This is a genomic window from Candidatus Peribacteraceae bacterium, from assembly GCA_041661065.1.
GTDB lineage: Bacteria > Patescibacteriota > Gracilibacteria > Peribacterales > Peribacteraceae > CAIKAD01.
The window spans coordinates 339,973-570,658 of record JBAZVD010000001.1; the positions used below are offsets into that span (position 1 = coordinate 339,973).

207 protein-coding genes, 14 tRNA genes and 1 pseudogene (2 of these 222 running past the window's edge) are annotated in these 230,686 nt (G+C 59.2%); 128 read left to right on the forward strand and 94 right to left on the reverse strand.

Going from position 1 to position 230,686, the window contains the following annotated elements; genetic code table 11:
• From thrS to eno, 6 genes are all read left to right on the forward strand, one after another.
• On the forward strand, positions 1-1,591 hold the 3' portion of the coding sequence (thrS, locus tag WC698_01510; GenBank protein MFA6038923.1) for a threonine--tRNA ligase. It extends 230 nt beyond the left edge of the window; 1,591 of the gene's 1,821 nt are visible here — the last part of the coding sequence; its start codon lies beyond the left edge, outside the window; the stop codon is at positions 1,589-1,591.
• 134 nt (positions 1,592-1,725) lie between these two features.
• Positions 1,726-2,649 carry a prolipoprotein diacylglyceryl transferase family protein gene (locus WC698_01515; protein ID MFA6038924.1) on the forward strand — a complete coding sequence of 308 codons (924 nt, stop codon included), beginning with the start codon at positions 1,726-1,728 and terminating at the stop codon, positions 2,647-2,649.
• A 15-nt stretch (positions 2,650-2,664) separates the two neighbouring features.
• Positions 2,665-2,991 carry a PLD nuclease N-terminal domain-containing protein gene (locus tag WC698_01520; protein MFA6038925.1) on the forward strand — a complete coding sequence of 109 codons (327 nt, stop codon included), beginning with the start codon at positions 2,665-2,667 and terminating at the stop codon, positions 2,989-2,991.
• 48 nt (positions 2,992-3,039) lie between these two features.
• The gene (locus WC698_01525) at positions 3,040-3,456 is read left to right on the forward strand and encodes a hypothetical protein (GenBank protein ID MFA6038926.1); all 417 of its coding nucleotides are present in this window, start codon (positions 3,040-3,042) and stop codon (positions 3,454-3,456) included.
• 200 nt (positions 3,457-3,656) lie between these two features.
• A complete protein-coding gene (locus WC698_01530; GenBank protein MFA6038927.1) occupies positions 3,657-4,415 on the forward strand; it encodes a hypothetical protein in 759 nt (252 codons plus the stop codon).
• Positions 4,416-4,422: 7 nt separating this feature from the next.
• Positions 4,423-5,691 carry a phosphopyruvate hydratase gene (eno, locus tag WC698_01535; protein ID MFA6038928.1) on the forward strand — a complete coding sequence of 423 codons (1,269 nt, stop codon included), beginning with the start codon at positions 4,423-4,425 and terminating at the stop codon, positions 5,689-5,691.
• 196 nt (positions 5,692-5,887) lie between these two features.
• Here the strand turns inward: eno and WC698_01540 are convergent, their stop codons facing one another.
• Positions 5,888-6,139, reverse strand: a complete 252-nt coding sequence (locus WC698_01540) for a hypothetical protein (GenBank protein ID MFA6038929.1) — start codon at positions 6,137-6,139, stop codon at positions 5,888-5,890.
• Between the two features lie 117 nt (positions 6,140-6,256).
• On the opposite strand from WC698_01540, the gene WC698_01545 reads away from it, so the two are divergent.
• The 3 genes from WC698_01545 to infB all read left to right on the forward strand — a co-directional run bounded on the left by WC698_01545 (position 6,257) and on the right by infB (position 10,212).
• A tRNA-Pro gene (locus WC698_01545) sits at positions 6,257-6,333 on the forward strand.
• Between the two features lie 169 nt (positions 6,334-6,502).
• Positions 6,503-7,855, forward strand: coding sequence for a DHH family phosphoesterase (locus WC698_01550; protein ID MFA6038930.1), 1,353 nt, complete (start codon positions 6,503-6,505; stop codon positions 7,853-7,855).
• Between the two features lie 38 nt (positions 7,856-7,893).
• Positions 7,894-10,212, forward strand: a complete 2,319-nt coding sequence (gene infB, locus WC698_01555) for a translation initiation factor IF-2 (protein ID MFA6038931.1) — start codon at positions 7,894-7,896, stop codon at positions 10,210-10,212.
• On the opposite strand, the gene WC698_01560 is transcribed toward infB, so the two are convergent.
• Both WC698_01560 and WC698_01565 read right to left on the reverse strand, forming a co-directional pair.
• Positions 10,190-11,434, reverse strand: a complete 1,245-nt coding sequence (locus WC698_01560) for a hypothetical protein (protein MFA6038932.1) — start codon at positions 11,432-11,434, stop codon at positions 10,190-10,192. The genes infB and WC698_01560 overlap by 23 nt on opposite strands.
• Positions 11,435-11,440: 6 nt before the next feature.
• A complete protein-coding gene (locus WC698_01565; GenBank protein MFA6038933.1) occupies positions 11,441-13,291 on the reverse strand; it encodes a hypothetical protein in 1,851 nt (616 codons plus the stop codon).
• A 329-nt stretch (positions 13,292-13,620) separates the two neighbouring features.
• On the opposite strand from WC698_01565, the gene WC698_01570 reads away from it, so the two are divergent.
• The 6 genes and pseudogenes from WC698_01570 to WC698_01595 all read left to right on the forward strand — a co-directional run bounded on the left by WC698_01570 (position 13,621) and on the right by WC698_01595 (position 18,342).
• On the forward strand, positions 13,621-14,208 hold the full coding sequence (locus WC698_01570) for a winged helix-turn-helix domain-containing protein (protein MFA6038934.1): 588 nt from the start codon (positions 13,621-13,623) through the stop codon (positions 14,206-14,208).
• A gap of 162 nt (positions 14,209-14,370) precedes the next feature.
• Positions 14,371-14,712, forward strand: a pseudogene (gene rplS / locus WC698_01575) (50S ribosomal protein L19).
• Between the two features lie 178 nt (positions 14,713-14,890).
• Positions 14,891-15,886, forward strand: coding sequence for a polysaccharide pyruvyl transferase family protein (locus WC698_01580; protein MFA6038935.1), 996 nt, complete (start codon positions 14,891-14,893; stop codon positions 15,884-15,886).
• A gap of 9 nt (positions 15,887-15,895) precedes the next feature.
• A complete protein-coding gene (locus WC698_01585) occupies positions 15,896-16,333 on the forward strand; it encodes a peroxiredoxin (protein ID MFA6038936.1) in 438 nt (145 codons plus the stop codon).
• Between the two features lie 90 nt (positions 16,334-16,423).
• Entirely contained in the window at positions 16,424-17,713 is a 1,290-nt protein-coding gene (locus WC698_01590; GenBank protein ID MFA6038937.1) for a replication-associated recombination protein A, read from the forward strand.
• 65 nt (positions 17,714-17,778) lie between these two features.
• Complete coding sequence (locus WC698_01595) at positions 17,779-18,342, forward strand: hypothetical protein (protein MFA6038938.1); 564 nt, start codon at positions 17,779-17,781, stop codon at positions 18,340-18,342.
• Between the two features lie 50 nt (positions 18,343-18,392).
• Here the strand turns inward: WC698_01595 and tsaE are convergent, their stop codons facing one another.
• A complete protein-coding gene (gene tsaE, locus WC698_01600; protein ID MFA6038939.1) occupies positions 18,393-19,433 on the reverse strand; it encodes a tRNA (adenosine(37)-N6)-threonylcarbamoyltransferase complex ATPase subunit type 1 TsaE in 1,041 nt (346 codons plus the stop codon).
• A gap of 44 nt (positions 19,434-19,477) precedes the next feature.
• On the opposite strand from tsaE, the gene WC698_01605 reads away from it, so the two are divergent.
• Positions 19,478-20,947 carry a M23 family metallopeptidase gene (locus tag WC698_01605; protein MFA6038940.1) on the forward strand — a complete coding sequence of 490 codons (1,470 nt, stop codon included), beginning with the start codon at positions 19,478-19,480 and terminating at the stop codon, positions 20,945-20,947.
• A gap of 48 nt (positions 20,948-20,995) precedes the next feature.
• Here the strand turns inward: WC698_01605 and WC698_01610 are convergent, their stop codons facing one another.
• Together WC698_01610 and WC698_01615 are read right to left on the reverse strand one after the other, a co-directional pair.
• On the reverse strand, positions 20,996-21,328 hold the full coding sequence (locus WC698_01610; GenBank protein MFA6038941.1) for a hypothetical protein: 333 nt from the start codon (positions 21,326-21,328) through the stop codon (positions 20,996-20,998).
• Between the two features lie 54 nt (positions 21,329-21,382).
• Positions 21,383-22,438 carry an MraY family glycosyltransferase gene (locus WC698_01615; protein MFA6038942.1) on the reverse strand — a complete coding sequence of 352 codons (1,056 nt, stop codon included), beginning with the start codon at positions 22,436-22,438 and terminating at the stop codon, positions 21,383-21,385.
• A gap of 292 nt (positions 22,439-22,730) precedes the next feature.
• Between WC698_01615 and WC698_01620 the strand changes: the two genes are divergently transcribed.
• The 4 genes from WC698_01620 to WC698_01635 all read left to right on the forward strand — a co-directional run bounded on the left by WC698_01620 (position 22,731) and on the right by WC698_01635 (position 27,209).
• A complete protein-coding gene (locus tag WC698_01620; protein ID MFA6038943.1) occupies positions 22,731-23,927 on the forward strand; it encodes a phosphoglycerate kinase in 1,197 nt (398 codons plus the stop codon).
• A 115-nt stretch (positions 23,928-24,042) separates the two neighbouring features.
• Positions 24,043-25,626, forward strand: a complete 1,584-nt coding sequence (locus WC698_01625) for a hypothetical protein (protein ID MFA6038944.1) — start codon at positions 24,043-24,045, stop codon at positions 25,624-25,626.
• A complete protein-coding gene (locus WC698_01630) occupies positions 25,623-26,255 on the forward strand; it encodes a YdcF family protein (protein MFA6038945.1) in 633 nt (210 codons plus the stop codon). The genes WC698_01625 and WC698_01630 overlap by 4 nt, the downstream gene beginning before the upstream one ends.
• A gap of 24 nt (positions 26,256-26,279) precedes the next feature.
• Positions 26,280-27,209, forward strand: a complete 930-nt coding sequence (locus WC698_01635; protein ID MFA6038946.1) for a tyrosine-type recombinase/integrase — start codon at positions 26,280-26,282, stop codon at positions 27,207-27,209.
• Positions 27,210-27,251: 42 nt separating this feature from the next.
• On the opposite strand, the gene WC698_01640 is transcribed toward WC698_01635, so the two are convergent.
• Positions 27,252-27,569: a hypothetical protein gene (locus tag WC698_01640; GenBank protein MFA6038947.1), complete on the reverse strand. Its 318-nt coding sequence runs from the start codon at positions 27,567-27,569 to the stop codon at positions 27,252-27,254.
• 301 nt (positions 27,570-27,870) lie between these two features.
• On the opposite strand from WC698_01640, the gene WC698_01645 reads away from it, so the two are divergent.
• Positions 27,871-28,053: a hypothetical protein gene (locus WC698_01645; protein ID MFA6038948.1), complete on the forward strand. Its 183-nt coding sequence runs from the start codon at positions 27,871-27,873 to the stop codon at positions 28,051-28,053.
• On the opposite strand, the gene WC698_01650 is transcribed toward WC698_01645, so the two are convergent.
• From WC698_01650 to tyrS, 3 genes are all read right to left on the reverse strand, one after another.
• On the reverse strand, positions 28,045-28,437 hold the full coding sequence (locus tag WC698_01650; protein MFA6038949.1) for a hypothetical protein: 393 nt from the start codon (positions 28,435-28,437) through the stop codon (positions 28,045-28,047). The genes WC698_01645 and WC698_01650 overlap by 9 nt on opposite strands.
• 97 nt (positions 28,438-28,534) lie before the next feature.
• Entirely contained in the window at positions 28,535-28,885 is a 351-nt protein-coding gene (locus WC698_01655) for a hypothetical protein (protein MFA6038950.1), read from the reverse strand.
• Positions 28,886-28,916: 31 nt separating this feature from the next.
• Positions 28,917-30,092, reverse strand: a complete 1,176-nt coding sequence (tyrS, locus tag WC698_01660) for a tyrosine--tRNA ligase (GenBank protein ID MFA6038951.1) — start codon at positions 30,090-30,092, stop codon at positions 28,917-28,919.
• 255 nt (positions 30,093-30,347) lie between these two features.
• On the opposite strand from tyrS, the gene WC698_01665 reads away from it, so the two are divergent.
• Entirely contained in the window at positions 30,348-31,283 is a 936-nt protein-coding gene (locus tag WC698_01665) for an RluA family pseudouridine synthase (protein MFA6038952.1), read from the forward strand.
• A gap of 101 nt (positions 31,284-31,384) precedes the next feature.
• Here WC698_01665 and WC698_01670 read toward each other — a convergent pair whose 3' ends face one another.
• Together WC698_01670 and WC698_01675 are read right to left on the reverse strand one after the other, a co-directional pair.
• Positions 31,385-33,109, reverse strand: coding sequence for a hypothetical protein (locus WC698_01670; protein MFA6038953.1), 1,725 nt, complete (start codon positions 33,107-33,109; stop codon positions 31,385-31,387).
• Between the two features lie 164 nt (positions 33,110-33,273).
• Positions 33,274-34,440: a GspE/PulE family protein gene (locus WC698_01675; GenBank protein ID MFA6038954.1), complete on the reverse strand. Its 1,167-nt coding sequence runs from the start codon at positions 34,438-34,440 to the stop codon at positions 33,274-33,276.
• 176 nt (positions 34,441-34,616) lie between these two features.
• On the opposite strand from WC698_01675, the gene WC698_01680 reads away from it, so the two are divergent.
• Complete coding sequence (locus WC698_01680; GenBank protein MFA6038955.1) at positions 34,617-37,142, forward strand: penicillin-binding protein 2; 2,526 nt, start codon at positions 34,617-34,619, stop codon at positions 37,140-37,142.
• A gap of 23 nt (positions 37,143-37,165) precedes the next feature.
• Here the strand turns inward: WC698_01680 and WC698_01685 are convergent, their stop codons facing one another.
• The 3 genes from WC698_01685 to glmS all read right to left on the reverse strand — a co-directional run bounded on the left by WC698_01685 (position 37,166) and on the right by glmS (position 40,301).
• Positions 37,166-38,071, reverse strand: a complete 906-nt coding sequence (locus WC698_01685; GenBank protein ID MFA6038956.1) for a sigma-70 family RNA polymerase sigma factor — start codon at positions 38,069-38,071, stop codon at positions 37,166-37,168.
• 71 nt (positions 38,072-38,142) lie between these two features.
• Complete coding sequence (locus tag WC698_01690) at positions 38,143-38,340, reverse strand: hypothetical protein (protein MFA6038957.1); 198 nt, start codon at positions 38,338-38,340, stop codon at positions 38,143-38,145.
• A gap of 161 nt (positions 38,341-38,501) precedes the next feature.
• A complete protein-coding gene (glmS, locus tag WC698_01695) occupies positions 38,502-40,301 on the reverse strand; it encodes a glutamine--fructose-6-phosphate transaminase (isomerizing) (protein MFA6038958.1) in 1,800 nt (599 codons plus the stop codon).
• A gap of 182 nt (positions 40,302-40,483) precedes the next feature.
• Between glmS and WC698_01700 the strand changes: the two genes are divergently transcribed.
• The 7 genes from WC698_01700 (at position 40,484) to WC698_01730 (ending at position 47,492) form a co-directional block, all read left to right on the forward strand.
• Positions 40,484-40,906, forward strand: a complete 423-nt coding sequence (locus WC698_01700) for a hypothetical protein (protein ID MFA6038959.1) — start codon at positions 40,484-40,486, stop codon at positions 40,904-40,906.
• A 19-nt stretch (positions 40,907-40,925) separates the two neighbouring features.
• Positions 40,926-41,552, forward strand: a complete 627-nt coding sequence (locus WC698_01705; GenBank protein ID MFA6038960.1) for a hypothetical protein — start codon at positions 40,926-40,928, stop codon at positions 41,550-41,552.
• Positions 41,553-41,582: 30 nt separating this feature from the next.
• The gene (locus WC698_01710; protein MFA6038961.1) at positions 41,583-44,330 is read left to right on the forward strand and encodes a hypothetical protein; all 2,748 of its coding nucleotides are present in this window, start codon (positions 41,583-41,585) and stop codon (positions 44,328-44,330) included.
• Positions 44,331-44,382: 52 nt separating this feature from the next.
• On the forward strand, positions 44,383-44,640 hold the full coding sequence (gene rpsT, locus WC698_01715) for a 30S ribosomal protein S20 (GenBank protein ID MFA6038962.1): 258 nt from the start codon (positions 44,383-44,385) through the stop codon (positions 44,638-44,640).
• A gap of 3 nt (positions 44,641-44,643) precedes the next feature.
• Complete coding sequence (ruvX, locus tag WC698_01720; GenBank protein ID MFA6038963.1) at positions 44,644-45,039, forward strand: Holliday junction resolvase RuvX; 396 nt, start codon at positions 44,644-44,646, stop codon at positions 45,037-45,039.
• A gap of 282 nt (positions 45,040-45,321) precedes the next feature.
• Positions 45,322-46,449: a sigma factor-like helix-turn-helix DNA-binding protein gene (locus WC698_01725; protein ID MFA6038964.1), complete on the forward strand. Its 1,128-nt coding sequence runs from the start codon at positions 45,322-45,324 to the stop codon at positions 46,447-46,449.
• A 65-nt stretch (positions 46,450-46,514) separates the two neighbouring features.
• Positions 46,515-47,492: a hypothetical protein gene (locus tag WC698_01730; GenBank protein MFA6038965.1), complete on the forward strand. Its 978-nt coding sequence runs from the start codon at positions 46,515-46,517 to the stop codon at positions 47,490-47,492.
• A gap of 5 nt (positions 47,493-47,497) precedes the next feature.
• On the opposite strand, the gene WC698_01735 is transcribed toward WC698_01730, so the two are convergent.
• Positions 47,498-47,782 (reverse strand): hypothetical protein, encoded by a 285-nt coding sequence (locus WC698_01735; protein MFA6038966.1) that lies wholly within the window; start codon positions 47,780-47,782, stop codon positions 47,498-47,500.
• 136 nt (positions 47,783-47,918) lie between these two features.
• Here WC698_01735 and WC698_01740 point away from each other — a divergent pair, with 136 nt between their 5' ends.
• The 7 genes from WC698_01740 to WC698_01770 all read left to right on the forward strand — a co-directional run bounded on the left by WC698_01740 (position 47,919) and on the right by WC698_01770 (position 60,297).
• On the forward strand, positions 47,919-53,117 hold the full coding sequence (locus WC698_01740; protein ID MFA6038967.1) for a LamG-like jellyroll fold domain-containing protein: 5,199 nt from the start codon (positions 47,919-47,921) through the stop codon (positions 53,115-53,117).
• Positions 53,118-53,378: 261 nt separating this feature from the next.
• Positions 53,379-54,425, forward strand: coding sequence for a recombinase RecA (recA, locus tag WC698_01745; protein ID MFA6038968.1), 1,047 nt, complete (start codon positions 53,379-53,381; stop codon positions 54,423-54,425).
• A 302-nt stretch (positions 54,426-54,727) separates the two neighbouring features.
• A complete protein-coding gene (locus WC698_01750; protein MFA6038969.1) occupies positions 54,728-55,252 on the forward strand; it encodes an NUDIX hydrolase in 525 nt (174 codons plus the stop codon).
• Between the two features lie 209 nt (positions 55,253-55,461).
• Complete coding sequence (gene dnaB / locus WC698_01755; protein ID MFA6038970.1) at positions 55,462-56,868, forward strand: replicative DNA helicase; 1,407 nt, start codon at positions 55,462-55,464, stop codon at positions 56,866-56,868.
• A 185-nt stretch (positions 56,869-57,053) separates the two neighbouring features.
• The gene (mraY, locus tag WC698_01760; GenBank protein MFA6038971.1) at positions 57,054-58,112 is read left to right on the forward strand and encodes a phospho-N-acetylmuramoyl-pentapeptide-transferase; all 1,059 of its coding nucleotides are present in this window, start codon (positions 57,054-57,056) and stop codon (positions 58,110-58,112) included.
• Positions 58,113-58,190: 78 nt separating this feature from the next.
• A complete protein-coding gene (gene gap, locus WC698_01765) occupies positions 58,191-59,204 on the forward strand; it encodes a type I glyceraldehyde-3-phosphate dehydrogenase (protein MFA6038972.1) in 1,014 nt (337 codons plus the stop codon).
• A gap of 145 nt (positions 59,205-59,349) precedes the next feature.
• A complete protein-coding gene (locus WC698_01770) occupies positions 59,350-60,297 on the forward strand; it encodes a class 1 fructose-bisphosphatase (protein ID MFA6038973.1) in 948 nt (315 codons plus the stop codon).
• An 89-nt stretch (positions 60,298-60,386) separates the two neighbouring features.
• Here WC698_01770 and WC698_01775 read toward each other — a convergent pair whose 3' ends face one another.
• On the reverse strand, positions 60,387-60,692 hold the full coding sequence (locus WC698_01775) for a hypothetical protein (protein MFA6038974.1): 306 nt from the start codon (positions 60,690-60,692) through the stop codon (positions 60,387-60,389).
• 147 nt (positions 60,693-60,839) lie between these two features.
• On the reverse strand, positions 60,840-61,421 hold the full coding sequence (locus WC698_01780) for a hypothetical protein (protein MFA6038975.1): 582 nt from the start codon (positions 61,419-61,421) through the stop codon (positions 60,840-60,842).
• A 54-nt stretch (positions 61,422-61,475) separates the two neighbouring features.
• Between WC698_01780 and WC698_01785 the strand changes: the two genes are divergently transcribed.
• Positions 61,476-62,534 (forward strand): glycosyltransferase family 1 protein, encoded by a 1,059-nt coding sequence (locus tag WC698_01785; protein ID MFA6038976.1) that lies wholly within the window; start codon positions 61,476-61,478, stop codon positions 62,532-62,534.
• Positions 62,535-62,570: 36 nt separating this feature from the next.
• Positions 62,571-63,461, forward strand: a complete 891-nt coding sequence (locus WC698_01790; GenBank protein MFA6038977.1) for an NAD(+)/NADH kinase — start codon at positions 62,571-62,573, stop codon at positions 63,459-63,461.
• 94 nt (positions 63,462-63,555) lie between these two features.
• On the opposite strand, the gene WC698_01795 is transcribed toward WC698_01790, so the two are convergent.
• Positions 63,556-64,806, reverse strand: coding sequence for an adenylosuccinate synthase (locus tag WC698_01795; GenBank protein ID MFA6038978.1), 1,251 nt, complete (start codon positions 64,804-64,806; stop codon positions 63,556-63,558).
• A gap of 70 nt (positions 64,807-64,876) precedes the next feature.
• Entirely contained in the window at positions 64,877-65,662 is a 786-nt protein-coding gene (gene prmC / locus WC698_01800; GenBank protein MFA6038979.1) for a peptide chain release factor N(5)-glutamine methyltransferase, read from the reverse strand.
• A gap of 118 nt (positions 65,663-65,780) precedes the next feature.
• Between prmC and WC698_01805 the strand changes: the two genes are divergently transcribed.
• The 9 genes from WC698_01805 to rplI all read left to right on the forward strand — a co-directional run bounded on the left by WC698_01805 (position 65,781) and on the right by rplI (position 71,847).
• Positions 65,781-66,845: a glycosyltransferase family 1 protein gene (locus WC698_01805; GenBank protein ID MFA6038980.1), complete on the forward strand. Its 1,065-nt coding sequence runs from the start codon at positions 65,781-65,783 to the stop codon at positions 66,843-66,845.
• 109 nt (positions 66,846-66,954) lie between these two features.
• A complete protein-coding gene (locus WC698_01810) occupies positions 66,955-67,263 on the forward strand; it encodes a DciA family protein (protein ID MFA6038981.1) in 309 nt (102 codons plus the stop codon).
• Positions 67,264-67,321: 58 nt separating this feature from the next.
• Positions 67,322-67,672, forward strand: coding sequence for a 30S ribosomal protein S16 (gene rpsP / locus WC698_01815; protein MFA6038982.1), 351 nt, complete (start codon positions 67,322-67,324; stop codon positions 67,670-67,672).
• Between the two features lie 140 nt (positions 67,673-67,812).
• The gene (locus WC698_01820; protein ID MFA6038983.1) at positions 67,813-68,085 is read left to right on the forward strand and encodes a KH domain-containing protein; all 273 of its coding nucleotides are present in this window, start codon (positions 67,813-67,815) and stop codon (positions 68,083-68,085) included.
• 44 nt (positions 68,086-68,129) lie between these two features.
• Positions 68,130-68,450, forward strand: coding sequence for a hypothetical protein (locus WC698_01825; protein ID MFA6038984.1), 321 nt, complete (start codon positions 68,130-68,132; stop codon positions 68,448-68,450).
• A gap of 81 nt (positions 68,451-68,531) precedes the next feature.
• Positions 68,532-68,607: transfer RNA gene (locus WC698_01830), tRNA-Val, on the forward strand.
• A gap of 66 nt (positions 68,608-68,673) precedes the next feature.
• A complete protein-coding gene (gene secG / locus WC698_01835) occupies positions 68,674-68,907 on the forward strand; it encodes a preprotein translocase subunit SecG (GenBank protein MFA6038985.1) in 234 nt (77 codons plus the stop codon).
• A 52-nt stretch (positions 68,908-68,959) separates the two neighbouring features.
• Positions 68,960-71,194 carry an ABC transporter substrate-binding protein gene (locus WC698_01840; GenBank protein ID MFA6038986.1) on the forward strand — a complete coding sequence of 745 codons (2,235 nt, stop codon included), beginning with the start codon at positions 68,960-68,962 and terminating at the stop codon, positions 71,192-71,194.
• A gap of 191 nt (positions 71,195-71,385) precedes the next feature.
• Positions 71,386-71,847: a 50S ribosomal protein L9 gene (gene rplI, locus WC698_01845; GenBank protein MFA6038987.1), complete on the forward strand. Its 462-nt coding sequence runs from the start codon at positions 71,386-71,388 to the stop codon at positions 71,845-71,847.
• Positions 71,848-72,039: 192 nt separating this feature from the next.
• Here the strand turns inward: rplI and WC698_01850 are convergent, their stop codons facing one another.
• From WC698_01850 to WC698_01860, 3 genes are all read right to left on the reverse strand, one after another.
• A complete protein-coding gene (locus WC698_01850; GenBank protein MFA6038988.1) occupies positions 72,040-72,573 on the reverse strand; it encodes an RNA methyltransferase in 534 nt (177 codons plus the stop codon).
• 202 nt (positions 72,574-72,775) lie between these two features.
• A tRNA-Ile gene (locus WC698_01855) sits at positions 72,776-72,852 on the reverse strand.
• A 213-nt stretch (positions 72,853-73,065) separates the two neighbouring features.
• A complete protein-coding gene (locus WC698_01860; protein ID MFA6038989.1) occupies positions 73,066-74,265 on the reverse strand; it encodes a hypothetical protein in 1,200 nt (399 codons plus the stop codon).
• A gap of 58 nt (positions 74,266-74,323) precedes the next feature.
• Between WC698_01860 and WC698_01865 the strand changes: the two genes are divergently transcribed.
• The 3 genes from WC698_01865 (at position 74,324) to WC698_01875 (ending at position 79,462) form a co-directional block, all read left to right on the forward strand.
• Positions 74,324-75,142, forward strand: coding sequence for a hypothetical protein (locus WC698_01865; GenBank protein ID MFA6038990.1), 819 nt, complete (start codon positions 74,324-74,326; stop codon positions 75,140-75,142).
• Between the two features lie 492 nt (positions 75,143-75,634).
• Positions 75,635-78,187 carry an AAA domain-containing protein gene (locus WC698_01870; GenBank protein ID MFA6038991.1) on the forward strand — a complete coding sequence of 851 codons (2,553 nt, stop codon included), beginning with the start codon at positions 75,635-75,637 and terminating at the stop codon, positions 78,185-78,187.
• A gap of 27 nt (positions 78,188-78,214) precedes the next feature.
• The gene (locus WC698_01875) at positions 78,215-79,462 is read left to right on the forward strand and encodes a malic enzyme-like NAD(P)-binding protein (GenBank protein ID MFA6038992.1); all 1,248 of its coding nucleotides are present in this window, start codon (positions 78,215-78,217) and stop codon (positions 79,460-79,462) included.
• On the opposite strand, the gene WC698_01880 is transcribed toward WC698_01875, so the two are convergent.
• The 3 genes from WC698_01880 to WC698_01890 all read right to left on the reverse strand — a co-directional run bounded on the left by WC698_01880 (position 79,371) and on the right by WC698_01890 (position 83,186).
• Positions 79,371-80,720: a hypothetical protein gene (locus WC698_01880; protein ID MFA6038993.1), complete on the reverse strand. Its 1,350-nt coding sequence runs from the start codon at positions 80,718-80,720 to the stop codon at positions 79,371-79,373. The two genes, WC698_01875 and WC698_01880, sit on opposite strands and share 92 nt — an antisense overlap.
• 180 nt (positions 80,721-80,900) lie before the next feature.
• The gene (locus WC698_01885; GenBank protein ID MFA6038994.1) at positions 80,901-81,662 is read right to left on the reverse strand and encodes a hypothetical protein; all 762 of its coding nucleotides are present in this window, start codon (positions 81,660-81,662) and stop codon (positions 80,901-80,903) included.
• 174 nt (positions 81,663-81,836) lie between these two features.
• Entirely contained in the window at positions 81,837-83,186 is a 1,350-nt protein-coding gene (locus WC698_01890) for a CCA tRNA nucleotidyltransferase (protein MFA6038995.1), read from the reverse strand.
• 119 nt (positions 83,187-83,305) lie between these two features.
• Here WC698_01890 and WC698_01895 point away from each other — a divergent pair, with 119 nt between their 5' ends.
• The 3 genes from WC698_01895 (at position 83,306) to WC698_01905 (ending at position 86,019) form a co-directional block, all read left to right on the forward strand.
• Complete coding sequence (locus WC698_01895; GenBank protein MFA6038996.1) at positions 83,306-84,130, forward strand: TIM barrel protein; 825 nt, start codon at positions 83,306-83,308, stop codon at positions 84,128-84,130.
• A 277-nt stretch (positions 84,131-84,407) separates the two neighbouring features.
• Positions 84,408-85,415, forward strand: coding sequence for a type I glyceraldehyde-3-phosphate dehydrogenase (gene gap / locus WC698_01900; protein ID MFA6038997.1), 1,008 nt, complete (start codon positions 84,408-84,410; stop codon positions 85,413-85,415).
• Positions 85,416-85,509: 94 nt separating this feature from the next.
• Entirely contained in the window at positions 85,510-86,019 is a 510-nt protein-coding gene (locus WC698_01905) for a DUF559 domain-containing protein (protein MFA6038998.1), read from the forward strand.
• 34 nt (positions 86,020-86,053) lie between these two features.
• Here the strand turns inward: WC698_01905 and dnaK are convergent, their stop codons facing one another.
• Positions 86,054-87,952: a molecular chaperone DnaK gene (gene dnaK, locus WC698_01910; protein ID MFA6038999.1), complete on the reverse strand. Its 1,899-nt coding sequence runs from the start codon at positions 87,950-87,952 to the stop codon at positions 86,054-86,056.
• Between the two features lie 58 nt (positions 87,953-88,010).
• Complete coding sequence (locus WC698_01915; GenBank protein MFA6039000.1) at positions 88,011-88,334, reverse strand: hypothetical protein; 324 nt, start codon at positions 88,332-88,334, stop codon at positions 88,011-88,013.
• Positions 88,335-88,387: 53 nt separating this feature from the next.
• On the opposite strand from WC698_01915, the gene obgE reads away from it, so the two are divergent.
• Entirely contained in the window at positions 88,388-89,725 is a 1,338-nt protein-coding gene (obgE, locus tag WC698_01920; protein MFA6039001.1) for a GTPase ObgE, read from the forward strand.
• 148 nt (positions 89,726-89,873) lie between these two features.
• Here obgE and WC698_01925 read toward each other — a convergent pair.
• A tRNA-Ala gene (locus tag WC698_01925) sits at positions 89,874-89,949 on the reverse strand.
• 285 nt (positions 89,950-90,234) lie between these two features.
• On the opposite strand from WC698_01925, the gene WC698_01930 reads away from it, so the two are divergent.
• Positions 90,235-90,309: transfer RNA gene (locus tag WC698_01930), tRNA-Phe, on the forward strand.
• A 4-nt stretch (positions 90,310-90,313) separates the two neighbouring features.
• Here the strand turns inward: WC698_01930 and WC698_01935 are convergent.
• Positions 90,314-92,176: a PrsW family glutamic-type intramembrane protease gene (locus WC698_01935; GenBank protein ID MFA6039002.1), complete on the reverse strand. Its 1,863-nt coding sequence runs from the start codon at positions 92,174-92,176 to the stop codon at positions 90,314-90,316.
• Between the two features lie 221 nt (positions 92,177-92,397).
• Between WC698_01935 and WC698_01940 the strand changes: the two genes are divergently transcribed.
• Positions 92,398-93,096, forward strand: a complete 699-nt coding sequence (locus tag WC698_01940) for a hypothetical protein (protein ID MFA6039003.1) — start codon at positions 92,398-92,400, stop codon at positions 93,094-93,096.
• A 15-nt stretch (positions 93,097-93,111) separates the two neighbouring features.
• Here the strand turns inward: WC698_01940 and WC698_01945 are convergent, their stop codons facing one another.
• The 4 genes from WC698_01945 to mgtE all read right to left on the reverse strand — a co-directional run bounded on the left by WC698_01945 (position 93,112) and on the right by mgtE (position 98,120).
• The gene (locus WC698_01945; GenBank protein MFA6039004.1) at positions 93,112-93,792 is read right to left on the reverse strand and encodes a glycosyltransferase family 2 protein; all 681 of its coding nucleotides are present in this window, start codon (positions 93,790-93,792) and stop codon (positions 93,112-93,114) included.
• Between the two features lie 72 nt (positions 93,793-93,864).
• Entirely contained in the window at positions 93,865-94,176 is a 312-nt protein-coding gene (locus tag WC698_01950; protein MFA6039005.1) for a hypothetical protein, read from the reverse strand.
• Between the two features lie 294 nt (positions 94,177-94,470).
• Positions 94,471-96,666 (reverse strand): bifunctional alpha,alpha-trehalose-phosphate synthase (UDP-forming)/trehalose-phosphatase, encoded by a 2,196-nt coding sequence (locus WC698_01955; protein ID MFA6039006.1) that lies wholly within the window; start codon positions 96,664-96,666, stop codon positions 94,471-94,473.
• Between the two features lie 98 nt (positions 96,667-96,764).
• Positions 96,765-98,120 (reverse strand): magnesium transporter, encoded by a 1,356-nt coding sequence (mgtE, locus tag WC698_01960; GenBank protein ID MFA6039007.1) that lies wholly within the window; start codon positions 98,118-98,120, stop codon positions 96,765-96,767.
• Between the two features lie 142 nt (positions 98,121-98,262).
• On the opposite strand from mgtE, the gene WC698_01965 reads away from it, so the two are divergent.
• A complete protein-coding gene (locus WC698_01965) occupies positions 98,263-98,865 on the forward strand; it encodes a hypothetical protein (GenBank protein MFA6039008.1) in 603 nt (200 codons plus the stop codon).
• 9 nt (positions 98,866-98,874) lie between these two features.
• Here the strand turns inward: WC698_01965 and WC698_01970 are convergent, their stop codons facing one another.
• Complete coding sequence (locus WC698_01970) at positions 98,875-101,640, reverse strand: glycosyl hydrolase family 8 (protein MFA6039009.1); 2,766 nt, start codon at positions 101,638-101,640, stop codon at positions 98,875-98,877.
• Positions 101,603-103,915, reverse strand: a complete 2,313-nt coding sequence (locus WC698_01975; GenBank protein ID MFA6039010.1) for a glycosyltransferase — start codon at positions 103,913-103,915, stop codon at positions 101,603-101,605. The genes WC698_01970 and WC698_01975 overlap by 38 nt, the downstream gene beginning before the upstream one ends.
• Before the next feature lie 369 nt (positions 103,916-104,284).
• Between WC698_01975 and WC698_01980 the strand changes: the two genes are divergently transcribed.
• Positions 104,285-105,757: a glycoside hydrolase family 6 protein gene (locus tag WC698_01980; GenBank protein MFA6039011.1), complete on the forward strand. Its 1,473-nt coding sequence runs from the start codon at positions 104,285-104,287 to the stop codon at positions 105,755-105,757.
• An 8-nt stretch (positions 105,758-105,765) separates the two neighbouring features.
• Here the strand turns inward: WC698_01980 and WC698_01985 are convergent, their stop codons facing one another.
• Positions 105,766-106,446, reverse strand: a complete 681-nt coding sequence (locus WC698_01985) for a type VI secretion system tube protein Hcp (GenBank protein MFA6039012.1) — start codon at positions 106,444-106,446, stop codon at positions 105,766-105,768.
• Between the two features lie 142 nt (positions 106,447-106,588).
• Here WC698_01985 and WC698_01990 point away from each other — a divergent pair, with 142 nt between their 5' ends.
• The 7 genes from WC698_01990 to WC698_02020 all read left to right on the forward strand — a co-directional run bounded on the left by WC698_01990 (position 106,589) and on the right by WC698_02020 (position 112,400).
• On the forward strand, positions 106,589-106,945 hold the full coding sequence (locus WC698_01990) for a response regulator (GenBank protein ID MFA6039013.1): 357 nt from the start codon (positions 106,589-106,591) through the stop codon (positions 106,943-106,945).
• A gap of 11 nt (positions 106,946-106,956) precedes the next feature.
• A complete protein-coding gene (locus WC698_01995) occupies positions 106,957-107,736 on the forward strand; it encodes a histidine kinase dimerization/phospho-acceptor domain-containing protein (protein ID MFA6039014.1) in 780 nt (259 codons plus the stop codon).
• Between the two features lie 34 nt (positions 107,737-107,770).
• Positions 107,771-109,165 carry a VanW family protein gene (locus WC698_02000; GenBank protein ID MFA6039015.1) on the forward strand — a complete coding sequence of 465 codons (1,395 nt, stop codon included), beginning with the start codon at positions 107,771-107,773 and terminating at the stop codon, positions 109,163-109,165.
• A gap of 130 nt (positions 109,166-109,295) precedes the next feature.
• A complete protein-coding gene (locus tag WC698_02005; protein ID MFA6039016.1) occupies positions 109,296-110,027 on the forward strand; it encodes a DsbA family protein in 732 nt (243 codons plus the stop codon).
• Positions 110,028-110,045: 18 nt separating this feature from the next.
• Complete coding sequence (locus tag WC698_02010; GenBank protein ID MFA6039017.1) at positions 110,046-110,981, forward strand: hypothetical protein; 936 nt, start codon at positions 110,046-110,048, stop codon at positions 110,979-110,981.
• An 18-nt stretch (positions 110,982-110,999) separates the two neighbouring features.
• Positions 111,000-111,458: a hypothetical protein gene (locus tag WC698_02015; GenBank protein MFA6039018.1), complete on the forward strand. Its 459-nt coding sequence runs from the start codon at positions 111,000-111,002 to the stop codon at positions 111,456-111,458.
• 18 nt (positions 111,459-111,476) lie between these two features.
• Positions 111,477-112,400: a PfkB family carbohydrate kinase gene (locus tag WC698_02020; protein ID MFA6039019.1), complete on the forward strand. Its 924-nt coding sequence runs from the start codon at positions 111,477-111,479 to the stop codon at positions 112,398-112,400.
• 18 nt (positions 112,401-112,418) lie between these two features.
• Here the strand turns inward: WC698_02020 and WC698_02025 are convergent, their stop codons facing one another.
• From WC698_02025 to recG, 3 genes are all read right to left on the reverse strand, one after another.
• Positions 112,419-113,078 carry a hypothetical protein gene (locus WC698_02025; GenBank protein ID MFA6039020.1) on the reverse strand — a complete coding sequence of 220 codons (660 nt, stop codon included), beginning with the start codon at positions 113,076-113,078 and terminating at the stop codon, positions 112,419-112,421.
• A 125-nt stretch (positions 113,079-113,203) separates the two neighbouring features.
• Complete coding sequence (locus WC698_02030; protein ID MFA6039021.1) at positions 113,204-113,422, reverse strand: hypothetical protein; 219 nt, start codon at positions 113,420-113,422, stop codon at positions 113,204-113,206.
• Between the two features lie 289 nt (positions 113,423-113,711).
• Positions 113,712-115,769 (reverse strand): ATP-dependent DNA helicase RecG, encoded by a 2,058-nt coding sequence (gene recG / locus WC698_02035; protein MFA6039022.1) that lies wholly within the window; start codon positions 115,767-115,769, stop codon positions 113,712-113,714.
• A gap of 63 nt (positions 115,770-115,832) precedes the next feature.
• On the opposite strand from recG, the gene WC698_02040 reads away from it, so the two are divergent.
• Complete coding sequence (locus WC698_02040) at positions 115,833-116,225, forward strand: hypothetical protein (protein ID MFA6039023.1); 393 nt, start codon at positions 115,833-115,835, stop codon at positions 116,223-116,225.
• 161 nt (positions 116,226-116,386) lie between these two features.
• The gene (locus WC698_02045) at positions 116,387-116,776 is read left to right on the forward strand and encodes a hypothetical protein (protein MFA6039024.1); all 390 of its coding nucleotides are present in this window, start codon (positions 116,387-116,389) and stop codon (positions 116,774-116,776) included.
• Between the two features lie 101 nt (positions 116,777-116,877).
• Here WC698_02045 and miaA read toward each other — a convergent pair whose 3' ends face one another.
• Positions 116,878-117,828: a tRNA (adenosine(37)-N6)-dimethylallyltransferase MiaA gene (gene miaA, locus WC698_02050; GenBank protein MFA6039025.1), complete on the reverse strand. Its 951-nt coding sequence runs from the start codon at positions 117,826-117,828 to the stop codon at positions 116,878-116,880.
• Positions 117,829-117,960: 132 nt separating this feature from the next.
• On the opposite strand from miaA, the gene WC698_02055 reads away from it, so the two are divergent.
• The 3 genes from WC698_02055 to WC698_02065 all read left to right on the forward strand — a co-directional run bounded on the left by WC698_02055 (position 117,961) and on the right by WC698_02065 (position 120,694).
• Positions 117,961-118,611: an ATP-dependent Clp protease proteolytic subunit gene (locus tag WC698_02055; protein MFA6039026.1), complete on the forward strand. Its 651-nt coding sequence runs from the start codon at positions 117,961-117,963 to the stop codon at positions 118,609-118,611.
• Between the two features lie 544 nt (positions 118,612-119,155).
• Complete coding sequence (locus WC698_02060) at positions 119,156-119,494, forward strand: hypothetical protein (GenBank protein ID MFA6039027.1); 339 nt, start codon at positions 119,156-119,158, stop codon at positions 119,492-119,494.
• Positions 119,495-119,512: 18 nt separating this feature from the next.
• Entirely contained in the window at positions 119,513-120,694 is a 1,182-nt protein-coding gene (locus tag WC698_02065) for a tRNA guanosine(34) transglycosylase Tgt (GenBank protein MFA6039028.1), read from the forward strand.
• Between the two features lie 79 nt (positions 120,695-120,773).
• Here the strand turns inward: WC698_02065 and rplU are convergent, their stop codons facing one another.
• Positions 120,774-121,088, reverse strand: a complete 315-nt coding sequence (gene rplU, locus WC698_02070) for a 50S ribosomal protein L21 (GenBank protein MFA6039029.1) — start codon at positions 121,086-121,088, stop codon at positions 120,774-120,776.
• A 150-nt stretch (positions 121,089-121,238) separates the two neighbouring features.
• Here rplU and WC698_02075 point away from each other — a divergent pair, with 150 nt between their 5' ends.
• From WC698_02075 to WC698_02100, 6 genes are all read left to right on the forward strand, one after another.
• Positions 121,239-121,670: a hypothetical protein gene (locus tag WC698_02075; protein ID MFA6039030.1), complete on the forward strand. Its 432-nt coding sequence runs from the start codon at positions 121,239-121,241 to the stop codon at positions 121,668-121,670.
• 66 nt (positions 121,671-121,736) lie between these two features.
• Positions 121,737-123,104, forward strand: a complete 1,368-nt coding sequence (locus WC698_02080; GenBank protein MFA6039031.1) for a sulfite exporter TauE/SafE family protein — start codon at positions 121,737-121,739, stop codon at positions 123,102-123,104.
• 46 nt (positions 123,105-123,150) lie between these two features.
• Positions 123,151-123,924 carry a thioredoxin domain-containing protein gene (locus WC698_02085; GenBank protein MFA6039032.1) on the forward strand — a complete coding sequence of 258 codons (774 nt, stop codon included), beginning with the start codon at positions 123,151-123,153 and terminating at the stop codon, positions 123,922-123,924.
• Between the two features lie 15 nt (positions 123,925-123,939).
• Complete coding sequence (locus WC698_02090; GenBank protein ID MFA6039033.1) at positions 123,940-124,164, forward strand: heavy-metal-associated domain-containing protein; 225 nt, start codon at positions 123,940-123,942, stop codon at positions 124,162-124,164.
• A gap of 110 nt (positions 124,165-124,274) precedes the next feature.
• The gene (locus WC698_02095; GenBank protein MFA6039034.1) at positions 124,275-124,547 is read left to right on the forward strand and encodes a metal-sensing transcriptional repressor; all 273 of its coding nucleotides are present in this window, start codon (positions 124,275-124,277) and stop codon (positions 124,545-124,547) included.
• A 140-nt stretch (positions 124,548-124,687) separates the two neighbouring features.
• Positions 124,688-127,036, forward strand: coding sequence for a heavy metal translocating P-type ATPase (locus WC698_02100; GenBank protein MFA6039035.1), 2,349 nt, complete (start codon positions 124,688-124,690; stop codon positions 127,034-127,036).
• Between the two features lie 25 nt (positions 127,037-127,061).
• Here the strand turns inward: WC698_02100 and WC698_02105 are convergent, their stop codons facing one another.
• Positions 127,062-128,003 carry a permease gene (locus WC698_02105; protein MFA6039036.1) on the reverse strand — a complete coding sequence of 314 codons (942 nt, stop codon included), beginning with the start codon at positions 128,001-128,003 and terminating at the stop codon, positions 127,062-127,064.
• 101 nt (positions 128,004-128,104) lie between these two features.
• Between WC698_02105 and WC698_02110 the strand changes: the two genes are divergently transcribed.
• Positions 128,105-128,359: a CsbD family protein gene (locus WC698_02110; GenBank protein MFA6039037.1), complete on the forward strand. Its 255-nt coding sequence runs from the start codon at positions 128,105-128,107 to the stop codon at positions 128,357-128,359.
• 107 nt (positions 128,360-128,466) lie between these two features.
• Here WC698_02110 and WC698_02115 read toward each other — a convergent pair whose 3' ends face one another.
• Complete coding sequence (locus tag WC698_02115; protein ID MFA6039038.1) at positions 128,467-128,805, reverse strand: hypothetical protein; 339 nt, start codon at positions 128,803-128,805, stop codon at positions 128,467-128,469.
• A gap of 76 nt (positions 128,806-128,881) precedes the next feature.
• Here WC698_02115 and WC698_02120 point away from each other — a divergent pair.
• The 3 genes from WC698_02120 (at position 128,882) to WC698_02130 (ending at position 137,618) form a co-directional block, all read left to right on the forward strand.
• Positions 128,882-128,956 (forward strand) — tRNA-Gln (locus tag WC698_02120).
• 401 nt (positions 128,957-129,357) lie between these two features.
• Positions 129,358-134,670: a DUF11 domain-containing protein gene (locus WC698_02125; GenBank protein MFA6039039.1), complete on the forward strand. Its 5,313-nt coding sequence runs from the start codon at positions 129,358-129,360 to the stop codon at positions 134,668-134,670.
• A 191-nt stretch (positions 134,671-134,861) separates the two neighbouring features.
• Entirely contained in the window at positions 134,862-137,618 is a 2,757-nt protein-coding gene (locus WC698_02130; protein MFA6039040.1) for a hypothetical protein, read from the forward strand.
• 50 nt (positions 137,619-137,668) lie between these two features.
• Here WC698_02130 and pth read toward each other — a convergent pair whose 3' ends face one another.
• From pth to WC698_02145, 3 genes are read right to left on the reverse strand one after another with little or no spacing between them, the layout of a single operon-like run.
• Positions 137,669-138,220, reverse strand: coding sequence for an aminoacyl-tRNA hydrolase (gene pth, locus WC698_02135; GenBank protein MFA6039041.1), 552 nt, complete (start codon positions 138,218-138,220; stop codon positions 137,669-137,671).
• A gap of 32 nt (positions 138,221-138,252) precedes the next feature.
• Positions 138,253-138,657 carry a hypothetical protein gene (locus WC698_02140; protein MFA6039042.1) on the reverse strand — a complete coding sequence of 135 codons (405 nt, stop codon included), beginning with the start codon at positions 138,655-138,657 and terminating at the stop codon, positions 138,253-138,255.
• Positions 138,654-139,286, reverse strand: a complete 633-nt coding sequence (locus tag WC698_02145) for a PH domain-containing protein (GenBank protein ID MFA6039043.1) — start codon at positions 139,284-139,286, stop codon at positions 138,654-138,656. The genes WC698_02140 and WC698_02145 overlap by 4 nt, the downstream gene beginning before the upstream one ends.
• A 92-nt stretch (positions 139,287-139,378) precedes the next feature.
• Here WC698_02145 and lepB point away from each other — a divergent pair, with 92 nt between their 5' ends.
• From lepB to nusG, 3 genes are all read left to right on the forward strand, one after another.
• Positions 139,379-140,008 carry a signal peptidase I gene (lepB, locus tag WC698_02150; GenBank protein MFA6039044.1) on the forward strand — a complete coding sequence of 210 codons (630 nt, stop codon included), beginning with the start codon at positions 139,379-139,381 and terminating at the stop codon, positions 140,006-140,008.
• Positions 140,009-140,090: 82 nt separating this feature from the next.
• Positions 140,091-140,279, forward strand: a complete 189-nt coding sequence (secE, locus tag WC698_02155; protein ID MFA6039045.1) for a preprotein translocase subunit SecE — start codon at positions 140,091-140,093, stop codon at positions 140,277-140,279.
• 2 nt (positions 140,280-140,281) lie between these two features.
• Positions 140,282-140,827: a transcription termination/antitermination protein NusG gene (gene nusG / locus WC698_02160; GenBank protein MFA6039046.1), complete on the forward strand. Its 546-nt coding sequence runs from the start codon at positions 140,282-140,284 to the stop codon at positions 140,825-140,827.
• Between the two features lie 607 nt (positions 140,828-141,434).
• On the opposite strand, the gene WC698_02165 is transcribed toward nusG, so the two are convergent.
• On the reverse strand, positions 141,435-142,781 hold the full coding sequence (locus WC698_02165) for a lipid II flippase MurJ (protein MFA6039047.1): 1,347 nt from the start codon (positions 142,779-142,781) through the stop codon (positions 141,435-141,437).
• A 367-nt stretch (positions 142,782-143,148) separates the two neighbouring features.
• Between WC698_02165 and purL the strand changes: the two genes are divergently transcribed.
• Positions 143,149-145,647 (forward strand): phosphoribosylformylglycinamidine synthase subunit PurL, encoded by a 2,499-nt coding sequence (gene purL / locus WC698_02170; GenBank protein MFA6039048.1) that lies wholly within the window; start codon positions 143,149-143,151, stop codon positions 145,645-145,647.
• A gap of 85 nt (positions 145,648-145,732) precedes the next feature.
• The gene (locus WC698_02175; protein ID MFA6039049.1) at positions 145,733-147,010 is read left to right on the forward strand and encodes an S-layer homology domain-containing protein; all 1,278 of its coding nucleotides are present in this window, start codon (positions 145,733-145,735) and stop codon (positions 147,008-147,010) included.
• 20 nt (positions 147,011-147,030) lie between these two features.
• Here WC698_02175 and WC698_02180 read toward each other — a convergent pair whose 3' ends face one another.
• Positions 147,031-148,317: a cyanophycin synthetase gene (locus WC698_02180; GenBank protein ID MFA6039050.1), complete on the reverse strand. Its 1,287-nt coding sequence runs from the start codon at positions 148,315-148,317 to the stop codon at positions 147,031-147,033.
• 42 nt (positions 148,318-148,359) lie between these two features.
• On the opposite strand from WC698_02180, the gene WC698_02185 reads away from it, so the two are divergent.
• Complete coding sequence (locus WC698_02185) at positions 148,360-148,806, forward strand: hypothetical protein (protein MFA6039051.1); 447 nt, start codon at positions 148,360-148,362, stop codon at positions 148,804-148,806.
• A gap of 345 nt (positions 148,807-149,151) precedes the next feature.
• Here WC698_02185 and WC698_02190 read toward each other — a convergent pair.
• Positions 149,152-149,228, reverse strand: a tRNA-Met gene (locus tag WC698_02190).
• 71 nt (positions 149,229-149,299) lie between these two features.
• Here WC698_02190 and rpmA point away from each other — a divergent pair.
• Positions 149,300-149,584, forward strand: a complete 285-nt coding sequence (gene rpmA, locus WC698_02195) for a 50S ribosomal protein L27 (GenBank protein MFA6039052.1) — start codon at positions 149,300-149,302, stop codon at positions 149,582-149,584.
• 66 nt (positions 149,585-149,650) lie between these two features.
• The gene (locus tag WC698_02200) at positions 149,651-150,346 is read left to right on the forward strand and encodes a hypothetical protein (protein MFA6039053.1); all 696 of its coding nucleotides are present in this window, start codon (positions 149,651-149,653) and stop codon (positions 150,344-150,346) included.
• Here WC698_02200 and WC698_02205 read toward each other — a convergent pair whose 3' ends face one another.
• From WC698_02205 to WC698_02215, 3 genes are all read right to left on the reverse strand, one after another.
• The gene (locus tag WC698_02205) at positions 150,347-150,901 is read right to left on the reverse strand and encodes a 2'-5' RNA ligase family protein (protein ID MFA6039054.1); all 555 of its coding nucleotides are present in this window, start codon (positions 150,899-150,901) and stop codon (positions 150,347-150,349) included.
• Positions 150,902-151,137: 236 nt separating this feature from the next.
• Positions 151,138-152,961 carry a translation elongation factor 4 gene (lepA, locus tag WC698_02210; GenBank protein ID MFA6039055.1) on the reverse strand — a complete coding sequence of 608 codons (1,824 nt, stop codon included), beginning with the start codon at positions 152,959-152,961 and terminating at the stop codon, positions 151,138-151,140.
• Between the two features lie 85 nt (positions 152,962-153,046).
• Positions 153,047-153,775: a queuosine precursor transporter gene (locus WC698_02215; protein ID MFA6039056.1), complete on the reverse strand. Its 729-nt coding sequence runs from the start codon at positions 153,773-153,775 to the stop codon at positions 153,047-153,049.
• Positions 153,776-154,111: 336 nt separating this feature from the next.
• Here WC698_02215 and WC698_02220 point away from each other — a divergent pair.
• A tRNA-Pro gene (locus WC698_02220) sits at positions 154,112-154,188 on the forward strand.
• A 127-nt stretch (positions 154,189-154,315) separates the two neighbouring features.
• Here WC698_02220 and WC698_02225 read toward each other — a convergent pair.
• Positions 154,316-154,504, reverse strand: a complete 189-nt coding sequence (locus WC698_02225) for a hypothetical protein (GenBank protein MFA6039057.1) — start codon at positions 154,502-154,504, stop codon at positions 154,316-154,318.
• A 113-nt stretch (positions 154,505-154,617) separates the two neighbouring features.
• On the opposite strand from WC698_02225, the gene priA reads away from it, so the two are divergent.
• Positions 154,618-156,765, forward strand: a complete 2,148-nt coding sequence (priA, locus tag WC698_02230; protein MFA6039058.1) for a primosomal protein N' — start codon at positions 154,618-154,620, stop codon at positions 156,763-156,765.
• Here priA and WC698_02235 read toward each other — a convergent pair.
• The 8 genes from WC698_02235 to WC698_02270 form a co-directional block, all read right to left on the reverse strand.
• Positions 156,722-157,144 carry a hypothetical protein gene (locus WC698_02235; GenBank protein ID MFA6039059.1) on the reverse strand — a complete coding sequence of 141 codons (423 nt, stop codon included), beginning with the start codon at positions 157,142-157,144 and terminating at the stop codon, positions 156,722-156,724. The two genes, priA and WC698_02235, sit on opposite strands and share 44 nt — an antisense overlap.
• Before the next feature lie 20 nt (positions 157,145-157,164).
• Entirely contained in the window at positions 157,165-157,614 is a 450-nt protein-coding gene (locus WC698_02240; GenBank protein ID MFA6039060.1) for an RNA methyltransferase, read from the reverse strand.
• A gap of 2 nt (positions 157,615-157,616) precedes the next feature.
• Positions 157,617-158,876 (reverse strand): phosphoribosylformylglycinamidine synthase subunit PurQ, encoded by a 1,260-nt coding sequence (locus tag WC698_02245; protein MFA6039061.1) that lies wholly within the window; start codon positions 158,874-158,876, stop codon positions 157,617-157,619.
• Positions 158,877-159,023: 147 nt separating this feature from the next.
• The gene (gene frr / locus WC698_02250; protein MFA6039062.1) at positions 159,024-159,566 is read right to left on the reverse strand and encodes a ribosome recycling factor; all 543 of its coding nucleotides are present in this window, start codon (positions 159,564-159,566) and stop codon (positions 159,024-159,026) included.
• A gap of 24 nt (positions 159,567-159,590) precedes the next feature.
• Positions 159,591-160,298: a UMP kinase gene (pyrH, locus tag WC698_02255; protein ID MFA6039063.1), complete on the reverse strand. Its 708-nt coding sequence runs from the start codon at positions 160,296-160,298 to the stop codon at positions 159,591-159,593.
• A gap of 66 nt (positions 160,299-160,364) precedes the next feature.
• Entirely contained in the window at positions 160,365-160,856 is a 492-nt protein-coding gene (locus WC698_02260; protein ID MFA6039064.1) for a hypothetical protein, read from the reverse strand.
• A gap of 89 nt (positions 160,857-160,945) precedes the next feature.
• A tRNA-Arg gene (locus tag WC698_02265) sits at positions 160,946-161,022 on the reverse strand.
• 95 nt (positions 161,023-161,117) lie between these two features.
• Positions 161,118-161,786 (reverse strand): cupredoxin domain-containing protein, encoded by a 669-nt coding sequence (locus WC698_02270; protein MFA6039065.1) that lies wholly within the window; start codon positions 161,784-161,786, stop codon positions 161,118-161,120.
• Positions 161,787-161,934: 148 nt separating this feature from the next.
• Here WC698_02270 and WC698_02275 point away from each other — a divergent pair, with 148 nt between their 5' ends.
• From WC698_02275 to pyk, 3 genes are all read left to right on the forward strand, one after another.
• Entirely contained in the window at positions 161,935-162,513 is a 579-nt protein-coding gene (locus WC698_02275; GenBank protein ID MFA6039066.1) for a Kazal-type serine protease inhibitor family protein, read from the forward strand.
• 115 nt (positions 162,514-162,628) lie between these two features.
• Complete coding sequence (locus WC698_02280) at positions 162,629-163,657, forward strand: S-layer homology domain-containing protein (protein MFA6039067.1); 1,029 nt, start codon at positions 162,629-162,631, stop codon at positions 163,655-163,657.
• Positions 163,658-163,718: 61 nt separating this feature from the next.
• Positions 163,719-165,140 (forward strand): pyruvate kinase, encoded by a 1,422-nt coding sequence (gene pyk / locus WC698_02285; GenBank protein ID MFA6039068.1) that lies wholly within the window; start codon positions 163,719-163,721, stop codon positions 165,138-165,140.
• Positions 165,141-165,147: 7 nt separating this feature from the next.
• On the opposite strand, the gene WC698_02290 is transcribed toward pyk, so the two are convergent.
• Both WC698_02290 and rsmH read right to left on the reverse strand, forming a co-directional pair.
• Positions 165,148-165,468: a hypothetical protein gene (locus WC698_02290; protein ID MFA6039069.1), complete on the reverse strand. Its 321-nt coding sequence runs from the start codon at positions 165,466-165,468 to the stop codon at positions 165,148-165,150.
• Positions 165,469-165,553: 85 nt separating this feature from the next.
• A complete protein-coding gene (gene rsmH, locus WC698_02295) occupies positions 165,554-166,468 on the reverse strand; it encodes a 16S rRNA (cytosine(1402)-N(4))-methyltransferase RsmH (protein ID MFA6039070.1) in 915 nt (304 codons plus the stop codon).
• A gap of 155 nt (positions 166,469-166,623) precedes the next feature.
• Between rsmH and WC698_02300 the strand changes: the two genes are divergently transcribed.
• Positions 166,624-167,142: a L,D-transpeptidase gene (locus WC698_02300; protein MFA6039071.1), complete on the forward strand. Its 519-nt coding sequence runs from the start codon at positions 166,624-166,626 to the stop codon at positions 167,140-167,142.
• Positions 167,143-167,626: 484 nt separating this feature from the next.
• Here the strand turns inward: WC698_02300 and WC698_02305 are convergent.
• Both WC698_02305 and WC698_02310 read right to left on the reverse strand, forming a co-directional pair.
• A tRNA-Ser gene (locus WC698_02305) sits at positions 167,627-167,720 on the reverse strand.
• A gap of 44 nt (positions 167,721-167,764) precedes the next feature.
• Positions 167,765-168,514: a PD-(D/E)XK nuclease family protein gene (locus tag WC698_02310; protein ID MFA6039072.1), complete on the reverse strand. Its 750-nt coding sequence runs from the start codon at positions 168,512-168,514 to the stop codon at positions 167,765-167,767.
• Positions 168,515-168,588: 74 nt separating this feature from the next.
• Here WC698_02310 and mscL point away from each other — a divergent pair, with 74 nt between their 5' ends.
• Positions 168,589-169,095 carry a large conductance mechanosensitive channel protein MscL gene (mscL, locus tag WC698_02315; GenBank protein ID MFA6039073.1) on the forward strand — a complete coding sequence of 169 codons (507 nt, stop codon included), beginning with the start codon at positions 168,589-168,591 and terminating at the stop codon, positions 169,093-169,095.
• A 66-nt stretch (positions 169,096-169,161) separates the two neighbouring features.
• Here the strand turns inward: mscL and WC698_02320 are convergent, their stop codons facing one another.
• The 3 genes from WC698_02320 to WC698_02330 form a co-directional block, all read right to left on the reverse strand.
• The gene (locus WC698_02320; protein ID MFA6039074.1) at positions 169,162-172,158 is read right to left on the reverse strand and encodes a hypothetical protein; all 2,997 of its coding nucleotides are present in this window, start codon (positions 172,156-172,158) and stop codon (positions 169,162-169,164) included.
• 200 nt (positions 172,159-172,358) lie between these two features.
• The gene (locus WC698_02325) at positions 172,359-173,519 is read right to left on the reverse strand and encodes a hypothetical protein (GenBank protein ID MFA6039075.1); all 1,161 of its coding nucleotides are present in this window, start codon (positions 173,517-173,519) and stop codon (positions 172,359-172,361) included.
• A gap of 62 nt (positions 173,520-173,581) precedes the next feature.
• Entirely contained in the window at positions 173,582-174,109 is a 528-nt protein-coding gene (locus WC698_02330; protein ID MFA6039076.1) for an RNA polymerase sigma factor, read from the reverse strand.
• Between the two features lie 165 nt (positions 174,110-174,274).
• Between WC698_02330 and WC698_02335 the strand changes: the two genes are divergently transcribed.
• Positions 174,275-175,150 (forward strand): ROK family protein, encoded by an 876-nt coding sequence (locus WC698_02335; protein MFA6039077.1) that lies wholly within the window; start codon positions 174,275-174,277, stop codon positions 175,148-175,150.
• Positions 175,151-175,174: 24 nt separating this feature from the next.
• On the opposite strand, the gene WC698_02340 is transcribed toward WC698_02335, so the two are convergent.
• The 5 genes from WC698_02340 to WC698_02360 all read right to left on the reverse strand — a co-directional run bounded on the left by WC698_02340 (position 175,175) and on the right by WC698_02360 (position 179,484).
• Complete coding sequence (locus tag WC698_02340; GenBank protein MFA6039078.1) at positions 175,175-175,708, reverse strand: M23 family metallopeptidase; 534 nt, start codon at positions 175,706-175,708, stop codon at positions 175,175-175,177.
• Positions 175,709-175,721: 13 nt separating this feature from the next.
• Positions 175,722-177,131: an NADP-dependent phosphogluconate dehydrogenase gene (gene gndA / locus WC698_02345; protein ID MFA6039079.1), complete on the reverse strand. Its 1,410-nt coding sequence runs from the start codon at positions 177,129-177,131 to the stop codon at positions 175,722-175,724.
• A gap of 51 nt (positions 177,132-177,182) precedes the next feature.
• Entirely contained in the window at positions 177,183-177,824 is a 642-nt protein-coding gene (gene fsa, locus WC698_02350) for a fructose-6-phosphate aldolase (protein MFA6039080.1), read from the reverse strand.
• Positions 177,825-177,867: 43 nt separating this feature from the next.
• Positions 177,868-178,239 carry a hypothetical protein gene (locus WC698_02355; GenBank protein MFA6039081.1) on the reverse strand — a complete coding sequence of 124 codons (372 nt, stop codon included), beginning with the start codon at positions 178,237-178,239 and terminating at the stop codon, positions 177,868-177,870.
• Positions 178,240-178,395: 156 nt separating this feature from the next.
• Complete coding sequence (locus WC698_02360) at positions 178,396-179,484, reverse strand: S-layer homology domain-containing protein (protein MFA6039082.1); 1,089 nt, start codon at positions 179,482-179,484, stop codon at positions 178,396-178,398.
• Between the two features lie 329 nt (positions 179,485-179,813).
• Here WC698_02360 and WC698_02365 point away from each other — a divergent pair, with 329 nt between their 5' ends.
• Positions 179,814-180,557, forward strand: coding sequence for a C39 family peptidase (locus tag WC698_02365; protein ID MFA6039083.1), 744 nt, complete (start codon positions 179,814-179,816; stop codon positions 180,555-180,557).
• On the opposite strand, the gene WC698_02370 is transcribed toward WC698_02365, so the two are convergent.
• Complete coding sequence (locus tag WC698_02370; GenBank protein ID MFA6039084.1) at positions 180,552-180,842, reverse strand: hypothetical protein; 291 nt, start codon at positions 180,840-180,842, stop codon at positions 180,552-180,554. The genes WC698_02365 and WC698_02370 overlap by 6 nt on opposite strands.
• Between WC698_02370 and WC698_02375 the strand changes: the two genes are divergently transcribed.
• Entirely contained in the window at positions 180,841-183,132 is a 2,292-nt protein-coding gene (locus WC698_02375; protein ID MFA6039085.1) for a transketolase C-terminal domain-containing protein, read from the forward strand. The two genes, WC698_02370 and WC698_02375, sit on opposite strands and share 2 nt — an antisense overlap.
• A gap of 105 nt (positions 183,133-183,237) precedes the next feature.
• Here the strand turns inward: WC698_02375 and WC698_02380 are convergent.
• Positions 183,238-183,327: transfer RNA gene (locus tag WC698_02380), tRNA-Ser, on the reverse strand.
• 128 nt (positions 183,328-183,455) lie between these two features.
• Between WC698_02380 and WC698_02385 the strand changes: the two genes are divergently transcribed.
• The 3 genes from WC698_02385 to WC698_02395 are packed head-to-tail and all read left to right on the forward strand — an operon-like array spanning position 183,456 to position 185,859.
• Positions 183,456-183,857 carry a riboflavin kinase gene (locus tag WC698_02385; protein ID MFA6039086.1) on the forward strand — a complete coding sequence of 134 codons (402 nt, stop codon included), beginning with the start codon at positions 183,456-183,458 and terminating at the stop codon, positions 183,855-183,857.
• The gene (locus tag WC698_02390; GenBank protein MFA6039087.1) at positions 183,854-185,203 is read left to right on the forward strand and encodes a UDP-N-acetylmuramoyl-L-alanyl-D-glutamate--2,6-diaminopimelate ligase; all 1,350 of its coding nucleotides are present in this window, start codon (positions 183,854-183,856) and stop codon (positions 185,201-185,203) included. Before WC698_02385 ends, WC698_02390 begins: the two co-directional genes overlap by 4 nt.
• Positions 185,200-185,859 (forward strand): ribonuclease HII, encoded by a 660-nt coding sequence (locus WC698_02395; GenBank protein ID MFA6039088.1) that lies wholly within the window; start codon positions 185,200-185,202, stop codon positions 185,857-185,859. Before WC698_02390 ends, WC698_02395 begins: the two co-directional genes overlap by 4 nt.
• Positions 185,860-185,867: 8 nt before the next feature.
• Here WC698_02395 and lgt read toward each other — a convergent pair whose 3' ends face one another.
• Positions 185,868-186,656 (reverse strand): prolipoprotein diacylglyceryl transferase, encoded by a 789-nt coding sequence (lgt, locus tag WC698_02400; GenBank protein MFA6039089.1) that lies wholly within the window; start codon positions 186,654-186,656, stop codon positions 185,868-185,870.
• A 120-nt stretch (positions 186,657-186,776) separates the two neighbouring features.
• On the opposite strand from lgt, the gene tsaD reads away from it, so the two are divergent.
• Positions 186,777-187,835, forward strand: a complete 1,059-nt coding sequence (gene tsaD / locus WC698_02405; protein MFA6039090.1) for a tRNA (adenosine(37)-N6)-threonylcarbamoyltransferase complex transferase subunit TsaD — start codon at positions 186,777-186,779, stop codon at positions 187,833-187,835.
• A gap of 129 nt (positions 187,836-187,964) precedes the next feature.
• Here tsaD and WC698_02410 read toward each other — a convergent pair whose 3' ends face one another.
• The 5 genes from WC698_02410 to WC698_02430 all read right to left on the reverse strand — a co-directional run bounded on the left by WC698_02410 (position 187,965) and on the right by WC698_02430 (position 193,270).
• Complete coding sequence (locus tag WC698_02410) at positions 187,965-190,040, reverse strand: PKD domain-containing protein (GenBank protein ID MFA6039091.1); 2,076 nt, start codon at positions 190,038-190,040, stop codon at positions 187,965-187,967.
• Positions 190,041-190,061: 21 nt separating this feature from the next.
• The gene (locus WC698_02415) at positions 190,062-190,943 is read right to left on the reverse strand and encodes a hypothetical protein (protein MFA6039092.1); all 882 of its coding nucleotides are present in this window, start codon (positions 190,941-190,943) and stop codon (positions 190,062-190,064) included.
• 79 nt (positions 190,944-191,022) lie between these two features.
• Positions 191,023-191,898, reverse strand: coding sequence for a TPM domain-containing protein (locus tag WC698_02420; protein MFA6039093.1), 876 nt, complete (start codon positions 191,896-191,898; stop codon positions 191,023-191,025).
• A complete protein-coding gene (locus tag WC698_02425; protein MFA6039094.1) occupies positions 191,898-192,524 on the reverse strand; it encodes a LemA family protein in 627 nt (208 codons plus the stop codon). Before WC698_02425 ends, WC698_02420 begins: the two co-directional genes overlap by 1 nt.
• A 101-nt stretch (positions 192,525-192,625) precedes the next feature.
• Positions 192,626-193,270: a GerMN domain-containing protein gene (locus tag WC698_02430; GenBank protein MFA6039095.1), complete on the reverse strand. Its 645-nt coding sequence runs from the start codon at positions 193,268-193,270 to the stop codon at positions 192,626-192,628.
• Positions 193,271-193,414: 144 nt separating this feature from the next.
• Here WC698_02430 and WC698_02435 point away from each other — a divergent pair.
• Both WC698_02435 and WC698_02440 read left to right on the forward strand, forming a co-directional pair.
• Positions 193,415-193,491 (forward strand) — tRNA-Pro (locus WC698_02435).
• A 744-nt stretch (positions 193,492-194,235) separates the two neighbouring features.
• Positions 194,236-194,796, forward strand: a complete 561-nt coding sequence (locus WC698_02440) for a helix-turn-helix domain-containing protein (GenBank protein MFA6039096.1) — start codon at positions 194,236-194,238, stop codon at positions 194,794-194,796.
• 45 nt (positions 194,797-194,841) lie between these two features.
• Here the strand turns inward: WC698_02440 and WC698_02445 are convergent, their stop codons facing one another.
• From WC698_02445 to WC698_02455, 3 genes are all read right to left on the reverse strand, one after another.
• Complete coding sequence (locus tag WC698_02445; protein MFA6039097.1) at positions 194,842-196,803, reverse strand: O-antigen ligase family protein; 1,962 nt, start codon at positions 196,801-196,803, stop codon at positions 194,842-194,844.
• A gap of 32 nt (positions 196,804-196,835) precedes the next feature.
• Positions 196,836-197,966 carry a LamG-like jellyroll fold domain-containing protein gene (locus WC698_02450; GenBank protein MFA6039098.1) on the reverse strand — a complete coding sequence of 377 codons (1,131 nt, stop codon included), beginning with the start codon at positions 197,964-197,966 and terminating at the stop codon, positions 196,836-196,838.
• Between the two features lie 123 nt (positions 197,967-198,089).
• The gene (locus WC698_02455; GenBank protein MFA6039099.1) at positions 198,090-199,190 is read right to left on the reverse strand and encodes a LamG-like jellyroll fold domain-containing protein; all 1,101 of its coding nucleotides are present in this window, start codon (positions 199,188-199,190) and stop codon (positions 198,090-198,092) included.
• Between the two features lie 170 nt (positions 199,191-199,360).
• On the opposite strand from WC698_02455, the gene WC698_02460 reads away from it, so the two are divergent.
• Positions 199,361-200,281 carry a hypothetical protein gene (locus WC698_02460; GenBank protein ID MFA6039100.1) on the forward strand — a complete coding sequence of 307 codons (921 nt, stop codon included), beginning with the start codon at positions 199,361-199,363 and terminating at the stop codon, positions 200,279-200,281.
• Here WC698_02460 and WC698_02465 read toward each other — a convergent pair.
• Positions 200,278-200,778 carry a hypothetical protein gene (locus WC698_02465; protein MFA6039101.1) on the reverse strand — a complete coding sequence of 167 codons (501 nt, stop codon included), beginning with the start codon at positions 200,776-200,778 and terminating at the stop codon, positions 200,278-200,280. The genes WC698_02460 and WC698_02465 overlap by 4 nt on opposite strands.
• A 182-nt stretch (positions 200,779-200,960) precedes the next feature.
• Positions 200,961-201,047, reverse strand: a tRNA-Leu gene (locus tag WC698_02470).
• Between the two features lie 100 nt (positions 201,048-201,147).
• On the opposite strand from WC698_02470, the gene WC698_02475 reads away from it, so the two are divergent.
• On the forward strand, positions 201,148-201,774 hold the full coding sequence (locus WC698_02475; protein MFA6039102.1) for a CAP domain-containing protein: 627 nt from the start codon (positions 201,148-201,150) through the stop codon (positions 201,772-201,774).
• Here WC698_02475 and WC698_02480 read toward each other — a convergent pair.
• Entirely contained in the window at positions 201,766-202,338 is a 573-nt protein-coding gene (locus WC698_02480; protein MFA6039103.1) for a TPM domain-containing protein, read from the reverse strand. The two genes, WC698_02475 and WC698_02480, sit on opposite strands and share 9 nt — an antisense overlap.
• Positions 202,339-202,367: 29 nt before the next feature.
• Between WC698_02480 and WC698_02485 the strand changes: the two genes are divergently transcribed.
• Positions 202,368-202,916 (forward strand): hypothetical protein, encoded by a 549-nt coding sequence (locus WC698_02485; protein ID MFA6039104.1) that lies wholly within the window; start codon positions 202,368-202,370, stop codon positions 202,914-202,916.
• Positions 202,917-202,929: 13 nt separating this feature from the next.
• On the opposite strand, the gene WC698_02490 is transcribed toward WC698_02485, so the two are convergent.
• Positions 202,930-203,472: a hypothetical protein gene (locus tag WC698_02490; protein MFA6039105.1), complete on the reverse strand. Its 543-nt coding sequence runs from the start codon at positions 203,470-203,472 to the stop codon at positions 202,930-202,932.
• 258 nt (positions 203,473-203,730) lie between these two features.
• On the opposite strand from WC698_02490, the gene WC698_02495 reads away from it, so the two are divergent.
• From WC698_02495 to WC698_02505, 3 genes are all read left to right on the forward strand, one after another.
• Positions 203,731-204,075 carry a co-chaperone GroES gene (locus WC698_02495; GenBank protein MFA6039106.1) on the forward strand — a complete coding sequence of 115 codons (345 nt, stop codon included), beginning with the start codon at positions 203,731-203,733 and terminating at the stop codon, positions 204,073-204,075.
• 58 nt (positions 204,076-204,133) lie between these two features.
• Positions 204,134-205,771, forward strand: coding sequence for a chaperonin GroEL (gene groL / locus WC698_02500; GenBank protein ID MFA6039107.1), 1,638 nt, complete (start codon positions 204,134-204,136; stop codon positions 205,769-205,771).
• Positions 205,772-206,769: 998 nt separating this feature from the next.
• Positions 206,770-207,444 (forward strand): class F sortase, encoded by a 675-nt coding sequence (locus WC698_02505; protein ID MFA6039108.1) that lies wholly within the window; start codon positions 206,770-206,772, stop codon positions 207,442-207,444.
• Between the two features lie 3 nt (positions 207,445-207,447).
• On the opposite strand, the gene WC698_02510 is transcribed toward WC698_02505, so the two are convergent.
• Positions 207,448-207,699 carry a DUF378 domain-containing protein gene (locus WC698_02510; GenBank protein ID MFA6039109.1) on the reverse strand — a complete coding sequence of 84 codons (252 nt, stop codon included), beginning with the start codon at positions 207,697-207,699 and terminating at the stop codon, positions 207,448-207,450.
• Positions 207,700-207,856: 157 nt separating this feature from the next.
• On the opposite strand from WC698_02510, the gene WC698_02515 reads away from it, so the two are divergent.
• From WC698_02515 to purD, 5 genes are all read left to right on the forward strand, one after another.
• Positions 207,857-210,436, forward strand: coding sequence for a beta-propeller domain-containing protein (locus tag WC698_02515; GenBank protein ID MFA6039110.1), 2,580 nt, complete (start codon positions 207,857-207,859; stop codon positions 210,434-210,436).
• Between the two features lie 100 nt (positions 210,437-210,536).
• A complete protein-coding gene (tmk, locus tag WC698_02520) occupies positions 210,537-211,127 on the forward strand; it encodes a dTMP kinase (GenBank protein MFA6039111.1) in 591 nt (196 codons plus the stop codon).
• 240 nt (positions 211,128-211,367) lie between these two features.
• Positions 211,368-212,213, forward strand: coding sequence for a bifunctional 5,10-methylenetetrahydrofolate dehydrogenase/5,10-methenyltetrahydrofolate cyclohydrolase (locus tag WC698_02525; protein ID MFA6039112.1), 846 nt, complete (start codon positions 211,368-211,370; stop codon positions 212,211-212,213).
• Positions 212,214-212,462: 249 nt separating this feature from the next.
• On the forward strand, positions 212,463-213,962 hold the full coding sequence (gene purF, locus WC698_02530) for an amidophosphoribosyltransferase (GenBank protein ID MFA6039113.1): 1,500 nt from the start codon (positions 212,463-212,465) through the stop codon (positions 213,960-213,962).
• Positions 213,963-214,076: 114 nt separating this feature from the next.
• Complete coding sequence (purD, locus tag WC698_02535) at positions 214,077-215,432, forward strand: phosphoribosylamine--glycine ligase (protein MFA6039114.1); 1,356 nt, start codon at positions 214,077-214,079, stop codon at positions 215,430-215,432.
• Positions 215,433-215,585: 153 nt separating this feature from the next.
• Here the strand turns inward: purD and WC698_02540 are convergent, their stop codons facing one another.
• Both WC698_02540 and prfA read right to left on the reverse strand, forming a co-directional pair.
• A complete protein-coding gene (locus tag WC698_02540; GenBank protein MFA6039115.1) occupies positions 215,586-216,026 on the reverse strand; it encodes a hypothetical protein in 441 nt (146 codons plus the stop codon).
• A 48-nt stretch (positions 216,027-216,074) separates the two neighbouring features.
• Complete coding sequence (prfA, locus tag WC698_02545; protein ID MFA6039116.1) at positions 216,075-217,136, reverse strand: peptide chain release factor 1; 1,062 nt, start codon at positions 217,134-217,136, stop codon at positions 216,075-216,077.
• Positions 217,137-217,295: 159 nt separating this feature from the next.
• Between prfA and mnmA the strand changes: the two genes are divergently transcribed.
• The 7 genes from mnmA (at position 217,296) to WC698_02580 (ending at position 222,661) form a co-directional block, all read left to right on the forward strand.
• Positions 217,296-218,390, forward strand: coding sequence for a tRNA 2-thiouridine(34) synthase MnmA (gene mnmA / locus WC698_02550; protein MFA6039117.1), 1,095 nt, complete (start codon positions 217,296-217,298; stop codon positions 218,388-218,390).
• A gap of 173 nt (positions 218,391-218,563) precedes the next feature.
• Positions 218,564-219,763, forward strand: coding sequence for a sortase (locus WC698_02555; protein MFA6039118.1), 1,200 nt, complete (start codon positions 218,564-218,566; stop codon positions 219,761-219,763).
• Positions 219,764-219,818: 55 nt separating this feature from the next.
• Positions 219,819-219,906 (forward strand) — tRNA-Leu (locus tag WC698_02560).
• Between the two features lie 225 nt (positions 219,907-220,131).
• Positions 220,132-220,467, forward strand: coding sequence for a hypothetical protein (locus WC698_02565; GenBank protein ID MFA6039119.1), 336 nt, complete (start codon positions 220,132-220,134; stop codon positions 220,465-220,467).
• 77 nt (positions 220,468-220,544) lie between these two features.
• On the forward strand, positions 220,545-220,910 hold the full coding sequence (locus tag WC698_02570; protein MFA6039120.1) for a diacylglycerol kinase family protein: 366 nt from the start codon (positions 220,545-220,547) through the stop codon (positions 220,908-220,910).
• A 90-nt stretch (positions 220,911-221,000) separates the two neighbouring features.
• Positions 221,001-221,594, forward strand: coding sequence for a hypothetical protein (locus WC698_02575; protein MFA6039121.1), 594 nt, complete (start codon positions 221,001-221,003; stop codon positions 221,592-221,594).
• Between the two features lie 62 nt (positions 221,595-221,656).
• Positions 221,657-222,661 (forward strand): DMT family transporter, encoded by a 1,005-nt coding sequence (locus WC698_02580; GenBank protein MFA6039122.1) that lies wholly within the window; start codon positions 221,657-221,659, stop codon positions 222,659-222,661.
• Between the two features lie 8 nt (positions 222,662-222,669).
• Here the strand turns inward: WC698_02580 and WC698_02585 are convergent, their stop codons facing one another.
• Entirely contained in the window at positions 222,670-223,563 is an 894-nt protein-coding gene (locus tag WC698_02585) for an S-layer homology domain-containing protein (protein ID MFA6039123.1), read from the reverse strand.
• A 128-nt stretch (positions 223,564-223,691) separates the two neighbouring features.
• On the opposite strand from WC698_02585, the gene carB reads away from it, so the two are divergent.
• The 3 genes from carB (at position 223,692) to WC698_02600 (ending at position 228,133) form a co-directional block, all read left to right on the forward strand.
• Positions 223,692-227,021 carry a carbamoyl-phosphate synthase (glutamine-hydrolyzing) large subunit gene (gene carB / locus WC698_02590; GenBank protein MFA6039124.1) on the forward strand — a complete coding sequence of 1,110 codons (3,330 nt, stop codon included), beginning with the start codon at positions 223,692-223,694 and terminating at the stop codon, positions 227,019-227,021.
• Positions 227,022-227,084: 63 nt separating this feature from the next.
• Complete coding sequence (greA, locus tag WC698_02595; protein ID MFA6039125.1) at positions 227,085-227,636, forward strand: transcription elongation factor GreA; 552 nt, start codon at positions 227,085-227,087, stop codon at positions 227,634-227,636.
• Positions 227,637-227,737: 101 nt separating this feature from the next.
• Positions 227,738-228,133 carry a hypothetical protein gene (locus WC698_02600; protein MFA6039126.1) on the forward strand — a complete coding sequence of 132 codons (396 nt, stop codon included), beginning with the start codon at positions 227,738-227,740 and terminating at the stop codon, positions 228,131-228,133.
• Here WC698_02600 and holA read toward each other — a convergent pair.
• Positions 228,130-229,101 carry a DNA polymerase III subunit delta gene (holA, locus tag WC698_02605; GenBank protein MFA6039127.1) on the reverse strand — a complete coding sequence of 324 codons (972 nt, stop codon included), beginning with the start codon at positions 229,099-229,101 and terminating at the stop codon, positions 228,130-228,132. The two genes, WC698_02600 and holA, sit on opposite strands and share 4 nt — an antisense overlap.
• A 139-nt stretch (positions 229,102-229,240) precedes the next feature.
• On the opposite strand from holA, the gene WC698_02610 reads away from it, so the two are divergent.
• Both WC698_02610 and WC698_02615 read left to right on the forward strand, forming a co-directional pair.
• Positions 229,241-229,609, forward strand: a complete 369-nt coding sequence (locus WC698_02610; GenBank protein ID MFA6039128.1) for a hypothetical protein — start codon at positions 229,241-229,243, stop codon at positions 229,607-229,609.
• 3 nt (positions 229,610-229,612) lie between these two features.
• Positions 229,613-230,686 carry the 5' portion of a fibronectin type III domain-containing protein gene (locus WC698_02615; GenBank protein ID MFA6039129.1) on the forward strand. Its footprint extends 306 nt past the window's final position, so 1,074 of the gene's 1,380 nt are visible here — the first part of the coding sequence; it begins with the start codon at positions 229,613-229,615; its stop codon lies beyond the right edge, outside the window.

A 230,686-nucleotide genomic window follows, 5' to 3' on the forward strand; every position in this document is an offset into this window, starting at 1 on the left:
GACCTTCCGGTGCGACACGCTCACGCCCGAGGAGGCCAAGAAGTTCTGGAGCTTGCGCGCGCAGCCGTTCAAGGTGGAGTTGATCGAGGATTTGGAGAAGGAAGGCGCAACGGAGGTGACGCATTTCGTGAACCTGAACAAGAAAGGGGAGGAAACGTTCGTGGACCTGTGCCGCGGAGGCCACGTGGCCAACCTCAAGGAAATCCCTCGGGACGCCTTCAAGGTCATGAGCCTTGCGGGCGCATACTGGCGCGGAGACGAGAAGCGCCAGCAGCTCACGCGCATCTACCTGGCGGTGTTCCCGTCCAAAGAGGAGCTGGAGGCTCACCTCAAGATGCTGGAGGAGGCCAAGAGGCGCGACCACCGCAAGCTGGGGAAGGAACTGGACCTCTTCCTCTTCTCGGAGGACGTGGGGCCCGGGTTGCCGCTGTGGACACCCAAGGGCACGGTGATCGCAGACGCGGTGGAACAGCTGGCGCGCGAGACGGAAGAGGCGGGGGGATACCTGCGGGTGCGCACACCTCACATAGCCAAGGGGGCTCTGTACGAGAAGACGGGGCACCTTTCGCACTATAAGGAAACCATGTTTCCGCCCATGAAGCTGGGGGACGACGAGGGGGAGTACTACCTCAAGCCCATGAATTGCCCGCACCACCACCAGATATTCGGTGCCAAGACGCGCAGCTACCGCGAGCTCCCCATGCGCCTTGCCGAGTACGGGCATTGCTACCGCTACGAGGGGTCCGGGGCGCTCTTCGGCCTTATGCGCGTGCGCTCCCTCACCATGAACGACGCGCACATCTACTGCACCGAGGAGCAGTTCGAGGAGGAGTTCAACGCCGTGCTGAAGATGTACCTCCTGTACTTCGAGCTCTTCGACATCAAAAAGTACACCATGCGTCTCTCGCTCCACGATCCCAAGGAGCTGGGGAAGAAGTACGTCAATGCGCCGGAACTCTGGGAGAAGACGGAGGACATGGTCCGCTCCGCCATGAAGAAATCGGGGATCGCCTATGTGGAAGTGCCCAACGAGGCGGCCTTCTACGGCCCCAAGATCGACGTGGAGGTGTGGAGCGCCATCGGCCGCGAGTTCACCCTGGCCACCAACCAAGTGGATTTTGACGTCCCCGGTAAACTGGGACTGAAGTACACCGACAAAGACGGCAAGGAGAAGACGCCCATCTGCATCCACCGCGCTCCCCTGAGCACGCATGAGCGGCTCATCGGCTTCCTCATCGAGCAGTTCGCAGGGCTCTTCCCGCTCTGGCTCGCCCCCGTGCAGGTGGCACTCCTTCCCGTGATGACGCCGCATGAAGAGTATGCGCGCACTCTGGAGGCAACCCTCAAGGCGGCGGGGCTGCGCGTGCTGTACATGGGGCCGGAGGATTCGCTGGGGAAGAGGATCCGGGAAGGGGAGAGCCAGAAGATCCCGTACCTCCTGGTGATGGGGGATAAGGAGATCGAGGGAACCTCCGTCGCCGTGCGGAACGTGGAGACGAAGAAGCAAGTGACCGTCCCCGCGGAGGAATTCCTCTCCAAGACGGTGGAGGATGTGAGGGGGAGGAGGTTGAAGGCGTCTATTGGCTCATGAGAAATTTGAAATGCAAAATGCAAAATGATGAGGTATACAGCCTTCCTCATTTTGCATTTTCAATTTTGCATTTTGCATTGTCCTAGGCCATCAACAGATTTCATCCCGCTTCGTTCCCTGATATCCTCTCCCCGATGTTTCAAGCCTTCGAGTTCGGGCCGTTCATCTTCTGGTCGCGCCTGGGTTTCACGCTCCTCGGGGTGTGGTTGGCAACGGAATTCCTGCTGCGGCTGGCCAACAGCGCCAACTTATCGCTCCAGCACTTCCGCGAGAACAGCGTGCAGTACATCCTGGCGTTCGCCCTTGGCGGCCGCATCGCGGCGATCATCGACGAGTACAAGGTGTACTTCAAGGAACCTTTGCGCGTCTTCGTCTTCTGGGACGGGGGATTCAGTTTCCTGGGAGGCGCCATCGGCATCGCCATCGTGCTGGCCTTTCTCACGCGGGGGCATCGTTCCACGTACCTGCAGTGGCTGGATGCGCTGGTGCCCGCCACAACCTTCGGCTTCGTGTTCTCCTGGCTGGGGGATTTCTTCTCCGGACACGCCTACGGCCATCCCACGGACGCGTTCTGGGGCGTGACGTACGACGCCATGAACGTCCGGTACGCCGTCCCCATCCATCCCGTGCAGCTCTACTACGCGCTCTTCTACTTCCTTCTCACCTTCCTCCTGCTTGTGGTGCGCAAGAAAGCGAAGCGCGTGGGCACCGAGACGCTGGTGGGGATCGTCATCGGCACGCTCGGCACGTTCTTTCTCGAGTACTACCGGGGCGATATCCCCATCCTCGTCTTCGCCACCAAGATCGATTTTATTCTCCTCGCCGGCCTCTTCCTCAGCCTGGGCGCCATGGCGGCGGTGGGGAGCAAGCTGCGGAAGAACGTCCTCTTCCTCTACGAGGGGGCGCTCTCCATCGCCGCGCTGGGCTACATGCTGTTGCGTCCGTTCCTGGACCTGGAAACCTACGAGCTGCGCTTCAGCCAGCTCATGGCAATCCTGGCGCTGCTGGGGGCCATCGTTTACGTCGTGGACCACCGGCGCCGGTATCCCTACCTCTAACCGTTCTCCTCCCTTATGCAGCTCTTCCTCTCCGTCCTTTCGGCTGATCCTACGGCGCGTTTCCTGCAGCTCCTCCTGCTCGGCGCGGGGAGCGTAGCCGTGTACCTCATCTGCTACACCACGCGCGATATCCTCCTGCGCAGCCGTTCCTTCCTTTACCAAGCGCTTTCCATCCTCCTCGTCACCATCCTCCCCGTCGTGGGGTTCTTCCTCTACCTCCTCATCCGTCCGGCACGGACGGTGCGCGAGCGGGAACTGGAGGAGATGGTGCGTTCGCTCCTCCCTTCCCCGAAAGAGGTGGAGCCGCAGCCCGCACCCGCACGCAAGGAGAAGGGAGAGTGACAGGGTCCGTTCCCTCTTGTACCCTTTCCCTCCGGTTCCCTCCCTCCCATGCCGAACCTCCAACCCCTCCTCCTCTACATCTTCTATCCGAACCCCGGCAATGCGACGTACGGAAGCACCTCCATGCTCACCTTCCTCGCCTTGTCGTTGGTGCTCTTGGTGCTGGCGATCACCATCCGCTCGTGGAGGGCGGGGTTGCAGAGTCCCGCCACCAAACGCTTGAGCAGGTCTTGGTCGGCCACATCCTTCTGGTTCGGCATCATCGGCTTGATTCTTGTGGTTTCCCGCGTGGAAAAAATCCAATTCCTGGCCATGCGGTTCCTCTGGGTGCTGTGGGGTTTGTCCCTACTCGTCTACATCGCGTTCCAAATCCGCCAATTCCACGCACGGAACTACCAGGTACTGCCCTCCCAGCGCTTCAGTGACCCGCGGGAGAAGTATTTGCCGGGGAGGAAGAGATCCTAAGAGTGGGAGTGCTGGAAGCATGTCTATAAAACTAGACAATTTGAAGAGGATTCCGACGATTCCAAGGATTCCGAGGAATGTCAGGAATATCCCCAATGTTCCTGTCCAGCCGATCGTCGGTATCGTCGGACTCTTCGGCATCCTCCCCCCCACGGAAGGGATTTGACAGGCATGAACATCACGTCGAGAATGTGCCTCCTATGCCTCTGAAACACCTCACGGAAACCCTCCTGGTGTTCACACTCGGCATCGCAATCGTGGTCACGGGGATCCTGCTGCCGACGCTGCCTCCGCTCCCGCAGGGGATTGTGCCGTGGTTGATCATGCTCTTCCTCACGCTGGCGTACCCCGTCGCGCTCTACCCGTTCCTCAGGCGCAACCGTGCGGACTACGCCTTCCGCTTCCTGCATTTTGCGCCCGCAACCATGGCTATCTTTTGGCTGCTGCTGCAGATGATCTCCCTGCGCGTTCCGTCGGCGGGGAGCGTGCTGCGCGGGTACTTGTTCGCCTGGACGCTGCCCGGTGTCGCCGTTTCCTTCCTTCTCCTGGCACTCTTCATCCTGCACGTCATCCGCAGGCGCGAGACCAGGCTCACACTCCTCGCTTTCCTCTTCCTGCCATTCCTTCTGCTCTCCACCGTGAGTGAGCGGACCATGGACGGGTCGGGGAGGCTTGCGGCCGCGCTGTGGCGGGGCAGTTGGTGGGATGTGACGGGAGCGGCCTCCTCCCCGGGCGGTAGCGGTTCCGAGGGGAGTTCTTCGGTGGGGACGTCGTCTTCCCTCCCGGTGGCAACCTCGAGCAGTGCACGGCCTCCCATTGCAATGGCGTCTTCCTCCTCCAAGCCGCCGCGGCTGCCTTCCGCGGGGTTGGGTCTGGACCTGCTGGCGGTGACCATGTTTGGCCTCTATGCGGGGACGCTGCATAGGAGAGCGGCACGGCGGCGGTCGATCGTGATATGATGCCTCCATGCCCACCATCTCCACTCTTGCCGCGCGCCAAATCCTCGATTCTCGCGGCACCCCCACCGTGGAGGTCGATTGTGTGCTCTCCGACGGCTCCTTCGGCCGCGCAGCGGTGCCCTCCGGCGCTTCCACAGGAACCCACGAAGCGTTGGAACTGCGGGACGGGGATCCCAAGGTCTATGGCGGCAAATCGGTGTTGCGGGCCGTACTGAACGTCAACCAGACCATTGCCGGTGTGTTCAAGGGCGCGGACGCAGCCAATCAGAGGGGGTTGGATGAGAAGCTCCGTGGATTGGACGGCACGCCCAACAAGTCCAAGCTCGGCGCCAACGCCATCCTCGGCGTTTCCATGGCCGTGTGCCGCGCGCGGGCCGCAAGCGAAAAGAAGCCGCTGTGGCAGTCCCTTGCGGACCAGTACGGCGTGGCGCTGGGGAAGGAGGTGAAGCTCCCGGTCCCTATGATGAACGTGATCAACGGGGGCAAACACGCCGATTCCGGGCTCAGCTTCCAGGAATGCATGATCATCCCCACGGGTTTCTCCAAGTTCAGCGACGCTTTGCGTGCGGGCGATGAAGTCTTCATGACGCTCAAGAAACTCCTCGCGGAGGCGGGATTCTCCACGTCCGTGGGGGATGAGGGGGGGTTCGCGCCCCATATGGGGAAGAGCGACGATGCGTTCTCCTTCCTCATGAGGGCCATCGAGACGGCGGGGTACGGCGTATTGGTCAAGCTGGGCATTGATGCGGCGGCCTCCGAATTCCACAAGGACGGCATCTACACCGTGGACGGGCACGGGTTCTCCTCCATTGACCTGGTGACGCATTACGACGGCCTCGTGAACCGCTGGCCCATTGTGAGCATCGAAGACAGCCACAGCGAGGACGATTGGGAGGGGTTCGTGCAGCTCCATGCCAAGCAGCCAAAGCTCCAGCTGGTGGGGGATGACCTGTTCGTGACCAACGTGGAGCGCATTAAGGAAGGGGTGGAGAAGAATGCGGCGAACGCGGTCCTCATCAAGCTGAACCAGATCGGGACCGTGAGCGAGACCGTGGACGCCATCCAGTTCACGCACCGCTCCGGCTGGAAAACGGTGGTGAGCCACCGCAGCGGCGAGACGGAGGATACCTTCATCGCGCACCTCGCCGTGGGGCTCCAGACGGGACAGATTAAGACCGGCTCCCTCTCCCGAACGGACCGCGTGTGCAAGTACAACGAGCTCCTCCGGATAGAGGAAGAGCTGGGGAAGAGGGCGGTGTATGTGTCGCCGTTTTGAGAGTTTCCCTACTATATGGTTTTCCACCTTTTCCCGGCGGAAAAGGTGGAGCCAAAACGCCGGCGCGCCGAACCCCCCTCCACCTGGCCCTGTGCCTCCTCGTCAGCCCCTCCAAGGTTTCGGGGCTGACTCGTCGGCTGCCATTTCGAAACAGGGCCTTCCCCTTCACCCCCCGCGGCGCGCCAACCATCCACTCTCAATTGTTATTCATCCAGGCTTTTTTGATCCAAGGGAGAGATAGCGTGGACAGGACGTAGCCGCCCGTGGGGACGAGCGCCTGGAGGAAGGGGAGCGCGATTCCCAGTTGCCACAAGAAGCACGAGGCGACGATGTACGTGAGAAACCCGATGGTAAGGCGTCTTGTCCAACTCACTTCCCAAGCCTTTTCCAGCTCCACGCGCGCGTTGCGTTGGAGGATGTTTTGTATGATGGCGTCATGGTCATCCATGCGATATAGTCTACACGATCGGGACGTAGCTTCCTCCTTCGTCCGCCTTCGGCGGAGCTACGGAGGACAGGCAGTTGGCTTCATTCAGAAGCACTCATTGGTACCATAGGCACTACTCGGGACGTAGCTCAGTTGGCTAGAGCGCTTGCATGGGGTGCAAGAGGTCGCTGGTTCAAGTCCAGTCGTCCCGACCATTCAGACAACCTGCGCGTCATCAACCGTTGAACATCACCCGCAGATGTTGTTGGTTTTTTCCCATGGGTATGCTTTCATACCTTCCTTTTATGCATACCAGCAGGAACCATGGGCAGGGAGGAAGAGTTGTGTAAGTAATGATAATATGTTATAATAACAAGTTAACGCATGACTGTCTCTCCCCCCGCCATCGCAGCAGCCCTTAAGGCCGTAACGGACCACCAGCGCATACTGGTCGTCCCGCACGCAAATGTGGATCCCGACGGGTTGAGCAGCGCTTTGGCGTGCTACGAAATGTTCCGGAGCCTGGGGAAAGACGTGACGGTCATCTGCCCCGATACCCCCCCGGATTCCTTCAAGTTTATGCCGGGGTTCGAGAAGCTGGAGCGGGAGATTGCGGAGAGCCAGAACTTCGTGATCACCGTGAACATGGAGGAGGGGGTGGAAATCGACAAGCTGCGTTACACGGTGGAGGACCGCCGCGTGAACATCATCGTGGTGCCCAAGCGGGGGAAGGTGAAGAGCTCCGCCGTGGCGTTCGGGGAAGGGGAGAAGAAGTATGATCTCATCGTCGTCGTGGATTCCGCGGATTTGTCGCTCCTGGGTTCCGTGTACACGGACCACATGGACCTCTTCTCGGAGGTGCCCATCCTGAACATCGACCACCACGTGAGCAATGTGCGCTACGGGCAGATCCACCTGTTGGACCCAACCTCCGCGAGCACTACCGAAATCCTGTACCACTGGTTCATGCAGGTGCCGCAGTTCCGCGAGCGGATGACGGCGGACTTGGCCACGCTGCTCCTCACGGGGCTCATCACGGACACGCGCAGCTTCCAGAACCCCAATACCACCCCGCGTTCGCTGGAGGTGGCGGCGGAACTCCTGGAGCGCGGCGCGCGCCAACAGGAGATCATCCGGAGCATCTACAAGACCAAGCCCCTCTCCACGCTCAAGATCTGGGGCCGCGCGCTCAACCGGATCCAAATGGATCCCGTCGCGGGCATCGTGTGGTCCGCCGTGAGCAAGGAAGACCTGCAGGAAATGGGAGCGCAAGCGCCGGAAACGCACGGCATTCTGGACGAACTCATCTCCACCATCCCCGGCGCGGACGTGTACGTGCTCTTCACGGAGACGGAAGAGAACAGCCTCAAGGCGAGCATGCGCTCGTCCCTTGCTGTGGATGCCACGCGCCTCGCCGCGGAAACGTACGGGGGGGGCGGGCACGCGCGCGCAGCGGGGTTCCGTGTGCGGAATTTCGGCAACTTCCAACTGCAAGTCCTGGAGTGCATACAGAAGATCAAGGAAGGTATGCGGAGGCAGAAGGGGGAGAGTGATCAGATGCCGACGAGCGGTCAGCCTTCATCCTCCTTCGCCAAGGCTACGGAGGACAGGGCGGTCAGCGACCAGACGGGGGTTCATCCGGCGCCGGCGGCTGCTTCACCGGAACGGCCCGTTGCTCCGCCTCCCACCGGAAAGGGAAAGGAGAAGGATATTGTGGAAGAGTTGACGCAATCCTGATACACTCTTCCACGTTCGTTCCCCTTTTCTCCGAACCTATGCGCCTCGTGCAGGTGGCAAAAGCATTGGGTATGACCGGGCAGCAGCTCCGCAAGGAACTGATGCAGGTGAACTTTGGCGTCAAGCCGACGGACAGGGAAATCCCCGAAGGCCTCGCCAAGGGCATCGTGCGTTTCCTGGCCACCAAGTACAACCTCTCCGTGAATGCCGAGACCATCGGCCTGCAGCCCGATACGGATGAGGAGGAGGGCGGGGCGGAGCCTGCCGCAGCGGAGGGCGGTGAAGGGGCGGACCAAGCGGCCGGATCCGCAGTGCAGGAAGGGGAGAAAGCGGCTCCGGGGAACGCTGTGGGCTCCATCGGCGTCATGTCCCGCGAAAGCCCGACACATGCGGAGGCGCTCAACGTGCTGCGCAAGCTCTCCCTGGATGACGTCTCCAAGGAGGCCATCAAGCGCGAGCAGAAGCAGATGGAGCACACCAAGGCGGAACGCACGGAGCAGCGCAGGGAAGCCGAGGTCCAACGCCTGGCGCAGAAGCGTCCGGCCGGCGTGGCTGAGGTGCAGGAGCAGATCAAGAAGAAGGAGGGGGTCGTCCTCTTGCCGGACGCCATTTCCGTCAAGGAGCTCTCGGAGAAGCTGGGAGTGCAGGTGCCGCGGCTCATCCAGACGCTCATGAAGAACGGCATCATGGCCACCGTCACGCAGTCCATCGACTACGACACCGCGGCCATCGTGGCGGCGGAAATGGGCATCACGGTGCAACGGGAGCAGAGGGCGGCCAAAGCCGAAGACCTCCTGAGCCGCAACCTGGAGGAACTCCTCAAGGAGGACCCCGAGAACCTGGTGGACCGTCCCCCCGTGGTGGTGGTGATGGGGCACGTGGACCACGGCAAGACGGCGCTCCTGGACGCCATCCGCCAGACGAACGTGGTGGCGCAGGAGGCGGGGGGCATCACGCAGCACATCGGCGCCTACCAGGTGGAGCACGCCATGAGCGGGAGTACCGAGAAGAAGAAGATCACGTTCCTGGACACTCCCGGCCACGAGGCCTTTACGGCCATGCGCGCGCGCGGGGCGCAAGTGACGGATATCGTCATCCTGCTCGTTTCCGCGGAGGAAGGAGTGCGCGCCACCACCATCGAAGCCATCAACCACGCCAAGGACGCGGAAGTCCCCATCATCGCGGTCATCAGCAAGATCGATAAGGAGCGGGCGGACCCCGAGAAGGTGAAGGGGGAACTGGCGGCGCAAGGCCTGCAGCCCGAGGAGTGGGGCGGCACCATCCCCGTGATCCTCACGTCCGCCGTCACCAAGCAGGGCATACCCGACCTCCTGGACCACATCCTCTTCATCGCGGAGGTCCAGGGATTCAAGGCGAACCCCCAGCGTTCCGCCGTGGCGACGGTGATCGAGAGCCGGCTGGATTCCGCGCTGGGCCCCCTGGCCACCGTCATTATCAACACGGGCACGCTCAAGCTCACCGATATCTTCGTCTGCGGGCAGACGATGGGCCGCGTGCGCACCATGATCGAGGCCTCCGGCACACGCTTGGACGCCGTCACCCCTTCCGGGCCCGCGCGCGTCTCCGGTTTTGCGGGCGTCCCCAGGGTGGGGGATATCCTGCAGGTGGTGCCCTCCGAACGGGAGGCGCGCTCACTGCTGGAAGCCGTGCAGGACCAGGCCGGACGGGCGCGCAAGCGCAGCTTTGCGGACCTCGTGAGCCGCTTGAGCGAGGGGAAGGCCGCGCAACTCAAGGTGGTGCTCAAGGCCGATGCCCAGGGCTCACAGGAAGCCATTACCGACGCCCTCTCCAAGCTGACCGGCGAGGGGGGAGTGAACGTGAAGGTGATCCACGGGGGGGTGGGCACGGTGACGGAGAGCGACATCATGATGGCGGCGGCCAGCGACGGGGTGGTGATGGCGTTCCACGCGGACGTGCCGCCGGAAGTGCAGAAGACGGCCGAGCGCGAGGGCGTCAAAGTCCGTGAGTATATGATCCTCTACGAGCTCTTGGACGAGGTGGAGGCGCTCCTCAAAGGCCTCGTGGAGCCGGTGGAAGAGGAGAAGGTCCTGGGCCACTTGGAAGTGCGCGGGGTGTTCTTCCAGAAGAAGAATGAGCAGATTGTGGGAGGAAAGGTGACGGACGGCACGCTCAAGCGCGTCCCGTTCCGCTTGCTGCGCGGCGGGCAGGTGGTGGGAACGGGGCGCATCTCCTCCCTCAAGCACGTGGACAAGGACATCAAGGAAGCCAAGGAAGGCAGCGAGTGCGGCATGCGCGTGGAAAGCGCCGTTCCCGTGCAAGAGGGCGACGTACTGGAGGCGTACAGCCGCGAGTTCAGGAAGAAAGAGGGGGCGTAACGGACGGGATGCCGCCGGAAGCCGCGATGTCGGAAGGAGGCGTTTTGTACAACTCCCGGGGCATGATCCCGTCGCGCAGGTAGCGCAGGACAACCTGTTGGGTTTCGGTGCTGAGAGGGGAATCGATGAGGGGAAGGGCGAAGCGTACGAAACCCCTTTCATCCAGCAGCATGGCGTCCTCCAAGGAAGGCGAGAGTTGTCCCCCCGTTGTGCCGCGGTTGGGGTTGAGGAGCCGCTTTATATCTTCCCTTGCAGCGATCTTCCTCTGTTCCCATTCCTCGGGCGTTTCGGAACCTTTCTTGCTCTTCTCCTTGAGGATACCCACAAGGTGCCGTGCTTCCTTTGCGTTCTCTTTCTTCATGAGTTGGGAAGCCGCTTGCTCCAATTGTCCGGGGAATTTGGAGGCGTAGGCGATGAATGAGGAATTTTCATCCATGAAAGAGTATTCCTTGCGGATGGAATCACCTCTGGAGGCTGTAAACCGTTCCATCCCCATTACCCCTATAACCGTTGGAAAGAGCCAGACCAAGCTGCTGTTGAAGTTGGGAGATTTCCTGTTCGCAAGGTAGGCAACAACGCCCGTCAAGAGCGCCATGGCGCCACCTACCAGCACCATGTGCACCCGTCCCATCTGCGACACGTCCTTATCCAGCTTCTTGCGGTGCTCGTCCTTGGGGAAGGGATCCAAATACTGTTGCATCATCTTCCTGTCCACGCCGATCTGCCCCAGGAGGTTTTCCAGGAAAGACTGTTCATTCCGGAGCGTTTGGAACGCGGGTTCCCCCGGTGCGTAGATGCCTCCCTCCAGCGCCTTGCGGATCTCTTCCAGTTCGTAGTTGATACCCATGCTCAGGCTCATGAGGTCGAAGGGCCTTTTTTCCTTGGGCGCCGCAAGTTTGCGGATTTGCTTGAGGTTGGTTATGCGTTCCTTAAAGAACTTGTCCTCCGATTGCTCCATTTGGCGAAGGAGGTCTTCCGTTGCCGCATCCAGTGCGTTCTGCATTTCCGCTGTGGAGAACGTTTCCTTGAGCACTTTCTCCCTCTGCGCGAACAGCATCTTCACATTCATGCGGGCGCGCCGGTCCGCCGTTTGGTTGCCCGCCTGTTCACGCTCAAGAGCGCGCTTGTTCCGGAGGTCCTCCGGAAGACGGAACGCATCCAACCGCGCATCCGGGGGGGGATCCTGCTGCGGCCGCAGTTGGTCGGGAGAGAGGCTTGCCATGGGACGTTACGGAGTGCCCGCCGGGGGAGGCGGGGGAGGCACCGGGGCGGGTGCGGGGGCGGGGGCAGGAGGAGGAGCCGTGGCCTCACGGATCTTGTTCAAGGCGCTGCGCATCTCCGGCATCACCGTTGCCATCTGTTCCTGCAACTCCTCATCTGTCATCGCTTGCATGCGCGTGTCGTGCGGCGCCAGGTCCCTGACCTTCTTCAGGGCGCCGCTGACGAATTGCTCCAGCTTTTCCCTTTCGGGCACCGTGGGAGCCCCCGCTTTATTGATGATGGTCTGGTATTCGTTGCTCCGGAGGTCCACTTTGATTTGGTTCGTCACCCGCGTCCCTTCGCCGCTCTCCATCAAACGCTGGAGCTCTTCCTTGGGCATCGATCCGGTTTGCCCGGTCAACGTCGCCAAGGCCTGGTCGGTTCTTCCCGTCGCAGCGAGCGTCGTTTGCGCTTGCTTGGCTCGGATGCCCAATTGCATGACGGAAGCCGTGCCGCCGCCGAGCGAACTGGGCACAGGCAGGAACGGCAAGCCGAGCGGGGCCTTCATGGCGAACTTGCCCAGCCCTTCTCCGGCGCCTTGAATGCTCTTCACAATGCCCGATCCCACCTTTTGGCTCTGGAGCGCCGTGAACACTCCTATCCACATGACGCCGAGCGACATGCACAGCCAGATGAGTGTCCACAGGCTGCTCATTTCTGCAAAGAGCGGGAATTTAAGGGCCTCAATCTCCGTCGGTATGGGGAGTTCGCTCCCGGCCTTGATCATGATGAATCCGATGACGAGGGGGACTGCCGTGATGGCGGGGAGGAAGGCGGAGGCCAAAAAGGTGTGCAGGATCTTCTCAATGGGGTCAAACTGCTTGAACTTCCCTTTCAATACGTACCCCAGCACCACAAACGGCATGAAGGCGATGGTGATCCACAGTATGGGTATGCGGATGACGAAAGCCGCAAGCAGCGCCAGCAGTGGGAAGAACAGAGCCACGTGGATGAGGAGCACCACCACCATCTTCACGATGAAGGCGATGACCTGCGAAATCTGTGTTGTTTCGCCCTGGATCACCGAGGGGTCGGTAAGGTTCTTGAGTTGCGAGTAATTGACCACAAGGCCGTTGAGGACGAGCGTGGAAGGGGAGGTGGCTTCGTTGTATTCCACCAGCTCTACGCAAATGAGGTCCTTGATACAGTGCCACGTTTCGCTGTCTGCTATATTCTCGGCATCCTCGAAGAATTTGACGTCCTTGAGGACCCGGCATGGTTCGAAGAATTCGTTGCCCTCCGCCGTCATGCCCGTGGAGACGCAGTCTCCGGTTCCCAAAGCCTCGGGGATGTTGTACACCGTATTCGTGAGGATATTGGCTACATCCAGTATCACGCGCGGTATGAACCATGTGAAGTTCACCACGATCAGCGCAATGACGAAGGTGGGCGCGTGTTTCTTGATATTCTCGTAATTGGCGGTCACGACGGTCATAATGGCGCCACCGATGAGCACAAAGGCCATGGCAACGTTCACAATATCGCGGCAGAACTGCCACACCTTTCTCAGCATTTCCTCGAAGGCATTCATCTCCGGGTTCTGGAGGTTGAGGACGAATGCGGGGTCTATCAAGATTTCCAGAAGCTTCACCTGAAGCCACAGAAGGACGTTTAAGCCCGTGATGAGGAACTGGACCAGGACAGAAATGCCGGTGACGATGCCTTCAAGATTGGCGTTCGGCATGGCTGCAAAGGCATCCGGCACAGCCACAAAGCCGTCCCATGCACCACCGGTCATCAAGAAGGCCAAGAACAGCAGGGATCCCCCTCGGAGGAGGGTCTTCCCCGTGAACGCCTTCGGAGGTTGGCGGGAGGACATGGAATGTGCGTTTGTTCGCTGCGTGTGAAGGTGCCGAAAGGGGGTTCAGCAATTCTCTATAGGATACCATGTTTTGGGAGACCTAACAATGCAGTTGCACATGCCAAAAAGCACCTATCGGCACGTCCTGATAGAACGATGTAAATAGTGTTTGACCATAAAGGGAAATAACAGGCGAGTAGAAATTGTGTTCAAGGGTAGGTCATAATCTGTATATACAATGTTGATATATGGCTTCCGATAGCCGTAATATAAGAACAACAATGATATTCAAAGCCGTGTATACTTTTCTTGCACTGTGGGGGTGTTTATGAGTAATGTTTGTGAACATGTCGTCCACGGTGCTCAAAGCGCTGTTCAGTTCCCAGACGAGGGTCAAGCTCCTCTCCACGTTTTTGCTGCATCCGGAACAGGAATATTTCATCCGCGAACTCACCCGGCTTCTGGGGGAACAGATCAACTCCATCCGTCGCGAGTTGGAGAATTTGCGCCGCATCGGGCTGGTGCGCTCAAGGCACCGCAACCGCAAGAAGTATTACCATGTGGACTCCACCTTCCCGTTCTACGGGGAATTGCGCAGCATCTTCAGCAAGGAAATCCAGCCGGAAAGCCCAGCCATCGCCAGCCTCAAGAACCTGCCCACCGTCCAACTCATCGTACTGGCCGGGATGCTGACGGGAACGGAGAGCAAAGTGGACCTGTTGGTGGTGGGGACGCTCAAGAAGGAGATACTGGAAGCGCTCCTCTCGCAGGAACCCACGCTCAAGAACGTCAAATACTCCATCTTCTCGGAAGCGGATTTCCTCTACCGCTTGAGCCTCAAGGACCGTTTCATACTGGAAATCCTCAACGACCCCCGCCACCTCATCGTCCACAACGCCATGCAGGAGCAGATTGCGGAGGCTCAGGGACGATAACGTTTCTCGTTGTTCGACCACGTATCGTTTATCGCTTAACCGCCACAGCACACCCTGACGGAACTCTCGAACAACGAACAACGAGAAAGGGTCGAGAAACGCTCAAACGATCGTTCAGAGGCCTTTACAACACCCGCGGGTTCCTATAGCCTTTCCCGGCTTATGACAGGAGCAGTTCTTCACGCACAGGCGGCACGATTCCAGAAAAGCAGGCCGGAGCTCAAGCCCGGTTACACCGTCCGTGTGCATGAGCGCATCAAGGAAGGGGAGAAGGAACGCGTGCAGATCTTCGAGGGTTTGGTGATCGGCGTGCATAACGGCCACGTGTCGACGGATGCCACCTTCACCGTGCGCCGCGTGGCGTCCGGCGTGGGTGTGGAGCGCATCTTCTCGCTGCATTCCCCCATGGTGGAGAAGATCGACGTGAAGAAAGTGGCCAAAGTCCGCCGCGCGAAGCTCAACTTCCTCAGGGGACGCGCCGGAAAATCCGCGCGTTTGAGCGAGCGCTTCACCAGCGCCGATGAGTTCGCTGTGGCGGTGGCAAAGGAGGAAGTTCCTCCCGTTGCGGAGCCGGACGCAGGGAAGAGTGAGGCGTGAGGGGAGGAATACAACGAGGATCGCACCATGCCAAGGAACCAAGGGTTTGTTTGACAGGGCGAAAAGCTGCTACGATACGCCTTCGATGAAGGCCCTCCTTGTCGGCAACTACGGCGTAGGCAACTTGGGGGATGAGCTCCTGAAGGAGTACTTCTTGCGCCGGTACCCCGAGGTGGAGTGGATCGTGGTGAGCGGCAACCCCCATGGGGAACGGGAAGTGCCGCGCATTCCGGCGGGCATACGGTCGTTCTTGGCATTGCGGTGGTGGAGGACGGTGCGCGCGATGCGCCGCTGCGACGCGGTGGTGTTTGGGGGCGGCACCCTGTTTACGGATGTGGAATCCGTGCGCGCTTGCGTCATTTGGGGGCTCCATGCGTCCGCTGCGCGCATCCTCCGCAAACCGCTTCTCCTCACGTTCCAGGGCGTTGGGCCGTTCCGTACGCAGAAGGGCAGGCGGTGGACGCAACGGGTGTTGCGGCAAGCGCGCTTCGTCTCCGTGCGCGATGCGCATTCGTTCGACCGCGTGAAGGAACTCGTCCCCGCCGTCCGTGCCATGCAGTCCTTCGACCCCGTCCTGCTCCTCTTCCACGAGGACCAGCAAACGGCGCGGTCGGGGAAAGTCTTCAGCATGATCCCGCGGCACAACACCCCGGCGGCGTACGTGGAGTACGCCAAGCTGCTCCTGCGGCGCGGGAAGTACGAGGGGGTGAACATCCTCTCTCTCCATCCCGACCATCCGGGGGAGAAGGCGGTGTGCCGCGAGCTGCAGGAAGCCATGCCCGTGGCGGAACTGTGGGAAGTGCGCACGTTGGAAGGTCTCGTGCGGCACCTGCGCGAGAGTTCCTACGTCCTCTCCGCCCGCTACCACGGCGCGCTCGCCGCGCTTGCGCTGGGGATACCCTTCGAGACATTCGTGCAGGAGCAACGGGACAAGCTCTCTTCCCTCAAGGAGACGGAGCTGCAGGGTGCGCTCTTGGAACTGGCGGAACGGGGGGAGCGGGAGCTCAAGCAGGCGCTGGAAGGGCTCGTCCCCTCTAAGAAAGAAGCTCATATCGTTGAGGGGCAGGCGCACCCTGCGTAGGATGGGAAAATGATGCTGCGCATAGGGGACACAGCGCCGGACTTCGAGGCTCCGGACCAGGAGAGGCGACTCCACCGCCTTTCCGATGAGCGCGGAAAATGGGTGGTACTCTACTTCTACCCCAAAGACGAGACGGCGGGCTGCACCGCAGAAGCGTGCTCGTTTCGGGACGCCGCAGAAGACTACCGGGGCAGGGCGACGGTGTGGGGGGTGAGCGCCGATACCGTGGAGAGCCACCGGGCGTTTGCGGAGCATCACCGGTTGCCGTTCCCGCTCCTCTCCGATCCCGACCGGCATATCCACGGGCTGTACGGTGCGGGATCCCTCCTCCATAAGCGCGTGACGTTTCTCATCAACCCGGAGGGGGAAATTGCGCAGATCTATGACAACGTGGTGCCCAAGGGACATGCGCAGGAAATCCTGCAGGATGTTGCCGTAGAAGGATGAATGATGGTATTGCGTCTAGAATTTGGAGGCGCATTTGTTCTTGTGCCCTCAATACTCAATACTCCTGTAGAACTGCTATCATTTCCTCCAATGGCGAAGGCAACGTCCCTTCCGGCTTCCTCTGAACCCCTTGCCTACCGCATGCGTCCCCGGACGCTCGCGGAATTCGTGGGACAGCAGGAGATCGTGGGGGAGGGGACGGCGCTCCGTGCGGCCATCGAGAAGGACCGGCTGGGGTCCGTGATTTTGGCGGGGCCGCCGGGGACGGGCAAGACCACGCTGGCGCGAATCATCGCCGAAACCACGGAAGCCAGCTTCGTGCAGCTCAACGCTGTGACGAGCGGTGTAAAGGACCTCAAGGCGGTGTGCGAGGAAGCCCAGCGCCTCAAAGAGACCTTTGGCACGCGCACCGTCCTCTTCATCGACGAAATCCACCGGTTCAACACGTCGCAGCAGGACGCGTTGCTGCCCTACGTGGAGAGCGGCACGGTAACGCTCATCGGCGCCACCACGCAGAACCCTTACTTCGACGTGAACCCCGCGCTCGTGAGCCGTTCACGCGTGAGCCTCCTCAAGCCCCTCGCGCAGGAAGACGTGGTCGCCATCCTCACGCGGGCGGTGGAGGATGAGCGGGGGTTCGGGGGGAAGGTGAAGGTCCCCCTGGAGGCGCTGCGCCATTTGGCGGCCGTGAGCAACGGCGACGCGCGGGTGGCCTTGAACGCGCTGGAGCTCGCCGCCGTTACGGCGGGGGGGAAGGTGACGTTGGAACAGGCGCAGAAGCTCTTCGGGGAACGGCACAAACGGTACGATAAGAAGGGCGAGGACCACTACAATACGGTCTCCGCCTTCATCAAGAGCATGCGGGGCAGCGACCCGGATGCGGCGCTCCTGTGGCTCTTCAAAATGCTGCAGAGCGGCGAAGACCCCCGTTTCCTCTTCCGCAGGATGTCCATCTTCGCGAGCGAGGACGTAGGCAACGCCGACCCGCGCGCGCTGCAGATGACGGTTGCCGCGTGGCAGGCGTTCGAGCTCGTCGGCTTGCCGGAAGGGGAGTACTTCCTCGCCCATGCGTGCGTGTACCTGAGCCAAGCCCCCAAGAGCAATGCGGTCACCAGGGCCATGGGGGCGGCGAAGGCCGCCATCAAGAATGCGCCCTTGCTGGAGGTGCCCAACCACCTGCGCAACGCTCCCCTCAAGGGCATGAAGGAACAAGGGTACGGCAAGGGGTACCAGTATCCGCACGATGCGGAAGGGGGCGTGGTGCGGGAACGGTACTTTCCCGTAGGGATGGAACCCCGTGATTATTACGAGCCGACGGGCAGGGGATTCGAGCGTGAAATCTTGGAGAGGATGGGAGCGGTGAAAAAGCTCATACGTTGAGGAAATGTGAGGGTATAGGATGATAGACAAATGAATGATTATGTTATATAATATATGCAATACCTATGACCCGAATCCGCCTGCGGTTTTCGCTCTCGGCATGGGAGGGGCTCCCTGCATTCCAGGCGGGATTGTTCGTGGTCACGGCGATCGTGGCATCACTGGTGAACTTCGGGGTGATCGCGCTCGTGCTCGTGGCACGGATGACCTATGACGTGGTGCTCGCCACGACCCGCGGCGCGGAGAGGAAGGCGGCACTGTACGGCGTCATCCGCGGGAGCCTGCTGGATATCCTCCTCCTGGTCTACGGCATCAACCTGGCCGTGTATGCGGCTACGCCTCCCGTCACCCTGCTTAAGGATACCGTGGACATCGCGCTCTGGACCGTGCTGGTGGGCACGGGTTTCTTGGTGGCGAAGATGGCCATCCTCTACCGGTCCTACCGCCACGTCGTCATCACCAAGAACGATGCCGCGCAAACCGGTCCCCTGAGCAACGAAGAGACGACGCTGATCTTCCTCATCTTCGCGGGCGTACTGGCGCTCATCGCGTCCCCGCGGCTCATCACGGGAGGGGCGAGGAACCTGCTGGGGATTCTGCGGCGCCAGATCATCCCGTGGAGGTTGTAAGAGTTCAGCGACCAGCTTTCAGTTTTCAGCGATCAGTTTCCCGAAGGAGGTTAATACGGGACGCCGTCGGGGAAGAGCTCCTGCTCCAAACGCTTCGCTTCCTCAAACCATTCTTTGGATGCGGCGCGGTCGTTTTCGCCGTACCTGTTCCGGAAGTCGTCGAAGCGCGCTCGGAGAGACACCACCGCGTCCTCCTGTACGCGCTTATCGGCGTAGAACAGCACCTTCTGTTCCGTGGTGATGCGTGAGGGGGAGGGAAGGCGCAGGCCGTGGGAAGAGACGATTTCTCCCAGTGCGGCAAAGCCCTTTTCACGCAGGAACGTGGCTGCCGCTTCTTCATGGGTCAAGCCGGCGTAGCGCTTGCGCCACTGCGTCCACCGTTCCTCCTGCTCCGGCGTGGGGGTGAAGAGGCGGGTGTGCGGAAGCGCGCGGAAATCCACGAAGCGCAGCAAATCATGGAGTTCCCCCGCAGCCAGGAGGGTGGCGGGGCGCGCGATGGTGTGTCGTCCCCACAGCGCTACGGCCAATGCCTTGGCGAAGAGCCCCACCGTGTGGGAGTGGGCGATGATGCGCGTGGGGAGCAGCACGTCCGTCCGCCACTGCGCGATTTCCTGCAGCGTGGGGAGGGGGATGTCGCGGAAATCAACGGTGATGAGCCGCCCGTCCTTCCCGCGGGAGGAAGGCGGTTCATCGGAGAGGGAGACAGAGACGGCATCCGGGAATACCGCTTCCGTTTCCATTTCCAACCGTTCCGGCCATTCGATGCAACGGATACCCCGATGGTCATCGGTGGCGGCCAGAAGTTCCCGCGCCTGGGAGGCATGGAGGCGATAGAGGTCGATGTGGAGGAGTTCCCCCAATTCACGCGTCGCATAGCGCTGTTCCAGCGCGAACGTGGGGCTCATCACATGCGCGTGTACGCCCAAGCCCTGCGCAAAACCTTGGAAGAACGTGGTCTTTCCGGCGCCCAGTTCCCCCCGCAACAGGAGGGTGAGGGGCATGCGGTACAAGGTATGGGCGAGGGAAGCACCCGCATGAACGGTGCTTTCGGCGTTGGGAAGGGAAAAGGAGCAGGAATCGGGAATTGACATATTATTTATAAAATGTTATCATAATACATGTTCACACACATCCCATGACGCACAGAAAACGCAAACAATTCACAAAACGCAGCCTGCATACCCATAAGCAGCCGCATCCCGCCATGCAGTACCTGTCCCAGCGGGTGACGTTCTGGATTGCGGTGCTCTCGGTGATGGCGTTCGTAACGGGGAACATGATGGGGCAGCATGGGTGGAGGGTCTTCTGGATGTCGGTGCTCGGCGAGCAGAATGATAGTCTCATTGTGTATTCCGGGACAGTGCCTCCCGTAGCGTCCGTACCGGATTACCGCAACTGGCATGCCGCCGCCGGCATCTCTTCCCTGCAGTTTTCGGATATCCCCGCAAGCGCCCTCGTCCCGCTGCTCCAATACAACAGCAATCGGCAGAAGAGCGGCGAGGACCAGTACGTCTACTCCATCGGATACATGGGAGCCTACGACACGGGTGCGGAAGGCGAAGGGAGCCACCCCGGCACGGACATACGCATGCCGGTGGGGACACCGGTGCAGAGCGTGATGAACGGCATCGTGACGCGCGTAGGGGAAGACCGCGGCGGCTTCGGAAAGTTCATCGTCATACGGCATCCCAACGTGCCGGATCCCGACCAACCCGCCAAGATCACGGTCCTCCATTCCGTCTACGCCCACTTGAACGAGATGAGCGTGGTGGAGGGGGAAATCGTTGGCAAAGGGCAACAGATCGGCAAGAGCGGACAGACGGGCCTCGCCTCCGGTCCGCACCTGCACTTCCAGATCGACCGGGACACGTTCCGGGACGGTACCAAGGTGCCCTATCACCCCTACTGGCCTTTCACCTCCGCGGAAGCGCGCGCGGCGAACTACTCCTTCTCCCAAGCCATCGACAACGGCCTGTTCCAGGACCGCGGCTACAGCGCGACGGTGAACCCGATGCTCTACGTCCAGGCGCAGTACGCGCCGGTGCTGGTGGCGCAGAGCAAGGCTTCCGATCCGCAGCTGACGCCGGAAGAGCGCCGTGAACAGCGCATCGCCGGGCGGCTTGCGCGTCGGCAGACGGAGGAAAAGGAGGTGGCGGTGAAGGCATCACTGGTCGCGACCGCAGGCACGGAGGAACGAGCCGCGTCATCGTCTTCCGCGCAGGCATCGTCCGTCACCTCGGTTGCACCGCAAGCAGCGGCGTCATCCTCCGCGGCTCCTTCCGTGCTTTCCGCACCGTATTCCGCGGAAGTGGCGGGGGTGGATATCCAACATCCCCGCACGTTCACCGGCAGGAAGTGGGAAACCATTACGGTGATCTTGCGCGATGCGCAGGGCGATGTGGCCGCATCCGGAAGGCTGGACCATGACCTGTATTTGCGCACGGCCTTCGGGCGCGCGGAATTCCGCCCTCCCATCCTCACGCCGCTCGATTTCCGCAACGGGAAAGCGACGGTGCAAGTGTTGCCGCTCGGCCATCAGACGCTGGTGATAGAGATCAAGCCGGAAGGCGTCCTGGGCGGGCCGATGCGGTACGTGGGGGAGTGAGGAGATTGACGAAGAATCCGAGGAAACCGAGGATTCCGACGAAGGGATCTATGATTCTTTAACATCAGCCATCTGCATCACGTGTATCGCCGGCTCCTCGTACGGATGGGCTTTCTTTACGGCCGCAACCACAGCCTTCAAGTCGTATTCCGATGCGGCATCCACCATCACCTCGATCCTTTCCTCTTCCACCTCTTCCATCTTTCCCACGGTCCCGATGGCGGGTTTCGCGCCCTTCAAAGGCCGGAACCGTCCCGTGCCGCGCGAGGAGAAGGAACAGCCGTCGTAGTTGCCCAGCCGTCCTGCACCCGCGGCCGTGAGGGCATCGCGCACCGCCTGCGCATGGGGAACGGGGACGTATACGATCAGGTGATAGCGCATAGGGTAATGGGCGGGAACATCGTAGGGACGCCCTGCTGGGGCGTCCTGCATCTATCAAGAAAGCGATGTGGGGTGTACAGAAGGGCGCGAATAGAAAGAGAGTAGTAACATCAACAAGAACAGCAATCCCGCCGAGACGAATTTTTCCACGGTATCCATGAACAAAGCCGCGAGGCCGAACACGGTCCCGATACCGGCCGTGAGCGCCACAATGACGGTGCGCGGCCACCCTTTGTGCAGGAGCCGGTGGTGGAGGTGTTCGTTGGTCGCATTGCCCCGGAGCGGGCTCTTTCTCTTCATGATGCGCCGGAGGATGACAATGCCGAGGTCCAGGAGAGGGACGCCGAGCACCAGGAACGCCGTGGCCACCTTTCCGCCCGAATAGATCGTGAGGAGCCCCAGCATCAATCCGAAGAACATGGCGCCCGTGTCGCCGATGAGCGTCAATCCCGGCAGTTCGAAAGCCAGCGATCCCGCCGCGATGCCGGCGAGCACGAAGGAGACGAGGGCCAGTTCCGGCTGGTTGACGCGCGCGCTGAGGGAGAGGAAGCCTATGGTGAGGAAGCCGATGACCGAGAGCGCGGAAACCTGCCCCGGGATGCCGTCGAACCAATTGAGGGCGTTGACGGTGAGGAGGAGCCACAGCACGGTTACGGCGATGCTGAGGAGGGGCAGGGCGCCGTGCAGGTCGATCACCGCGCCACCCATGAAGCCGTTCAGCGGGTTCGTCACGGAGCAGATGCGGCCGCCCAGGCAGTTGCCGGGGAGGACGATGAACAAGGCGGAGGCCGCCTGGATGAACAGGCGCAGGGGCGCGGGGAGGGGCTTGCGGTCATCGATGAGCGTGAAGACGGCGAGGAGGATGACGGCTCCGGCGAGCCATGCGGTGCGCACGTTCCAGCCGAAGGGGCTTGCGGACGTGAGGACCAGGAGAAACAGCAGCACGGAGACGATACCGACGGGGTAGGGGAGCCGTCCGCGGACGTAGCCGTACCGTTCGGGAAAATCGAGGAGCCCGATGCGGGGAAACACCGTGAGCGTGGCGGCGTGCGCCGCGAGGGACACCGCAAGCGCCAGCAGGGGAGTCCAGAAGAGGGGAGTGGTGAACACAGGAGGATCATAAGTGATAAGCGGCCAGCTGTCAGCGCTCAGTAATGGTGTGGAAGGAGGGCAATTGCATTGTCGGCAGGGGAGGGGTTGGGAGGGGAGTGATCACCATTGACAAAGAAGGCGAACGAATCAGAACGCACTGCCTTGGTGTAGGTTGACATCATGAGAAGTGTTCGCCCCATGTTCACAGCTTCTCTCTCGTCGGTAGAAGTCAGGCTCCTCTTCACCACTGCACCACACAGAGAGGATCCGATTTTTTGAGAATGTGAAAGGGGATTGCTATACTCGACCCATGCCAACCTACGCCACACTCGCGGACGCGAAGCTGAAAGGGAAGAAGGTGCTGCTCCGCGCGGGTTTCGACGTTACCATGGAGAAGGGAAAGGTGCTGGATACGTCGCGCGTCGAGGCGGTGCTCCCCACCATGAACTACATCCTCGAGCACGGTGCCGCCCTCATCATCATGAGCCACCAGGGACGCCCCAAGGGGAAGCCCGTCCCGGAATTCAGCCAGAAGCCCCTCGTTCCCGTGCTGGAGAAACTCCTCGGCAAGAAGGTGGCCTTCGCGGCGTCATGCCGTGGAAAGGATGCGGTCGCCGCGGCCAAGGCGCTCAAGCCGGGGGAGGTTCTCTTCCTGGAGAACTTGCGCTATGAGGCGGGGGAAGAGAAGAACGATCCGGCGCTGGCCAAGGAGCTTGCGTCCATGGGGGACCTCTACGTCAACGATGCCTTCACCAACTGCCACCGCAACCATGCATCCATGACAGGCATCCCCAAGCTCCTGTCCTCCTTCATGGGGCTGCAGTTGCAGAAGGAGGTGGAGAACCTCTCCAAGGTCACCGAGGATCCGCGGCACCCCCTGGTGCTCATCATCAGCGGGGCGAAGATGGAGACCAAGGTGCCCGTCGTGGAGCAGTTCCTCAACAAGGGAGATGACATCCTCCTCGGAGGGTGCATCGCCAACACCTTCATTGCCGCGCGCGGTTTCGATGTGGGAACCTCGAAGTACGATGAGACCGCCATGGAGAAAGCGCAGGAACTGATGCTGGAGGCGGAGAAGACGGAGAAGGCGGATATCCACGTGCCGCGGGATGCCGTGGTGGCCACGTCGATGGCGGATACGGCGCAGAAGCTGGATTTGCCCGTGGAGGACATCGAGGGGGACATGAGCATCCTGGACATCGGCAAAGTGACGGTGGAGCGGTATAAGAAGAAGATCGAGAAGGCGGGGACCATCGTGTGGAACGGGCCCGTGGGGTACTACGAGGTGAACCGTTTCTCCCATGCAACGAAGCGCATTGCGGAGGCCGTGGCGGCCGCCACAAAGAAGGGTGCGGTGTCCATCGTCGGCGGCGGCGATACCATCGATTTCCACGAGCGCTACAAGTATCCGCTCGACGCCTACACCTTCGTGAGCACGGGCGGGGGGGCCATGCTGGAGTTCATCGGAGGGAAGAAATTGCCAGCACTCGAAGCCCTCAAGAGGTAGTCGGTAGTAGGTGGTAGGTAGTAGGTTGTAGAACAGGAATAATTTCAAAGGGAAAATAGTCTTCAACTGCCTACCACCTACAACCTACAACCTCGTCTCTGCTACCATCCCCATCATGTCCCACCAAGGGATACAAGTCCTCTTTCGGCGGGAAGAAGAATCATGGGGACGCTTCGCGCGCCGCATCCGTGAAACGGAGGGGTCCCTCGTGGTGGTGCTCGGCGCGGCGGACACGTCCCTGTTCCTGCAGGAGGAGCAGCGCGCGCTGTTCCTGGAGGAGTGCGCCAAGTTGAAGCAGAGGGTCCGCATCGCCACGCGACAACCGTTGGTCCTCGCCGCCGCACGGAACCTGGGGATACGGGTCTTCGACAGAACGAAAGCGCTGAAGCGCGCTCTCGCCCACCATCCGCAGTGTGAGGAAGCGGTGCGTGTGTTCTCGCCCAGCCTGTGGCGCCAGCAGTGGCGCACGCGGCTGCAGAGCGCCGGCCTCCTCTCGCTCCCGCGGGTCCGCATCCTCCTCCTCATCTCCCTCAGCGCCGTGCTTTTCCTCTTCGTCATGTTCCGGCTTCTCCCCTCGGCGGAGGTGCGGGTATGGCCGCGCGGGGACATGACCACCCAGACGATGAACATCCTCCTGGTGCAGTCCGGGGCCACCGCGCTGCCTTCCCACATCCGCACGCTTCCCCTCTACCCCATCATCGTCACGGTGCACCAGCCCCTCGTCTTCGACCAGATCAGCAAGCAGTTTACGGGGACCAATGCGGAAGTCCCCATGACCCTGGTGAACAAGACGCCCGACCCCTTCCCGCTCCTCAAGGGCACGCGGCTGCGCAACCAGGCGGGCATGATTTTCAAGACCCAGAAGTCCGTCACCGTCCCCTCCAACGGCACCATGACCGTCCTCTCCACTGCGGATACGCTGGATGCCTACGGGGAGATCGTGGGGGAACGGGGCAACGTCCCCGCCAACCTCAAGTGGGAATTGCCCGGCTTGGACGAGGAAGAGCGCAAGCACATCTATGCGGAAAACCGGATAGCGGCCAAGGGGGGCGCCACCTCCTACCGCACCGTCTTGCAGCGGGATGATATCGACACCGCCCGCAAGCGCCTGGAGCGGGAATTGCTCGCCCAGGCAAAGAAGCTGGCGGATGAGCGCATCACCGCAACCAATCTTATGGAGGGCAAGAACTTGCGCCTCTTCACGCATGAGCAGCTCGTCCAATCTTCCTTCACGGGCGTGGTGCTGCCCCTTCACCTCATCAATACGCCCGTCGCGTCCATCACCGTGGAAGGCACCCTCGTCCACAGCGCCCTGGCCTACGATGCCGCCGCCATCCTGGATGTCATCCGGAAGGAACTGGTCATGCGCATCCCTGCGGATAAGAGGCTCCTGGAAGATACCGTCACGCTGAAGCAGCTGGAGATCAGGGTGTTCGATTACGCCGATGATTTGCAGTGGATCAAGGCGACGGCGGAGATCGCCGCCACGGAGCAGTTCATCCTGGACCCCCTCTCTCCCTCCGGGGCGCAATTCGCCAGGGACGTGCGCGAGAAGATCCAGGGCCTGGGGGAAGAGGAAGCCGTCCGCATCCTCAAGAACCTGCCGGAAGTGGAGAAAGTGGCCATCGAGCTTTGGCCGCCCTGGGGCAGGCTGTTACCATCCATCCCCTCCAGCATTTCCATAGTTCCCCAGAAATGACGCAATCGGTGAAACGGTTCTGCAGGCGGCTGCTCCGCTCGCTCCTTGCGGTCGCGCTCTTCGCCGTCCTGGTTTTCCTCCTCACGGCGTTGTATGTGTTTGCCGGGTTTGACGGGGAAGGGGATTTGCCAGCCGATTGCGGCGTGGTGTTCGGCGCAGCGGTCCATTCAGTATTTGACAATGATGAAGAAAAGTATGTAAATGTTGCCGGACCCGGAATTTCCAGGAGAGTGCTCACAGCCGTTCAACTCTATAGGGAGAAGAAATTGAAGCGCCTCATCATGAGTGGGGGACGTGGAGAGGGGATGCGCGCAAGCGAAGCGGAAGTGATGCGCGACGTAGCGGTGGCCGAGGGTGTGGACCCCAAAGACATCACGATCGAGACGCAATCGACCTCCACGGAGGAGAACTTACTCCTCGTGAGGCCCCTCACGGGCTCTTGCAGTTCTACGGTCGCCATAAGCGATAGGTACCATTTGGCCCGTATCGGATATATCGCGGGGAAACAGGGGTGGGAGTTATCCACATTCCCTGCACAACGGCATGCGGATAGCTTATTTGAGGTCTATAGCGTAATCCGTGAGGTTGGAGCCCTCTTTATGTTTACCCTAGAATCTCTATTAACATAAAATGCATTATGTTAATATAATCGTATGCCCCACTCCCACTCCCCCCTAGACCAGGCAGTCGAAAGGTACCTCCTCTTTCTCCGTGCGGAGGAGAACAAATCCCCGCTCACTTTGAGCAACTATCGACAGTCATTGGATCTCTTTTTGACACTATCCCCTCTTGGTGATGTGGGCGACATAAGTAAAGAATCCGTCAGGATGTACAAGGGGAAGCTGCAAGAGTTCCTGACCAAGCAGGGGAATCCGCTCGCCATCCGCACCAAGAACCACCACCTCACGGTCCTGCGCGCCTTCCTCCGTTACCTGGTGCAGGAGGAAGAGATGGACGTGTATCCCCCCGACCGCGTGCGGCGCTTCAAAGAAGAGATGCGGAAGGTCAAAGTGCTCTTCAAGGAAGACCTGGATCGGCTGCTGCTGGCGCCGGATACATCCACCAAGGAGGGGAAGCGCGACAAGGCCATACTGGAGCTCTTCTTTTCCACGGGCTTGCGTCTCGCGGAACTCCGTTCCCTCAATCGCAAGGATTTGAACTTCCACACGCGGGAGATCAGCGTGCGGGGCAAGCGCAGCAAGCTCCGCGTGGTCTTCCTCTCGGATAACGCCGTGGAGGCGCTCAAGGCCTATCTTGATTGCCGGATGGACCACCTCGAACCGCTCTTCATTCGCAACCACAACTTGGCAGCCAACGAGATGCCCCCGGGCGAATCCTTCCGCCTCTCCCGCATTTCCATCTACAACCTGGTGAAGAAGTACGCCAGCGCGGCGGGGATCATGAGCAACCCCTCGCCCCACACCCTTCGCCACTCGTTCGCGACGGACCTCCTGAGGAACGGGGCGGACCTGCGTTCCGTCCAAGAGCTCTTGGGCCACAAGGACCTCTCCACGACGCAGATCTATACGCACGTCACGAACCCCCAGCTGAAAGAGGTCCATAAGAAGTTCCACGGAAAGTGAGGGGACGCGGACCGGCGGCCGTGCGGAGGGCGATGTGCCCCTCTATTTCGGTTCCTCCTTCGTCTCTTCACGCAAGAACCTTTCAAAATCCGCAGTACTCATTCCCAGGAAGGGATCGGGAATATCGGCGACGTCCGGGGAGGCGGCGGCACGATGCTTCTTCGCGAGCTCGAGGAGCGGCCGGTCTTCTTCCGTGACGGTGACGGGAAGTCCAAGCTCTTGCGAACCGTTGAGGACGTCCCCCGCACTTTCCCTCGTACCGTCCAGAAGTTGTTGCAGTTCGTCCGGATCCAACTCTATCCCTTCAAAGATGAATTCATTTCCATCGTTCTCCTCCGGTCTTCCAGGGGTGTTGTTCATGGGATGAGGGGGAAAGGACCCTATGATAGACGCCGGGTGGCACGAGGAAAGTAAATGAGGGAAGAGGTCGCTTTATCCTCCAATGGAAGCCAAATAATCAAGTTTGCGTCTTCTCGGAGAAGGAGGAAGCGGATCCCCCACTCCGGACGGCGGCTGAAGGCAAGTCCCCCCTCTGCAGCCGGGAGACGATGGCCGGCAGTGTCGTCCTTCTTATGAATGAAGACTTGACAAATATGGAACATATGACAATAATTCTCCCTTTGTGGCGTCTCACAGGCAGACCCCAAAAGGTACGCATCCCATGAACTCCGAACACTCCTTCCCGCAGGCACTCCTCGTTGCAGCCATTCCCGTGCTGCTCGTGATGTCGCTGGCCATGCTCCTCGCCTCCGTGAAGGCGGAAGGGAAGACAGGACTCCCCTCCTCCGTTACCGGCACAGGTTCTCTCCACGTTGATGCGGGGGAGGTGGTGAGATTACTGTGAAGGAAGTGCCGCCGCAGCCTGCGTTTGCTCTTCAAGCATTTCCTGTATTGTTTGTTGCTGAGAAAGATGAAGAATTCCACATTCATCTCCAAGCTTCATTTGTATACGGTCGGTATGATGACGTAGCAATCGTATGAGACGGGTATGCTCCACAGACAAAGTATTACATGCAACGGCGGCTGCGCCGCTTTCTTCAAGTGATGAGTTTGAATAGTTCGTAAGGGACTCCGCCGCTTTTTGTCCAACGATGTTCACAACACTCTCGATCCTTTGCAGAATATGAGCCGCCTCGGCATGCTTGCTGACTTCAACGGTCTCAGTATATTCGTCGAGGAGACGTCGAACGTGATTCATTGCCGCAACGCCTTTTCTTGTACATTCCATGAAGACGATAGTAGCGAGTCATCCGCTTCTTGACAATACTGATATGTTGCCAGAATTCATGCTTGAAGCTGGTGAAATGTTTCGGCTGCTCTGAAAATCACAAATCCTGCGTTGGGCTTTGCTCCGGAGGGGGCTCTTCTTTGCTCTCTATTAAGGTTACCTCGAAATCATCGGTAACAGTCCACAATTCCTTTTCTTGAATCGCCTTACGAAGGGCATCGCGTTGATGTTCGGTCACATGTGAAATCACCAGCGTCCCCAGGTTGGGGAGCACGTGGACATTATGGCTTTCGATACCGAGATGCACGAATAATTCCATTAATTGGAGACGAACGCCATCCATATTATGACGGCAAGATTCTGCATACTGTTGGCGTTCCTCCGGGGAGAGGCGTTTGATCCTTGGCGTCGTGCGCGGCGGTGGGGGAACGGAAATGATGACCTCCATGTTTCCACTGTAGCGTTACATCTCTGCTTGTCTACGAGGACAGTGTGACCTTGAGGAATTTCCTCTTCCCCACCCTCAAAATTCCCGGTTCCGCTTTTGCGTCTATGGTGGTGACGGTCTCTTCGTTCATCTTCACGGCGCCCTGTTGCACCAAGCGGCGCGCCTCCGCTTTGGAGGGCGCAAGCTTCTCCGTGGCGATGATGTCCACGAGGAGCGTACCGTCTGCCACCGTCACTTCCCGTATCTCCTCCGGCAGGCCGCCCTTGCTGAAGACCTTGTGGAATTCCTGTTCGGCCGCCGTCGCGGCATCCGCCCCGTGGTAGAGGGCTACCACCTCGCGCGCGAGGCGCATCTTGAGTTCCTTGGGGTTCGTGCCTCCCTTGAGCGCCTTCTCCGCGGCCTTCACCTCCTCCATCGGCATTTCCGTCACGCACTCCATGTAGGTGAGGATCAGGTCATCCTTGATGGAGAGGAGCTTGCCGTACATGTCGCTTGCCGCGTCCTCCAGCCAGATGCAGTTATCGTACGTCTTGCTCATCTTCCGCCCGCCGTCCGTGCCCTCGATCAATTTGGTGGTGAGCACGAACTTCTCGCGCTTGCCGAAGGCCTGCTGCAGTGTTCTGCCGCAGAGCATGTTGAACAGCTGGTCGTTGCCGCCCACTTCAAAATCAACATCCAACATCACGGAGTCGTATCCCTGCATGAGCGGATAGAGGAATTCGTGCGCCCCGATGGGGCTGTCCTCCTCCAGTCTGCGTTTGAACATGTCACGCTGGAGCATCTGCTGAATCGTGAATTGCGACATGATCTTCAGGAGGGCTTCGAAGTTGAGTTTGGAGAGCCACTCTCCATTCTCGCGGATTTCCACTTTGGAGAAGTCGAGGATTTTGGATGCTTGCTCTTTATACGTCTCGAAGTTCTTCATCACCTGTTCCTTGGTCAAAACTGGACGGCCGGTTTCGCGTCCCGAAGGATCGCCGATCATCGCCGTAAAGCTGCCGATCAGGAAGATCACATGATGGCCGGCGTCCTGGAAGGCTTTGAGCTTGCGCAGCGGCACCGAGTGACCCAAGTGGAGCTTTGCGCCCGTGGGATCAATCCCCAAGTAGAGGCGCAGCGGCTTGCCGGAGGCGATCTTCTTCTCCGCCAGGTCCCGGGGGACAACGGTTTCCACGGCGCGGGTGAGGAGTTCGGAGGAACGATCCATGGCAAGAGAATAGCAGCGGCGGGGCCGCCGGAACAGGCCACGCAGAAAACGGGGACTCCCCGCTCCGCGTCGCGGAAGCGACAAGTGATGGAGCTGAGAATCCCCTCTTCCGCCCGGATGGCGGCACATCCTTCCTTCACGGGGTATAGGTTTGGACGGAAGGAAGGATCCCGTTCCGAGTGGAACGGTACTTGCAGGGTACGAAATCCCGGATGGGTGGCAAGGTGAAGTCCAAGATTCCGCTACACTGTATCCATGTCCGAATGGACGGTTCCCCTTCCCGAACGGCTGGACGTGTTCCTCGCTTCCGAGGGACGCATGCTCAGCCGCGCCAAGGCGCAGAAGGCGATTGAGGAAGGGCTCGTACGCGTGAATGACGCGCGTGCCTCTAAAGCATCGATGCGGTTGCAGGAGGGGGACAGGGTAACCGTTCGTATTGTGGAACGGGAGGAGGAGAATCCCTTTGCGCCTGCAGATCTCGGCCTTGCCGTGCTCTACGAGGACGATGCGTGCCTGGTGCTCAACAAACCCGCGGGCGTGGCGGTGCACCCGGGCGCGGGCATGGCGCCGGGCGAGCAGACGCTGCTCAACGGTGTCGCGTTCCTCTTCTCCGCACAGTCACGTTCCTTCTCCGCCGATGCCGTGCTCGTCCACCGCTTGGACAAGGACACCACCGGTTGCTTGCTCATTGCCAAAGACCCCGCCTCCCACGCCACTCTCCAGAAGCAGTTTGAGACGCGGACGGTGCGCAAACAGTACCTGGCGCTCGTCGCGGGCGTGCCCGAGCGGTCGGCCGCGATGATCGATGCACCCATCGGGCGCAGCACCGCGAACCGGACGCAGATGGCGGTGAGGGGTTCCTCCACCAGCCGCGAGGCGCAGACCACGTACCATGTACTGGAGAGCAAAGGACAGGCCGCTCTGCTCCTCTGCGATCTGCACACGGGACGCACGCACCAGGTGCGCGTCCACCTCTCCTCCATCGGCCATCCCGTGCTGGGGGACGGGACGTACCGGAATGACTTGAGTGAGCGCCTCGGGGACGAGTTCGACGTCCCATCGCTCTGCCTCCATGCGTGGAAGCTGGCGTTCACCTCTCCCGCGGACGGGAAGGAACATCACGTGGAAGCGCCTTTGCCACGGGAGTTCGAAGGAGTGTTGGAGAGGATGGGAGTGGGATGGAGGCCGTGAGGAGGTTTCCGAGGTTGCCGAGGATTCCGAGGAGTGTCAGGAAGAAGCTCTGTACTTCCAGATACAGCAATTCCTCGGACTCTTCGGAATCGTCGGACTCTTCATTTCCTGTACTCCACCTTCACTTCCATCTTATCCAAGATCTTTCCTTCACCATCCCTCGCAATCACCGTGAACGAGTTGACGCCTTCCTTGAGCGTCTTCAAGTCCGGACTTGCGATGTAGTTCCAGAACGTCTTCCCCGCCGTGTAGAGCTTGAGCTGGTAATCGTTCACCCATACCGTCGCCGTTTGGGGCGAGGTAGCCCCTTCCAATAGGAAGCCCGTGCCGGTGGCCGTGAACCCGGCCTGCGCGGCGTCACCCGTCACGCGGAGCGTCCCGGGCGCCGTGGGGTCGTTCGTCGGCAGCGTGCGCGGATCCACCGCAACGGGCGCCGAAGCGGAGGAGGCGCTCCCCTGCCCCACCACGCCCTCCGCCCCCTCGCCATGGATGACGGTGATGCGCACCGGCGCGCTGCGCCGGCCTTGGGCGTCCTCGGCGATCACGTCGTACGTGTTGGTGCCGGGTTTCATGTTGCCCAACGCCGTACCCGCCAAATAGCTCCAGGTGCCCTTGGACGGCGTGAAGAGCTTCAGCTTGTAGTCGTTCACGTAGATGACGGCGGCTTCCGCGGGGGAAGTGCCGCGGAGGATGAGTTCGGCGGCCTGGGTGCGGTACGTCTCGCCCGATCGGGCGGGGCTCGTGATGGCGGGGGAAGGGATGGCGCCCACGGGCGTGCCTCCCGCCCCTCTCTTCACCATGCGGCGCATTTCCACGAGGGGTTGCCCTTCGGCGTCCATCGCCTGGATGCGGACGAGGAACTCCTGCTCCCCCTCGGGGAGGGAGACATCCTGCGTGAACGTACGGGCTTCACGGTCGAGTACGGCGGGGTACCCGTTCACCTTCACGGTCTCCACGCGGGTCCCGAACGTCCCGGAAACACGCACCATGGCCCCCACGAGGGTTTGGCCGTCCGATGGCGTGGCGACGGAGAGGATATCCGATCCGGAGCCGCCTCCCGTCTCCACCATGGAGAGCGAAAAAGCCTCCCCCTGCGAACGGCTCTCCGTGAGGAGGGCCAGCTGTACCGTGGAGGTATCCAGGGGGGTGCGGTAGTCGTACAGGTCCTTCTTCACGGAGGACGCGGGAAGGTCGCCGGGGAGGGTGAGCTTCTGCCCCTCGCCGATGGCTACGGACGGGTGCTTGGGGAGGGACACTTCCACACCCTCACCTTCCGCGGCGAAGACGAGGATAGAAGAGGGGGAAACAATGGCTTCTGTCCCCGGGGGGAACGTGAATGTGAGGGTGGGGGTGCGCAGAGAGCGCAGCGTGCCGCCCGATGCGGAGGTATCGGGCACGTGGACCCACAGGGAGCCGCGCTCCAACGTGAGGACGATCCGGGTGCCGTCCTTTTCGCGGGTGCTCTCCTCCACGACGAGCGAGGAGTTCTGGTCGAGGCGCGCCAGCGTGCCTTCGAAGAAGCGGAGCGTGGCATGGCCGCTGCTCCCCGTGCCGATCCCCTCCCCCGCGAACAGTTTCATGGAATTCTCCGCGCGCTTGGGTTCCTCGCCGTCCAACGTCACCGTCACGGTGCCGCGGTCCTCAACGGCGACCGTGGCGGGCAGCCTCTCGATGGGTCCCCCGAAACCGAAGAGGCGCAGGATATTCCCTCCGAAGAAGTACGCCACCGCCAGCACGAAAATGACCGTGGCGATGAGGCGCCGCGGGATGCGCGGCCGGGGGGCTACGGGATACGCGCTCCGCCGTCGTCGGTAGTGGGTGAGCATGGGGGTGGGTTCCCTATGCTACGGAATCGGAGCGGGTGGGTGCAAGAGGTTATGAGGAGGATGCCGACGAGTCCGAGGAGTCCGAGGTTTGCCAGAAAGAAGCTCTGATTATTCCTATGCATCAGTTCTTCGGTATCGTCGGACTCATCGGAATCCTTGGTACGTCACATACACACTCTTTCCACTTCCACAGTACTAGTGATTCTCGCTTTGATGAGCTCTTCCCCCCACTCCCGCATGGTGCGGAAGCCGCCGGTCTTGGCGATATCCAGCATGGAAGCGGCGCTCTCGAAGGAGAGAATCGCTTGCTGGAGGGGCGGCGTGACGGTGAGGAGTTCCGCTATGCAGGTCTGCCCGTCGTAGGTGCCGTTGTTTATCGGGTCGCAGGAAGCGCCTTCCGCGCGGCAGTCCTTCCGCATGGTGCGCACGAGGCGCTGCGCCAGAACGGCGCGGAGGGAGGGGGCCAGCGTATACGGGGATACGCCCATGGAGAGCAGGCGGTGGAGGCTTTCCACGGCGGAATTCGTGTGGAGCGTGGAGAGCACCAGGTGTCCGGTGAGGGCGGCGTTCACGGCGGTTTGCGCCGTCTCCAAATCGCGGATCTCGCCCACCAGGATCACGTCCGGGTCGTGGCGGAGAATGGAGCGCAGGCCCGCTGCGAAGGAATACTCGTGTTCGGGGTCGATTTCGCTCTGGGTGATGCCGGCCAGTTCGTACTCCACCGGGTCTTCCAGCGTGATGATGTTGCGCTCCTTGCCGATGAGGGTGGAGAGGAGGGCGTAGAGCGTGGTGGTCTTCCCGGAGCCCGTGGGGCCGGTCACGAGCACAAGGCCGTTGGGGAGCTCGACGAGTTTCTGGAGCTCCTCTTTCATATTGCCCGGGAACCCCAGCTGTTCCAGGGGGATGATACCGCGGCGGGGGTCCAGGAAGCGGAGCGTGATCGCCTCGCCGAAGCGGGAAGGGATGGTCGCCACGCGGATATTGATGGTTCGGCTGAGCTCACCACTTACGTCGGTTCGGCCTTGCCTGTCCCGAGCAGTGTCGAGGGACGCGCCGCCATCGGCGGATTGGAAGGTGTACTGGCCGTCCTGCGGGACATTGGTGATGTTCAGCTTGAGCTTGGCCATGAACTTCACGCGGCGCAGGAGTTCCTCATAGTGCGCCTTGGTGATCTTCGCGAGGGGCAGGAGAACGCCGTGCAACCGCCATTCCAGGCGGACATCCGCCTTCTCCGGCGCCATGTGGATATCGGACACTCCGTTCGCGACGCAATCCTCGTGGAGCGTCTTTAGGAGCGTTTCCCCGTCGAGGGAAGCGTAGTTCGGAGACATCAAGATATTATACCATAGATCAGAGTTTGATGGTAGGTAGTCTCGTCCGTGAGAGAGGATGCCAAAGATGCCAAAGATGCCGACGATTCCGAGGATTCATGGCTTCCTTGGTCGGCATCGTCGGACTCCTCGGACTCCTCGGTATCTTTCTGTCCTGCTATCCTCCACCACCGCCGATGTCCGCACGCCTTTCCCTACGATCCACCGAGACCCAGAAGAAGCGTTCCCTCCTGCGGCGCATGCTCATCGTGCACGGCGTATTCGTGGTGGCGCTCCTCCTCATCGTTTCGCGGCTCCTGGAGCTGCAGGTGTTGCGCGGCGGGGAGTACCGGGAGATCGCGCAGGCGCAGCACTACGGGGGGGTCAAGCTGCCCGCGAAGCGCGGGGAGATCTACGCCTTCAACAGCAAGACCGGCGAGCAGAACATCCTCGCCACCAACACCACGCTCGATCTCCTGTACGTGGATCCCCTCATCACCACCAATCCCACCCGGGTGGCGGAGACGCTCAGCGACCTGCTGCTCACCGAGGAATTCCACGCCGCGTGCACCAATGGCAAGGATACGTGCCCCCGCGAGCTCATCCCCTTCTACGCACCCGCCTTCGACGCGCTCACGCAGTACACGCTCCTGCACACGGGGGCGCTCCTCGAACCCCTCCCCACGGGGGAACTGCCGCGGACCCTCCTCAAGCTCCCAGACATCGTGGAGGCGCGGCGGCTCTATGCGCGCGACATTGAGCAGCGCATTTCCGGCAAACGCATCACATTCGTCCCCCTCAAGTACGGCGCCACCAAGGTGCAGTTGGCGGCGGTGGCTTCCCTTCAGATCCCGGGGCTCGTGGTCTCCACGGATGACAAGCTCATTTGGGCGAATCCCGAGGAGATCCAGCAGATGCGCATCCCCTCCATCTCCCGCGCCCTCTCCGTGGCGTTGGAAACGGACAGCAAGCGCATTGCGGACCTCCTGCGTTCCCGGCCGCTGCGGTACGTGGCTGTGATGCGGCGGCTGCCCCCGTCCCTTTCCCTGCTCGTTAAAGAGGCGCAGATCGCCAACTACAAGAAGGCCGTGGAAGAGGCGCGCGAGGGGCAAGGGCAGCGTGTGGGGGAAGTGGATTACAACCTGCGCAGCGTGGCGCTTCTCCCCGAACACTGGCGCTACTACCCCGATGCCACGGTGGGGTCGCACGTCGTCGGCTTCCTCAACGCGACCCAGGAGCCGCAGTACGGCGTGGAGCGCACGTTCAATGCGCAATTGCGGGGGCAGGAGGGGCTCATCAGCACCGTGAGCGACCCCCACGGCGGGCAGATCCTTACGCCGGAGCAGACCATCATCACCCCGCGGGACGGCGACACCCTCGTGCTCACCATCGACCGCGCGGTGCAGCGGGAAGTGGAGCAGCGCCTCCAGGCGGCGGTGGACCAGTACCGGGCGGACAGCGGGCAGGCCATCGTGATGGACCCCTTCACGGGCCGCATCATCGCCATGGCCAACGCGCCCCTCTTCGACGGCAACGACTACGCGTCCGTGTACGAGAAAGAGCCCATGACCCTCTCCACCGAGCACCTGCAGACGGTGGTGGTGGAGGTGTACCATCCGGAAACGAACGAACGCGTGGTGAAGGCGTACATGAAGGACGTCTTCACGGAGGAAGGGCGCACCCTCCTCACGGAGAAGACGCGCAAGGCGATGGAGAACTTGGAGAAGCTCTACGACCTCCGGGACCTCACCCGCTACTACTTCTACGTGGGGCAGAACCTGCGCATGGAGATCTTCCCCACGGAACGTCCCGACATCTGGCTCAAGTTCAAGAACACCATCGGCGTGGGGGCGTACCTCAACCGCACCATCCAGGAGATCTACGAGCCGGGGAGCGTGCTCAAGCCCATCACCATGGCCATCGCCCTCGACCAGGGGGAGGTGCAGCCCGGCGACATCTACGACGACACGGGGCCCGTGGAGGTGGACGAGTACAAGATCGACAACAACGACAAGAAACACTACGGCCGCGTCACCATGACCGCGTGCCTGGAGTACTCCATCAACACCTGCATGACGAGCATCGGCTTCAAGCTGGGGCAGAAGCTCTTCTACCGCACGCTGGAACGCTTCGGGTTCGGCAAGATCACGAGCATAGAGCTGGAGGATGAGTTGCCGGGTGAGCTGCGCAGCTGGCGCGAGTGGAGCCGTTCCCTCTTAGCCACCACGGCGTTCGGGCAGGGGCTCTCCAGCACCCCTCTCCAAGTGATCACCGCTTGGGCGGCGCTCGCCAACGGCGGCAAGCTCATGCGCCCTTCCATCATCGACAGCGTCATCCACGCGGACGGAAGCGTGGAGAAGACCGAACCGCGTTTCGTGGACCAAGTCATCCAGCCCAAGACCTCGGAGACCATCACCGCCATGCTCGTCTCCTCCGCCACCAAGGGGTTCGCGAAGACGGGGAAGGTGAAGGGCTACCGCATTGCGGGAAAGACGGGGACAAGCCAGATCGCCGGCCCGGGCGGCAAATACGAGACCGGCACGGGTTCCACATTCGCCACGTATGCCGGGTATGCGCCCATAGGCCACCCGCGCTTCGTGGTGCTGGTGAAGATCGACCGCCCGAAGAACGTCACGCACGGCGCCACGGCGGCCGCGCCGGTGTTCCGCGAAATCGCGGAGTTCCTCTTCAAATACTACGGGATAGAGCCGGATGAGAAATAGGTCTCACGGCGAAGTGTCACGGTTCAGGAGGGCATCTCCAGCGTATTGAAGAAATCCGGTTCATCTTCAAGCAGTTCCCTCACAGTCTCCTTCATGCGCCGCAAGGAAGATTTCCGCAGCGCATGCACTTCGCTCACGGTCTTGTCGTGTTTGGAGGCCAGTACCGGTTCCGTCTTCGCTTCGCCATCGTCGAACCCGAAGCTATCCCGTGTCATCAAGTACTCATCCCTGTCCAGCGTCACTTGCATGAGGCATTCCACGAAGCGTGCCTGACGCTCGCGGATGTCCTTTTCAATCACAATGTCATCCGGCCTCCGCACCGCTTGCTCATGATACTTCGTCTGCGCGAAAGCGTCGGCGCCGTTCACCCGTTCCAGGCGCGCGCCCATCACGCTCATCTGCACCGCGGAAAAGTTCTTGGTATGCCCCAGGGCACGCGCCACGTCCTCCTCCGTGGGAGGCATGAGTTGAGACTCCTGCAGCTGAAGCCGCATGGCATCCCATGTCTGCGGCAGGTCCTTGCTGTACGCGGGAATCGCAATGATCTTTGTCTGCCGGGGAATGGCATCGAGGATCCCTTGGCGGGCGCAGATGTAGGCAAAGGAGGAGAAGCGCGTGTTTTTGCGGGGATTGTAGTTCTCCAAAGCTTTGTACAGACTCAGCGACCCCACTTGTATCAGGTCCTCAATGGGAACGCCGTTTTCTGCAAATTTCTGTGCGAGATCCGCGACAAGGCGCAAGTTGGACCGTACAAGATGATGGCCGGCGGCAACGTCCCCTTCCATGTACCGGCGGAACCACTCCTGCTCCTCCTCATCGGTGGGGATGGGGATATCCCTGATTTCGTGGTAGTACTGCTCCAGGGGGGTGCGCAGTCGCGTACTCCCGCTCCGTGGGAGGAACCGTTCGGATTTGCCGTGAGTGATCATAAAAAATGGTCTCGTTGAATAGCAGAACCGACCCTCTCGATCAAGGGTCTAAGACCCTCCTTTTCCCCGTCTCACAGCTTGCTCGTCACTTCGTTGAGCGCCCACGTGGCGGCCTTCACGTATTCGATGGGGTTCATCTCGTGCACCGTCTGCACCACGTCGAGTGTGCCGTCCGGCTTCTTCCATCCGATGATGATGAAGGCGTTACCCAATTGCCGGGCGAATTCCTGGCTGTGCGCTTGCACCTGTTCACGGCTGAGGTCGGGCATGGGGGGGTGGGAGAATGAAGAATGTAGAATGAAGAATGTAGAAGTATTTTACTCTTATGGAGAATATGAGTGTATGGGGAAGGATTCCGAGGATTCCGACGAACCCAGCTTCTTCAATGCATGCAGCTGTATCCGGACATTCCTCGGACTCTTCAGATTCGTCACTTGACGGTAACCGACTTCGCCAAATTCCGGGGCATATCCGGATTTTTCCCGCGTTTCACGGCCAGGTAGTAGGCCAGCACCTGCACCGGGATGATGTTCACCAGCGCTTGGGCGGCGCCGGCATCGGGAACCTTGACCCACTCGTCGAACGCCTCGTGCTTGGTGGGCGAAATGCCGATGATGGAGGCGCCGCGCGCCTTGAGCTCGATGGTGTTGTTCAGGATGTCGTCCTTCACCTCGTCGTTGCCCACGAGCGCGATGCAGGGCGTGCCCTCCTCTATGAGCGCGATGGGGCCGTGCTTCAGTTCCCCTCCCGCGAACCCTTCCGCGTGCACGTAGCTCACCTCCTGGATCTTGATGGCGCTCTCCATGGCCATGGGGTAGTTCCAGCCCTTGCCGATGATGAAGATGTCGCGCGTGCCCTTAATGCGCTCGGCGAGGGTGCGCAGGCGCTCCACGTAGCGGGGGTTCAACATGTCGTTGATCTCCGCGGCGGTCTCCAACAGCAACGTTTTTCCTTCCTGCAGTTTGCCCGCGAGCGCGTGGGCGATGAGGAGGAACACCGCCAGCTGGCCGGTGAGCGCCTTGGTGGAGGCGACGGCGCGCTCGGGACCGGCGTTGATGCGCAGGGAGTAATCCGCTTCGCGGGCGATGGTGGAGCCTTCGTTGTTCACGATGGCCAGGACCTTGGACCCCGCCTGTTTGGCGATGTGCATGGCTTCCAGCACGTCCGCCGTCTCGCCGCTCTGGCTGACGGCGATGAGGAGGCTCTCCGGCTTGAGGAAGTGGTGGTACAGCTTGAACTCGCTCGCGGCGGCATAGTTGACATGGTGCTTGGCGATGACCGAGAAGAAGTACTCCGCCGCCATGCACGCCTTGCCCGCGGTTCCGCAGCCCACGAGGAAGGTCCCCTGCGCCTCCTTGATGGCCTTGGCGAGCGTCTTGATCTGCTCCTCGTCCTGGTTCACGGCCCGCGCCACGCTCTCCTTCTGCTCCATGATCTCCTTGAGCATGTAGTGCTCGTAACTCCCCTTGTGCGCCTGCTCCGTGGACCAATGGATCTCGATCTCGCGCTTGGGGCGCTCGCGGCCGGTGCGGATGTCCGAGAAGAGGATGGTCTTGCCGTCCGTCACCACCATCTCCCCGTCATCCAGGTACTGCACCACGCGCGTGTGGTCCAGGAACGCAGGGATGTCCGAGGCGATGAAGTAGCCGTTGTTCTGCCCCGCCAGGTCCTTCTGCACCCCGATGATGAGGGGGGAACCGGAGCGCGCGGCCACCAGCGTCTGCGATTCCGCGTGGAGCGCCAGGATGCCGTACCTTCCCTTTAGTCGGCCGCACGCCGCACGCACCGCCGCCGCAAAATCCTTCTGGCTCTTGAGCTCTTCTTCGATGAGGTGCGGGAGCACTTCCGTATCGGTCTGGGAGAGGAAGCGGTGCCCCTTGGCCTTGAGTTCGTTGCGCAGCGCGTCGTAGTTCTCCACGATGCCGTTGTGGACCACCGCGATGGTCTTGTCGCAGGAGAGGTGCGGGTGCGCGTTCGTCTTGGTCACGCCGCCGTGCGTCGCCCAGCGCGTATGGGCCAGCGCCATGGAGCACTCGTCGGCGAAATCCTCGCTCTTCACCTCGCTCACCTTCCCGATATCTTTTCGCACCTTGATGCCTTTCTTGCTCTTGCACGCCACGCCCCAGGAATCGTACCCCCGGTATTCCAGGCATTTGAGGCCTTCAACGACAAGTCGGCCGGCGTCGGTCCGGCTGCCGATGTATCCGAAGATGCCGCACACGGACGCCATTGTAGTGGGAATAGGATGGGGGTCAATGGAGGGGGTGCTCGGAAATGGCTGAGGACCGATGATCAAGGTGCCTCCAATGCTTTGGTGCTTGGGATTTGGTGCTAAATCTTAAATGTGCTATAATAACCTATTAAGCCCGTCAGATCGCGATTACAATCCCTTCGTTCCCCCCTTCACTCCCCATGGCCGCTCCCCTCTGGCTCACCACGGATGAACGCAAGGCCTTCGATGCCCTCCCCGAAGCGGTGCGCAACGGTTGGGAGCTGAAGGAGGAAACGCTGTCGTTCACGGATACGCCCGAGCGCCGGTCGGCGCGGTTGGGTTTGGTCCGCCTGCACGACACCAAGCTGCTCGCATTGCGGGAGAAGGTGCAGAAAGCCGCCACCCCGGAAGAGGTCGCGGCGCTGCTGGCGGAAATGGACCTGCACGACGTCACCGAGGGCGACCTTGCCGAGCTCTTCTTCGCCCTGGGTCCGGATGCGCTCACGCTGCTCATCGCTCCCCTCCTCCGGGACGCCAAGACGGACGGCGACCTGGACGATCTTGCCTCCCTCCTCATGATCCGCCATTCGCTCCTCGAATCCCTCCGGCTCCGCCCGGAGTGAACCTTCCCCATCCTTGAACATGGGATCTTCCGCACGCACCAAGAGAGACCCGGCAAACGACAACCGCCCCGAGAAGGCCGGAATCGAAACGCCGGAAGTCCGCCCCTTCCAGGCACAGCCGGAGGTGCTTTCCCAGTACTTGGAGAACGTGAAAGCCGACGAAGTGGAGGCGATGATGAAGAGCGTGGAGGGGAGGGAGAAGCTGGTGGATATGCTCGGCACCCACGCGGAGGATCTGCAGGAGGCGCACGGCATTGATCTTAAGGAACTGCGGGAGCAGATAGACCTTGCCGGGGAGACGTTGGAACAGAAGGAGCGGTTCCTGCAGGACGTGCAATCGCCGGAAAAGAAGGGCTTGTTCCGCCGCGCGTGGGAGAAGGTGAAGGGGTTCCCGCGCAAGCACCCCGTGGTCACCGCGCTCCTTGCCGTTGCCGCCATTGCGGGAGCCACGGCGGCCGGCTTCTACCTCACGGGGAACTGGGAACTTCTCCTCTCCAAGATCGCCGGGCTGGGTAAGGCGCTCAAAGCCATGGGCGCCTCCGGTGAACTCATTCCGCCCACGCCCAACACTCCCCCGCTCCCCGGCGGCGGCGTGTTCGAAATTCCCGGCGGGTCGCCCACTCCCGGATTGGATATCCCCACCTGAGGCCGGTCATCATTATTCACACACACATCCATGACCTTCCAAGAAAACCCACGCATGTCGGCGGTTCCGGAGCAAGAGAAGAAGGGCATCACGCCGTTCTCCGATGAGCTTGAGCGGGTGCGGGGCATCGTGGGACCGGAGCCGGAAGGCCTGCCGGCGCCGTACGGCGAGGCGGATCTCGACGCAGCGCTCAACGACATCGTCTCCGATGACGCGTTCGCGTCATTTTCGGAACAGTTCCGCCAGAGCGAGCTGCGGTACCGCCGCGGCGCCCTGGAGCGGCAGGCGCTCCTCAACCATCCCTCCACGGCTGCGAACGTGGACCGCGCGGAGCTCATCACCGTCAATCAGGCGGTGACCTATCACGAGTACCTGCCCATGGTCGCGCGTGAAGTGACGGAAGTGATGGGGCGCTACGAGGCCCTTCGGGCGACCGTGGACGACGTACCTGCGGACATCATCCGGGGCGAGACGATGGCGGCGCCGTACTTGGACGCGCTCGACGCGGCACTGCGGGAGCGCGTGGCATACGCCAATGTGCTCCTCGCGGAAGGGAGGCTTGCGGAGAAGGCGGGGAATCCCCAAGACCTCAAGCGGCGCCTGGAGGAGTACCGGAACTCTCCGCATTTGAACGAAGAGAGCAAGCGCGCGCTGGCGGGATCCGCGGAGGGGAAGTGGCGGAGAGGGAATGCGCTCAACCAGCGCATCATCAACATTCTGGCCGGAGCGGAACCCATCGAAGGCGTGGAGGAGCAGTTCCTGCCGCAGGAGCTCTATCTCCGCCTCCTCATGCATCGGTATGAGCAGCTCTTGAAGCTCCAGGAGCAAGCGGCGCGCGATCCGCAGCTCACGGCGGCGCGCGGGCGCTGGGAAGCACTTGTGCGCAAGAATACAGCGGCGCGCGAAGGGAAGGGCGAGCCGCTCACGGAAGAGGAGGCGCGCGAGTACGCAACGCTCCGGCAGCGCATGCAGGACCAGGACCTCTACACGGATTCCCTGGAGTCGAGCCGCAAGGAGATCATCCGGATGTCCGTGGAGTTCGCCGATGCGCTGGGGCACCATCAGATGAGGAAGCTGGAGCTGACGGACATCCAGCACCAATTCGGCGACCGGTTCGCCTTCGAAGGGGTGCGTCCTCCCCCCGCGGAAAGCACGCCTGCCAACGTCGCGAAGGCGATGGCGGAACACATGGAGACGCGCAGGCAATTCCACGGCGAGCGCCTGCAGGGGTTCGTGAGGGTCCTGGAAGAGGACGTGCTCACCGTGGGCGCCGTGGAGATCACCGAGGACGTGTGGAACAAGGAAGGGAGAGAAGTCCTCCGCAGGTTTTCCAATGCCATGGCGAGCCTCTACACCCTGCCCATTCCGGAGACGTTGGGCTTGCGCGCCCGGGTGCGCGACTCCCTCACGGGACCCTTGCAGGAAGCCCTGGGCTGGCCGGCGGGCAAGGAGAAGTGGGAAGAATTGACGTCGGAGGAGCAGCGGGTCGTGCGGGAGAAGGCGAAGAGCGTTGCCGATGCCGTTCTCAATTTCAATACGGTCAAACTCCGGGCGTTCGGCGAGTCGGTGAGCGTGGTGCGGTCCCTCCCCCTCTCCGCGGAGTACGCGGGCACGCAACCGCAACTGCCGCTCCCGCCCGAGCGGATCACCATGGCGAACCGCGACGCGCTCATCGCGCAGTACGGAGGCGCGACGGCGCACTTGATGGCGCTGCGCCAGATGCAGGAGGATTGGGGGTCGGCGGAACCTCCCGCGGGGCTCATGGGGGAGTACAAGGATTTCCTCACGGAGGTCAACACCACCATCGATGTTCACCTGGACGTGGGGGAAGCGCTGTTCCGGCAGCAGGAGGCGTGGGAGAACATGATGTGGGCGTACCTCGCCGCAGCGATCGCCCTGCTGGGGGCGGGCGTGGTGCTCGGCGCGCTGGGCGTCAAGGTGCTTCGTATGGCGGTGCGCGGCACCGCGAGAACGCTGTGGAGGGGCGGCAGGCTCACGCTGCGGGGGGCCTCTTCCGTCACGCGCGCCACGGGCCGGCAGCTGCGGAACCTGAGCCAAGCGGTCCGCAACAAACCGGGGCCGGCCGCAGGCCATGCGATGTTCCTCGCCGTGGAGATCCTCACCGCGGCGGAGATCATCCGCCGGTACAACATCCAGCTTCACATGGAGAGGCTGCCGGAGCAGGAGGCGGTGGATGCCGCGCTGGAGTTGATGACGCAGCATCCCTCCGTGAATCGGGAAGCCGAGAGGTACGCGCAGGAAGTGCAGAGCTTGGTGCAACGCCATGAGCTCATGGATATGTGGCGGGTGGTTGATCGGACGATGGAAGCTCTTCCCCGGGACCCCGCCCATGCGGCGCTCAAAGAGGAAGGGGAGAAGTTGCGGGACGACATGAAGGTGGAGAACAGTTATCTCTACGATTTCTTCCCCATCACGGAGTACATCCGCCGCAGCACGGTGGATCCCCAAGGCGTGTTGCGTGTGTTCTACCACAACCTCAACGAAGCGAGGCAGAAGGGCATGCAAGCGCGGCGTGACCCCCGAGGGAACCTCAAGGACCTCCTGGGCGGCCGCGTTGCGGCGGAATCACAACCCCCCCAAGGGGAGCAAGTTCCCGATGAGGCCGCCAAGGCGGCGCTTCTCCAATTCAACGGAGACATGGAGATATTGGAGCGCAACACCAAGGAACAGGGGGCTTTTCTCCCCTACAAGAGGCGGTTTGAGGAACTCCAGGGGCAGTATGAAGGGTGGCTGAGGAAGGTGGCCGCGCAGGAATGACATTCCGCTTCACCTTGACTCTTTTCCCATCTTCTTTTACTTTTCCTCAGCTATGCCTCTCATCAAGTCCGCCATCAAGCGTGCCCGCCAGAACGTTGTCCGCCGCACGCGCCTGCTCCCCTACCGCACCCATCTGAAGACCATGGTCCGCAAGTTCATGGATCTCGTGAAGGAAGGAAAGAAGGATGAGGCCGCGAAGCTCCTCCCTCTCGTCTTCAAGACCATCGACATCAGCGCCAAGAAGAACCTGCTCCACAGGAATACGGCGGATCGGAAGAAGTCGAGGATGAGTAGGATGCTTGCCGCCTGACCGGTGCGCTTCCTCGCCCTCGACATCGGCTCCCGCCGCACCGGTGTCGCCTTCCTTGATGACGCCATCGGCATTCCCCTGCCCCTCGACACGGTAACTTCCTCTACTCCCGAGGAGTTTGTGGTGCAGGTGATGGGTCTCATCGCGCAGCGGAACATCGATCACGTGTACGTGGGCCTCCCGCGCCTCCCTTCCGGTGAAGAAGGATCGCAGGCGGCGTTTGTACGTGATTATGCCGCTCTCCTCTCCCGCAAGGGGGTTTCTCTGACATTCATTGATGAAAGGCATACCACCCCACGTAAGGCAAGAACTCAAAAAGAACGTCAAATACCTGAGAGGAAGACTGATTCGGATTCCGCAGCAGCATGCGAAATACTAAAGATTGCCGTTAAGTGTTGACAATGGATTATTTCATATTATTATCATCATACTTTGTTCATTGGACCCTCCTCTTCCCCTTCTCAATCCATGGCTCACCGCGAGTGGTGAACATGGCAGAAGAGAGCCGCACGCGGAGCCACCGGTGGATAGGACGTATGTACAGACGATGAGACGTCACGCGATCTTCACAAAAATCTCTGATGTCACATGCGATCAAAAACGTCCACACCAACGTGCGATAGATCTTTTGCAACTGTCAATTTTCTGGTAGAACGAGGGTTGTTCTTCCCCCCGACTTGCATGACCCAAACGGTCACCCCATCGGCATCATCGCAGCAGCAAGCGCAAGCGCAGCAAATCAGCATCAACTTGCAAGAATTGCTGAATAATCTCTTCATGGTGCTCACGGAGAAGGAAGTGACGGTGATCAAGAAGCGTTTCGCACTCTTCGGGCAACCGAAGCAAACGCTGGAGAAGATCGGCAAGCAGTTTAAGGTCACGCGCGAGCGCATCCGTCAAATTGAGAGCATCGCGTTGAGCAAGTTGAAGAGGACGGTGCGCACCACGCGCCTCGATGAGGTGAACGACATCGCCAAGGCCACCCTCCGTGCCCACGGCGGCGTGATGACGGAAGACGAGCTGGTTTCCCAGGTCCTCAAGAGGATCGCCAACGCCACGACGGCCGACGGCGCGGTGCTCCGCCTCTCCTTCTCCATTGACCAAGAAATGAGCTCCACCGGCCGCAGCAACACCTTCGTGCCCTTCTGGAGGCTCTCCTCCCTCCCCTTCGAGGACATTTCTCTCATCGTGGAGAACATCGTGAAGATCCTCAAGAAGCGCAAGGCCTGCATGAAGGAGGACGAAGTGATCAGCGCCATCCAATCCATCCACCTCTTCCCCGACCGCGTGCCCAGCGCCGAGCTGATCAAGAGCTGCCTGCAGATCGACGAGAGGCTGCGCGACATCGAGGAGGGATGGGGGCTCACGGAGTGGAGGTTCGTCCGCCCGCGCTCCATCCGCGACAAGGTGGAGATTATCCTCAAGAAGACCGGCGAGCCGCTCCACTTCATGGAGATCGCCAACCGCATCCGCGAGGCCAAGTTCGACCACAAGAACGTCACGGTGCAGGCCGTGCACAACGAGCTCATCCGCTACCCGCAGTTTGTGCTGGTGGGCCGCGGCCTCTACGCGCTGCGCGAGTGGGGGTACGAGCCGGGGACGGTGGCGGACGTCATCGAGCGCATCCTCAAGGAGAAGGGTCCCCTCTCCAAGAAGGAGATCATCGCCGAGGTGGCCAAGCAGCGCACCGTGAAGGTGGGCACCATCTCCCTCAACTTGCAGAAGATGCCGTACTTCAAGCGCGTGGGCCGCGCGGTGTACGCCTTCGATTCGGGCAAGAAGAGCGGCAGCGTGACGGTGGCCGCCTGACCCCATCCATGCATCGAAAGAGGAATGCCCCCGCAAGGGGCATTTCTTTGGTGTATACTCACCGTATGAAATCCTCCGCCCGCCTCTGCGTTCTGCTTTCCGCTTCCCTCTTCCTCCTCCCCCTCGCGGGATGCTGGAACGAGCCGCCCCCTCCCCTTCCCTTGGGCGAGCAGACGGTATCGGGGTTCCTCAAGAAATCCCCCATCTCCATCACGCGCCGCGGCACGCACGTGCTCATTCAGAACGACGAGCCGCACGCGTACCTGGAGAGCTCCACGGTGGACCTGGGCGAGTTCGAGGGGCGCGTGGTGGATGTCATCGGCACGTATGAGAAGAACGTGGACGTCCGCGACCTCCCCGTGATCGTGGTCACGGAGGTGCGGGGCGGCCAATCGCAGAACCGCGTGTACGCCATCCCCGCGCTGGGGATCTCCCTGGAAGTCCCGCGGGAGTGGAAAGGGACCATCGCGGGAGCGGAAGCGCAGTTTGCGGCACCGGCTTCCCCGGATGCGGCAGAAGGCTCGGGCTCCACCCGTCCCCTCCTCTCCGTCTTCCGGGAAGGCGAGGATAAGCTCATCAGTTCGGCACCCACCGGCGAGAACCTCATCGACACGCCCGTATCCGTGGGAGGCCGCTCCGGCGTGCGCTGGTTGAATGCGCAAACGGGCGTGGAGCGGGTGCAGGTGGACTTGCGGCTCTACGCCAGCGACCCCAAGGCGAACGTCCTCACGTTCCTCTTCACGCCCAGCGAGGAGGCGCTCAACCTGCCGGATGCGTGGGATGCCATGAAGGATGATGTCCTGCACTCCGTCACGTTCACAGGCGGCAGCTCTTCCTCCTCCCTCTCCTCGGACGCATCGCGGAGTTCCCTCCCCTCTTCCCTCTCGAGCGACGGCACGTCCTCGCAAGCGGAGGGTTCGTCCTCCTTCGGCTCCGCTCAGGGCATTCCGTGCGGCGGCGAAGCGGGCATCCTTTGCCCGGCGGGCTTCTACTGCGAAATCACCGACGTGGAAGCGAATGTGGGGAGGTGTAAGACTTTGTGACACTTTCAAGCCGCCGCCGTTCTCTTGAGACGCGAGATCGCGCTGTCGTGCTTGGCTTGCAGCTTGATCGTAGCCTCCAGGTCCTCCTGCAACGCCCGGCGGTGCAGGCGGGCATCCTCAAAGCCCTCACGCACTTCCATTTTGAAGTCCTGCAGATCCATTTTCACGTTTTCGATCTTTTGCTCCATACTGCCCATCTTCTGCTCCAGGCTGCCCATCTTCTGCTCCAAGCCGCTTCGCATAGCCTGCATGTGCTCCAGGAGCATCGCGTTGGTGATAGCATCGGCCATGGAAGAGAAATGGTAGGGAAACTAGGATGCCGAAGCAAGACGTGGATACGACGAGAGGTTTTACCCTTGCGCACCTCCGCATATTCAAGCCGCGTGCTACGGGATTATCCCTTCCCTTTGCTATAGTTACACTCAAATGAGAGACCGCGGAAACCGCAGGGATTTGCTCAGGAGCATCACGCGTTGTGCGCTTCTTCTGTTCCTCTCTTCCACTCTCATCCCTTCCGCTCTTGCCGCAACAAGGACCTGGGATGGCGGCGGCTCCACGTCCAACTGGAGCGAAGCCGCGAACTGGAGCGACAACACGGCTCCCACCGCGGCTGATACCGCCGTCTTCGACGGTACTGATGCAACGGATGCCACGGTGGATGCGGATATCAACCTTGCCGGCCTCACCGTCACCTCCGGCTACGGCGGCACCCTTAACCTGGGTTCCTCCTACATCACCGGCACCGTGGGCGACGGTGCGGTGCAGTTTACGGCGGCGGACAAGAGTAATTTCTATATAGCAAATGCCAGCGTAACGGGATTGAGCCCGGGCGTTTCGGATAGTGTTGTTGCATTCTGGTACAAGCCGGCCAGTGTTGCCACGATTCAAAGACTCTTTCGCTTTGGCGGTGGCAGTGCATCAACCGCAGGATATGAAGTTGCACTCAATACTAGTGAAATATTCGCAGCGATTTCCAATGGAACAACCAGGTTGACCGCGACAAGCACCACCACGCTTTCTGTTGGAACTTGGTATTACCTGGTCGTTCATTTTGACAGGGATGGGAATCTCGCAATCTACGTGAATAACGGCGCCGCAGAAGGGAACACTGACATATCGAGTCTTGCCGCCAGCAACATCACCGTTGCTGCCAACCTTTACATGGGGCACGGAGGAGGAGATACGCACTATGCCGATGGCGTGATGGATTCCTTGGGGGTTTGGATAGGTACTCCGCCTACCGCCTCCGAGAAGACTTGGCTTTACAACTCCGGCAATGGAAAAGTGTATGCCGATATCGGCATTGCGGGGACCAACGGAAGCAATCTCAAAACATCCCTTGTCTCCTGGTGGGACTTAGGGGAGAACGCGGGGACGCGGTACGACAGCCACGGTACCAACCACCTCTCGCAATCTTTCGCCAACATCATCGCACCGCCGGTGTACGGGAGCGAGCTGCTGACGAACGGGGGGTTTGAGACGGCGGGGGCGGGGGGTGCGGATGTGTTTGGGACGTGGACGGACAACGTTGACGATGGGGCGATTGACGATGAAACAACTTTGGTTCAGGGTGGAGGTCATGCGGCGAAATTGACCAGAAATACTTCGGGACCAACCGTCACTCAAGATGTGGCAGTGACAGCAGGAGCAATATATCGTTTTTCTTTTTGGACAAGAGGAGACGGAACAAACGCCGGTAGGTATTACGTTTATGATGCAACAAATGGTGTTTACATCGGAGCCATTACGCAAACTGGGATAACAAGTACGGCATACACGCTTTTCACTTACGATTTTACAGCACCTACGGGATGTACAAGTGTCCGAGTTTCCGTCATTGCTCCCACTGCCAATGGTGGCATCGCCTACTTCGACGACGTCTCCCTCAAGCAAATCACCACGGCCGCCATCAACAACGGCGGGTTTGAAGATTGGACGACGGCGACGGATGCGGGGACGTGGACGGAGAGTGTGAGCGGAACTAGTACGGTGAATCGTGAAGATACGGCTCCGTATCACGGAACGTATGCGGCGCGATTGGATGTGGATGCGAGTGGGAATCTAGCTACTGTTCGACAATACACTTTGACGCTGAATAAGTTATACAATCATTCATTTTATGCGAAAAGCCTTTCAGGCACCCCCAGTGTGCGCACCGGTACATATGGAGCTTCCTCTGCCGTACCTCATGCGTTTCAAACACATACGTTCTCTACCGCTTACTCCAACTACACGGGTACGTTTCGTGCCAGTGGTGGCACACAATTTGGCTTTACTCCCGTTGGTACCGCCTCCAACTCCATCTACATCGACTCCGTCACCCTCACTGCCGCGGAGATTTTGGGAACGACGGGCATTCCCCGCGGGCAGGGGGCGGGGGTGGATTATGCGGGTCAATTCAATGGGACAGACCAGTATGTAAATGCCACAACTGGAACGTGGATGAATCCAGGAACTGGTGATTTTAGTATTGGCGCCAGCTTTTACGCAGATAAATTACCGGCGGACATAAGCTTGCTCTATTCAGGTGTTTGGGGAACCACTAATGATTTTTATAATGTCTTGGTTAGAAGCACAGGAAAAATTCGAGTCCAGTTTAATGACTCATCAGGAACGCCATTTGATGCTGTTTCGAGCGCTGTTGTTACTGCTGGAACTTGGAATTCGGTCATAGTGAATTTTGACCGTGATGGAAATGTCACAGCCACTATTAACAATGTCATAGAAAACTTTGGTTCAATTTCCGATAAATCCACCAGTGTTGATTCAGGTAATGGCTCTACAACAGGCTTCACTATTGGTAGAGTAGATGGAGGATCTAATGGTAGCTTCTTCCCCGGCCGCATCAATAACGCCTTCTACAGTAACCGCCTCTTAACCGAAGACGAAATCACCTACCTCCACAACAATGGAAAAGGAAGAGGGTGGAACGAGCTTGGCCTTGCGGGCACCAACGGTGCCAATCTCACCTCTTCCGTCGTCAAAGGCTTCTGGGACTTTCAGAACGCAGGGAACCTTGGCGCGGATGCCTCCGGGAACGGGAACAACATGACCAATAACGGTACTGTGACGCAAGGCACAGGCAATACCCAGTACACGGGCGGCGCGGAGTTTGTGTTCGATCACCCCGGCACCTTGAACCTCTCCTCCGCAACGCTCGATCTCAAAGATGCCCGCCTCGACGTTGCGGATGTGGGGACCATCCTCCCCGGCACTTCTTCCTTTCTCTTTCGCGGCATCTCCACCCTCTCGGGAAGCTCCCTCCAAAGGATCGGTAACGTGTCGGTCTTGAGTACCGCCGTCCTCACCCAAAAGGCTCCCACGAGCCTCTCTTCCCTCACGGTCTCGGGGAGCTACGTGATCTCCACGGGAACGCTCACGGTTTCCGGAAGCCTCCTCCTCCCGGGAATCTTCACCCATGGCAGTAACGCCCTCACCCTCACGGGCGCGGGATCAAGAAGGCTTCAGAGTGGAGGCAATTCCCTCTTTGCGCTCACCCTCTCCGGCTCCGGCATCTACGATCTCCAAGACGCCCTCACCCTCACCTCTGCCTTGAACCTCTCCGGGGCAACTCTGGACCTCAACGGCCAAACGCTCACCGTCACGGGGGCCTCGTTCGCAAACGAGGGAACACTCCGTCTCCAAGGATCAGAAACACTCACGGGCTTCACCAATGACAGTGACTCCGGGACCGTCACCTACGACGGCACCTCCGGCCCCTACACCCTCAAGCCCTGGACCTACCAGAACCTCACCCTCAACGGAGCCGCTACAGTCTTCTCCCTTCCCTCCGCACTCGATCTCAACGGCAACCTTGCGATCACCGCCGGCACGCTGGATGTGACCGCAAGCAACTTCGGCCTCACGGTGGGAGGCAACTGGACCAACGACGGTACCTTCACCGCCCGCGCAGGCACCGTCACTCTCGACGGCACCTCCACCCTTACGCCGGGAGGAACGGGAAACGCTTTCTACGCTCTCTCCCTCGCCGGTGCCGTCACACTGAACGGTACCGGGCTCATATCCTCCGCCCTCACGGTCCAGACGGGCGCAACGCTCTCCCTCTCCTCCTTCCCCCTCACGGCGACCTCCGCCACCATCCTCAATTTCGGCACCGTCACGGAGGGCACAGGTAAGCTCATCCACGAGGCAACCGCCACCATCCTCGATGCGGGGGGAGAGGACCTCGCAACCATCACAACAGACACGGGCATCATCTTCTCCGTCACGGATGCCGATGCCAACCTCCAAGGCTCCCTCCAAGACACCCTCTCCGTCACCGTCACAACCCTCTCGGGAGACAGTGAAACTCTCACCCTCACGGAGACGGGCAATGCCACGGGCATCTTCCGCCTCTCAACCGTCCTGCGACGCATCAATCCCCTCTCCCCCGGGAACGCCGTACTGGAGACCCACCTCCCCACTACCCTCACCCTCACCTACGAAGACTCCCAAGACGGTCTCACGGCAACAGATACCGCAACGGCTTCCTTCCCCACTGCATCTTCCTCCACCACTTCTTCCGAAGAAACCCAGGCAAGCGGAGGCGGAGGAGGAGGCGGAGGCGTGCGTTCCACTACCCTCAGTAACCGCTTGGACCGTGCCAATGCCGCCATCGCCTCCCGCTTCGAAGACATGAAGAAGGAGAGCGGGGAGATTGCGGTGGAAGAGGAGGAGCGGAGGGAGGTGGCGCAGGAGGAAAATGCAGGCAAGATGCGTGAGCAGCGGATGCAGGAGAGGGTCGCCGAACATGAACGCACCCTCGCCCGCCTCAAGCGGGAGGAGGAAATTCTCCAAAAGGCCTACGCCGAGCGAAGGCAAGAGAGGATCAAGGAAGCACTCCTCGCAAAGGAGCAGGAGCTTCAAGCCAAGGAAACGGCACTGCGTCTCCAGGAGGAGCTCCTCGCAAAGGAGAAGGAAGAGAACAGGCTCAAGCGGGAGCAGAGGATCGCGGAGAAGGAGCAGAGGAAGAATGCCGTGGCATCCACTCCCGCCCCAGGCCCCGATACCAAAGAGATCGCAGAGCGCAGAAACCGTCTCTTCGTCCTCGTTGATGCCTCCCCCGTCCTCTTCAAGGATGTCCTTCTCGACGCCTGGTACAGCCCCTACGTGAGCTACGTGATCGGGGAGAAGATCGCCGAGGGGTACAGGGATGCGGAAGGCAAGCCCAAGGGGGAGTTCGGGGTAGAGAACCCCGTGACCTACGCGGAAGTGCTCAAGATGGCGCTGGAGGCGGCGGCCGTCTCCCTGGAAGGCGCTCCCCCGCCCCGAAACCTCTCCGCCAAGAACCTCTGGGCCTCCGCATACGTGGGCAAAGCCGAGCAGATGCAGCTCACCGTCTTCGTCCCCACTCTCGATGTCAACGCCCCCGCCACGAGGGGGGCTGTGGTGCAGACGATCTTGGAGACCTTAAAGATGCATACCGACATCAAACTCCCCTCCCCTTACACGGACGTTCCGGAAGGTTCTCCCTTCGCAAAGGCCATCATCACCGCCACCGCCTACGGCCTGGTGCAAGGCGATACGGCACCGGATGGTACCGTCCTCAACCGCTTCCGCCCCAACGATCCCATCAAGCGCGCAGAGGTGGCCAAGATCATCGCGCTCGTTCAAGAGTTGAAGTAGGTGTACGATAATACACCACTATATCTTTTCGCTTCTGCAAGAGCTTTTCTTTGACTCATACATAGGGGGATATTAGGATGGGTGTACGTTCATTCACCAAGGGTTCTGAGAGACTAAGGAACGCCGTTTCCTCCTTCACTTCCAGCAAAACGCCGTGTCCTCCTCCCTTTCCCTTCTCCCTCCTTTCTCTCTTTCTTCCCCTCTTCTATCATGACGAAAGCATCCCTTCTTACGTCAGGGCAAGCTTCCCCCTCTAAAACTATGGAGCCTTCCGCGCAGAAGAAGACCCAGAAGCAAGATCCCGCATCGTTGAAATTCGATGCCGTAAAGAACGCCCTCTCCGAGATCAAGAAGAAGTACGGCGACGGAGCCATCATGAACATGGGTGATGTCCCCGTCACCAGCATCCCGCGCGTATCCTCCGGTTCGCTCTCCCTGGACATTGCGCTGGGAGGAGGCGTGCCGCTGGGGCGCATCATCGAGATCTACGGCCCCGAGTCCTCGGGAAAGACCACGCTGGCGCTCCACTGCATCAGCGAGGTGCAGAAGAAGGGCGGGCGCGCGGCGTTCATTGATGCCGAGCATGCGCTGGACGTGACGTACGCCAAGAAGATCGGCGTGGACATAGACAACCTCCTCGTTTCGCAGCCGGATGACGGCGAGCAGGCGCTGGAGATCTGCGAGACGCTCGTCCGTTCGGGCGGCATCGAAGTGATCGTTGTTGATTCCGTGGCGGCCCTCACGCCCCGCGCGGAGATCGAGGGCATGATGGGAGATTCGCACATGGGGCTGCAAGCGCGTCTCATGAGCCAAGCGTTACGGAAACTGACGGCCATCGTCTCTAAGACCAACTGCTCCGTGATCTTCATCAACCAATTGCGCATGAAGATCGGCGTCATGTTCGGCAACCCGGAGACCACCACGGGCGGCAACGCGCTCAAGTTCTACGCTTCCCTCCGTCTGGACGTGCGCCGCATCGACAAAGTGCTGGAGAAGAACGGCAAGGAGGGCCCGGAAGGCCAGGAGATCGTGGGGAACCGCACGCGCGTGAAGGTGGTGAAGAACAAGGTTGCACCTCCCTTCCGCCAGGCGGAGTTCGACATCCTCTACGCCGTAGGCATCAGCAAGGTGGGCGAGCTGCTCGACCTGGGCGTCAAATACAACATCCTGGAAAAGGCCGGCGCATTCTTCCGCTACGGCGAGGAGACCATCGGGCAGGGGCGGGAACAGGCGCGGCTCTTCCTCACGCAGAACCCCAAGCTGATGAAGGAGGTGGAGGAGAAGATCCGCACGGCGGCAAGCGTATGAGGGGAAAGGCTGCTTGATCACTTTTTCAGACCTTAAGGAATGGGGGGATTTGAGCGAGCGACCGCTCAAGTGGAACGGGACAACATTATGGGAGGGACCATACTGAGGGGCGCCTGGGCGCTCCTCCCCTTCCAGATTTCGCTTCGCGAAAGCTGCCCACCGTAGTCCGCCACGGCGGACGAAGGCGGGCTGTTGTGCGTTCTCTCCCAGGCCGGTGTATTGTTCCCATTGAAATTGAATGGAGCGGGGCCCGCGCCTTCGGACGGTTATTCAATGACTTCGTGAAAGCGTATTCTTGAATCATGAATACTCTCCTTTCGTCTCAAGAGCTCTTCTCCGGCCACGGATGGAAGATCACCTTGGATTCCGCGCCGTTGCCGGACGGACGGGTGAAGGAGGCGGGAAGGGGGCACAGGCCGGACGTGGTGCATATTCTTGCATTTCCCACGGCAACGACCGTTCTCATGCTCAGGGAATTCCGCCCGTTCTACGGCAAGTACCTCTGGCTGATTCCCAGCGGCAAAGTAAATAAGGAAACGGATCCGCTGGCGGCTGCCCAGCGTGAATTGCAGGAAGAGTCCGGATTCCGGTCGGAAGAATTGGTGTTCTACTGCTTGGCGCGCCACACCGATAACTTGGAATCCAGGAATTACATCTACACTGCCCGGAAACTCGTCAAAGATCCGCTACCTCAAGACAAGAACGAGCTCATCGAAGTTCACGAGATGCCGCTCGACGACGCACTGCAGAAAGTCCTCTCCGATGAGTTTGCGCACCTCGCTACGGCGTATGCGCTTCTGCGGTATGCGCGTGAGCACCGAGTGTGAAGAACGGCCAAAGATAATAAGACAACCAAGAAAGGCAACAGGCAAGAGCAAGAATTCCTTGGTTTCTTCGGTTTCCTTGGTTTCCTTTCCACGGACTATCCACAATCCCCCCACGCACCAGAGAAGGAAACGCTTCCATACGCCAGAAGAGTTCATTGCCCGCGCCGGAGGCGACCCTACAATGAACCCCCTCCCCTCCCGAACCGGATATGGTACAGACGCTCACCGCCCCTCCCGCCGCGGCACGAACGGTAACGCCCATCGAAGCGCAGCCGCATTCCCTGGAAGCGGAGCGGACGGTGCTGGGGGCGCTGCTGCTGGACCCGGAGGCCATTGTGAAAGTAAGCGACCTCCTGGTTCCGGACGATTTTTACGATCCCGTCCACCGCCTCATCTACAAGGCCATTGCGGACCTGTTCCAGCAGCACGAGCCCATCGATTTCATCACGGTCACGAGCAAGCTGTCGGACGTCAAGAAGGTCCAGGATATCGGCGGGAGCGCCTTCTTGGCGGAGATGGCTTCCGCGGTGCCCACCTCCTCGCACGTCTACCAGTACGCCCAAATCGTCAAAACCAAAGCGGTGCACCGGCGCATCATAGAAGCCGGGCAGAAGATTTCGGGGTTGGGGTTCGATGTGGAACGACCGGTGGCGGATCTCCTCGACGAGGTGGAGAGGACGGTCTTCGCCATCACCAACACGTTCCTCAAGGAGAAGTTCATGCACATCCGGGAAGTGCTGGGCATGCGCTACGAGAAGTTCGCGGAACTGCACGAGGCGAAGGATGACGAGCACGTCAAAGGCGTCCCCACCGGCTTCCACGCCCTGGATTACAAGCTCTCCGGCTTCCAGCCCTCAGATCTCATCGTCCTCGCCGCGCGCCCCAGTATGGGGAAGACGAGTTTGGCGCTCAATATCGCCATGAACGCCGCCATACGCGGGCACAAGACCGTGGGCATCTTCTCCTTGGAAATGAGCAAGGAGCAGCTCGTGGACCGTCTCTTCGCCTCCATGCTCGGCGTGGATTCCTGGAAGCTCCAGCGCGGCAAGCTGGATGACAGCGACTTCCAGAACATGGGGCCCATCATGGACGAGTTGAACAAGGCGAACATCTTCATCGATGACTCCGTCGCCTCCTCCCTGCCGGAACTGCGCGCCAAGGCGCGGCGCCTGCAGATGGAGCACGGGCTGGACCTGCTCATCATCGACTATTTGCAGCTCATGAGCACGGGCAACGCGAGCTACGCCGGCAACCGCGTGCAGGAAATTTCGGAGATATCCCGCGCCCTCAAGCAGATCGGGCGCGAGATCCATGTGCCGGTCCTCGCCCTCTCCCAGCTCTCCCGCGCCGTGGAAACGCGTCCCGGCAACATCCCCCAGCTCTCCGACCTCCGCGATTCCGGCTCCATCGAGCAGGATGCCGACGTGGTGCTCATGATGTACCGCGAGGACTACTACGAGGAAGACAGCTCCCGTCCCGGCATGACGGACATCTACATCCGCAAGCACCGCAACGGGCCCACCGGCCGCGTGGAGCTGATGTTCAAGAAGGAGCAGATGCGGTTCTATGATGTGGATAAAGCACATAGTTCCGCGCGGGATACTACTGATGAATGACCGTCGCAGGATGCCGAGGATGCCGACGATTCCAAGGATGAAATGCTTCTGCAAACGCAGATTTGGATCCTGACAATCTTCGGGCTCTCCTCTCGGCCTTGAGCTCGAGGCCGAAGGGTCGGAATCCTCGGCATCATTCCTAAACATCCCTTCACGCAATCCCACTCCACGGGTACGCTTTTCCCATGCCTCTTGACCTCCCTGTCCGACCGGAGCTTTCGGTCGCGGCCCTTCTCGGTTACGCCGCGTTCGCTTTCATCATCGGCCTTTCGCTCACGCCTTCCTTCGTCAGTTTCCTCAAGAGGAACCGCATGGGGAAGCAGCTGCGCGTGGAAACCATGGACGGCCGGGATCCCGCCATCTTCCGCACCTACCACGAGAAGAAGCAGGGAACGCCCACCATGGGCGGTATCCTCATCTGGGGGGCCATCATCCTCACGGTGTTGTTCTCCCGCTTCCTCTCCTTCACGGGAGCGGTACCCAATTCCCTCCTCCAGCGCGGCCAGGTGTACCTGCCGCTCTTCGTGCTCATTGCGCTGGGGATCCTCGGAGGAGTGGATGACTACCTCAACATCACGGGCGTGGGAAAGAAGCGCGGGCTGGACGTGCTGCCCAAGATCGCTTCCCTTCTCCTCATCAGCGGCATCGGCGCGCTATGGTTCTACTTCAAGCTGGACTACAACCAGATCCACGTGCCGTTTCTCGGGGACGTGGGGGTGGGCTGGTGGTACATCCCCATCTTCATGTTCATCATCGTGGGTACCGCCAATGCCGTGAACTTCACGGACGGCCTGGACGGTCTGGCGGGGGGGCTCCTCGTCATCGCCTTCGGCGCCTTCGGGGTGCTGGCGTACGTCGAAGGGCTGTTCGTCCTGGCGGGCTTCTGCGCCGTGACGGCGGGGGCCATTGCGGCGTTCCTGTGGCACAATGTCCCGCCGGCGCTGTTCTTCATGGGGGATACGGGGGCGCTCGCTTTGGGGGGCGCATTGGGCGTGATCGCCATGATGCTTGACCAAGTGCTTGTGCTGCCGTTCATCGGCTTCATCTTCGTCATCGAAATGCTCTCCGTTATCATCCAGCTCGCGAGCAAGAAGCTGCGTGGCGGCAAGAAAGTGTTCCTTGCGGCGCCCATCCATCACCACTTCGAGGCGCTGGGTTGGGGGGAGAGCAAGGTCACAATGCGCATGTGGATCATCGGGGCGTTCCTCGCATTTTTCGGCATCGTGGTGGGGATATTCGGCTAATGAAGAATGTAGAATGAAGAATGTAAAATGACGAATGTCATTTCCTCAGGATCAAGCTTGGTATGATAGAATCCAAGCATGCTCAAAATAGCCATCAACGGATACGGACGGATCGGCCGGGTTGTGCATCGGCAGTTAGTGGAACGGTTTGCGGATGAAGTCGAGGTCGTGGCCGTGAATGCGTCGAGCGATGCCGCCATGCGGACGTACCTCCTCAAGTACGATTCCCTCCACGGCCGCTTCGGCAGAAAGGTGGAAGCGGACGGCGACAACCTTGTGGTGGAGGGGAAGGCGGTGCGCGTGGTGAAGGAGCGCGATCCCTCCCGATGCCCTTGGAAGGAACTCAAGGTGGATCTGGTCGTGGAAGCGACCGGAAAGTTCCGCACGAAGGACAAGGCGCAGGGGCACCTGGAGGCCGGCGCGCGCGCCGTCATCATCACCGCCCCGCCCAAGGACGATACCGTGATGATCGTCCGCGGCGTGAATGATGCCGCCTTGGAAGGGGCGTTGCCCATCGTGAGCGCGGCATCCTGCACCACCAACTGCATCGCGCCGGTGGTCAAAGTGCTGGACGAACGGCTCGGCATCAAGCGCGGCCTCATGTGCACGACGCACGCGTACACCTCTTCGCAGAACCTCCTCGACAATTCCTCCGACAGCTCAAAGCTGCGCATCGCGCGCGCCGCGGCGCTCAACATCATCCCATCCACCACCGGTGCCGCGAAAGCAGTGGGCAAGGTGTTCCCCCACCTGGCGGGAAAGCTGGATGGCATGGCTCTGCGTATCCCGGTGCCGGATGTCTCCGCCTCGTACCTCGTGCTGGAGGTCGCCAAAGGAACGACGGCCGCACAGGTCAACGGCTACCTGCGCGAAGCCGCCGAGGGGGAGCTGAACGGCATCTTGGGCGTGGAGGAAGGCTTGCTCGTGTCGTCGGATTACGTCTCCGACCCCCATTCCTCCACCGTGGACCTGGAGTCCACGAATGTGGTGGAAGGCACGCTGGTTCAGCTCCTTGCGTGGTACGACAACGAGTGGGGCTATGCGATGCGGGTGACGGAGCTGGCGATGGAAGTGGGGAAACTGCTGCGATGATTCCGAGGATTCCGACGATTCCGAGGATGGTCTTCGATAGACGCAGCACGTTTGATAGGTTCTCTTCGTCGGAATCGTCGGCAACGTCGGAATCCTCTCTCCAGACGATATTTTGCAGTGGAAAGCTCCATGCTATGCTCTTCCCATGCCCTCCACGCCCTACTGCCCCATTCCGGAGAGGATCTCGCTCAACGCCCACCTCTTCCGCGCCAAGGCGCCCGAACTCCTTCGCCACCTCATCAACGACATCTCCCGCGCAACGAAGTACATCCACTACGCCATCCGCACCACGGAAGCGGGGCTCGCGGGCACCCAGAACCAGTTCGGGGAGGAGCAGGTGAAGCTGGACGTGCTGAGCGACGAGATTATCCGGCAGCACCTGTGCGAGAACCAGATGGTGGCGAGCTTCTCCTCGGAGGAGATGGAGAACGTCATTGAACTGGATCCCCATGCCCCCTACTCCGTGGTCTACGACCCGCTCGACGGCTCTTCGCTCGTGGATGCCAACTTCGCCATCGGTTCCATCTTCGGCATCTACGGCGGCAAGGAGATCATCAACCGCAAGCCGCGGGAACAGGTGGGCGCTCTCTACGTCCTCTACGGGCCCCGCACAATCCTCGTCTACTCCATCGGCCAGGGCGTGCATGAATTCATCCTCAATGACGTGGGGGAATTCATTCTCCTGCGGGAGAATCTGGGGGTGGCGGACAAAGCGAAGAACTACAGCCCCGGCAACCTGCGCGCCGTGACGGACACGCCCGCCTACCGCGAGATGATGAACCTGTGGTTGGATGAGAAGCTCACGCTGCGCTACTCCGGCTGCATGGTGGCCGACGTCCACCACATCATCAGCAAGGGGCAGGGCGTCTTCGCGAACATCGGGGGGTCGCAGTATCCCGAGGGAAAACTGCGACTCACCTTCGAGTGCGGGCCGTTCTCGTACCTCATGGAGCAGGCGGGAGGGGCGTCATCGAACGGCACGGACCCCATCCTCGATGTCCGCATACGGGAAACCGACCAGCGCACGCCCATCATCATCGGGTCGAAGGACGAGGTCGAACGCGTGTGCAGGGTATTAGGGAAACAACGATGAGAAGATTCCGAGGATTCCGACGATTTCGAAGAATATGAGGATCAATGTGCGGTAACGTTCACGCCGGTACTCCTTCACCCTCGGCATCTTCAGTCCCAAAACGCCTCCTTCGCCGCGCGCTGCATCGCGTCATCGAGCGGCATGTTTCCCTCCGTCTTCTTGAGCTTTCCCTCCAGCTGGTACACGCGCTTCATGGATTTGTAGGTGCCCCACGGGTAGTACCGCTTGCGCCGCGGCCCCTTCCGCTTCTGTTCCGTTTCCCCCTCCGGCATGAGTTTGGGTTTGGGGTTGCCCGCACGGCTCCATTCCAAGAGGCCGACGACCGTGCGGGTGTCGGGATCCACGTAGACGAGGTCTTCGTCCTTGTAGGCTGTTGGAACGGAAGGTTCATCCATACGGCACTATAGTACTGGGGGAAGGACCAAATCCCAAGCACCAATGACCAAAATGGGAGCACAAAATCCCAAGTACCAATGAACAAAGAAACTGAAGGTACAAAGGCATTGGACCTTGGTCCTTGGTCATTGGTCATTGGTACTTCGTCACGGGTACATCCTGTGTTCCTCCGGCGCGGGGGGCGGGGGAGGAGGAGGGGGCGGAGGGGCGACGAACAATTCGGATTTCTCGCCCCGGGTCGGCTTGTCTTCGGGATGGTGGAAGAGCTCCTCCGCCTGCGCTTTCCGCTGTTCCTGGAGGCGCAGGAACGCGTAGAGGAGGGAGACGAGGCACCCGATGAGCGTCACGTAGACGCCGAAGCGGATCTCCATGCGGGTGAATTCGAAGGTGACGTTCATGAGTACGGAGAGCGCGGCGATGATGAGGAGGGTGGCGGCGCCCGCAAGGCACAAGCGGACGATCTCGCGGTGGCGCCGCCGGATGAGCACCGGGCCGCCCAGCAGGGGGACGATGGAAACGATGAGCAGCACCAGGAGGAGCAGGAAGATGAGGTACCCCATGGTGGAGGTATAGAAGCCGAAACCCGTAAAAACCTCGCGTTCCCCGTCCACTCCCTCGCCGCTGATCCATGGCAGGAACATGCCTATACAGCCCACCAGGGCCCCTCCGTTGAGGATCTGCTCCTCCGTTTCCAGGCTCACGAAGCCGCGTAGGATGCGTGAAGGCATAGAGGTAGGGTATCATTGACACCTCCTTCTGCGCCAGCGTGGAGGGAGACTTCTATGCGCATAGCGATTGACGTCCGCGAGGCATGCAAGCCCAAACGCACCGGCAAGGGGCAGTGGGTCCATGGCCTCATGCGCGAACTGGTGCAACGCAACATCCCCCTCGTCGCCTACACCGACACACCCCTCCCCTCCGTCTTCCGCGGGAAGAACGTACGCGTGGTGCGGTTCGGGGTGCGGGGATGGCGCTGGCACCTTGCCGCCGCGCGGCGGCTGCGCACGGTGAAGGACGCGGACGTCTACCTCAGCCCCACGAGCTACATCGTCCCCGCCCTGCTCAAGGGCGCGTTCCCCGTCGTTCCCGTCGTGCACGACATCATCGCCTTCAAGGACAAGACGCACGAGAAGCGCGCCTCGTTCATCGAGCGCCTGACGCTGGGGAGGGCGGTAAAGGGCGCGGCGCACCTCTGCACCGTGAGCGCCGCCACCAAGAGGGACCTGCTGGAGCGGTATCCCTCCCTGGATGCCCGCAGCGTCACCGGTATCTACGCGGGTCCCATGCGCGCCACCCCTCCCGCCAATACCCCCGACGGCAAGACCATCCTCTGCGTGGGCACCCTCTCGCCGCGCAAGAACCAGAAGCGGCTCGTGGACGCCTACGCGCAGCTTCCCCAGGGCCTTCGGGAGCAGTACCGCCTCGTGCTCGTGGGGGGGAGGGGGTGGAAGGATGCGGACATACTGGAAGCCGCATCCAAGCTTCCGGGCGTGGAGTGGAGGGATTACGTGCAGGAGAAGGAGTACGAGGAGTTGTTGCAATCCTGCACCCTGTTCGCCCTTCCCTCCCTGTACGAAGGGTTCGGCATGCAGCTCCTCGATGCGCTCCAGCGTGGGATCCCCATCCTCACGTCCGGCAACGGGAGCCTGCGCGAAGTGTGCGGCAATGCGGCGCACTACGTGGATCCCTGCAGCGTCCCGTCCATCACGGAGGGCTTGCGGCTCCTCCTCACGCAGGACCGCCTGCGGTTCGACTTGCGCCAGCGTGCGCTGGTGCAATCGCACACGTTCAGCTGGAGCAGAACGGCGGACTTGCTGCTCGAGGTTCTCCGGAAGCTCTGAACGCGGGCGGGGGGGCGTGTGTGGTATCATTGACGTATGCTGAAGTACCGGCGCGTCGGCGTTACGGCGAAGAGCGATCTGGGGGATCGGGATGCGGTTGTGTCCGCCGTACTGGAGATCTTGCGCGCGGAAGGCGCGGAGGTGTGTTTCGACGCCAAGCGGATGAAGGGGTTGCCGAGCGCCGCCCGCGTCCCCACGTTCGCGAACGAGAAGGAGCTGGACCTGATCGTGGTGATCGGGGGGGACGGCACCATCCTCCGCACGGTGCGGGAACTGAAGGACTTCTCCATCCCCATCCTCAGCGTCAACCGCGGCGCCATCGGCTTCCTGGCGGAATTGACGGTGGAGGAAGCCCCCGCCTACCTCCCTCCCTTCCTGCACGGGGAAGGGGTGCTGGAGGAACGCAGCCTCCTCCTCATAACGGGGTACCACCGGGACGGGGAGGAGTTCGTGCGCAGCCACGTGCTCAACGAGGCGGTGATCTCGCAGGGGAGCATCGCGCGCCTCATGAACCTGCGCGCATCGGTGAACGGGGAGGACCTCACCATGTTCCGCGCCGACGGTCTCATCATCTCCACCCCCACCGGTTCCACGGCGTACTCCCTCGCCGCGGGCGGTCCCATTGTCCATCCCGGGCTCACCGCCACCATCCTCACGCCCATCAATTCCCACACGTTCACGCAGAAGCCCATCGTCATCCCCAGCGACCAGGAAGTGGAAGTGGAAGTGCTGAGCAAGGAGAACAAGTTCGGGGATATCGAAGTGAGCCTCACGCTCGACGGGCAGGTGTTCAACGTCCTGCAGCGGTACGACCGCGTACGCGTCTCGTGCCATCCCGGCACCGTCAAATTCCTGCGCCGGAAACAGGATACGTTCTACGCGACCTTGAGGAAGAAATTGAAGTGGGGGGAAGTGCCGACGGATTGAGGATACCGATGATTCCGAGGATTCCGAGGATGCCGAACTACCGGGGTTTATCGCAGTGATGCTTTCTTCGGAATCGTCGGCAACGTCGGCATCCTCATCGGATGATCATCTGCTCCCTCCCCGGGCCCGTCCCGATGAGTGAGGCGGGAATGCCGGTATTCTTTTCGATGAAGCGGACATAGGCTTGCGCGTTCGGCGGCAGGGAATCGAAAGATGTGACACCGACCGTGGACGCCTTCCATCCCGGCAATTCCTCCAAGAGCGCTTTCCCTCCCTTCTCCTCCGTTCCGACGGGGATGGTTTCTTCCTCGTCCAGCACGTCGAGCTTCGTGATGTTCCAGTGCGTGAATCCGTTCAGGCGCGCGCTGCGCCGGAGGTCCGGAAGGGAGAGCCACCCGCAGCGGCGCGGCCTGCCCGTAGTGGCGCCGTACTCCCCTCCCCTCTCCCGCAGTCGGTCGGCCGTTGTTCCTTGCGCTTCCGTGGGGAAGGCACCCTCCCCCACGCGCGTGCAGTACGCCTTGGCGACGCCGATGCAGGAGGTGAGGACGCGGGGCGGCAAGCCGAGGCCGTGGAGGGCGCCCGCCACCGTCGTCTGGCTGCTCGTCACGTAGGGGTAGGTGCCGTGGTCGATGTCGAGGAGCGACGCTTGCGCGCCTTCGATGAGCACGCTCTTCCCTTGGTCCAGGAGGTCATGGAGGAAAGAGACGGGGCGTATGCCCTTGCCGATGACCTTCGCGGCTTCCATGAGGTTATTCGCTTCCTCCTCCACGTCCACGTCCACGCCGTACATGTGTGCCGCCGTCTCTTTCCGCCACAGGAGGTCGCTGCGCAGCGCTTCGGCGGAACGGGAAAAGGCAAGCACGTCGCCCAGCCGCATGCCCGTGCGCGCGGCTTTTTCCACGTACGCGGGTCCGATCCCGCGCTTCGTGGTCCCGATCTTCCCGCCGGACTTCTTGGCGCGGCGTTCCTCCATCACGCCGTCCACGTCCTTGTGGTACTCGAAGACCACGTGTGCCTCCTCCGAGAGGAACAAGCGGGGGACGATGTCGATGTCCGCGTCCCGCAGCGTCCGGATTTCCTCCAGGAGCGTGGGGAGGTGGATCACCATCCCGGAACCCAAGAATACCGGCTTCCCCTCGTGCAGGCTGCCTGCCGGCAACAGGTGGAACACGTGCTTCTTCCCGTTGACCACGATCGTGTGGCCGGCATTCGCACCGCCGCAGGCCCGCGCGATCACGTCGAAGCGCCCCGCCAGGATGTCCACCACTTTCCCCTTTCCCTCATCGCCCCACTGCGCGCCGATGACGGCGCAGACGCGTCCGAGGGAGGGGAGGAGATTCTGCATGGATTTACCTTAGCATGAGCGGAAGGCCTTGGAACAGAGGACTTGGGACGAAGGAAGAACGGATGAAGGCCTACAGTGTTTGCGCCTGTTCCGCCTCGCACTCGAGGACGAATCCGCTGCAAGCGGGATGCGCCTTGGCCGCCTTCAGGAGCGGCCGGATCACCTCCATCCCGTCCGGTCCGGCGAACACGGCCGCGTGCGGCTCAAAATCCGTGATGTCCCGGGGGAGCGTCCGGTCACTCCGTACGTAGGGGGGGTTGGAGACGAGCAGGAAGGGCCGGGTGAGATCGCGGACGGGGTCGAGCAGCGACCCTTGGCGGAAGCTGATGCGGCCGGCCACACCGTGGCGGTCGGCGTTCTTGCGTGCCACCGCGAGCGCATTCTCGCTGATGTCCGTGGCGATGACCGACAAGTCCGGGCGCTCCAGCGCAAGCGTGACGGCGATGGCGCCGCTGCCGGTCCCCACGTCCACCACGGTCGTCACTTCCCCTGCGCGGAACACGCGGCTCACGGCCACGATGCCGGCATCGGTGGGGACGACGGCATCCGTGGGGGCATGGAGGAAAGCCAGTGCGACGTCAACGAGGCCCTCCGTCGCGGGACGCGGGACGAGAACCCGCCTGTCCACGATGAACGGCCGCGCGTAGAACTCCTTTTCTCCGATGATGTAGACGATGGGCTCGCGCTTCAAGCGCCGTTGCTCCCACGCCGCCCATGTTTCCCGTTCCGCTTCCGTCACTTCCCGTTCCGGATGGGCCATGATCCACGTGCGGTTTTTTTGGAACAGCGCGGCGAGCAAAATTTCCGCGTCGCTGCGGTGGAGTACTGTTTCCCGGAGGAGGTCCTGAATGCGCATGAGAAGTTCCCTATTGTTATAGTCTTATATTGCTGTAGTGTTCGCAAGCGAGAACGCCCGTAGGATGCATGCAAACAAGAGAACACTATAGCAATATAACCGTTGCCAAGTTTTCTTCATGGAGAGCACACCGCGCGTCATCATCGATTGCCGCTTCGCCCATCTCCCCGTGGGGATCGGGCGCTATACGCGCGAAATCGTTTCGCACCTCGTGCGGAAAGACGGGGCCATGCGGTATGTCCTCATCGTCTTGCCGGAGGGGGAACAGTGGGCGCGGTCCCTTTCCTCCTGCCAAACGGTTGTCGCGCGGGCGAAGCACTACTCGTTCCGCGAGCAGTGGGAACTCCCCCGGTTGATCCGGAATGCGGGGGGGGACCTCCTCTTCGTCCCGCACTTCAATGCGCCGCTCCGCTGTCCCGTCCCCTTCGTCGTCACGGTCCACGACCTCATCCTCCACCGCTACCCCAACGGCGCATCGCCTCTCCGGCGCATCGCCTACCGCTTCCTCTTCGCGCAGGCGCTTCGGCGCGCTTCCCGCATCATTGCCGTGAGCGCGTTCACCGCGGGGGAACTCCGTTCGTTGTACGGGGAACAGGTGGCGGACAAGACGGCCGTGGTCCGCGAAGGCGTGGCCGGGGCGTTCCACCGGAGGGGGGAAGAAGAACAGGAAGCCGTGCTGAAACGGTACGGCATCCGCAAGCCGTTCTTCCTGTATGTCGGGAATGCGAAGGAGCACAAGAACGTCCCCCTCCTCCTCGATGCCTTCGCGCGCCTCTCCCCCACCCCTTCTTCCCTCGTGCTCGTCCTGGCGGGGCCGGAGGCCGGGAGGATACGCGTGCGTGAGGGCGTGATGGTGCTGCCCGGCGTCCCCGACGAGCACCTGCCCGCCCTCTATTCCGCGGCGGACGCATTCGTCACCGCAACGCGCTACGAAGGGTTCGGCTTGCCCGTCGCCGAAGCGGCGGCATGCGGCTGCCCCGTCATCGCCGCGAACGCGGGAGCCATTCCGGAAGCGGCGCCGGAGGGAACCGTCCTCCTGCCCCACACGGTGGATGCGTTCACGCAGGCGATGAGGAACCCGCCGGCCGCTCTTCCGCCGCGGATGCTGTCGTGGGAGGCGGCGGCGGAAGAGACAGGACGTGTACTGCTGGATGTCATACGTAGTTCGTTCCTTGCACAATGACCAAATCCCAAGTACCAATGACCAATAGTTTGGTCATTGGATGTTGGTCATTGGTCATTACCCGTTCAACACTCTCCATCTACGCTCTACACTACCATCACCTCTCCCCATGGACTCCCTTAAATCCATCCTTCCCAAGGTCCTGCGCAAGCGCGGGCTGCATGCGCACGCCGTGGCGAGCATGGTGACGTACCGGTCGCAGAAGTGGCTCAAGGAGTCCCTTCCCCGGCTCAAGGACGCCATTGCCGTCCATGAACTCTCCGATGCCGTTCTCACCGTGGAATGCGGGAACGGCATCGCGCTCCAGGAATGCCGCTTCCAAATACCCGCGCTCACGGCCTACCTTTCCCGGGAGTGCCCGGAAACACCCATACGGGAAATCCGGGTCATTCGCACGAGCAGGAGAGGGGGCTCTTGACCCAAAAGAAGGCTTGCACTCACTCTTTCCCTTCTTTACACTTCCTTGGCTTTGACGCATGCTAAAAATTCGTCTGCAACGCACCGGCCGTGAGAACATCCCCACCTACCGTCTGGTGGTGGCGGAAAAGCGCGATCCTGTGAAAGGGCGCGCGCAGGAAATCCTCGGCCATTATCTGCCCGCGCGCAAACCCGCCGTGTTCGAGCACAATGACGAGCGGATCCTCTTCTGGATACAGAAGGGCGCCATCCCCAGTGAAACCGTAGCGCGCCTCCTGCGGAAGGCCGGCTTAAAGGACATGGACAAGTTCATCCACACGTACACCAAGAAGAAGAGCAAGAAGGAGCCGGAGGCTGCCGCCGCACCCGCGCCGGCCGCGGCGCCGGCGGCGACCGCCCCGCAAGCGTAATGTATCCCGCATCCATGTCTCATGTCAGAGGTTGTACGGTCTTGGCTTGGTGCTGATCGGGCAGTATTTGTTGTTCCTATCGTCTCATGGGTGCGGGATTCACGTGACAGGGTTGCAAGGGATAGGTATCCTCAGCAGCAATGACAACGAATGCTCCCGAGAACACTCCCGGCTACTCTTTCCTCAAGTACGTCCTGGAGTCGCTGGTGGAAGATCGCGACCAGCTCTCCATCGAACCGACGATCGACGATTTGGGCGTGCTCCTCACCGTCCGCGTGAGCGAGCGTGACATGGGCAAGCTCATCGGCAAGAGCGGCCAAACGGTCAAGGCGCTGCGGACGCTCCTGCGGATCATCGGAGGCGCAACGTCCCAGAGGGTGAACCTGAAAATCCTTGAGCCGCAGAAAGAATAATTACCATGAGCACTTCTCCTCCTCCCCCCTAACCCCCTCCCCCCATGCTGCGCGACCTCCTCCAGAACGGCACACCGCTAGAGATTTTCGCTACGTTCATAGCATTGGCGTTGGTGGTAGCCTCGCTCCTCTCGCTCGTCTTCATCATTCTGGGCGGTATCAACTTTATCCTCTCCGCAGGGAACGAGGAGAAGATCAAGAAAGCCGTCCACACCATCCGCTACGCCATCATCGGGCTCTTCGTCACCTTCATCGCCTTCTTCGCGGTGTCCTGGATGGCTCGCATTCTGGACATCCCCTTCGACTTGAACTTCAGCACCATCATCACCCTCATGCAGGACATCTTCTCCTCGTTGGGCCAGTAGCACTCTTATCGTCCGCCGTTGTCATGCTGAGTAGCCCCTGACGATATTCAGGGATTGGCGATGGTATGCTAGTCTGAACACGGGCGGTTAGCTCAGTGGTCAGAGCGACTGGTTTACACCCAGTAGGTCACTGGTTCGACCCCAGTACCGCCCACCAACCTTCGCGCAGCGCAGGATGAACGCCGTTGCATCCTCCCGATCATCCCGCTACCATCCTACACGCATGTCCACCCTCTCCATCTCGAACATCCTCATCGGCATCCACCTGGCTATCGGCGTCCTGCTTGCCCTCGCCATCCTCATCCAGCACCGCGCCTCGGGGCTTACCGCCACCTTCGGCGGCAGCGGCGCCGTATTCGTGCAGCGGCGAGGGGCGGAGAGAGTGATCTACAAAGCGTCCATCTGGCTCAGCGTCTTGTTCTTCGGGCTGAGTATTGTGGAGTGGTACGTGATGTGAGCGGGACGCGACCTTCCTTGTCCCCTCCCCCGCAATGGGTACAATGACAACCATGCACCGCTTGCTGCGGCTTCTCCTCACCATGTCCACGTGGGAGCGTTGGACGCTCCTCGCGCTCACGATACTGTTCGTGGGGAGTTTTGCGGGCTTGCTGCGCGTGTTCTACGTTGAGAATACGGTCATCATGCCGGCTACGGGAGGGACGTACATCGAAGGATCCGTGGGGGACCTGCAACCGCTTAATCCATGGTTCATCGTCCAGAACGACGTGAACCGCGATATTGTGTCGCTCGTCTTCTCCGGGCTCCTGCGCTACAACCCGCAGACGCGCCGCATCGAAGACGACCTGGCCTTGCTCCAAGTCTCCCCGGACAGCAAGACCTATACGGTGCGGCTCAAGGACAACGTCTTCTGGCACGATTCCACGGAGAAGGACCCGCACCCCGTGACGGCGGACGATGTCGTGTTCACATTCTCCACCCTCCAGGACCCGGCGTTCCCCAACATGCTGCTGCAGCAGAACTTCCGCGGCGTGCGGATCGAGAAGATGGATGAGCGTACGGTGAAGTTCCTCCTGGACGAGCCGTACAGCTTCTTCGCCAGCAACCTCACGCTGGGTCTGCTGCCCAAAGCCTCGTTCGAGGGGGTGCCCATCGCCAAGCTCGACCTTACGTCCGACTTCGGGTACAAGCCCGTGGGGGCGGGGCCGTACAAACTGAAGACCATCACCCAGACGGAGCTCTCCACGGAAATCACACTGGAACGGTTCCGGAGGGACATTCCCCCGTCCTACCGCCTGGATCGCATCGTCTTCCGCATCTTCCCGGACTACTCCTCCCTCCTCTCCGACCTGCGCAACCTGCAGGGCGTGCGCCTGGTGGCCAAGGATGACCGCGGGCAGCCCATCATCCCGCGGCGCTACGTGGCGCGGCAGTACACGCTCCCCCAGTACGTGGCGCTGTTCTTCAACCTGGACCGCGGGAGCCTGCAGGACCGAAACCTCCGCCTCGGCCTGCAGCTGGGGACCGACAAGCTTGCGCTTGCGGAACACATCCACGAGTCGGTCCTTGTGGATACCCCCCTTCTTGAGCTCGACATGGGCGACTGGCGCTACCACTTTGACCCCGCAGCGGCGCAGGGGGCGCTGTTCGAGAGCAACTGGAACATGCCGGAGAAGATCCGCCTGCAGCGGCTGCTGGAGGAGGAGGACGTGAACCGGCAGGGCGTGCTGCACGCGCCTTCCGTGGTCAACTTGGGGACGGGCGCCGTGCTCACCCTCTCGGGATCCATGGCGGAACTTCCGCCGGGGAGCATCCGCATTAACAGCCAACCCATCCACCCGCATCCCACGGCCAGTGGCGCCTGGATCACCGTCATCCCCACGCTGCGTTCCGGGACCGGTGCGTTGAAGCTGGGTCTGAACGTCATCCGCCTCACGGACGCCAAGGGGAAGACGCTGGATTCCGTGTACGTCTACCGTGCGCGGTCGGAGGCGGAGTACGCGCGGGCGCGGGCGGAACAGGACGTGCTGAAGGCGTTCCTCGCCACGCGCGCCGGGACGGCGCCCGAGGGCGGCAAGATGACCATCCAGGAGATGGTCCTGGACAAGGAGATGCTGCGCAGGCGCAAGCCTTCCGATGACGTGAGCGTCCGACGCAACGACAGCGGCGAGCAGTTGGCGCTCCACCTCCTCACGAGCCCCTCCCCCGCCGAGTACCGCAAAGTGGCGGAATTCCTGCAGCGGTCCTGGGCGGACTTGGGTGTGAAAGTGACGCTGGATATCCCCAAGACCAGGGAGGAGTTCCAGGACAAGCTCCTCAAGCGCGAGTACGACCTCCTCCTCTTCGGGCAATCGCTCCTGGACAATTTGGACAGCTACTCCTACTGGCACAGCAGCGGCGTGCAGAAGAGCACGGGCGACCCCAAGGATTTGCGGCAGGATGCGTACAACCTTTCCCAGTACGCGTCATTCCAGGCGGATACCCTGCTGGAGCGTGTGCGCCGCACGCGGGATGAGAAGGAGCGCAACACGGCGCTCACGGAGCTGCGTCGGGTGCTGAGCGAGGATGTTCCTGCCGTCTTCCTCTACTCTCCCCGGTACTCCTTCGCGCAGCACCGCAACATCCTGGGGGTGGAGCTGGGTTCGCTCTCGCTCCACAGCGACCGATTCCTCACGCTGCACAAGTGGTACGTGCGCCAGGAACGCGTTTTCAAGCCCGGAACGGGGTGGTTTTCCTTCTTCACGTGGGTCCCATCCCTCTTTACGCATTCTGCAGCCGCAAAATGAAAAGTCGGTGCAGAAGCGAATATGTATACAAAATGTGATCAGTGTCATCACGGATTCTGAAAGAGTTCGTGCCGTGGCCTGAGATTTTTCTTTTGGGTATGCCCTGAACCGTTGACGCATGGTAAGTTGTTCAGTACACTTTACCAGCTCTTTTCCTCATGAGCACCGCAGTAGTTCTCCCCTCAGGCAACATGGAAGTTCTCCTTCTCGAGGATGTGAACGGCATTGGAAAAAAGAATGACCTGCTGGTCGTGGGGGATGGCTTTGCCCTCAACTTTCTGCTTCCGCATCGCAAGGCGTTGGTAGCCACACCCACCGTACGCAGGCGCTACGCGGACCAGATCAAGAGGCGCGCAGAGGAGAAAGAACGAGAGAAGCAGTTCCAGACAGACGCAGCCGCGGCCGTCGCGGGCAAGACCGTCACCTTTGTGAAGAAGGCAAGCAAGACGGGCAAGCTCTACGCGGCCATCACCGAAGAACAGGTGGCGGAGGCGCTCAAGGAACAGCATCAACTCGACGTTTCCGCTGAGTCCATCTCCATTCCGGAGCACATCAAGGCCGTCGGCACCTTCCAGGTGCAGATCCTCATGGGTTCCGTCCAGCAGCCGCTCACCGTCCAGGTCAAGCAGCAATCGGCAGAAGAGAAGAAGTGAGAAAGGAAAACGTCTTCTTCCCCATGCAGCCATCGTCAACCGGCGGTGGCAGGTGGTATGAGGCGCAGGGGGTGAGTGCCTGCTAATCGTCAGCCTTCGCACATCGCGACTTCGGCAGACAAGTAGCCGCATCTCCCAAGAAGCAACAGCTGACCATCGCGAAGCATTTGAGACAAATAAAGCAGAGAGAGTTTATCGTTTCATCATGTGTGAAAGTTCGTAGAGTAACACACTAGCCGTTGAAGCCACATTTAAAGAATTGGTCATGCCATATATCGGCAGGGAAACAATGGAATCAGCTACATCCAATACTTCCGGTGACACACCGTCATATTCACGTCCAAGTACGAGACAAACCGGAAACGTGGGACGGATGTTCTTGTAGTCGATGCTTTCCGCCGTGAGTTCAGCGCACAGAATGAATACGCCGGACTTTTTGAGTTCTCGTACCGTTTCAACTGCTGATTCGCGATATTCCCAGGGAACCCAGCGTTCAGTTCCCCGCGAAGTCGTTCTGAGTTTGTGATTAGGCGGTATGATTGTATCTCCACAGATATATAGTTTGTTGATGAGTAGCGCATCAGCTAACCGGAAAATTGATCCCACGTTGTACGCTGATTTCAAACTATCTAATACGATATATATAGGTGCTCTTATCACTTGGGAAAATGAATGTCTGTCAGTCTTCGTTTCCCGAAGTTCACCTTTGCTGGAAGCCGTTTTCATGAGTTCATGGTAATACAATGTAGAATGCAGCGCATCATAAAGGACGGCCTGCCAACCGTCAGCCTTCGCGCTTCGCGACTACGGCCGACAGGTAGCCGCAGCGACTCACGAGCATGAAAAGCCGACCTCCGCCCTTCCTCCTACGCTAAAGCTTCGGAGGACAGGTCGGGACTACGGTCGGCAACCTTCGCTGCGCGAAGGTTGGTGGGCCAGGATGGAGTTGAACCATCGACCGCCGGTTTATAAGTCCGGAGCTCTAACCAACTGAGCTACTGGCCCGATGTTGTGAAAATAAAGGTGTTCCCAACTGCTTGTCCACCGAAGCCTCAGAGGCGAAGGTGGAAGCTACTGGCCCAATGATGTAAAGTGCCGTGAAGTCTTATGATCCATTTCAATGCCTATGCTACTTCGTTCATACGAATAGGCCAAGAACCCTTCTATATTGTAGCATGTATTGAACCATCGATTCCGAAGGGTGTAGCGCAGGGTTATTCACTGAATCTCTCCTTCTGAAGGAAGAGTGCGGAGAAGAGCCTCTCTTACAGGGTTGAGCACTGCATCAATCGTACTCCGATCTATCTTGTTCTGATCTAGCTTCAAAGGCTGAGCGACATATAGCTTTCCTGCCCGAATCATAGAGCGTGCGATCCCAGCTTTGGCGATGGCATATGAAAGCGGTTCCTCCTTTGCAAGTCCCGAATCGTCCGTCACCTGCAATGCCTCTGCCAGGGTCGGCTCATAGGCCTTCTTTTGCAGCAATTCACCGGCGGATACTTCTGCGAGCGTCACGGCGCGATGGCCAGAAGCAGTGATCTTTCGTGCCCACATCTTTGCCTCTTCTGTCTGCTGCTCCTCGCTCTTAGCGCGGGTCAGATGCCAGATCGCATCGTCTCGGTGCTGGCTTGCGTAGCGCGGCAAGCAATAGCGACCGTTCTCCAGGCTTTCGGGAATGAGATCTTCGAGCACTTGGATGATCTGCTCTGCTGCTTGGTACTTTTGTGGATCTTTGCCAGTCACTGCCTGACGGATGAGTTCAAGGAGTGTTTCTTCGTACCACTGTTCTCGCTCCTTTTTAAGCGGCAATGCTGCAATGATTGCCTCCTCAAATCGGCGATTCTTCGCCAGGTGCAGAGCGATATGCTGATGCGTGAAACGCAGAAGATCAGGCCACTCCCTCTCCGATGCAATGCGGATAGCTTCTTCTGTCTGACCGCCCTTAATAGCATTCACAATTTGCCCTTCCATCTCTGGTGAGCTGCTATCGCACACCTTGTACTTGTCCTTTCGAAGGGAGCGGTACGGGAGTGGTAATTGCTCTGTCTTGCCGCGTCGTGCTTTCTTAATGCCATCCGCTGCAATTCTCATGAAGTCATACTGCTTGAAATAGGGACCGAATATGCGATGTGACGGGTTCATCTCTTCAATATATTTGGCTGCTCTGTTGGCTTGCTCCGAAAGTCCCGCTTCCTCGTACAGAGGAGCAATATCAGAAAGTGCGTCAGCAATGTCAGTGAGCGAGAGAGCGAAATAGACGGGGATGGGGCACATATCTGCAAGTGCCCGCTCTCCGCCCGTTGATTGTGCCCGAGAACGGAAAAGGAACTCCTCTGCGGAGCGGAGAATCTCTACACCTCTACGAAAAGCCTCCGTGCCTCGTTCTGCCGATTCCTGACCGCTAAGTACTTCTGCCATATAGTGTATTAATAGCATAGTCTTTGACAAATGCAACATCTCTGCCTATTCTTTGCCCATGAAAGAGGCTTTCCAGGGCACAAAGTACGAGCACTGCACAGTTAGGCTTGTCGGTGCAGAACATGCCTCACGCACAGAGGAGGCCGATGATTTAAAAGATAATGCGCTGATACGCGACGCTCTCACTCTGGATGAATCCTATGGAACAGAGTGGTTTGATACAGTAGTAGGTCACATCACAGACGAAACACGCCCGAGCATCCAAGAAATTCTTGCCCTCAATGCAAAGAGACTAGCAGCAAGGCTTGATATAATTCAGAGCGTACAGAATAAGGAACAACTAAAGATGGAAGTGCGAGAGGCGCTCGATACTGCGATTTACCTTATTCGACATGGGGTGAATGCTGTCATCTTTGATTTGCAGGGTGAGGCACAAACTGTTGGTGATTTACACGGGCAAGTGGAGGCTCTCCATGACAGGCTCGTTGATGAACTTGATACGAAATTTTTAGGTAATATGGGACAAATCTACGATGGAACAGAGTATGCGACCTGCAAGGTGAGTATCAGAGATGCCGAGGGACTGTTTCCGCCAAAGATTGATCGGGCATGGGAATATGCAGCCATGGTCCGAGAGGCACGGGAGCTGGGTATCATCAGATCGTGGCACGAGCAAGATCCCGAGCAACTCAGATCCATCGATGCGCAACGTGCGAGTTGGGCAACTGCACATTTGTTTCAGGCAGACATCCGACATGTCACACTCAAGGTCGGAGAACGAACAATTGTGATTGATGATCTTGAAGGCGAATATGCGTACTGGGTTCGAGAGTTTCAGCGGCTTTTCCACAACATGTGTAATCATGGACAGCACTGATAAACAGCCGCCGCTTGATAAATTCAATATGGTTGAGCAACCCAAGGAGCCGTAGAGGAATGCGGACCATTGCAGGTCATCGAAAGTGATGAGCAGTCCATGCACAAGGGGATCCTGAAGCATCTTGACGGTAATGAAAAGAATACTATTCTTACGCTATGGCAATCCATCACCGAAAGTGATGCGTTGTCGAGCCCCTCGGCCCCGTCCCGACAGCGGGATGCGACGGCTTAAAGTCCTCACGGACACGGGGTGTGCAGCACCTGTACGCAGAGGCTGCACAAAACCACTTCTGTTAGGCCAAACGAAGCAAGGCCGGATACCACAAAGGAACTGAGCCGTGTCGACTGTCCGCAGCCCTCCCGGGCAACAGAAGCGCCAGCAAAGCTGGGGGTACCGGTGACCATCATCGGAGGAGCCCCGGTCGCAGCGACCGGGGCTATTTATGACTGTACATGCAGAAGACCGCTGATATCATAACGCGCTCCTCCCATGGAAACCGACCTCACCCTCCTGCCGCAGCTCCGTATTGAGTATAACCTGCCGCGTCCGTTGACCTCGCAGGAGATCGAAGGGATCCGGAACAATGTGGAAGGTGAAGTAGCGCGCCTTCTCCCTGAGTATCAATTTGCTCGCCGGTTCCCGCATGACGATGCCGGTGCCGAACCGCCTTTCGGCGAGGAGGTCATTACACAGAAAGAGGAAACGGAAGGCCGCTACGAGGCCATGTTGGTGCAAATGGCGCTTTCGTTGCGGTACTTAGATGAGACGATCGCGCTCGATACCGAACTCTCGGGCGGGCAGACGCGGGAGGGACTCACCGCCCTCGGCGTGCGCTTGACGGTACAGGAGGCGAAGCAGAGGGGCCACCATGCGACCATCGTGGCTAGGAACACGTGGGGAAGCAACGACTACCACGATCCCTCCTTGAGGAAGGAGCTGCACCGCACGGTCGTTGACTACTTTGGAGAGACCGAAGAGAAGTACGAAAGCATTCTTACCGGTTTCCTGAAGGATGACGTGCAGACGGGCTACGACATACCCGTTCTCCGTGAGGACGATCGTGTGGAAATCTATAACAGCAAGGACCAGTTTGTGGGAACGGCGACGGTGAAGGAAGCGAGGGGCGATGTGGTGGAGCTTTACGTGCGTTCCCCCAAGAGGGTGAAGAGGGGTTTCTACCTGCGGAAGAAGTCCAACCGCCGGACATTGGAGCGGTACAAGAACAGCCTTCATGAGTATTGCGAGCGCCTCGGCATGCAGAGGAAGATCAGGGACCGTCATGGCGAACCGTACTTATGGGAGGGCGAGACGGTACTGAACGAGTTTGGGGTTACATACTCCCAGCATTCCTTGCCCGAGCAGGTGTTCTTCGGTATCGACCAGGACACCGAGAGGCTTACGAGGAAGCAAATTATGCGAAGAACGGACGAATTTCAACCCATACCGCGCGCGCTACTGGGAGATACGGAGCAATCCGTCGCATTTGAGCTGGGAACAGAAGGGTACCCATGCTTTCTCGTCCAAGGGCCGCCGGGGACGGGCAAGACCATGGTCGCATCCTACCTGGTCCAAGGCTTTCAACAGCAGGGATTGAGGACGTTGGTCCTCTCCCACAGCAATCGGGGGTTGGATGTGTTACTGAATGCCGTGAAGAAAAAGAAGTGCGTTGTGCACCGCGGCGGGACGGAAATCGGCGTGTGTGATAAGGCACTCCGGGAAGACTTCATACGGAAGGACCTGCATCCGCCGAAACAAGAAGAGTACCTGGTGGAACAAACGGATGAAGCAGCGTACGCGGAAGCATTGAAACGGCATACCGAGGGCGAGCCGCTCCCCCAACGCGGGCAATTCCAAACAGTGGCGGTGGACGCAGTGCGGTACGAAAAAGCATGGAAGGAATTCTCACAAAAGCGTGCGCAGCTCATACAGCAATTATGGGAAGAACAGGGGCTGGTCGCAGGCGTCACGCTCAATTCCCTCATCAGCGACGAGATCCTGCAGGAACTTTCGTACGATGTCGTGATGGTGGATGAAGCGTCGCGGGGATACTTCTACGAATTGCTGCCGGCGCTCGCCAAGGCGGGCCAACAGATCATCTTCATCGGAGATCACAAGCAACTGGGGAACATCGCCTTGCCCCAGCACTTGAGGAGCTTCATGCAGGATCGGCAGGACGCGGTGGAAGGAGGTATCGGGGAACAGGACGTGCAGGACTTTGAAGCCGGTCCGTTTGCCTTCATGGCGGAGCGGACGTCCATCCCGCAGGTCATGCTCCGGACGAACAGGCGTTCCCTTCCCGGCATCGTTGAGCTGGTGAGCCTCGCGCGGTACGACGGAAAGCTGAAAGCGGGAAAAATCGATCACCACAATCCATCGAATCCGGGGGAAATGATGTGGGTGGATACGAAGGAAAGGGCGGATCGAGGGGAAACGTCCTTCGGACTCTCGAAGGTGAATTACACAGAAGCGCACATTGTCGCTCGTCGTCTGGTGAACGACTTTTACGCAGGAAGGCTGACGGACGACAACTTCGGCGTCATTTCCATGTACAGCGCCCAGCGAAACTTGATTATCCGCCTTCTCCAGCGCATGGAGTTCCGCAATCCCTCCGATCGTGACGCGCTCCTGAACTTCCTCCAGGGGAACAACGGTACGGTCGACAGCTTCCAGGGCTCGGAACGCGCACGTATCATCCTCAGCACCACGCGCAGCAACCTCGAACAGCGCATAGGGCACTTGGATAGCACGGAACGGACGAATGTCGCGTTCTCACGTGCCCAAGAGAGCCTCGTTGTCACCGGCGATTCCCGAACCCTCATAGAGGGCAATCCGGACGGCGCAAGCCAGACGTACTTCCGCATCGCGAGGGAATGCATCGAGAGGCACGGGAAGATCGTCGACGTCTTCCCTCATATCTCCACGCGGACACTTCCTGGCCCCAAAGGGGGAGAAAGCCACAATGCCCGTCGCAACAGGTTCAGGAAGCAGAGGAAGAAGGCAGCCCGTTCGGACGAGGCGGAGGCGAACCGGACGGAAGCCTGATGCAGACGTGTGGTATACACTGTCCCCATGCCCACAGACTCCCCCGCCCTCCGGTACCACGCGCAGACGCCCCCGGGAAAGATCTCCATTGCCCCTACGAAGCCCCTCAGCACTCGGGAGGACCTCGGCTTGGCCTATACGCCGGGCGTGGCGGAGCCCGTGCTCGCCATCGCTGCGGATCCCGATGCGGCATACGAGTACACCTCCAAGGGCAACCTGGTTGCGGTCATTTCCAACGGCACCGCGATACTGGGCTTGGGGAACAAGGGGGCGCTCGCCGGCAAGCCCGTGATGGAAGGGAAGGCGGTCCTCTTCAAGAAATTCGCCGGGGTTGATGCCATCGATATCGAGGTGGAGGAACGCGACCCGTGGAAACTCGTGGAGATCATCGCCGCCATTGCCCCCACGTTCGGCGGGATCAATTTGGAAGATATCAAAGCGCCGGAGTGCTTCGTGGTGGAGGAGGAACTTATCAAGAGGCTCACCATCCCCGTCTTCCACGATGACCAGCACGGTACGGCTGTCGTGGTGGCAGCGGCGCTGGAGAATGCGCTCCTGTTGCAGGGGAAGACCATGGAGAGCGTCAACGTGGTCATCAACGGTGCCGGTGCCGCCGCACTGGCCATCGCCCGGTTCCTCCTTTCCATCGGGCTGCCCCAGTGGAAGCTCATCCTGTGCGACACCAAGGGGGTGGTGTATGAGGGGAGGACGGAGAACATGAACGAGTACAAGCGTGCATTCGCCATTCCGTCGGCGATGAGGACGCTCACGGATGCCCTGAAGGGTGCGGATGTGCTTATCGGCGTTTCGGCGGCGGGTGCCGTTACGCCGGACATGCTCAAGGGCATGGCGCCGAAGCCCATCGTGTTCGCCATGGCCAACCCCGAACCGGAGATCGGATACGATCTGGCCAAGCGGACGCGGCCGGACATGATCATGGCCACGGGGCGCAGCGACTTTCCCAACCAGGTGAATAACGTCCTCTGTTTCCCTTTCCTCTTCCGCGGAGCGCTGGACGTGCGGGCGTCCGTCATCAACCGGGATATGAAGGTTGCGGCGTCCAAAGCCATCGCCGCGCTGGCCAGGGAGCCGGTGCCGCAGGACGTGCTGCAGGCTTACGGTTTGTCATCCCTCTCGTTCGGTTCCGAGTACATCCTTCCCAAACCGTTCGATTCCCGCCTTCTTACCGCAGTTGCACCAGCCGTCGCTGCCGCAGCTCAAGTAAGCGGAGCCACGTCGGTCGCGACCGATCGTGGCGGAGCCGCAAGGCGTTGAGCCGTTCCTGCGCCAGTTGCCGGAGGCTGGGAGGCGCAACGACGGGTGCGGGATCTTCCTGAGGGGGGAGCACGGGGGGAGGTTCCGATGAGGGTTGCGGTGCGGCTTCCTCCGGGGCGGGGGGGATGACGGACTCTTCCTGGGTGGGAGGCTGCGCGGCCACTTGGCCGGGTGTCCCGAACCAGCGCCGCATCACCTCCTCGGCGGGCTTGTGCTGCGGCGTAAAGTCCTCATTCCCCTCTCCTCCTCCGTCGGGGTTGCTCTTCCAATCCCACCACTGGATGCCGTGGAAGGTGGATTCATCCTGCAGCGCCTGGAACACCGCCTCGTAGTCGTTCGCCTGTTCCTGGCCGTCGTATCCGCCGCCGTACCAGTAGGCAGCAGGGAGCTGGTGGGCGCGGGGGACGCTCTTGAAGCCGATTTCCATGAAGACCACCTGCTTGCCGTACCGTTCGGCGAGCGGCTGCACTTCCGCGTCGTACCAGCGTTTCCATTCCTGCGCCAAACGCCATACTTCCGGCTTGTCTTCCCAAATGTTGCTTGGGTGGTAGGCGGAAATGCCGATGTAGTCCACGGCATCCCACCAGGTGATCTCCGCCTTCTCGTTGGGGTCATTGTGCTGCGCGCTGTACGTGAGAGGGCCGGAATAGATTTCGCGCATTTTGCGGATTGTCTCGCGCCAATGCCAGTCGTTGCTCGCGTTGGAAGTGGAGGTTGTCATGCCGCCCAGTTCCACGCCCAAGCTGAACAGTTCCACGTTCTTCTCCTGCGCGATGCGCGCGAGCGGGAAGAGGACCGTTACCTCGTAGTTCTTGAACCAGCTGTCGCGGTCATCGGGATTGATGTAGATGCGCCACTTGTCGTCGAGCGGGTCGAGGTGGGGCATGAGGGCCACCTGAAGGCCGATGGAGTGTGCGTAATCGATGGCGGAGCGCAGGGCGTCGTCCGTGGGGGCGAACCAGCGCTTGCGGATGTCCGTGGACCAGATGTCATTTTGTTCGTAGGGGACGTGGAGCGTGACGAAGTTGGCGTTGGCTGCCTTGAGGTTCCGCAGCGATTGCCGGAAGGATTCTGAGGCGAAGTCGCCGTCCCACGTGGAGCGGACGGTGGCTCCTTTTTGCCAATCCGCCACCGCGGCGAGAGCGGGGGAAGCACCGAAGGCTAGGACGCCCGTGATGATCACGATGGCGCGCGCCAAGACAAACGCATGCGGCCATGACTTCCGTGGGGTTGTTCCGGAGAGGGAGAGGTGTGCCATAGGATGTATGCGGTAAGGAATGTGGTGTGGTCCGGGAGGCTGTTCCAGGATCATTGACGCTCCTCTCCCCACATACTTTCGGAAGATCCCTGTGGAATGCGGCTCGTACGCACAGAGGAGAAAGGCCGGTTTCCCGGCCCCTCTTCAACTCTTCCGCTTCGGTTATCCCTTGCGGGCTATTCAGTTCTGGTCCACGTCCACCGTGTTCGCTGAGCCCGCGTTGATTTCGGAATGCACGTCCGTATTTGCCCCATTGTGCACGTCGGCGTTCTGATATCCGCCGCCGGACTGGTCAACGGTCGTCTCATTGGAAGAGACAGCGTTGATCTCCGAATGCACGTTCGTGTCGGCGTCGGCGTTGATGTCCGCATTCTGGAACAGGAAGCCGTAGCCGCCGCCCTGGTCCACGTCCACCGTGTTCGCTGCACCCGCGTTGATCACAGAGTCCACGGTCGTGTTTGCATCGTTATGCACCGTGGCGTCCTGAGAGCCGCCCTGTGCGCCGCAGTTCCAAAGGCCGCACCAGTTGCCATACCCCATGTTCCCGCCGCCGTGCTGCGAAACGTTCGTCGTATTTACGGAAGCCGCATTGATGACGGAGTCCACGTCGGTGTGGGCGCTGTTATTGATGTTCGCGGTCTTATGAAGATTCGGAGCCCTGACCAAAGGCCTGCGGCATTCGTCGTTGAAATCGCACGTGTCGGCTTTTACTACAGGTTTCACAGGACGGCACCTGTCCCTGAGGCCGAGTTCGCACCTGTCGTAGCATTTGTTGCCGTAGTCATTATCCATCTTCAGGACCGTGTATTGCTGTGTCTTCCTGCCGTAACCGTACTCAAAACCGCCTGCGGCGGCCGTCCCTGCCGATAGCATAGCCAACACGGAGCCGGCTGCGATGGACCGCGAAAGCACGTTGGCTGCTTTCTGTACGTAATGAGCCATAGGAGGAGAAGAGAGAAGGAAGTAAAAGTGCTGTTGCAGCGTTGTTGCCGCAGCGACGGAGAACTGCCATTCAGGACGATGGATGCGGAATTCACTTACACAAAACTACAGCTTTTATCGCAAGGGAAAATACGGACAGAAATCACGCTCACATTCGTCTGCATACCGATACAGTCAGCGCAGGTTTTCGATGAATGCCCGCGCCTCCTTCTTGCTCGTCACTTCCTTACGCAGTTGCGCGTCGTGGAGCGCCTGGAGGATCTCCCCCACCTTCTCTCCCGGGGGGATTCCCGTGATCTCCATCACCTCGTCGCCGGTGAGGAGGGGCTTCGCGGGACGCGGATGGCGGTCCAGGAATGCGTGCTCATCCGTCAGGATCTTCTCCAGCAGCCCGTAATCCGCGGGTTCCGTTCCCGCGATGTCCAGCCGGAACAGGCGGCACAGTTCGGGGAACCAGGGGTGGAAGTACCAGTGCGCCTTCCGTTCCTCGCCGACCTCGAGGAACGTGAGCATCATCATGTGGTGCTTGATGAGCCAGCCGATCTTCTCCGTGCGCTTGCCGGAAAGTTGCAAGCGGCGCAGCGCCTTGTCGGCGATTTCCGCGGAGATGGTGGCGTGGTGGTCGAAGCGGATCCTCTCCTTGAGGGAGAACGTATCCACTTTCCCCGCGTCGTGGAAGAGCGCGGCCAGGCGCACATCCGGCGTGTCTTCCTCTTCGAAAGCTGCGAGGCATTTCATCGTATGCTCCCACACGTCCCCCTCCCGGTGGAAGTCCGCAGGTTGCGGTATTCCCTTGCAGGCGTAGAGCTCCGGGAGCATGAACGTGAGGAGTCTCGTCTCCCACAGGTCCTCCAGCGCGCGTTCCGGATGGCGCGAGGCCAGCATCTTCTCCAGCTCTTCCAGTTTGCGGCTGCTGGAGAGGGCTTCCACGAGCTGCGCCTCCTCCTGCAGGGCGCGGTAGGTCTCCGGGTGGTACTGCGCCTCGAGGTGCGCGCGGAAGCGTACCGCGCGGAGCATGCGCAGCGCGTCATGCTTGATGCGCACGCCCGGTTCGCCGATGAAGCGGATGAGGCGTTCCTTCAAATCCTCCTCCCCCTTGTACGGGTCGTAGACCTCGCGGGAGATGGGATGCCAGTAGATGGCGTTGAAGGTGAAGTCGCGGCGCTTGGCGTCCTTCTCGCGGTTGCCGAAGACGACGGATTCGGGGTGGCGGCCGTCCGAGGCTTCATCGTCCTCGCGGAAGGTGGTCACTTCGAACAGGTCGTCGCCCACGGGCACGCGCACGCTCCCCCACGCTTCCGCGAAACGGTCACAGCGCTTGAAGAGGGTGCAGATCTGCTCGGGGAGGGCGTTGGTGGCCACGTCGATATCCGCGGGGACTTCCCCCAGGAACATGTCGCGCACGCCTCCCCCCACCCACCAGGCGTCGTACCCGGCGTCGAAGAGCCTCTCCACCACCTTGTAGGCGCGTTCACCCTGGGGAGTGTTCAACGTACGGGTGATGATGTCCTTGGTGAGGGGCATAGATGGAGTATAACCCATTTTGAAGTCGTATTGCGTATAGCGTATTACGTATTACGTATACCAAGGACATACACTCAGTCATACGTAATACGCACTACGTAATACGCTATACTTTGTCTATGTTGAAATTCGCCGTCGCCGGTTCCCCCTCCTCCACCCCCCCGCCCGGCGGCACCGTGGAAGGGCTGCGGCGTGCGCGGGAGCTGGGCATCACCGCCATGGAGATCGAGTGGGTGCAGAACGTCCCCGCGCACAAGGAGCGTGTGCGGGAGATACGGGCGGTTGCGGAGGAGCTGAAGATGGCGCTCACGGTCCATGCACCCTACTACGTCAACTTGAACACGCCCGAGCGCGCCAAGTTGGCGGCCAGCAAGCAGCGTGTGCTTCAGGCGCTGGAAATGGCGGAGGTGGCGGGCGCGGTTTCGGTATGCGTCCATGCCGCCTTCAATTTGAAGATGGATCCGGAGGGTGTGTATGCGAACGTGCACGATGCGGTCGAAGAGATCATGGAGAAGAAGACGAAGCTCTTCCCGCACGTGAACCTGGCGCTGGAAACCATGGGCAAACCGTCGCAGTTCGGCACGCTGGATGAAGTCCTGCGTATCAGCAAGGAGTTCGGCCTCTACCCCTGCGTGGATTTTGCGCACATCCATGCGCGGAACCAAGGGAAGTTCAATACCGCGGAGGAGTGGAGCGTGCTGCTCGGTGCCTATGAGAAGGTGCTGGGGAAAAGCCCCCTCGCGCACATGCACATCCACTACTCGGGCATCAACTACGGGCCGAGCGGCGAACGGAAGCATCTTCCCTTGGAAGAGAGCGATGCGAACTGGAAGGAATTCCTCGCGGTCCTCAAGAAGAGGAAGGTGGGGGGCGTCCTTGTTTGCGAGTCACCGGATGCGGAGAAGGACACGTTGCTGCTCCAGAGGGCTTATAAAGACCTCTGAATTTCTTCCCTCTGTCTCTTGAGGGCATAGAGCATCGGATTCTTTTGTTCGAAATCGCTATCCAAGAAATCCAAGCGGCGCCGCTCCGCAGGAGAGATGGCGGAGGGTACGTCAAGCTCGGGCGATTCCGCAGAAATGGGTGAAGGGAATTCGGGGGTTGGCATAGTGATCACGTTATATTCTGATGCACTTGAACAGTCAAGGAATGATGGTGCCGTAGCAGTAGAACAGGCAAAAGGATCTGCTACAGTGGGGACGTTCTTCCCTTTCCCCCACCATGACCAACATCGCCATCAACGGATTCGGACGCATCGGGCGGCAGGCGCTGCGCATCGTCATCGACGAGCACCCGGACCTCCACGTGGTCGCCATCAACGACCTTGGGGACGGCCCCACGTTGGCGCACCTCTTCGAGTTCGATTCCACGTACGGTAATTTCGAGGCGGATTCCGAGTTCAAGGACGGCAAGCTGGTCACCAAGCACGGCGCCATCCCCTTCACCGCGGTCAAGGACCCTTCCCAGCTCCCGCACAAGGACATGAAGGTGGATATCGTGCTGGAGTGCACGGGGCGGTTCACGAAGAAAGATGATGCGGCCCTTCACATCAAAGCCGGCGCCAAGAAAGTGATCATGTCCGCGCCCGCCAAGGACGCCGTTGACGGAACGTTCGTGATGGGCGTGAACCACGAGACGTACGATCCCCAGACCATGCATGTGGTCTCCAATGCGTCCTGCACCACCAACTGCCTTGCGCCCATGGCGAAGGTGCTCCACGACAGCTTCGGCATAGAGTACGGGCTCATGACCACCATCCACAGCTACACCAACGACCAGAACCTTCTCGATCTCCCGCACAAGGACCTGCGCAGGGCGCGCGCAGCCGCCATCAACATGGTCCCGACGAGCACGGGGGCGGCAAAGGCCATCGGCCTCGTGATCCCGGCGCTGGAAGGCAAGATGAACGGAGTGGCGGTGCGCGTGCCAACCCCCACGGGGAGCATCACGGACCTGACCGTGACGCTCAAGAAGGAGGCGACGGCGGAACAGATCAATGCGGCCTTTGAAGCGGCGGCAGACGGCCCCATGAACGGGATCCTCGGCCTGGAGAAGCGTCCCCTTGTCCTTCAAGACTACGTGGGTGATCCCCGCAGCTGCATCATCGATGCCGCGCTCACCAAAGTGATCGGAGGCAACCTCGCCAAGGTCTTCGGCTGGTACGACAACGAGTGGGGGTACAGCTGTCGGATCGTCGAGCTTGCGGAGTTTATGGGGAAGAAATTGTAATTGTTTATGTTTCTTTGACCCTCACCCCTGCCCTCTCCCTTGAAAGGGAGAGGGTGTGTTGATGTTTGTCTGTCTTGTTCTGTTCCATGGAGTCATGGAACGTCATAGATGGCTTCTGGATGGGCAGAACCACGTCTTAGCAGAACTTTTTCTCGTCGTCGGGATTTCTTACGATGAAGAAGGTTCCTATGGTATGCATATGTTCCACCGCATTTCGAAACGCTTACGGAAGACTCAGAAGCTGGCGCATCGTCTTCGTCGGATGCAAACGAAGAGCGAAAAAGTCCTTTGGGAAGCACTGCGGAATCGCAGGCTCTGTGGTTTGAAGTTTCGTAGGCAAGTAAACATCGGCAAGTACGTTGTTGATTTCTATTGCGCCGAACATGCCCTCATTGTTGAGGTCGATGGATCCATCCACTGGAGGAAAGGTGAAAGGGATTTCAATAGACAGCGTTCTCTGGAATGGGATGGATACCGCTTCCTCAGGATTCCGAGCGCGGATGTTGAGAACTGTCTCGGATATGTCCTCAAGAGAATCCGTTCCGCGGTTCGTCGCGACAGAAACACATACATCCCCTCTCCTGCACAAGCGGGAGAGGGCTAGGGTGAGGGTGCGAACAAAACAATCACAATAATAATCACTTCTTCTTATTCTCGTCTTCCTCCACCACCTCCGCATCAACCACCTTCTCATCCTTCTTGTCTTTCTCCCCCTTCGCTGATTCCTTCTGTGCGGCTTCATAGACGACCTTCCCTATCTCCTGCGCCGCAACGCCCAGTTCCTCCGTTGCTTTCTTGATTTGGTCCACGGGAGCGTCCTCCTTTTTGAGGATGTCGCGCAACGCATTCATCTTGCCGTTCACGTCCTTCTTCACGTTGTCGGGGATCTTGGCGTCGTGCTCGCGCAACTGCTTCTCCAATGAGAAGACCAGCGCATCGGCCTGGTTGCGCGCGTCTATCGCCTCGCGCTTCTTCTTATCCTCCTCCGCGTGGAGTTCCGCGTCCTTCTGCATCTTCTCCACTTCCTCCTTGGAGAGCCCCGTGGAGCCCTGGATGGTGATGTGCTGTTCCTTACCCGTCCCTTTGTCTTTGGCTTTGACGCTCAAGATGCCGTTGGTGTCGATGTCGAACGCCACTTCCACTTGCGGCATGCCGCGGGGGGCGGAGAGGATCCCGTCCAGGATGAAGCGGCCGAGGGACTTGTTGTCCCGCGCCAACTCACGTTCCCCTTGGACGACGTGGATTTCCACCGAAGTCTGGTTGTCCGCGGCGGTGGAAAAGACCTGCGCCTTGCTGGTGGGGATCTTGGAGTTCCGTTCAATCAACTTCGTCGCCACGCCGCCCAACGTCTCGATGCCGAGTGAGAGCGGCGTCACGTCCACGAGCACGATGTCCTTGTGGATGTCCCCGCCGATCACCCCGCCCTGGATTGCGGCTCCCAAGGCCACCACCTCGTCCGGGTTCACGCCCTGGTGCGGTTCCTTGCCGAAGAGCTCCTTGACCTTGGCGATGACGGCGGGCATGCGCGTCATGCCGCCCACGAGCACCACTTCGTCAATGTCCTTCTTGGTGAGTTCCGCATCCTTAAGCGCGTTCTCGCACGGCTTCACGGTGCGCTCGATGAGGTCTGCGACGAGGGATTCCATCTTCGCGCGCGTGAGCTTGACGTTCAGGTGTTTGGGTCCCGTTGCGTCCGCCGTGATGAAGGGCAAATTGATATCCGTCTCCGTGGCCGAGGAGAGCTCGATCTTGGCTTTCTCCGCGGCTTCGCGCAGGCGCTGAATGGCGATCTTGTCGCTCTTCAAATCAATCCCCTGGTCCTTCTTGAACGCATTGATCAACCACTCCATGACCACTTGGTCGAAGTCGTCCCCTCCCAGGTGCGTATCGCCGTTCGTGGAGATCACTTCGAACACGCCGTCGCCCAGTTCCAGCACGGAAACGTCGAATGTCCCGCCGCCCAGGTCATAGACGACGATCTTGTGCGCGCGGTCCCCCTTGTCGAGCCCGTACGCGAGCGCGGCGGCCGTGGGTTCGTTGATGATGCGAACCACCTCCAGCCCCGCGATCTGCCCGGCGTCCTTGGTGGCCTGGCGTTGCGAGTCGTCAAAATAGGCGGGCACCGTGATCACGGCTTTGGTCACCGTCGTCCCCAGGAACGCCTCGGCATCCCTCTTGAGCTTCTGCAGCACCTTGGCCGAGACTTCCTGCGGGAGCATCTCCTTGCCGTTCACCACGATCACCGCTCTCCCTTCCTTCCCCTCCTTCACTTCAAAGGGTACGCGCTCCGCTTCCGTCTTCACTTCGTTGTAGCGGTGGCCGATGAAACGCTTGGACGAGAAGATGGTGTTCTTGGGGTTTGTCACGGCCTGCCGCTTGGCGGCGATGCCCACCAGCACTTCGTTATCCTTGAATCCGACAACGGAGGGGGTCACGTTGCTGCCCTCCGCGTTATGGATGACGGCGGGTTGCCCGCCTTCCACCACGGCGACGCAGGAATTCGTTGTACCAAGGTCGATTCCGATGATCTTGCTCATAGAAAAGGGAGGAATATTGAATTAGCACTCTGGATTTTAGAGTGCTAAATCATCAACGTCAATCCCTCTTCTTTCCTTCAAATACCACAGGGCAGCGCACCGGTTTACTGTTACTGTTGTTGTGACAAAAGACGTCACTGCCAAGAACGAGTTTTGCGAAAGCGCAGTTGAGTACTGCTTTCCCCGTATCATCAATCAACCGTTCGACGGTTGCTATGGAGTGTCTATCCTCTGGACCATTGGGAACACGAAATTCCAACATTCGATCTGGTGAACTTTTATCGACCATAAGTTTTACTCCTTCGCATTGAAATTTCTGATACAGATGCCCTCCGGGAGGAATAATCTGTTGTTCATTCTTCACTTCTGGTGCAGAATTCATAGGATAACGGAGTAAAGGTGAGCAAGTGTATTTCGAATTACCTAGCAGTCAATATGTTTTTGGATGAAGCCGTCATCACCGTGCACGGAGGGAAGGGGGGGAGAGGCGCCGTAAGCTGGCGCCGGGAGAAGTACGTACCCAAGGGCGGACCCGACGGCGGCGACGGCGGGCGCGGCGGCGACGTGTACATCATGGCGGATGAGAATACGGACACGCTGAGCGATTACATGTCGCGCAAGAAGTTCGAGGCGTGGAAGGGAGACTTCGGCAAAGGGCAGAACAAGGGGGGGAAGGACGGGGAAGACCTGGTATTGCTCGTGCCGCCGGGGACGGTTGTGACGGAAGTGACTTCCGGAAAGGATGGAAAGGGTGAAGTACTGTGTGAACTGGTGGCGCATGGCGACCGCCTGCTTGCGGCGCACGGCGGGCGCGGAGGGTTCGGCAACGCGCACTTCAAGAGTTCCGTGCGACAGCAGCCCGACTTCGCGGAATTGGGGGAGCCCGGGGAAGAGAAGACGGTGAAGATGGAGCTCAAGCTGGTGGCGGACGTGGGGATCATCGGGTATCCGAGCGTGGGGAAATCGTCCCTCATCGCGGCCATGTCCGCTGCGCGGCCGAAGATCGCCCCGTACCCCTTTACCACGCTCATACCCAACCTGGGTGTGACGGAGGTTTCCGGAAGGTCCTATGTCCTCTGTGATATACCGGGGCTCATCGAAGGGGCATCGGAAGGCAAGGGCTTGGGGGACGCGTTCCTGCGCCATATCGAGCGTTGCGGCGTGCTCCTGCATCTTCTGGATATCAGTAAGGCGCTGCGGGAAGGAGAGGAGCCTGACGCACAAGTCCTCGTGGAGGATTACCGTGCGATACGGAAGGAATTGGAAGCCTACTCCCCCACCCTCTCGCGAAAGCGGGAACTGGTGCTGCTCAATAAGATCGATCTGGTGGGGAATGACGCCAAGGCGCTCGTGAAAGCGTTGAAGAAAGCGAAGATCACCGTGATGGCATCCATTTCCGCCGCGACGCGCACCGGTGTGGATGACCTTAAGAAGGCGCTCCTCCCCATCGTCATAGAGGAGCGGGAGAAGCGGGCGGAGGAGCGGTTGCAGTCGGCGGAGGAAGAACGGAAAAAGCTTCCCGTCCTGCGCCCGCACCTCTCCGCGTCGCGCATGGGCGCCTATCGCATCGAGCGGATGACGGACGGCAGCTTGAGGGTGAGCGGCCAAAGGCTGGAGCAGTTCACCAAAATGACGGATTTCGACAAGGAAGGGGCGGTGCGGCGCTTTCAGAACGTGGTTGAGCGCGTAGGGCTCAAGAAAGCCATCGAAAAGATGTGGGACGGCTCATCGCCCGTGCTCATCGGGGGGATACGCGTGGAGGAGTATCTCTGATATGGAGTGTTTGATGGCGAAGCGATGGGAGTCGACTGCGCGAAAGTTGTTCTTCGCGATGGCCTGCCAACCGTAGCGCAGCCTCTGTGCTATCTCAACAGCCCACCTTTGCCAAGGCTACGGTGGGCAATCTTCGCTGCGCGAAGGTTGGTGGAGCTGACGGGACTTAAACCCGTGACCTCTGCAATGCGAATGCAGCGCTCTATCAGCTGAGCTACAGCCCCAGATGGATGATAAAAAGGGTGAAGGAACGTACCGCGCAGCGCCTTATCTATTACGCCCCGCGGAGCGGGGCTAGGCAGCTGAGCTACAGCCCCAAAGGTGAATTGCAGTCAAGCAAGGAGCGAAGCGACGAAGCGAGACGCAAGATCCTTTGCCCTCCGAAGCTTTAGCGAAGGAGGGCTGACAAATTGTACTAACCTATGGTTAAAAATCCACCCCATTCTCCCATCAATTGCGTATTGAGAAGATTGGCCGGATTTCCTATACTGCCACTGCCTGATCCCCGTGGCCCGGTAGCTCATCGGTAGAGCGCTGCCCTGAAGAGGCAGGCGTAGCCAGTTCGACTCTGGCCTGGGCCACCACCATTCACTGCGCTCCTTCAATCACTTGCCGTGATGTTTGTTCGGGCGGAACAACGGTTGCCGCAGGTTGGGCGGGTGACGCCGTAATGAGCTCGTCGTAGCTCACGCTCGCTTTGTCCGCATCCGCCTCGAACTTGGCAATCACGTCGCCGTTATCCTGCATGCGGCGCGCCGAGACGAACAGGCGGCGCAGCAGCCAGCTTCCGCCCAGGAAGTACACGGCGATGACGAAGGAAATGGGGAGCGCGGCGTTCTGGCCGGGCATGAGGAGCAGGAAGTTCCTCACGACGCCGGAATGGATGGTGCTCGGTGTGCGGAGGAGATCCAGCAGACCCATGGAATAGTTGAAAGCGCCATGGATGAGGACGGCGTACAAAATGCCCCGGATGTACTGCACGTGCTGGAAGGTTGCCTCCGATTTCATGTAGAGGATGCCGTGAATCAAGCCGAGGAGCGGGTGCAGCTTCTGGTCTGAGAACTGCTTCTCCAGGCCGGGCGACGCGAAGAGCGCAACGCCGATGTGGTAGGTGGCGACGGTTGTGGCGAGCACGTGCACGAATGCCACCACGAACGACCGGCTGACCATGGTGCCCAGGAGGCGGGCGAGCGACGCTCCGTTCATCAGGGACGTGAACTCGTACACGGCATCCATGAAGTAGGTGGGGTTCAGCATGTTCTCCGCGACGCTGAAACCGATGCTCACCAAAATGCCCGCGCACAGCATGTCCGTGAGGGTCCGGGAGAACGGGGCGCTTCCCCTCCGCACCATCCACGTCTTACTCCCCTCCTCCAGCAACGCGAGGAGGAAGAAGATCAGCAGCTGCGTGACCAGCGTTGATTGCAGCAACGAGAGGTCGCCGAAAGCCTGGCGATTGAAGAAGAGGGAGGCGGAGGACGGGATGCTGCGGAACGTAATGGTCGCTATGAAGAAGTTCACCACCGTGACGTTCTCCACGAGCACGTTGTAGAGCACGATGGGGGCGGTGGAGAGGATGCCGCCGAGGAACGAGAGGAGCACGAAGTTCATCCGGCGTACGTTGCGCAAAATGAGGGACGCACACACCATCAGTGCGGGAAGACTGCTCAAAAGCACGGCGAGGAGGTACGTGCGAAGGGCCGTTTGACTCTCGTAGCGGAGGGAGGCGTACTGCAGCCAGAAGACGGAGGTGGCGATGAGCGCGGCCTTGACGCCCGGATGCCCCGGGCTGAAGAGGAGCTTCCAGGCGATGATGATGCACGTAAGTGCGAGGGCGAGGATGAAGGGGTCATGGCGCGATTCGGCGCCGGAGAATTCCGCATGCGCCAGGATCAGGACCCAGGTGAACAATGTCGCCGTAAAGAAGGCGACCGTGTATCGGTAACGCATAGTGATCTTGCTTCCCCTCATATCGTGCAGCAGGAAGAGCAAGCCCACGACCGCCGCGAGGGAGAGGAGTATGAGAAGGGTTTCCGCGCGCGGAGCCCATTCCATGGCCGTGGCGGCGATACCGAGGCGGAGGAACCAATGGTCGGCAGCCACGACGGCGGCGAGGAGGAGAGGCAGGGCAAGCAAGCGCTTTCCGTAGCGGGAGAAGAGGCTGCCTATCCCCACCACGCCCAGGAAGGAGAGGAGAATGATCCCTATGTCGCCCTGCTTAACGATCTGTTGCCACAACCCTTCGATGGTCCACAGGTACCGGACAAAGAGCAGGACGCAGACGGCGATGAGCGCCGCGATGGTGCGGAAGCGGAGGGCGGTGGAGGGGCCGCCGCGGTGGAGGACGGCACGGGAAGCTTCACTCACGCGGAACATGGGCAGCAATCCCGTCCAAATGCTGTGGAGCAGGATGGCGAGCGCAAGCACGAGGAGGAATGTGTCCAGTGTCATGTGTTGGTGAGAGTGTCTTACAGTATATTGTAACACATTAAGGTGAACAGTGCCACTTTTCTGCGATACGAGGATGGAACGGGAGGAGAGGCAGATTTGAGGTTACCGGTGCCTGCATCTCTGTTAATGACTACTGTACAACAACTTGCACTAATGGTATAATAATGGTTGTGCCGAAACAAAAATCAGAATGGGCTGTACGGGGTGTCCGATGGGGAAGTATGGGGCTCGCCCTCCTCTCCCTCACCATCCTCCTGTATGCCGTCATCGAGCTCATGAAGTTTGCGAACATCTTGCCGCGTCCCATCGTCTGCATAGGGAATGTGGTTGACTGCCAAATGGTCCAGCAGACGATGGACAGCCTTCCGGGACACGGCAAGTACATCAGCAGCGTCACATTCCGCTCCGATCCGCCGACGAACCTTGCGGGGTACACCAGTTCCCGGGGGGACATGTGGATTTCCGATAATTTGGATGATGTGCAGAAGAGGACGCTCCTTATCCACGAGTACGGCCATGTGGTTGATTTCTTCCATCTTACGGGAAAGCCGCAGGGAACGACCTCACCGTTCACCGTGCGCTACATGCCGGTATTCAAGGACGACCCCAGCGTGGCATTCTATTCCCTGTCCTGGAACAGCACTGCGACGCGGAAGGATGGATCCACCTCGAAGGACTTCGTAACGGAGTATGCACGGGAATCCGCCGTGGAGGACTTTGCGGAAACATACGCATACTTTGTCGTCGCGCGCGATGCGTTTGAGCAGCGGGCGAAGGAAAATGCCGTCCTCCGGGAGAAACTGGACTCTATCAAGGCGTTGTTCCCATTGGGTTTCACGGTTGTGGACATGGAGCCGTGGAACGGTTCCGTTCCCCTCTCCACCACGGACCTCTCGTACGAATGGCAGCAGCCCCTCTGAACGTCATGGTGGTGTTCAGGCATCGGTGATGACGGTGGCCGTTCCGCGGAAGAGATACAATTTGACGTACGTCTTCGTCATGCTCGTCAGCATCCCCATCCGCTCCGTAGCGCCCCTCACGAAGCCGTGCTTGCGTTCCTTCACGATGTGGTCGAGACCCGGGACGGGGAGCACACCCACCTTCTTCCCGAGTGTAGAGGCGTAGTAGTTCAGAGACAGCTCCACGTCGAATCCGCGCCTCTCCTCCGCCGGGACGGCAGACCACAATGCGCGCCGCAGCGCGCGTTCACCGCCGATATTGATCTTGTTGGAGAGGGATTGGATGGGTTCCATGTACCGGTCACGGATCAGCGTAAACATGTCGTAGCGGCCGCTCCGCACGGGCTGGATGAGGGACGTGAGCATGGATGCGGTGAACCCCGTGAGGTCGGCATCCAGGAACACAAGGACATCGCCCTTCGCCTGCCGCACGCCCGCATTCATCGCGCTCCCTTTTCCTTGGTTCTCCTTGCGCTCAATGACGATTGCGGACGTGGTACGCGCGGCATCAGCGGTGCCGTCCGTTGAGCCGTCGTCCACCACAATCACCTCATCCACCAAGGGGTGGCGTTCGGCGACGGTGATGATGGAACGGATGGTGGACTCTTCTTCGAAAGCGGGGATGATGACAGAAACAGCCTGTGATTGTTGTCTCATGATTACAGAGACGTCGAATGGCACGACGTCTTTCCGCAAATTGCTCGTCACGGGAAGGCGGCGTCCCCTTGCTTACAGACGAGCCTGGTCGGGCGGCGGGTCTTGTTGCCGACGGCTGACGCTTCTGATCCCGAATCTGGCGTCTTCCTCCATGTATGCGGGCACCGGACGTTGCACGTAAGAGAGATTCGGCGGATCCGTGACGTCGGCATCCGGCGATTGGAATATTCTCTCATATTCCATGTATTGCTCCACGGTGATGGTGGGAATCTGCGAACGGACTTCTGACTCCGATTCATTCGTATCCTCAGTTTCCGGATGCAGAGGAGAATCGGGTGATGTCTGTCGCAGGTGAGAATCATCGTTCAAGGCATCCGAACGCATAGTGATGGGGGAGAAAGAGGTGGCGACATGCTAAAGATGGGAATCCCAAAGTCAAGAAACCCGTGTAAGTCCCCTACCTTTTCCGCGTCTGCAATTGCAGCGTTCAAGTTCTACGGAAGTTTGGACGCATCATCACCTTCTTCCGTCGGTGAGAAACTACCCTCGACGATGCGGCGGACCATTCCGCTTCCTGTTACAACATCGCACGAGCGATCACACATAAGCATGCTGGCGAGGCGGAAGAAGATTGAGTGGGGAGGATTCACGGATGAATCCTCTCCCATTTTCATGCAATCATTTCCCAACCCTATTCTCCGCGAACGCTTCGAGGAGCGAGAGCATCTGCATGTGTGTGGGGAGGCGGTATGTGGCGATGGAAGGGGAAGGGCCGACTTTGACGGTGAGCGCGTCGGCAGGGAGGGCGCTGAAGAGGTCTTCGTCCGTCCAGTCATCACCCATGGCGAAGAGGAAATCGAAAGGCTTTCTCCGGAGCCACTGCAGAGCCCCCTTGCCCTTATCCACGCCCACGTGCTTCACCTCTATGACGCGCTTTCCCTCATGGATGTCCAGCGGGATGCTGGCGGTGAGGTCGCGCAGGACGCCCATGAGGTCGCGCGTGCGAACGGCGCGCAATTCCGGATCCACCATGCGGCAGTGCCAGGCGAGGGCGTAGTCCTTTTCCTCAATGAAGGAGCCGGGAGTGATGTCCATGTACTGCTGGAGGACGTCGCGGACGTTCTCCTTCCACTCCACGGGCAGTTCCTGCGTACGCTCCCACTCCCCTCCCCGCTTACGCACCCATGTGCCGTGCTCCGCCATGAGTCCGATGGGGAGCTTGGAGAACCATTGGTGCAGATCACGGCGCAACCGGCCGCTGGTGACCACCACTTCCCCCCGTTCGGAAAGCTTCCGCAGGAGACGCAAGACGCGTTGGGAGGGCACTGCCTGGTCCGGTTTGGATCGGAAAGGGACAAGGCTTCCGTCGTAATCGAGCAGGAGGAGCCGGCGTTTGGCGTTACGGTGACGGTTGATGAGTTCCGTACGAGACGAATCGTTCATGTAGGTGGCGGAGAGACTCCCCTGGAGCTCCTTGACGTGTGCAAGTGCCGTAAGGAACTTCTGCGCCCACCAGTCCGCGGTGCGGCGGCGGAGCGAGGCGCGCATCACTTTGTTCCGCCGCAGCTGTTCCCTCTTGGGCATGCGAAGCGCTTCCACCAGCCCGTTCACGATGCTGTCCTCGTACGCGGGATTGACGATCACCGCCTCGCTCAGTTCCTTGGCGGCGCCGGCCATCTCGCTCAGCACCAACACACCGCTGTTCCCCGTTCTGCAGGCAAGGTATTCCTTCGCAATGAGGTTCATACCGTCGCGCAAGGGAGTGACGAGCGCGATGTCCGCCGTCACGTACAGGCTCACCAAGGAGGCGGCGTCAAAGGAGCGGGAAAGGTAACGGACCGGTGTCCATTCCAACGTGCCGAACGCGCCGTTGATGCCGCCCGCGAGCTCGTCGATCTCCCTGCGCATGTCCCGGTACTGGCGGACTTTGGTGCGCGATGGCGGTACGACGAGAAGAAGCACCACCTTGCCGCGGTACTGCGGCTCGCGCTGCAGCAACCTTCGGAACGCCTCCAGGCGCCGGGTGATGCCTTTGGTGTAATCCAGCCGGTCGAGGGAAAGGATGGCAGACCGATCGCCGATGTCGCGGCGCAGTTGCCGCACCGCCTTGGCGGTGGAGCGGGTGCGTGCGAGATGCACGTAGCGGTCGAAATCGATGCCCAGCGGGAAGGCATCCACCGTCACCGTTCTCCCTTCGATGAGCATCTGCCCCACCTCGTGGTCCACCCCCAGGATCCTCTGCATGCCCTTGAGGTAGTGGAGAGCGTCGTCGTACGTGTGGAAACCCACCAGATCCGCACCGGCCATCCCGGAGAGGATGCTGTTCCTCCACGGGAGCATGCGGATAAGCTCGAATGACGGAAACGGAATATGCAGGAAGAACCCGATGGTGAGCGTGGGGTTCGCCTGCCGCAGCAGTTGCGGCAGGAGGAGCAGGTGGAAGTCATGGATCCAGACGGTGTCCCCGTCCGTTGCGTGCTGAAGGATCATCTTGCTGAACTGTTCGTTCACGCGGCGGTAACTCTCCCATTCGGCTTTTCGGAAGCGGACGTATTGGGGGAAGGTGTGGAAGAGAGGCCACAGGGTCCCGTTGCAGAAGCCGTTGTAGTGCTTCTCGATGTCATCGTGCGCGAGCCATACGGGAAGGGCACGGTCCGTCTCCAAAAGGGACGATGCCACGCGTTGCCGCTCGTTCCGCGACAGGCGTTCCCGGGCGATCCCGGGCCAGCCGATCCAAAGGTTCTTCTCCCCGGCGCGGTGGATTCGTTCCAAGCCTGTCGCAACGCCGCCGATGCTCCGGGTGAAGTGCGGTTTGCCTTTCTTCCGTTCGACGCTCAGCGGAAGACGGTTGGAGACGAGGATGAGGGTGGACATACTCCTGTCGTCAGTCATCGGAAAGGTGAACACTCAGTATACGCACAAAGACGGGAGCATCCACCATTCCCCGGAGTTTTCGGGATGAGGACGGCTGTTCAGTGCAAGATGAACACGTTCGCGATGGAGAAGTAAATCACGATGCCGGTCACGTCCACGAAGGTGGCCACGAAGGGGCTGGAGGCGTAGCCGGGATCGATGCCGAAGCGCTTGAATGCGATGGGCAGCATGGAGCCGACGACGGTCCCCCACAGACATATGGCGCCGACGGAGTACGCCACCACCTGGGCAAGCGCCCAGCGGTCGGCGATGCCCAAAACGGATTGGGGCGTCAGTGAAGCGCGGAAGAACGCCACGGCGCCGAGCGTCGCGCCCAGCGCCATTCCCATGAGGAGTTCCCGGCGCAGCACGCGGAGCCACTCGCGCGGTGTCACGTCGCCCAGCGCCATGGCGCGCGTGATGAGCGTCGCAGCCTGCGAGCCGCTGTTGCCGCCGGTGGAAATGGTGAGGGGAACGAACAATGCCAACGCGGTGACGGCGGCGATGGACGATTCGAACCGGGCAAGGGCGGTGAAGGTGAAGAGCTCCGCGATGAAGAGGATGGAGAGCCACACCACCCGCTTCCGCCAGATGGTGGCGAACTTCGTCTCCATGTAGCTCCCTTCCATGGGATTGACGGCGCCGAGGAGGTACACGTCTTCCGTCGCTTCCTCCTCCGCAACCCACAGCAGGTCATTGAGGTGGATGACGCCGATGATCTTCTGGTTATCGTCCACCACGCAACCGATATCCGTCCCCTCCCGTCCCATGCGTTCCAAGACCTGCTCCCGGTCAGCGTTGTGGCTGAAAATGGGGATGGGTTGGGCGACGCTCTCCATCTTCGCATGGCCGGGGGAGGAGAGGAGCGTGCGTGAGGGAATGTAACCGACGCCCTTGCCGGTCCGGAGCAGGACGACCGGGACTTGCCGGTGGTGGTGCCGCACGTACTCCTGCATGGCGACGGATACCGTGGGCACCGTGGCGTGGGATTCCACTTCAATAAAGTTGAGGTCCATGAGCCCCCCGGCCGTCTCCGGCCCGAAGGTGAGGAGCTTCTCGATACGCTTGCGCCTGTCCTCCTGCATCTTGTCGAGCACGTGCGGATGGCGCCGCTTGGGCAGCTGCTGCAGGATATCCGTGGCGTCATCCTCGGTGAGGAAATGGAGGAAGCGCGCGATGGTGTAATCGGGGAGACGGGCGACCACGGAGTGCACGCTCGCTTCGGAGAGGAGGAGCACCGCTTCCGCCTGAACTTCCGGCGGAAGCAGGGCGAACGTCTTCCGCTTGCCGTGCGAGAGTCCGTCAATCACGTCCGCGATGGCGCGCGGGTTCTTCTGCAGCAGAAATCGCCGGAGGTCCTGGTCGTTCTTCGAATTGAGGAGGCCGTCTACGGTCTGCAGCAGCGTATCATCCATGTGATTCTGTGCGGAACGATCTGGAGAATCCGCGCTATCCTACGCTGGGCATGGGGTGCGGGAAAGGGGAAAGGACACCTGACATTGCAGGAAAGGCGCCTCTCTTCTGGCTGTCTTCACCCACCTCGTCTACACTGTCTTCATGTCCATCGATCCGGCAGCCCAATTCCAGTTGATGGTGAGTGCCATCGGGGATCTTACTCCCGAGGAGCGTCTTATCGGCGCATTCCTCTCCATACGGGACATACCCTATGGCAGCGCCAATTCCCCCAGCCCGTTCGCCGTCATTGAACGCAACCGCGGAACGGCGAAGGGCAAGCACATGCTCCTCAAGATGGTCCTCACTTCCCTGGGTTATGAGGTGAAGGAGTATTGGGCGCGCCATGATTTCTGCAAGATGCCTGTTGCCCCGTGGCCCGCGGTCCTCACGCCTTTCTGCAACGCACCGCTCACCGGGTTCCATGATTTTCTCAAGGTCCGCGTGGGGGAACGTTGGGTGACGCTGGATGCGACATACGACAAGCAGCTCAAGAGCCTGGGGTTCCCCGTCCACGAGTGGGACGGGAAGTCGGATGTGGAGCTTCCCGTGACTGCGGAAGAGGTGTTCCCCGTGGAACCGCCCATCGACGAACATAAGCGGAGGCTCGTCGCCGCGCTCCCCGAGGATATGCGCGATCGCCGGAAGCACTTTCTGAAGACGTTGAAGAAGTGGCTGGAGGAGGAGCGGGCGAAGATGGCGGCCTGAAGGTGGCGGTCACGCATCCGGCGCGTTGCTCCAGAGCCACAGCCCGAACCAGTACCAGCTCTTTTCGTAGAATGCGGCTGCGGGAGAGAGGTAGGGCGAGCCTTTTTCCAGGTAGAACGTGCGCACCACATCCTCCGCCCTGCGGGGATGCGTGATGGACCACACGGAGAGCGGTCCCGCCAGCGAACCAGTGTCGAGCAAACAGCCGGTGCCGGATGCGGGATACACGCTGCAGGGCGAACCGCGGAGAGGCCAATCTCGTTCGAAGGTGGTGGCTTGACGCAGATATACGCGAGGCCGGTCATCTTCGGTGAGCAGACCGTCCAGTGCAATGCGGAAGAAGGTGCGGAAGGCGTCGTAAGAATAGTCAGCGCCGTTCTCCTTTCCGCCGTAGGGAAGGAAGTCGCCCGTACGGCGGTCGATGGCGATCCAGTCGGGAGGAAGGAACGCATGCATCAGGGTTCCCATGGGCCTCGCAGAGACGGCTTTCAGGTCCTCGTATCCCTGTGCTACCACCTCCTCCCAGTCATGCTGCGTATCGTAGGCTGAGAAGAGCCGGTAGGCATGCGGGGAGAAGTACGAAGGGTTCAGGGTGATGTCCGAGCCCGTGGTCGCCCAATTTCCCGCGGTGAGATGTCTTCCCTTTTGCGTGGTTGCGGTTTCATTCTCCCAAATGCCGTTGATGATGGGGAGAGCATCGGCAAGGTACTCATCACCCCCCCATTCCTCCCCCGCGCGGAGGAGAAGGTACGCGATGTCCGTATCCGCGTCTGTAGCGGAGTTGGCATCCAGCACCACGAGAATCTCCCCCTGCATGGCGAACTTCCACTGGAACAAACGGTCCGGGCGCTGCAAGTTGAGCTTGGTCCACCTCCACACCCTGTCGAACGTCTCCCGGTCATCCATCAAAAAGGATTGCCACAGCGCATACGATTGGGATTCCGACGTCCCTGTGCCCTGGACATCCGTGTAGAACCCATTGCGGTACGCGGGCTTCAGGTGACTCTCGTACAAAGCTTTGAGGTGCGGGGGGATGCTGTCCTTGGAGAGGGCCGCCTGCAGAGGGACGGCGCTTTCCCGGGGCATGCGCATGGCCGTGTAGATCGTCCGGGGGTCCCAATCGTTTTCACCGTCGAGAGACGGTATCGCTTGCGCATTGAAGCCACTCTCCTGCACGAAGGCTCGAAACGCTTCTTCGTTGAGGCGGTACACCTTCCTGCCGTTGTTCTCGAAAGCAGGTTCGAAAAATGCGGGGAGTGCACCGTCGGCGCCCCAGGATTGGTAGACCTGTTCGTTCTGTTCCGCCCACGGGTCGGCGGCGGAAGCGGGGTTGTGCATCACGATCCACTGCGCGAAGTTCCAGGGTTCACGCAAGGCCTGCTCAAAGTACAAGTAGTTCCCTTCGTAGATGTAACGGTCCAACGGGATCCCCGTTTCCGTGATGATGGGGTCGTTGTCCGACCGTGACATGAGGATGTTCCCGCCGCGGTAATGCTCCCGCAGGAACCGCGCCGTCTCCCGCTGTTCCCGGCTGGGGCTGTTGATGTCCCTTCGGATGGTATCGAAACGTTCGGCGAAGACCACTCGTTGGAACTGCGCGCCCGAAAGTGCGAATAGGGCGATGAGTGCGACGGAACGGACGCCTGTGAGGAGGGACGAAAAGCGGTTGTCCTTCCCGTACCGGAGGGTGTGGAGAAGGAGGAGCGGTGCGAGGACAACAAAGCCGATGACAGTGAGCCCGTACCGGTCATTGTTGAAGAAGCCGTAGGGAGGAAGTTCCGGCACGTTGATGATCGTGGAGCCCGTGAACTGCGTGATGACGACGAAGAGGAGGGGGCTCAGGAGCACCAGGAGCGGCGCCAGGGCTTCACGGTAGCGGAGTGAAAGCGCCGTTCCCCACAGGAAGCTCACGAGGGAGAGGAGGACGAAGAATTGCCCCCCCATGTGGTACGCCGCATGGAGCGTGTAGCGCAGCGAGGCGATGAGGTTGAGATGGGCCGGTCGGACGTTGAAGGAGGGGTCGCGCAGCCAACTCCCTCCCATGAACGCGAGGGGCGATCCGCCGAAGATCCAGCCGTATACGGCGATGAAGAGGAAGCCCAGCACGGCGACGATTCCGAAAATGAGGGATACCGCTTCCAGTCTTGCGTACGGCGCGCGTTCCCGGAGAAGGGTGAAGAGGATGACGGCGCCCGTGACGGGCAGAAGGATGAGGCCTTCGTACCGCGCGAGGCACGAAAGGGAAACCATAGCCCCCGTGAAAATGAGCGAGAAGGTCGTGCGTTCCTTCAGCCAATACGTGATGGCGTATGCCGTCCCGAAGGTTGTGGCGAGAAAGAGCACTTCCATCATAGGGACGACCGCGTAGTAGAGGACGAACGGGTTGAGGAGGAAGAGTGACGCGGCCGCCATGCTCCAGGCGCGTTTGCCGGTGAGAAGGAAGCAGGTCCGGTGGAGGAACACGGCTGCAAGGAAGAGCAGGGGCACGAGCACCACGGCGCCCGCCAACCCCGAGGTGTACAGGGGGCCCAGTGCGGTGAACGGGGCGAGGAGAAGATGGAGGAGCGGCGGCCAGAAACCGATTTGGCTGATGCCCGGCGTGCGGCTGTCGCTGAGGAGGCGGGAGAAGTTCAAATGGGCGTTCTCGTCGATGAGGGACGTGGTGAGGCGGGACACGTACACGAGCACCAGAATCACGCTTGTGGAGGCGAGCGTGGCGGCACCGAGGAACGCATCGTCAATGGACGGCCACCTGCCGCGGGAGGGTGATTGCATAACTGGTCTTGGTAAGGTGCTTGCCGTGACGCGTCTTTTCCCAATGGTGCGGACGCAGCGCCATTTGCACGGCGCCGTGGACGGTGGCGACGGCGAGGAGGATCCAGTACAGCGGCGAGAGGAGGCTGTACTTCACCAGAGCGAAACGCTGTCGGCGGTAAGCGCCGAGGAGGTTGCAATAGGTGAAGAGGAAGTTGCCCGTGACGAACGACGCGACGGAGACGTAGAGCACCGGTCCCGGGAACAGCTGTTGGATGGTGGCGGAATGCGTGGAAGCCCACACGATGAGCAGGAGCCAGAAGAACAGGTTCAGCGCATTCACGAGCACGCTTCCCGGCACGATGACGAGGAACGCGAGGAACGGGCGCCAGCCGCCGAGCTCGTGCCAGAGCCGGACGGGATGGCGGAGATGGACCATGGACGTTTGGATGAACCCCTTCACCCAGCGGGAGCGCTGAAGCATCCACGCATGCACGCTGCTCGTCGCTTCCTCGCTGCTGAAGGAATCCAAAAGGTCGCTGCGGTATCCCCGGCGATAGAGGCGGATGCCCACATCACAATCCTCCGTGACGTTGTAGGGGTCCCAAGCCCCGATCTCCTCCAGTGCTGTTGTGCGGAAGTGCGTGCTGTGGCCGGAGAGCGGCAAGGGGAACCCCAAGTGCTGCAAGCCGGGGAGGAAGAGGTCGTAATGGAACGTGAACTCCGCGTTGAAGAGTTTCGTGACCCAGTTCTGGTAGGCATTGTAGTGGTCCAGGCGCGTCTGGAGGCAGGCGACGTCCGCATGTGTCCGGAAGGCGATCACCGCTTTCTTCAATTGGTCGGGGTCCGGGATGATCTCCGCGTCGTAGATAACGATGTATTCGCCCTTCGCTTCCCGGAACGCCACGTTCAGTGCTTTCGGTTTCGTTTTGGGGGCGACATCGGGGAGGGTGACGATGCGGAAATGCGGCGGGAAACCCGCGCGCTCGATCGCCGTCCGCGTCTCTTCGTCGTACTCCTCCAGCGTGATCATGATATCGAGCTTGTCCGGCGGGTAATCAATGGCCGTCATCGCCTGGAGGATCTGAGGAACCACATCCGCTTCCTTATACAGGGGGATGAGGATGGTGTAATGAGGCAGGTCTTCATCGTTCAGATCCCTCACGTCGTCACCGCTCACGCGCAGGGGCGGGTGGCTCATTGCGTGGCGCAGCACCCAGAGCTTGAAGAGAATGAGGCCGAGGTAGAAGGAGGAGATGATCCCGGAAACGAGTATGAGGGGATTGGTGCTCAAGAGAATGCTCCCGAGCGCCAGGATGCCGGCTGCCGCCGCCATGCACACCGCCGCCAAGGAGACGGTCTCCCATCGCAGTTGCTTCTTCACGCTGAAGATCTCCGGCAAGAAGAGGAAGTCCGTCGTGTTATCAAACCCGCCGGGGAAGAACTCGGATGGGTGATGTGCAGCCAGGAATGGAAAGACGTCAAAGAAGGACGTGCGCAGCCGCAAGCGCAATGCGCCCCAAGCGAGCGCAAAGCCGTCCCGGAAGACGCGCACGTTGCTGGTGCCGCGGAACCGTTCTTCGAAGATGATCGGCCTCTCCCCGATGGTCCATCCGAACCTCTGCGATTGAAACAGGAATTGGTAATCGAAGCCCCATGCGGAAGAGGAGAATGCCACCCCTTTCAGCGCATCCTTCCGGAATACCTTGAGTCCCGATTGCACGTCCACATTGAGGGAGAGCAGAAGGCGACCGCACACCACATTGAATGCGTTGCTGAAGAAGGAGCGCAGGAAGCTCGTCCGACGGTGGGTCCGTCGCGCAACGACGATGTCGTACGTGCCGATGGCTTTGACGAGCGCGGGAATCTCCTCCGGCGGGTACTGCAGGTCCGCATCGATCATGGCGATGATCCCGCCTTCCGCGGCGGCGATGCCTTCCCGGAGTGACTGCAGCTTCCCCTGTTTCCCTTTCTTCTCCAATATGCGGACCGTGAACGGCCACGCGCGTTGCCGCAGGAACTCCGCGCTGCCGTCCGTTGACCGGTCATCCACCACGATGCATTCCGTGCCGTAGGGCAGATGGGAGAACATGCGTTCTAACCGGCGGAACAACGCGGGTAGGTTCTCCCGTTCGTTGAAGACCGGGATGATGACGCTGAGGAATGTGAAGGAATGTCCGTGGTGGTCCGCCTTCCTCTTCATCCCCTGTTGCAACGTCCTCCCGCGTCTGTTTGCGGAGACGCCGTGCGGGGGTAAGTCCAAGGAGCGCGGGGGTTCTTGCGTGAGTCTCGACATCTGCGTGGGTGGGTGGGAAGCGACGTTGCCTCTCTTGACGCACCTCTTCGCGCACGCTTACAGAAGATGAGGAGGAAATTTCTTCGCCGGCACAAGGGGGAGAACGTACGGAAAGACGAAGAAGTCAATTGGGGGGTTTGCGGATCGAAACCCTGGGAACGACCCTTACGCAAGCGCAGAACATTCATTGTGGTACTAGACGGTAAAAACGATAACCCGCAATTCTTTCCCCGGAACACTTGTCCCGGCCTTCCCATCCCCTTAGGGTCGGCTGTCTTTTTCCCCCACCTTGCCATGAGGCAACAACCCCTGCCTTTTCGTTCGGTTCTGCGTGCGTTCACATTCACCGCACACACCTGTCGGTCTCGCATGGTTGCGATACTGGCGCTCCTGGTGATCGTCACGCAACTCGCCCTGCCGAATCTTCTTCCGGTGACGCAAGCCGTCGGCGCATCACCGTCTTTGGACGTATGGTGGCCCGCGGATGGAGCGGTCATCAACGGCGTCCAGCCGTTCAAGGTAATGCTCAAGGATGCGGATGTCGGGAACTACACTGCCTACTGGCAGGTGGACGGCGACCGTTTGAATGCCATGCCGACATCCCTGGACGGGTACCCGCACAAGGAGACGACGGTGGATTTGTCCGGATGGACCTGGCGCGGGAGTGGACCGTACGTCATCACCTTCGTCGCCAAGGACGCTGCTGGGAACGTGCTGGCGACACGCAGCGTGAACATACGCACGGGTGATGGGGCAGGCGCATCTTCATCGCAAGCATCGTCCAGCTCTTCACTTTCCCTCCTCCAGCGGCTCTCTTCGTTCCGGAAGCTCCCTTCCGCTTCCGCAACGCCATATCCTTCTCTCTCTTCCGTAGCTTCATCGTCTTTATCATCCCTGTCACAGCCCTCCTCGGTCGCATCGTCCGCCGCGGCGTCCTCCGCACCGGCGGTGACATCATCTCCGCACAACGTCTTTACCGGCGCGCGTTTCTACGTCAATCCGCAGAATGACGCTGCCAAGCAGGCAGAAGCATGGAAATCTTCCCGTCCCCAAGACGCACAAACCATCCTGAAAATCGCACAGCAGCCGGAGACGTTCTGGATGGGGAACTGGAACCCCGACATCGCGGGTGATGCGCGGAAGTTCGCCGATATCGCCATCAATGCGGGCGCGCTGCCCGTCTTCGTCCTCTACAACATCCCCCAGCGCGACTGCGGCGGGTATTCCGCCGGCGGGGCGAACGGCGGTGATGCGTACCGCGCGTGGGTGCGCGGATTTGCCGAGGGCATCGGTTCACGCAAGGCCGCCGTGCTCGTGGAGCCGGATGCTCTCGCGGGCATGGATTGCCTCTCCGAGCAGGACCGCGAGACGCGCATGCAGCTTCTGCGCGAGACCGTGCAGACGCTTAAGTCCAAACCCGGCATGGCGGTGTACATCGATGCGGGGCATGCGGCATGGAAGAGTGCGGACGACATGGCTTCCCGCCTTACGAAGGCGGGCATAGACATGGCGGAAGGGTTCTCCCTCAACGTCTCCAACTTCGAGACGGACGCGGATACGGTGCGGTACGGAACGGAGCTCTCACAGAAGACGGGCGGCAAGCACTTTGTCTACGATGCGGGACGCAACGGTGCAGGTCCCGCGCCGGACCGGCAGTGGTGCAACCCCCCCGACCGCGCTCTGGGACAACGTCCCACCGTCAACACGGGCAATGCGCTCGTGGATGCCGTCCTCTGGGTCAAGGGTCCCGGCGGATCCGACGGGTCATGCAACGGCGCGCCGTCCGCGGGCCAGTGGTACCCGGAATATGCACTGGGCTTGGCGCAGAGGGCGCGTTGGTGACATCGCGCCTACAGCGGCCTCTGCCGCCTCACGTCCCATCCGCTCTGGATGGCTGGTCCGGTGTCGCCGTTGGGCAGGAGCGGCGTCACTTGGAAGGTAATGCGCTCGAAACCGAGCGTGAGGGTGTCGAGAGGGATCGCCTCCCCCGTTGCGCTCACGGAAGCGTACGAGAGCACCGTGACGCCGGAGAGCGTCCAGCGCAGCAGTTCCTGCGGGGCGTTCTGCGTGCGGACCGAAATGACGGCGGAGGCGAGGCGGTCACCCGCCGCGGCCGCCAGGAACAACCGCGGGGATGCGAGGTTCTCGCGCATCACCACGCTGAAGGAGCGGGGTCCTCCGGTTGCGGCGCGGTCCTGGCGTTCCACGCTGATACCGTAGGACTGCAGGGGGATATCCACGGATTGGTTCGTGATGGGAAAATCGAGGAGACGGAGGGAAACGCCTACGGGGAATGACTCCCGGATTGCGGAAAAACTCTCGGAGGCGATGGAAGACGACGGGCTCCCGTCGGTGCCAAAGTGCGTCACAGGCGAGGATGCGTTCCCCGCAGAGGAGGAGAGAGAACTCTCCTCATTCTGCGTGTCGAAGATGATGCTGTTGCCGGAGAGCGTTTGCGCGCGCGCCGCAGTCCAACCGATGACCGGGATGAGCACGGCGAACAGTGCCAGGAGTCGGATGACGTACTTCATGGTGGTGCATGGGGGAAGGGTCGTCTGTGTTGACGAAGGAAGCAGAAGAAATGTGCGAAAGAGATTGGACGTGAGCGGATATTGGTATATTGTTTCCTTCGTTTCGTTGCAGCGCCCGGATTGATCTCATCCCCCCTACCGTATGTCGTCCATACTGCTCGTGGAAGATGACCCGTTCCTTCGAGAAACCATCCGCTTGAGTTTGGAAGAGCACGGTGTGGAGGTGCAGGAAGCGGCGAACGGCGAGGAGGCCATTGATGCCATTGACCACGTTGTTCCCCGACTTGTTCTCTTGGACCTCCTCATGCCGAAGAGAGACGGCTACGCGGTGTTGAGCCACATACGGGAAAAGGAAATGAAGTTCCCCGTTGTCATCCTCTCCAACCTGAGCGACTACCTCGACCACGAAAAGTGCATGAAGTTGGGCGCGCGAGATTACTTCATCAAAAGCGACATGGATGAGGAGGACCTGTGGGTGAAGATCCAGAAATACCTCTGAACGGTCATCCTATGAAGAACCGCGCGCTCCGAAACCAGGCAGGGGAAATCATGAAGGTTCTTTTTCTGGAGAGCCACGGGCTGCGCAGTCCCCTCACGGCCATCCGCTGGGCGTGTGGTCGCTTGAGGAAGGAGAGCACCGGCGTGCTTTCCAAAGAACAGCGGTACTTGGTCGACCACATCTACCTGAACACGAAGAAGCTCACCACGGCACTCGAATCCATGCTCCTCCTCGCGCGGATCGGGGAGAGGGGCGCGGAGAAGGCCGTACAGGAACTCTGCGTCAAGGACCTCTTCGACCGGACGAGGACGGCGCTCAATCCCCCGGCCGACGTCACGTGGCACATCCACGCGCCGCACTACCACTTCACGGCGGACCGCATCCTCCTGGACATGCTCCTCAAGGACATCTTCACGATCTTCCTGGAAACACCCGCACCGGGCGGGAGGGCGGTGTTCATCGACGTTGCCTCCGCCAACGGGGAAGTGTCGTTCCGTTTCCGCTCCTCTTTCCTCCTCCCCGTGGGGAGCGTGGATGATGCGCGCGGGGACGCCTCGGGGGAGGGGTCAAAGGTGATCGGGGGCATTCCCGGGCTCATGTTGTCCATGGCACAGGCGCTTGCCGTCCACATCAAAGGATCGGTGGAACTGGAGGAAGTGGTGACGGGGGAATTCATTGCGGACGGGACGGTGGAACTGGGAGAGAATGCCGCGGATGAGCACCGTATAGTGCTGCGGATCCCCGCTTCGGTACGCATTGTGGAAGGGGCATGCCAGGAAAAGGGTAGTTGACAAAATCAACACAAATTAGTATAATACATGTTAAATGACGAAGAAGAAAAACAAATATCTACGCTTCTTCCTGCGGAAAAGTACACATTCCGTCCTCTTTGGCGTCTTCTCCATCACACTGCTCTCCTGGTACGGGACGCAGGGCATCCTTTCCCCAACCGCGGCCGTCTTTCCATCGTCCTCACTGAAGTATGCATCGCATGGTGCGGCTGGGGATTCCGGCACGTCGCTTGCATACGAAGGCAGGGTGTACCGGTTGCAGAAGAGGCTGCGGAAAGCGTTCGGGAGGACGTATGATCTCGATGCGCTGCAAGAGGCGGTGCGGGAACGGGCTGCGCTGCTCAAGAAGTCGGTGACGGTACAATGGCAGAACACGGAAGGAGATGAGGTGCCGCCGTGGACCGTTTCCGTGGGCGGGTACCCGTCATGGGTGAAGGCGCAGGCGACGGAGGGGACATTCGGCTTTGCGTTGAGCAAGGAACAGATTGCCGCTTACCTCACCCTCACCCCGCCGCCCGGCATCACGACGCCCAAGAACAGCATGCTCACGGACGTGAAACTCGAGAACGGCGTCTACCGCGCGGTGGTGGACGGCGATGCGGAAGCGGGGTACGCGCTTGATGCGCAAGCGACAGCGGAAACGCTGATCGCTCTCCTGAAAACGAGCGGAACGTCCGCTCTCCTTCCCCTCAGCTTCGTTCCGGGACGCATCGTCAATGCTTCGTCATTCGACCTCGGTCCCCTCCAATTCCTCACGACGGGCCGTTCGGACTTTGCCGGGTCGGGGTACGGCCGCATCTCCAACGTGCGCAAAGGGCTCTCGGAACTCATCGACAATATCATCGTGCCTCCCGGTGAAGAGTTCTCCTTCAACAAAGCGGTGAATGACATGAAGGTCCCCGGCGGCTGGCAGGACGCGTTGGTCATCGTGAACGGCAAAGACCTGGTGTCGCAGCCTGGCGGGGGGATTTGCCAAGTGGCGACTACCGTGTACCGTGCCGCGCTCAACTGGGGGCTCCCCATCATGCAGAGGGCGAACCACAGCCTGTTCGTCACCTACTACATGAAGTTCGGCGTAGGTATCGATGCGACGATCTATCCCAAGCAGCAGGACCTCACCTTCATCAACAACACCGGCCATTACCTTCTGCTGCAGGCGTACTCCCGCGGTTTCGATGCATACGTGAATCTCTACGGGCAATCCGATGGCCGCATGGTCGCTTTGGAGGGTCCGTTCTTCCAATCCACGTCCAGCGCCGCATTCCAGCAGGTGAACGGCAAGGCCCTCCGGAGCAACGAGATCGGTTGGCTCCAGAAGATCACGTTTGCGGACGGGTTCTTCCAGACGAATGTCATCCTATCCCGGTACTCATCGGTCCCGCGGTACGTGAAGGAGATGTATGCGCAGCTGCAGGGGGGGAATACGTGAGGAATATCCACATCGGCTATTGGGCTGTCGCCCATCTGAAGTGTCAAATGGGATTCCATGAAACACCCGTTCGATCTTGTATGATGGTCATCGGCATGCGCTTTCTTTTGCGTCCTTTTCTACATTTTCCATGAACACATCCTCCACCCATTCCTGGCAGCAGAACATCTGGTTCTCCGTCTCCCTCGGCCTCCTGGGCGTCATCGTCGGTTACATGGGAGCGCAATTTACCGGCGTGAAAGCACCGCAGGTTGCAGAGAACCCCTCTGTCCCAAACCCGACGGAACAAGTGGCTCCTCCCGTCCAGCCGCCACCTTCGGTGGATGGGACAAAGGACCACATCAGAGGCGATGCCAATGCGCCCCTCAGCCTCATCGTCTACTCGGATTTCGATTGTCCCTATTCCAAGCGCCACCATCCCACGCTCGCGCAGATAACGGACGCGTACGGGGAGAAAGTGAACGTGGTGTACCGCCACTTCCCCCTCAGTTTCCATCCCACGGCGCAAATAAAGGCGGAAGCGTCGGAATGCGTTGCGGAGCTTGCCGGGAACAGCGCCTTCTGGTCGTTCACAGACGCAATGTACGATCCTGCGGCGACGGCGGCACCCGCGACCAAGGATGAGCTCGTGGCTCTGGGTGTCAAGCTCGGCGCGAATGAAGGGCAGATGCGCGATTGCATCGAACAGGGGAAGTACGCGCAGGACGTGAAGGACGAGATGCAGGCGGGAACATTGGCAGGAATCAACGGGACGCCGGGGAACATCCTCTTGGATAACCGCACCAAAAAGACCAGCGTCATCGTGGGCGCGCAGCCGATCGATGCGTTCAAGACAGCTATCGATACCGTATTGGCACAGTAACCTTCCCTCCCTATTACTATGAGACGCTCCACTGCCGCCGCAACCGGACTGCTCACCCTCACCTTGCTCCTCACAGCCTGCCAGTCCCCCTTCCAATCGTCCGTTTTCCCGGAGGGAGACGGTGCCTCTTCTTCGGAGGAGGTGTTGGAACTCATGCCGGCGGAGGAAGTGACGTACCAGGGGACGGTCCAGGCGCTTCCCGCGGGATCTTCCCTCGAGGAAGCCACGCACCGGCTCGCGCTGGGAGAGGGGCTCTACCTCTACCTGCGCAGCGACACGGTGGACCTGGATGAGTATGTGGATCAGGAAGTGCGCGCGAAAGGTGTGGTGCGGTCAACGGTGGAAGGCGATGCGGACATGATGCGCGTCTCCTACATGGAGACCATCCTCTCGGATGCCTCATCCTCATCGTCGGAAAGCGAGAGCTCTTCCTCCCAAGAATCTTCTTCGCAAGTATCATCCGAACCCATACCTGCATCGTCTTCCGTCCGCAGCGTCGTTTCGAGCAGCGCGGCGTCGGTCGCCGTCCAACAGAGCAGCGCCTCTTCCGCCTCTTCCCTTTCGGACCAGGAGAAGACGATGGCGAAAGCGGGAACGGACGCGGGCTTGTGGACACAGAAATATTGCTCCACGCACATCGGCTTCTGCATCCCGGTGTACAAGAACTGGTGGTACAAATCCTTCGGGGCTACGGATGCGTCGCTCTGGCACGTGGAGCTGAGCACGCAGGAGATCGAGAATATGGGGGAAGGTGTCATAGCGCTGGACTTTGAGAGCGGCCCCCTGCCGTCCGGAGGTACGGACGGCGCCGTGCAGGACGCTGATGGCGGCGTCGTGGGGTACCGCGCCTGGACGAACGGCCGGCACTTCCGGATCACCGCGCCGTCGTCGCTGCGCTCATCCGTCCGATACATCACCGAGAACCTTACGACGTACGAAGTTCCCACGGAATAATTCTTTCTCCTCGCTTGTATGGGCAGTGATGGAGATGCCACAGCCGTCCCCCCCGTTCCCCCTTCCGGCGCGAAGGAAGGGGCGAAGAAAGCATCCTGGCTCGTGACGCAGGATGAGAAGGATGATAAAGGCCCGGAGCGGTTGCAGGAAATCCTCACGGAGGCGCCGACGTCTTCCGCCGTGCGATACGCGCCCCTGCTGGACACCTTGCGCTTGTACGCGGGGTGGCTGTTGGCCTGGTACTTTATGATCTACGCGCTCGCGGGGTACCAAGTGACGCGTCCCCTCCCCTTCCGTCTGTCGCTCTTGGATGATTTCATCGGCTCCGCGCTCGTGGCGCAGATCTCCGCGGTCCTTTTCCTCTTTCTCCTGCTCACGTCTCTGCATCGTGCGGTGCGCGGAAAGAACCTCTTTGGTATCCTTCTGACCTTATTGGGGTTGATAGGTATCCTGTTATTTTCGATGAATATAAGATGACATGAAGCGCTTCTTTTTATGATTCTTGCAGCTGGACTTACCCCCTCATGGCAGCAGATCTGTGTCTTGGATGATTTTCAGCCAGGCGAGGTAAACCGCGCTCAGCAGGTTCTTTGGTGCGCTTCAGCAAAGGTGTGCAATGTTGGCATAGCCATACAACATTTAGGCGGCTCTGTTCTGCTGCTTGCTCCGATTGGAGGAGTGGCGGCAAATGCCATACAGAAGGAACTGGATGTACTTGAGGTTCCTCATCGTCTTATTCCGACGAAATCCCCTACTCGCGTCTGTACGACCATTTTGGATCGTAAATCCGGAGTGACCACAGAGGTGGTTGAGAATGCCTATCCATTATTACCGTTTGAAGTCGAGGCATTTCGATCTGCCTATTTCGAAGAAGCGCAGAAAGCGAAAATCATTGTTCTGTCAGGTTCTCTTCCGGAGGGAACAACCAAGACATTCTATCGTGATCTGGCTATGAACACTCGATGCCCCCTGGTCTTGGATTGTAGGGGGCCTGAGCTTCTCGAAGCTCTCGGCTCCAAGCCATTTGTTGTTAAACCGAATCGCGATGAGTTGGGTATGACCGTCGGTCATCACTTGAACAGTGAAAATGATGTACTTGCAGCGATGCGAATGCTCAATGAACGTGGGGCACAATGGGTTGTAGTCACGCACGGGTCTCATCCGGTCTTGGTAAGTTCGTTAACAGGTGTGTACCGTCTCTCGACGCTACCCGTTGCCAATATGATGAATCCCATTGGTTCCGGCGATGCTTTGGCAGCAACCATCGCATGGGGTGCTACTGAAGGACACTCGTTGATCGAGTCAATTCGCTTTGGAATAGCAGCAGCGGCACAAAACGTCAGCCAGCTTCTGCCCTGCAGGATCAATCCGGTCTTGCTGGAGGCACAAGCAGCGCTTGTAAATGTAGAGCGGCTGTGAAGGTGCGTCAGTGACAGATCACAGACCTAATTGCTTCCGAATGTCATCCACCTGGGACTCCTCCTCCTTTTTTACGTCCTTCTGTTTCATGATGGAGATCAGGTCCTTCCAATCTTCCGTGTGCTTCTGCTCCAGTTTCATGAGCTGGAGGAGGTGCTTGGGGCTGAGCTCGGAAAACTTCTGCTTCTCCTCGGAAAGGATCTTCTGCAGTTCGTCGATCTGGAACTGGCTCAACTTGGGGATGGCTTGGATGATGCGCCACTTCTCGTCCCGTGTCAGGGAGATGCTTCCCCGGAGCAGCGTGAGAAACTTCTGTTCGTCGAAGTTCGTTTCCGCATGCGCGGGGACAATGACCCCCTCGTTCGTGAGGCCGGTAGCGACGCTGCCGAAGCGGTAGTTCCCCACCTGCGCGAGGATCTTGAGGTCCTCATCGTCGTATCCCATCTCCTTCGTCGCTTGGACGCCGGGAGGGGGGGGTGGAGGGCTCGTGTCCTTGGGCGGAGGCGGAAGGGGGGTGGAACCTTGCCCTTGCGGTTGTACGGCGGCAGCTCCGGCCGGAGGTGCCGGCGGTCCGGGAGGGGCGGAGAACACTTGGGTGGGGTCCAGCCCGCCTTCCGGTACGGAATCACCGGGACGGGGAGGGGGGGGTGGCTGGGGAGGGTTCGTCTGGTCCGCCATGGGGAATGGGGAAAACGGCCAAAATAGTGTACCAGCGGGGATTTAGGGATGAAAGGTGATTATTCAAGAGGAAAACCCCCGCCGAGGAGAGCCCGTACAGCGGGGGTTTGAAACCCGTACCCGGATCATGATGCAAACGCTTCAGGAGCGTTGCGCCGAACTGCCGCCGACGTGATCGTTGTCCGGTCCTGGAGAAGCTCAGCGATGGCTTGCCGATCGCCTTCCGCGGCATAGAGGCCGTCCGGTCTCACCTTGAGGGAAACACCGCGGGGAATTTCCTGCTGGTTCACCAAGACATACGATTCCGAGTCGGCATCGACTTGAACGGGAAGCAAATTGACCATAAAGGAGGGGAGAAAAGGGATAAGAAAGAAAACACCGCGTCTCTGCGAGGGTGGGTTCCGTGAGCGGGAGAGTTAGCACTGACTCACGGCCGCCTCGCAGGAGGGGCGCATCATCATTGCCATAGCCATGACTGCGAGGAGGAAGATGACTAGCACGCGGGTATGGTAGGGACGCCGCGGGTGAAGTCAACTTAGACCGGATGAGAATCAAGAATTATGAGTTAAGAATCAGGAAAACACGTTCTCATGAATCATGATTCTTAATTCTTGATTCTACATTCATACTTCTTTAAAGGGCGGGACGAACCGGCGGCTGTTCCGACTCGAACAAGGCCTTCTCCACCGCGCGGCGGGCGCGGGCGATCAGTTCCGGTTTGAGGAGGTTCTGCAGGAAGGATTCCGGGATGCCGCTCTGGCGCGTGCCGAAGATCTCGCCGGGGCCGCGGAGACGCAGGTCCATCTCCGCCAGCATGAAGCCGGAGTCGTACTTCTCCATCGCCTTCAGGCGGGGGGAGTGCGCCTGCGTCTGTTGCGTGGTGAACAGGAAGCAGTGGCTCTTGTGATCGCCGCGCCCCACGCGCCCCCGCAACTGGTGCAGCTGCGAAAGGCCGAAGCGTTCCGCGCCTTCGATGAGGATGATGGTGGCGTTGGGGACGTCGATCCCCACTTCGATGACGGACGTGGAAACGAGGATGTCGGATTTCTTGTCCCGGAAGTCCTTCATGATCGACTGTTTCTCCTGCGGCGACAGCTTGCCGTGGAGCATGCTGATGCGTCGGCGGGGGAAGGCCTCGCGCAACCGCTTCGATTCCTGCTCCACGTTGCGTACGTCGTCCAGCTCCTCGCTCTCGGTGATGAGGGGGCAGATGACGAACGCCTGCCTCCCCTCGTCGATCTCGTGGTCGATGAACTTCTCTATCACGTGGCGGTCGCTCGGCGCCACCACCTTGGTATGGATCGGCTGGCGGCGTCCCGGCTTCTCCAGAAGCACGGAAAGGTCGTGGTCACCGTAGGCCGTGAGGGCGAGCGTGCGGGGAATGGGCGTGGCGGTCATGGAGAGGAAGTGCGGGCTCCCCTTCTCCCGCAGTCGCTCGCGCTGCACCACGCCGAAGCGGTGCTGCTCATCCACGATCACGAGCCGCAGGTCCTTGAACCGCACCGTCTCCTCGATGAGCGCGTGCGTGCCGATGACGATGTCCACCAGGCCGGAGGCCAATCCCCTCTTCATCGCATCCGCTTCCGCGCGCGGCGTGGAACCCGTGAGGAGCGTGACCGTGGGGAGGCGGAAGCGGTCCTTGGGGTACGCGGCTTGCGTTTGCAGGAACGAGTGGAAGTTGAGGAGGAGGCGGGAGATGCCTTCCGCGTGCTGGCGCGCCAGCACTTCGGTGGGGACCATGAGCGCGCATTGGCCGCCGTGGCGCACGGCATTGGCTATCACGCAGACGGCCACGAGCGTTTTCCCCGACCCAACGTCTCCTTCCAGCAGGCGCGACATGGGCACGTCCTTCTCCATGTCCCGCAGGATTTCGTAGATGGCGATCTTCTGACTCGCCGTCGGCGTAAACTTGAGCGAGGCGAAGAGCGCCCGGATGAGTTCGATGTCCATGGGGGTGCGCAGGCGGTCCTGCACGGCGCCCTGCCATGCCTTCTTCCTCTCCAGTGCCTGTCGTTGCATCTCGTACATCTGCTCGAATGCAAAACGTTCCATCGCCTGTTCCACTTGTTCCGGCGTTTGCGGGAAGTGAAGGGAACGAACCATCTCCTTGCGCGGTACCAGCTTCTCCTCCCGTACCACGTCTGGTGGCAGCGTCTCCGGAATCCGTTCAATGGCGTCCTTCACCAGCATCATCTTCTCCCGCAGCCACTTGGTGTTGATAAAATCGTGCTGGGGGTAGATGGGTACGAGACGGCCGCTGTGCACGAGCGGTTTCGCCCCTTCCTTCTCAAACTGCGGGCTCTGGAACACCACCTTCGAACCGCGGATGGCGAGCTTGCCCGTGAGCACCACGTCCGCGCCTTCCTCCAGCATGCGCTTGATGTGCGGCTGGTTGAACCATACGACGTCCGCCAGGGTCCCGTCCGTATCCATGAACTTCGCCGTCACCATCTGCTTCCCTCCGCGGATACGCACCAGCTTGATGTGGTCCACCGTGCCGCGGATCGTCACCTTTTGGTCGAGCGGCGCACCGGTGATGGTCTCCATGCGGCTCAGGTCCTCATGGGCGCGCGGAAGGTACAGGAGGAGGTCTTCCACTGTGAGCAAACCCATCCCCTCCAAGGCCTTGATGTGATCCTTGGTGGTGCGGAGGACGGCCGAGAGCGGGGTGGAAAGCTGCAGTGGCGGCATGATGTGACGATGGGAGTATACAACGGGCGGGCGTACCCTTCCCCTCTCCCGTATACTATTCCCATGAATATTCACCCACCCTCCAGGACCACATTGATCGTGTCCGGATTCACCCTTCTCGTTGTAACCGTGATCCTCCTGCGCCTGCCGCAGAAAGCTTCGGCTCCTGCGAGCGACCGACCCCCCAAGTCCTATACCATCGAAATCTGGGAGAACGGCTTCTTCCCCGCGAAGGCCGTGGTGCCCAAGAACACCAGTGTTTGCTGGCTGAACAAAGATTCCAAAGAGCACTTCCCCTCCGCAGACCCTTCCGTTTCCTCCTTTGCGTTCAGCCCGGAGGGCGCTCTGCAACCCGGTGGCATGTGGTGCTTCCCCTTCTCCTTGCCCGGCGTTTGGTCCTATGGCGACAAAAGCGACGGCGCGCTCAAGGGAAGCCTTACCGTGACCGAAGGATAGGGCACACCATATATAGCACAACATAGCTACAAAATAGCCAGTTCAATGGAACTCAGCGTTTCTGCAGTGGAACAGGCGTGCTTGGACTGTCTGGAACGGGAAGGGAGAGAAATGAACAGGAAGGATACGGAATGGAGGTTCGGGAATGGTAGAATGGGGTTATGGCAGATTTAGCTTCCCTCTACGACGAACATAAGGACCTCCCGGAAGACAAGCAGAAGAAAGCGGGAAAAGCTCCTGCCGGACGCATGGGCGATGAGCACACGGACTTCGTGAAGACTGTTTCGCGGATGATCACCGAGGGCGAGATCAACGTCTTCGAAATCAGCACGCTCTACAACCCCGGCGCCTACGATACGCTCAAGCAGGAAGACCGGGAGCAGGTGGATTTCCAGATGGTGAACATCGCCTCTCTGCTTCGCCACATCGCGGACTTCTATCTCTCCAAGCAGACGCCGGATTCAAGCCCGCAGCTGGAGCAGATGGTGGAGGAGTTGTGGCAGATGAAGGCGAGGCTGGAGGAGAAGTATGGAGATATACTGAAATTCTAGAATCAGTCGTATGACGTATTACGTATCACGTATACCGTATGGGATGCGTCTTCTTTCATACGTAATACGTACTATTTCATACGAAATACGGCAAAAAGGCATCAATGACGAATCCACCGAATCCTCTGATCCTTCCCCCACCACGTCATCTGCCTTTTTGCGTACTGGCGCGTGCGCGTCACGATCAGTTCTTCCAGCTCGTCCTTCTCCATCTCCCCCCGCAAGTACGCCATGATCTCACGGTAGCCTTCGCTCTTCATCCCGGGGTCGGCGGGAAGACATCCGCGGTCCAGGAGCCCTTCCACTTCCTCAATCCACCCGCGTTCCAGCATCAGTTTCGTCCGTGCCCTGATGCGCGCGTTGAGTGCGTCGCGGTCCCATTCCATCCCGTACATGAGAAGATTGTACGGAGACATCCCCTTCTTCTTCACGGCGGACGGCTTCTTCCCCGAGGCCAACAGTTCCGCCGCGCGGATCACGTACGGCTTGTTGCGGCGGTGGAAGGACTTTGCCGTGGCGGGATCCTCCTCTTCGATTCTCTTGTAGAGAGATGCGCCATTGTCGCGTTCGTACTCTTCTTCCCTGGCACGTCGAATGGAGGGAGCCGCGGGTGCAACGAACTGCAGGTCATCCACCACGGCGCTGATGTACAACATGGAGCCGCCCACGAGGAGCGGAACGTTCTTCCTCCCCACAATCTCCGCGATGGTCTTTTGCGCGCGCGCCTTGTACCACGCGGCGGTGAGTTGATCCTTCGGGTCCAGAACATCTATCAAGTGGTGCGGGATGCCTTGCATCTCTTCCGCCATCGTCTTCGCCGTCCCGATATCCAGGTGCTTGTACAATTGCCGCGAATCGGCGTTGATGATTTCCGCCCCTTTCCACTCCCCTTTTTCAAAAGCCGGCGCTGTCGTAATCACCTGCGCAAGATCCACCGCGAACGACGTCTTGTTCCCGGCCGTAGGGCCGAGAATGACGATCAGTGGCCGTTCCGAGAGGCTCAAGTGCCGCAGGGTTTCTGCGCGGACGTGAAGGTCAATCAAAGATGACATCACCTCCATTAGACCACATTCAAAAGGCGATGAACACTATGCCCTGAAGCCTAAAAGTAGTATCATATTCCTGAAGGTTTTCGCTTTTCCATCATTCATAATTCTCTATTCTTAATTCTTCATTCCCGCCCCATGCATCCCCAAATCCAGTTTGTCGCTTCGAAACTCGCCAGGTCAGGTTATTCCCTTGAAAACTTCATTGTCCCTACGGTCATAGAGAAGACGCAGTTCGGCGAGCGCGTGTACGACATCTACTCGCGCCTTCTGGAGGACCGCGTGGTGTTCCTCGGAACGCCCATCAACGACGATGTGGCCAACGCCATCATCGCGCAGCTCCTCTTCCTGGAGAAGCAGGATCCCAAGAAGGACATCATCCTCTACGTCAATTCCCCGGGCGGGCAGGTCACCTCCACCCTCGCCATGTACGACACCATGCAGTACGTGCAGCCGGATATTTCCACGGTCTGTCTCGGCATGGCCGCGTCCGGCGGCGCCGTGATCCTCATGGGCGGCTCCAAGGGAAAGCGCTTCGCGCTCCCGCATGCGGAGATCATGATCCACCAACCGCTCGGGGGCACGGAAGGGCAGGCGACGGACATCGCCATCCACGCCGAACACATCATCAACACGAAGAACCTCCTCAATGACCTCATTGCGCAGCACTCGGGGAAGAAGATCGAGCAGGTGAAAGTGGATACCGAGCGCGACAAGTTCATGAGCGCGCAGGAGGCTTTGGAGTACGGGTTGATTGACAAGATCATTGCGAAAATCACCCAGAAATGAGTGCACTGACGCATTGACAGGAGATGCATTCGGTCGTATTGATCATGCATGTACGGACATCCGCCCTCTCCGGAGGATATTCAAAAATTCTGTGACCGTCCCGGATCACGATGCGATAGAGTGAAAGCAGACGGGACATGCACGGTGGACAGGTTCAAGAGGGCGGAAAAAAGGACGGGACAGCTCTTTCAGGAATTGATGAAATTGGAAGATCTTCTCGCAGCAATGCGAAAAGCGTTCACGAAGAGTCTGGGTGAGGCCCAGACAAGCCTGTTCGTCGAACATGTCGATCGTAATCGTACGGCCATTCATTTGGGTTGGACTCTCCAGCAGAGGAGTGTCGACAATGGCATTTGCATCTTCTCAATCGTCAACGGTGTAAGAGGCAGTCTTTCCGAGTGCGGATTTTGCGCCGATCAAGCAGATGCCGCGGATGCAGGGTAACCATGGTTTCATGTTTCATGAGAGGTACAATGACAGTCGTACGGCATACGGAAGATCATACGGAAGTATCCCAGACCTACTCTTCATCATTCGCTCTCCCATGTTTACGAACGAACATTCCATTACGAAGGCGGACATCCGCGCGTTCTGCGCGCAGGACGGGGAGAAGTGTGACCATTACCGGAACGACGGAACCTGCGACAAGGATAAGAAGATCCTGACGGATGCACAGGAGCGGAGGATCATGCCGATGAGAGTCCACGAGGCGTACAGACTCGTGCAGACGATCCTCACAAGACCGATCAGCCAGCAGCAACAGCGTGTGCGTGCGAAGTTATGCAGATATGCGATGAAGGACGGCGCATCGGGAACGATGGATGCCGAAGGATTTACGCCGGTGATTGATATCGAATTGTTTCGGTACATCGATACGGAATGAACATGATACGATACGGCCATGTTCACGTTGGTTACGGCGAACGCCGAAGGGAGGCGCGGCAGGTTGATAACGGCGCATGGTGTGCTGGAAACGCCGTTCTTCATGCCGGTGGGGACGGCGGGGGCCATGAAGGGATTGACGCATGAGGACCTGCTTGCGCTGGGGGCGGAGGTTCTCCTCTGCAACACGTACCACCTTCACATCCGCCCCGGGGAGGACGTTGTGGCAGATGCCGGAGGGCTCCATGCGTTCATCAATTGGGAGAAGCCGATCCTCACGGATTCGGGAGGCTTCCAGGTCTTCTCCCTTGAGGCATTGCGGAAGGTGACGGATGAAGGTGTTTCCTTTCAATCGCACCTCGACGGCGCCCCCCTCTTCCTCGGCCCCGAAGAAGCGATGGAGATCCAGCACAGGCTGGGTTCGGACATCATCATGTGTTTCGACCAGTGTCCGCCGTCCAAAGCGCCCCGTGCGGAGATCGAAGCGGCGGTTGAGCGGACGATCAAGTGGGCGGCTGAGTGTAAACGTGTTCATGAGCGGTGGAGGAATCAGAAGATGCAGAAGATGCAGAAGAAGCAGAGGAACAATCACCGTTCTGTTTCCGAAGAGAATAGCTGCCATTCCTCTGACTCTTCTGATTCCTCTGAATCCTCTGCATCCACCCCATTACTCTTCGCCATTGTCCAAGGAGGCCTGCACCGTGACCTTCGCAAAAAATGCGCGGAAGAGCTCATCGCCATCGGCTTCGACGGGTACGCCATCGGTGGGCTGGCCGTTGGTGAGGAGGAGGACGAAATGTTCGGCGTCCTCGATGACGTGTGCCCCCTGCTCCCCAAGGACAAGCCGCGGTACCTGATGGGCGTGGGGAGGATCAGCCAAATGGTGACGGCGGTTTCCAAAGGGATCGATATGTTCGATTCCGTACTGCCCATGCGCGAAGCGCGGCACGGCACCATCTACCTTTCTGACGGCTCGACGATCCGTATCCTCAACAACAAATTCGTGCACGACCATTCCCCCATCGATCCCCACTCCCCTTCCCCCTTCTCCCGCACATACAAGAAGAGCTACCTCAACCACCTGATGCGTTCGGGCGAGAGGCTCGGGGAAACCATTGCGTGCATGCAGAACATGGGGATGACGCTGATGGAGATACGAAAGTTGAGGGAGAGCACTATCGCACAGGGGAATGCAAAATGAGAAATGTGAAATGCAAAATGAAAAAAACGGTGACAAGTGATACCCGCATCATTTAACATTTTGCATTTCCAATTTCACATTATTTCGTCGTGATCACCGTTACCTCAATCTCCGTAAAATCCTGCCTGTGGCCATACACACGGCGGTAGCGCTTGCGGCGGTGCGCCTTCTGCACGCGGACTTTCTCTCCCTTCCCGACACTCAGGATCTTCGCGCCGATCGTTGCGCCTTCCACGAAGGGCGTTCCCAGCGTAATGGCGTCGCCATCGGCTATGAGAAGGACCTTCTCGAACGTGACAGAGGCACCCGTGTCGCCCTTCAGCAGAGGCACCTTGAGTTTCATACCCTTCTCCACTTTTTCCTGGAACCCGGCGATGTCTACGATTGCGTACATGGTAAAAGAAGGAGAAATGCCGAATGAGTCTAGGGAAAACAGCAGGCCGGAGCAAGGGAATATGCACCTCCCTCACCCTTCCTGCAGGCGGAGGGTTAATCCGTTAAAGAATTGAACAAGGATCGGAAGATTCGTATACTGTGCGCTCACATGAAGAAAGCCCTCGTCTCCCTCTTCGGCCTCTCCGTGTTGCTGGGCAACGTCTGTCTGATGGACGCCAGCTTTGCGGCCGGTCCTGCAACGGGCTCCCCCCCCATGATGGAGCACGCGGCGCAAGTGCATCATGCCGTGCGATCTACTGACAGCTGTACGGAGAACGTTTGTTTGGAACCCGATGCCGGGGAGAACGCGATGGAATCGGACGAGCCGGATTGTACGGAAGGACAATGTGTGAGGGGTGGGGCGCAGGACGGGAGGGCATCATTCCTCGCACCCTTGAGTGTCCCCGAACCGGACACCACGGGCTTCATCGACACGCTCATTACCCAGGCACTGCTCATCACCGGTCCGCGGCCGTTCGTGCAACCCGTGGTGGAACGCGGAATCCTGTGGCCCATCATGACGGTCGTCATGCGTCAGTAGAGGGGACTCTGTATCCCTGCGCGGCGCACGCCGATGCGGGGACTCTATTTGCGTTCCCCTTTTCCCATGTCAAAGAATCATCAACAGGACGTCGTCACTGCGCACTTCCGCATCGTAGGTATGCACTGCGCCAGTTGCGAGCTTCTCCTGGAGCGGAAACTCAAAGCGCTTCCGGGCATCACCGGCGTATCGGTGAACCACAGGACGGGCAAAGCCGCGCTCAGCGCGGATGCGGCGCATCCCCCTTCCCCTGAGCGGATCGAAGAGACCATACGTGCGGCGGGATACCGCATAGCGGATGCCGATTCGTCAGACGCCCTTCCCGTGGAAGCGGACAAGACGAAATGGAAGGAAATCGGCGCATCGCTCGTCATTCTCTTCGCGCTGTGGAAACTCCTGCAAGCGTTCGATCTCACGTCCCTCCTGCCGGATACCACCGGCGGCGCCGTGGGCTTGGGCGGTGTGCTGCTCATCGGCCTCGTCGCCGGCACGTCCAGTTGCCTGGCGGTGACGGGAGGCCTGCTCCTCGCCATCGCGGGGAAGTACAACGAGGCGAACCGGTCGCAGACGGCGTGGCAGAAGTTCCAGCCCCTCCTCCGGTTCAACATCGGCCGCCTCGCATCCTACTTCGTACTCGGCGGCGTGGTGGGCCTCATCGGGCAATCCATCACCATCAGCGCGCGGATGACGGGCGTCATGAATCTTGCGGTGGCATTCATCATGCTGTGGCTCGCCCTTTCCATGCTGGGTTTGCTTCCCAAGCAATCGTTCATAAGGCCGCCAAAGCGCCTCTCCCATTGGATCGCCGGACTGGCGGAGCACTCCCATCCGCTCGCCCCCTTCGCGCTGGGCGCACTCACGTTCTTCCTGCCCTGCGGGTTCACGCAGTCGCTGCAGCTCGTAGCGCTCGCTTCCGGAAACGTTGTAACCGGGGCACTCACCATGTTCGTCTTCGCGCTGGGCACGCTCCCCTCCCTGCTCGGCATCAGCGCCGTAAGTTCCACGGCCAAGGGAACGGGGCGGCGACTGTTCCTGCGCTTCGCGGGGACGCTCGTCCTCGTCCTCGCGCTCTACAACGGAAACAACGCGCTCGCGCTCAACGGCATCGACCTGGGAGGCATGTTCTTCCCGGGGCAATCCGGCGCGGCGGCTTTTGCCGTGGAGAAGGACGGAAAACAGGAAGTGCGCATGGCCGTCCAGAGCTACCGGTACCAACCGGACACGCTCACCATCAAAGCGGGCGTGCCCGTCCGCTGGGTGGTGGACGGGACGGGCGCCTCGGGTTGCACCAGCGCCATCGTCATCCCCTCACTCGACGTCTTCCGTGTGCTCGAACGCGGCGAGAATGTGATTGAATTCACCGCAACGAAAACGGGAAAGCTGCCTTTTAGCTGTTCCATGGGGATGGTACGCGGTACCTTTACCGTCATCTAAGATGTTCCATCGTCTATTTCACTTTTTACTTCATTCATTTCCCACCATGAACGCAGTGCAATGGCAGAAATCATCGTCATCCTCAAAAGACCCTTCCCCCAAGAGCGCGTCCTCCAAGCATTCCTCCAACATCTGGTTTCCCGTCTCCCTGGGGCTCATCGGCGTCATCGTCGGTTACACCATCGGGAATTGGACACAGGTGACGGGAAGCCTCGCACTCGATCCGAACGGGGTTCCGTCCGTGCAGGAGGATCAGCAATCGTCCCCACCCCGGTATGAAGATATGCCGGCAGTGGACTTTACAAAGGACCACTTCAAAGGGAATACGGACGCCGACATCGCCCTTGTGGAATACACGGACTACGAATGTCCCTACTGCAGAAGCGCACATCCCACGCTGGAGCAGCTTGAAGCCGATTACGGCGGTAAAGTCGTGTGGGTACTGCGCCAGTTTCCGCTCACGAGCATCCATCCCAACGCGCTGCCTGCGGCGGAAGCGTCGGAATGCGTCGCGGAGCTCGGCGGGAACGACTCATTCTGGACGTTCACGAACGCCGTCATGACGCAGCAAGACGCCTTCGGTAAGCTTCCGGAACTGGCCCAAACGGCGGGAGTGGACGGCGCGGTGTTCACCGCATGCATCGAAAGCGGCAAGTATAAGCAGGAAATCCAGGATGAGAGCGCCGCGGGGTCTGCGGCAGGGGTGCAAGGGACACCCGCGACCTTCGTGGTGAACCTCAAGACGCAGGAGACGCAGTTTGTCAGCGGAGCGCAGTCCTACGAGGGCTTCAAGTCCGTCATCGATTCCATGTTGTTGTAAATCCCCTTGTTATCCATGCAAACCACTGTTTCCATCCCCGGCATGCATTGCGCGTCCTGCGCGGCGCTCGTGAAGGATGTCACGTCCGCATTCCCGGAGATACGGCACATTGAAGTGGATTTGGAGACGCGGCGCGTGACGATGGAGCATGACGATGCGTTCACCATCGAACATTGGAAGGACGAAGTGCAGGGATTGGGGGAGGAATACACGGTGTATCCCGTCGCCTCGAACGCCTGACGGGATAATGGAAGGGCGTACGGAAACCGCTGAACTGCGGCCGCCCTTCCTACGTCTTGCCGATCCGATCCTATACCTGTATCCTAGGTACGATCGTCACCCCCGCTTTCATGAATCCCCAGAAGAAGAAAACGCTCATCGCGCTGCGCAAGGCACGGACGCTCCTCTCCGTGGTCGAACGGATGGTGCAGAAGGATGAGTACTGCATCGACATCATGCAGCAGACGCTCGCCTCCATCGGCTTGCTCAAGGGAGTGCACGCAAAACTCATGGAAGGGCACCTGGACAGCTGTTTCATCAATGCCATGAGGGCGCGCAATAGCCAACAGAAAGAGAGAATGATCAAGGAGATCCTCACGGTGTCGAAGCTGGCGAACAAGTGAGCGCCGATAACCTGTGAGGCCTGACGAAGAGTATTGAGTAAGGATCGTAAAACCTGTTCGGGTTTATGACCACCCCCCCAGGTGCATTGACTACGCAGGATCTCGACACTATTCTGGCAGTGTCCTTTCTTTTCATCCCCATGGAACGCGTATCCCTTTCGCTCTCCGGCATGCACTGCGCGTCCTGCGCCCTGCTCATCGAGAGAGGCTTGAAGAAAACACCGGGTGTGCAACAGGCGAACGTCAACTTTGCAGCCGAAAAGGCATCCATCCTCTTCGACACGTCCGCGGTGCATGTGGAGGACCTTCTCCTCGCCGTGAAGAAAGCGGGTTATGCAGCCGTACTCGTGGACGAGAAGGACAGGGATTACGAACGGAAGAAGCGCGAGGCGGAGATCCGCGGATACCGCGACAGGCTCATCGTTGGCGCGGTTTTCAGCATCCCGATGCTCTACTTCATGATGTTGGATTTCTTTCCATCCCTCCCCGGAGGTTCGTTCCTCTTTCCTTATGTAGGGATCGCATCCCTGCTTCTCACGACGCCGGTCCAATTCATCATAGGCGCGGGTTTCTACAAGGGCATGTGGTCCAGCCTCAAGATGAAGACATTCAATATGGACAGCCTGATTGCCATAGGGACCTCAACCGCATTCGTTTACAGCGCAGTCAACTTCTTCCTCTACGTCGCAAGGATGGGATCGGTGCTCGGCCAGGGTGGCGATAAGATCCCGGAACTCTACTTCGAAACGGCAGCATTCCTCATCACCTTCGTCATTCTCGGCAAGTGGCTGGAAGCGAAGGCGAAAGGGCAGGTATCCGACGCCATCCGCAAGCTCATGAACCTGCAAGCGAGGAGTGCACGCGTGGTGCGCGGTGGGAAGACACTCGACATCCCCGTGGAGGAAGTGGTCGCGGGGGATACTATCGTCGTGCGACCCGGCGAAACGGTCCCCGTGGACGGGACGATCGTGAAGGGTAGGTCGTCCGTGGATGAATCACTGCTCACGGGGGAGAGCATCCCCGTGGAGAAGAACCCCGGCGACCGCGTCATCGGCGCAACGCTCAACAAGAACGGTGGGTTTGAATACCGGGCGGAGAAAGTGGGCGCGGATACCATGCTCGCGCAGATCATCCGCCTTGTGGAGGAAGCGCAGGGTTCGCGCGCGCCCATCCAGGCTTTTGCGGACCGCATTGCAGCCTGGTTCGTTCCCGCGGTCATCATCATCGCCATCCTCACGTTCGCCGTCTGGTTCGCGCTGGGGTCTTCCCTCAGCTTCGCGCTCATGGCCTTTACGGCGGTGATCGTGATCGCCTGCCCGTGCGCATTGGGTCTCGCCACGCCCACGGCCATCATGGTTGGCACGGGGAAGGGCGCACAGCAGGGCATCCTCATCAAGGGCGGGGAACCGCTGGAAGCGGCGGACAAGATCACGGCGATCGTCTTCGACAAGACGGGGACGCTCACCAAGGGGAAGCCGGAAGTCACGGACGTGGTGGCCGCGGGAGCGATGGGGACAGACGAGGTCCTCACAATCGCAGCCAGCCTGGAGCGTTCCTCCGAACATCCTCTGGCGGAAGCCATTTACGCGTATGCGCAGGGGAAAGGCATCGCGCTGCGGGATGTGACGGAGTTCACTGCCGTTCCGGGGCAAGGGATTCAGGCGCAGATCGTCGGTGTCACGTACTTCTTCGGAAACCGGATGATGGTCGGGAAAGGTGCGGCAGCGTTGACCGAAACGCTGGAGAAGACGCTGCAGGAGCTGGAGGAACAGGGGAAGACGGCGATGGTCTTGGCGACGAAGGAGGCGGTGCTCGGTATCGTCGCCGTCGCCGATACCCTTAAAGAAACAACGAAGGAGGCGGTGGACCGATTGCGGCGCATGAAGATCGCCACGTACATGATCACGGGTGACAACGAGAGGACGGCGCGCGCCATTGCGGGACAAATCGGGATGGAGAACGTGCTTGCGGAAGTGTTGCCCGCAGACAAGGCGCAGGCAGTGAAGAAACTGCAGGAAGCGGGGCATAGTGTTGCCATGGTCGGCGACGGCATCAACGACGCCCCCGCGCTGGCGCAGGCGGAACTGGGCATCGCCATGGGTTCGGGGACGGATGTGGCCATGGAGACGGGCGGTATCGTCATCATACGGAACGACCTGCGCGATGTGATCACCGCCATCAGGCTCTCTCGCGAGACCATGGGAAAGATCAAACAGAATATGTTCTTCGCCCTCTTTTACAACGTGATCGGCATCCCCATAGCGGCTCGCGCCCTCTATCCCCTCCTCGGCTTGGTTCTCCGGCCGGAACTGGCGGGGTTGGCCATGGCATTCAGTTCCGTATCCGTGGTCACCAATTCTCTCCTCATACGCTTCTTCCGTCCCGGACGCATCAACTGGCTCTCCGCCCTTGCGCCCGCCGTGATGGTCGTAGGTTTCACGGCCCTCTTCCTCGGTTTTGCGGTCTTCAGTTCCGGCCGCATGTCGTGAAGACATGTGTCACGGAGCTCGTTGCTCAAAGAATGGCATTGAACAGGTAGCCGGTGATGATGATCCCCGCGCCCACCGTCCCGAAGAACAGGAAGAGCAGCTTGAGCTTCATCACGCGTCGGAGGATGAGGAATTCCGGCAGGGAGAGGCCGGTGACGGCCATCATAAAGGCGAGGACGGTGCCGATGGCAACGCCCTTCTCCGTGAGCACGGAGACCAGCGGCATGATGCCGGCGGCGTTGGAGTAGAGCGGGATGCCGATGAGAACGGCGACGATGACGGCGAAGGGGTTCCCCTCCCCCGCGACGCTCGCCAAGAAGTCCTGCGGCACATACCCGTGAATGCCCGCCCCGATGCCGACGCCGATGACGATGTACAGCCACACGCGGCGGAAGATCATGAGCGTGTAATTGCGGGCGTACGTGAGGCGGTCCTCCCACGTATTCCACTGCTGGGCGAACTTCCTGTCCACGCCCTCTCGCGAGAGGGGCAAGAGGAGCGTCTCCGCTTTCAGCGACCCCAGGAAAAGCCCCGCGAGTATGGCGATGAGGAGGCCGCTCCCGATGTAGAGGAGCGTGACGCGCCAACCGAACAGCCCCAACAGCATGACGAGTGCCACTTCATTGATCATCGGCGAAGCCACGAGGAAGGTGAATGTGACGGAGAGCGGCACGCCGGCCTCCAGGAAGCCCAGGAAGAGCGGGATGGCGGAACACGTGCAGAAAGGCGTCACGATGCCGAAGAGACCAGCGAAGAGATGGCCCGTCATGCGACGGCCGGAGAGGAAGCGCCGGATGCGCTCCGGGGGGAGGAACGTACGGAGGACGGATACCGTGAAGACGATGGCGATGAGCAGCAGGAAAATCTTCAAAATATCCGCGATGAAGAAATGGATGGCTGCGCCCAAGTGGCTCTCCAGCGGGATACCGACTGTGGTCACGACGAACGAAGCGGCGGCATCAAGCATGGATGCAGTATGGCATACATCTCCTTCCTTCGGAACGCTTCGCGGTAAGTCTCCCGCCTTCCAAGCGTCATGGTATGCGCAACTTCTTACCCCAATGCGCTATGGCTGACGAACGGAAGGACATCATGGACGAACAGGCACAGAAGGCGGTGGACGAGGGTCAGTGGGACCGGATGGTGGGAAAAGCGAAGTCCCTGTGGGGAGAACTGACGGATGACGACTTCATGGAGGCGAAGGGGGACATGCAGAGCTTTTTCGGGATGATCGAACAGAAGACCGGGGAAACGATACAGTCCATCAAGGAGAAGCTGGAATGGAAAGATGAGGAACACGGTGGCATGGAAAAGGCCGAATGACGTCTGTTATTTGGCACTCACCATCACGATATTATTGAACTATGCGTCCATCCTGGTGCTGCGGGTCTGTGGGACTCTACCTACGGCAAGGATAACGTTCATCTTCTTCATCGGATGAGCATGCGGCTCATGAGGAGAGCGGTGAGCAGAAGGGCGAGCAGGAGTGCCATCATGATGATCATGGAGATGATGACAATTGCGGCATCCCGGTACCGCTTCTGGAAGAGCAGCACTGCGGGGAACGTCCCTGTAATTGCTGCGCAAAGAAGAGCAGAGAAGCTGAATGTAAAAAGAAAGAAGACAGGAGCCATCATGCTCATGACGGGAGTGTGTTCTACATTATCTATGAGCGGAACTCCGACGAATGCGAACAGGACGATGTAGAGGAGGATGCCTAGGGCTTGGAGTATTCCTGCAACAACGGGATGGAAACGGAGTTTCTTCATGTAGAGAGGATAGAGGATGCCGCAGTAACATCGAATACCTTCGGAAGGAAGATTCTGCTAAAATAGGGGAAGCCATTGGGGAGTCGCCAAGTGGTAAGGCAGCGGCCTTTGGAGCCGCCATTCGGGGGTTCGAATCCCTCCTCCCCAACCAACCTACGCACGCCTGAGCTGTGGCTTCGGCGTGTCTTCGGTTGGCAGGACAACCGGTCAACAGTAGGATGGAGAGCCAAGTGGCATGTCTACGTTCTGAGAAGCAGAAGAGACGGAAACACGTTCGTCGTTTCCAGAAAGAAGCGTTGTGGAGATCCGTATATTCGCCTTTGAGATTCGTCGTATCGTCTATTTCTTTGTCAGCCCTAATAGAAGGAGTAAACACTGAGTACTATATGTGTTCAAAGCTTTAACGTTGATGTGGGTTGAACCAAGGTCTAAAACAGTGTTTTAAGGCCTCAAATTTAAGCCTAATGCATATTTGACATAACAAAAGAACTTGCGCGCGTATAAGGAGGGATGTAACCTTCACCCCTTTTTATCAACCCCCTCATAATTCCCATGAAAGCCTACCGATCGAAGATGATCGCCGGAACGAGCATCGCACTCCTGGTGCTTCCTCTTCTCTCCCATGCGATTGATACGGCGTTTACGCCGGTGGCGAACGCAACACCCGCTGTGAATGAATGCAAGGATGGCATAGACAACGACGGGGACGGGAAGATCGATGCACTTGTGGAACTGGACCCCAACAACGGCCAGACGAAGTCTTGGTATGCGGATTCCGTCGGCATACGCGCTTTCTACAACCAAGTAGCCGCACAGCGTGGCTGGAGGCAGATACCCACGGCGTGGGACGGCCAGGGAATGGTGAGCAATGACTCAGTCACAGCGGATAAGATCTGCGAGATCGCCGGGTACAGCACCGTCGCATCACGGAGCTGCCCCGAGTACGGCTCTTCCGGCCGCTGCAACTTCACGAGCTGCAACAACAACACCATGGGGGTATGGAAAGCTTCCTCGAACAACATGAAAATCGTGGGGGCATGCGGTTACACCTGGATCGCTTCCCTTACCTGCAAGAACAAACTGGCAGCCTGCAGCGACGGAATTGATAACGACGGGGACGGGAAAGTAGACATGGAGGATCCCGGGTGTGCGAGCATCAATGATGACAGCGAAGTGGAGCATGATCCGGGTTGTCAGAATCCCGATGATCCCACGGAATCCACGGCACAGTGTTCCGACGGCATCGATAATGACGGTGATGGCGCAATCGACTTTCCCGCTGACTTCAGTTGCTCATCCTCAACGGACAACGACGAAACGCTTCCCAAGTCCAAGTGTCAGGACGGGGTTGATAACGATGGGGACGGTCTGATCGACTATCCGCAGGATCCCGGTTGTGTAAATAACCAGGACAATGATGAAGGGAATCCGATCCAGTGTTCCGATGGCATTGATAACGACAATGACGGTGCGACGGATTATCCCAACGATTTCAGCTGTACGAGCGCAACGGACAACGACGAAACGCTTCCCAAGGCGCAGTGCCAGGACGGCCTGGACAACGACGGGGATGGCAAAATAGATTATCCCGCTGATCAAGGCTGCACCAATAAGCAGGACAATGATGAAGATAATGCATCTGTGTACCTGTCGCATGTCAATATTGACGGATGCAACGTCACCGTACAATACAGCAGGGAAGGGAATACCTGTGCACATTTGCTGAGAGCAGATAACTCTAAGATTCTTCATACGCAAAATGTATTCTGCCAATTGAGTGATACTGTAACGCTCCCTCTCACGAAGTTTAGCGCAGAATTGCAACCAGGCTTACGCGTCAAACTGTGTCATGGCAACAACTATAATGATTGTAGCGACGTTATCACTGTAACTGGCGGAGGTGTTTGCCAAGAAGCCCAGTGCCAAGATGGCATTGATAACGACAATGACGGTGCGACGGACTATCCCAACGATTTCAGCTGTACCAGCGCAACGGACAACGACGAAACGCTTCCCAAGTCCAAGTGTCAGGACGGGGTTGATAACGATGGGGACGGTCTGATCGACTATCCGCAGGATCCCGGTTGTTTGAATAACCAGGACAATGATGAAGGGAATCCGATCCAGTGTTCCGATGGCATTGATAACGACAATGACGGTGCGACGGATTATCCCAACGATTTCAGCTGTACGAGCGCAACGGACAACGACGAAACGCTTCCCAAGGCGCAGTGCCAGGACGGCCTGGACAACGACGGTGACGGGAAGAAGGATAGCCAGGATCCGGGATGCGTTGATTTCCAAGACAACGATGAATACAACGCACCGGCCTCCTCATCTTCTTCTTCATCGGTTGGCCAAGGACAATGCAAGGACGGCCTGGACAACGACGGTGACGGGAAGATCGATGCACTCGTGGAACTGAACCCGAACAACGGCCAGACGAAATCTTGGTATGCGGATTCCGTCGGCATACGCGCTTTCTACAACCAAGTAGCCGCACAGCGTGGCTGGAGTCAGATACCCACGGCCTGGAATGGCCAGGGCATGGTGAGCAATGACTCGGTGACAGCCGACAAGATCTGCGAAATCGCCGGGTTCAGTACCGTCGCATCACGGAGCTGCCCCGAGTATGGCGCTACCGGACGCTGCAACTTCACGAGCTGCTACAACAACACCATGGGGGTCTGGAACGCTTCCTCGAACAACATGAGTGTCGTGGGGGCTTGCGGCCATCCGTGGCTTTCCAACCTCACCTGCCAGAACAAACTGGCAGCCTGCAGCGACGGGATCGATAGCGACGGGGACGGGAAAGTGGACATGAACGACAACGGCTGCGCGTCCGTGAACGACGACAGCGAGATACAGCATGATCCGGATTGTCAGAACCCCGATGACCCGACGGAATCCTCCTACCAGTGTTCTGACGGCATCGATAATGACAACGACGGTGCGACGGATTATCCCAACGACTACAGCTGCTCCACGGCATACGATACCGATGAGTTCAATCCCAAGTCACAGTGCCAGGACGGCATAGACAATGAAGATGACGGGAAGATCGATTATCCGCAGGATCCCGACTGCAGCAGCCTGCAGGATAATGACGAAGGCGCCGCACCCCAGTGCAACGACGGGTTGGATAACGACAACGACGGCGCGATCGATTACCCCAGCGAATTCAGCTGCCAGGACCGACACGATGACGACGAAACGTTTCCCAAATCCCTGTGCCAGGACGGCATTGATAACGATCAAGACGGAAAGGTCGACTATCCGCAGGATCCCGGATGTACGAACAATCAGGACAATGACGAAGGGAACACGTACCAGTGCAACGACGGGGTGGATAACGACGCCGACGGCGCCACGGACTACTCCAATGACTTCAGCTGCGGAAGCCCGACCGATGACGATGAAACGCTTCCCAAGGCGCAGTGCCAGGACGGGATTGATAACGATGGGGACGGAAAGGTCGACTACCCTCAAGATCCGGGTTGCACAAGCAAGCAGGACAATGACGAGTTCAATCAGCCAACGGAGGCGAATGTGGTCATTGAGAAGAGCGGATCCCAGGGTATAAAGTTCGGAGGGAACATCGTGTACAAGGTGGAAGTCCGCAATGAAGGGCCGGCTGTTGCACAAAGTGTCACCGTGACGGACGTTGTCCCCGCGGGTTTCGTGTTCAACCCGCAACTTTCAACCAATACGTGCGTACAGGATGGATCCATCATTCGGTGTAGTTCATTCAACCTTGCGCCTCTGGACTCACGCGTCCTTCTCATAGCCTTCGTGGTTCCCATGCCCGTGAGCGGATGCATTCCCATGACCGTGAGCAATACGGCCGTAGTGGGTGCGACGAACGATACGACGCCTTCGAACAACCAGAGTACGGCAACTACGGATGTGCTTTGTAACGACCAGAGCAGCTCCTCCTCCAGCTCGTCTTTCAGTTCATCCAGCGGGATATTCTACGGTTGCATAGAAGTGATTAAGGAGACCTACGATACGGTCGGTAATCCTCTTACACCCGTTGCACAATTCACATTTACGTTGGACGGCATTACGCAAGATAAGAACGACGGAACGGGCCATCTGAGGTTCGATAATGTCACTCTTGGAGACCATCAAGTAACGGAATTGGTGCCGGCCGGGTGGGAACAAATGTTCGTTACACCCGCTGAAGGAAAGATATACGTTGCCGGCGGAGATCAGTGTTCTGTGTTGACGTTCAAGAATATGCAGCATCTATTCGGATCGTCTTCTAGTGCTTCCAGCAGTTCCAGCGTAGTGAGCTCCAGTTCTTCCCAAAGCTCCCAGTCTTCCTCCTCGGAAGAGTCGTCTCTTAGTTCATCCAGTTCCTCATCGTCTTCCACATCATCCCTATCTTCCCAATCTTCCTCCGAAGATTCTTCCAGCAGCTCTTCCGTAATCACCGGATGCATTGAGGTGAAGAAAGAAACGTACAACACGCAGGGTGTCCCCTTGAATCCGGTCGCGCAATTTACGTTCTTGCTGGACGGGACCACTCAGAAACAGAACGACGGTACGGGATTGCTGCGTTTCGACAACGTTTCCGTCGGAAGCCACCAGGTGTCCGAATCCGTTCCGGACGGTTGGACGCCGATCTCCGTAACGCCGGAGAACGGCATTGTGGACGTACCCGGAGGCGACACGTGTGTTGCCCTCACATTCAAGAACCGGCAATCCATCACCAGTTCAAGTTCATCTTCCAGCAGCTCTGCCGATTCCAGTGCATCATCTTCGGATTCATCTTCCAGTTCTGCTGCAACCACGGGTTGCATTGACGTCATCAAGGATACGTTCGACACGGTGGGTAATCCCCTTGTTCCCGTCCCCCAGTTCACGTTCAAGAGGGACGATGTGGAGATGAAGAAGAATGACAGTTCCGGAAAACTTCGATTCACAAATGTTACGGTGGGAACGCACAAGATCGTAGAGGAGGTGCCGCCAACGTGGGAATTGGTTTCCGTTACCCCTTCCAGCGGATCCGTTGTCGTGGTGCCGGGGGACACGTGCGCGGAAATCAGGTTTAAGAACAAGCAGGTGATTACCTCATCCTCTTCCAGTTCTTCATCCTCCGATTCCTCGTCGTCTATTTCTTCCTCCAGTTCGTCTTCATCCTCCTCATCGTCATCGTCCCTTTCCAGTTCCAGCAGCAGTTCCTCCTCCTCTTCCTCGTCCAGCTCACAGCAGCAGATCATCATCATTGAGCGGACATGCGATGAGTGCCAGCCGAAGAAGGAACGCGGAAGCCACAGGCATGGTATAGACATCATCCAGATCATCGCGCAGAGCAGGCTGGCGAAGAAGGACAAAGTCCCCGTGGAGCTGGTGATTGACAAGTCATCCGACCGCGGAGAAGTGCAAGGCGGCGACTACTACAGTTACACGATCAGCGTGCGCAACATCTCCACGCGCACTGCGACCAATGTGATTGTAACCGATTACTTCGACCAACAGAGGCTGACCGTCCTCGATACGGATGGCGGAAAGCTGACCTACGAGGGTCTCCAATGGAATATCCCTTCCATGAAGCCTTCGGAACTCGTCACATACCGGTATCACGTACGCCTGACGGAAAACGTGAAGCACGGTGAGATCATCCACAACACGAGCATCGTGCGTGCGGACGAGGCTCCGGAACGCATGGCATTCAACGACGTCAGTGTTATCAAGGTCATGCCCCAGACGGGGACGTTCGCCCTTGCGGAATCCGATGCGAAGTTCGTCAATCCCCTGAAGAACGGCGGCGCTGCGGACACGATCCCGTTGACGGTCCTCATCACCTTCCTCACATTGGGAACGGCCGTGGGCGGATCATTCACCAAACGCTGGCTCTGATAGCTGATTCAAATTACGCGGAAAGCCCCCGTTCCCGGGGGCTTTTTGGTACAGAGGGATCTTGCGGTCCCCTCCCCCGTTTGCGGTGTGGCGAATATGCGACGAAAACGACGTTCTTCGCGTAATTCTTGCTGAGGGAGAACGTCAAAATGAGCGATTGACTATTCCGGTGTGCCTTTCCCCCCTTTTGTATGACTTCTGTGATGAATATGCGGCTATGGACCATCGTCGCAGTGACGGGAGCTCTCACCCTATTGGTGGCTTCTGTCATTGCCAGACCGAGCGGTGCAACGGCGCAAACGACCGTTGCATCCAACACCCAGTGCTCGGAATTTAATGATGGGAAAATGATAACCGTCGGTCTCCTTGGCAACGGGAGAGGCGACCCGGGAACGGTACAGTTCGCCGTTGCTAATGCGATAGCACAGAAAGGCCTTCCGTTCTCTCACCCGCAAGCGCCGCTTTTGCGCTCCACGGGCGGAACGGGGGGCGGAAACGTTTGGAAGGACAACGGAAGCCCGCACATCCAAACTTTGACGGCGGTATGCGAGATACTGGGGTATAAGCATTACGTCGCAAGCACTTGTCTGGACTCGGAAAGCAGCGGCAGGTATCCCAACGGAAAATGCAACTACCACTCACCGAATAACAACCAACTCTCACGATTTACCGGAAACTTCCAATCGGAGACCGCAGAACCCAAATACAACAAGACATGGCTCAGTTCCATCACGTGCAAGGATTCCATAGGCGTCTGTCTCCCCAGCTCCTCTTCGTCATCCAGCGTCTCACAAGCGCAGGCTGCGTGCCGTGACGGCATCGACAATGACCAAGACGGGGCTACGGACTACCCCGATGACTTCAGCTGCAGTTCGCCCAATGACGACGATGAGGCGAACCCCAAAGCGCAGTGCCAGGACGGCGTTGACAATGACGGCGACGGACTGGTGGATTACCCGCAGGATCCGGGGTGCTTCAGCCGGCAGGACAATAATGAATTCAACGCTGTCAGTTCTTCATCCTCATCGAGCTCAGCGCACGAAGCTCAGTGTCGTGACGGCATTGATAATGATGGGGACGGTGCGAAGGACTATCCCGATGACTTCAGCTGCGGTAATCCCAACGATGACGATGAGACGAACCCCAAAGCACAGTGTCAGGACGGGGTTGATAACGATGGAGATGGAAAGACCGATTACCCGAACGATCCCGGGTGCTACAACCGCCAGGACAATGACGAGTGGAACGCTGTAAGCTCATCCTCATCATTCAGCAGCTCCGTGCATGAAGCGGAGTGCAGGGACGGTATTGATAACGACGGGGACGGTTCGAAGGACTATCCCGATGACTTCAGCTGCGGTAATCCCAATGACGATGATGAGACGAACCCCAAAGCACAGTGTCAGGACGGGGTTGATAATGACGGAGATGGAAAGACCGATTACCCGAACGATCCCGGGTGCTACAACCGCCAGGACAATGACGAGTGGAACGCTGTAAGCTCATCCTCATCATTCAGCAGCTCCGTGCATGAAGCGGAGTGCAGGGACGGTATTGATAACGACGGGGACGGTTCGAAGGACTATCCCGATGACTTCAGCTGCGGTAATCCCAATGACGATGATGAGACGAACCCCAAAGCACAGTGTCAGGACGGGGTTGATAATGACGGAGATGGCAAGACCGATTACCCGAACGATCCCGGGTGTTACAACCGCCAGGACAATGACGAATATAATGCGGTGAGTTCTTCCTCCTCCTCCAGCAGTTCCGCGCACGAGGTTCAGTGCCGTGACGGCGTTGATAACGATGGGGACGGAGCAAAGGATTATCCCGATGACTTCAGTTGCAGCAACCCCAACGATGACGATGAGACGAATCCCAAGGCGCAATGCCAGGACGGAGTTGATAACGATGGGGACGGGAAGGTTGACTTTCCAAGTGACCCCGGCTGCTACAACCGTCAGGACAATGATGAATATAACGCGGTGAGTTCTTCCTCCTCAAGCAGTTCTTCCTACAGTTCGAGTAGCAGCAGTTCATCGCAGCCCTTCTACGGCTGTATCGACGTGATCAAGGAAACGTTCGATACGCTGGATAATCCCTTCAATCCCGTACCGCAATTCACCTTCTACTTGGACAATGTCCATGAAGCTCGCAATGACGGATCAGGACGAGTGCGCTACACGGGCGTGAATGTCGGGAACCATAGGGTACACGAGATGGTCCAGCAGGGATGGTACCAACTCAGCGTCACACCGACGAACGGTGACGTGTATGTCAATGGCAGCGACCACTGCGCCGTCGTCGTCTTCAAAAACAAGCAGTACATCACGGCGAGCTCCAGCTCCTCCAGCAGCTCGAGCTCAAGTTACAGTTCCAGCTCGTCGAGCGGTAACTGGTGGTATCCCGTTTCCAACGTCAACGTCAATAACTCGGCGAATACCACCGTGAACAGCGAAATCAATGCGGTAAGTCAAAATAATACGGTCATCAACCAGAACGGCGGAGCGAACCAGAACGCAGAGGTGAACAATAACGCGCAGACCAACGTGAACTCCGTCATCAATGCCGCCAGTCAGAACGTCGTGAGCGTCACGCAGCAGCAGAGCGCAGGACAGTGGCACTTGCCGTCGGGATTTGAGTTCTGGAGCGGCAACGGTATCAGCAACAATGCGGCATTCCTCCGTCCGCAGACGGCCGACATGCAGGAGATGACCGCAGGGCAACGAGTGATGGAAATGTCCGTCCCACAGCAGGACGCACAGGTCCAAGTGATGGACGCGGCGCGCGTTGAGGAGAACGGTACAGCAAATGAGGTGCAGGCTGAGACCGTTGTTTCAGCGGAAGCCGACGGAGGGAACGGGTTCGCCGCAGACGCATGGGCAACGCTCATGACAGCAGGCATCGGTACGGGAAGCCTCTTCCTCCGCAAGCTGTTCCCGTAAGGGTACAGACACCAACATCCTTCAACCCCCGCAGCGCGCGGGGGTTTTTCTCATTGCATCTTCCCCAACACGTACTCCGTGATGAGCGCAGGGACGGTTTGCATGGCTTCCTTCAGCGCAGCCTCTTCCTCTGCGGTGGGAACGCTCAAGACCCAGGAAGCGAGGTCGGAACCGGCGGGCGCGTTGCCCAGGCCGATGCGGATGCGGGGGAAGGCATCACCGAACTCCTGCGCGACGGACTTAAGGCCGTTGTGCGTCCCGGGACCGCCGGACTTGCGGAAGCGTACTTCGCCCAGCGGCAGGTCCACATCGTCACTGATGACGAGCAGTTGCTCGGAGGGGATGAGCTTGTAGAAGTCCATGGCTTTCCGTAAAGCGTTGCCGGAAAGGTTCATGAATGTCATGGGTTTGACCAGGAGCACAGGCGCGGCTACCACGCGCGCCTCCTGTGTGAAAGAAATGAATTTCTCCTTCTCCTGCCACTCCCCCTGACCGAACGCCTCTGAGAGGGTATCGAGACATCGAAACCCGGCGTTGTGCCGCGTTTGGGCATACGCGGAACCGGGATTGCCCAACCCTGCGATGATCAATGAGGGCTTCATGGGGAAAGGATAGGGCAATGGGGCGGGCGATGCTACCCGCAGAAATGCCGTATGGTCTTCTCGAGCGTCCCCAGGGCTTCCCGCAGCTCCCGTTCGGGGACGGGTGTGCCCACCTCATGCGCCAGACGGTTCCGGAGCTTGTGGGCCTTCCAAACGGCATCGAGATCCGGCAGGTACGGTCCGGCCTTCTTCAGCTTCTCACCCAGGGTGCCGGCGTAACCCAATTCCGTGAGCAATGTGTCCAACACGGCATCGGCTTCCATGAGCATCCGGAAGGCGTCCTGGCGTCGCATAGCCTGCTCCCATCCCCGGAGGACGCGAACACGCGATGAACCGCGCAGGCGGTGCCGCTGCCATTTCCTCCACAGTACCCATACCCCGAACGTGCACACGATCAATAGGACGGCAAAAGCCGACAGGTATTCCGGCAATGTCATACGCGCCTCGTGACAATGACGCCCTTCGCCTTCTTCTCCTCCTGCGCTTTAGTGGAAACATCCTGCAGCTGGATCTTCTCCGCCACGAACTCCGCGAGCAAATCCTGCACGTGCTTTGCGTTCTTCAAGTTCTTGTCGTGCAGGTACGCCTCCATATTCCTCAGAATCAGCGCTTCAATCTTCTTGGGCTGGCGGACATTGGCGATGCTCACGGCGCCGCCCGTGGATACCTTCTCAATGTTTAAGGTACCGCAGCGGTTCAGCGTTCCCATGAGTCCTTTGATCTCGTACCCCACGCCTTGGATATCCGAAAAGAGGATGCGGTTCGACGTGCGGTGGAACCATCCCTCCCACTTCAGTGCGATGATACCCTGATCGGTGATGATCCAGACGTCCAAGTAGTAGTCCAGGAAGTTCCGAAGGAGCCACACCAGGCTGAACGCGCTCCAGGGAAGGACGATGTACAGGACGGTCTTCACGGGCGCCAAGGCGAGGAACGTCAAACCGGCAACCAGTGCAAGTGAAGGCCAGAACATGGATTGCGAGGCGACGCCCCAGTACTTATGCACGATCAGGGAAACCGTTTCATCGTCTTCCAGGTGCTTCTTGAAGAGAAAGTTGTCCAGCATCACGCACAGTGTACAGGATGGCGGGTGGATCCCTGAAATCATTCTCCCCGGCCTGCTGTACTTCAAATGGCAAGTTCTCTACAATACCTCGGATGACGGATCTACAGCCAAAGCACGGGTTCTGGTTCCACTTTCTGGATGTCTTCCTCAACATCGTCGTCATCGTGGCCATCGTAGCCGGTATCCGGTCTTTCCTCGTTTCCCCTTTCCAGGTGGAAGGGAATTCCATGGTGGAGACGTTGGAGGACAAGGAGTACATCATCATCAATAAGCTCGCCTACATCCTCGGGGAGCCCCACCGCGGGGACGTCGTGGTGTTCCGTCCCCCCAATGATCCCAAGAAGTACTACGTGAAGCGCGTCATCGGGGAACCCGGGGACACGGTCATCATCAAGGAAGGCTATGTCTACGTACGCAAGCAGGGGGAGCAGGAATTGCAGCAGCTGGATGAAACGGGGTACCTCACGGTGACGAACGAAGGACATACGTACAAACATCCCCCCAGCAGCGGTGACAAGTCTCCGGCGGAGTACGACGTTCCTGCCGGCCGATACTTTTTGCTCGGGGACAACAGGCAGGGGAGCCTGGATTCGCGGAGCTTCCTCGTGAATGCGAAGCCGGAACCCTACGTTGCAAGCACCGACATCAAGGGGAGGGTGTGGTTCATCGCGCTCCCCATCACGCGCATCCAAGCCCTGGAACCCCCCTCCTACGGCCTCTAGCGCACAAAATGACCTTGCATCCGCCTTACAGGCTTGTACTATGTGGATGCCCCGTCAGGGGTTTTTTCTAGACACCTCCCCTATGATCTCCCCACTCACCTACATAGACGAAGCGCTCGAGGAGCTGCACCAGGTCCGCTGGCCGACGCGCCACCAGGCCGTGCGGTTTTCCGCCATCGTGCTCGGCTTCGTATTGCTGAGCGCCTTCGTGTTCGGCGTCGTGGACTTCGGCCTCTCACAGATCGTCACTATCCTCTTACCCACAGCCTGATTATGGGCAAGCAAGACCCGCGCGCAGGACGCAACTGGTACGTCCTCCATACGTACTCGGGGTACGAAGACAGCGTCAAACAGGCGCTGGAACAGCGTATCGAATCCCTGGGCATGCAGGATTACATCTTCAGCGTCATCGTGCCCAAGGAGAAGCAGCTGGTGTTCAAAAAGGGCGATCCCGTGGAGGAGGAGCGCAAGCTCTTCCCGGGGTATGTGCTCGTGGACATGGTGGTGACGGACGAGAGTTGGTACGTGGTGCGCAACACGCCCAACGTCACCGGCTTCGTGGGCTCCGGGAACATCCCCGTCCCCGTGACGCCCGAGGAGTTCGGCGTCATCGAGAGGCGCGTGGGCGAGCAGGAGGCCAAGTTCAAGAGCGACTTCCAGGTGGGCGACCTCGTGGTGATCGTGGACGGGCCCTTTAAGAACTACGAGGGCTCCATCGAGAGCGTGGACGTGAACAAGGGAAAGCTCAACGTCCTCGTCCTCATCTTCGACCGCGAGACACCCGTCGAGCTTGATTTCACGCAGGTGAAGAAGAAGTAATATCTTTCATGATATGAACATGAGGGGAAAGTCAGTAGAGCTGCCGGCAGTGGACGAAACCTGCTTGATCTATAAAGAATTAGTCAGATTGAGGCAAAGCTGGCTCGATAATCCCGCCTTCGGTTCTGCCGCTTGGAACGCGGTATGCTTCCATGTCGACCGTGTGACTGAGACACTTCAATCGTTCGTCGGAACATGTGACGCATCGCTCATTCAACATGACGCACGGCAGGCACGGGGGGAAATAGAATTGATATTGGAGCGATGCGTGCCGCATGCTGTCCGTGATCAATTGCATTTTTATCATGAGTTTTTAAAGGAGATAGGTACAGCGTGCGAAGATCAACAATGACCGCATACAGCATGGTTATTGTCGGCAAAGTCCAAGGTGTCTTTTTTCGAACCTATGCGAAACAGGTGGCGGATCGTTTGGGTCTCAAAGGTTGGGTGAAAAACATGGGGGATGGGTCCGTGTCCGTGCATGCAGAGGGGGAGACGGATACGCTGAAGGAATTTGAAGAGTGGTGCAGAAGAGGTCCGCCCTCCGCGAAAGTGGAGGATGTGCGGTGTGATGCCGCCGAAGAAGAGGGGTATAAGGGCTTTTACATCAGGCAATAACTTCCGCATCCACAAGCGGAGACAGAGGCTTCAGCGCACGCCTTCTCTTCCCCGGAAGCAGTATCCACAAGCCGATGGTTTGGATGATGATGCCGGATGAATATCCCGCGGCGATGCCGTAGATGCCGTACATTCCCGATGCGAGCGTTGCGACCGCTATGGCAGTGAGGCCGCCCATGACGCCCATGAGCGCGGGGATGAAGGTATCGCGCAGCGCATAAAAGGCGCGCAGCTGCAGGTGATTGAGGCTCTCGAAGGGGATGCTGAATGCGTAGATGAGGACGCACACGGAGAAGACGCGCAAGACACCGGACAAGTGCACCAGCCATGCGGCGACGGGCGTAAGGAAGACGAGTGCCACGGCACCCGGGACGGTGAGCAGCAGCGTGATCATCTCCCCTCTCCGTACGTAGAGGGAGAACTGCTTCGCGTCATTGCGCGCGGCGGCCTGGCTGAGGACGGAGTACACCGACTGCGCGACGGCGATGCCCACGATCCCCACCAGCAGCGATTGGAAGTTCCGCGCGTACGCGTTGATGGTCACCGCCCCTGACGGAAAACCGGAAGCGATGCGGTCCAAGAAGAGGAGCTGGAACTGGAAGGCACCCAAGGAGAGGATGCGCGGAAGCATCAGCCTCCCGATCTCCCTGAGGTCCGGGTGCCAGAACGTGAGGGAGAATCCCGTGCCCCGCCAATGTACGGCAACGAAGCGAAGGATGACGTACGTCACGGCGCCGAGGATGGTCCCCGCCATGGGCCCGTAGGCGCCCACGAAAGGGGTGAATGCGTACGTCCCTATGACGGTCCCCACGGTGTACAGGACCGGCGTGATGCCGTAGATCCAATACCGCTGTACCGTGATGAGGTACTGTCCGTACGTGATGCCGAAGACGAAGAGGAAGTTGGTGAACAGCGCGAGCCTTCCGAAGGAGACGTAGAGTGCCAATTGCTCACCTTCAAATTGGACAAGGGAAGGGGCGATGACGGGAAAGATGAGACCTAAGAGCAATGCGAACGTGCCGAAGAGCAAAGCGGCAGCACCGACGGTCCCATTGAGCACATCACCCATCCCCTTTCGATCCCCTTTCGCATGGTAACCCGCTAGGACGGGGACGAGGACCGTCCCCACGGCGGACATGATGGCCGTTTGGAAGAGCAGATCCGAGGGGCGGAAGGCGGCGATGTATACGTCTACCACGCCGAGGTTGTCTGCAAAGACGGACGTGAGCGCGCGGTCGCGGAACAATCCCGCAAGGGATGCGGCAAATTGCGTGATGCCCAGGATAGCAACGCCGCTCGCGATGCGCCCTGAGCGGAGGAAGGAAAGGAACTTCACGAGGTGATCTTAGCGTGAATTCGTTAAGAAAACGACGATTGACATCTTAATAGCCTCAATGAATAATACACAATGAGCCTGTACTCGTACAGGCATGAATCTGGGAAGAAGTCCTTCCGTTTTCCCGTGGAGGGGCAGTGATGGATCGCCATCCCATAGGCGGACCGCCGCAAGCGGTCGAGGACACTACGATGATCTGATGCGAAGGTTGAGAATGTGTCCCTCTCCAGCATCAACTTCTTCCCCATGAGGGACCCGAGAGGGTGGAACGTCTTCCATGACGTAAGTACGGTGTCCATGACACCAGAATCCACCCCTCGGGTCTTTTTCATACACAAACGAAGAAGGAATTCTGTATACTTCTCCCGTGAACTCTTCGGCCGCTTCATCGGCAGTACCGACGCTCGATTTCTCGTCCATGAGCGACGGAGAGGTGAAGACTGTATTGGCTAAATACCAAATAGGATTGACAGCTGATGAGGCACGCAAGGTCCAAGAGATGATCGGAAGACCTCCGAGTGTGGTCGAGGCTGTCATTTGGGGCATACAGGGGAGCGAACACTGCAGCTACAAATCCAGCAGAAGGTTCCTCAAGACCCTTCCTACGGAGGGGGAGCACGTCATCTTGGGGCCCAAAGAGGATGCGGGGATCGTTGCGCTCACGGACGGGCCTCCCGGAAAACGATGGGGAATCGTCATCAGCCACGAGTCGCACAACCATCCATCGCAGATCGTCCCCTACGAAGGCGCCGCGACGGGTATCGGCGGAACGGTGCGTGACGTGGCGTGTATGGGGGCGCGCGTGCTGGGAGCACTCGATTCCCTGCGGCTCGGCGACCTGAAGACGAGCGAATCCAAAACCATCGCCAAAGAAGTGGTGCGGGGCATAGCAGGGTACGGGAATCCGTTAGGAATCCCCAACCTGGGCGGGGACATCGTGTTCGATGCCGCCTACAACAGCAACTGTCTCGTGAACGCCATAGCCGTAGGCCTCGTGCGCGAGGACGAAATCATCCACAGCTACGTACCAAAGGAAGCCGCTGAGGTGGGGTACGATGTGATCATTGTGGGCAAGCCGACGGACCGCAGCGGATTCGGCGGTGCGGCGTTCGCGAGCGTCTCCATGGAGGAGGAGAAGAAGGACCAGAACAGCGGGGCGGTGCAGGAGCCAAACCCTTTCCTGGAACGCCATCTCCTGGCATCCACCTATGCGCTCTTCGACTGGATCGTCACAACGGGCAACCTGCCGCACGTCAGCTTCAAGGATCTGGGCGCGGGCGGCGTTGTATGCGCTTCCGTGGAACAGGTGGCGGGACCAGGATACGGCGCGGAGATCGATTTGGACCGTCTCCACGTGGCGGTTGAGGATCTTCCTTCCGAAGTCATCGCCTGTGCGGAAACGCAAGAGAGGTTCTGTTGGATGTGCCATCCCGACCTCACGCAGCGCATTCTCGACCACTACAACAAGGATTGGGACTTGCCCGCCATCGCTGAGAAAGCACGCGCAAGCGTCATCGGCAAAGTGACCGGGGACGGCGTCTACCGCGTGCGACACCGCGGCAGGGTGGTCTGCGAAGCTAAATCACGCGACATCACGTCCGGGCTTCTCTACAACAGGAAGACGGAGCAGAAAGTAGAAGTTCGCAAGGAACCTACGTTGAGTTGCGAAGGAGATGCCATAGGCGTGGAAGTGGAGGGAAAGATGCATACGACAAGCATCGGTGAAGTGTTCAAGGCGATGGTTGCGCACCCCAATTACGCCAGCAGATTCCCGGCCATTCTTCACTACGACAAGACCGTCATCGGGAATTCGGTTGTGGAAGCGGGTGAAGCGGACGCAGGGGTCATAGCGCCGCTGGGGAATCTTGAACACTATGTACAGGGAGGATCCCATACCGGTTGGGAAGTTTCGGAGAAGGATCGCAAACGCGGCGCGGCATTCTCCAGCGACGGGAACAGCCGCTACGGGCGCATATCACCCTACTGGCAGGGGGCGCTGGCGGCGCTGGAGAGCATGTGCAACGTCGCCGCCGTCGGCGCAACGCCCAGGGCCCTCACCGATTGCCTCAATTACGGAAACCCGGAGAAGCCGGCGGAATTGGGCGCACTGGAAGAAGGCGTACGGGGGATCGGCGACGCTGCGAGAGGCGTGGCCATCCGTGGTGCACCGGTACCCGTCATTTCGGGGAATGTGAGCCTGTACAACGATACACCCGATGGCGGACCCATACCTCCCAGCGCCATAGTGTGCTGCGTGGGGGTGGTGGAAGACGCGTCCAAAGCCGTATCCATGCAATGCACGAAGGAAGGTTCCCTCCTCCTCTACATCGGCGAGCCGAAGGACGAATGCGGCGGTTCGGCGTACTACCAAGTGCTGGAAGAAATCACCGGAGCGGCGCGTGACGTCCTCCTGGGCGCCCATGTGCCCAAGCCGGACTTTCCCGTAATCGGACGCATGATGGAATGCGTCAGGGACCTCATCGGTGGCGGTTCCGTTCGTTCCTGCCATGATGTGAGCGAAGGGGGCATGCTCCTCGCTTTGTTCGAAATGCTTCTCCCGAGGCGCAAGGTTTCGAGGGGATTCGGGGTCGAGGTTGAGTTGCATAACTTTCCGGGTTCACTGCGGACGGATACGCTCCTCTTTACGCAAACACCCGCTTTCATCATAGAGGTGGAACAGGAATTACGGGATGCAGTGGAACGGCTCTGCAAGGAACACAATGTCCCCGTCCACGCCCTGGGAACCGTGACGAATGACGGGACGATGCGCGTGCGGCATGGCGCGCTCACCCTGCAATGGGAAATGGCTGAGATGCACCGGATTTGGGAACAGGGGCTGATAAAAGCATGGGAAACGCAGCAGTGATCATTTCATACGATATTCCGTTCCTTGCATGCCCATTTACTAGGGCGCGCTTGCTTGTAAGGGGCAAGCACTGTGAAATGCCCCCATGATCCACCGCTCCACTGGCGCTTTTGCGCTTACTCTTTCTATCCTTCTCAGTACATCAGCGGCTGCACTGCCGGCATTCGCCGCCAGCGGCGACACGGTCCCGACAGGAATCATTACCATTGAACAAACACCCGTGTACGGCATCACGTGGAAATGGACATTGCTTAATACCGACCATGCTTCCTTCACCGGCAACAAGGAGACGGAGCAAGTGAACATACCCGCGGGTTCCTACACACTCTTCTTCGATTCGCCGAAAGGGTACACGACGGCCGTGCAATTGCTGCAGGGCGATACGGTCCTGCAGAAAGCGGAATCCCCCCAATTGACTTTCACCTACGACGGCAGTGCCTCTCTGCGCATCAAAGTCGCCTATACGTTGTTCTACAAAGGACAGGTGAACGTCGTCAGTACGCCGAAGGGCATACCGTTCGAGATGCGCGGCCCGAACTTGATTGTTCTCCCGGGCGTTACGCCGCAGTCGTTCCCCGATATGCCCATCGGGCAGTACAGCGTCCGGTATTTCCCCGAAGGCTGCACGGCCACCCCTCCTCGCTCCGACGAGCTCAAATACGAAAGCCGCGTGGACTTTTCCGTCACGTTGAGCTGTGACGGTGTGAAGGCGATGGAAGAGAAGCGCAGCGAGAGCACGAAGTTTGTGAATACCTCGGTGGGAGAAGACGTCATCGTCCTCCGGGATGTACCCACGGATGCATGGTTCGCCACGTACGTGAACAGTGTTGTCCGCCGCGGGATCATGGCGGGTTATAAGAATGATGACGGGTCGCCGAGCGACAGGTTCGGTCCGACGGAGCCCGTGACCCTCGCACAACTCGCGAAAATCGCCCATGAGATATCCGGATTGGATGAGTCGAGAACGACATCTTTTCCGGTGAATATGTCCGCGTACGGATGGATGCAGACCTACATCGCCTCCGCGGAAGCCAATGACTGGCTGGTATTCACCGACTCCGGCGCGGACGTGAACCGGCCGGCAACGCGCGGGGAAGTACTTGTCACGCTGCTCCAGGCGCTCGATATCCCGTTGAAATGGCCGCGCGGAAACATGTTCAGCGATGTCTACAGGAGGACGCCGTATGCAGGCGCCATTGAGACGGCGGCGGCGGCGGGGGTGGTTGCGGGGACTTTGGACAATACCGGAAAGCTCACGGGAGCGTTCGGCCCCGTCAATTCCGTCAACCGCGCGGAAATGGCCAAGATCGTCATGATGGCCATCGAGAAGTACAAGCTGAGCGTATCGGAAGTGGAAGAATGACATGCGCCCTTCACGCACTGCTACGTCTGGGTGTGCAAATCCAGCATTCTCGCCGCGAGCGACGTGATATTCCCCGCGCCCATGCAGAGGAGGATATCACCGGGCTTCAGGATCTTCCTGAGCATCCGCTCCGTCTCTTTCAACGACGTGCCGTTCCTCGCTTCCACGGAGCTCCGTGACGCTATGTCCTTCACGAATGCGTCCACGTCCACTTCCTTCGTCTCAATGTCTGTCCGCGCGACGTAGATATCCGGAATGATGACGCTATCCGCTCCGGCAAATGCCTTGGTGAATCCCTCGTACATTTTGAGAGTGCGGTCATGCGTGTGCGGCTGGAAGACCGTCACCAGTCGTCTCGAGGGATAGGCGCTCTTCATAGCAGCGATGGTTGCAGTAATCTCTTTCGGATGGTGTGCGTAGTCATCAACAATGAGAACACCGCCGGCCTCTCCCTTCACCTCCATACGCCGCCAAGTTCCCGCGAAGCCTGATAACGACTTTGTGGCTTCAGCATGCGGTATAGAAAGCACTTCCGCCAACGCCAGAACCAACTGCGCATTCTGCATCATGTGGAGGCCCGGGGTGTTGAGCGACGTCAACGGAAAGCTGTCGGCGTCCTGCACGGTCCTTCCCGCGCGCTGGACGACATCGGCGCAGTCCCGGTCACTCTTGTGCGTAATGACCATGCCGTCCTTGGGGAGCTTTTGTATGAATGCAACGAATGCCTGTTTATAATCGTCTTCAGACGCGTAGTAATCGAAGTGGTCACCGTCACAGTTCGTTAGGATGACGATGGAAGGGCTGTAGTGCATGAAGGACCTCCGGTACTCGCACGCTTCCACCAGGAACAAGCCGCTCTTTCCCTGACGCCAATTCCTTCCTCCGAGTTCACGCACTTTGGTCCCCACCACCACCGTGGGATCCAATCCTGCTTCCAACAGCACTCTTGCCGCCATGGCGGTGGTGGAAGACTTCCCGTGCGTGCCGCAAACGGCGATAGTCCTGCTGCCATCCTGTATTTCCGCAAGCGCTTCGGGATACGATTTCTGGGGTATCCCCAATGACGTCGCTTTCCGTCGTTCCGGAGCATCGGGGGGGATGGCTTCGGAGTAGACGAGCAGTTCGGCATCGGAAGGGAGCGCCTCCCCGCCTTGATCCAAAGACACCGGTATCCCCTGCTCACGCAGGTCCGCGATGAGCTCGCTCATGTTCCGGTCGCTGCCGGATACGTCATGCCCGGCGGCCTTCCGAAGGGAAGCGTATGCGCTAAGGCCTATGCCCCCGATTCCGCAGCAATGGATCCTCATAAATCACGTGCAGTATAGCCCATTAGCGCTACACTGTCCCCCGTGACCTACCGAGACTTGGAGCCGGTATCCAAGCAGCTCACGATTGTCGTGGGCCTTACGGTCGTGGGTTTCATGGCGTTCGGCCTTGCGCTTTCGTACTACAGGAATGTCCTGTTTGAAGTGACGCTTGAGAACATCCGCATGGAGAACGACAAGCTCCGGTCGAGGAACTCCTTGAGCCAATCGGATGTGGATTATTATCGATCCGCGCAATACAAGGACAAATATGCGAAGGAGAACTTGGGAAAGGTGAATGCGGGCGAAAAGCTGCTCATCCTCAATGAAAAGGTCACGGCACCCGCACTCGATGATGAGGGACAATTGACGGCAACGGAAAGGCAGGAAATTGAGTTCGAGGAACTCCTGAGGCAGATGCCCGTACTGGAGCACTGGAAACTCTACCTGTTCCACCCGGAGCGCATTGAGGAACTGAAGAGGGCGATGTAAGTATGATCTTATGAGTCGGTTGCCGTAGACGGTGGGAGAGTCACCAGCCGTTCTTTCTCAGGCTTTTTCCATTTCTTCACTTGGAATTCTCTTCTTCGTGATTCAGCAAGAGTCTTATACTGTTCATAATATATAATCTGTATCGGTTTCCTGCTTCGGGTATATTTCGCGCCTTTCCCGTTATTGTGTTGTTGTTCACGACGCAGCAGGTCTATGGCTGTACCACAGTACAATGATTGATCACAACACCGCGCGATATAAAAGTAGTATGGCATCAGTCCCAGTATAGCCTCTCGACGCGTCCGCCTTTGCAGACTCGCTCGGGGCACTCCATGTTGAATCGAATGGTTGCGGGGGTCGGATTTGAACCGACGACCTCGAGGTTATGAGCCTCGCGAGCTACCAGGCTGCTCCACCCCGCGTCAGTAAAGTCATTCTGACTGAATCTTTTTACTCTTGCAAGTAGACGGATCATGAGTAGAATGTGCAGGCTATGGCTCATAAAAAGGCCGGTGGGTCTACACAGAATGGCAGAGACAGCGTTGCGAAGCGCCGCGGCGTAAAGCGTTTTGGCGGGCAAAAGGTCAATGCAGGGGAGGTTTTGGTACGCCAGAAAGGCTATTGGTACCGCCCCGGACAGAACACGCATGTGGGCAACGATTGGACCATCCATGCTTCCGTGAACGGCGTGGTGCGTTTCCAGAAGAAGCGTGTGGCAAAGTTCAACGGGAACCGCGAGAAATGCACGGTGGTGTTCGTAGAGGCCGTCGTCGCGTGATGAAACCGATCATTGGGGGCCGTTCTTGCGTTTGTCGTGTTCAAGGAATTTCATTAGTATAGGCCCATGAGCGATTTCGGAGGTCCAGAATCGTTTGCACCGGGTGAGGGAGGCGGCAATGCCCCCGAGCAATTGAGCGAAGAAGCGAGGCAGAGGTTCGCAGCTTCCGCCGCCGCCATGAAAGCCATACAGAGGGAGGAGAAGCGCAGTCGCAAGAGGGATGACCGCGTCGCACGTACCATCATCCAATTTCTCAATGACGAGCGATATACCCACCTGTTCGTCCTCATTTCCCGTCTCGTTGCCAGGGATTGTCCTTCCATCTTCACCCTTGCCATCCTCTCTTTGATCAGTGACGAAAGCAAAACGGTGGTGCAAGATTACCTCAAGGAAACCGGGCAGAAGTCCGAGGCGGAGACCGTAGGGGATTCCCTACGGCTCACTAAGGGCGGGGAAATGGATGCCGCATCCCACGCACGCATCGTGGAGTGGATCACGCGCATGCAGATGGTTCTCTCCCTCGAAGCCGTTCCCATCCTCACGAGGCTCATGGTTGATGAACATACGATCGACGGGACGGTCCTCCAGCTCACCACCTTCGTCCTCCAGGATTTCTTTTCCGGAGACAGCAAGAAGAAGATCCCCTTCGAGAAACTGCATTCATTCACCGCAAGCGTGCTCCAGACGGTGTTCGAACCGTTCATGGATGCCGTGGAGAAGCGGGCATTCCGCAAGCCGACGGAGGAGAATGACCGGGAGTGATCACTGCGGCGAGAACGGGAAATCCTCCAAGGGTGTTTGATATCTCCCCTCAATTTCGGCGTACAAACGCAACAGGTTCACGTCCATGGTGAAGTTCGCGTCATCAACGCGCTTCATGAGTGCCTTCTTCACCACGCGGAAACGCTGCGGATGCCGAATGCGTGCCAGCGTGATGTGAGGCGAGAACGGCTGCGCGGAAGGCCATGGGCAGAGCTTGCGCAGACGCGCCAGTTCCTCCGAGAAAGGGACGGCGAGGAACAGCACGCGGTCATCGCCACGGGCACCGAATGTTTGAGCGCCTTGCACCTTGAGCGTAAACGGCGAGGCCTTGCGTGCTATGTCTTCCGATTGCCTGAGAATTCGTCCGTACTCGATCTCCATCACTTCCGGCCAGAATTGGAGCGTGAGATGCGGGGATTGGGGGTTTTGGAACGCCAAGACTTCTTCCCAGGGCTTGAGTTCTTCCTGCAAGGCCTGGAAGAGCCACTTCTCTTTTCCTTCTAGAGGAAGGGCGAGAAACGCAGATTGTAGTGGATAATTGTAACCTTGAAGCATTCTGCATACTATACTACACTTCCTTTCCATGGAAAACATGCTTCCTCCAGACGCAAATGAATCTCTGGATGTTCAGACTACTTTTTGGAACATCCTTATTCGCTATGGAGGCGATTCACGGGAAGTTGGAAGCTATCTCATACAATTGGAACGTGACACACTATATGAACTATTAGAGAATCACAGTAATAGAATTCCAGAAGCGTAATAATGAGATGATGATAATGGCCACGATGCTATCTCTTGAGGACGGCTAAGAACGCCTCCTGGGTCAGGGTCACCTTCCCCATTTTCTTCATGCGCTTCTTGCCCTTCTTTTGCTTCTCCAGAAGCTTCTTCTTGCGGCTCACGTCCCCTCCGTACAGGTATCCCGTCACGTCTTTACGAAAGGCGGAAACCGTCTCCCGTGCCACGATCTTCCCACCGATCGCCGCCTGTATGGGAATGGGGAATTGCTGCTTAGGCACCACTTCCTTGAGCTGTTTGCATATGATGCCACCCACGGAATGAGCCTCGGACCTGTGGACTATAGTCGAGAGGGCATCGGCAGGTTCACCCAGGAGGAGGATGCTGAGCTTCACCAGTTCGCCGGAGCGGTTGCCGATGTGTTCGTAGCTCATGGAAGCATACCCGGCGGTGGCGGACTTCATGCGGTCGAAGAAATCCAGAACGATGCTCTGGAGCGGCACTTCGAAGTGCAGGATCGCCCTGTCTTCGATGTACTCCGTGTTCAAGTACACGCCGCGCCTGTCCCCCGCCAGTGTCATGCAGGCGCCCACGTCCTGCTTCCTGCACACAATTTCCATTTTCACCCAAGGCTCTCGTATCTCATCGATCAACGCGGCATCGGGAAAGTCCGCCGGGTTGCTGATGGAAGCAACGGAAGGCTCGTCCGGCTTGAGGAGGCTCGCGCGCACGTATTCCGCCGGGTTCTTGGCACGCAGTTTGACCTCGTAGAGAACGCTTGGCGCCGTTATCACCAGGTCGCAATCGTGCTCCCGTTCCAATCGTTCCTGGATGATGTCCATATGCAGCAAACCCAGGAAGCCGCAGCGGAAACCGTTGCCGAGAGCGGAATTGCGCTCCGGCTCCATTTGGAGCGCCGCATCGTTGAGGGAGAGCTTCTCCAGTGCCTCGCGCAGCCTGGAGTACTCATCCGCTTCGGTGGGGTAGAGTCCGGCGAAGACCATGGGTTGTACGTGCTTATAACCCGGCAAAGCCTTGGATTCGGAGGAGAGCGCAATGGTGTCACCCACGCGCACCTGGTTCACATCCTTGAGTCCGGTGACGATGTACCCGATCTGCCCCACGGAGAGAGAGTCGTCCGAAACGTACTTGGGGGCGAAGTGGCCAACGTCCAATACTTCGAAGACGGTCTTCGTCTGCAAGCAATGCGCTTTCTGCTTTTTCTCGAACAGCCCTTCCACCACCCGAACGTAGGCGACTGCTCCGCGGTAGGTATCCATGATGGCATCGAAGATCAATGCACGGGTGTTCTGACCGTTCTCCGTCGGGAGGCCGCTCTCGCGAGGCTTCGGCGTCCTCTCAATCACCGCATCCAGGACCTCGTTCACTCCCCTGCCCTCTTTTGCGGAGATGAGGAGGATGTCCTTCTTCTCGCATCCGAGGAGCTTGCGCACTTCTTCGGTGACGCGTTCGGGATCCGCGGCGGGGAGATCGATCTTGTTTAGAACGGGGATGATGGTGAGGTTGTGCTCCATGGCCATGTAGAGCACGGCGAGCGTCTGCGCTTGTATGCCTTGCGTGGCGTCCACAAGGAGAATGGCCCCTTCGCACGCAGCCAAAGAACGGCTCACCTCGTAGCGGAAGTCGGTATGCCCCGGCGTATCAATCAGGTTCAGCTCGAAGCCTTTGTACTGCATGCGGACAGGCTGCAGCTTGATGGTGATGCCACGCTCGCGCTCCAGGTCCATCATGTCCAGAAGTTGCTCCTTCATTTCGCGCTTCTGGACCGTCCCCGTGCACTCGATCATGCGGTCGGAGAGCGTCGATTTTCCATGGTCAATGTGCGCAATGATGCAAAAGTTCCTGATGTTCATGTATGTCAAGGATAGCGCATATTCAAGCGAATGGCGATATTCTCTTTCTCCGGCTATTCATGTGAATTCCCTTCATCTGTAGGAATCACGAACGTGAATCAACAGATGCAGGGAAACTGAAAGGGGTGAAAGTCGTTGTCTTGTCATAATAGTCTTCCTTTTCCTTGCGTTTGAGCAACGAGACAAGGCGGTACGTGAGAGGCGTGAACAGGACTTCGATGGCAACTTTGAAGACGTAGTTTGCAATCACAAGGTTCCAGAACAGTGACCACGGAAACACGCCGAAGAACGTCGCTATGGCTATGAACGCAGCCGTATCAATCCCCTGCCCCACCAACGTGGAGCCGATCGTCCTCATCCACAAGTGGCGCCCCTCCATCCGCACTTTCATCTTCGCAAGGATGACGGAATTGCTGAATGCACCGAAGAAGTATGCGACGAGGCTCGCAATGATGATCCCTCCGCTGCTCACGCCGCCGAGGATCGAAATGTACGCCGCATCACCTGCGTACTGCTGCCACTGTGCTTCCCCCGGCAGCGCGGAGAGGATCCAGAACACGGCACTCATCGCGGCGGTGGCCGCAAAGCCGACCCAAATGACGCGCCGCGCACGCTTGAAGCCGTAGACTTCGGTAAGGATATCGCCGAAGATGTAACTCAAGGGAAAGAGGAGCGTCCCTCCGTCGAACGAAAGCCGGAGGCCGTAGAGGGAAACACCCCAATCCACGATCTTCGCGGATGAGGCGATGTTGCTCACGAGGAGCACCGCGACGAACGCGGCCATGACGAGATCGAAGTAACGGTAGGACTTCATAGGTTGATGATACTGCAGTTAAAGAAAGACCGCTTCGTTTTGCGAAGCGGCTCTCTTCTCTTCCTATCCCTACCGTAACACAATGAATTGCGACGCGTAAGTACAACTCCCTTGATGAATCTTCTTTCTGTTTCGTGAATAAAATGGAGAGGAAGAACGACAAATTATGCGTTCACACACGAATATTCCCGAGTGACCTGTTCATGGCGCAGAAGCCGCAGTATCCTGGCTCACACGGGGCGTAGCTCCCGTCTTCGCTCCTCACTTCGTTCGGAGCTTCGCCGTGGCAGGCAGTTGGCTGTTCATTCGAACTCTGTCACAGTATTGACCTCATGTCGGGGCGTAGCTCAGTTGGCTAGAGTGCCTGCTTTGGGAGCAGGAGGTCGCCAGTTCGAGTCTGGCCGCCCCGACCATTGGGAGTAATCACCGTGGGGGCGCGTACTGCTGTGCTTTTACCCATTGCACATATCAACCTATACAAAGAAAAGGCTACCCATCGAGGAGCAGCCTTTGGGTGAGATTTGCTCTCACCCGCGCCGATCACAGCGAGGCGGTGTGAAGGACAGTGGCTGTCCCGCACACCACCACAGCAACCCCGCCCAGGATCACCGACGCTAGCAAAAGCTTCGTGTGCGTATTGGCAGGATCCAACGCACTACGCAAATTGAAGCCGAGCAGGAATGCGTTGACGACGGTGAGGGCTAAGCTCACCCAAATGATCGAATCCATGGAACACCTCCTTTAAAGGAACAGTTGATCGACAATGACAATGATACAATAGTATGGTCTAGAAATTATAGTATTTCATTTAAACAGGTGTACGACTGTACATCATCCATCTTATGGAGCACAATCCTCAACGAATGTTCTGCACCGTCGTCACTTCTTCGCGGTCATCGGGCATCGGCAACGGCCTCACGTATGAATCGCAGGGCAAAGAGGTACTGGGCTCCGCCGTGCGCGTCCCCCTCCGCAACAAGATGGTGGAAGGGATCATTGTGGAGGTGAAGAAAGAACAGGAACAGAAGGAATACGATATGCGGAAGATAGAGGAGATTTTGGACGTAAATCCACTCCTCACGGAAGCGCAGATCAAGACGGCGCAGTGGATGGCGCAGTACTACATCACAACACTCCGGCAAGCGCTGAGCGTGTGGATCCCTCCTCCCCCCTGGTCTCGCGTGCTCCCCAAGGAACTCATCGGGTATAAGCCCGGTTCCGTCCCCTTGGATGTGCTCCGTGGCAAGCGTCAAATGGTCATCGCCGAATATGTGATGGGGAAGGACTGGGTGTCCCAGGAAGAGCTGCGACGTGCAGTGGGAGCCGCCCCCGAGATGCTCCGTCAACTAAAGAAGAAAGGCGTGATCATCGAGGAACGCAGGAGGGAAGCGCCAGCCGAGCCACATCCCGCTCCCATCAACGAGATGCCTTCCCTCACGCCGGCGCAGGAAGCCGCCGTGGAATTCATACAGAAGGATGACCGCCCCGCACTCCTCTTCGGCGTCACGGGCAGCGGGAAGACGGAGATTTACGCGCAGTTGATAGCACAAGCGATTCGCGACGGAAAACAGGCCATTCTCTTGGTGCCGGAAATCCTCCTCACGGAGCACTCCATCGCTCGGTTCGAACGCCTGCTCAAGCGGGAAGCGATTTCCGTCATCCACAGCAAGCTGACACAGAAAGCGCGCAGGGATGAGTGGAAACGCATACGGAGCGGCGCCGTTTCTTTGGTCATCGGTTCGCGGAGCGCGCTCTTCGCCCCCGTGCGGAAGCCGGGGTGCATCATCCTGGATGAGGAGCATGAATGGACATACAAGAACGAGCAGACGCCGCGTTACCACGCGCGTGATACGGCGGAAGTCTTGGCAAGGAACAACGGTGCGAAGCTTGTACTGGGTTCCGCGACACCCTCGTTGGAATCCTGGGCAAGGGCGAAGAACGGCGCGTACAACCTCGTGCGACTTCCACTGCGGTTCCAGGACCAACCCATGCCCACGGTGCGTGTTGTCGATTTGGCGGACGTGAAGTTCGGAAAGCTGTATCCCTTCACTCCCCCTCTCATCGAAGCCATCGGCGAAAGGCTCAAGCGCGGCGAGCAGAGCGTCCTCTTCCTCAACAGGCGCGGCATCGCCAGTGCACTGCTCTGCCTCAAATGCAGACGGCGCGTGGTGTGCGCGGAATCACAGCTCCCCTTCACCGTCCACAACACGTCGCACGGAAGGCCGTACCTCATGGACCACTCCACGGGCATCATTGCGGAAGTGCCGGCCGTATGCCCGCACTGCGCGAGCACGGAACTCAAGGCCGTAGGTGCGGGGACACAGAGGATAGAAGCAATCCTGCAGTCACTGTTCCCTCAGGCGCGTCTCATCCGTGCCGACAGGGATACCATGCAGGACCCCGTGGAAATGCGCGCCATACTGAGCGCGATGCGCGAAAGAAAGGCGGATATCCTTCTGGGAACGCAAGCAGTGGTCAAGGGGCTCGACCTGCCGGGCGTGACGCTTGCGGCTGTCCTGCTGGCCGATCTCGGGCTTTCGCTGCCGCACTTCCGCGCCGGCGAACGCGTATTCCAACTCCTCACGCAGCTCACGGGAAGGAGCGGAAGGGCGCTTCCCGGCGAAGTGATCATCCAAACGTTCCGTCCCGATTCACCCGAAGTGCTTGCTGCATCAAAGCACGAGACGGAGAAGTACCTCAATGACGAGCTCAAGCTGCGTATCTACGGTGAATATCCCCCCGCGGCGGACATGATCCGTTTTCTCGTGAGAACGAACGGTGCGGAACGACGCGCAAAGAGGCTCTTCGCGGAGGTGCAGAAAGCGATCGCCGAGGAGCGCTGTGAGGCGAAAGTGTACGTTTCACCCACGTTCTTCGGCGGTAACAGGGAATGGCATGTCCTCGTACGCGGCTCCTCCCTGCGACCTCTCCTGCGCCATGTGGACCTCACGGACGTGTCTGTTGACGTGGATCCGATGGAGACGCTGTAGAGCCGGACACAGCGAGTGCGCAAACAACCGCTTCACGGATGGACCGCAGCATTTCTTCCTGTTCATCCAATGGGGGGGCATCCCTTCCCAGTCTATGGATACAATCTTCCGAAAAGAAATAACAACGATCGAATAGTATCTTCCCGCCGCCGATGATGGCATTGCTGAGCGCTTCCACCGCCGGTGCGTCCACGGGATGACGCAAGGCCAAGCCGAGGTGACACCTCACTGCTTCGATGAGTTGTCCATGACGGGTGGTGTTCTGCGCCAGGAGGGTGCAGAGCTCTTCATGTGCTCGAAATGTCAGGAACTTCAGCAGCACACCTCTCTCATAATCGGCCCGTATGTCTTCCCGGGGATCGAAGAATTCGATTCTCATTCCGGCAGTATCCCCAGCCGTTACCGTATTGTAAAGAGGGCTATACCCGCTGCCACTGCAACATTCAGCGATTCCTTCTTCCCCAGCATCGGTATCTTCGTCACTTGGTCGCACAGCGTAAGGATCTCCGGCGGTACACCCGTGAGTTCATGCCCCACGATAAGGCACACGTTCTGCGGCGCTTTCAACTCCCCCAGGTCAACGGCATCCGGGGTAATCTCCAACGCGAGGAGATGCCACCCTTCCGCTTGCAAGCCTTTGAGGATAGGAATGGGGTCTTTCGCGGATTCCCACGGAACGAACTCCTCCGCACCCAAGGCGGTCTTCGTGATTTCCTTCCGCGGAGGCGTTCCCGTGTAACCGGTAAGGTAGATCTTTTCCACGCCGAAAGCATCGCACGTGCGGAAGAAGGAACCGACGTTCCAGAGGGAACGGACGTTGTACGCCAGCAGTCTGATGCGACGGCCCATGTTCAAGCGAGGAGCATCAGCTCGCCGGCGTGCGGATTGCAGAACACTTCAAGGAGCTTCCGTGACGTGAGATCGTGCTCTCCCACGCCCTCGAGTCCGTAACAGACGCCGCTCATGCCGTTCTTGCCAAGGCCGCCTGCGCCCGTATCCGGCCTGTCGCGACGTAAGAGAAGCGAACCTGTCAGCACGTGACTCCTGACGTCATCGGTGAGCCGTTCTTCCCCCTTCGCCGCGTTGTTCCACCTGTAGAGGACGCCGCCCCGGCGTACGAACGCACGTTCCTTGTTCGGATTGTAGACGGAGAGGTCGGAGAGGATGTCCTGCGGTTTTACATCATGGCCGCGGAAGTACTTCCACTGTTTGAGACGCAGGTGCGGAGCGAACTTCTTCGCCGTCTGCTCCACCGTCCTCTCTTCGTTGTTCACAATGACGGTATCAATGAAGATTTCCACGCCGCCGGGTACCTGCGTTAGAAGTTCCATCTTTGCGTCTGCAGACGAAGCGTGATGCACGCGGCTCAGGGGACCCCTTTTCGCCTCGATCCACATGCGCATGGAATCGAAGTATGGCTTGCCGTTGGGCGTCCTCTCCGGATGCGGCATAAGCGCGATGACGTTGCCAGCAGGGTTGCATATGCCCGCCGCGCCGAACTGTGATCCGTTGGGAGTGATGGCGACTTCTTCCGAAGAATGGCCTTGCGCGTCGCAGTAGGAAAACGCCAACTGGTTGTTCTTCTTCAGTTCCGCCATCACGTCTTTGTCCGCGGTGACGAAGCGCCCTTCAGCGTGCGCGATAGGGAGGTGCATGGCGCCTCCCCAACCGCTCGTCGCGCAGCGGTCCTTTGCGCAGGTCGGCGTCATCCACACCCATTCGCTCAAGAATCCGGGTGACGTGAATCCCCCATCCGCCTTGACGGCGTTGCGTGCAAGGCTCATGCGCAGACCGTTGTCCAAGGGCACCATGCCGCTCTCCACGAGCACTTGCGCACCGTTGCAGTTGCCGATCACCACTTTGCCCTCTTCCGCCTCCCGACCGATGAAGTCCATGAGCGGGTCCCGCGCCGCCACCATGCCGGAACGGCCGCGGTCCTCGTAGGAAAAGCCTCCCACAAGGAAGTACCCGTCCGCATCCCTTAGCTTCGCGCGGTCATCGTTCCAACGGAAGTACAGCGGCTCCATGTCGCTCTGCGCAATGGCGCGCAGTGATTCGTATTCGCAGTTATTGCCAGGAAAGGAAACGACGGCGATGCGTGGCTTCTTCATGGTGGCATTATAACATAGGAGTATTTGAACGGTTGTTTATCCCATTTTCAAGAAGAGCCCGAGGATTCCGAAGATTCCGAGGAATGTCAGGAATAGGCACCAGTCTTCCAGATGCAGACGCTCCTCGGAATCTTCGGCAACCTCCTGTCATATCTTCATAAGCTCATCCTCCTTCTTCTTCGCCGCATCCGCGATCTTTGCATTGGCATCGTCAACGGCGTGCTGGAGAGCTTCGAGCTGTGTTTCCTTCACATCCTCATCCTTCTCCGTCTTGAGGAGGTCGTGGACCGCCTGCCGGTGCTTCCGAAGAACGATACGCGCATCTTCCGCAAGCGTGTTGACGATCTTCTTCAAGTTGGTGCGTCGCTCCTCCGTCATGGGGGGGAGGGTGAGGCGGATGACCACGCCGTCGTTGACGGGTGAGGAGCCAGTATCCACCTGCCGCAGCGCCTTCTCCACGCTCGCGAGGACCGAACGGTCCCACGGCTGTATCATGATGGTGCGCGCATCCTGGACGGTGATTCCGGCCACCGACTTGAGAGGCTGTTTGACACCGTATGCATCCACTTCCACGTGTTCCACAAGGGCGGCGTTCGCGCGTCCGGTCTGCAACTTGGAAAACTCCATCTTGAGGTGCTGCAAAACCTTGTCCGCTTCGGCATGGAAAGATGCTATGCGTTGATCAGCCATGGAAGATGGGGGAAGGAAGGAGAATCACGCGTGGACGATGGTGCCGATCTTCTCACCCTTGGCGGCCTTGAGCAAGGAACCCCTCTTGAGGAAGTTGAAGACGACGATGGGCAGCTTCTGCTCCTGGCACAGGCTGAAGGCAGCCTGGTCCATCACGCCCAAGCGCTTCTCGATCACTTCCCGGTACGACACCTCCTCAAACAATTTGGCCTTGGGGTTCTTGCGCGGGTCATCGTCGTACACGCCGTCCACGTTCGTCGCCTTGAGGAGGACGTCGCAGGTGAGTTCGGAGGCGCGCAGCGCGGCTGCGGAATCTGTTGTGAAGTAGGGGTTGCCTGTTCCCCCCGCGCAGATAACGATCCTCCCCTTCTCCAGGTGTCTCAGGGCGCGTCGGCGGATGAAAGGTTCCGCCATTTGTGGAACGTCTATGGCGGAGAGGACGCGTGTTTCCGCACCGAGGGCCTCGAGAGCGGCTTGAAGCGCGACGCTGTTCATGATGGTCGCCAGCATGCCCATGGCGTCGCTCGCCGTCCGTTCAATCGCCGTTTCCTTGGTGTCCCGGAACCGCCAGATGTTCCCCCCTCCTACGACGATCACGGTCTGCACCTTCAATGTCGCCACTGCAACGATCTGAGCGGCTATGTCGTCGAGAGTGGGTTTGTGGATACCGAAATCACGTTCGCCGGAGAAGACTTCCCCGGAGAGCTTGAGCATGATGCGCTTGTAGGTCATCCCCCACAGGATAGAGATTCCACGGACGTACGCCAAGGGGTGTTCGTGGCTTCCGAAACCTCCCGCCTACGCGGGATAGCGCCGGTTCCCGTCCCCATGATCATCGTCCCCGGGGGGACCTTTCTCCTGCGGCCCCGGGCTCTTTGCGGCCCGTACGGCGGAAGAAACGGACTCCACAGTCTGTTTCCATGCGTCTCGAACGGTCATCTCACCGCGCGATAGAGGACCGACGATGGGGACGTCTCTCCATTGTCCCTGTGCGGCGTGCAGGAAGCCCAGGACCATGCCCGCGAAGAGGATGAGTTCTATGACCGGACCGATGACGGGGACGAACCATGCGGCCACTGCAAGGCCGAAGAGGATCATCGCTTGTTTGCTATGGTAACGGATGAAGGCCGAATCCTTCGCTTTGAGGAGGTAGACGACCACGGACATGATGTAGATGTAACTGAAGGCGGCGAGGTCCTTGTTCATCTCCACATCCTGCGCAACGCGGGGAATGTGCAGTGTTTCGGGGGTATAGCCGTCTTCCTCCTCCATGGGGCGTCGTTCAGTCATGGACATACCATAGCAAATAGATGTGTCCGTGCAGAGGATTGTCCGGAAATACGGATGTAAGTATGAGGTGTACGGTTGCCTCGAAATGATGGTACCCCGGACAGGAATCGAACCTGTGACCCGCAGCTTAGAAGGCTGCTGCTCTATCCAACTGAGCTACCGGGGCATTGCCACTATTTTACCACGGATGCCCGAGATGATCCCATCCAATGCAAAAAGGGCAAGGCCGCCCTTGCCCTTCTGCGTTGATGGGGAAAGAAATCACTTCGTCACTACGACCGATCCCGTCATGGTCGGATGGAAGGCGCAGTGGTACGCATATGATCCCGTAGCGGTAAAGGTGTAGGAGTACGTTTCACCTTTCGTCATCACGCCGCTCAGAGGCCCTTGCTGTCCCTGGTTTCGCGTGACGGTATGCGGGACATTGGATTCCTCATTATTTTTCCATGTCACCTGGGTACCGATCTTCACCGTCAAGCGCGCAGGCGTGTACGCGTGGTTCCTGAGCGACACGTTCATCACTTGCATGCCGGTCCCGGTGCTCACGCTGCTGCTCGAAGAACTGCTTGAAGAACTGCTGGAAGACGAGCTGCTCGAAAGGGAACTGCTCGAGGAGCTCGAAGACTGTGAGGAACTGACGCTGCTGGCGGAGGAGCTCATCATACTGCTGCTGGAACCGGATGAAGGCCACTGCCGGTCACGCCAAGCTTCATGATCTTCCTGGTACACTTCCCAAAAGCACCAACGGTACAATCGGAGTCGTCCCAACCCAGACCTACTTCCGCGGTCCTGGAAGCGCGTATTCGACTCGTTCATGCGTATGCAGGTGTCTATGCGGGTACCGAACGTCGGCGGCTGGGCGGCCATTACTCCTCCGACAGCCATCAGACCTGCAATGGCACCGAGGAGAATCGTCATGCTCTTCTTCATAGTGAAAGGAGAAAGGAATGAATAAGCCTCCCTTGTAGACGTTCTGGTACAATGGTTCTTACTCGACAGCGGAAAGAGCCCGTATGGCCGTACGTCTCCCATGATGCTTCCCCTTTCCACACCTGTTATGCCAACACGTTCGACAGCAATGGCAATACCGTTTATGCTCTTCCTCGCCCTCGCCGGCGCCCTGTGGTGGGAGATGCCGTCCAAATCTCCCGTCTACGCGCAGACGAGCAACCTCCAGATCTGTTCTCAGAATGCGGTGATCGAACGCACAAACGGCTTCGTGGGTGCGTACAACAGGTACCATGAGGAGATGCAGCAAGCGTTCTTTAACCGACGCGATGCGGAAGTGCAGGCATGGAACAACCCGGACATCAAACAGCGCAACAAAGACCTAAAACGCGCCGCTTCCGATTTTACGCATGCGTACAACGGTATATCGTCACGTCTCAGTTCCACGAAGAGAGACGTATGGAACACCTACTATCGTGCAATGAATGACTGCAAATATGCCAATCGCTCGTCAAGGAGCAGCAGATGGTATTCCTCCAGCCGTTCATCCGTTACATCCTCTTCCTCCTCACGTGTGGGATGCTTCTGCACGCTCCAGTACGATCCCGTTTGCGGCTCGGACATAAAGACGTATGGAAACTTCTGCCAAGCGCACTGTGCCGGAGTCACCATTTTGCATGAAGGGAAGTGCGGCGAGCAGGGATACTAAATGCCACCGAGGACGCCGTAAGGCGTGGTTGTTGCCCTCCACGGTCAATGCAGGGAATCCGTGTGCATGGACGGCGACGCTGCACTATACTGCTCGCCGCTTCCGTCCCACGCCCATGAATCTCAGACACAGCATTTTCACGTGGCGATACGCCGTACTCGCAACCTTTCTGCTCCTCATCCGCGCGGCGGCTGCCGGCGCGCAAGCATTCAGTGACGTGCCGAAGAACGATGTCATCTACGATGCCGTCGTCTATTTGAAAGACCGTGGGATCATCAACGGCTTCCCCGACGGCACGTACCGTTCCGATGCAAAGGTGACGCGTGCGGAAGCCTTGAAAATGATTGTCACTGCAAAGGGCATCACGCCTGATGACGTGAAGAAGTACACGTCCACGCCGTTCACGGATGTTCCCAAAGGAACATGGTTCCTCCCCTACGTGGAATGGGGGCGGAAGGATCTTTCGATCATTGACGGGCCGCCCAAAGCGCAGGAGTTCCATCCCAACCGTACGGTGCAGAAAGTGGAATTCCTCAAGATGCTGTTCCTTGCGCAGGGCATGGATGCGGCTGCGAACGCGGATGTGAAGCTCCCTCTTTCCATCGACGTATCGGACGTGAACGCGTGGTACTACCCGCACATGCGGCTTGCGCTCTCCTCCTCGACGACCGCTCCCGGCAAGAACGGTTACCTCTCCCCGGACCGTGCTCTGACGCGCGGTGACGTCGCCTTGCTCCTCCACCGCTTGCTCCTCTATAAGGAAGGACGACGGACGCAGGATTTGCTCTCACAGATAGAAACGGAGGCGATCACGATTGTGAGCGCCTTGAACGCCAAGAACATCCGGACCGCCGAATACGCTTCCGTCCGCGCGCTCCTCTACGCCCGCGGCGCCAAGGCCGTCGTTCCGGACGAGCCCATCGTCGGCGCGGCGCTGAAGGTTACGGAAGGTTTCCGTGCGCTCGTCCGCGGTTACGGCGCGCAGTCGGAGAAGAAATATGACGATGCGCTGAAGTTGTACCAGGACGCATGGAACATCGGGAAGACGGCGATGGCTCTCAGTTCATCCGCGAAAACATACGCAACGGGCATACAGAAAAGCGCTCAACAGCTGGCGAACGACGTGCGCGCCCTCAAGAAGTAACCATTGCAAATACTCGCCGGAAATGCCATAATAGTAAGAGCTGAGACTTCATTCCTTCCGCATGCGGTTCACAAAAATCATCTGCACCCTCGGCCCCGCCACCAGCACGAAGGAGGACGTGCGAAAGCTCGTGAGTGCGGGCATGAATATTGCGCGCATCAACCTCTCCCACGGAACGCTGGAACAGCATTTGAAGACGATCAAACTGCTGAAGGAGATCAACGGGGAATTGAAGAGGAAAGAGGGAACCCGCTGCATCGGCATTCTCCTGGATACGAAAGGCGCGGAGATCCGTACGGGGGACGTGAAGGAGAAGGTGGCGGTTGAGAAAGGTGAGGAAGTGGTGTTTTCCCCCAAGCCGCTCCCCAAGGAGAAGCGGACGGTTGTCATCGTCAATCACGAACGCTTCGACAAGGACGTCGCTGAAGCGGAATGCATTCTCATCGACAACGGCTTGATACGCTTCGACATCCTGGAGGCCAGGCCCGACGGATCAGTACTTGCGCGGTCGCAGGAGGACGGGGCCATCGGCTCACGCCGGCACGTCAACCTGCCCGGCGCCAACCTCAGCATGCCGTCCGTGACGCACAAGGACTGGGAGGACATCGCCTTCGCGGCCAAGGAAGACGTGGACTTCCTCGCACTCTCGTTCATACGCGAAGCGAAGGAAATCCATGAAGTGCGGGGTTTCCTGGAAGCGCACGGCGCGCGGATCGGACTCATTTCCAAGATCGAGACGCGCCAGGCCATCAAGAACATCAAGGAGATCGTCGAAGCCTCCGACGGCATCATGGTGGCTCGCGGCGACCTTGGCGTGGAAGTCCCCTTCGAATCCGTGCCGGCCATACAAGACGACATCGTGGAGGAGGCGCGCCTCGCCGGTAAACCGGTGATCGTGGCCACGCACATGCTGGAGAGCATGATCGACCAGCCCATGCCGACGCGCGCCGAAGTGACGGATATCGCACACGCCGCCACCACGCGCACGGACGCCACCATGCTCTCGGGAGAGACGGCGAGCGGCGAGTTCCCCTACGCATCGGTGGAGGCCATGGACCGGGTTCTCCAAGCCACGGAAGAGCACATCCTGCTCCCCGCCCCCATGCTGGAAGCCACCTCCCATACGGAACGCGAAGCCCGGGCGCACGCGGCCGTGACGCTCGCCGTCACCACACGCGCCACCGCGCTCTTCGTGATGACGAAAAGCGGGAAGACGGCGGTGGACCTCGCCAGGTTCCGTCCCAACATTCCCATCATTGCCTTTACGGACAGCGAAGCGACGCAACGAAAGCTGCAACTCTCGTACGGCGTGAACCCCGTCTTTATCCCCTTCAGCACGGACCCCGAACGGACGGTGAAGGCCGCCATGGATGAGGCGAAGCACTTGGGCATGCTGGAGAAAGGCAACCACGTCGTGTTGGTTTCGGATACCAAGGCGGGTGATTCCTCCATCAATACCATCCAGATGCGTTCCATCTCTTGAACAGGTCTCACTCCGGCAATGACGTGAGAGGCTTCTCCACCGTAATGTAGCGCGGCTTCGTAGCGACGGACATGGTGTGGATCTGTTGCTCTTGCTGCAAGTGATTCAGCGATTGCGCTTCCGCTATCTGCATGTTGAGCACTTCCTGTTCCAGGAGGAGCATGCTCCTTTCGCGTTCCAGGCCGCGCAGCTCATAGCCTTTCGTCGCGGTCGCATTCTCGTGGAAGAGGATGAGAAGCGCGAGACCGAGAATGAGCGCCCCGATGGACACCATGAGCAGCACCGTGCTCTGCGAGACCATTCTCCCCAACGAAAGTCTGCGTGGCATATCTTCCTTCTGTGATTTCGATAACAGGGGGAACACGGGAGTACATGGTAGCAGAACGTTCCCGTTCCGTGTACTCGTCACCACCTCATTCATTTCGACGTATCGCCCTGAACTTGGCACTGCGTGCCCGCGGATTGGACTTCTGTTCTTCTGCGGAAGGGACCACCGCCTTCTTCGTGAGCAAGATAAAGGGCGCGGCGGCTGTATCTGCCCCAGTAATGTCATCCTTCTCCGTCGTACAGAGCGCGCGGAAAGCATTTTTGACCATGCGGTCCTCGAGCGAATGGTAACTGATCACTCCCATGCGCCCGCCGGGTGCGAGGAGCGGCGGTGCGGCCTTCAGGAACTCTGCCAGTGCGCCGAGCTCGTCATTGACCGCGATGCGCAATGCTTGGAACGCCTGAGGAAGGATGGAAGGGGCACGGAAGCCGTAGAGCCGCTCGATGAGTGCCCGAAATTCAGCAGTCGTTCGTATCGCTTTGCCATGCCGTACATCGTGGTACAGGACGCTCGCAAGCCGCCCGCTTCCTCTCATTTCCCCAAAGGCCTGGAAGATATGCTTCAATTCTTCCTGTGGCGCCGTTGCAATCAAAGCGGCAGCCGTCTGTCCCTGAGTTCGGTCAAAGCGCAAATCGAGAGGCGCATCCGCACGGAATGTGAATCCCCTGCTTGGGTCATCGAAATGCGGAGAGCTCACTCCCAAGTCGGCGAAGATGACGTCGAGCATCGGCAATCCCATCGACGCGATGCCACGGAAGTTCCCTTGAATACACGTCACATTCCCCGCAACCTGCGCAAGGCGCTTGCCTGCTTCTTCGAGATTCAGTGCATCCGCATCCACGCCGTAGAGGTGTCCCTGTGCCCCTATCCGTCCCAGGAAGGCCTGTGCATGCCCTCCCAGGCCCAATGTGGCGTCCAGGACCTTCTCCCCTTCCTGCGGCGATAGGAAGGTGAAGAGGGGGCTTGTTTCACCCGTGAGGAGGACGGGTATATGGGGCATATGGGGCGGTTCCATCGAATCCAATTATACTGCCTTATACGCACTGTTTACACAGAGATAATGGGTGTTCGAACGAGCACCTTCATACCTTGACTAGAGTGGACATATCAGTAGAGTAGTACGCTTTGTTACGCAAAGCTTGTTTCACTGTAGGCGTGTTCCTGTTCTGCGCACTGCCGGTGCGCGCACAGGCACAGGAACGTCTGTCACTGGGCGAGTGGATGCCCTGGGCGGGCGACCGCTTGATGGTGGATACGAAGACCAATTCAGGGTACCTGGTGCATACGGATGGTTCCTACATCGAGTTTCCCGTCGCTACCGGACAGCGGCGGACCGTACATTACATCGGATTGACGTATTTCGCCGCCACGCCTGAGAGGACTTGGAGCGCAGAGACATTGGAGAACAAAGGGAAGTCCGTCACCTTCGGACCTACGGGTAGGTTCATCCGGCTTTTCCACAAAGATGAGAGGACAAGCTACGGCATCCACGGCCACCGCGACATCGCACAGATGCTGGAGAGCGACAAGAGGTACTACAGCATGGGATGCATTCTTGTCGGCGAAGAAATACTCAACATCATCGAGACGACATACAATGAACTCGGCGGTTTTGAAGTGATCACCGTACACAAGAAGCCGTTGCCGGAATTCTCACGGCAGAAGTCTTCCTGATTTCTCTTCCGGTTTCGATAAAGGGCGCAGCAGATTTACTGCGCCCTAATGCACGTTGCGAAACTGATTAACCACCTTTCGGTGGCTTGAGAAATTCAAACCACAAACACAAGCTGCAAAACACGGTAAGTAAAGCGCTAAATAGCACCAGATTAAGCAGCAAGGCAGCAGTGATGAATCCCCTTAAGGAAGAATCGTTTGTAGGCAGAGTACTGAAGGCACAGAAACAAACGATGGTACCTACTAATCCGCTGGCAACGGATATCACATAACCTGCTACAAGCCAGCTCTTTGATGCTCTTGACATAATATTCCTCCATACCTTGTTTTGAATGAACAACGTGCTGCCGCCGGATCGTTTTATCACTGTGTGTGATCGACCATTGGCTAAATATACAGTAAATCTATAAACCAGCTCTGTCAACCGTACAATCCTGTGTCAACGGGATATGAGAGATTTGTCTTAACGGTCTGATACCCGTGATGGCGGAGAGGGAGGGATTCGAACCCTCGATACGAGTTTTAGCCCGTATACCTCATTAGCAGTGAGGTGCTTTCGGCCACTCAGCCACCTCTCCGCGGCACTGCGGTGAGTATACGAGAAGCCAAAGGCCCTTTCCAGCTATTCTTCCTTCTCCCATTCCCCCGCAGCCCCCCGGTACATGCACCACTCGCACTCCGGATGCGAAGGGGGAAGGGATTCCCTTTCCAGGCACAGACGCGCCTCATGGAGCGCCTCCTTTACCCAGGAATCGTCACCGTCATGGGGGAGGATGACCGTGCTGAATTCCAGCTTGCCGCCGAATGACTCCTTCCCCTTATCCGCGTTCACGTAAAAGAAGAAGGCCGTGTTGCTCATGGGAAGGTCATTGGCGCGCAGGAGCCACTGGTACATTTCCACCTGCCTCTTGTACCCCTCCTTCCACTGCCCATCGAGCGACACGGAGCCTTCCGTGCTTGTGGACTTGTAATCCACCACGTGCACTTCCCCGTCCGAGTTGAGCCAAATGTCGTCCACGGCACCGAAGAAGAGAAAGTGTGAATCCGGATCCTCATATCGCACCCCCCTGCGGTTATCCCTCCATTCCTCGAGGGACGGGTGCTGCATGGGCACGGCCTCAATGCCGAACTTCATCATCAGGGGATGCGCCTCCCCGCGCCGTCGGTAGCTGTCGAATTCCCTTTTGAGCAAGGCATCCACGGCATTGTTGAGGGAGAAGGCGGGCATGGAAGGCTGGGAGATCCCCAGCCGACGATCCAAGTAGAAGCAGCGTGGGCACCGGAGAAACATTTCCAACTTGCTCCGGCTGAGTTTGTAGGACCCCGTTGAGGAAGGGTCGTAGAGGTTCCGCGTGCGTGTACCGTTTGCCATGGGTCTATTGTAGGACCAAAGCCGTGCGCCCGGAACACTTCTCAGCACCTCCGGAAATGCTGTAGAATCCGGCCATGTTCCAAGAAGTGAAAGTGCATGCCAAGAACAGCCTGCATAAAGTGAGCGAGAATCCTTTCTTGAGGGAATTCAAGGAATTTGCCATGCGCGGCAGCGTGATAGATCTCGCCATCGGCATCATGGTGGGCGGAGGGTTTAATAAGCTCATTTCGTCACTGGTGAACGACATCATCATGCCGCCGCTGGGCGTGCTGATCGGAAGAGTGGACTTTGGCGACATGTTCATCGACCTCTCCGGCACGGACCCCGTATCGTTGGCGGCGGCAAGGGAGGCAGGAAGCGCCACCTTAAATTATGGCCTCTTCTTCAACACGCTCCTCGACTTCGTTATCATCGCGTTCGTCACTTTCCTTCTCGTCAAGCAGATCAACCGTTGGAAGAGAAAGGACGAGCTTCCCCCGCCCGCAGGCACCAAGCCGTGTCCGTTCTGCGCCATGGATATTCCCCTCAAGGCCGTCCGCTGCCCGCTGTGCACGAGCTCCTTACAGGGGCAAACCGCATGACAGTGCTGCATACGAAAAACGAGGGAGAGGAACCTCCCCCCCGTTTTCGGTAGCTACTCGACTACATCAGAAAGGAAAACTGAACATGAATCCGCCTCCTTCCTGGACGATACCGGTGGTATTTCCGGAACCGGCATTGATTTCGCTGTTCACCGTGGTGGAGGAGGGGGAGCACACTGTCGCCGACTGATTGGCGCTGTCGCCCCCGTCTTGCGTCACCGCGATGTTATTCACGGAGTTGGCGTTGATGGTGGAATCCACGTTGGAATCCGCCTCATTGCCCGCATCCGCGGACTGAACCCCGGGAGCCGTGAGGCTGCATCCGCCGCTCTGGCAGCTTGCACCGTACGTGAGTACGGGTGCGTCCTGCTGCTGGCTGATGCCCGTCTCATTGCTCGCAACGGAGTTGTTCTCTGAGTTGACGACCGTCGTGGAGGGGGCGTTGATTTCCACGTACTGTGCCTGTGCGCCGTGGTCAACATTCCCGCCGAGCTGGTTCACCTCTATGTTGTTCTGGGAACCGGCGTTGATGGTGGAGTCGATATCGGAGTCCGCGCTGTTGCCCACAGAGGCATCCTGCAGACCGCCGAAGCCGCTGCCATCCTGCTCGATGGCCGTACTGTTTGAGGCACCCGAGTTGTTCTCGGATAAGACGACCGTGGTGGCAGGCGCATTCACTTCGATGTACTGCGCCGCAGCTCCATGGTTCACGTCGCCGCCGACTTGGTTCACCTCGATGTTGTTCTGGGAACCGGCGTTGATGGTGGAGTCCACGTTGGAATCCGCCTCATTGCATACGCCGGCCGATTGCGAACCGCCGATACCGCAGCCTCCTCCATTGCCACCGAGGCCTGCACCTCCTTCCTGCACTATCGCCGTTTCATTGCTTGCGCCCGCGTTGTTCTCGGACAAGACAACCGTGATGACCGGCGCATTCACCGCAACGTATTGCGCGGCGGCGCCATGGTCTACATCACCTCCCACTTGGTCCACTCCGATGTTGTTCTCTGCCACCGCATTGATAGTGGAATCAACGTCGGAATCGGCGCTGTTGCCGACCGAGGCACCCTGCCAGCCGCCCAAGAGGGCGTCCTGGAAGATACCGGTTTCGTTGGCAGCTACCGAGTTGTTCTCGGAACTGACGACCGTCAAGGCAGGTGCATTCACATCCGCATACTGGGCGGACGCGCCATGGTCGACGTCGCCGCCTACCTGTACCACTTCAAGGTTGTTCAATGAACCGGCATTGATGGTGGAGTCCACGCTGGAATCCGCCTCATTGCCGACGGATGCATCCTGCAAGCCACCCAAGAGGGCGTCCTGGAAAATACCCGTCTCGTTCACGGCAACCGAATTGTTCTCGGAATCCACGACCGTAGCCGCTCCCGCATTGAGAATGGCGTACTGGGACTGCGTCCCGTGGTCGACGTCTCCGCTCGCTTGGACGAGTTCAACATCGTTCACCGAGGCCGCGTTGATGAGGGAATCCACCGAAGAATCCGCTTCGTTCCCCACATTCGCGTACTGTGTGCCGCCGATGCCGATGAGGCCGCAACCGTACAGCGGGCATCCCGCCAACAGGCTGCCTTCACTCGACTGGCTGATGATGGTGCCGTTCGTGGCGACCGAATTGTTCGTGGAATCGACGTCCGTATCCGCTTCCACGTTCACTTCGGCGGATTGCTGGGCCGTACTGTCCACATCGCCCGCAACCTGCAGAAGCCCGACGCTGTTGAGGGAACCGGCGTTGATCGTTGAATCAATGTCGGAATCCGCATCATTGAAGACATCGGCAAACTGGAACCCGAAACCGCCCGCATTCTGGACGATCTCCGTGAGGTTCATGGCAACAGAATTGTTCGTGGAATCGACGTCCGTATCCGCATCGGCGCTTACGTCCGCGATTTGGGTGGTGTTCCACCCTCCGCCGACCTGCAGGACCTCAACGTCGTTGAGAGCGCCCGCGTTGATGACGGAATCGATGCCGGCATCTGCGATGTTCGTTACGTCGGCGTATTGGCTGCCTTCCAGAAGGCAAGGCAAATACATGTCACTGTTCTGGAGGATGGTCGTGATGTTGGAAGCCAAGGAGTTATTCGTGGAATCAACATCCGTCTCTGCGACCAGATCCACACCGGATACCTGGATTCCCGTCCCACCGACACCGCCCCCGCATCCACCCGAACAGGGTGAAGGAGGACATTCCTGTCCGTATGAACACGGTCCAGGTACGGAGGATGAGGAAGAAGAATATGAAGAAGAATACGATGAGGATGACGAACCGCATCCGCTTGTGCAAGGCGCGGGCGAGCAGTTCGACGTGCAAGGAGAGCCGTAGGAATTATCGGTCGACCCTCCAACCGTGTCGTCTGTAACAAGCGTCCAGGACGCACCCCCTACGTAGGGGATATTTCCCTGGAAGACACCTACGGAATTCATGGATCCGGCGTTGATCGTGGAATCAACATCCGTGCTTGCTTCGTTGCCGACGGTTGCGTCCTGTACCGCACCGTCCGTTGAACTCTGTACTATTTCCGTGTCATTGAGTGACCCTGCATTAATGAGCGCATCGACGTCGGTCGCCGCATCGGCACCGAGGAATGCTGTTTGGCTGCTCCCGCCAAGCTGCAGTACTTCCGCGGCGTTCAAAGCCCCGGCATTGATTGGTGCGTCCACGGCCGTGTCCGCGTTACTGCCGACATCTGCATTCTGAAAGGAGAAACCTGTCAGACCGCTTCCTCCGTTCTGCAGAAGATCTGTTTGGTTTTCCGTCCCCGCGTTTATCACTGCGTCGACATCCGTTGTATCGGTCAGTTCGACGTCAGAGAATTGCTGCGACAAAAAAGGAACCCAAGCCAAGTGCAGGGAACTACCCGCACCGACGAAGGAATCTCCCGCCGCGTAGGACATACCGGAGACTACTGTTGCGAGCATGGCGGCGATGGTACCCACTGATGCGACGGCTTTGACCGTCGGGTGCATCGCTTGCTCATGCTTCACGGACCTTGCGCGCCGCACGTTCCGTACCGTACTTTGCTTCGCGACCTTTCTACGTGCTGACATATTGTGTGAAGAAATGAAAGAAGTAAAAACTGTGAATGTGGAAGATGTTTCCGCCACCGGCGCCCACGATTGATGAGAAACTGCCCTAGTTGACGCATGTCTACTCCGCCTCTTACAAGCGCATTATGCGGTTCTATGAGGAAATGCGCGAACGTAGCACGCCCACTATCCCCCTGCATAAACAGAGCGATATCGCTTCACTACAGTGATGATCCGGTGCCGTTGGCGGTCGAAGATTGTTCGCTGCGGGTTGCCATAACGCTGATCCCCTGTGACGACGTTCCGGATCCTGTCACGGCATCCAGGGTTACGTAATCCGTGGGGACGCCCGTTGAGGATGACGCTTTCCCCGTTACCGACTGCTCGGGGGACACGCGCCGTTCCATGCGCAAGACCACTCTCCCCTCCTCCAGCGCACGCAACGCAAGATATGCCGTATCAAAAGCGCTGGCATAGTCCGCACGGCGTACGTATCTCTTGGCATGTGAGAGCATGCGCTCCGCAAAGTGCATGCGCCCTTCCACCGCTTCCAGGATATCCGTCGATTGCCTCCCCGACCCCGTTTTGATCAGCTGACGCGTTTCATCCAACATGCCGTTTGCCACCGTCATTCTTTCTTGCGCCGCCCTCCGCATGTGGGAACCGCGGTCATTGCGGACGGCATCGTCCACTTCCGTACGCGATCTCTCCACTTCCACCGATGCTTTCTCCACGTCCTCCAGGAGGGGCTGCAGGTTGTGTTCACGCAGAGGATTCGTGTGCTCCAAGGCCTCATTCACCGCGCGCAACACCATGCCATGCGCCCGCATGGAGGAATCGAGGCCGTCAACGATCGCGGAAGCTGCGCTGGCATCCCCTTCCGAGGAAAGACCGGAAGCAAACTTCTGCGCTGCTTTCCAGTGATGCAAGAAGCGGTCGCGCAGGATGTCGCTCTGCTTCACATCAAGCGCGGCTGACGCCGCAAGGAGCTCCGCTTCCTCCAAGCGCAACACCGCACGTTCCGCTTCCCACACTCCCTTCGCCTTCGCGCTCATCCGAAAGCTCGCTGCGAGGTCCTCAAACCGGATCTTCATGGGATAGAAGGAATCACCCGGCAACGCGTACGTCACCGCAGCGGAAACGGTGAGTGTAAGGCTGAAGAATGCAATGACGATGAAAGACCCCAGCAAGAACGACTGGTTGAAGCTCAGGAAACGCAGCACGGGGAAAATGCCTCCCTTCAATACTGGATGGTGGTTCGTCTTCCGTTCGCCTTCGCGCCGCATGGAATGCATGATGCGCTGCCATGTCTCATGCCGCTCACGCTCCGAGAGACTCACTTCTTTTCCCGCTTTCCCCAATTCTTGTGTGATCTGTTCCATCCATAAGAAGAAGACGAAAGCGGCATTTCCTTCTTACGGCATCCTCGTGATACCGGCGGGAATCACTTGCCGCCGCGACCCATCATGGCATGGAGCTGTTTGATGCCCCTGTGCAGTCGGACGGAGATGGCGTTGGGGGATTCCCCGAGTATCTCCGCGATGTCTGCCGGCGTGAGTCCGTCGATGTAGCGCATGATGAGGACCTCCCGGTATTCCTTCGGCACCTTATGAAGAAGGTCGAAGATCTTGTTCTGCTCCACCCTCTTCTGCATTTCCGCTACGCCGTCGTAGCTGGGATCCCACCCGCTCTTCTGTAACTCGTCGAGGGAAAGCTCCTTCTTCTTCCGCACCTCATCCACGATGAGGTTGTTGGCGATACGGTAGAGGAAGGCGCGCATATTGAGCACCTTCTGCTTATCCTTATTGGAAACGTACGTCCATGCGCGCATGAATGTTTCCTGCATCAACTCCTTGCCCCTCTCGCGGTCGAACACGCGGAAGTAGCAGTGCCGGAAGATCGCGTCCGCGTACTTGCCGTAGGCGTCGGCAAGCTCTTCTTCGGGGGTGGGTGTAGGGATGGGATCAGCCATGCTCCGAAAGGTGGGAAGTTTCTTGCCTCGTTCGGTCGAATGCAGGCGGTCAGTATATCAATTCGTAGCAACCATATCTAGTAATTCTTCATTTCCGGAGGAATCGGGGAGCCGTCGATTGCAGCTGTACATCGGTTGTCCTCTGAGGTGTGCTACAGTATCCCCATGAGTGCGAAGAATGTGATCGGCATCGACGTCGGCGGGACAAAAAGCGCGATTGCGTCGTACGACCCGAAGGGATGGCAGCTCTTGCGGAAAGAACAATTCCCCACGCGTAAGGAAGCCGGTTTTGCAGCCGTGTTGGAAGAAGTCCTTTCCTTGGCGGACACATGGAAAACGAACGGTACGGTTGCACTGGGCTTCGGCGCACCCGGCCTCATCCGTCATCAGGAAGGAGATATTTTGCGCACACCCAACATCAACGGCGGTGAAGGATTTCCACTCAAGAGTACATTGGAGAAGCGTTACGGCATCCCCGTTGCCGTGGAGAACGACAGCAATTGTTTCGCGCTCGGGGAAGCGTTGGAAGGCGCCGGTAAAGGCCATAGCGTCGTCGTGGGGATCACCATGGGAACGGGAGTGGGGGGAGGCATTGTGGTGGATGGCAAACTGTTCCGGGGCGCCAACGGCTTTGCGGGGGAAGCGGGGCACATGCTTCTTCTTCCCGGCAGTCCGCCGTACGAAACGAATGACCGGCGCGGGGAAGTGGAACAGTTCCTCTCGGGTACGGCGATGCTCAAGAGGTGCAAGGAAGCAAAGAGCGCAGCGGAACTGCTGGAAGGCGGCACGTGCGCGTACCTGCATCCGGAGATCGTCTTGGAAACGGCATGGCTGTGCGCCACTATCACGCACCTCATCAACCCGTCCATCATCATCTTCGGTGGCGGTACGGGAAGGGCACTCCGACCGTTCCTCATCGCCATTGGAGAGGAGACGACGCGATGGCTCATGAAGGACACTCCCCTCCCGCAACTTTCCATAGCGGCATTGGAGGATCCATCGACGAGAGGGGCGGCAATGCTGACATCCGGACTGTTCTGAGCAAGACAGTGCCGGGAAGAAGCCTCAGCCAACCTGCCTCTTGAGGTATTGGCTTTCACCGAATGACAGGGCGAGGTACCCCAGCGCATCCGTGGTGAATTGACCGTCCCGGTGAAGGTCCTGCGGCTGCCAAAGACGTGTGAACTCCGAAACGTCCATGGCACCGTCGTACCCGTTGGTCTTGTTCTGTACCACACCGTTCTTGAGGATCTTGAACGTCCAATGGAGATGCGGACCGAAGCAATTCCCGCTCTTACCGCTCTTCGCAACGGGATCACCCTGCGCAATGCTCTGACCGTTTGCTGCGAGCACTTGTGAGCAATGGGCTAGTAGGCTGCGCCTGTTGGGAGCCTCGATGACCGCGTAGAGGCCATAGCCGGTCGTACCATCATCCTTCACCGACACCACTCCGTCATGCGGCGCGTAGATCATGGTCCCTTCCGCGACACCGAAATCAAAGCCGTTATGTCCGTCGTACCCGTACTGGGCGTAGAGCTCCGGGTTCTGGCCGAACCCTTGCGTGACTATCGGCGTTCCCGGGAGGGGGCAGAAAATCATAGCGTTCGGGGAATCATGACTTCCACTCTACATGGAAGTTGCCCGGAAGATCCACACGTTCGAATCCGTGCGCGCCGAAGAAGTCCCGCTGCGCCTGGATGAGATTTGCGGGAAGATGCGGACGGCGGACGGCGTCGTAGTAGTGGAGTGATGCGGACAGCGCGGCAACAGGCACTCCCGATACCACAGCCAAAGCAATGAACTCCCTGCATGCGCGCTGTGTCTCGCGCAAACGCAGATGGAAATACTCGTTCGCCTTCATCGATGCTCCGGCGTCATCGCCGAACAACTGCTGCCAATGCCGTAATTGCAATGATCGTATGATGCATCCGCCGCGCCATATGCGTGCGCAAGCGCTGCTGTCGATTCCCCAATTTTCTTCCTTACTCGCCTCTTCGATCAACATGAAACCCTGCTTGTAGGCGCAAATCATCGAAAACTCCAATGCATTTCCTGCCAAGCGACCCAGATGGTCCACTGACGGCTGCTGGGCTGCAGCCACTTCAACCGGCAACGACTGCGACCGTTCACGCAGGCTTTTGGAACTCGAGATGATGCGCGCATCGAGTCCCGCGGTGATGGTCGGCACCGCGACGCCGTACTCGAGCGCCGATAGCGTGGTCCACCTGCCCGTCCCTTTCTGGCCTGCGGCATCACGAATAAGGTCAAGGATATCCGTACCCGACTCAGGATCTCTCGTCTTGAATACTCGCGCAGTGATTTCCACAAGATACGAAGACAATTCAGGTGACTCGGCCCAAGATTCGTACAGCGCAGACAACTCGGCATTCAAGTAACCGCCGCACGATTTGAGAACGTCGTACGTCTCCGCGATCAGTTGCATCATCCCATACTCAATGCCGTTGTGGACCATCTTCACAAAGTGTCCCGCACCTCCGGGTCCCATATACGAGACGCACTTGCCGCCGTCACCGTCATCCGCAGACATCTTCGTCAAGAGAGGCAGAAGCAACTCCACAGCTTCCCGATTCCCTCCCGGCATCATGCTGGGCCCCTTCAGCGCACCTTCTGCACCGCCGCTGATCCCCATGCCTACAAAACGGATTCCCTTTTCCTTCAGAGCGGTTTCACGGCGTTCAGTGTCGCGATAATGGCTGTTGCCGCCGTCGATGAGAATATCCCCCTTCTCCAGGTTAGGAGCGATCTCCCCGATCATCCGGTCCACCGCTTCGCCCGCTTTGACCATGAGGATGATGGCGCGTGGTTGGGGGAGGGAGCGTATCATTTCCACTAACGAATGAAAGGCGGCGAACGTCCCTTCGCCCCCGTACTCTTTCATGAAAGCGTCCGTCTTTTCGGGCGTACGGTTGAACACGGAAACAGCCGCACCGTTCCGTGCCGCATTCCGCGCGAGGTTCTCCCCCATGGTCCCCAAGCCGACGATACCGAGTGCGTTGATCATGGAGCCATTGTGCCTCAGTGCCGTGCGAAGGGAAACTGCCGGTCCGGCCGTTCATTGCTTCACCTTCCCCCAGTCGTCCATGAACTTCTTGAGCCCGATGTCCGTGAGCGGGTGCTTGGGCAGTTTGGTAAAGACATCGTAAGGTATGGTGCAGATGTGTGCGCCGAGCCTGGCCGCATCCACGATGTGGCGAGGATGGCGCGTGGAGGCCACCAACACTTCCGTTTCGAATCCGTAGTTCTTCCAAATCTCCATGATCTCCGCGATGAGCGCCATCCCCTCTTCCCCCGCATCATCCAGCCGTCCGATGAACGGGCTGATGATGGTGGCTCCCGCCTTTGCCGCCAGAATCGCCTGGGCCGCGGAGAAGACCAACGTCACGTTGGTGCGGATCTTCTTCTTTGCGAAATGCGTGAGCGCTTTGAGGCCTTCCGTCGTCATGGGGACTTTGACAACGACATGCTTGTGCCATCCCGCGTACTCTTCCCCCTGTTTGATCATTCCTTCCGCATCCGTCGCCGTCACTTGCGCGCTCACGTTGGGGACGATCGCGCACATCTGAAGAACGGTGTCTTTGAATTCCTTTCCTTCCTTCAACACGAGCGAAGGGTTCGTTGTCACGCCGTCGAGTACGCCCCAGGATGCCACTTCACGTACGTGGTCAACGTTGGCGGTATCGAGGAAGAGTTTCATTGGTGGATAATGGGTAATCGATGACCAGTATGAACGTTCCGCATCAATCCATCCAGCTTTCTGCATCCTGCCATAGGGAAGGTCTTGGATGTGTGCTTTGTGGAATGATGTTTTCCTCCTCAACGCCCGCATGTACCGTTGGCCATAGCGCTTGCGAATAGAGCATGCGAATGGTGGCGATCGAACTGTCATCCGGAGGTGTGCGTTCCAATGCCATACGCATGGCAAGACCACTGTCACCGTCGATCAATTGTCGAAATGCATCCCGCTTCTTCGACGATACGTTGTCATCGCACTCCTCAAAGTTACCTTCTGTTTGAAGCAACAATTCGAAATAGTTGGGTAGTGATAGAGGCAGAACGGGAGCATGACCCATTTCCATTTCAGCTTGTCTATTCTCCGTGGTAAAAGACATAGGGGAACATCATAAACGTGCACCGCAGGTTATTCAATATCTACCGAATCAAACATCAGCGCTCCCGAGGCGGACAGCGATTGCGATGAATTGAATGCGGCATCGGAGGAGAGTGGGATTGCCGACGACACGGAAGACGTATCAGTGCGATGAGCTTCACTGCACAATCACGGCTCCTGTCATGCCCGCGGAAACATGATTGTGGTAGCCCCAGGTTCCCGTTTTACCGAACGTAAAGGTGTAACTGCCGTCGCGCGGTACGGACGCCGTTTGGTCAAAACCTGGGTAGTCCGTGTGCTGCGGATGGGGATCGGAAGCCACCCACATGGTTCCCGTGCTGTCGTTAAGGAACATGACCGTAGCGCCCGAATTGACGGTAATGGTCTGAGGAGAGAAGCCCGCATCACGCAGCGTGACCATCGCCTGTATCACCGATGAAACCGACGATGTGGAAGATGAAGAAACCGAGCCTGTTGAAGAAAGGGAGGATGCAGAGGAGAGGGAAGATGACGAAGAGGCCGATGAACGGGAGGATGTGGCGGAGCTTGAGCTGATGCGGGAAGACGACGCGGAAGATGTCTGCGCGGGCATACCGTAGACGGCGCGCGCCTTCATGATCATCTTCGTCGCTTCCGCGCGATTGATGGGTTCATTGGGACGGAATCTCCCCAACGGCTTTCCGGAACCGTCCGTATCTCCCGTGAGGATGCCGTCGCGGCTCAACGCTTCGATGGAGTACGCATAGGGCGTCGCGAACCCCACGTCGTCGTACCGGTTCCCGACGGGGGTGATGGTATCCACCATGAACGCATCGGTGAACATGCTCGCAACCTCCGCGCGTGTCGACGGCCTGTCGACGTTCTGCTGCCGTTCGAAAAGCCGAAAACGTTCTTCGGCCGCCACATGGAGATACTTGCCCGCCCAGTGCCCGGAAAGAGTCGCAGGGATCTGGCCGTAGGCCTCCACGTCGTAGCCGGCGCCTTCCACGGATATCTTCAGAGTCTCCGCAACCGTGATGTTATCGGCGGGACCGAACAAGCCAAGGAGGTTCCCCTGCGCATCCCTGTAGCCGCTCATGATATCGGAAGAGACGGCGTCACGGACGTACGTGGAATACCATGCATTGGGAGGGACGTCCCTCAACGTCACCTGCTGTCCTTCGACCGTTACCAGCAACTGTGCCGCAACGGTGAGGGGGAACGCGAGGAGGGCGAGGTATACAATGGAGTGAGAGCGTGCTTTCATAGAGGATGGTGAGTAATCACAATCCCCTATTTTGGACATCTTCCTTTCCCGCGTACAGCGGTTTGCGGAGATAATCCTCCTCAATCCAGAGAAAGAATCCCTCTATTGGACGACAACATCCATTGCTTTCTACAATGCATCGGTACGTTTCCTCGTACTATCCACAGCTCCCGGAACTTCTCAGTCACTCTCGAATACAATGGGGCGAGATTTCCGTTCAATACGTCGGCACCCGTCATGTATGCTTGGCATATCTGTTCTGTACACATATGGAAGAATGGGAAGGAAGAATGTGACAGAACGAGGACTGTTTACAGTCAAAAGCAAGTATGAAGCATACGTCGTTCCAGTATTGGCTTCCGACAGCACTCATTATCCTTGCCGGTTGCACCGGGGGAGGCCTGCAGGCCAGCCTCCAGACCGTTGACGTTACCATCCATGCGCCTCTTTCGGCTACCGGTTCGTCTTCCGTATCGAAGGAGTCTTCTTCTTCTATCCCTCCCGCAGCAAAGAGCCTGCGCATAGCGGTTCCTTTTTCTCCCCAAGCCCCATTCGCCAATTGGGATCCGCTTCATGAAGAGGCCTGCGAGGAGATGTCCCTCATCATGGTCACCCGATACTGGCAGAATGAACCGCTCACCCGCCAACAGGCGGAAGAATCTCTCCAAGCTCTCATTGCATGGGAAACGGACCATGGGTACAAGGAAGATACGACGGCGGAGGAAACGGCGCAGATCGTGCGGGACTATTTTGGAATGGCCGCGACGGTGCGAACGGACGTGACCGCGGAAACGATCAAGGAGGAACTGAGGAACGGGCGCCCCGTCATCATCCCCGCTGCCGGACGTGATCTTGGCAACCCTTTCTTCAGCGGCGAGGGACCGTGGTTCCACATGCTCGTCATCATCGGGTATACGGAAGACGGCGCATTCATCACCCATGACCCGGGAACGAAGCGAGGGGAGAATTACCTGTACGACGAAGAAACGCTCCTCAGCGCCATTCACGATTGGACGGGCGCGAAGGAAAGTATCCGCGAAGGCCGGAAGGCGATGGTGGTAATCGGATCATAGCTGGGCATTCGCGGCATCGATTTTCTTCTCCGCTTCTTGCTTGGCCCGTTCCGCTTCCTTCTTCTCCCTTTCCAGGCGCTGCCTCTCCGCCTCTATCTCCTTCATCAACCTCTGCTTTTCTTTCGTATCATCGTTGATCCTCCTGTTTTTATCGTCCACGGACCGCTGCAGATCGTCTATCCTTCCCATAGGGATTGCGTTGGAATGATCTTCTGAGGATATTCCGTCCCTCCCATGTTGCAAGAAGATCCCCCGCTTTGTGCCGTCGTGATACACTTGCCACATGCCACGATCCCGCCCCAAGCCCAAGGAACTCATCGGAAAGGACGCCGTCACGGTCCCCTTCTCCCTCCAGCGAATCCTCGCAAGTGAAAAGGAGGTGCCGCGCATTTGGATAGGTCCGGAAGATGCAAAACAGCTCCTCCCCGATGAAACGGAAGCATTCCGACTGGCCCATGACATCATGAAGTGGATTGTGATTGAAGCTCCACGCAAACATAAGAGCGGCCACCCCGGCGGGCCACTTTCCGCATTCCATTTTACCTACGCCATCCTCCGGCGACGCGATCCGCTCAAGGACGCGGCGCTTCGCATGAGCGCAGGCCACCTCTCCCTCCTCGCCTACGGGCTGCAATATCTGGGCGGACGCGGTTCCGAGGACGTGCGCCTCAAGACACCGCAGGCGATCATCGATTGCTTCCGTACCCCCAGCGGCCTCCCCGGCCATGTGGAAGCGGGTATCGGGGATATCCCCTTCGGCTTCGGCCCCTTGGGCAAAGGCCTGAGCAACGGCCTCGGCCATGCGTTGGGATGGCGTATGCAGGGAAAGAAAGGGATCACCGATGTCCTCATCGGCGACGGCGACTCGCAGGAAGGACAGACGATGGAAGCCGCCCGCCTTGCCTCCAAACTCAAGATGGACCATCTGATGGTCCATGCCGACGTGAATGACGTGCAGCTTTCCGGCCTCCCCTCCAACACCGCCGCGGCGGACCTTGCCGCCATTTTCCAAGCCATGGGCTGGCGCGTGATCGAGGTGCAGAACGGCAATGACCCCGCGCAAGTAGAAACGGCACTGGATGTAGCCGATGCCCTCCTGGGCCGCGGACGTCCCATTTTTCTCTGCTACTACACCACCATGGGTTGCGGCGTGCAGACCATGGAAGACGCCGCGAACCGCGGCTCCGCTGCGTTCCACGGCGCCCCCATGAAGGATGCCGATGCCGTGAAGGAGCTGCAGAAACTCCCCCCGCTGAATGAACTCATCACAAAGTATGAGCGCCACCTCGTCCGCATCGCTTCGCGCATCGCCAACACCGCACCATCTCCGGTTATCCTGCCGCCTCCCCCTGCAGTGGAGAGAGTACTGACGGACAAGAAAGGCGCCGCCCGCAAGGATTTCGGGGCAACGCATATCAAGAACCTGATGAAAGCCGACGCACGTATCATCGTCCTCCATGGAGACCTGGCGGGATCCGGCGGTTTCGACGAAGTGGAGAAGGAGTTTCCGGACCGCGTGATCAACTGCGGCGCCGCGGAAGCGAATATGTACATGATGGCGGCAGGCCTTCGACAATCCGGCATGCTTCCGCTTACCTACACGTTCGCTGCTTTCGGGACCAATGAGGCCAGGGCGAATGCGCGCCTCATCGACATCAATGCCGCGCATGTCCCCTGCTCCGTGCTCCACGATTGCACCCATGCGGGGTTGAGCGTGGGCGAGGACGGCGAAACGCACCAAGACCGCAATTACCTCAACCTCCCCTTCGATAACACGCAGGTATGGATGCCCGTGGACAGCAACCAGGCGGCGGCGGCGGCGGAACGCGGCATGCAGCTGGTCGCCGAGGGAAGGCAGAGCGCTTTCGTCTTCTTCCCCAGGACGGGACACGAGCAGGTGAAGACGCCCAAGGGCGACATGCTCTACGGGAAGGAGTACGTATTTGACGGCAAGGCGGACATTGTCCGCGGCACGGGGGATACCAATGACCGCGCCACCATCATCGCTTCGGGGATCTGCGTCCACGATGCCATGGCGGCCGCTGACCGCTTGCTGAGCGAAGAGAAGATCACCGTGCGCGTCCTCAACGTTGCCTGTATCCGTCCCCTGGATGCCGCAGCGGTGCTTCAGGCCGCGCTGGAAACCATGCACCTGATCGTTGTGGAGGACCATCACAGCGAAGGGGGGTTGGCATCACAAGTGGCGGACGTCATCGCCGATTTCCAGCTCCTCACGTCGTTGCGGCGCCTGGGCGTGAACCACTACTTCCCCTCCGGTACGGCGGAAGACCTCAAGTTCCTTGCAGGATTGGACGTGGAGAGCATCATGAACGCCGTCCAGGACGAGATACGGGCGGAGGTTTCCGGCGGCGAGGACGCGTTCGTCACGGTACTGTTCGCGCTCTCCGCAAACCAACAGAAGAGCCGTTTCCGTGAGAGCGTAAAGCCGTTCATCGACCGCATCCTCACGGACAAGCCCTTCCTCACCCACTTACGCGACACCTGGCGGAAGCGTTCCATTCCTGCAGACAAGCTGCCTCTGGACGAGCATTTGAGGCAGATGTTGGAGGGGTGATGACGCGTGCCAAGCTTCAACGCACTTTGTGTACAAACATCACTTTGAGGAGGTCTGGCGGATGAACGCGCCCCGCAGATTTGCTTCTGCAATTTCCAACAGTACTGGCGGAAGGGGTGGGATTCGAACCCACGAGACCCGTGAGGGCCTAACGGATTTCAAGTCCGTCGCCTTAAACCACTCGGCCACCCTTCCAGAGAGCAAAGGTGCGGGGCGGGCCGTCGTCTGTAACAACGCGTCCATCCCTCCGTGGACAGTGTACATCCAAACTGAGATCAAAGGAGCCATTTCGAATCCAGGACGCTATACTTCATGCATAAGTCATGTCCCATCCCCCTTCCCCCACCTTTTCGGCTTCTGTTATCCCCGGCGCGCGGCGCGGGAGGACAATCGGCACGCCCACTTTCAACCTGAAGCTGGAAGCCATTCCTCCCGGCCTTCACCACGGCATTTATGCCTGTTTCGCCCAGTTGGACGATGATGTGGATCCGTTGCCGGCCGTTATGCACTACGGCCCGCGGCCCGTCTTCAACGATACGGAATCCTGCGAGGTGCACATCATTGACCGCATGGTGGACCGCAAACCCGTCCGCCTCACGGTTGCGATCGTTGATTTCATACGTGAAATTGAGGATTTCCCCATTCCGCAAGTCCTCCAAGCCCAGATAGCATCCGATATCGAAGTCGCACGTGCTATTCTGGGAATCCTCCCGGCCCGCCCATGATCCGCACCGTACTCCGCCGCCTCAAGTCGCTCATTCCGCAGAGAAGCCCCGTCCGTCTCCTTTGGCATCGACTCAAAGCGCTGTTGGCGGCACTCCGATACGGATTCCCCGCGCGGAAGCTCACCATCATAGGCATCACCGGCACGGATGGTAAGACGACGACGGTTGGTATGGTCTCACACATACTGCAACAAGCCGGGATATCCGCGGGCGCTCTCTCCACGGCGTTCTTCCGGGTGAAGGACCAGACAACGTGGAACGCCACACAGAAGACTTCACCCTCTCCGTTCGCCGTCCAGGGGTTCCTCCGTCGTCTCGTGAGGGAACGATGCACGCACGCCGTCGTGGAATATTCCTCACACGGCCTCGTGCAAGGGCGCACGCAGTGGACGTGGCCGTCGGTCGCAGCGGTGACGAATACATCCCCCGAACACTTGGACTACCACGGGACCATGGAGCAGTACCGTGCGGATAAAGGAATGCTCTTTGGCATGTTGGGAGGAAGAGGGACGAAAGTCTTGCATTGGGAAGACGGTTCTTTTCCCTTGTTCAACGCCGTCCCCTGCCAACAGACCGTGATCTATGCCAATGCTCAACCTACCGAGCAACCCATTCTGCGAGAAGCGGATACGTTGCTTTGGATGACGGATATCGTTGCCCATCCCGATTCATGTTCCGCCGTGCTCCATGTACAGGGAGCAGGAACGTCAGCCTCTTCTGTGCATCGTCTGACACTTTCGATACCCGGACTCTTCAATCTGGAAAATGCGTTATGCGCCATCGGTTGCACATTGGGTGTCGATGTCCCCGTCGAAAAGTTTGTTGCCGCCCTTCGTTCTTTCACCGGCGTTCCCGGCAGGATGGAGAGGATTCCGGGGCCGCAGTCGTTCACCGTGTATGTGGACTTCACCGTGACGCCCGCCTCGTACGAGAAGACGCTCGCGGCATTGCGCGCATCACTTTCCGAGGGGAAGAGGCTCCTCGTGCTCACGGGGAGTTGCGGCGACCGCATGAGGGAGAAACGCCCGGTCATCGGTACGATCTGCAGCGACTTGGCGGATGTTGTCGTGGTGACGAACGAAGACCCGTACACCGAAGACCCGGAACAGGTGATCGACGGCGTCTGGGCGGGAGTGGATCTTTCCCGTACGGAAGCGCACCGCATCCCGGACCGTCGCGAAGCCATCCGTTTCATCTTCTCACAAGCCAAGGAAGGTGATGCCGTCCTTCTGTGCGGAAAAGGCAGCGATACGACCATGTGGGTGAAGAGCGGGCAAATTCCGTGGAACGAGCGAGAGATTGCGCATCAGATGCTGCTGGATATGTTCGGCGCGCCCCAGGCATGAACGGCGATGCAACCCTCGCCGCCGGTGTGGACGAAGCGGGCCGCGGCGCGCTTGCGGGGCCCGTCGTCGCAGCCGCATGCATCCTTCCCTTTCCCGTCTACCGCAGGCGAACGACACCAGGCTGGTCCCCTCATGAGCGTAAACCGAAAGTTGATTGCATCATTGCGGACAGTAAGCAGCTCACTCCGCACGAACGGGAAATTGCATTCGGGTGGATAGAATCCCACTGTTCGTACGGCATCGGCATCATTTCCCATGCGGTGATCGAGGCCAAAGGCATCCGTTATGCCACCTTCCTCGCCATGCAGCGGGCGGTCTTCAACCTTTGTACTCTCCGACTGCCACATCTTCTACGCATCGACGGCAGGGACCACTTCCACTTCGCGTTGCCGCATGAGTACATCGTGCGGGGTGACGGTTCGGTCCCCGCCATTGCCGCCGCTTCCATCATCGCAAAAGTGACGAGGGACCGCATCATGATCATGCACCACCGCATTTCCCCCCTCTATGACTTCGCCTTCCATAAGGGCTATGGCTCGCCGGAGCACTGTGCAGCCCTTCGCCGATACGGCCCCACGGCCATCCACCGCAGGAGCTTCCTCTCACGCATCCTTTGCGAAAACAACCCGACGCTGTTCGCAGCAGAAACAACCTGACATCGTGCTCATGCGTCCTTCTGCGCCGGTTTCCCCACCCACCACAGGACGATGCCGAAGAAGATGAGCGGTACCGTAAGCAATTGGCCACGCGTAAGTGTAATGAACCACAGCGTGAACGGTTCGTACGTCTGCACGCGTATGTACTCCAACAGGAACCTTGTGACGCCGTACGAGAGAATGAAGACCGCGAAAATCCTCCCGTCCCTTTCCGGCTTCCCCAAGCGCAGGAGAACGAAGCAGAGCAATGCGATGCAAACCATGAGCAGTGCATCGTAGATCTGGAGCGGATGACGCAAGCCCTCCACGCCGGGAATACGGATAGCCCAGGGGAGCGAGGTGACGGTTCCGTACAGCTCCTGATTGATGAAGTTCCCGATCCTCCCCAAGCCCAAACCCAGCGCCGCAGGTATGGAGAGGAGGTCCGCGACAGCAAACGTCCGCATGCCCTTCATCCTTGTGTACAGCCAAACCGCGGCAATCACCCCTACGAAACCGCCATGGGAAGCCATCCCTCCTTCCCATACGGCAATGACCTTCCAAGGCATACGCAGGAAGTACGACGGTTCGTAGAAAAAGACGAATCCCAGCCTCCCACCCACGAGTACCCCAAGCACCGCCCACGTGACAACGTCAAACCAGCGTTCTTTCGGCTCGTGCATCCCCCGGAAACGCTGGAGAAGCGGAAGGAGGAAAGCCGCGATGAGAAATGATGCGACATAGAGGATGCCGTACCAATGGATATTAAGACCAAAGAGTTGGAGGGCGACGGCCCGCGAAGGGAAGAACTGGATCATAACGTCAAGGGACGCTTCAGGTTAGCAGGTACATGGTGATAATTGCTTCCAAAACATGGAACTGCACCATGCTAATCCGTACCCTGCAACCGTATTCCTGTCTTCTGCTATGATTCTTCCATGATCATACTGGGAATCGAGACTTCCTGTGACGAAACCTCCGCCGCGCTCGTGGTGGACGGGCGGGATGTGCTGAGCAACGTCATCGCAAGCTCCAAGGAAGCCTTTGCCTCGCTGGCCGGTGTGATCCCTGAGGAAGCGGCGCGCAGGCAGGTGGAATGCATGATCCCCGTACTCCACGAAGCGCTCCATGAGGCGGATACCCCCCTCAAGGAGGTGGACGCCATAGCGGTAACACAAGGGCCCGGCTTGCTGGGATCGCTCCTCGTAGGTACCTCCACCGCGCGCGCGCTTTCCTTCGCTTGGGAGAAGCCGTTGGTCGGTGTCCACCACACACTCGGCCACTTGAGTTCCCCGTGGTTGGCGCCTCCGGGATTGGATGCGGAAGATGTGGACCCTTCCTTCAGCTTCCCCATCCTCACGCTCTCCGCTTCCGGCGGCCATACGGACCTGTGGTACCGCCTTTCCCACACGCGCGGGGAGCTCCTCGCACGCACGCGTGACGATGCGGCCGGCGAAGCGTTCGACAAAGGGGCGAGCATCCTCGGTTTGCCGTATCCCGGCGGACCCAGCATGGCGGCGACGGCGGAAAAGGGTTCTCCCACGGCGTACAAATTCCCTCTTCCCCTCCGGGGCGAGAAGACGCTGGACTTCAGCTTCTCCGGCCTCAAGACATCCCTCAAGTATTTGCTGCGTGACAACCCGAAAGCACGGGAAGACTTGGGCAATGTCGCCGCGTCCTTCCAGCATGCCATTTGCCTCCAGTTGCTCGACCGTATGGAACGCGCACTGGAGCTGCGGAGGGACGTGCGGGAATTGCACTTGGTGGGAGGCGTTTCCGCAAACCTGTACCTGCGGTCACAGGCCGGAGAGCTCTGTAAGAGGAAAGGAATCAAACTGCGTCACCCCCTCGCCCTCTCCTACTGCACGGACAACGCCGCCATGATCGCCGCGGCAGGGTACTTCTCCCTGACGGAGAACGGCGGCGAGGCAACGGACTTCTTCGATACCAAAGCTTCGTTGCCCTTGGAGCAGACGCTGCAGGAGACGTTGTCGTAACCTCAGAATGACATCAGGGAAGGCAGGATCGCCCCCAGGACGATGGCGACGAGACCTATGACGGCGACGGTGCGGATGACGCTTTTCTTCATACGGTCGGAAAAGGGAAGGATAATGTGACGGGAGTATTCAGGGGGTGACCATCATGGTCAATGTGCGGGAATCCTGGTAGCCGTCCCCATCCTCGATCGTCAAGGTGACGGTGTACTCCCCCGCCTGGTCGAAGACGTGTACGTACTCTTCCTTGTCACTCTGCCCGACAATGAAGTTCGGTCGGTCGGAACGGCGGATATCCCACAGGTACCCTGCGGGGCTTCCCGTGGAACAGGAAGCGTCAAGCTTCACGGAGCCTCCCGCCGCAAGCGTAAGGCGGCTTGCCGTGGCGCAAGCGGAGAGGACGGGACGGCGAACGATGAGGGTCCTTTCCGTCGTATATTCCTTCCCCAGCGACGTCACGAGGACGAGCTTCACCTTGTACTCCCCCGCCTTCTCGTACGTGTGTTCCACACGGGATCCTCCCGTTACGGCATCATTCCCCCCGTTCCCCTCATCGCCGAAGAACCACTTGTAACCGGCGATCTTCTCCCCCTCCGGAATGAACGTCTGTGAAGCGTCGAACACCACGCGCAGCGGCGCCATGCCGCCTTCCGGCTGCATGTCGATCACCGGTTCAGCGGCCGGTGGCAGCACGTCGATGATGATTTGCGTGCGACGCGAACTGCCGCTGGGGTCTTCCGCAATGAGCGTTACATGGAACTTCCCCTGCTTACGGAAGATTCCTTTGAACGTCGTGCCGTCCACGCTTGCCGTGATGTCCTCGGGGTAATCCCATGAAAATTGGATGAGCGGCTGGGATGTTTTGGGCGTGAGCTCCACGTTCAGCGGCATTTCACCGCTCACCGTATTGTTCTTCATTTCCGGGCTGCCCTCCAATTGCAAGTCGCTGATGTTGAGCTCGGGCGTTACGCGCACCACCGATGTCACTTCCGCCGCAAGCTTGGCGCCGCTTGAGGACCGCGCACGGAGCACCACGCCGTACGTGCCGGGTGTTTTGAACGTGTGGCCCGCCCTGCGCAGTTCCACGCCTGTCTGCTGCTCCCCGTCCCCGAAGCTCCAATACAGCTCCTCCAACGGCTCATCCGTTTCCACCGTGAACACCACGCCGAAGGGCGCGGGGCCGATAAGCTTCTTCAGGTCCGTTTTCAGCGTGAGGGGGAACGGCAACGGCGGCGGGCTCTGTACCGTAACCTTCCTCTTGTACGTCTTCTGCGTCTGGTTCTGCAATTCGATGAGCGCCGTGACGTTGTACGTATCGACGGCATAGAAGATGTGGTCGATGACCGCCTTCTGCGTGGTTTCATCCGTCACGCCGTTCCCGTCGAAGTCCCACTGCACCTGCGTCAGCTGCTTGGGATCCGAGAGGAGGTGGGCGATACTGAATTGCACAACTTTCTTCACCACGACCGGTTCGGGTGTGACGGAGAACACCTCCTCCTGAATCAAGAGCGAGCGCGTGACTCTCCGCATCGTGCCGTCATCGAGCGTCAGACGGACGCCGATGGAATACACGCCGGCCCGCTTGAAGACGGCGGTGGTCTGCGGCGATACGGTCGTCTCCGTCAGCTTTCCGCTGTTATCCGTAAACCATTCGTACTTGATGGGCACGCGTCCCAATTGTTTGAGGAGTTCCACGGAACGTTCCATGCTGAACGTCACCGGGACCGGTGCGATAAGGTCCTTCACGTCTTTCGGCGAAACGATATCGATGGGAAGCGGCGTTTGACGCAGGATCACGAACGGCACCGCCACGCTGATGAGGAGTCCGGGGACGAATGTGAACAGAAGACGCAGGAGCCCCTTCCTCCGCGCATACGTGGAGAGTTGGGGGCGAGAAACGCGCTGCAATAGAATAAATCCGATGATGAGGAGAACGCCTCCACCAAAAGCCACCGTGAGCACACCGACTTTGGTAAGCGAGACGAGCGCGGGATCCGTGCTTGGAAGCATGGCCATGAGCGCGAAGCACCACAGGATGTACGCCCCATAGAGGAGCCCTCCCAGCGTCACAAGCATTTGCTTCTGCCTCCGCACGGCCGTATCCACCGGAACAGGCGCAGCCTTGTTGGCGGCGGCCACCGTTGCCGGCTTCATCACGCCGTCCACGGCTGACGTTGCTTTTTGCGGGGGGGTGGGGAGTGCGGGCATACGCGAGGAGCGGATGGAAGTTTACCGTACAGGCAGGAGTGCGGGAATGAGCGACGGCAAATCGGTATCCGTGAGCGTCACTCCCGTGAGGAGCCGCGCGCGCGCGGGGAGCGTGGATGATAGTACGCCATCATGGTCCTGCAATTGAAGGTCAAACATCCCCACCGGCACGCTGGCACCGCCCTTCCGGACGTCTTGCAAGTTCCACACCAGCCGGTGCAGGTAGAATGATTCCGCATCCACCCACAATTCGCCGCCGATCTTTTCTTCGCCGAGAAGTGACAACACCTGCTCCTCTCCACCGCCCAAGCCCGAGGAGAAGGAAGCGATGTACGCCGTGAGTTTGTCGGCATCCAGTCCGATGCCGTAATGGTACGCATCCCTCCCATGGATCTCTTCCCTCTCCCACTCCTTCTTCACCATCAACACGTCGGATTGGCGCGTTACGGACGCGGGGTCGGGCGTCGTTGGCATCACCGCCGTGCTGCCCTTGCAGCTCATCCTCCACCATTCCCCTTTCATGGAATCGAGTTGCCCGTGCGAAATCCCCAGGAGTGATGCACCGGACGCAACCCTGATCGGCTTGAGGTAGAGGTCGCAAGGATAGAGCATGGCCATGTCCACGACCGTTTCCTCCCGCGCAACATCCTCCTGTTTCAACATGAGCGTAAATTGCACTTGCTTCCCCCCGTCTTTCAGTACGCCGTGTGAAAGCGTGAAATCCCATCTCCGCCGTTCCGCATCCCACCCCTGCACATACCCTTCCGCCTGGAACGACGCAGACTCCAACGTCTGGCTTGCCGCAGTTGCGCGCCGCATCACTTCCTGCGGTGGAAGGGCGCTCGGTGCACAGGCCGTGAGGAGGAGGAGCGCTGCAGGGCCGCGCAGGACAATTCGGCGCATAGGATGCGGAAAGACCGGATCTCAGTGTGCCTGAACGCTCATGCTTCCGCCAGTACCGGACTGAGAGGGAATAACTTTCTCACCACTTTCCACTGGCGCCTCCGCCGCCGAACGAGCCTCCACCAAAGCCGCCGAACCCTCCGCCTCCGCCTCCACCCATGCCCCCTCCCCACCCTCCCCAAAACCTCCCGCCCCGATGTTTTCCCGTTCGCGGCATGCGCGAAACGATGAAATCGAACAAGAGCCCCACCGCCACGAGAACGGGAATGGTGAGCCACCAGCCGAAGATCATCAGCAGGATGATCCCCAAGACACCGCCGAGAACTCCTCCCAGCCACCACGACTTGGAATGGCCAAGCAGCGCGCCGAGGAATTGAAGGACCACAAAGCCTGCGAACAGGATACCCGGGAATGCCCCTCCCCATTCGTTTTCACCGTACCGTTCCGCCGTGTATTCCCCGCCGATGTGCTTCTTGAGCGATTCGATGCCCGCGACAACTCCTTCGTAGTACTTCCCATCGCGAAACTGCGGCGTGATGTCCTCATCGATGATCCCCTTCGCCACGATATCCGGAACCGCTCCTTCCAAACCGTATCCCGTGAGGATGCCAAGCTCCCGGTCCGCGAGCGCAATGAGCATCAGGATGCCGTTATCGTTCTCCTTTGACCCCACGCCCCAGGAACGCCCCACCTGCACTCCCACTTCGTTGATGGTGGATCCGCTGAGGCTCTGGACCATAAGCACGGCAATCTGGTTGCTCGTCTCCTTCTCGAACGCGCGGAGCGTTGCTTCCAGCTGCTCATCCTGCTCCGGCAGGAGTGTTGAGGTGAGGTCGGTCACGTACCCGTCATTCACGGGAACCGTGAACGCTGCGGCATGGGGCGCGAAGAGGACGACGGCGCACGCAAACGCGGCGAACCCAGCGACGGGTGTGAAGAGACGGCGATGGGACATCATAGGGATGCGGCGGCGGAAGAGACAACCGGAGCTGCGGAGGCCGCCTCAGCGGAGGAAGAGCCGAAATCCACTTCCGGAGCCGTCTCGGCGCCGGGGGTTGCTTCGAACATCTCTGCCGGCGTAAAGCCGAACATCCCCGCCATCAGGTTGGTGGGGAACGTCTTCACGCGCACGTTGTACCCGCGCACCGTTTCGTTGTAGTCACGGCGTGCCGTGGCAACCCTGTTCTCCGTTCCTTCGAGTTCCGTGATCAGGTCCCGGAACGCCTGCGTGGAACGCAGCTGCGGATACGCTTCCACCGTCACGAGGAGGCGGGAGATGGCGCTGTCCAAACCCTGTGCCGCCGCAACTTGCTGGCCTTGCGAACCGGCTTGCGCCGCCGCCCAAGCGCTCCGCGCGTTGGTGACGGCTGTAAGCGTGGATTGCTCGAAATCCGCCGATCCTTTAACGGTATTCACGACGTTGGGGATCAGGTCCGCGCGGCGTTGGTACATGGTCTGCACCTGCGCCCAGGACGCGTCCACGCCTTCGCGCGCCGCAACGAGACCGTTGAAACCGGTCCAGAGCCATCCGCCGAGGATGACGACGATGATGAGAACGATAATCCAAGGACGAAGTTTCATGTGGAATGGGGAAGAATGAAGATATGGTAGCAAATCCTTCGCAAAGAACAACGTGAGCTTCCCCAAACTTTGTTCGCTGAACACCGAACACCGTTCTCTCCTTACGGTTGAAGAATATCCTCAACCCTGCCGTCCACGGATAGTACGACATCCCTCACCTCCGAGAACTGCTTGAGGGTGTTCGTAATTTGGGAACGGATGGCGGTGACACGGCAGGAGCCACCCACGCCTTGCTCCAGCGCGGCATCGAACTCAGCCTTCGCCACGCCGTCCTCCAGCGTGAACGCGCGTACCGTAACGCCTTCCGGAATGGACGTGAAGAATCCCTGCGCACGTTCCGCCTCCGTCGGTCCCCGCAACAGTTCCTCCAGTGCGGCCCGTGCGGCATCCGACCGCCCCTCAATCCTCCGCTCCGCCGCGAACGTCACGCCGCAATCCAGAACCTGCGGGTCGCGGACGCTGTTGCCGAAGTACACGCGGATGACGCCGTCTTCGGAAGAGGAAGACGCTGCGGCAAGGGAAGAGGATCCCGGAATGTCCTCCGTCACCATCGTCCCATCGGGGAATCGGCAGCGCCGCGGGTAGGATTCCATCACGGGATATCCGCTCGCCGCGCATTCCTCAAACGTCTGCGGCGTTCCCGCTTGCGGTACCGTCCCACCATACAGCCAGATGAGTTTGATCGTTCCGATCGCGAGTACTGCGAGAACGAGCACGGTGATGCGAAGCGGGGTGATGCGGACCATGGTTGGGGGGGGGACGTTCGTACAATGATACTACGGACGAGCAGGCGGAATGGTACACGTCCACCCGCCCATTCATGTGTTTTTCTTCCGGCGGCTGCAAGTATGCCCTATGTGACGGAAGGATTTTGAGTATACTTCACGCATCGGGGCGTAGCTCAGTTGGCTAGAGCGCACGGTTCGGGACCGTGAGGTCGAAGGTTCAAGTCCTTTCGCCCCGACCATTCCTTACGCTTTCCATTGTGGAAGCAAACATACACAAATCTTCTTTGTTGTCTCTTCATATAGATCCGGAATACATTTACTGATCTAGTCTAGTATCTCCATGCACCTGCCTTTTCAATCCGATGTACACAATATTTACTCATTGTGTTCTAGTTCTATTGTCGCTCCTGCAGCGTCTTTCAACACCTCTGGTTCGTTCTCTATACATTAGTTCAAAGCAATTCATTTAAAAGGACAAGTCAAAGGCTACTGGACATTACTACTCCTATCCGTAAACTCCCCCCCTTCCCGTCTTTTGCCCTATGATGAAACTCGTGAAGCAATTCACACAAAACGCTTCACTCCAGCTCGTGTTCATGCACGCGCTTCTCATCACCTTCCTCACGATAAGCATGGTGATGAGCCTCCCGAACCAACTGTAAGAGGTTTGCGGATAGGAGTGACGCCGGTGCCCCCACCGAAGCCGGAACGCAGCGTCGGTGGCAGAACATCCATTATCTTCCCTCGCTGCGGTGAGGGGAGGATGTTTGATGCTTTGCAGTGTCAATTTCCGGTGCCACCTTCCGCCTTCTCCTCTCCATACCATCTGCTCCCCCGGGCCGTCCTCCCCGAACTTGACGCTCATTGACTCTTGTTATGAAGAGTGTAGTCTGACGGTTACTCTTTCTGTGTATTTTGGTCTTTAACAACGATCGTTTCGCGCATTGCGGAATGACCAATGCCTATAGTGAAAGGAGAATGTGATGAAAGTCCTCTCAACCGGTCAAGTCGCCAAGGTATGTGGTGTCTCATGCAGTACTGTAAGACGATGGTGTGACAGCGGCATGTTGAAGGGATACAAAATCCCGGGGACAAAAGAACGCCGTATTTCTGTGGAGTGCCTGGTCAAATTCTTCAAGGAAAGGAACATGCCGATGGAGAGACTCTTTTCTTTGGTAACAGCAAAAGTCTTCCTCATTTCTCAGGATTCATTATTGATCAATGGAATGATGAGAGAGAGTAAGGGGAAACCGTTTTGTATCCTGGTCATCGTCACCCCCGGAGAGGTCGACTCCATGCTGCATGAGGTTGAGCCTGACGCAATCATCGTTGATACGGAAATCGGCGAGCAAAAAACGGAACACATTCTCACAATCGCTCGTCAATTCGATGATGACATACTCCTCTACACGGTTTCCGGAAGCGAATCTGACAATTCCTTCTTGGGCATCGCGAATGCAGTCTTCTTCAAGACCGGAGACTTGAAGATCATACGGCAACTGGAGACAGACATGCATATGAGGAAGTATCTCTGTCTTCCCTAACGGAAAGAGCGCCCCCCCTGCCCGCAAGGTAGGGGGGTTTTTGCATTACCACAAATACCCCGGCCTCCGTGAGGAGAATTCCAAGCGCGTCTCTTGCGCGCTCTCTTCCACGGTACGCACCCAGCCGCGTATGCGTTCCCCCTCGGCGCCGAACAAGCGCTCCGCAAGCGTGGAGAGCTCCACATATTGCTCCACGTTTCCCGAGAGCGTGATGAAATGCGTATTGTTCCGGATGGCCGTTGCGAATGCTTCCATCAAAGCCAGGATCTCCCCGCCCTGCTCGCCGATTTCCCCGCCCTTCCCCGCCTCTGCGAGCGACTGCAGGTATCCGCGCACGACGCCGACGTCATTCCATCGCGACAACAGGTACGCCTGGCGGAAGGAATCCACGGCCTCGCTCGCGTGGAAGGTTTTCAGTTGCAGTTCTCCCAACAGCTTCCATGCGCGCGCGTCCTCGCCGTTCGTCCGCAAGTACTCCCGCACCACCCTCTCCGCATCGAGGGAGGCGTTCACATCCATGTACAGGATGGCGCGGCTGAGGAGTATATCGCGCGGGAAGATGTCGTTCGCTGCGCGCGCATACCATTCCTGCGCTTCCTGCGTTTTCCCCGCCACCTCCGCGTGTCGTCCAAGCGAGCTCGTGACGAGGAAGGGGAACTCCGCCGTAGCCACAACAAGGATGACCGTCGCCAGGAGGATCTCCGCCATGCGTCGCAGCCTTTGCGTGCGCGGCTTCACCGGTTTGCGCGGTGTGGGTGCAAGAAGCCCCAGAAAGAAGAAGAGCGGCATCACGATGCCGACGAACTGCAGGTTGTAATCGATGAGGTTGTGGGCGAGCACGCCGGCGACGGCGACAAAGAGCAGTGACGTTGTGAATCCTTCTTCTCTCGCCTTCCCCTGTCGAAGGAGCCGCCATCCTGTTGGGAGTAGGATGGAACCAACGAGGATGATGAACAGGAAGGCCGCCGCAACTCCCCTCTCCGCTGCGTACTTCAACAACATGTTATGCGGATGGTCGGAAGTCTGCAGCACCGTCTCCTGCAGCCGCGGCTGCGCGAAGCGGAAGCTGTAGGGGCCCCACCCGAAGAGCGGCCGCATATAGGCAAGCAACGATGCCTGACGGAAGAACGCCGTCCGCTCCGTGAAGGAAGAAGACCCTTCGTCGGCCGTGAAGGTGATCTTTTCCGCAACGGATATCACGGGATGGAACCGGACACGCACGGCGTTCACCGCCATGAAGGTTGCGAGGGCGACGGAAACAGCGATGATCACCGTGCGGAGTAACGGCCACAGTGCCTTGCGCAGTTTCACGCCGCGCGGGAGGAAGACCGCCAGCAAGAGGAGTTGCCCCGCAAACGCCACCGTTGCGCCGCGTGAATAACTGAGGAAGAAGCACCCCAGCACCCATCCCAAGAGCGCCGCGCGCATCACTTTCATGCGGCCTTCCGCCGCACGCGTCATCCACAGGAGAACGACGGGCCAAGCGAGAAGCAGGAATTCCGCCCAGGCGTTCGGCCAGTAGTCCGTGGAGAAGCGGTAGTAGAAGAAAGAACCTACGAGCCTGTTCACCGGCTGGAACACGTACACCGCCGTCCCCGTCGCGCACGCAATGAACGTGAGGATGATGACGACGTTGAGAAAGGCGTTGACGAAGGGATGGAATTCCCCCTTCTCATTGCGCATCCACCGCGCCGCCCAGAGGAGCAGGAGGATGAGAGCGCCGTCACGGAGAACCTCATCCAGACCGTAGTTGCGCGTGAGCGAGAACAGGAAGCTGAGGATCGTCCACGCGACGAAGAGCATCGCAGATGACCAAGGCACCGACGGCATTCCCCTCCCCTCCTGCGCTCCTCCCTTGATGAAGTACGTCGCCAACGTCAAGAGCCCCGCCACCGCAACGAGCAGCCATGTGGATTCAATCCCTTTCCCTCCGCGCCACAGGACGCCAAAGACGAGGAGAATGAGGAGCGTCGCACGGGAAAGGTTCTCGAGGAGTCTGCTCTTCATGCCGCTATGATGACACAAAGGGAACGGAAGCCTCAATACAACTGGTTGCCTGCCAAGAGTTTCACTTCATAGTCGGACAACGCGCGGTTATAGACGGCCGCATCATCAATGATGCCGTTGAAGGAAAAATACCCTCCCGCATAGGTTTCTCTCCCTATCATGGTATTCGCTGCGTTACTCACGAGCGTATTCGTCGAAGCCGTGAGGGAACCGATGGGAGAGCCGTTGACGTAGAACGTCACTTTGTTCGCAGCCCTCACCGCACAGACGTGGTACCAGGTATTGAGGGAGAAGGAATAGTTGCGCGACAGGGTGGGGCCACGCACTTGGAGGGACGTATTGGTTTGGGAAATCCCGAAGGCCCAGTGCGAGGTGTTCCAATCCCCGGAACTCATGATGGTTCCCGTATAATTCTTGTGGTTTCCTTTGAGATTGACCCAGGCTGCAAAAGTATAGTCCTCCAATCCCACAAAGTTCCGTGCAACGGAGATGCCGCTGCTGATGTTGTCGATGCGCGCGCCTTTCCCCGTTCTCCCCTCCGTCCATTGCACATTGTTGACGAACGTCCCCGTCACATTGTTCCCCGAGCTGTCCGCAACCGTGGTTCCCGCCCCCTCGAAGAACCTCCAGTATCCCATTCTCCCTTCCGCATATCCTCCCACATATGCGGAGGCTACCGCCGGCCTCCCTCCCAGAGGCTCCCTGTACACCTTGTACCCGGTGTAATTGGCATTCGTTTCCGACGTATCCTGCGGAAGGGCGGCGATGTACTCGGGGATGAGGGCATCCAGGTTCACACAGGTCGCATCCGTCGTCACCCCCTGTTTGCAGATGGGCTTGGCCCCGTCATCCGCCATGATGATGCTCTGCGCATTGGGGAGCGTCCCCTCCTCAATCTGGTACTGCGTGAGGGCATTCTGCAGTTCCCGCACGGTCTGCTTTCTGGAAGCATCCTTCGCGGAGAGGAGCATCTTCCTGGGGCCGATCGCTTCCATCACCACGCTCGCCAAAGCCCCAATGATCCCCACCACGAGCAGGAGCTCGATGAGGGTGAACCCCTCCTTCGTCCTGCGGACTATGCAGGGCAGGCCGCCTTTCTGACGATCCTGCCTCTTGATCCGTGAAAGAAAGCGGGAGGCCGCTCGTGAGGGAAGATGAAGCATGGAAAGAGTACGCTAGCTATGGTGTCACACGGAATTGCCTATCTGAAAGATTTGATGTTGCAGGATGAGGAAATCGTATTGGGATTCAGGAACAGCGGAAGGCTGTTCTGTTGTTTCATCTTCTTAATCCTGTTGTCCGCGAGCAAGAATCGCCACCTCGTTGGCTGATATGGCACGATTATAGATCCGGATCTCGTCAAACATTCCACTGAAAGGATACAACCCATTCGCATACGCACCGAACGTCAGTCTTCCTGTGGTGGACACGGGGGTGCCGGAATACGAAACCGAATTGTTATCCGGTACCCCGTCAAGGAAGATCTTCATCCGCGTCCCGTCCCATACTGCGGCAACATGATGCCACGCATTCAGTGAAAGTGGCGTACTGGTGGTAAGAGTCGAAGACGCGCCCATCAGGCGGAATGACACATAGGTGTTGTTCTGGTACAGCTCATACTGACCGTAACCCGTGTTAGCATTATTATTCTTCAGGATCATCTCTCTGACACCGGAAGACGACCAGTAAACCCAAGCGGATATGGTCATTGCATTGGTGACATCCAAAGAATCGTGATCGTTTACAGCCACAAAGTCATTCACCCCGTCAAACTGCAATCCCTTTCCCAGCTTCCCATTGACCCATATTGGGCTGTTTGTGAGTGTTCCAGTCCTGCCGTTTCCCGTACTGTCCGCCACGGTCGTCCCCGCCCCTTCGTAGAACCTCCAGTATCCCACGAGCCCATCGGCGTATCCCCCGAGATGCGTGGAATAGATCTGCGCCCTCCCTCCGGATTCGCGGTAGATCTTGTAGCCGGAGAAATTCGTATTGGTTTCCGATGTGTCTTGTGGGATGGCCGCAAGGTATTCAGGCACAAGTGCATCCAGGTCCACGCAGTTTGATGTATCCGCGGCGTTGAACTTGCAGACGGGCTGCGCTCCATCGGGGGCAGTGACGATGCTGCCGATGCTAGGAAGCGTCCCCTCATCAATCTGGTACTGCATCAGGGCGTTCTGGAGTTCCTTCACCATCTGCTTTCTTGTGGCGTCCTTTGCCGAGAGGAGCATTTTCCCGGGGCCTATCGCTTCCATCACCACGCTTGCGAGAGCCCCGATGATCCCCACCACAAGCAAAAGCTCTATGAGAGTGAATCCGCCTTTAAGATGATCCTGCCTTTTGACCTGTGAAAGAACGCGGGAGGCCGTTCGTGAGGGAAGATGAATCATGGAAAGAGTTCGCTTGGTATGGTGTCACAGGGAAATGCCTACCTGTATAATTTGATGTTGCAGGATGGGTTAATACAATTCGAAATGCCCGGATCTACCACTCCATGCGTCTTGTCACGAAGAAAGAAGGATCGCTGTCACCTTTCTCGCCCTCCTTCTACTATAGATTCATGATCCTCCCTCTCGGCACCGCCCTCCTGGCCCCCCTACTATCCCTCTCCCTTGTACAAGCGGCCGCCCTCGCAGACCGCACCCTCACCGTCACCGTGATCCCGAGTGCGGGCAGCGTCGTACCGCAGGGCGCGCAGGGCGTCCCCTTCCTCACGCTACGACTGCGGGCTTCCTGCGCTTCACCCGTTACCGTCTCCTCCCTCACCCTCCGCCATACGGGGAAGGGCGCAGCATCGGATATCCTCCGCGTGTACGCATACCGGGAGAACCTCCGTATTTCACGTGCCGTGAGCGTTCCCACACGCAACAGCTTCACGCTGCGCCTGCGCCCCGTAACCGTTCCTGCGTGCGGGGAAGAGACGCTCTCCGTCCTGGCGAACTTTTCCTCCTCCGCCCGTGCCGCGGGTGAACACAGGTTTGAGGTGACGGATGTTGGAACGCAGACCGGCGTGACCGTGCACACAGCAACGCCTTCCGCCGCCTCTCCTCTTCGCGTCACAACACATGCGACAACCCCCGATGTGAAGGTGGATTTCCGCACCGTGCACACGAGCAAGGAGTACGGGACACGCAGGGTGGTGGCGCGTTTTTTGCTCACGGGAGGGAATGCTGCGGACCAGCGTATCCGCTCCATCACCTTCACCAACCAGGGTTCCGCGCGCAACACGGACATGCGGAACCTGTACGTGGAAACCGCAAGCCGTACGCGCATCTCCTCCATCCTTCCCTCCCTGGACGGCGACACGGCGCGCATCACGCTGGAACCTCCGCTCCCCCTCAGCCGCAACCAGTCCGTCCTCCTGCAGCTGCGGGCGGACGTTCGCGCGAGCCGCACCCGTACCATCGATTGGTCCGTGGAAGAGCCCTCCGACATCGTGTCAGAGGAGGCACGGAGCAGCCGTTCTTCCCGTAACGATTAGCGGTTTGGTCTGCTTGTCGCCGGCTTACCCGTGCAGGCAGTGCCGTCTTTGAGAATGCTCGCCACGCGTTTCTCATCCCGCTTCGTGAGGAAGGCAATGCGTGAAGCGAGCCAATCGACGGTGTCCTCACCCGTATCAGCGGTAAGCATCCTCTTCATGGTGCAGATATATCGAATATCCTCATCGGTAAACGTAATCACTTTCTCGTTGCCCTCTTTCACCTCGGCTGCCGGAAATTGCATCTTGTAGATGAGGCTTGCAGCAAAAGAAAACATGTGCAAGTTCCTGCCTCGTGTGCCTCCCCTCCCTTCTCCCCCGGCATTTCCGGATGTGCTCTGTACGCTTGTGACGGCCGCACGTTTTGCTCTGGCACTCCTTCGTGCTGCTCTCACTCCTCCCGCCGCTTCCGCGGAGAGGGGCGTGGAGAGGAAGATGCTCAACATGCATCCCGTGACGAGAAGGGCGCGGGTACTTTTATTGAGAGTAAAGCTCTGCATAAGTAGGATGAAAAAACTATTCTAGAGTACATCTATCCCCATGATTGTCTAGTGTCCCATATAAATGATGCACTTGCCATATCTAGGCAATATTCTGCTACCTTTACCGTCGAATGGTGCACCGTGTTGGAAGAAGCTCGAACCGCATGGCTTGCCATGAGGTTTCGCGAAGCGAAACCGAATGGTGCCGACGGAGAGACTCGAACTCTCACATCCTTGCGGATACACGCTCCTGAAGCGTGCGCGTCTACCAATTCCGCCACGTCGGCACGACATTCATTGTACCATTTGTTCATCTCTGTGAAATCAGATTCCATCGTTGCAAGCCCCTTTCGCAAGAGAGGGGCGCCCTTCCCGTAGAATAGTACTATGAACAAAATGATTGTTGCCCTCCTCGCGCTGGCCTTCCTCTCCGTCCCCGCCGCCCATGCTGGGAGCGGTGGTTGTGCGTATGACGACGTGTCATCCGTCCCCCGCGTGAAGATGCGGAGGGTGGAGAACGCGTGGCTGGGGTGGAACAACCGCCTGCGCCGCCGGCTCGACCTTGCCCCCTACACCCTCAACGACGCCCTGCACCGCACGGCGCTGGAGTGGTCCGTCCTCTCCTCCGAAAAGGGATCCATGGACCACAAGCGCACTCCGGACGCACCGTACTACGACTACAAGGCGATCGAGCAGTGGTTCGCGGACCGCGGCGTGACGTTCGCCAACGTGAACCGCACGACCTTTACGGAGAACATCGGCTGGGGGACTTACCGCTGCACGACCGACGATTGCACCTCTTCGATGATCCGCTCCATCCGTTCCACGTTCCGGTTCTACCTTGCGGAACGGAACAAGGCGAGCAAGCCCCACTACAACAGCATCGTGAACCCGTACTTTACGCAGATCGGCTTGGGAATCATCGTGAATCCCGAAGAGGGGCGCTACTACCTCACGGTGCACTACGGCACCACGGTCACTTCCGCGGCGGGAGACGCTTGCCTGTCATCCTGAGCCTTCCTCGCTTCCCCCTTCCGCCGCCCTCCCCCTTGCATCCGCGATCTGCTTCTCCAACGCACGGATCCCTTTCCGTAACCCCTGGAAGAACATCCCCCGCTTGAGCCGCGGGATCATCTGCCGTTCCAGGATGTTTTGCAGCGTGTCTTTGGGGAGGAAAGGTTCCAAGCCGGGGCCGGGGAACATCGCCACCGCCCCCTCGTTGACGGAGAGGAAGATGACCACGCCGTTGTTCTCCGTCTTCTTCCCCACGCCCCATGCATTCCCCACATCTTGCGCGGCCTTCACCACATTCCCGCCGTCCGTCGTCCGCACGAGCAGCACGGCCACCTCGTCCTCCGTCCGCTTCTCGTTCCCCTTGAGCTGGCGCTCCAGCATCCGTTCCTGCTGCGCCGTGAGCACGCCCGCCGCGTCCGTCACGTAACCTTGCGGCTGCGGGAAGGAGAATGCCGCCGCTCCCGGCGCCATCACGGCGAAGGTGAGCGAGCCGGTGACCATCAACGGGACAATGCGTGTGTGCGCCATGGTGTTGGGGGGAATCGTGTAGTCGACGTGGTGCATGGCGGTCTCTTACGGAGTAGGATGTGCGCATGCGCTCACGTTGTTTCCTCTTACTCGTTCCGTTCCTCCTCACCGCCTGCACGGCCAGCGCCCTCAAAGGTACGCCGCTGCCCGCGGGGTCGTTCTCGCTGGACTCCTCCGACGGCGGAGGTACGGGAACCGCCTACGTGCGCGGATATGCCGTTGTGAACCGCGTGCAAGAACCGTTCTGCTCACACGACCCGGAGGAAACGGACGATTGCCAAGCCTTCGACTACGTCTTCCTGCGCATCATCAATACGGGATCTCCCGTCATGGACCGTTTCATCACGCAGAACAGGGGCAACGCCTACGTGGGGAAGAAGTCCGTCGGGCTGGGATGCATGGGCGAAGGCGGAACCATCACCTACGTCAACGATTCCGACGCATTCGGACGGAAGACCTACACCATCGCACCCGAGCTTGCGCGCCAAATCCTGCGCTCCACCGTGCGCACCCCCGTGACACTCGCGCTCACCAAGGAAACGCTCTCCGGCGGAACGGAAGGGCCCCCGTGCTACGCGCACTTCACCTCTGTCCAGGCCGTGGCCGCGCAGTAACGATCCTCCCGCCTCAGAGGATGCACACGGAAAGCGGCTGCTCCCCCTGCAGAAGGATGGGTATGGTGATCGCACGCCCACACATGGGACTGGGGAAATTTCGTACGGAGGGAAAACGGCCTGCTTCACTGAGTGCGCCGGAAGCGGTGGAAGTCATTCGGGAAGACGAGTGAGAGGTGAAGGTGCGGGAGGATGAAGAAGATGTAGATGATGTAGAAGATGTAGAAGAGCGCGATGAAGAGCGGGAGGAGGACAGAACGGGATACGTGGTGGTGCAAGGGATGTAGCGCGCGGGAATGCTTCCCACTTCCCTGCGGACGTACGCCCCGTCACGGATGAAGCACCGTCCGCGCTCATGATCCGACGAGGAAGAATCTTGGTCCGGCGGACCCGCGGCTTCTTCCACCCTCACGTCGAGCTCTTCCCCCTGTTCCGGCGTGATGACGACGTTCCACACGCGGGGATCCTCCGGGTCACGTTCGGAGAGTACCGTGAAACCCATGAGCAGAGGCGCCGTGACCAGCAAGCCGATGCGGAGCGTGCGTCCGAGTTTCATGTTCAGGATCGTAAATGGCATTCTGCGCTTTCCGCAGCCTCGATCTCCCCACTTTCCGACGATTCCCTTCCCTCAATCTTACAGGGTACGCCCTTCCTTGCTTCGCCGCATACGGAAGAGCGGCGGCCTATCCCTTGACTCCTTCGTTTAGCACTCTAAAATACTGACTGCTAATCCGGCTGTGGAAACAATCAAAGCCCCCTTCTACAGTATCCGCTTTCTGCAGCTTCCTTCTCTCCTCTTAACCCCCTCATTCCTATGGCCTCCCCCAAGAAGCCGCTTCCCAAGTTCCAGGTCAACATCGAACCCATCGGTGACCGCGTCGTCGTGCTCCCGTTGGAAATGGAACAGACCACCGCCTCCGGCATCGTCATTCCCGATACCGCCAAAGGCGAAAAACCGCAGCGCGGTTCCGTCCTCTCCCTCGGCAAAGGCGGCATCGGCAAGGATTCCGTTGATCCCACCAAGTACCTCAAGGTGGGCGACGAAGTCCTGTATGGCCGCTACGCCGGCGACGACGTGAAGCTCAAGGACACGTCCGGCAAGGAAGTTGAAGTGAAGATCCTTCACCTCGATTCCGTCCTCGGCATCGTCCGTTCCTGATTCATCCGCGGGCAGCCTGTGTCCGCTCTTCCGTATTCATCCTTAACCCCCTATCCCTATGGCTGGCAAGCAACTCATCTTCGGTAACGAAGCGCGCGAGAAGCTCATGAAAGGCGTGGGCAAGCTGGCGAACGCCGTTTCCGCAACACTCGGGCCCCTCGGCCGTAACGCCTGCATCGAGAAGAAGTACGGCGGACCCACCGTCACCAAGGACGGCGTCACCGTGGCGAAGGAAATCGAGCTCCCGGACCCTTTCGAGAACATCGGCGCGCAGCTCGTCAAAGAAGCCGCCACCAAGACCAATGACGCGGCCGGCGACGGCACCACCACCGCCACCGTCCTCGCCTACGCCATGATGCAGGAAGGCCTCAAGCACTTGGGCTCCGGCAAGAACGCCATCTCCATCAAGAACGGCATCATGAAGGCCGTAGATGCGGTGACCAAGTATCTGGAGTCCATCAAGAAACCCATCAGCAAGAAGGAGGAGTTCGCCGCCGTGGCCACCATTTCCGCCCAGGATCCCGTGGTGGGCGCGGTGATCGCGGAGGTGATCGACGAGGTGGGCAAGGACGGCGTCGCCACGGTGGAAGCCGGGCAGACGCTGGGCCTGGAGAAGGAGTACGTGGAGGGTATGCAGTTCGACCAAGGCTACATCTCGGCGTACTTCGTCACGGATCCCGGTTCCATGAAGGCCGTGTTCGAGAAGCCCTCCATCCTCATCACGGACAAGAAGATCGGAAGCATCCAGGAGATCCTCCCGCTCCTGGAAGCGCTCGCCCGCTCCGGCAAGAAGGAGCTGGTGATCATCGCGGAGAACGTGGAAGGCGAGGCGCTGGCTACGCTTGTGCTCAACAAGCTCCGCGGCACGTTCAACACCCTCGCCGTCAAAGCCCCCGCGTTCGGCGACCGCCGCAAGGAAATGCTCAAGGACATCGCGGTCCTCACGGGGGGCCGCGTGATCTCCGAGGAAGTCGGGCTCAAGCTGGAGAACGCGACGCTGGATGACCTGGGCACGGCACGGCGCATCGTGGCGACGAAGGACGACACCACCGTCATCGACGGCGGCGGTTCCAAGAGCGCCATCAACTCCCGCGTTGCGGAGATCAAGGCGCACATCGAGACCACGAAGAGCGACTTCGACAGGGAGAAGCTGCAGGAGCGCCTCGCCAAGCTCTCCGGCGGCGTCGCCGTGATCAAGGTGGGCGCCGCGACGGAAGTTGAACAGAAGGAGAAGCAGCACCGCGTGGAAGACGCCCTCTCCGCCACGCGCGCAGCCGCGGAGGAAGGCATCGTCCCCGGCGGCGGTACCGCCTACATCCGCGCCATCGAAGGCCTGGACAAGGTGAAGACTCTGAATGAGGACGAAGCGATAGGCGTGGACATCGTCCGCCATGCGCTCACCGCTCCCGCGCAGCACATCGCCAACAACGCCGGCCTGGAAGGCAAGGTGGTGGTGGAGCGCGTGAAGGCGGAAAAGGGCAACGTGGGGTACAACGCCGTGACCCAGAAGTACGAGGACCTGGTGAAGGCCATGGTTATCGATCCCAAGAAAGTCACGCGCTCCGCGCTGGAGAACGCCGCATCCGTCGCCTCCATGTTCCTCACGCTGGAAGTGGCGATTGCCGAGATCCCCGAAAAGAAATCCGCAACGCCCCCCATGCCCGGGGGAGACGAGATGGGCGGGATGGACTTCTAATACCCGCCAAGAAGCAGGCACGTGTGGTAATCGAAGCCGAATCATTCCTGCCTGCGATGCGAGAAATGAAAGAAGAGCCCTGCCGAAAGGCGGGGCTTTTCTCTGTCGTTTTCATGCAAAACACTATCGTACCCGCCAAATTCAAGAGTACACTTTTCCATTGCCATGCTTCCCATCCTTGTCGCCCTCGCCGTCCTCGCCGCCATCGTGGTCACCGTCGTGGCCGCTCTGATCGCCGAACACCGCCAAAACACTAAGAAATGAACTAATTTTCTTTTTAGAACGTAACAAATCACCCTGTTCCACGTATTAACAAGTGTCATTCTTCATTTTGCCAACATGGCCATCCTCCTTTCCCTCATCGTCGTCGCCGTCCCCGCCGTGATCCTCGCGGTGCTGGTGGATGCCGCAAGGCACCAGAGGCACTGAACCTCCCGTGCCGTGTGCGTCATATACATACTGTTCCAAGGATAAAAAGTGGCTACCGTATGAGATAGCCACTTGTTGTCGTGGGGCACGTTTTCATGGCTGACCAAGCCTGAACGTGAACGAGCGCAGCGTTGCACTGGGCGATCGTAATCTGAAGGGAACGCCCTGAGTTAATTCTGATATGTTCGCCTGAACGATCGAGTTCACTTTGAGCAATTTGTCTTGTGATAAATCAAGTATCACCGCCAGGGAAACGATAGACGGGAGGCATTCCACTTCCAGATCAATGACTTCAGTCTCGCCTTCAGCGGTTACGAATTCCAAATGGCATGTTCCAATCGTACGCATCATCATTCTCCTTCTACGTTATGCTCCCACGACATGCCCGTTCACCACAGACTGTGTCTGTGATCAATGAATGGGCGTGGATGGGAGCGGATGATGACAAAAACCGAAGCAGTTGATAGTACCATTATCCTTCATATTGTCTACCATGAAACAAACTCCGCTTTTTGCGTGCACGCTTCCTCCGTATCCCTACACTCCCCGCAACGCATTCCCCCCGGCTCATGCGTCTGCTCTTGCTATTCGTCACGTCCGCACTCTTCGCGTGCTTCGGCATCCCCGGCGTGGAAGCCCCCGTCTTCCGCAGCAATGTTCCCGCGCGCGCGGTTTCCCATGCGCCGCGTACGCTCATATCGCCGGACGCAACCGCCGCATCCGACGGTCTGCCGTCACTCACGACTTCGGAGTCCTTTGCGAGGAACATCATCACACCCGTAACGCACGCGGAACCGCTTCCCATCGGCATTCCCGTCCGCCTGGAGATTCCGTCCATCGGCCTCGCGACGGACGTCGAACGGGTGGGGCTCACGCCGGAGCGCAAGCCGGACATCCCCAAGAGCCCCTTCAACGCCGGCTGGTACGACTTGGGCCCCCGCCCCGGAGAGGAAGGCGCCGCGGTGATCGACGGCGTATTGGACACCGCGGGGGGACCGGCCGTGTTTTGGAAACTGAACGGCGTGAACGTGGGCGATACGGTCTCGGTGGAAGATGACGGCGGCGGCAGGCGTTCGTTCATCGTGCGTGCGGTGAAGCTGTACGACGTGCGCACGGCGCCCATGCGGGAGATCTACACCGGCACGGGCAGGAAACTCCGCCTCATCACGTGCGCGGGGACGTGGGACACGTCCCTCGGCCACTACGACCGCCGCTTGGTGGTGTTCGCGGAGCTGGAGGAATGAGGATTACAACCGGCTTTCCTCGCGCCTCACTTGCGTTGCTTCTTCCGTGGCGCTGTACCCAAGCTTGCTCACGAACGATACGGCCTCCGCCAGCGCGGCGATACCCACCACGATGTAGATGCCCCTGCTCACCGCGGACAAAGGACCGAAGATGGCCGCCACGAGATCGTACTGGAACAGACCGATAAGGCCCCAGTTGAGGCCGCCAATGATGAGGAGGATGCCCGAGATCCAATCCACTGCATTCAATCGCATATGAAGAGGGGGAATGTGACACAGTTGTGGACGTTCAGCTCGCCCCTCCATGACGGGAATTCCCGGTTTCCTCCCTGTCAATCCCAACCTATGTAATGTTTGGAACGTTCGAACGTATTATGGATCAGTGAAGAACGTATCCCTTCCCATCATCCCTATGAAACGTCCCATGACATGGCTGATCCTGGCCTCCGTCGCCCTCAGCCTTTCGGCGGGCTTCGTTCCCGCCTTCGCCGCGGACAACCCCTTTTCCGATGTTCCCGTCTCCTCCCCCAACGCACAGGCGATCCGGGAGTTGAAGGCGGAGAATGTCCTCCAGGGATACGCTGACGGTACTTTCAAGCCCGGCGCATCCATCAACCGCGCCGAACTCCTCAAGATCATCCTCGAGGCGCGTGCGGACGGCGCTGCCGTCGCCGGTAGCGCGTGCTTCCCGGACGTACAAGGACAGTGGTATGCCAAGTACGTCTGTGCAGCCAAGAGTGAAGGGATCGTCGCCGGTTACGACGACGGTTTCTTCCGTCCCGAGAAGGCCGTGAGCTTCGCGGAAGCGGCGAAGATCTTCTCCCTCGCCTACAAGCAGCAGATTCGGGACGCGAGCGGAGAGTGGTACGCGGGTTTCATTCGCGCCTTGGAATCTTCCAACGCCATCCCCACCTCCATCGACGGCCTCACCGAGCCGCTCAACCGCGGCGATATGGCGGAGATGATGTGGCGCCTCAAGAAGGGCGTCACGGATCAACCGTCCAAGGGTTACATGAACGTCAAGTACCCGGCCGTGAAGGTCAACCTGGCCTCGGATAAGGTGCAGGTCGCATCCTCTTGCACGGACCTGCAGGCGTTCTCCGTGGAGCTGCATAGCACGACCGGCGGCTGGGGAAGGGGTGGCGGCGTGATGAAGGAAATGTTGAACGCGCAGGATGCGACAGCCCCCACGGCGGCGCCTGCGCCGACGGAATCCGGAGCAGGAGGATCTGACGGCGATTACTCCCGCACCAACGTGCAGGTGGAAGGCGTGGATGAGGCGGACATCGTGAAGTCCGACGGCACCTACCTCTACATCGTCTCGCGCAACAAGGTGAGGATCGTGAAGGCCGTTCCCGGGAACACCATGAAGGAGATGGGCTCCATCTTCGATGGCGATTCCAATTTCTCCCCCGCGGAGCTCTACATCGACGGCAACCGCTTGGTGGTGGTGGGCAGCAGCTGGAGCCAGACCGATCCCGCGGTGATGGAGAAGCGCATCGGCGGCATCATACCGCCGTACTGGAACCCCTCCCTCGCGCAGGTGCGCATCTTCAACGTTGCGGACAAGGCCAAGCCCGTCCTGGAACGGAAAGTGAGCTTCGAAGGCTCTTCCGTCTCCACCCGCATGATCGGCCACAAGCTGTACTTCGTGGTGAACCAGCCCATGCGTTGGCTGCCCCAGCCCCTCACCAAACCGACGGATGCGGACGTCCTTCCGTCCTTCCAGGATTCCCGCACGGGCGATGCAAGCGCGCCTGTCGTACGTTGCGGGGAAGTGATGATCCTCCCGCACGTTCCCTCCCCCGAATACCTCACCGTCGCGGTGATCGATACCGCCTCCCCCTCGACCGAGGTGCAGCGTGAGACGGTGCTGGGTAACGCGCAGAACATCTACGCCTCCCTCCAGAACCTGTACGTTGCCACCACGCAGTGGGTGTACTACTGGAACTCCGGAGTGGAGGATTCCATCAAGGCTCCCGACGACGGAAACTATGAGAAGACCAACCTCTACCGCTTCGCCTTCACCGCGGACGGCATCGAGCTCAAGGCGCAGGGCTCCGTCCCCGGCCACATCCTCAACCAGTTCTCCATGGACGAGCACGAGAACACCTTCCGCATCGCCACCACAAAGGGGGAACTGTGGAACGAGCAACGTCCGGCCACCAACAACCTGTACGTCCTCAACCAGTCCTTGGAAACGGCGGGCAAGATAGAGGATATCGCCCCGGGCGAGCGGATCTACTCCGTGCGCTTCATGGGAGACCGCGCGTACATGGTCACGTTCCGCAACACCGATCCTCTCTTCGTCATTTCAACCGCTGACCCGCGCAATCCCCGCATCCTGGGACAGTTGAAGATCCCCGGCTACAGCGACTACCTGCACCCGTACGACGAGAACCACCTGATCGGTTTCGGGAAGGACACGGAAGAATCCAAGGACCGCGCCGACTTCGCCTGGTACCAAGGCATGAAGCTCGCCGTGTTCGACGTCACGGACGTCGCGAATCCCCGAGAGATGCATAAGGAGATCATCGGGGATCGCGGGACGGACAGCCCCCTCCTTTCCAACCACAAAGCCCTCCTCTTCGATAAGGAAAGGAACCTCCTCGCCTTTCCGGTGACCGTGTACGAGATTTCCGAATCCGAGAAGGCAAAGAACGACCCGGGATCCTACGGCCAGCCCGTCTTCCAGGGCGCCTACGTGTATGACTTCACGCTCAGCGGCGGCTTTAAGCTCAAGGGCACCATCAGCCACTTCACCCAGGACCAGATGCAGAAGATGGGCGACGTGTGGTACGGCCTTGGCAGGGACATCCAGCGCATCGTGCGCCTGGGCTCTTCCCTCCTCACCGTGAGCGAAGCCGTGGTGCAGAGCAACACCCTCTCCACCCTGAACAAAGAGGGATCGGTGGAGTTCTCGGACATCGATGACCAGGTCTACCCGTGCGGCAGGGGCGTGCCGTGCGCGGTGCCGATGAGGGCGGAATGACGGGGTAAAATATCAATTTGTACCATACCGTAGAGACGCCCCATCGGGGCGTCTCTACTATCTGTACCAACGGTCACTGTTTGGGTACAATCCCCAGACCGTGACCGGCACGTTCATCGTCATCGACGGCCCCGATGCCTCCGGCTCCACCCTGCATGCAAGGCTGCTCGCCGAACGTCTGAGGAAGGAAGGGCGCGAGGTTCTGGTGACCGCGGAACCGACGGAAGGTCCCGTGGGTTTGTGGATCCGCGAGCTTTTGAAGGAGAAAAAGGTGCCGTCCTCCACGCTGCAAATCCTCTTTACCGCTGACCGCGCGTGGCACGTGGAGCAGGTGATCCTCCCCGCGCTCCGGGAAGGAAAGACCGTCATCTCCGACCGATACAGCCACTCCACCGTCGCCTACGGCATGGCACTGGGTTTGGATTCGGACTGGCTGAAGGAGATGAACCGCTCCTTCCCCAAGCCGGACGCAACCGTCTTCACGCTCCCTCCGATTCGGACGTGCATGGAACGTCTGAGCCGGCGGGAGAAGCAGGACTTCCTGGAACAACGTGACTTGCAGGAGGGCGTCCATGCCGCGTACCGCAAGATCGCGGAACAAGACCCTGCGATCGTCGTGGTGGATACGAGCGGGGAGAAAGGTGACGTATCCACATTCCTCTGGAATGCGCTGCGCAAGGTTCAGTCCTGATCTTCGATAGCGCGGAGTCTCTTGCTATCGCTTCTCTGCTCCTCGGCATTTTGCCGTATGTTGAATAGCACTTGTCTTTGCATCACCCGGCACAGCATGTCGATGTTCGCCGCTGTCTCCGGATCGCGGCTCAAGCTCGGGATGGAACATGGAGAGCGTTCACACGTCATATGCACATTGTGTTGCTAGGACGATGGGATTGTCAATAATCGCCCACAACAGTATCCTTCCACAGCAGCCATGCCCGCCACCATCCTCTCCGGCAAAGACGTAGCCGCCGCGTTGCTCGACTCCCTGAAGCCGAAAGTAAAGGAGTTGCAGCCGCACATGGCGATCGTGCAGGTGGGCGATGACCCCGCGAGTGACAGTTACATCACGCAGAAGCGCAAGAGCTGCGAGGAAGTGGGCATTACGTCCATCCACCGTCATCTCGCGGAGAAGACGACCAAGGAAGAACTCCTCCGCGTGGTGGATGAGCTGAACCGCGATACGACGGTCACGGGGTTCATCGTGCAGCTGCCGCTCCCCGCGCACCTCAAGAGCGCCGTGGAGGAGGTGATCCGCGCCATAGACCCCGCCAAGGATATCGACGGCTTCACTCCGGTGAATGTGGGGAAGACCTTCCTTGGCACCGCGTTCGAGGACCTCCCGCCTGCCACCCCCGCCGGCGTCATCCTGCTCTTGGAGCACTACGGGATCGACGTCCGGGGGAAGCACGCCGTGGTGGTGGGCCATAGCAACATCACCGGCAAGCCCCTCGCCGCCATGCTGCTCAACCGGAACGCGACGGTGACGGTGTGTCACAAGTACACGGCGGACTTGGCGCAGTTCACCGGGCAAGCGGACATCCTCTGCACCGCCGTGGGAAAGCCGGGATTGATCACCGGGGACATGGTGAAACCGGGTGCGGTGGTGATCGACATCGGCACCACGCGTACGGATGCCGGCTTGAAGGGCGATGTGGACTTCGACGCCGTGAAGGAGATCGCCTCCGCCATCACACCCGTTCCCGGCGGCATCGGACCCATGACGGTGGCGAGTTTAATAAGGAATTGCGTACGGGCGGCGGAAATGGGGAGAGGGTGATGAGAAGATGCAGAGGAGTCAAAAGATGCAGAAGATGCAGAAGAACGAAGAAAGATCATTCCAACGCGTGATTGTTTCTCCTCTGACTCATCTGTTTCGTCTGCATCTTCTGCATCTTCTTATTCCTCCGTTCTACCTTGTACAAACATGCGTTTTCTGTAGAATGCACACGTGGAGATCCCCTCTTCACCAATTTCGGCCTCCCCGGACTCTCGGCGAGGCATTTTGCCCGTTCTTCCCGTCTGACCTATGTGCGGTATCATGGCTGTTTCCGGCTTCCGACCCGCCATTGAGGACCTCTACGACGGCCTCACGGTCCTCCAGCACCGCGGGCAAGACGCAGCGGGCATCGTGACATTCGACAACCAGTTCCACCTCAAGAAGGCCAACGGGATGGTGCGTGACGTGTTTCATACGCACTCGCTCCATCGCCTCACGGGACACATGGGCATCGGTCATGTGCGCTACCCCACGGCGGGATGTTCCTCGGAATTCGAGGCGCAGCCGTTCTTCGTCAATTCGCCCTTCGGCATCTCGCTGGCGCATAACGGCAACCTGACGAATGCAAAGGAGCTGGCCCATGAACTCCTCCACACGGATTTCCGCCACCTCAACACCAGCTCCGATTCCGAAATTCTCCTCAACGTCTTCGCGCTCGCGCTGCAGAGGCAACGCCCCATCAAGCTGACACCGGAGATCATCTTCCGCGCCGTGCGGCAGGTGCACCGCCGCTGCCAGGGAAGTTACTCCGCAGTGGCGCTCATCGGCGGCCACGGCATCGTTGCGTTCCGCGACCCGCACGGCATTCGCCCTCTGCAGGTCGGCAAGCGCAAGTACGGCATGAAGGAGGAGTACGTCATCTGCTCGGAGAACACGCTCATGAAGCCCCTGGGCTATGAGTTCATGCGCGACGTGGAGCCGGGCGAAGCCATCTTCATCGATCGCAAGAACCAGATGCATGCCGAGATCTGCCGCAAGGGACACTTGAACCCCTGCGCGTTCGAGTGGGTGTACCTGGCCGCGCCCGATTCCATACTGGACAACGTATCCGTGTACAAGGCGCGCCTGCGCATGGGCGAATACCTTGCCAGGCAGATCAAGGCATCCGGCATCAAGATTGATTCGGTGATCCCCATTCCGGATTCCTCCCGCGCCGCTGCTGCCGGCTTGGCCGACAAGATCAAGGTGCGCTACCGCGAAGGGTTCGTGAAGAACCGCTACATCGGGCGCACGTTCATCATGCCGGGACAGAAGATCCGCCAGCGGAGCCTGCGCTTCAAGATCCACCCCATTGACCTGGAGTTCAAGGGCAACAGCGTGCTCCTGGTGGACGATTCCATCGTGCGGGGGAACACCAGCAGGAAGATCGTGGACATGGCGCGCGAGGCCGGCGCCAAGCATGTGTACTTCGCCTCCGCCTCCCCCCCCATCATCAATCCCTGCCCGTACGGTGTGGACATCCCCACCCGGGACGAGCTCATCGCCTCGCACCACACCATCGAAGACATCCGCAAGTTCATCGGCGCGGACAAGCTCTTCTACGCCACGCCGGAAGACCTGGTGAAGTCCATCCGCATCGGGAACCGCAAACTGCAGCATCTCTGCACGGGATGCTTCAACGGGCGCTACCCCACGCCGGAAGTGACGCCCAAGCTCCTCCTGGACCTCGGCTCGCAGCGCAACAGGACCAGGGAAGACCACATGGCGGAAGAAGATGATGAATCGAACAAAGCGTTATCGATCCTTTAGGGTATCGGAGAGAATGCCAAATGAAGAAATGTGAAATGCAAAATGATTGATGTTCATCCTGAACCACCGGTGTTTGCCATTTCTCATTTAGCATTTTGCATTTATCATTACCCCATGAGAATTCTCCTGATCGCCTCCTCCGCCCGCGAACACGCCATCGCCGACGCCCTTTCACGCAGCCGGCACAAACCGGAGATCATCGCCTTCTGCACCACAAGGAACCCCGGCATCGACGCTTTAGCGTCACGCATGGACGTGGGGGACATCCTGGATTTCGACCGCATGAAGACAATCGCGCGGGAAACGCGCCCTGATTTTGCCATCATCGGGCCCGACGACCCCATCGGCATGGGGGCCGCCGACGTCTTGGAGGCGATGGGGATCCCCAGCGTCGCCCCCAAAAAGAGCCTAGCGCGCATTGAGAGCTCCAAGGGCTTCACCCGGGAGCTGATGGAGAAAAACGGCATAGGCTCTTCGCCGAAGTTCCGCGTCTTCACGCGGTCGGATGATTCCGTCGGCGCCTTGGAAAAGGAGAAGGAAGCCCTCCTTACATACATCAGCCGAGACTTGGAGGGAGAGTTCGTGGTCAAATACGACGCGCTCAAGGGCGGCAAGGGCGTGAAGGTCAGCGGCGAACACCTGCATTCGGCTGAGGACGGCGTGGATTACGCCATCGAGTGCCTGGACGGGTGCGGCCGCGTGGTGATCGAAGAGAAGCTCGTGGGCGTGGAGTTCAGCCTGCTCTCCTTCGTCTCCGGCACGCAGGTGGTGGATATGCCCGCCGTGCAGGACCATAAGCGTGCGAACGAAGGGGACGAGGGGCCCAACACGGGAGGCATGGGGACCTACACCGACGCAAACCACTCTCTGCCTTTCCTCACAACCAACGACCTCATGCAAGCCAAGGACATCAATCGCAAGGTGGCGGCTGCCCTTCTCAAGGAGTGCGGCGAACCCTACAAGGGCATCCTCTACGGCGGCTTCATCGCAGTGCGTAACGGCGTGCGCGTGATCGAATACAACGCGCGCTTCGGCGACCCGGAGGCGCTCAACCTCCTCCCGCTCCTGGAATCGGACTTCGTGGACATCTGCCTGGCGATCATCAAGGGTGAACTCAGGGAAGACCTGGTGCGCTTCGCACGCAAGGCGACGGTGTGTAAGTACGTGACGGCGCGCGGGTATCCCGTGAACAAGGACGAGAAAGGCCAGAAGGTGGAATTCCCCTCCGCGATCCCGTCGGACTCGCGCATGTTCTTCTTCGATGCCACGCGGGAAGCCGACGGGACGTTCCTCTTGGGGGGCTCCCGCGCTGCGGGATTCGTGGGTATCGGCAACACCATCGCGGAAGCGGAACGCATTGCGCAATCGCTCTGCGAGAAAGTGCGCGGGCTCGTGCGGTACCGCAGGGACATCGGTACGGAGAAACTGGTCAAACGCCGAGTCGAAACCATGAAAGATCTGCGGCGCTAACCTCATACCAAAGTCATTTGACTTCTGTTGCTTCGCGCCCGTCCCCCTCTCCCCGCCCTCTCCCCCTTTTCCGGTGGAGAGGGGGACAAGGAAACGCATTTCTTCTCTTGAGCGTGCAACTGCTGAAGCGCCACGGATCAGGTTATTTTGGTATCAGTCTTTCTTGAAGAGGCCGCCCAGTGCCTTCCTTACCTTGAGGAACACTCCCGCAATACCGGTGGATTTCTTTCGCTGTTCCAAGCGCTCCATGGCAAGCCTTCTCCTTTCCTCCGTATGAACGCGTTTATTCCTATTCTGCCGACGCAGCTCCCGTTCCTCTTCTTTCTCCATTCTGCTTACGGTGTCCGGACCCGGGTAAACGGAAACAGCCAGACGCCTCGCTTCTTCGGAGATTTGCGGTATTTGCTGTACAAGACCGGCGAGGAACGCCCGTTCAGGGGTATAATAACCGCTGCACACATCGTGAATATGCTGCTCCAGTTCCGCACACACGTTGGACGGAACCGTGTGATCTTCGGTGCGCCGAGGAAGTTCGTCTGCCTTCAGTTGAGAAAATGTTGATGCCATAGGCCTCGACCGCTTTTCGCGCAGCACAGTGTAATCCCCTTCTGGGAAAAGACCAGTCATGTACTACTAATTTGTTCATATATTAGCCCTCGCCATCCTCTCTTCCTGCTCTTTAGCCTGTAGAGCCTCGATGAGGCCTTTGATGTTTCCCTCCATGATGGAAGGCAGGTTGCTGAAGTTCTGCCCGATGCGGTGGTCGGTCACCCGGTCCTGCGGGAAGTTGTAGGTGCGTATCTTCTCGCTGCGGTCGCCGGACCCCACCTGACCGGAACGCATGTCCCCCCTTTCCTTCGCCAGCTGCTCCTCGCGCGCGGCGTACAGGCGGCTGCGGATCAAGCTCATGGCGAGAGCGCGGTTGCGCTGCTGGCTCCGCTCCGTTTGGCACGCCACGACGACTCCGGAAGGGATATGTGTGATGCGTACGGCGGATTCCGTCTTGTTCACGTGTTGCCCTCCCGCACCGCTCGCCCGGTACGTATCGATGCGCAAGTCTTCGTTCTTGATCTCTATGTCCGCTTCCTCCGCTTCGGGAAGAATGGCGACGGTCGCTGTGGACGTGTGCACGCGGCCTTTGGCTTCGGTCTCCGGAATGCGCTGCACGCGGTGGACGCCGCTCTCGAACTTGAGCGCCCCGTACACGCCCTTGCCTTCGATGCGCGCCGACGCCTCCTTGATCCCCCCGCCGTCGGCATCCGACAGGTTCATGATCTCCGACTTCCACCCTTGCTCCTCGGCATAGCGCAGGTACATGCGCAGGAGCTCTCCTGCAAAGAGCGCCGCTTCCTCCCCTCCCGCCCCCGCGCGCACCTCCACGATCACGCTGCGCTCGTCATCCTTATCCTTCGGCAGGAGGAATGCCCGTATCCTTTCTTCCAATTGCGGCAAGTTGCGCCTTGCTTCTTCCGCCTCCTCTTCCGCAAGAAGACGCAGATCCGGGTCATCGAGAACCGCGTCGGCGCCGTCGACCATGGATTGATAGCGTTCATACTCATGGAGAAGACCGATGACGGGTTCCAGCTCCGCCATCCGCTTGCCGATGCGCGCGATTTCCTTTGGATTCCCGTGCACGGCGGGATCCTGGAGCATCATGCCGAGTTCCTCAACCTCCCGTGCCAGTGCGCGGAGCTTTTCGATCATGCGCACATGATAGAGGATTCCGAGGATTCCGACGATACCGACGATGCCGAGGTATGCCCAACCCATGATTGCCCAAGCTATGTCACGAAATTCCTCGGTATCCTCGGATTCTTCGGAATCCTTCCTCCAATGCTCTATGCATGAACTATACTGCAACACATGAGCATCCTCATCGCCCTCTCCGGCGGCATTGATTCCTCGGTGGTCGCGCACCTCCTCAAAGAACAAGGCCATGAGGTGGTGGGCGTGCGCATGGCACTGTGGAGCGATCCTCTTGCCCCCGCCAAGGCGCAGCTGCTTCCAAACAAGTGCTGCGACGCACAGGCAGCGGCACGCACGGCAGCCGTCGCAAAGAAGCTGCAGATCCCCATCCACATCGTGGAGATGTCGAAGGAATTCAAGGAACTCGTAGTGGACCGGTTCCTGAAAGATTGCCGCAACGGGCTGACGCCAAACCCCTGCGTGTACTGCAACCGCCTGATCAAGTTCGGGAAGCTGATGGATATTGCCGATGGATTCGGCTGTGAGAAGGTGGCGACCGGCCACTATGCGCGAATAGTCACGGAAACGATGCCGAACGGATCCGTACGACACGCGCTTTTGGAAGCTGTGGATAAGGAGAAGGACCAAAGCTATTACCTCCACGGGCTCAACCAAAATCAACTGGGTCACGTACTGTTCCCGCTCGGTGAGATGGTGAAGGGCGACGTGTACGCGCTGGCGCAACGCTTCGGCATCCCTTTCGACCGAGCATTATACCGCGAGAGCCAGGACCTGTGCTTCTTCCCGGAGAAATCCCCTACCGAGTTCCTCCGGCGCCACGCGCCGGAAGCGATGCGGCTCGGGCAGATCATACGGAGGGACGGGATGGTTGTGGGGTCACATCAAGGTTTGCCGCTCTACACGGTTGGACAGCGGAGAGGATTGAAGATCGGCGGGCTCAAGATACCGCTCGAAGTGGTGGCGAAAGACGTTTCCGGCAACCGCTTAATCGTGGACGAGAAGGACAAGGAGAAGGCCGCTGATATTCCCGTGCGGGACATCACCTGGGTTTGCGGAAAGCCCGCGGAGAACGCCGATACCCCTTTCGACTGCCGCACCCGCTCCCTCTCCCCCAAACGCAAGGGGACGTTCCGCTTCACGGGAAGCTCGGGGACGTTCACGCTCGCGGAGCCCGCAGGGCCGCAATCGCCGGGACAGTATTTGGTTCTCTACAGCGGTGAGGAGGTTGTGGGAGGCGGAGTGATAGCGTGATGGATAGAGGATTCCGATGATGTCGAAGAGTCCGAGGAATTGACGTACTGCAAGCCATTGAGCTTCTGCCAGTGCTTCCTCGGTATCGTCGGAATTATCGGACTCTTCGGTTTATTCCTGTATACTCCTTTCCTTTTGCAGCTGCGCAATACCCGGATTTCTGCTATACTATCATGATTTCTCGGCTCTTCCGCCGCCACCGGGCTCATTACGACGCCAATGGGGACATTGTGCTCGATCCTGACATGCAGGAACTGCGGGCGGAGAATGGCCGCGGCACCGCTTGGAGGATCACGGAACCGCCTTCCCCGGAAGACATCCTCGACCCGACGGAGAACCGGGAAGCGCTTTCCCCATCGCCCGTGCACGGCCGTCTCGTCTCCGTGCGCAAGCACATCGCGGAAGACGTGCTGGAAGAGGGGCTCCGCCAGTACCGCGAGAGTTTGCGCGCCACCAAGCCCATGCTGGAGGAACTGGGATGGGAGACGTCCACGCTCCTGCAGAAGCTGTGGCATTTTATGCGGCAACCCGTGTGGGTCCCGGGGCGCAAACGCAGCAAGGAGATGACCAGGGGCACGCTCTTCCTGGTGGATACCGTCCGCTTCGGCGGCACGTTCGCCCTCATCTTCCTGGGATTGTTCGTCGCCCTCAACTACCAGAGCTTTTGGGAAATCACCTCCTCCAAGGTGCTGCCCTTCCTCACGGCCCCTTCCATTGACGCACAAGACCAGGCGCTCGCTTCCGCGCTCCAAGACCGCCTTAAGCTTTTGCCCGGGCTCGCAACCGCCGGCGGCGGCCTGGAAGGCAACATCCTCAGCTTTCTCCCCCCAATGGGCCCGCCCGAAAACCGCCTCATCATCCCGAAGCTGGACCTCAACATCCCCCTCGTGACGCCCTCCTACGAAGCGCTCCTCCGCGCGGATTGGCCGCAGGTGGAGAAGGACATACAGGATGCCCTGCAGGACGGGGTGGTCCATTATCCCGGCACGGCGAACCCCGGCCAGGCGGGGAACTTCTTCGTCACGGGCCACAGCTCCTACTACCCCTGGTCGCCCGGCGGCTTCAAGACCGTGTTCGCGCGCCTGCACAACCTGGAAGTGGGTGACGAGTACTGGGTGTACTTTGGCGGGGACAAGCACCGCTACATGATCAAAGGGAAGAAGGAAGTGAGCCCTGCGGATATCACCGTGCTGGACCAGCCCACCGACAAGCGCATCGCCACGCTGATGACCTGCACGCCCGTGGGTACCACGCTCCGGCGCCTCATCGTCACTGCGCAGGAAATTGACCCGACCACCGGGGAGATACTGGACGTTGGGGAACGGCCCTCGCAAGCCCCCTTGAAGTACAAGATGGAAGCCTTACCGATCTGAGGGAGAAGTTCTATACTTCTTCCGAGCAACAGTCCGGTCTTTCCTTTTTCCGATTGCCGCTGTGGTGGAATGGCAGACACGAGGGACTTAAAATCCCTTGCCTCGAAAGGGGCGTGCTGGTTCGAATCCAGCCGGCGGCACCAGAATAATTGACTGAGAACTCCCGTACTAAAATCCCGATTCTTTCTCCGAGGCCCTGCGTAGCTTGGTAGAGCGAAGCACGGACCGGCGGCACCATAATCTAATTGCAGCCAACAATTCACAAGTATAGAACGAATTTCACTGAGGCTTTGTGTTGCACTACAGAGCGGAATTGGGGCCAATATTACCACTCTTGACGGTTGTCGTTATGGTTATAACATACTCCTATGACAACTCGCTCTCTCCCCGAAGGAATGAAAGTAGATCCCTCCGATCCCGCATATTGTGCTTGGCGTGATCAAAGGGAAACGTTTACCACCACTATTCCAGGTGCAGAGACATTAAGCGGAGTTGAACTATTTTCACTTCTCCAGACAAGAGCTGAACTTGTACAGCCATTACTGGCATGTGGAGTATCACAACTTGGAAAAAGCAAGAATGGTGAGTTTATTGTCGGTATGATGCGCTTCATTCCGAGAGAGAGCATTCAGAAAGCATTACATGAGCTGGCAACAGGCATCGGAAAGAATATTCAAACCGTTCTTGTCGATGTCACCCTTTGACAAGCTCGCAGGGATTCAAGATCCTGCACGCGTCGCATGATCTTTATCCCGATCGTAACGTCCTCTACAATCCCTTCATGGTCCATGTATTCGCACAGAGCGCCAGGCATGCACTGCGGGGTATCGTTTTCGTGTGGAAGAGGGAGCGGAACTTCAAGATTTTGAGCGCGATGGCCGTGCTCCTCATCACCGCTTCCATTGTCCTCCGCTTCTCCTTCGCCGAGCTCATGGCGGTCCTCTTCACTTGCGCAGCGGTGCTGGTAGCCGAACTCATCAACACGATCGTGGAGGAGATACTGGACGTGATCGAACCCCACTACAGCGTGCACGTGGGAAGGCTGAAGGACGTGACGGCGGGGGTGGTGCTCCTCCTCAGTGTCTTCGCCGCAACCATCGGTGTCCTCACCGTTGTGCACCACTACGCTCCATTCCTGCAGGAATAGGGCGCCACTTTCCGTGAACACGCAACCCGCTTTCCGTAAGGCCGTTTTCGCGCCCTCGTCTATGGGAGTGTCCCTTCCCTCCCATTTCCGATGAACACGAAAAAGCTCCAGGTGGCATTCCTGCTCACCGCCATCCTTCTTCCCCTCTCGGTAAATTTCGTCCACGCCGCGGCGGATACGCCGACGGGTGCTGAAACTTCCCGCAGCAGACGGCGCGCGGCTCGCTTGGCGCAGCTTACGTCGTCTTCATCAATGAGCTCATCCACCGCCTCCGTGCCATTGTCTTCATCATCGACTTCATCTGTTTCATCGACTTCATCTGTTTCATCTGCTTCCTCAGTTTCCTCCTCACGAAGCTACATCCAATGCATGCAACAGTACGCGCGGGAGCGAGAGGACTTTATGTTGCTCTCACTCACGGGCTACGAACGCTACATGCGGCGCGCATTGGAAGCGCGGAAGAATGCCATCGTGAACGCCTGGAGCATGGAGGATCCTCTCCAGCGTGAGAACGCACTGCGGGGCGCTTGGCGGAACTTCGGCATGACCTGGCGCGTGGCCAATAACCAACTCAAGGACCTGCGCACCAAAGCATGGCGGACGTACCGCCTCAATCTGATCACGTGCGGTCCCCAAGCGGATGATGAGGAACGCGGCGGCTACGGCATGGATTCTCAATTCTGAGGATTCCGGCCTGTTCGTAGATATGGCTTTGTATATGGTTTTGTGTTATAATACTAAGTAACATGAACACACTCTCCCTGCGTCGTTTGTGGGTACGGACGGAGCCCATGCCGCAGTCCGCCTCCCTGCTGGGATGGGCGGCGCTCATGGGAATGATCCTCTCCTCTTCGACATACTATTCCCTGGCCAAGGAACTCACCGTGGTGCTCACGCCTCTCGCGCTCGTCCTCTTCAGCGAGGCGCTGACGGCCATCTTCGTCCTTCTCTCCTTCGGGCTCTTCCCCGCCATCAAGTCCCTCTCAGGTTTGAGCAAAGCGGAACTCCTGTCCCTGCTCGTGGTGGGTGTGCTGAGCAGCATCGTCGCCCCTGCGCTGCTCTTCGCGGGCTTGAGCATGACCAGCGCAGTCAACGCCACGCTCTTCGGGAACACGGAAATGCTTTTCCTCTTGCTCCTCTCCGTACTCTTCATGGGGGAACGCCTCCGCCTCTCCCATTCATTCTCCCTCCTCTTCATCGGAGCCGGCGTGTTATGCATCGCGTTACGCGGCTTCACGGAATCCGTTGTGCTGCGGCCCGGTGACATGCTCATCCTCCTTTCCAGCCTCATATGGGCGGGCAGCGGCCTCCTCTTCCGCAAGTTCCTCCACGACGTCCCCGTTTCCACCGTGGTGCTCACGCGCGCGGTGATCGCCGTGTGGGGGATTTCGCTCTCCTTCCTGTTTTCGCCGGCGGGCGCGGTGATCGCCCAGGCGCAGTCCCTCACCCCCGATTTGCTTGTCACCCTCCTCGCCTTCGCCTTCCTCTCCCGATTCCTCACCGTATTCTGCTTCTACCAATCGCTGGACCGGCTCCCCGTTTCCACCGTCTCCGTGTTCAACAACTTCGCGGTGATCGGTTCCATCGCCTTCGCCTTCTGGTACCTTGGCGAACCTCTGCAGACGCACCAAGCTGTGGGTGCCGCACTCATCCTCACGGGGACCATCCTCCTGGAGGCGCTCAACGGTTACCACCCCACGCACGAACACCGGATCTCGCACCTGGTGCAGAAGCACATGCATCGGGCGTAACGGGCGTCCTATTCCTTCCTCTTCCCATACACTTGTAACGCCAAGCTAAGGACTTTGGAGACTTCCGCACGCGTGATCTGCTTGTCGGGCCCGAAGTATCCGGTGGGGACTCCTTGCGCGTCTTTGTAACCCGAAATGATGCCGTCTTCCGCCGCGCGGTGGATGGCGTCCGTCGTGGCCATGCCGGGGAGGACGTCGAGGAAGACGGAGCCCGTTTGCGTTGTCCCCGCAGCACCCCCGCTCCCCGTCGCCACCACCATGGCCACGGAACCGGAAGACGGCTTGATGACGCCGAACGCTTCCAAAAGCGTGATCACCACTTCTCCGCGCAAGGCCGGACGCGTGACGTCCAGGGAAGCATCCGTGGAGAGCGAGAGCTTGCGGTCCTCCGCGCAGGCGATGTACGGCGCCGACCAGCGGTCCCTCGCCTGCTCGTTGAAGGTGGTCGTACTGCATGTCGCAGGGTCCACGCCCGCCGCCACCATCACCATCTTCGTCATCTCCTCGATGCTCACGGGGCGATGCGGCCCGAATTCCCCCAACGGCTTCCCGGTTGTATCCGTGTATCCCGTCACGATCCCCAAGCTCACCATGTCCCGCACGTAGGGGGCGAACCACAGGTTCCGCGGGACATCCTTGAGGTCATACGGCGCATTGCGCCAGTAGACCGTCACGAAATCGGAAAACTGCGACGCCTGCTGGGCCCCCGTTGCCGAGAGCGGGAACATTTCCGCCCCTTCCGCTTCCAGCGTTTCCCGCCCTTGCTCCTCTTCCTCCTGCCGGAGGATGGTGACGGCCTCCTGGAAGAACGGAAGGTCGTCCCGGAGGAGCGTTGCGCCGGAATCCGTGGCGCCTCCGGCAGCGAGGACGATGAAGGAGAGAAGCGGGAGTGTGAAGGGCATAAGCGTCCCTACCGTATCATGCGTTGGTTTTGCCGCAACGAAACCGACTTGCACGGAGAAGGATTCCAGATTTCGTGGTTCCTTTCCTCCTTGCCCTCTGCCGCCATCACCGCTACTCTCCGCCAGACATGACGGCGCCACAGACCAGCGGCCCCCCGCGGCCCATCCAGGGCAAGGGGGAGCATTTTCCTGAAGTCCGGTCGGTCCTCCTGCTGGGTTCCGGCGCCCTGAAGATCGGCGAGGCCGGGGAATTCGATTATTCCGGCAGCCAAGCCATCAAGGCCTTGAAGGAGGAGGGCAAGCGCGTGATCCTCATCAACCCCAATATCGCCACCAACCAGACCAGCTGGGGCTTGGCGGACGGCGTGTACTTCATCCCCGTCACTCCCCCCTTCGTGGAGGAGGTGATCAAGAAGGAGAAGCCCGACGCCATTGCCCTGAGTTTCGGCGGTCAGACCGCCCTCAACTGCGGCCTGCAGCTTGCGGATGACGGTGTCCTGGACCGCCATGGCATCCGCGTGCTGGGGACGCCGGTGGAGAGCATCCGCAAGACGGAAGACCGCGCACTCTTCAACCAGGAACTGCAGTCCATCGGCGTGTCGGTGCCGCGCTCTTTCGCCTGCACGACCGTGGCGGACTCCATGGACGCGGCACGGAGCATCGGCTTTCCCGTGATCGTACGCGGGGCATTCGCGCTGGGCGGCAAAGGGAGCGGAAGGGCGATGAACGAGACGGAGCTGAAGGACGTGCTCAAAGTGGCGTTCGTGGAATCGCCGCAGGTGCTGGTGGAGGAGGACCTCACCGGCTGGAAGGAGATCGAGTACGAGGTGGTGCGCGACGCGGCGGACAATTGCATCACCGTCTGCAACATGGAGAACGTGGATCCGCTCGGCATTCACACGGGGGAATCCATCGTCATCGCGCCCAGCCAGACGCTGGACAACACCGAGTACCAAATGCTGCGCAGCATCGCACTGCGGGTGATACGGCACATGAAGATCGTGGGCGAGTGCAACATCCAGTACGCACTCCATCCCCGGTCACGCGAATACCGCGTCATCGAAGTGAACGCCCGCCTCAGCCGCAGCTCCGCGCTTGCCTCCAAAGCCACCGGCTATCCCCTCGCCTTCATCGCCGCAAAGCTTGCGCTCGGCTACACGCTCCCGGAACTCCGCAACGCCATCACGCAAGTCACCTGCGCGGACTTCGAGCCCTCGCTCGACTACGTGGCCTTGAAGATGCCCCGCTGGGACCTGCAGAAGTTCCGTTTCGTTTCGGACCAGGTGACGAGCGAGATGAAATCCGTGGGGGAGGTGATGGCGCTGGGCAGGACCTTCGAGGAGACGCTCCAGAAGGCCATCCGCATGCTCAACATTGGGGAAGAAGGACTGTTCCCCGCCTCCATGGAATTCGACGACCTTGCCCGCGAGCTCAAACGGCCGACGCCCCGCCGCATCTTCGCCGTCGCCCAGGCCCTGCACGGCGAGTGGAGCGTGGAAGAAGTGAACGCCGCCACGGGCATCGACCTTTGGTTCCTCCGGCGCATCCAAGCCATAGCACAAACCTCCAAGGACCTCTTCAAGTCCAAGACCGCCCCCCTGGAAGACGACCTGCTGCACAAGGCGAAACTCATGGGCTTCTCCGACCGAGGCATCGGGCAGATCCGGGACCAAAGGACGCAGGAGATCCGCGACCAGAGGATACGTGCGAAGATCCTCCCCGTTGTGAAGCAGGTGGATACGCTCGGCGGGGAATTCCCTGCGCAGACGAATTACCTGTACATGACGTATAACGGGATGGAGGATGATATTCATTTCGGAGCTTACGGCCCTCAGCTTTCAGCGATCAGCGACGATCAGCAGCCAACGGAAAGCTCGAAGCTGAAAGCTGACCGCCCGGTGGCGATCGTATTGGGAGGAGGTCCGTATTCCATCGGTTCTTCCGTGGAGTTCGACTGGTGCTGCGTGCAGGCCGCCCACGAGCTGCAGCGGCAGGGTTACTCCGTCTCCATGATCAACAGCAACCCCGAAACGGTGAGCACGGACTACGACGAATGCGACGCGTTGTTCTTCGAAGAGCTGAGCGACGAGCGCGTGCGCGACATCGTGGAGCGGCTCAACCCCGAGGGCGTGGTGGTCTCCATGGGCGGCCAAATCCCCAACTCCCTTGCACGGAAATTGGCGTCGGCGGGCATTCCCCTCTTCGGCACTTCCGCCACGGATATCGACCGCGCGGAGGACCGGCACAAGTTCAGCTCCTTCCTCGACGAGATCAAGGTGGACCAGCCGGAGTGGAAGGAATTCGCGGACGTCGCGGTGGCGCAGGACTTCTGTGAAAAAGTGGGGTACCCCGTGATCGTGCGTCCCAGCTACGTGCTCTCCGGCGCCGCCATGGCCGTGGTCCACTCGGGCAAGGACCTGGAAGCGTTCCTGGAACAGGCGTCGCTCGTCTCCAAGGATTCCCCCGTGGTCATCTCCAAGTTCGAACAGGGCGCGAAGGAGATCGATTTCGACGGCGTTGCGCAGGAAGGAAAGCTGCTCCTCTACGCCTTCTCCGAGCACATCGAGAATGCCGGCGTGCATTCGGGCGACTCCACCATGGTGCTCCCCTCCCAGCGCGTGAACCTTGCCACGCTCCGCCAGCTCAAGGTGATCGCCAAGAAGATCGCCGCAGGCCTCCGCATCTCCGGCCCCTTCAACATCCAGTTCCTCGCCAAGAACAACCGCCTCAAAGTGATCGAGTGCAACGTGCGCGCCAGCCGCAGCTTCCCCTTCTGCAGCAAGGTGACCGGCCAGAACTTCGCGGTGCTCGCCACGCAGTCGCTCCTCCGCCGCGCCCCGCCGGACAAGCGGTACCAGACGGTGGACTTGGACCACGTGGCGGTGAAGGCGGCGCAATTCAGCTTCGGCAGGCTGAAGGGGGCGGATCCCCGCCTGGGCGTGGAGATGGCGAGCACGGGCGAGGTGGCCTGCTTCGGGCTCAACGCGGAACAGGCTCTCCTTACCGCCCTCGTAGCCGTGGGGTTCAAGCTGCCGAAGAAGAGCATCCTGCTCACCGTGGGCAAGCTGGAGGACAAGATGGACATCCTCCCCGCCGTCCAGGCGCTGCACGAGAAGGGCTACGTCTTCTTCGCCACGCTGCGCACGCATGAGTTCCTGCAGAGCCGCGGCATCCCCAGCGCCCTCCTCCACAAGGTCTCCGAACCGCGCAGCCCCAACATCCGCGAGTACCTGGAGCAGAAGCGGATCGACCTGGTGATCAACATCCCCACGCACTTTACCGTGGACGAGCAGACCGACGGCTACTATATCCGCCGTATCGCCACGGACCAGGGCGTCCCGCTCCTCACGAACGTCCAACTCGTCAAACGCGTGGTGGAGGCGTTGGTGCAGGAGGATATCACCAAGCTGCCGGTGATGCGGTGGCCGGATTTGCTGAAGGAAGGGGCGGGGAATTAGGTTGCCAAAACCCCCATTCTGCGTACAATTGATGGGCTTTCCCCCCTTACCCCCCTTTTGGATATGGTGCCTACAGACGATTTCATCAGCGACGATGACCAGGCGGTCGGCGGTTCCACAGGCTTCAGCGGGGACGACGATGACCAAACGTTGGTGACCAAAGAGGGGCTCAAGAAGCTCAAGGACGAATTGGAGGAGCTCAAGACCACGCGGCGCACGGAAGTGGCGCAGCGCCTCAAGGAGGCCATCTCCTACGGCGACCTTTCCGAGAACTCCGAGTATGAGGAAGCCAAGAACGAACAAGCCTTCGTGGAGGGGCGCATCCTGGAACTGGAGCAGAAGATCAAGAACGCCAAGATCATCAGCGAAAAGAAGCAGATCGGCCGCGGGAAGGAGATAGACATCGGTTCTACGGTGACGGTGGCGAACCTCACGGACGGCGACGAACCGGAGAGGTACACCATCGTGGGCTCCACCGAAGCCGACCCCCTGGAGCACAAGATCAGCAACGAATCCCCCATGGGCAAAGCCCTCATCGGAAGGCACAAGGGTGAGAACGTGGAGATCTCCTCGCCCTCGGGAATTCTGGAGTTCGAGATCTTGAATGTAGCTTGAACGCACGTATTGCGTCTTTATATGACGTATGACGTATCACGTCGTACGTATGCATTGGAGTATCCATACGCAATACGTAATACGCTATACTTGATACGCGTATGACAGACCAGCAACCTCCCCAAACCACCGGTCTCAAAATCCCTCCCGACGTCGCCGCCACGTATGGTCCGTTGGTCGCACTCATCAAGGCTTCCGAGAGCATGAACGACGAGGAACGGCAGTACTGGGTCAATATCCTGCCCGTGATGACGCCCGAGCAGGTGAAGAACCTGCAGGAGATACTGGAGAACGAGAAAGCGCAACTCGCCGCCATCGACAAGAAGTACGCGCAGGAGATGGGGAAGATCGAACAGGGGGAATCCCTGAAGAAGGCGGAGGACGAGCGACGCAAAATGAGGGAAACGCGCACCGCGGCGGAAACGTCCCACCGCGAAACGGAGGACAAGGCGACGGAAGATATCCTCCGGCAGATCGAGGGACAGGGGGGGAACTAGACGACGAGCTTTGCCGACCGCACGATGAATTGGTCGATGAGGGCCAAGAGTTCCTCGGGTGCTTCTTTGGTGGACTTGAACCCCCCCGTCTTGAGCGCCTTGTCCGTATCGGTCGCCCACACGAGCAAGGCCTGCAGGGAGGCCAGGGGAACGTCTTGCGCCAGCCGGAGCAGGTTGCGCGCGCTGGGGAACGGCACCTTGTAGACGGAGGCGATCTTCGCCGGATTACGCTCCCCCGCCTTCACCGCCGCGGTGACCGTGACGAGCGTGCGGAGCATCCAGAGGAGGATGCTCCAGAGGGAGAATGGGTCTTCCCCGTGCGCCAGCAGCCGCCGCGCGTACCGCAGCGCCTCATCCCCTTTCCCTTCCCCCAGAAGGTTCGTGAGCTTCCACACTTCCTGTTCTCCCGAAGAAACGGCCAACGCATCAACGTCTTCCTTTGTGACCGGGCGATCCCCCGCGTACGTCACGAGTTTGACGATCTCCTGCGCCAGCGCATCCTGATCTTCCCCCACAAACGTGACCAAATGCTCCGCGGCGCCTGGGGCGAACGACCCGTGGTGCGTTGCGGCGTAAGTTGCCATCCACTGGCCCAGGCGCTTTCCGTCCAGGACGGTGAACTCCTTCACTTGCGCCGCCTTGAGCAACGCTTTCACGGCGGAGAGGCGCTTATCGGGATGCGCATCCGCGATCACAAGAACGCAATCGGGGTGGATGGAGCCCAGGAGCAGCTCCACTTCTTCCTTGGTGAAGGAAGGCGTTCCCTCGATGATGAGGAGGCGCTTACCCGCTATGAAGGGAGCCACGCTCACTTCATCAAGGAGCGTGCGGTACTTGACATCCAGTGCTTGCAGTACGACGAGATTCTCCGGCCCATGCTTTTCCTCAAACTGTTTCTGCCATGCGCGCTTCTCCTCCCGGACAGCGAAGGCATTTCCGCCGGTGAAGTAGAATAAGGAAGCCGCCATGCCTCTACTGTAGCAAATGGGGCTGTGGCATGTGCTATATCTCTCCGAACTGATGATATATTCAATAAGACATATGCAGATAGGATGTCAACTTCTGGCACATTGAGAGAGAATGTAAATTAGGCTATACTAAGAGGAAATGTTCAACAAACTCCTCCCCTACGTCACAAGCCGCAACCTCAGCCTCGTCGCGCTCAGTCTCACGTGCGTGATGGGTTCCTTCCTCGTCGGTGTGCGCACCGTGGGAGAAGTGCAGGTCTTCGACCCTTCAAGCGTCCTCCGCGCAGGCCGCAGCGAAGCGCAGCAAGCCAGCGTCATCATGACCCCCTTGCTGGGCGATATCGACAGTAACGGAAAGGTGGATCTTGAGGACGCCATTGCGCTCCTGGAAGTGATCCGGGGCGACGCTCGCGTCCCTCCCGAAGCGCTCCTCACGGATCCCGACGGTGACCAGCAATTCACGTTGGACGACGTGCTGTGGATCCTCCGATTCCTTTCGAACCGCTGACCTATGGCAACCTTGAACCGCCGCCACTGGTACGCTCTTGGCGCAACACTCGCGGCCATTGTCCTCACCTTCTCCGCCCTCAATGCCACGCCCTCCTGGCGTGCGCAAACGGCGGAAGAGGAGGAAGGCGTAACGGCGGAAGAGGAGGCGATTGTTGCGGAGGAAGGGGCCGGTGACGTTCCAGCGGAAGGGACGGCGGAAGAGTCTTCCACCTCATCCGAAGGCGATACAGCCGATACCGGATCCACCGTATCGCTCTTCTTGCGTCCCCATTGCGAATTGGCGGACCAGGCGGAATGCCCCGCATTCACCGTGCGTGATCCCCTCACATTGGAAACGGAATCCCTCCGCGCAGGCGATATTCTGGATTTGGACATCGTGGTACGCAACGACCTGCTCGTTCCCCTCTCCCGGGTACGCTCATGGCTGCAGTACGATCCGGAAATCCTGCAAGGAATGGATATCCAGGCGAGCACTTCCCTCCCCATCCCCGCCCCCGGCGAGGAGGATTATGATGCGGAGCGGGGGTATGTGATGATCGATGTGGAAGCAGAATCGGAAGAGGGTTTGGCGGACGCGCTCATCCCCGTGGCGCAGGTGACGTTCACCGTGAAGGATGTTCCCGGTGGCGGCGAAACGATGCTCACGTTCCATGACCTGGAAGGCAACCCTCCCCACACCGCCGTTTACACGGCCGGATTGGAGGCAACCGAGGTGTTGGGAGATACCCTGGGTGTTCTGGCCGTGAGGATTGAAGAGAACACTGTCTCCTCCTCTTCCGCACCGGTTGAAGCGTCTTCCGCTACGGGGGAGGTTATTTCGGTCCCGGAAACAGTCGCCGAGGAAGTACCCGTGGGGGAGGAAACACACCCCGCACCGGCAGAGGAAACAGTTGCTCCCGAGCAGTTTGTCCTTCTCCAAGTACAGAACGTCCGTGTGACCACGGAAGGGACCACGCTCTACGTCGCTTGGGACGCCCTCCCTTCCCCCAACATAAGGGGATTCCACGTCTACTACGGGACACAGACGGGCCGTTACATTCAGCGGCGCACCGTCCGCCCCGACGAAACGGGTATC

Excerpts from the sequence above, each read along its gene's own strand:
- WC698_01750 (MFA6038969.1), top strand. The coding sequence starts at position 54,728 with ATGAATACTCTCCTTTCGTCTCAAGAGCTCTTCTCCGGCCACGGATGG.
- purF (MFA6039113.1), top strand. The coding sequence starts at position 212,463 with ATGTGCGGTATCATGGCTGTTTCCGGCTTCCGACCCGCCATTGAGGAC.
- WC698_01740 (MFA6038967.1), top strand. The coding sequence starts at position 47,919 with ATGAGAGACCGCGGAAACCGCAGGGATTTGCTCAGGAGCATCACGCGT.
- WC698_02600 (MFA6039126.1), top strand. The coding sequence starts at position 227,738 with ATGACAGACCAGCAACCTCCCCAAACCACCGGTCTCAAAATCCCTCCC.
- WC698_02580 (MFA6039122.1), top strand. The coding sequence starts at position 221,657 with ATGAACACACTCTCCCTGCGTCGTTTGTGGGTACGGACGGAGCCCATG.
- WC698_02430 (MFA6039095.1), bottom strand. The coding sequence starts at position 193,270 with ATGGTCCGCATCACCCCGCTTCGCATCACCGTGCTCGTTCTCGCAGTA.
- nusG (MFA6039046.1), top strand. The coding sequence starts at position 140,282 with ATGGGCAAGCAAGACCCGCGCGCAGGACGCAACTGGTACGTCCTCCAT.
- rpsT (MFA6038962.1), top strand. The coding sequence starts at position 44,383 with ATGCCTCTCATCAAGTCCGCCATCAAGCGTGCCCGCCAGAACGTTGTC.
- WC698_01650 (MFA6038949.1), bottom strand. The coding sequence starts at position 28,437 with ATGGAATGTACAAGAAAAGGCGTTGCGGCAATGAATCACGTTCGACGT.
- WC698_02130 (MFA6039040.1), top strand. The coding sequence starts at position 134,862 with ATGACTTCTGTGATGAATATGCGGCTATGGACCATCGTCGCAGTGACG.
- WC698_01775 (MFA6038974.1), bottom strand. The coding sequence starts at position 60,692 with ATGGATGAACCTTCCGTTCCAACAGCCTACAAGGACGAAGACCTCGTC.
- WC698_02515 (MFA6039110.1), top strand. The coding sequence starts at position 207,857 with ATGAAACGTCCCATGACATGGCTGATCCTGGCCTCCGTCGCCCTCAGC.
- WC698_02480 (MFA6039103.1), bottom strand. The coding sequence starts at position 202,338 with ATGCACCACGTCGACTACACGATTCCCCCCAACACCATGGCGCACACA.
- WC698_02460 (MFA6039100.1), top strand. The coding sequence starts at position 199,361 with ATGATCCTCCCTCTCGGCACCGCCCTCCTGGCCCCCCTACTATCCCTC.
- prmC (MFA6038979.1), bottom strand. The coding sequence starts at position 65,662 with ATGCGCATTCAGGACCTCCTCCGGGAAACAGTACTCCACCGCAGCGAC.
- priA (MFA6039058.1), top strand. The coding sequence starts at position 154,618 with ATGGAGCACAATCCTCAACGAATGTTCTGCACCGTCGTCACTTCTTCG.
- WC698_01640 (MFA6038947.1), bottom strand. The coding sequence starts at position 27,569 with ATGAACAACACCCCTGGAAGACCGGAGGAGAACGATGGAAATGAATTC.
- WC698_02095 (MFA6039034.1), top strand. The coding sequence starts at position 124,275 with ATGAATCCCCAGAAGAAGAAAACGCTCATCGCGCTGCGCAAGGCACGG.
- WC698_01980 (MFA6039011.1), top strand. The coding sequence starts at position 104,285 with ATGGTTGCGATACTGGCGCTCCTGGTGATCGTCACGCAACTCGCCCTG.
- WC698_01645 (MFA6038948.1), top strand. The coding sequence starts at position 27,871 with ATGAACTCCGAACACTCCTTCCCGCAGGCACTCCTCGTTGCAGCCATT.
- WC698_02565 (MFA6039119.1), top strand. The coding sequence starts at position 220,132 with ATGACAACTCGCTCTCTCCCCGAAGGAATGAAAGTAGATCCCTCCGAT.
- WC698_02010 (MFA6039017.1), top strand. The coding sequence starts at position 110,046 with ATGAGACGCTCCACTGCCGCCGCAACCGGACTGCTCACCCTCACCTTG.
- greA (MFA6039125.1), top strand. The coding sequence starts at position 227,085 with ATGGTGCCTACAGACGATTTCATCAGCGACGATGACCAGGCGGTCGGC.
- WC698_01985 (MFA6039012.1), bottom strand. The coding sequence starts at position 106,446 with ATGAAGTACGTCATCCGACTCCTGGCACTGTTCGCCGTGCTCATCCCG.
- WC698_01955 (MFA6039006.1), bottom strand. The coding sequence starts at position 96,666 with ATGTCCACCCTCATCCTCGTCTCCAACCGTCTTCCGCTGAGCGTCGAA.
- WC698_01515 (MFA6038924.1), top strand. The coding sequence starts at position 1,726 with ATGTTTCAAGCCTTCGAGTTCGGGCCGTTCATCTTCTGGTCGCGCCTG.
- WC698_01940 (MFA6039003.1), top strand. The coding sequence starts at position 92,398 with ATGGGGCTCGCCCTCCTCTCCCTCACCATCCTCCTGTATGCCGTCATC.
- WC698_01540 (MFA6038929.1), bottom strand. The coding sequence starts at position 6,139 with ATGGATGACCATGACGCCATCATACAAAACATCCTCCAACGCAACGCG.
- WC698_01870 (MFA6038991.1), top strand. The coding sequence starts at position 75,635 with ATGGAAACCGACCTCACCCTCCTGCCGCAGCTCCGTATTGAGTATAAC.
- WC698_01935 (MFA6039002.1), bottom strand. The coding sequence starts at position 92,176 with ATGACACTGGACACATTCCTCCTCGTGCTTGCGCTCGCCATCCTGCTC.
- WC698_02275 (MFA6039066.1), top strand. The coding sequence starts at position 161,935 with ATGGCAATACCGTTTATGCTCTTCCTCGCCCTCGCCGGCGCCCTGTGG.
- WC698_01970 (MFA6039009.1), bottom strand. The coding sequence starts at position 101,640 with ATGCAATCACCCTCCCGCGGCAGGTGGCCGTCCATTGACGATGCGTTC.
- WC698_02475 (MFA6039102.1), top strand. The coding sequence starts at position 201,148 with ATGAACAAAATGATTGTTGCCCTCCTCGCGCTGGCCTTCCTCTCCGTC.
- WC698_01905 (MFA6038998.1), top strand. The coding sequence starts at position 85,510 with ATGGAACGTCATAGATGGCTTCTGGATGGGCAGAACCACGTCTTAGCA.
- WC698_01890 (MFA6038995.1), bottom strand. The coding sequence starts at position 83,186 with ATGCCCCTCACCAAGGACATCATCACCCGTACGTTGAACACTCCCCAG.
- WC698_01840 (MFA6038986.1), top strand. The coding sequence starts at position 68,960 with ATGCACCGCTTGCTGCGGCTTCTCCTCACCATGTCCACGTGGGAGCGT.
- WC698_01915 (MFA6039000.1), bottom strand. The coding sequence starts at position 88,334 with ATGAATTCTGCACCAGAAGTGAAGAATGAACAACAGATTATTCCTCCC.
- WC698_01565 (MFA6038933.1), bottom strand. The coding sequence starts at position 13,291 with ATGTCCTCCCGCCAACCTCCGAAGGCGTTCACGGGGAAGACCCTCCTC.
- WC698_01735 (MFA6038966.1), bottom strand. The coding sequence starts at position 47,782 with ATGGCCGATGCTATCACCAACGCGATGCTCCTGGAGCACATGCAGGCT.
- tsaD (MFA6039090.1), top strand. The coding sequence starts at position 186,777 with ATGATCATACTGGGAATCGAGACTTCCTGTGACGAAACCTCCGCCGCG.
- WC698_01790 (MFA6038977.1), top strand. The coding sequence starts at position 62,571 with ATGCTGAAGTACCGGCGCGTCGGCGTTACGGCGAAGAGCGATCTGGGG.
- WC698_01570 (MFA6038934.1), top strand. The coding sequence starts at position 13,621 with ATGTCGTCCACGGTGCTCAAAGCGCTGTTCAGTTCCCAGACGAGGGTC.
- tsaE (MFA6038939.1), bottom strand. The coding sequence starts at position 19,433 with ATGTCAATTCCCGATTCCTGCTCCTTTTCCCTTCCCAACGCCGAAAGC.
- rpmA (MFA6039052.1), top strand. The coding sequence starts at position 149,300 with ATGGCTCATAAAAAGGCCGGTGGGTCTACACAGAATGGCAGAGACAGC.
- mgtE (MFA6039007.1), bottom strand. The coding sequence starts at position 98,120 with ATGGATGATACGCTGCTGCAGACCGTAGACGGCCTCCTCAATTCGAAG.
- WC698_02410 (MFA6039091.1), bottom strand. The coding sequence starts at position 190,040 with ATGCCCGCACTCCCCACCCCCCCGCAAAAAGCAACGTCAGCCGTGGAC.
- pyk (MFA6039068.1), top strand. The coding sequence starts at position 163,719 with ATGCGGTTCACAAAAATCATCTGCACCCTCGGCCCCGCCACCAGCACG.
- WC698_02015 (MFA6039018.1), top strand. The coding sequence starts at position 111,000 with ATGGGCAGTGATGGAGATGCCACAGCCGTCCCCCCCGTTCCCCCTTCC.
- WC698_02335 (MFA6039077.1), top strand. The coding sequence starts at position 174,275 with ATGAGTGCGAAGAATGTGATCGGCATCGACGTCGGCGGGACAAAAAGC.
- WC698_02395 (MFA6039088.1), top strand. The coding sequence starts at position 185,200 with ATGAACGGCGATGCAACCCTCGCCGCCGGTGTGGACGAAGCGGGCCGC.
- WC698_02555 (MFA6039118.1), top strand. The coding sequence starts at position 218,564 with ATGATTTCTCGGCTCTTCCGCCGCCACCGGGCTCATTACGACGCCAAT.
- WC698_02260 (MFA6039064.1), bottom strand. The coding sequence starts at position 160,856 with ATGACTGAACGACGCCCCATGGAGGAGGAAGACGGCTATACCCCCGAA.
- WC698_02055 (MFA6039026.1), top strand. The coding sequence starts at position 117,961 with ATGCATCCCCAAATCCAGTTTGTCGCTTCGAAACTCGCCAGGTCAGGT.
- WC698_02325 (MFA6039075.1), bottom strand. The coding sequence starts at position 173,519 with ATGGAACAGATCACACAAGAATTGGGGAAAGCGGGAAAAGAAGTGAGT.
- WC698_01635 (MFA6038946.1), top strand. The coding sequence starts at position 26,280 with ATGCCCCACTCCCACTCCCCCCTAGACCAGGCAGTCGAAAGGTACCTC.
- WC698_01990 (MFA6039013.1), top strand. The coding sequence starts at position 106,589 with ATGTCGTCCATACTGCTCGTGGAAGATGACCCGTTCCTTCGAGAAACC.
- WC698_02180 (MFA6039050.1), bottom strand. The coding sequence starts at position 148,317 with ATGAGGATCCATTGCTGCGGAATCGGGGGCATAGGCCTTAGCGCATAC.
- WC698_02420 (MFA6039093.1), bottom strand. The coding sequence starts at position 191,898 with ATGTCCCATCGCCGTCTCTTCACACCCGTCGCTGGGTTCGCCGCGTTT.
- WC698_02005 (MFA6039016.1), top strand. The coding sequence starts at position 109,296 with ATGAACACATCCTCCACCCATTCCTGGCAGCAGAACATCTGGTTCTCC.
- WC698_02510 (MFA6039109.1), bottom strand. The coding sequence starts at position 207,699 with ATGCGATTGAATGCAGTGGATTGGATCTCGGGCATCCTCCTCATCATT.
- WC698_02330 (MFA6039076.1), bottom strand. The coding sequence starts at position 174,109 with ATGGCTGATCCCATCCCTACACCCACCCCCGAAGAAGAGCTTGCCGAC.
- lepA (MFA6039055.1), bottom strand. The coding sequence starts at position 152,961 with ATGAACATCAGGAACTTTTGCATCATTGCGCACATTGACCATGGAAAA.
- WC698_01525 (MFA6038926.1), top strand. The coding sequence starts at position 3,040 with ATGCCGAACCTCCAACCCCTCCTCCTCTACATCTTCTATCCGAACCCC.
- WC698_02085 (MFA6039032.1), top strand. The coding sequence starts at position 123,151 with ATGAACGCAGTGCAATGGCAGAAATCATCGTCATCCTCAAAAGACCCT.
- WC698_02425 (MFA6039094.1), bottom strand. The coding sequence starts at position 192,524 with ATGAAACTTCGTCCTTGGATTATCGTTCTCATCATCGTCGTCATCCTC.
- eno (MFA6038928.1), top strand. The coding sequence starts at position 4,423 with ATGCCCACCATCTCCACTCTTGCCGCGCGCCAAATCCTCGATTCTCGC.
- mscL (MFA6039073.1), top strand. The coding sequence starts at position 168,589 with ATGTTCCAAGAAGTGAAAGTGCATGCCAAGAACAGCCTGCATAAAGTG.
- mraY (MFA6038971.1), top strand. The coding sequence starts at position 57,054 with ATGCCTCTTGACCTCCCTGTCCGACCGGAGCTTTCGGTCGCGGCCCTT.
- recA (MFA6038968.1), top strand. The coding sequence starts at position 53,379 with ATGGAGCCTTCCGCGCAGAAGAAGACCCAGAAGCAAGATCCCGCATCG.
- WC698_02440 (MFA6039096.1), top strand. The coding sequence starts at position 194,236 with ATGAAAGTCCTCTCAACCGGTCAAGTCGCCAAGGTATGTGGTGTCTCA.
- WC698_01685 (MFA6038956.1), bottom strand. The coding sequence starts at position 38,071 with ATGATCACTCACGGCAAATCCGAACGGTTCCTCCCACGGAGCGGGAGT.
- WC698_01610 (MFA6038941.1), bottom strand. The coding sequence starts at position 21,328 with ATGCGCTATCACCTGATCGTATACGTCCCCGTTCCCCATGCGCAGGCG.
- WC698_02145 (MFA6039043.1), bottom strand. The coding sequence starts at position 139,286 with ATGCTGGACAACTTTCTCTTCAAGAAGCACCTGGAAGACGATGAAACG.
- WC698_02450 (MFA6039098.1), bottom strand. The coding sequence starts at position 197,966 with ATGCTTCATCTTCCCTCACGAGCGGCCTCCCGCTTTCTTTCACGGATC.
- WC698_02020 (MFA6039019.1), top strand. The coding sequence starts at position 111,477 with ATGATTCTTGCAGCTGGACTTACCCCCTCATGGCAGCAGATCTGTGTC.
- WC698_02075 (MFA6039030.1), top strand. The coding sequence starts at position 121,239 with ATGAAGAAAGCCCTCGTCTCCCTCTTCGGCCTCTCCGTGTTGCTGGGC.
- WC698_02025 (MFA6039020.1), bottom strand. The coding sequence starts at position 113,078 with ATGGCGGACCAGACGAACCCTCCCCAGCCACCCCCCCCTCCCCGTCCC.
- WC698_02045 (MFA6039024.1), top strand. The coding sequence starts at position 116,387 with ATGGCAGATTTAGCTTCCCTCTACGACGAACATAAGGACCTCCCGGAA.
- WC698_01810 (MFA6038981.1), top strand. The coding sequence starts at position 66,955 with ATGGACTCCCTTAAATCCATCCTTCCCAAGGTCCTGCGCAAGCGCGGG.
- recG (MFA6039022.1), bottom strand. The coding sequence starts at position 115,769 with ATGCCGCCACTGCAGCTTTCCACCCCGCTCTCGGCCGTCCTCCGCACC.
- WC698_01580 (MFA6038935.1), top strand. The coding sequence starts at position 14,891 with ATGAAGGCCCTCCTTGTCGGCAACTACGGCGTAGGCAACTTGGGGGAT.
- WC698_01620 (MFA6038943.1), top strand. The coding sequence starts at position 22,731 with ATGCCAACCTACGCCACACTCGCGGACGCGAAGCTGAAAGGGAAGAAG.
- prfA (MFA6039116.1), bottom strand. The coding sequence starts at position 217,136 with ATGATCGAAAAGCTCCGCGCACTGGCACGGGAGGTTGAGGAACTCGGC.
- gndA (MFA6039079.1), bottom strand. The coding sequence starts at position 177,131 with ATGATCAACGCACTCGGTATCGTCGGCTTGGGGACCATGGGGGAGAAC.
- WC698_02080 (MFA6039031.1), top strand. The coding sequence starts at position 121,737 with ATGTCAAAGAATCATCAACAGGACGTCGTCACTGCGCACTTCCGCATC.
- WC698_01820 (MFA6038983.1), top strand. The coding sequence starts at position 67,813 with ATGACAACGAATGCTCCCGAGAACACTCCCGGCTACTCTTTCCTCAAG.
- obgE (MFA6039001.1), top strand. The coding sequence starts at position 88,388 with ATGTTTTTGGATGAAGCCGTCATCACCGTGCACGGAGGGAAGGGGGGG.
- WC698_01865 (MFA6038990.1), top strand. The coding sequence starts at position 74,324 with ATGAAAGAGGCTTTCCAGGGCACAAAGTACGAGCACTGCACAGTTAGG.
- WC698_02100 (MFA6039035.1), top strand. The coding sequence starts at position 124,688 with ATGGAACGCGTATCCCTTTCGCTCTCCGGCATGCACTGCGCGTCCTGC.
- mnmA (MFA6039117.1), top strand. The coding sequence starts at position 217,296 with ATGAGCATCCTCATCGCCCTCTCCGGCGGCATTGATTCCTCGGTGGTC.
- WC698_01605 (MFA6038940.1), top strand. The coding sequence starts at position 19,478 with ATGACGCACAGAAAACGCAAACAATTCACAAAACGCAGCCTGCATACC.
- WC698_01770 (MFA6038973.1), top strand. The coding sequence starts at position 59,350 with ATGCCCTCCACGCCCTACTGCCCCATTCCGGAGAGGATCTCGCTCAAC.
- WC698_01950 (MFA6039005.1), bottom strand. The coding sequence starts at position 94,176 with ATGCGTTCGGATGCCTTGAACGATGATTCTCACCTGCGACAGACATCA.
- WC698_02415 (MFA6039092.1), bottom strand. The coding sequence starts at position 190,943 with ATGCGCCGAATTGTCCTGCGCGGCCCTGCAGCGCTCCTCCTCCTCACG.
- WC698_02355 (MFA6039081.1), bottom strand. The coding sequence starts at position 178,239 with ATGTCTTTTACCACGGAGAATAGACAAGCTGAAATGGAAATGGGTCAT.
- WC698_01725 (MFA6038964.1), top strand. The coding sequence starts at position 45,322 with ATGACCCAAACGGTCACCCCATCGGCATCATCGCAGCAGCAAGCGCAA.
- WC698_01880 (MFA6038993.1), bottom strand. The coding sequence starts at position 80,720 with ATGGCACACCTCTCCCTCTCCGGAACAACCCCACGGAAGTCATGGCCG.
- WC698_01625 (MFA6038944.1), top strand. The coding sequence starts at position 24,043 with ATGTCCCACCAAGGGATACAAGTCCTCTTTCGGCGGGAAGAAGAATCA.
- WC698_01595 (MFA6038938.1), top strand. The coding sequence starts at position 17,779 with ATGACCCGAATCCGCCTGCGGTTTTCGCTCTCGGCATGGGAGGGGCTC.
- gap (MFA6038972.1), top strand. The coding sequence starts at position 58,191 with ATGCTCAAAATAGCCATCAACGGATACGGACGGATCGGCCGGGTTGTG.
- WC698_02360 (MFA6039082.1), bottom strand. The coding sequence starts at position 179,484 with ATGAAAGCACGCTCTCACTCCATTGTATACCTCGCCCTCCTCGCGTTC.
- WC698_02370 (MFA6039084.1), bottom strand. The coding sequence starts at position 180,842 with ATGTGGCAAGTGTATCACGACGGCACAAAGCGGGGGATCTTCTTGCAA.
- pth (MFA6039041.1), bottom strand. The coding sequence starts at position 138,220 with ATGAAGCCCTCATTGATCATCGCAGGGTTGGGCAATCCCGGTTCCGCG.
- WC698_02445 (MFA6039097.1), bottom strand. The coding sequence starts at position 196,803 with ATGAAGAGCAGACTCCTCGAGAACCTTTCCCGTGCGACGCTCCTCATT.
- WC698_01680 (MFA6038955.1), top strand. The coding sequence starts at position 34,617 with ATGTCCGCACGCCTTTCCCTACGATCCACCGAGACCCAGAAGAAGCGT.
- carB (MFA6039124.1), top strand. The coding sequence starts at position 223,692 with ATGACGGCGCCACAGACCAGCGGCCCCCCGCGGCCCATCCAGGGCAAG.
- WC698_02060 (MFA6039027.1), top strand. The coding sequence starts at position 119,156 with ATGTTTACGAACGAACATTCCATTACGAAGGCGGACATCCGCGCGTTC.
- frr (MFA6039062.1), bottom strand. The coding sequence starts at position 159,566 with ATGGCTGATCAACGCATAGCATCTTTCCATGCCGAAGCGGACAAGGTT.
- WC698_01975 (MFA6039010.1), bottom strand. The coding sequence starts at position 103,915 with ATGTCGAGACTCACGCAAGAACCCCCGCGCTCCTTGGACTTACCCCCG.
- rplI (MFA6038987.1), top strand. The coding sequence starts at position 71,386 with ATGGAAGTTCTCCTTCTCGAGGATGTGAACGGCATTGGAAAAAAGAAT.
- WC698_02205 (MFA6039054.1), bottom strand. The coding sequence starts at position 150,901 with ATGCTTCAAGGTTACAATTATCCACTACAATCTGCGTTTCTCGCCCTT.
- WC698_01945 (MFA6039004.1), bottom strand. The coding sequence starts at position 93,792 with ATGAGACAACAATCACAGGCTGTTTCTGTCATCATCCCCGCTTTCGAA.
- WC698_01655 (MFA6038950.1), bottom strand. The coding sequence starts at position 28,885 with ATGGAGGTCATCATTTCCGTTCCCCCACCGCCGCGCACGACGCCAAGG.
- WC698_02090 (MFA6039033.1), top strand. The coding sequence starts at position 123,940 with ATGCAAACCACTGTTTCCATCCCCGGCATGCATTGCGCGTCCTGCGCG.
- WC698_02465 (MFA6039101.1), bottom strand. The coding sequence starts at position 200,778 with ATGCAGAGCTTTACTCTCAATAAAAGTACCCGCGCCCTTCTCGTCACG.
- WC698_02000 (MFA6039015.1), top strand. The coding sequence starts at position 107,771 with ATGACGAAGAAGAAAAACAAATATCTACGCTTCTTCCTGCGGAAAAGT.
- WC698_01630 (MFA6038945.1), top strand. The coding sequence starts at position 25,623 with ATGACGCAATCGGTGAAACGGTTCTGCAGGCGGCTGCTCCGCTCGCTC.
- WC698_02365 (MFA6039083.1), top strand. The coding sequence starts at position 179,814 with ATGAAGCATACGTCGTTCCAGTATTGGCTTCCGACAGCACTCATTATC.
- WC698_02390 (MFA6039087.1), top strand. The coding sequence starts at position 183,854 with ATGATCCGCACCGTACTCCGCCGCCTCAAGTCGCTCATTCCGCAGAGA.
- WC698_02375 (MFA6039085.1), top strand. The coding sequence starts at position 180,841 with ATGCCACGATCCCGCCCCAAGCCCAAGGAACTCATCGGAAAGGACGCC.
- WC698_01885 (MFA6038994.1), bottom strand. The coding sequence starts at position 81,662 with ATGGCTCATTACGTACAGAAAGCAGCCAACGTGCTTTCGCGGTCCATC.
- holA (MFA6039127.1), bottom strand. The coding sequence starts at position 229,101 with ATGGCGGCTTCCTTATTCTACTTCACCGGCGGAAATGCCTTCGCTGTC.
- WC698_01825 (MFA6038984.1), top strand. The coding sequence starts at position 68,130 with ATGCTGCGCGACCTCCTCCAGAACGGCACACCGCTAGAGATTTTCGCT.
- WC698_02125 (MFA6039039.1), top strand. The coding sequence starts at position 129,358 with ATGAAAGCCTACCGATCGAAGATGATCGCCGGAACGAGCATCGCACTC.
- WC698_02110 (MFA6039037.1), top strand. The coding sequence starts at position 128,105 with ATGGCTGACGAACGGAAGGACATCATGGACGAACAGGCACAGAAGGCG.
- WC698_01965 (MFA6039008.1), top strand. The coding sequence starts at position 98,263 with ATGTCCATCGATCCGGCAGCCCAATTCCAGTTGATGGTGAGTGCCATC.
- infB (MFA6038931.1), top strand. The coding sequence starts at position 7,894 with ATGCGCCTCGTGCAGGTGGCAAAAGCATTGGGTATGACCGGGCAGCAG.
- secE (MFA6039045.1), top strand. The coding sequence starts at position 140,091 with ATGATCTCCCCACTCACCTACATAGACGAAGCGCTCGAGGAGCTGCAC.
- purD (MFA6039114.1), top strand. The coding sequence starts at position 214,077 with ATGAGAATTCTCCTGATCGCCTCCTCCGCCCGCGAACACGCCATCGCC.
- WC698_01780 (MFA6038975.1), bottom strand. The coding sequence starts at position 61,421 with ATGCCTTCACGCATCCTACGCGGCTTCGTGAGCCTGGAAACGGAGGAG.
- tyrS (MFA6038951.1), bottom strand. The coding sequence starts at position 30,092 with ATGGATCGTTCCTCCGAACTCCTCACCCGCGCCGTGGAAACCGTTGTC.
- rsmH (MFA6039070.1), bottom strand. The coding sequence starts at position 166,468 with ATGCCCCATATACCCGTCCTCCTCACGGGTGAAACAAGCCCCCTCTTC.
- WC698_01665 (MFA6038952.1), top strand. The coding sequence starts at position 30,348 with ATGTCCGAATGGACGGTTCCCCTTCCCGAACGGCTGGACGTGTTCCTC.
- WC698_02215 (MFA6039056.1), bottom strand. The coding sequence starts at position 153,775 with ATGAAGTCCTACCGTTACTTCGATCTCGTCATGGCCGCGTTCGTCGCG.
- WC698_01675 (MFA6038954.1), bottom strand. The coding sequence starts at position 34,440 with ATGTCTCCGAACTACGCTTCCCTCGACGGGGAAACGCTCCTAAAGACG.
- WC698_01690 (MFA6038957.1), bottom strand. The coding sequence starts at position 38,340 with ATGCCCGACCTCAGCCGTGAACAGGTGCAAGCGCACAGCCAGGAATTC.
- WC698_02320 (MFA6039074.1), bottom strand. The coding sequence starts at position 172,158 with ATGTCAGCACGTAGAAAGGTCGCGAAGCAAAGTACGGTACGGAACGTG.
- WC698_02575 (MFA6039121.1), top strand. The coding sequence starts at position 221,001 with ATGAACACGAAAAAGCTCCAGGTGGCATTCCTGCTCACCGCCATCCTT.
- miaA (MFA6039025.1), bottom strand. The coding sequence starts at position 117,828 with ATGTCATCTTTGATTGACCTTCACGTCCGCGCAGAAACCCTGCGGCAC.
- WC698_02505 (MFA6039108.1), top strand. The coding sequence starts at position 206,770 with ATGCGTCTGCTCTTGCTATTCGTCACGTCCGCACTCTTCGCGTGCTTC.
- WC698_02280 (MFA6039067.1), top strand. The coding sequence starts at position 162,629 with ATGAATCTCAGACACAGCATTTTCACGTGGCGATACGCCGTACTCGCA.
- WC698_02105 (MFA6039036.1), bottom strand. The coding sequence starts at position 128,003 with ATGCTTGATGCCGCCGCTTCGTTCGTCGTGACCACAGTCGGTATCCCG.
- WC698_02245 (MFA6039061.1), bottom strand. The coding sequence starts at position 158,876 with ATGAAGAAGCCACGCATCGCCGTCGTTTCCTTTCCTGGCAATAACTGC.
- WC698_01730 (MFA6038965.1), top strand. The coding sequence starts at position 46,515 with ATGAAATCCTCCGCCCGCCTCTGCGTTCTGCTTTCCGCTTCCCTCTTC.
- WC698_02385 (MFA6039086.1), top strand. The coding sequence starts at position 183,456 with ATGTCCCATCCCCCTTCCCCCACCTTTTCGGCTTCTGTTATCCCCGGC.
- WC698_02235 (MFA6039059.1), bottom strand. The coding sequence starts at position 157,144 with ATGAGAATCGAATTCTTCGATCCCCGGGAAGACATACGGGCCGATTAT.
- groL (MFA6039107.1), top strand. The coding sequence starts at position 204,134 with ATGGCTGGCAAGCAACTCATCTTCGGTAACGAAGCGCGCGAGAAGCTC.
- WC698_01700 (MFA6038959.1), top strand. The coding sequence starts at position 40,484 with ATGGCCGCTCCCCTCTGGCTCACCACGGATGAACGCAAGGCCTTCGAT.
- WC698_01520 (MFA6038925.1), top strand. The coding sequence starts at position 2,665 with ATGCAGCTCTTCCTCTCCGTCCTTTCGGCTGATCCTACGGCGCGTTTC.
- WC698_02485 (MFA6039104.1), top strand. The coding sequence starts at position 202,368 with ATGCGCTCACGTTGTTTCCTCTTACTCGTTCCGTTCCTCCTCACCGCC.
- WC698_02310 (MFA6039072.1), bottom strand. The coding sequence starts at position 168,514 with ATGGCAAACGGTACACGCACGCGGAACCTCTACGACCCTTCCTCAACG.
- pyrH (MFA6039063.1), bottom strand. The coding sequence starts at position 160,298 with ATGACCTACAAGCGCATCATGCTCAAGCTCTCCGGGGAAGTCTTCTCC.
- WC698_02525 (MFA6039112.1), top strand. The coding sequence starts at position 211,368 with ATGCCCGCCACCATCCTCTCCGGCAAAGACGTAGCCGCCGCGTTGCTC.
- gap (MFA6038997.1), top strand. The coding sequence starts at position 84,408 with ATGACCAACATCGCCATCAACGGATTCGGACGCATCGGGCGGCAGGCG.
- WC698_01670 (MFA6038953.1), bottom strand. The coding sequence starts at position 33,109 with ATGCTCACCCACTACCGACGACGGCGGAGCGCGTATCCCGTAGCCCCC.
- WC698_02610 (MFA6039128.1), top strand. The coding sequence starts at position 229,241 with ATGTTCAACAAACTCCTCCCCTACGTCACAAGCCGCAACCTCAGCCTC.
- WC698_01550 (MFA6038930.1), top strand. The coding sequence starts at position 6,503 with ATGACTGTCTCTCCCCCCGCCATCGCAGCAGCCCTTAAGGCCGTAACG.
- WC698_01895 (MFA6038996.1), top strand. The coding sequence starts at position 83,306 with ATGTTGAAATTCGCCGTCGCCGGTTCCCCCTCCTCCACCCCCCCGCCC.
- lgt (MFA6039089.1), bottom strand. The coding sequence starts at position 186,656 with ATGATCCAGTTCTTCCCTTCGCGGGCCGTCGCCCTCCAACTCTTTGGT.
- WC698_01805 (MFA6038980.1), top strand. The coding sequence starts at position 65,781 with ATGGAGAGCACACCGCGCGTCATCATCGATTGCCGCTTCGCCCATCTC.
- WC698_01710 (MFA6038961.1), top strand. The coding sequence starts at position 41,583 with ATGACCTTCCAAGAAAACCCACGCATGTCGGCGGTTCCGGAGCAAGAG.
- WC698_02200 (MFA6039053.1), top strand. The coding sequence starts at position 149,651 with ATGAGCGATTTCGGAGGTCCAGAATCGTTTGCACCGGGTGAGGGAGGC.
- WC698_01850 (MFA6038988.1), bottom strand. The coding sequence starts at position 72,573 with ATGAAAACGGCTTCCAGCAAAGGTGAACTTCGGGAAACGAAGACTGAC.
- WC698_02225 (MFA6039057.1), bottom strand. The coding sequence starts at position 154,504 with ATGGATTCGATCATTTGGGTGAGCTTAGCCCTCACCGTCGTCAACGCA.
- WC698_01705 (MFA6038960.1), top strand. The coding sequence starts at position 40,926 with ATGGGATCTTCCGCACGCACCAAGAGAGACCCGGCAAACGACAACCGC.
- WC698_02030 (MFA6039021.1), bottom strand. The coding sequence starts at position 113,422 with ATGGTCAATTTGCTTCCCGTTCAAGTCGATGCCGACTCGGAATCGTAT.
- WC698_01585 (MFA6038936.1), top strand. The coding sequence starts at position 15,896 with ATGATGCTGCGCATAGGGGACACAGCGCCGGACTTCGAGGCTCCGGAC.
- WC698_01785 (MFA6038976.1), top strand. The coding sequence starts at position 61,476 with ATGCGCATAGCGATTGACGTCCGCGAGGCATGCAAGCCCAAACGCACC.
- WC698_02340 (MFA6039078.1), bottom strand. The coding sequence starts at position 175,708 with ATGATTTTCTGCCCCCTCCCGGGAACGCCGATAGTCACGCAAGGGTTC.
- WC698_02495 (MFA6039106.1), top strand. The coding sequence starts at position 203,731 with ATGGCCTCCCCCAAGAAGCCGCTTCCCAAGTTCCAGGTCAACATCGAA.
- fsa (MFA6039080.1), bottom strand. The coding sequence starts at position 177,824 with ATGAAACTCTTCCTCGATACCGCCAACGTTGACCACGTACGTGAAGTG.
- WC698_02240 (MFA6039060.1), bottom strand. The coding sequence starts at position 157,614 with ATGGGCCGTCGCATCAGACTGCTGGCGTACAACGTCCGTTCCCTCTGG.
- rpsP (MFA6038982.1), top strand. The coding sequence starts at position 67,322 with ATGCTAAAAATTCGTCTGCAACGCACCGGCCGTGAGAACATCCCCACC.
- secG (MFA6038985.1), top strand. The coding sequence starts at position 68,674 with ATGTCCACCCTCTCCATCTCGAACATCCTCATCGGCATCCACCTGGCT.
- WC698_01860 (MFA6038989.1), bottom strand. The coding sequence starts at position 74,265 with ATGGCAGAAGTACTTAGCGGTCAGGAATCGGCAGAACGAGGCACGGAG.
- WC698_02065 (MFA6039028.1), top strand. The coding sequence starts at position 119,513 with ATGTTCACGTTGGTTACGGCGAACGCCGAAGGGAGGCGCGGCAGGTTG.
- rplU (MFA6039029.1), bottom strand. The coding sequence starts at position 121,088 with ATGTACGCAATCGTAGACATCGCCGGGTTCCAGGAAAAAGTGGAGAAG.
- WC698_01875 (MFA6038992.1), top strand. The coding sequence starts at position 78,215 with ATGCCCACAGACTCCCCCGCCCTCCGGTACCACGCGCAGACGCCCCCG.
- WC698_01590 (MFA6038937.1), top strand. The coding sequence starts at position 16,424 with ATGGCGAAGGCAACGTCCCTTCCGGCTTCCTCTGAACCCCTTGCCTAC.
- WC698_02270 (MFA6039065.1), bottom strand. The coding sequence starts at position 161,786 with ATGAAGAAGAGCATGACGATTCTCCTCGGTGCCATTGCAGGTCTGATG.
- dnaK (MFA6038999.1), bottom strand. The coding sequence starts at position 87,952 with ATGAGCAAGATCATCGGAATCGACCTTGGTACAACGAATTCCTGCGTC.
- lepB (MFA6039044.1), top strand. The coding sequence starts at position 139,379 with ATGACGGATCTACAGCCAAAGCACGGGTTCTGGTTCCACTTTCTGGAT.
- WC698_01995 (MFA6039014.1), top strand. The coding sequence starts at position 106,957 with ATGAAGAACCGCGCGCTCCGAAACCAGGCAGGGGAAATCATGAAGGTT.
- WC698_01560 (MFA6038932.1), bottom strand. The coding sequence starts at position 11,434 with ATGGCAAGCCTCTCTCCCGACCAACTGCGGCCGCAGCAGGATCCCCCC.
- WC698_02175 (MFA6039049.1), top strand. The coding sequence starts at position 145,733 with ATGATCCACCGCTCCACTGGCGCTTTTGCGCTTACTCTTTCTATCCTT.
- WC698_02455 (MFA6039099.1), bottom strand. The coding sequence starts at position 199,190 with ATGATTCATCTTCCCTCACGAACGGCCTCCCGCGTTCTTTCACAGGTC.
- glmS (MFA6038958.1), bottom strand. The coding sequence starts at position 40,301 with ATGGCGTCCGTGTGCGGCATCTTCGGATACATCGGCAGCCGGACCGAC.
- WC698_02040 (MFA6039023.1), top strand. The coding sequence starts at position 115,833 with ATGAATATTCACCCACCCTCCAGGACCACATTGATCGTGTCCGGATTC.
- WC698_01795 (MFA6038978.1), bottom strand. The coding sequence starts at position 64,806 with ATGCAGAATCTCCTCCCCTCCCTCGGACGCGTCTGCGCCGTCATCGGC.
- WC698_01530 (MFA6038927.1), top strand. The coding sequence starts at position 3,657 with ATGCCTCTGAAACACCTCACGGAAACCCTCCTGGTGTTCACACTCGGC.
- WC698_02115 (MFA6039038.1), bottom strand. The coding sequence starts at position 128,805 with ATGAAGAAACTCCGTTTCCATCCCGTTGTTGCAGGAATACTCCAAGCC.
- WC698_02585 (MFA6039123.1), bottom strand. The coding sequence starts at position 223,563 with ATGCCCTTCACACTCCCGCTTCTCTCCTTCATCGTCCTCGCTGCCGGA.
- WC698_02290 (MFA6039069.1), bottom strand. The coding sequence starts at position 165,468 with ATGCCACGCAGACTTTCGTTGGGGAGAATGGTCTCGCAGAGCACGGTG.
- WC698_02140 (MFA6039042.1), bottom strand. The coding sequence starts at position 138,657 with ATGACATTGCCGGAATACCTGTCGGCTTTTGCCGTCCTATTGATCGTG.
- dnaB (MFA6038970.1), top strand. The coding sequence starts at position 55,462 with ATGGTACAGACGCTCACCGCCCCTCCCGCCGCGGCACGAACGGTAACG.
- WC698_02490 (MFA6039105.1), bottom strand. The coding sequence starts at position 203,472 with ATGAAACTCGGACGCACGCTCCGCATCGGCTTGCTGGTCACGGCGCCT.
- WC698_02570 (MFA6039120.1), top strand. The coding sequence starts at position 220,545 with ATGGTCCATGTATTCGCACAGAGCGCCAGGCATGCACTGCGGGGTATC.